This window comes from Rhizobium sp. 11_C7_N12_5 (assembly GCF_051811145.1).
Taxonomy (GTDB): domain Bacteria; phylum Pseudomonadota; class Alphaproteobacteria; order Rhizobiales; family Rhizobiaceae; genus Rhizobium; species Rhizobium lusitanum.
The window spans coordinates 976,009-1,206,694 of the sequence record NZ_JBPWPY010000003.1; the positions used below are offsets into that span (position 1 = coordinate 976,009).

Genomic DNA, 230,686 nt, shown 5'->3' on the forward strand with positions numbered 1-230,686 from the left:
CGCCCTTTGCGTGTCCGCGCAGGATGATCGTGTCGTGGTCGTGGAGGAAGCTGCGCGTCTCGCCGCCGTTCAGCACCAAGGGTTCCTTGCCGCCCCAACTGAGTTCGAGAAGCGAACCGCGGCTTTCCTTACTCGGGCCGGAAATCGTCCCTGAGCCGAGGAGATCGCCGCTTCGCATGGCGCAGCCCGATGTCGTGTGGTGTGCGAGCTGCTGGGCAGCCGAATAGTACATCTCGCGGTAATTGGTGCGAGAAATCACGGTTTCGCCGGCAGACTGAGGCGTCAGCGCGACCTCCAAGTCAATGTCGTAAAGCAACGGTTCTGCTTCCACGAGATATGGAAGCAACGGCACTTCGCGTGTAGGGGTCGAAACCCGGAAGGGCTCCAATGCCGCCTTCATGACGATGAAGGGCGATATTGTGGTTGCTGTTGCCTTGGACTGGAACGGGCCGAGCGGCTGATACTCCCATGCCTGGATATCGCGGGCAGACCAGTCGTTCAGCAGCACGTAGCCAAAAATCATTGCATCAGCTTCGGCCACCGTCAGCGGTTGTCCATTTTCTGAAGGAGTGCCTATTATGGCTCCCATCTCCAACTCGATGTCGAATCTCTGCGAAGGCGCAAAGCGCGGTGCCTCGTCGTTTGGCCCTTTTATCTGCCCCCAAGGTCGACGGACATCCGAGCCAGAAACAACCACGGATGAGGCGCGGCCATTATATCCGATAGGGATGTGTAGCCAGTTGGGCGGTAGTGCGTTCTCGGGTCCCCGAAACATGGTCCCGACATTGAAGGCATGATGCCTTCCGGCGTAGAAGTCTGTGTATTCAGAAACTTCAAGTGGCATGACGAGCTTGGTACCGGCAAGCGGAACTAAATGCGGTTCGATAAGAATGCGTTCAGGCGCGCCGGTGGCGAGCAGCCTTTGTACCTGCGCGCGCAACGCCGCCCACACAGCTGGACCCGCTGCCATGAACCGGTTCCAGTTCGGCCCATTCAACAGTGGGCCACCGTCGAGTACAATGTGTCCCGCGCTTTCAAGACTTGCGAGATTGAGGAGGTGATCCCCAATCGGCATTGCGCAGTGCCGCGTGTCGTCGCCTGTCGCAAAGACGCAGCAAGGCAGGTTATTAAGGGGGAAAGGGCAGTCGGAAAAATTGGCACTGTCCACCCAGCTCAGCAGTAATGGCATGTAAAAATCCGTTGGTTGCAGCCGTGACAATCAGTTTTTGATGCCGGGCGTGCCGTCGAACTTCTTTTCGAGGCTGTCCCAGCAATCAATGTAATCGTCTTGGAGAGGGGCACTGTGCGCAGCCCATTCGGTCAAGTGCTGGGGAAAGCGCGTCTCGAACATGAAGCTCATTGTTTCGGCCTGAAATTGCGGCACCATCGGCTCGTTAGAGCCGTGTTCGAAAGCGTTCCGGTCCGGCCCATGTGGCAGCATGCAATTGTGCAGGCTCATCCCGCCGGGTGCGAAACCTTGCGGCTTGGCATCGTAAACTCCGTAGATATTCCCCATCAGCTCCGACATGATGTTCTTGTGGTACCAAGGCGGGCGGAACGAATGCTCGGCCACCATCCAGCGCTCTCGGAAAAGCACAAAATCAATATTTGCTGTGCCTTCCTGCCCGGATGGCGCCGTCAGAACCGTGAAGATAGACGGATCGGGGTGATCGAAGAGGATGGCGCCTACCGGTGAGTAGGTCCTGAGATCATATTTATACGGGCAATAGTTTCCATGCCACGCTACGACATCGAGCGGAGAATGGTCGATCCGGGTCTCATGGAACTGGCCGCACCACTTCAAAATAACACGGGAAGGCGCTTCCCGGTCCTCAAAGGCGGCGACGGGGCATTTAAAATCCCGTGGGTTGGCGAGGCAATTCGCGCCGATCGGGCCACGGTTAGGAAGATCGAACTTCTGGCCGTAATTCTCGCAAACGAAACCACGGCACGGCCCTTCAAGCACCTCAACGCGATAGACAAGGCCGCGCGGGAGAATCGCGATTTCCTTCGGCTCGAGATCGATGATGCCAAGCTCGGTGGAAAATCGTAGACGTCCTTCCTGCGGCACCACCAGCAGTTCACCGTCGGCGGAGTAAAAATATTCATCCGTCATCGATTCTGTCACGAGATAGACGTGGTTCGCCATCCCGGTCTGAGTATTGACATCACCGGCCGTGGTGACCGTGCGCATTCCTGTCACCCATGTAAGCTTTTCCGTCGTATGAGGGATAGGATCCCAGCGGTACTGGCCAAGCGAAATGACGTCAGGCAGGATATGCGGCGCAGATTTCCAATGCGGCACATCGATCTTTGCGAACCGTCCGGCGTGTTTTACAGAGGGGCGGATGCGATAGCACCACGTCCGCTCGTTTTGACCGCGCGGCGCTGTAAAGGCGGTACCCGATAGCTGCTCGGCATAGAGGCCATACGCACACTTCTGGGGCGAATTCTGCCCCTGTGGCAAGGCGCCGGGTAAGGCCTCAGTTTCGAAATCATTACCGAAGCCGGGCATGTAACCTTCATGCGGGCGAGCATTTTTCAAGTCATGGGTGACAAGCTGTGAGGTGGCATGCTGGTTCATCGTCAGCTCCGCATTGGCGTCCATCTTGGTCTGGCAAATTAGTTGCATTTGTAACTTTGTCAAGTTAGAGTTTGACCGACGACAAAGGGATTTTGCGATGCCGACGGAAACGATTTTGAATGATTACTGGCGTTCTTCCTCCGCCTATCGGGTGCGCATCGCGCTGAACCTGATCGGTGAAACCTACCGTGCCGATCCGATCGACTTGTTAAACGCCGAGCATCGCGAACCGGCTTATCTGATACGTAATCCGCAGGGGTTAGTCCCCACCCTGGAGATCGATGGGGTTGTTCTGACGCAGTCTCTGGCAATCCTTGAATATCTCGACGAAACCCGTCGCACGGGCTGGCTTCCAGAGAAGCCAATCGAAAAGGCACGCGTGCGTGCGCTTTCCTATGCGATTGCCATGGAAATCCATCCCGTCTGCAATCTGCGTGTCGCGCGCTATGCGACCTCGCTCAGCGGGACGAGCATGGAAGACTGGATGCAGCATTTCATATTGGGCGGGCTCAAGGATTTCGAGGCTATGCTCGAACTTGGCCCGAGTGGTCTTTATTGCCACGGAGACATGATCAGCCTCGCCGACATTTGTCTCGTGCCACAGATCTATAATGCACGGCGCTGGGGCGTGGATCTTCATACCTTCCCCAAAACGATGGGAATCTCCGCCCGGTTAGAGGCGCTTGATGCCTTCGCCGCTGCCCATCCCGATCGGGTGCGTCCGGCGGGGTGACATCTGACGTCGCCTGTGGCAAAGGTTCCCTCCTATCATAAGGGACCAAAGCATGGCGGAACAGGACGCGGCAGAACATAGCTCGGAACCCGAATTCGACCTCGAGCAGTTTCTACCCTATCTCCTTAACCAGGCAGCTGAAGCAACCTCGCGCGATTTCGAGAGCGTCTACCGCGAAGTCTATGGCATGACGCGGGCGCAATGGCGGGTTATGGCAAATCTCGGCAAATTCGGCTCGATGACAGCACGCGACATTTGTGCGATCTCCCATATTGACAAGACTAAGGTAAGCCGCGCGGTTACAGCGCTGGAAGCCACGCAAATGCTCGTCCGCAGTCCCAGCGAAGACGACCGCCGGGCTGAGTTTCTTTCGTTGACTGAGGGAGGGATGAATGCTTTCCGCGACCTCGGTCGGCAAGCGCGCAAATACGATGCCAAACTCAGGTCAGATCTTGGTGAGCGGGTCTCGGCTGATTTGAAACGCGTGCTGACCATATTAATGCGCCGGTAGTTATGCTCCTCCGCGTGGTCAATATATTCGAAAGCTCCAGCACGAAGTGCACAAAAAAAGGCCCTGCGTTGCCGCGGGCCTAGGACTTGACGTGAGCGATTTGGGGTGGAGGTGAGAAGTGTCACCTCCACTGGGATAGGTCAGACGGGGTCTGTCGAAAGGGCTACGACCAGTCCCGGCCGCGTCTTTGCCCGAATGGCACCTATTACGGCAGCGACGAGGATGAGCGAGGGGAGCGCGATGGCGAGCGGTCCAGAGGCTCCTGTCAGAATGTCGAACCCGCTGACACCGAAATAACCGACCAGCGCAAAACCGATTGCCGCGAGAGCTGGCATCAACTTGGTCTTAATCGGTTGGCCGGGTTCCAACTCTGGATTTTGCACGAAGAATACGATGACTGCGATGCAGACTAGTAGCATCAGCGTGATCACGCAGATAACCGCGATATTGGCAATCCAGGCGAACAATGTAAGGAGAGGGTCCATACCGAACGCCGCAAATGTCCCAATGACAGCCATCGCAATGACGGTCTGTAAGATGGTGCCCCGATAAGGGCTCTGATAGCTCGGATGCGTCTTGCCAAGCCAATGAGGCATCATACCTTCCTTGCCGAGGAAGTAAAAATAGCGGGCAACGTGATTGTGGAACGCCAGCAGGCAGGCAAAGACACTTGTCACGAAGAGAACGCGCATCATGTCGGAGAGAATGCGACCGCCGAACTGGTCAGAAATGTTAAAGACGAATTGAACCGGGTCCTGAAGTTGCTTGAGCTGGTCGACAATCGTGGCGGTACCCGCTGCCTCGACAATCCAAATTGCCGACAGTGAATAGAAACCGCCGATCAAAAGGACCGATGCATACGTGGCACGCGGGATAGTGACCCGCGGATTGTGCGCCTCGGCGCTGTAGATGGTCGTGGCTTCGATGCCAATGTAGCATCCAAACGCGAACACAAAGGTGACCCCGAGCGCCGCGCCGCTTGGCATGCCAGACAGCGAAAGCGGTGCCAGCGAAAACCCGCCAGGTACGCCCTGGTGCACGATCAGGATATCAAGAACGAAGACAACCGCGAATTCCGCTAGCACGAGAAGCGCCAGAACTTTTGCCGAAAAGTCGACCCGGCGATAGGCGAGAAAGCCGATGATCAAGGACGCCCCAAGGCTGTAAACCCACCAGGGTAGGTCTATGCCGACGGAGGTCTTTATGAGATCGGCGGTGACCGGACCGAACATCCCGGACATCCCGATCTGCATGCAGTTATACCCAAGAAGGGCGACCAATGCCGCTGCGCCTCCCAGTGTGGGACCTAGGCCGCGTGTGATCATGGTATAAAAAGCGCCGGAATTTGGCACGTAGCGCGACATGGTTACGTATCCGACGGAAAACACGAGAACCAGTAGCATCATGAGTATGAAAGCCGGAACGATGGCTGTACCGTTGCCGAAGAGAATGGCAACCGGCAAGATCCCGGCCATATTGGTCAAAGGCGCGACGGCCGATATGACCATCAGTGTGATGGCTGCGGCGCCGAGCGTCCCGGTGCGTAGTCCGTTGTCTGTTACTTTCTGTGAATCTGACATGTAGCTCCCCTACAGGTTGGTCGAGCGGCTTCATTGGTTCATTATTATCACCGTCGGTTATTTTATTCTGACGTAGGTTTGAAACTTGTCAATAGGAAGTTGGTGAGCCGTAACTCAGCGAATGTGGATCGTTTTCCGAGTATGCTCGTGACTTGAACGATGGCTGCGGATCGCTATTATCAACAACGCATCGGTATGGATCCTCCTACGACCGGTTTGCGAAATTCGCCTGCACGCAGAATGGACCTGATTTTGGACGCGCCGAAAAAGACGACGAACACGATGAAGACCGTAGATAAGGCCTTCAATCTACTAAACTATTTTACCATTTCGGAATCTGAATTCGGCCTTAGCGAACTGGCACGTAAGGCAGAGCTCGACAAGGCGACGACGCTGCGCATCTTAACGTCTTTAATGAAGCACGGCTTCATAGAGCAGGTCGATTTCAGCAAGAAATACCGGCTAGGGGCAAGCGTACTGAGGTTCGCGAAAATTCGTGAAGCAACTTTTCCCATCGCTTCGACGGTGCAGCCGTGGGTGGACTGGTTGGCCGAGCAAACATCAGAGACCGCCCACGCCAGCCTTGCATCAGAAGACGCGCTAACCACAATCGCCATAGCGGAGCCTGCCCGCTCGACGCGGGTGTTTGTCGATCTGTCCCAACCGCTCCCGTTTCACGCGACGGCATCCGGCCTTGCCTACCTTGCCTTCGCGCATCCCGATGTCGCTGAAGCAGCGCTGGCTGCCGACGCGTTTCCCCCGCACACCGATCGCACACCGCGCACAGCCGATGAGATGCGGGAAATGATCGCAAAGGTCCGACAGCGCGGCTATGCCGTTGGTCGTCGCAGCTTCGAGACCGAAGTGACGGGTATAGCTGCGCCGATCTTCAACGCCGCCGGCCATGCTTTTGGTGCAATCGCAGTCGCGTCGATAGCCTCGCGAACCTCTGAGGAAGTCGAAGTGTCGATCGCGCGCCACGTTGTGCGCGCCGCAATAGAGGTCAGCCGCGCCCTCGGCGCCGATTCCCACCCATCTTTGCTGGCGGCTGACAAGGCGCTCTAATGTCCGATTTCGCCCAATATTTTAGCTGAACCAATTTACTTCGGTGACTGCTGGATTGCTTTCTCAAGGATAAAATAACAGCGAAGGAAAGACGTCACCTGCAAGGTGATTCGATTCATGCCACTTGATGATTGGGTCTCGAATACATCGTTCTCAAAAAGGTAGTGAACGGCGTTGCCCCGAAGGGATTATACATTGATATAAAGTCCGTATCGGGCAGATAATACTAGACAGAGCGCCAGCTCCGCCTAAGGGAATCAGCTTTGCTATATTTTCATCTAAATGTTTGAGATAAAATTCAAGTGTTACTACCGGCATTGATCTGATGGTTGGGACTGCTGTCGCCACTCGCCTGGCGGACCAAGCTTTTGGACAATCGGCATTGTTGACCCTCTATTAGTATTTAGGAACTATAGATTAGTTACAAACGCAACTATAGAGCCTTCGCCGGCCCTGAGTGCTGACTCAGAAAATGCGACTGGCCGTTTCTTCGGGGAGTGCAATGTTCCGATCTGCGACACTCAGAAACACCTTCTCCATTGTCGGACTAGGATTGGCATCAACTCTTGCTGTGGCGGGCGCGCTGTTCCTGACCTCATACGAGCGCGCCTACAACCAAAGCATCGAGAAGGTTTCAACTGAGGCGAATGCAGTCGCCTTCCAGGTCGAATCTGAACTTCGTGACGCCTATAAAACGGTGTTCGACCTCAAGACCGCCCTCTTGCAACTGCAGAAGCACGCAAACGGAGGCAGCCGCGCGGTGGTGGACGACATTTTGTCGGAAACCGTTGTAAACAACCGTCTTGCTTTCGCGGCTTTCACCGTCTGGAACGCAAATGCTTTCGATGGACGCGACGCGGAGTTTATCGGCAAGCCGCTTCACGACCAAACCGGCCGTCTGGTACCTTATTTCTTCCGAGAAGGTACGGGGGTCGGAAGCATGGTCACTCCAGGCTACGATGACCCCCAACTAGCCGGCGTTGTGGGAGCGCTGCCAGCAGGCAAGGCGATACTTTTTGACCCTTATTTGTATCCGATCGGGGACAAGAAGTTGCTGATGACGACCGTTGCCATGCCCCTGCACATCAACGGCAAAAGCGCAGGATCACTTGGTATGGATTTCGATCTCGAGACCATTGCCACTCGCCTCGCCTCTGCGAAACCGATGGGCGTCGGCCACGTGATGCTGGTTTCTAGCGGCAAGACATTTGTTGTCAACTCGGATCCGTCGCTGCTGACAAAACCCCTTTCCGACGATCACAGAAACGGTCAGTCATTAAATTATTTGATATCTACGGAGACCGGCTACGCCGAAACGATAGGACAGAACGGGGCTCCTGACATTTCCGTTTCCAAACGGATCAGTCCGTTCGACGACGCCACAATGTACGTCATTGTCTCCGTTCCAAAATCGGTTGTATTAGCTGATTTGTACCGCATGATCATCACGTCCACCGCGACGATTGTAGCATGTGCAATTGTCATGTGTCTTGCTGGCTGGCTCGTGGCTAGACGCTTCAGCAAGCGCATTGCTGGCGCCATCAAGGAGACCACGGAACTGGCGCAGGGCAACTTTGATGTGGTTCTGTCTGACATTAATACGAACGATGAAATCGGTGATCTGGCACGCGCGCTGGAGATCCTTCGCAAGGCCGGCAGACGAAAGATCGAATTGGAACGTGAATCCGAACTATCGCGTGAGCAACAAGAGATCGAACGGCTTGAACGCGAGCGTATTTCTCAAGCACAGGAAGCTGATGTTGAGTTTGCGGTTCAGGAACTCGCGACTGGGCTTAAGAAACTGTCCGGTGGCGATATGACCGTTCGGTTGGGTCGGCCATTTACTGCATCCCTTGATCCGATCCGTCTCAATTTCAATCGTTCTGTTGAAACCCTCGAAGATGCAATGCTTGCGTTTTCTGAGAACGCGGCCACGATCCATGGGGGTTCAGAGGAGATCCGGAAGGCTGCGGACCATCTGGCCGGTCGAACCGAGCAGCAGGCAGCGTCCGTCGAAGAAACTGCGGCTGCGCTTGCCGAAATTACTAACTCGGTCAGAGACTCTACGTCACGTGCTGAAACGGCTGGCAAGCGCGTGGCGCAGACGCGGGAACGGGCGGAGCAATCCGGTGTTGTTGTCCGTCGCGCGGTCGACGCCATGGGTGCCATCGAACGATCTGCAGGCTCGATCTCGAACATCATTGGAGTGATCGACGAAATTGCATTCCAGACGAACCTGCTCGCGCTGAACGCCGGTGTAGAAGCAGCTAGGGCTGGCGAAGCTGGCAAGGGGTTTGCGGTAGTTGCGCAAGAAGTGCGCGAACTGGCGCAGCGTTCCGCGCAGGCGGCCAAAGAGATCAAGGCTCTAATTAACACCTCGAGTAGTCAAGTCGTGGAAGGTGTCTCACTGGTCGGGCAGACCGGCGAGGAGTTGGAGACGATCGTACAAGAAGTTCAGGAGATCAATCGCCATGTGGAGGCGATAGTGCTTGCCGCGCGTGAACAGGCCGGCAGCCTCCAAGAGATCAACACTGCCGTTGGCCAGATGGATCGAATGACCCAGCAGAACGCAGCCATGGTTGAAGAATCCAATGCGGCGACCCACACGCTTGCTAGCGAGGTGAGAGCCCTGACGGATCGTATCAATCAGTTTAGACTTAGCAGCAACGATGCAATTCGCACGGCCGCGTAGAAGCTGGTAGCGTGCCAAAGGAGTCTTCAGAGTCATTCCTGATCGGCCACGCCGACAGCATCTCCAGTAACGTGAAATCACCTTAGGTTTGCTCACGCAGCGCCGGCGTGGAATCGGCGGAAAAGATAGTGCAGCTGGCGAAACGCGAGGCGGTGTTCGAGGTAGTCTGCGGCTTCTAGTTTCGGAGGCCGCAGCCCCGAGTGCAGCCGTCGTGGCCATCACCGCATATTGGGAGAGGTACAGACATAACGCTGCTTTCCATCAACCGCACTCCGCGTGGCTCTGAAGCCGATTGGCCAAGCTTCCTTTGGATCATCGACAATCGCACGCGGCTTCGTCCAGATACTACGGTATTCACCGATATTGGGGAGCATGAGGATTTGTGGGGTGGTCATGCGGCGCGAGCGGTTTCTCTGTACTCGTGATTGTCGTTCGACATGCCGGGATACCACTTACGAAAGGTCGAACGAAGGGAGCCGTCAAGCGTCTGCGTGCGGGTTTGCAGCAGAAGATGAGCGCCGACTTTGCTCCATTGCATTTGCTGCTTCTTGGCGAAACGCTTGGAAATGACGGCATTGACGGTTGCCTCGACGAAAGCAGAAGAGATGCGTTCACCGGACCGGTAACGCTCGCCGTAGTTGATCAGGCTTGCATTGTTGGAGGCGATGTAAGACCTGAACTCGCTGATGGTGGTCAAGAACTTGCGCATGTTGGGATAGCCCGTTTCAAGAGCTTCCGCATCAAATTGCAGTTCTGCGATTTCCTCGCGCGCACGATAGCCGTTGCCATGCCAGAGATGCCATTTGATTTTGCGTAGGCCCTCAAGCAGATCCTGCCCAGCCTGCTCGTCGTAGTTTTCGAGCCCCTGCGCGAACTGGCGAAGGACCGTGATGCGCATGGTGACGTGGAACCAGTCCAGGACATGCTCGCTCGCCGGTGCGATCATTTCGGCAAGCGATCGAACCTCTTCACCGCCATCGGTGATGAAGGTGATATCCTGATTGGCCTGAACACCTTGCTTTTTGAGATGGTCGAGTATGCGGCGTTGCGGCTTGCGATCATGACCTTGGACGAAGCCGATATAGCGTGGATCACCGTCGTCGGGTAGCGAACGACCGACGATCAGTTCGAAATTCTTTTTGCGGTTATCGCGGTCTCGGATGTAGCCGCCATCCAGACCGATAACGATGCGGCCATCCGGAATAGGCAGGTTCATCCAGTCATGCGGGCAGGCATCCTGCATAAAGGACACCCGTTCTTCGGTCAGCTCCCGCTCGATACGACGTGCCGCGCGCAACGCATGCTGGCGAACTGTCGTGGCATTGGCACCGCAATCGATCGACAGCACGTCGGCCAGCAGCTCCGCGGCGGCGGCATAGGGCACAAGGGAGGCCCACCGGGTCTCCAGATAAAGGCGTTCGGGTGCGATGTGGTCGGGGATCAGTTCCCGCAGCGGTGAGATCGTCGCAGGACCGTTCGCGCCTTCAGCCCTTGGCAGATAATAGCGCGGGCTCTTCAGGCGTACGTCACCAAACAGGGTATGGAAGGTGACGGGGTAGCTGCCTTTGCTTCGCAGACGGCGGCCATCCCTGTCGCGATTTTCACTGAGCCACGATTCTACCTGCGTCTCCACCATGACTTGCTGCAGTTTTGCAAGGAGGGTCTTTGCCTCCGACAACGACAGGCCAAGATCTTCGGGCCTTTTCGTCACCTTCACCAGATCGGCGACTGTGTCGGTCGCGACAATCTCGCTGTCGTCGTTCAGCATTTGCAATATCAGTCGTGCACGCATGTCGTCTTCCCGCATCAAATCTTCCACAACAGCCGTCATGGGAACCTGATGTTCGCAAAACTCCGTCTCCGCACTTCGGTCGTGCCGGAAACAGCGATAGAGATCATCGGTTAGCAATCCGCAAATTCTTCAGTGAACTGGCAAGACTTCGACGGGGTCACGGCCCCGGCCGCCCGCGCAGAATGAAACATCACATCTGTTGATGCATAAGGCTGAGATGTTCACCGCGTTGCAGGCGTTCATTGGTTTTCCGGCGTTCGAAGTTTTCTCCCAGGCAGCTTGCGCGCTGCTTCAGTCTCTCCAGGGCGGCGCGCAGTTCATCCCCGCGATCCGGGTCGTCCAGCATCGCAAGGGATTTTGTTTCGGTGACTTCTTGCAGAAACGCGGTCGTGATCACCAGATCGTTCATCGTCTCGTAGCCGAAGGCGTTGTCCTGTCGCCACATCAATGCTTCCGGCCCACCGCACTCCTCCGTCGGGCAGTCGCCGTCTCCTCCCGCGCATGCCGGATAGTGAGCGCCCGGTTTGACTGACTGGCGCTCCTCCAGCCGGATTTCATGCTCCCAGGGAATGTTGAGGTCGTATTCATACAGGAATCGGATGCCCTTGCGCAGCTTCAATTCGCCAAGCGACATGGCCGAGGATCGGGCTCCAGTTTCCCACGAGCCATACCGTGCAGTGTGAATGATGAATTGGTAAAGGTGGATGCCTTCCCATCCCATCACGACCTGAAGGACGCCATGAAACTCGCGCAACGTCATTGTCGAGGCAACCTGAACCCTGCGCCATACCATCGGGCTCACGCCCTTTAGCCAGATGCGGAATTGCAGGACGAAATCCTCATCCTCCGAAATTGCCGTCTGTTCAGCAGTTTTCCCTGCCGCTCGTTTTGCCCTCTGCACATCCGCCGGTCCCATCGAAATTCAATGACGGCGACATACTTCGTTCTATCCCGCCCCACAAATGCTTATGCTCCCCGAAGGGGCTGGAAATGGCACTGGCGATCGGCACGCGACAACGTGAAACCGGCCTGATCCGGTCGCGGGAGGTGGCCGGCTGGTTGCGCCGAGCTTGCTCCACCGCGAGGATTTCGAGAATCCGGACGCCAGAGATAATGGTGGCGATCGTTACAAGGAAACATCGCGCCATTTGCGAGGAAAAATAGTAGAAAGGCGATTTATTCTCGCTTTTATATTCACCATGACGATTTTCGGACGTAAAAATCCCTGTTTGTCGATTTCTTATCGTTTGAAAGGAGGGGAAGAAGCAAGTATTTCTAGGGGACCCAACAAAAGAGGATTTGACGATGCATACCAAACGCCCTCGCGGACGGCCTGCCGGTTCCGGCATCGATGACAGTCGGTTTCTCAATGAAGTCGCCGATCTCCTGCTTGCCAACACCCGGCTGAAGCCTACGACGGCGATGCGTCGGGTCATCACAACGCGTAAAGGTGCCTGGATAGCCCATTCGGAAGAGGCCATGCTTCGCCGCCTGCAGGATAAGTGGAAGGCCCATAAAGCCGTGTTCACAGCGGAAGCTCAGCGTCGTCAGCAGCCTAGCGTGACGATTTCGGACGTGATCGAGGCGGGGATCGCTCTACACGCCGCTTACCGGCGCATTATGACGCCAGAGAACATCGAGAAAGCAATCCGCACGATTAACGCGGTCAACGAGCGGATCAGGGAGTTCGCCGAACCTTTGACCCGCCTTCAGCAGCATCCCATGTTTCGACCCGAAAACCTGCAGAAATTTGCTTACGCGGCAGAGCGGATAAGAGATATGGATCGTGTCTCACTTCAAATATCTCAGGCCAGGCTTCGGTAAAACACCAGCTGCCTCGCCCCTCACGCGCGTCAAGGCACGCTCCGCTCTTCGGCCTAGACCCGCGCTCGCGGCTGCGTCGGGGGCTTGGGAACAGCGAGCCTACTTGTGGGCTCGCTGCCCCGCGATTTACGGGGTGTCGCTTTCAGTTACCGATTACAAATGTCAAAACGCCCTGCACTGGTTGGGGCTAGCGGCCACCATCGGCCCCGATTTCAGCTAAGAATTTCAATTTCGGCTTTGAACTACTAGAGCGGTAAAGAGCCTTGGATAATCGCGAATCTCTGAGGGACGATGGTTGCTTGCGCGACGCCTCGAATGCAAAGCTCCGGAGCGTTTTCGTAGGCCGACTGATAGACTGAAGCTCCCGCTCCCCGCGATTTTTGGCGCACGTCGGTGCGTCCGATTTTCAGCAAAGCGCTGCAATTGCAATCGGTAACTGAAATCGACACCGAATGTGCCCCATGGACGCAAATTCGTACGTGGGGCAAAATCGGTGGCAGGGTTTCAGCGTCCCCGCCTAGAAAGTGTGCATAACCGGGCGCGTTGAATCCTGTTCGTCGGCGCAGGGATTCCTAAGACGGGGCAAATCATGATTCGGTCCAGGGATGGCAAAGAGACGGCTCCCCTCCCCCGAGCATGCCGACACGCTTTCACTGAATGCGTTGCGCAGTCTGGTGACGGGCTTGTTGGAGCGGTCGCAACAGGCGGAAGTGCGGCTGGAGAGGCTCGAGGCCGAGACTATTCAGCTTCGCGAAGAAAACGCAGCCCTTCGGCTGGAAAACACCCGGCTGAAAGTCGAGAACCAGTTGCTGCGTGACGAGATTGCGCGATTGAAAAACTTATCCCCGCGACCGCCGTTTCGCTCCTCTGGGATGGAGAAGGCGACGGATGCCACACCCGGCGACAAATCGGTATCGAAGAAGAAACCGCGCGGTCCGAAGCTGGATGTCAAGCGGGTGAGCCGGCAGGAGATCCTGCGCGTCGATGCTCCTGATGGATCGCGCTTCAAGGGATACAGAAGCTTCTACGTTCGCGACCTGGTGCTCAAGGCGGAGCTCGTGCATTACCGTCGTGAATGCTGGGTGACCCCGAATGGAAAGACGGTACTGGCAGCCTTGCCCGCAGGGATTATGGGTGGCTATGGCGCCAACCTCAGACGGCTTTGCCTGATGCTCCACGCACATGGACAAGTGACGACCGCCCGGCTGACGACATTGATGAACGATATCGGTCTCGATATCTCCAAGCGGCAGATGGTGCGGCTTTTGACAAAAGAGCTCGATGGGTTTGTTGCCGAGGACGCGGCGGTGCTGCATGCCGGTCTTGTATCCTCGCCTTATGTGACGGTCGACGACACTGGCGCGCGGCATTCCCATAATATGTATTACCTCACAGGTTTTTGTCGCATGACCTCACCTTGAAGTCAGGTTTTCTGGCAACTGGTCGAGTAGTCAATGATTTCTGCGGAGGCCTGATAATGGCAGATGAGATCGATATAGAGTTGTTTCGGCAACTTGAGCAGGAGTTACACAGGCCAGATATTCGGTCGTCCCGGGAAGCTGTCTCCGCGCGGCTTGCGGACGACTTTCTGGAGTTTGGCAGTTCTGGAAGGGTCTATGACAAGCATCTCACTACCAATTCCCTAGCTCAGGAAGGGCCTTCAGATCGTGTCACGTTGCCGGAGGTTCGCGATTTTACCGCCCGGATAATCGCCGAAGATGCGGTATTGGTCCTGTATCGCAGCGTGTGGCAGGCGGATGGTGGCCTTCCCGAGAGAACAACCCTCCGAAGCTCCGTATGGAAGCTGATCGATGGCCGATGGAGAATGGCCTTCCATCAGGGAACAATCGTGCCAACAGCTGTGCTTCGCTCAGCTCCTGCTATTCCGGGACACAACGTTCTCCTTCGAACCGCCACCTCTAATGACATCGAGGCCCGCCTTGCCCTCGGGAACGACCCTGAGATTATTCAGATGTTCGGGATGAGCAAGACGGCTGTGAAACCCATGAGCCGGGATAAGGCAACAGGGTGGGTTCAAGGCATCATCAGCAACCCGTATGCTTGGGTAATCGAGGTGAATGGCAAGTTTGCTGGCGAAATCAGGCTGGACAGGGTGGATCGAACCGACAGACGAGCGTCCATGGCAATCGGGATGTATGATGCAAACATCCTCGGTAAGGGATATGGGAGCGAAGCTATCCGACTCCTTTTGCAATACGCTTTCGGTGAACTGCACCTGCATCGCATCAGCGTTCGCGTGCTCGCATATAACGATCGGGCTATACGCGCTTACAAGAAATGCGGTTTCATTATCGAGGGGCGGGAGCGGGAAGCAGCTTTTGTCGATGGATCATGGCACGACGACTTAATAATGGGAATTGTTGATCGCGAGTTTCTGAAGCAGCCATCCTCAACTCCTCGCTGATTCAAATTCAAACAGCCGGTTGGAAGAAGGGACATGCTTTGATCGAGAAAGCCCTGATCTATGCTACCTCTTCCCGAGGGCTTCTGGTGTTTGACGAACCCGATTTTCCTGAAGTTCCCCTACAAGTACCGGGAGGCACAGTCGAAGTAGGGGAACAGGTAATTGACGCCGCCCGCCGCGAATTCGGCGAAGAAACTGGATTGGTTGATCGAACGGGGTTTCGGCTGTTGGGAGACAGCCATCGCCCCTTCGAGCGAGACGGGCAGCTTCACAACCTTCATCGCACATACTTTCATTTGCCGCTTGAAGAAAATCTTCCTGAGATCTGGACCCATTTCGAGACCACGCCGTCCGGCGGCTGGGCACCTATTTTGTTCCGGTTTTTCTGGATCGACATCGCTCTAGCGCGGGCGCGCCTTGACCTTGGCTCGGGAGAGATGCTCGATCGACTGCCGTCGATAGGTCGCTACGACCTCTCTCTTGCCGAAAGCGCCGACGATCAGTCAGCGTATCATTGGCTGCGGCGGACGGTGCTCTTTGAAGCCAGAGGGCGGTTCGATTATATCCCAGATGAGCCGGAGGAGATCAAAGAGAGAAATCTTTCCCTGCTTTTCAAGCTTGATGGCCAGGCAATCGGGACCGTTCGTCTGGATCAAAAGCCAGATGGAAGGGCGATCGTGCGTCTGGTCGCGATAGCACCTGATGTACAAAGGCGGGGTCATGGAACAGCCCTTTTGGAGCGGCTTGAACGTCTGGCGCTTTCACGCGGCATCAGGGAACTTCTCGTGCATTCAGCTCCTGATGCGGTCGGATTCTATCGGAAACTCGGCTTTTCACCATTTGAATTCGAAGCTGGCAATTTCGAAAGTGTGCAACTGCATAAAGTCATTCAATGATGGGCTCTGCCGCGAAATCCGAAATCCTGCGATAGGGCGCGAGCATCGAAAGATCAGCCGCTTTCTATGACGCTGCATTTGAGCCCCTCGGCTATGTCCGGGTCTGCGAAGACCTTATTCCCGGCGATCCGGACCAAGCAGTTGGTTATGGTTGGCCCGGCAGTGGCGACAAATTTACGATCAAACTTCGAGGCAAAGACGCTCATTGCCCTGGGCCAGGTTTCCACGTTGCGTTTGACGCCCCAAGTCGAAGCGCGGTGATCTTGTTCTACGAAGCTGCGCTAGCTCGGGACGGCCAGGACAATGGAGCACCAGGTCTACGGCTCCATTACGGGCCAAACTATTTCGCCGCCTTCGTTATCGATCCCGATGGGCACAGATTGGAGGCTGTGTGCAAGGAACCGGGATAGTCGTGCAGAGGCGTTCCGGCTTATTGACAACCAGAATACGGCATATACTAATTGGCAAAGGCATTGTGTTGCCTGCCGCTCACGCCAAATCTGGTATGGTGAAAACACCTATATAATACCCCGTTCGACTTCCAGCCCTTCGGCAGTCGGTCAGCAATGTGAGCTCTGACGTAATGATTGCCCTAGAGGACCTGGAATGCTTAGAACTGCTGGTATCAAAGGCATGGCGAAAGCCTTGCGACAGGCGCTCAACGATCGCAAGATTGACATATCTCACAGCGATTGCCTGGAATTGATTGCAAAACAATTTGGCGTGAAAGATTGGAATGCCCTTTCCGCGGCGGTCGGGCAAGATGCCGCCGACAAGCCGCTTCTTTTCTCGGTCGTGGGCGATGAGATAACTCTCCATCGAACAACGCAAAAGCTCGACGTCAACGACACCGACTTGTCGGGATCACGCTTCAACGACGCCAATCTTTCAGGAACATGGTTCAATCAGATCAATTTTTCCGGTGCTAAATTCAACGACAGCAATATGACCGGATGGCACGTCAATGACGTGAATCTGTCTGGCTCACAGTTCCAGAACATCAACCTGTCAGGCGTCACCTTTTCCAACTGCCGCATACTCGGCGTCACGATTGATGGAATCCCACTCGAAGACATCATCGCAGCCCACAAAAAGTCCCAGGTAGACTGATCCCGTTATGCGCCATTCGAAAAGCGGGTTTCCTTTGCTTCTCACCGAGAGGCTCCAACTGCGAGAGCCACTATTGAGTGACTGCGGCGATTTCCACGAAATGCTCCAGTTTCCAGAGGTTACCCGCTTTTCGGACTGGCCGGACGCTCCAACAATTGCGCAGACGGAGCGATCGTTGAAATGGATGTGCACCGCGTTCGCCAAAGGAAAGGGCTGTGCTTGGGTCATAGAAGACCGCATCTCGGGGCGGCTCCTCGGGACCATTCGATTCAACCGTATCGATAACCATTCGAGATGGGCGGAGGTCGGCTATGAAACGCATCCCTCCGTATGGGGAAGAGGCTTCATGACCGAAGCGGTGAAGGCCGCCATCAGATGCGGGTTTGACGGCTTTTCCCTGAATCGCATCGAGGCGTGGACGCTGCCGGGGAACGTGGCATCGGACCGTGTTCTGGAAAAGGCCGGGTTTCGCTATGAAGGTACGCTTTATCAGAAGGCTTGGTTTAAAAACGCCTTCCATGATTTCAGAATGTTCGGTTGCTTAGCCAGTGAAGCGCCTATCTCGACGCAAAACCCCTACAGACCGTCTAAAAACTAAGACGGTTTAGTTACGGCCATTGAAGGCCGCGATGCCATGCGTGCCCACCATTCCTGCAGGTTTCCGTGTTGGCGGATGAGTTCCGCCCCCTCGAATGTCATAAGGAAATAGTCAAACATGGGCGCGGCGTACAAGTCGGCTAGCGTTAGTTGCTCGCCAATGAACCATGGACCATCTCTCATCAACTGAGACATCGCCGCCAAGCAGTTTCGTGCTTTCGGGAGAGCCGCAACGAGCTTGTCCTCGTCAGTAGAAACGCCTCTGCCAGGCTTCGATATCCGCTCCACGTAAACTCCCCACACCAGGTGAGGATACGCATAGTTGTCAGCAATGCTGATTAACTGATTGCATCTTGCACGGTGCACCGGGTCTAAGGGTTGAAGTTGCGGCCCCTCGAAAGCTTCATCGATATATCGAGTGATTGCACTGGTCTCATAGAGACTAAATTCTTGATGCTCGAATGCAGGAATGCGTCCAAAAGGGTGCTTCGCTAAGTAGTCGGTTGGAGGACCACCATCTGCAAAGATATCGAGCGGAACAAGTTGATATTCTATGCCCTTCTCAATCAGGCATAGTCGAGCAATTCGTACGTAAACGCTGTAATCTGCTCCGAAGAGGCGCGGTTGTCCTGTCATCTGCTCACCTTCGTGCAATTGCGAATGCCTTGGGATTCAAAGCAAGCCGCGTCCATGGTAGTCTATGCCATTGCACATCTTTCAGAAACAGATCGCCATCAGGAATCGCCTTCAGTGTATGAGGGCGATCTCTGAGACTTTCGCGGCAAACCGGAGGTAATCCACATGGAGCATTTGCCAGAAATAGGATTGGCGTTCGGTGCCTTCGCGCTTGGGATGTTTAGCCCCGGTCCGAATATTCTTTCTGTTGTTGGCACGTCGATGGCCGTTAGCCGCAAAGCGGGCATCGCCCTGGCGTTGGGTATCTCTGCGGGTTCGTTTCTCTGGGCTTGCATGACCGCGGTCGGACTCACGGCATTGATTGCTGCCTATGCTTCAGTGCTGACGGCCATTAAGATCGTTGGCGGTGTTTATCTTCTCTGGTTAGCATTCAAAGCTTTCCGCTCAGTCGCTTCGACAAAACCGATCATGGACCCGGCCGCGTTGGAGGCTAGAAGCCTTCGAAGGTATTTCCTGCGCGGCCTGACAGTGCAGATGACCAACCCGAAGGCGGCATTGACGTGGATCGCAATAATGTCGCTCGGCCTTGCGCACTCTGCGCCATCGTCAACCGCGCTCGTTATTGTAGTCGGAACCACAATCCTCTCGGTTGTCGGTCACATCGCCTATGCCGTCGCCTTCTCGACCAAGCGCGTTGTCACGGCGTAGGACCGAGCTCGCAGATGGATTGACGCCGGACTAAGGGCGTTCTTCACCTTTGCCGGGATCAAGTTGCTTACAAGCCGGACCTGACCCCCGCAAAAATTCTACAGCCTGCCTGCCCCTCAGGAACGGCACTGAGGGTTTTGGGACGGTCTGTATATTTACGCGACAGCTTTGGGGCGGCCAGCGCTCATCAACTCGATGAGTCTTTCGAGACGGGCCACCACGTCACGGGTTTCCAAGAGTTGTTGCTTCTGTTCGAGACTGGTCGATAGCAAAGGAGCAACCGTGTCGGCCAACAGGCTTGGATCCCCGATCGAAGGTAGGCCGAAACGGGCTTTTGATCCCGGCGGAAGCGCGGAGAAATCGACCTCGGCGTAGTTCTGGTACGCATCGAGAACCGCACTCGAAAGAGCGGTTGCCTCCGTCGACTGGCCGCTATGCTCTTCAATCGGCGCAACCTCCGCCGCTAAGAACTCGCCATTGGTAAGGCGGACGATGCCTGTTCGCTGAAGCCCACAAACGGTGACCTTGAGAGCTCCGTCCACCTGTGTCTGGCGATCCACCACGTTTGCTACGACGCCCACCGGATGGAGGGCATCAAGAGTGCTCGGACGATCGTCGTCGCTACGCCTCTGGGCGACAACGACAACGCGCCGATCACCGAAAAGAGCGTGTTCCACGGCTTGCCGAGTTTTGTCGCGCGCCACGAAAATCCGCGAGATCATGTGCGGAAACAGGACCATGTCCCGCACAGGAACGACGGGAATATCCGCCCCGGCTGGAAAAGGCGTGTTAGCCTGCACCGAGGTCGAAGACAACTGGGTCGCTTGGATCCTTGCGGCCAATACGTTCCAGTCTCGATAGCCAAGAATTCGAGCAACGAGCTCCTGGCTCTCACTGTTGGTGAAGGCGACAGATTTGGCGTGGAGCGCTTCACGTAGGGTTTTCGCCATAGCTTTGGCATCGCGGAAATCGCGCATAAGATATCCTTTGCATAAACGAACAGAGAGCGTCAGGGGCTTGCGTTGCTGACCCGTTCGTTCGGGCAAAGGGAGCCATAAGTGGCTCGATACATTCACCGTACCCCGACGGGGCGCAAGCAGCAGGCTGTATCAACCGAGCACCAATTGTGCCCAGAAGCCTTTTACTTGTCAATCTTAGGCCGGGCGAGAGCCTGTTTTTGGTGGAAGCCGCCGTCCCCCCTGACGCAAAAGTCCCAAAACCTGCGACGCATTTTGCGACTAAGACCTTCGACGTAGCAAGCTTTAGGAACTGCGCGACAAACGGCACGGCCAGAATTGGCGTGGGCTCCTTTCTATTTCAGGTTCGACGGTCGTAAATGATTGCACGATCTGGCATTCTTCTGCTCACAATCATGATTGAATGGAGGATACGACAATGACCGAACCCCAAGAACGCAATCAATTTGATGGCCCTCAGATGCAGGGAACGCATTACAAGCGCGCCGACATGTCAGGCGCTAATTTCGATGGCGTAAACCTCGCAGACGCACAGTTTTACGCTGTTTTGACTAAGGCAAGGTTCACCGACACCAATTTAAGCGAAGCGGTTTTTGACGATATCACCCTGGCAGATGCTCGCTTTAATAACGTCAATCTGTCTGGAGCCGCAATCACGAATGCAAACCTATCGCGCTTAACCATAAGCGGCGTCACGTTGGCAGATTCGGACATAAAAGACGCCGATTTGACTGGGATGCGGATCAACGGCGTTCTCGTAACCGATCTATTCATTGCCTATGAACAGGCGAAAACCTGAAGGCCATTTACTCCTTTCGCGAAATTCCCAACTAGGAGAGCATGAGGAGATGTGTGGCAATCAGGCCGCGGAGGAATTGTTGCCGGGTTCGTGATTGTCGTTTGCCATGCCTGGATACCATTTGATCCTTTTGAGGGCGTCAAGCATATCCAGTCCGGCCTGTTCATTGTGGTTTTCGAGCCCTTGTGCGAACTGGCTGTGAACCGGCTTTGAACAATGCCACCATTGAGATCCCCTGCAACAATTTGAAATTGATAGGAAAATCGGAGCATCAACGGGGTCATGAGCGACGCCGGTATATTCGCCACTTTCTTCACAAAACGGAATATATTTCAATCACCTAAGCCTCATCTCAGCGGGGTCATTCTTGGATGTTTTTCCACACCTACGACCCTGAGCGGTCTGAGCGCTTCGCCTGCTTTTTCGCCGGATCGGACGATGGCTGCGTCCGGTCACCCGAAATCCAGATCACCACACCCCGCCACACACGCCACAAACCGAAGGGAATGAGGATCAGCGACAGGAGCCGGTGCGCCATTTCCGGAAAATGCAAACTTCCCCAGATCGCTAAGGCAACCATGGCGAAGCCGCCAACGACGTTCACGACGCTACCGATGGCGAACTCGAATATCATCGCGCGGACGGCCACATCGAGGACGCGATCGGCAAACGAAAGCCCCAGCGCATCCGCTGCCGCAAATACGAGAAACAGGAACAGCGGCAACATCACCGCTGCAATGAGGATAACCGCGATGATGGTCGGGAATGTTGTCACGGCCACATGCCCCTTGCTACAAGAAATATAGTCCGATCCATACACATATCGCTTACATCTGAGCTCGATCCAGACGAGCAATTACCCACACCGCACCACTGGCCTATTCAAAACCGCTGCGGCTCTAATCGCCGCTAGACGATAGTTCCGTGGCAGGTCATCTCGCCTAAAGTTTGTCTATGCAGACTGATTGGCAGAGCAGCGTTTCGCACTTGGTGGCCGGTATATCGTCGCTGATCTTCCAGGCCTCTCTCCTTGGGGAGCTGTAACTCGCGAATGTTCTACGCTGATTGAAAAATGCCAAGAGCGGCTGGGTGGCTCTACATGCTTCCATATTTCGCGTATATGAGCGCGTTACGCTCAGAAATTTCTTTTCGGTCATTGACATCGGTCATCTCCTGCGCGTAATTAGCGTACATAGAGAGTAGATCACACTTTTTTGCTCGATCTCGCGCTACTTTGGTATCCAGTTTCGCTTATACCCGATTAAAAGAAACGCCAAATGAGTGCTGCAACAGAGGAAGGCCGCGCGAGAGCTTGATCCCGCGGCCTCCGATCAAGTGCCTATTGCTGTCCAGTTTCACATAAAATTGGCGTCGAAGAACGTCCGAGCGGACAGCGCATATCTGTAAGCCGATGAAGTGGAGCAGATGAATGAATGACCCTCACCCGTTTGTGGACGCAGTGATCGTTGCGTATTTCCACGGCAACAAAAGGCTCCACCAAGCTTTGGTGACTGGCATCGAAGCAACCCATGCCGCAGCCAAATCTGGCATCCAACGGTTTATGGTTTAGCCCAAATTTCTTCCCCCAGTGAAATCAGGAGAGAATTATGCGTGAATTGACTATCTCTGAGATGAATCTCGTCTTCGGCGGTGAAGGCGGAGGCAGCACATCAAGCGGCGGCGGCTCAAGCTCGGGATCAGATCGGGGCGGCGGTAGCAACAGCGGCAGCACTGGAGCCAATGGAGGTGTTAGCGTATCGTTTATGGACATCGACCCCACTACTGGTTTTCCGATCGTAGCAGTCGCCAAGACTGGTCGGATCGGCGTCGAAACATGGGGCCAATTCTTCTCGTCTCTTACCCCAGATCAGATCAAAGCCACGATCAATCTGAACACGAAAAATCTCGGAGCGACCATTCAAATGGAATGGAACAACTCCGGCAACGTCTCCTCCAATTCAAGCGGAGGAAGGCCGATCGGCGGCGGCAGATAGAGGTTTTTGGTCATGTAAGGATATGTGTCGGATATTTGTAGATCCAGTATAGTGCATTGATTATACTCACAAATACGCACATCATAAGACGCAAGGTAATGCGCCGCGCCGACTATGAAACTGGCGCGGCGCATTGCAAAGGCTCTCCGCCTGGTGCCGCCTACGTCGATACCTTACCACTGTGGCTGAATGCAAAAACGAATTATCAAGCTTCCTATTGGGGGAAGGCTCGCTCCAAACATGCAAACACGTAGCTGGGAGTTCAGTGAGATTTCGCCGACGCTCTCTACCAGCCGTTTCCGCACTCTCATTAGATCATAGCAATGCAGAACAGAGAGCTGTCCCTATATCGAAAAGAAGCGGTAGATCATAGGCGTGACGCTTGGCTCGGTCGCCCCAGGCTCATTCAACCGATATCAGTTCGAATTGCCACCATACTCGCGGTGTCAGCAATAGTCATGATCATGCTATTTTTGGTCTTTGGCGAGTATACACGGCGAGTCAAAGTCTTCGGCACAGTTGTTCCTTCAAGCGGAGTCAGCCGAATTTTTACGCCTGTAACCGGACGTATCCTAGCCCAACACGTCACCGAGGGGCAGACAGTTACGCAGGGTTCCGTTCTGTATGTTATCGCTCTCGATAGCCAAACGGCCGCCGGTGAGACAGGTCTGCTCGTTAAAGAGCAACTTATTGCTCAAAAGAATGAGTTGGAAAAGACGATCACAGAGCGCCAATCGCTGAATGTCGTGGAAAAGGCCAATCTCATTAATCAGGCCACTTCGTCTCGCCAGGAATTGGCAAAGGTAGAAGAACAAATATCCGGCACTACCGAATATCTCTCTTCACTCCAAAAATCGATGGATACCTATCGCAAATTGGCCGACCAGCATCTAACCGTCTCAGCAGAATTTGAATACCGTGAACAGAACTTCATGGGTGCGCGGCAACAGCTACAAAGCCTTCAACGCGACAAAATACAGCTCAACGAAAGGCTAAAAGAAGCCGAATCCAAACTGTCAGGCTTCGACGACAATGCGGCTATCACTCTGGGTGACTATCGGCAGCGGATGGCGTCCCTCGACCAAGCCGTTATCGAAGATGACGCAAGACGTTCAATCGACATCGTAGCTCCCCGGTCCGGCACCGTTACCGGTATGATTGCAAAAGTTGGACAAATGATCCCAACGGGCGGCGCCATGGCCACTATCATCCCGAACGACGACACGATGGAGATACAGCTCCTTGCTGAAAGCAGTTCGATGGGGTTCGTACGTGAGGGGCAAAAGGTAATGCTCCGCTATACCGCCTACCCCTATCAAAAGTTCGGCCAATATCCCGGAACCATTTCAAGCATTTCGAGAGTATCTCTGGCACAGGAGGAGATTCCATTTGCCTCGGCCCGCCTTCCTACGGACACGGATCAGCAGAAATACCGAATAATAGTCGAACCGGATGCGAACTTCGTTCACGCCTATGGAGAACAGATTTCAATCAAGCCAGGCATGTCGGCGGAAGCCAATATCCAGCTCGATACTCGGCGCCTTTATCAATGGATTGTGGAACCACTATACAGCCTTAAAGGCAGCGTGCTTTGAAGGACCCGCGTAAAATCGGAGGAGCAAATATTCCCTCTCTCAATTTTGGATTCCAAAACCGTTTGCCCGTCATTCTGCAAACCGAAGTCGCGGAGTGCGGCCTAGCCTGCCTAGCGATGGTTGCAACCTATCATGGCCACCAGATTGACATCGCGGCGTTCCGACGGAGATTTGCCACATCGATGAAAGGCCTATCTCTTATAGAGTTGGCAAGGCTTGCAGGCCAGTTGTCCCTTGCCAGTCGCGCTGTGCGAGCAGATCTCGATGAACTCGCAAACCTCCGCACACCCTGCATCCTTCATTGGAAACTTCGTCATTATGTCGTCCTGAAAGAGGTAAAATATAACGGCGCTGTTATCCACGACCCGGCTCAGGGGCGACGTTTTGTCTCACTCAATGAGCTCTCGAGCAGTTTTTCAGGAGTAGTTCTTGAACTGTCGCCAACAAACGAGTTTGAGAAGAAAATAGAGGTCGAACGCATCAAGATAGCGGATCTTTTTCGGCACGTTACTGGTCTCAAGCGTGCATTGATCCAGCTTTTTGTTCTATCAATATGCCTTGAAGTTATCGCTCTGTTGTCACCCATCGGATCACAGGTGATATTTGATGAAGTCATTGTATCGACGGATACGGACCTACTCAGTTTGGTAGCACTATCGCTTGGCGTGATACTTTTGCTGCAAATTGTAATTGGGATCGCTCGCTCGTGGTGCTCAATAATTATGAGCACCACGCTTGGCGTTCAATGGACTACAGCGCTATTCGATCATCTCCTACGTTTGCCGTTGAGCTACTTTGAAAGACGGCACATGGGGGACATTGTTTCTCGCTTTGGGTCCTTGTCTGCGATTCAGTCCGCTCTCACCTCCGATCTGGTGGGCGGAATTCTGGATAGCATCATGGTGGTCGGGGCGCTGATCATGATGGTGCTATATGGGGGTTATCTTGCCCTAATCGCCTTTGTTTCAGTAGGCCTGAACGTGCTCTTGAGAATTGCCGCCTATGCTCCTTATCGTTCCGCGAACGAAGCATCTATCGTTCAAAATGCTAAGGAAAATTCGCATTTTATGGAGACGATTAGAGGCGTTGCGAGCATTAAGACTCTCGATATCCGAGAACGCCGTCGGGGAGCCTGGCTCAATTATTTGTTCGATGCTGTGAATGCCAATCTTAAGATCCAGAAGCTTGATTTCTTGTTTGGTACTGCCGCAACGACCTTCTCTGGGATCGACGGTATTATGACCCTCACCTTGGGAGCACGATCCGTTATGGCCGGCAGCATGACCATCGGCGTGCTGATCGCGTTCATATCCTACAAAGAGCAGTTTGTCGGGAGAGTGGGGAGCCTGGTTAGCCTTGTTATTCGGCTTAAGATGTTGAGCCTTCATACCGAGCGCATTGGCGACATTGCTCTCGCCGAACCGGAAGAGACGATAACCTCTGGGCCAACCAATGTTCCTTCCCCCAGAGAGCCGGCGTCCATCAAACTAGTAGATATCTCCTTTCGCTACGGCGACGGATTACCCGACGTACTGAACAGAGTATCCCTAACGGTAGGCCCCGGTGAATGTGTCGCTATTACAGGGCCCTCGGGCCGAGGCAAGACCACTCTTCTCAAGATTATTGGAGGTCTCGTTGCGCCGACGGGCGGCATAGTTATATGCGACGACAGGGATATTCGCCAGTTTGGCTTGCAGAACTATCGACGGATGACTGCAACCGTCCGGCAGGACGATGTCCTGTTTGCCGGAACCATCGGCGACAATATTGCTGCCTTCGACCCCGAAGCCGATCCCGGCTGGATTGAGGAATGCGCGAGGATTGCCGCTATTTTCGATGAGATTCGAGCCATGCCCATGGGGTTCGACTCCATGGTGGGTGATATGGGTAGCACGCTGTCGGGCGGTCAAAAGCAGCGCCTGTTTCTTGCCAGGGCTTTATACAGCCGACCGCGCATCTTGCTCCTGGATGAAGCCACAAGTGATCTGGACCAAGCAAACGAGGCAAAGATCAATGATGCCGTTGCGCAACTGAGAATAACCCGCGTCATAGTTGCTCATCGACCTTCTACAATCGCACTGGCCGAGCGAGAGATATCGCTTGACCCAGAGCGTCTGCTCTTAGCCTAGGAGGCAACAATGTATCACCTTCGCAACGTCATCGAACGGCATACCCTAACAGCTATTGTTCAGGCGCTAAGCGACGCGGACTGGCATGACGGGCGTCTCACGGCAGGCTGGCAAGCTCGGCAGGTTAAATATAACGAACAAATAGCGGAAGGAAGTGACGTACACCAACAACTTAGCGACCTTGTTGGGTCCGCATTGTCGAGTAGTTCGACGTTCTTGGCATTGGCAAGACCGAAATCCGTTCTCCCATTTCGTTTCAGCCGATACAGTCCAGGCATGGAATACGGCAACCATGCCGACGATCCCGTGATGTCAGGCATTCGAACCGATCTTTCCATCACCGTTTTCCTGTCGGAGCCGGAGAGCTATCAGGGTGGCGAGCTTTTAATCGAGCACGCTGCGGGGGTTGAAAAAGTAAAGTTGCCAGCTGGCGACGCGATTGTTTATCCCTCCTCAACTTTGCACCGTGTCGAGAAGGTCGAATCAGGTCAGCGTCTGGTTGCCGTTTCTTGGATTCGCAGCCTGATCAGGGATCACGCCGCGCGTGAGATATTGTTGGATCTGGATCTTGCCAGACAGGGTCTTTTCAAGCAGCACGGCCCAAGTCGGGATATCGACTTACTGTCCAAATCGCTGGCAAATCTAACCCGGATGTGGGTGGACGACTGACATTGTCTCGCCTGTGTTTGAGAACAGCTTTTCGCTCACATCATTTGGCAGCGATACATAGGAGATGAAATATGGCTCATTCTAACACCCCTGGCACAGTAGAACCGAATGGGGTCAATAGAAAAGTGCAAGCGCTAAGGTGGTTCCCCCTGCTCCTGGCGGAAATTTTGGTCTCCGGCTTTTATCAGCCAACATGGGCGGATACAGTTCCCTCCCAGGGCAGTAATGACTCCGTGGTTTCCGAGTGCACGAGGATTATTGACGATGGGCGCTTCGATAAAGCGCTGGAAGCAAAGGCCCTCAACTTCCGCGGCCTTGCCTGCAACAAGCAGGGTGACTTCGATCACGCGATTTCTGCTCTCGATAAGGCTATATCTCTCAATCCGGAATTTGCGGACGCCTACTACAATCGCGGAAATGCCTATTTTTTTAAGGGCGATTATGAACTGGCCATCGCCGACTATGGTAGGGCGATAGAGCTCGGATCGGATGACGCCTATACTTATAGTAGTCGAGGGTCGGCCTTCAGCAAAAGGGGCGACTACGACCAGGCTATCTCGGATTACGATAGAGCGATCGCGCTCAGACCCAATTATGCCGATGACTTTTACAATCGTGGTCTCGCTTACCGCAACAAAGGTGATTACAACAAAGCCATCTCCGACTACGACAGCGCCATAGCCCTCAGACCAAACTTTGCCCAGGCCCTAGACAATCGTGGCCTTGCCTACGACGGTAAAGGTGATTACGACAAAGCCATCGCCGACCATGATCAAGCCATCGCCCTCAATCCGGAGGATGCCGAGGCGCTAACCAATCGTGGCAACTCCTATTATCTCAGCGGGAATTATGACCGCGCCATTGTCGATTTCGATAAAGCCATCTCTATAAGACCTGACTTCGACAAGGCCTTCTACAATCGCGGCTCCGCGTTTGTTCGAAAGGGTGATTTTGACGATGCGATTGCTGACTACGACAAAGCCATCGCTCTTCGGCCGGATTACGACAAAGCTATCTATAATCGTGGCGCCTCCTATTTTAGCAAAGGCGATTACGACAAGGCCATTGCTGACTTTAACACGTTCCTCGCCCTCAAACCAAATGATGCCGGCGCTTTCAACAATCGCGGGTCAGCCTATGCGAAAAAGGGTGACTACGATCACGCCATCGCTGACTACGACAAAGCTATCGCTCTTAGACCGGGCTTTGTCGAAGCGTTCAACAATCGCGCCATAGCGGTAAAAGACAAGGGAAATCCGTAGGCCTCCACGGCCTTATAACGCGTTGTTTGCGCACTTGCGACGTCGGATTGCCGAACATGGCCTACAAGATCGAGACTTTTGACCATTACTCTCTGTATGAGTGGGAGGGTCGCGGTGGTACGCTCGTCGCCTTTGTGCTTTTCGACGGACGGCCTGTTCTTGTGGCCGACGGCCATCGGCCGGAGCGCATGGGAAGGCATGCCGCAGCCCATCTCTTTCTAGAGGACAACCTTCGTTTAAATTGCAATTCTGGTACGAATGGAAAAGTGGACCGAAGCTCAAGTTTACAGTATGACCCGATCACACATGTGTTAGTTCCGTATACGCGCATCTGGTACTTTGTTGATTTGGAATTTCAACCCTACGAGCAAAATGAGCGAAGATAGTCACAATGCGATCGAAAGTCGCTCGGATTACACGGATGAGGAAATCGGGCTTGCCGCCCAGTGCATTGCTGCACTCCTAACTCGACACGGAATTCCAAAATACCGCTTTGCCGTAACAGTTTCCGAAATCCTTGGACTTTCGTATTCCGCGGGAAACCGCAGGCTGACGACAAATGCGTCGTGGTCGCTTGAAGAACTGAAACACGTCGCCGAACATTTCAACGAGACCTTGGAAGAGCTTGTTGCGTTCGATAAGGCGGATGGGTTGCTCGATGCGTCCATTGTCATCAACAACCACGTCATCTCCTGCCGGATTCGGTTGGGAAATATCGTCGGGCAGGTGCCGCCGGGAACGCTCATTGCCGCTGAGATCGATGGCGCATGGCGAGCCATGCCGGCCGAAGCCAGATCGATCATACCAGCACACGCTGTCACCCGTTTGCTGATCGAACCGATAGCGTCTCGTCGCCGGGTTGCCATTCTCGACGATCACGCCGATACCGCGCAGACGATTGTAAAATATATGGAGACGGCGGGCTTGGACGCAGTCGCCTTTAGCGACCCTCAAACCCTGTTCAACCAGTCCGACTTCGATGCCTATGTTCTTGATTGGATCATCGAACGAGACGCCAGACGCCAGACCGCGCTGGAACTGGTCGAGAACATTCGTGCGCGCAACGGCCATTGTCCGATCATTATCCTAACGGGACAGATCGGGACGGGCAATGCCAACGAAGAGAACATTGCTGCGGCACTCGCGCAACACAATTTGAAATTCTTCACCAAACCGGCAAGCATGCCGATCCTCCTCGCCGCCTTGAATTCGAGCTTCAAAACTGCATGATCGTCAGCAATTGCTGCCGGCGTATCGGTTTGTTCAAGACCGCATCAAAGAGAGACAGATCTTGCCTGGCGCCATGATGTGCCGCTGACATTGCGATAAGCTTGGTCTTATGGCGCAAATCCGTCTTGCGGATCTGCGCCGCAAGCGCCGATCCGGTCATGATCGGCATGTCGAGATCGATGAAGATGACCGAATAGATGTTTGCGGCCAGAAAGTTCAGTGCCGTCATGCCGGAAGGAGCCATGTCGGCCACAAACCCGAGCTCTTCAAGCACGCTCGAAAAGCCTTTCAAAAGGTCAGGATGATCGTCAACGACGAGTACCCGCTTGTGAGCATCGGACGTCTCGTATGAACTTTCCGCCGCCGGGACCGCAGGTATTGCAAGCTCGAATATGCTACCGCCTTCTGACGGGCTGCTGATTGCCATGCGCGCACCAAGCTGCCGCAACAAAGTCTGGACAACCGACAAGCCAATGCCTCGCCCGCTGCCAAGGCTGGAGAGCCCCTTTCCGGCGCTGTTCTCGATGACCCGTGGCGGCAATCCAGGGCCGGTATCCATCACACGCAGCGCCAATTCGCCCGCCGTCTCATCAAATGCTGCGAGATCGACCTGAACATAGCCGCTCGGCGTATATTTGACCGCATTTGAAACGAGGTTATGCAACAACTGCGCAATGCGCTCGCTATCCGCAACCACGAAAACGGCCTCATCTGGGCCTGTTTGCCGCAGCTCCAGATGCTTGGCCTTTGCCGCAGCTTGATAATTTTCCACCACCTCCCGAACGAGCTCACCGGCCTCGAACACGCCCGGTTGCAGCTCGATATATCCGGTTTGAGCACGAGCCAGCGTCAGCATGTCGCGAAGCTGGACCGCCAGGCTGTTGGCCGCCCGGCGGATGCGCGCGGTCAACTCGTTCCGGGTTTTTACGTCTTGAGGTCGTTCCAGCACATCCAATGCCGAGACGATGACCTGAAGCGGGGTTCTGAGTTCGTGGCTGACCATTGCGAGGAAGCTGACCTTGTCTGCGACCGCCGCTTCCGCAGCCGCCAAGGCGCGCGTCTTCGCCATGATCGCCCACCAGTAAAATATCGAAATGATAACAAAGGACAGAATGGCGCAAACCAACAATCCCGCAATCACGAGAACGATTGCGTGTCCTGCCTGGATGGTCTCGAAGGACTTTTCCTTCAATTCAGTATCCTGATCCCAGGCCGCTTTGGATATCCTGCCTAAAGTAGAGGATATATCTTCCAATTTGCGCAACAACGCCTGAGCCTCTACCGGCGATAGATTGGGTTTAATCGCAGGCAGAACGTTTGTTGCGAATTCTGACAGGATTGGCACATCGCTCAAGAACCCTGGAAGCCGCCTAAAACGATCAGTCAGATCCGAGGGCCGCGTTATAATATTGATACCAGAAATAAGGACATCGATGTGGAATGAAAGTGCATCCGGTTCAACAGCAGATCCATCAGCAATCGTCCTCAAATCCAGCCTGACGGGTTCAAGCTCCCTTTGCGCCTGTGCGGTCGGCCAGTATAAATATGATGGGTTCTTGATATCGGCGGAACCCCAAGCAATATATCCCTCTCTTATTACACTCCAATTATATGTCGCCACACCTACACATGCGACCATAATTGCTGCGGGAATGCTAAACCACGTCAGATAGAATAATCTCATTCCACTTCGATCCCGCATAATTGCCAAACCATGTGGGAGGCACCAAACGGCGTGTCCAGTTCCTTCCCGAAGCTATCGCGCGGATACATAACGAAAATCGGTCCGAAATCTCTGACGGTTAAGCGAACCCCGTCTTTGCTGCTAGCTAATATAGTTCCATACTTGCCGAGAAAGTCACCATCCACCTCCACGCTAAAATCATCAAGCGCAACGAGACGCAGTTTACTTCCTTTCGCCGCTACTTCTTGAAGTATTTTAGTAAGCAAGGGCCCAACGAAGTCGCTTTTCGGAGTCCATGGTGTTGATGTCGTCACTGTCGATGTCGGCAGCGCAAGAAATTCGTGTTCGGACATCTCATAGCTACTGTCTGCGCTGTTCGTTATCCTATCAATTTTGCCAGTAATCGTCAGGAAGACATCCGGCTTGCATCCATTCGGTAGGCGAATAGCCGCATGCGTCACGTCCGCGATCAAACAAGCGTTGATCATCACCCATATGAAAAAAAGTATCGTCCTTTTCAGCATGCCTATAGATCCATTTATCGAAGCTGTACGGTTTAACTCAACTCCGAGTTTCTGCGAGCAGAATTTTCGTCCTCTGGACGATAGGTCGTCCGGGGCACACCGCATGGTACGCACTGACAAGGCCAGGATCCACATCTTTCAGACTGATATACCGGCTGCCCATGACTCCGGAAAATGCAATCCGTTTCGGAAATGTGCGCGATTTGCGTGAAGAGGCCATCCCATAATCAACAGCCTGAAAAAGCCACGGAATTTATCATTGTTTCGTCTGTCTGATGCCACGCCTATTCCGCCTTGTGCAAAAGAATATCACCTGCCCCAAAATCGCGCCTATCGCATCCGGCACAACCGAAATCGGCTTACATTTATCCCCGCAGCGTATATTAAGCTTCTCATGGAAGCTAAGTTTGGTCATTTTTTCAAAGGATAGGCCATGTCTGCTGATAACCAATTGCGGCCGCCGGCGTCACCCCCTACAGGCAACCCCTTCACTTCTGGAGCAAAGGAAGTTCAGATCCAGCAGAAGACGGTGAAGACCCGTACTACCCCGCGCGAGCTGATGGACAGTAATGCTGGTGAAGTGGGGGCGGGCGTAATTCATGTCATTGAAGGCGTCGACGAAGAACACTTTGTGGAAGCGCTAACGGACGGCGTTCGTGCTGCGTTCGATCTTGGCGACACTGGATATGAAGTGTTTAAAGTCGCACTGGTCGAATACCAACAAGCCAAAATATCCGATGGCAATTGCGATAGTCTCACGCTCTTCTACTCTGACGATAAATTGAACGGCAAAAAAACCGAGATGAACGAAACGCAATTTCAGTTTGGTCTCAAGGAATTGCTGTCAAAGGGGGTGCTATCGCAGAAGGCGCCTGATCAATATTGGCTGAATCAGGCTCTCTTCTTCAACGGTAGTGGCGTGATCTTGATCAAAGAGTATCGGCTGCTCCCGGCGAACCTACGGAACGTTTAGAAAATCCCTCTCAACGTTGATCGAGACATTTGTCAACGGCGGAGCAAAATCAAGCCAGGCAGCGGCGTAAAAGTCGACCACTTGTGGCGCGCGCATGGCGATTTTTGAGAGATCTCAGCCAGCCGCGCTCATTCTGGCGTATTGTAGGGCATGACAAGGTTGGTTCCGCCAGTATTGCGAAGGCCCCAGTAAGACCCGTTCACATGTCGCAAACGATCCGGCTTGAAGGGAATTGGATTGCCGTTTGGCCAGGTACGCTCCAGCGTCGATCGGAACATATCGGCCCAGAAATCGACGCTGAGAAACGCGTGATAGACCCCAGTATAAACCAAAGACTCGTTATCCGTCTGAAAGGCGCCTGCAACGTGCGGAAGGTAGCGGAATCGTTCCGGGATGAAGCGGGTTACAGGCAGTCCAAAGAACGCCGCTTCATCAAGGGTTCCGGAACTCAGCCCGACAACGCGCTGCAGGGACTCGTCGCATAAAAGCTCATACATATCGATATCGCTGTCGACATGAGGGATGCCGTGATGCTTGAGGAACGCGGCCAGCGACGGACTTGGATGAGGCGAGAAGGGGTGAGGACGAAAGGCGGTGGAACCGATCTTGACGAGTTCCGCTATTCTGTCTTCATGATCAAGCAGGGTGGCGATCCGTCCGTCATGGATCAATGACGCGTCGAATGGGGTCTGACCGACAATCAGCGTCTCAAGGGATGGCCCCTTTTTGTTGAAAGCGCTACGCCGGATCGCAGCTGCCTTGTGGAGTCCGACATGGAAATCGACCTCTTGGTCGGATAGGGCATATGATGCGATTGCGGCCAATATTTCGCTGCGGTTCGATGAAAATCCAAAGAATATATCGTCGAGAAACCGCAATGGATGCCATCGTACATCGACAAAGGGTATGTTCAGGCGGGTGAGAATTTTCTGCAGCAACGGGGATATCTCGAAACCTACCACCAATGAATTTTCGACGTGGGGCAGGAACAAGGCACAAATCGCGTCGGTCGCATCGGCTGCGAAGATTTTTGCCCAATTCGCAGCGTTCGCGCCCAGACCGAAGGCATCATAGACGGCGTTGCCGTCGAATGGTGATGTGTCGTCCCATTCCAATATGGTAACCGGCAAGCGGGTTGCCGCCGATATCTGTGGCGTCAGCATCGCAGCGAAGAAATGTGTGTTCGTCGCGAACCCCGTCCGTGATGTTTTTTCACCTGTGACGCGTAGCAGGTCCGAAGTTATGACAATGCGTTCGGGGTGCATACGGCTATAGTCCCTCATTGAAATACTAGATTCCCTTCTCGCTCTCGCGATCGGATCTCTTAGATATCCGCTGGCCGAGTTAATATGCCCTACTCGTTCCCGCCGGCGAAATAAACGTTTTCAGGTCCGATAAAACCGGCCGGTGTCGATTATCGCACGAACTTGACCCACTTTTTCGTTTCAGACGGATCCGCCCACACTGCGAGAAAATGTTTTCGATCAACACCATAAATGCAACTAGGTGGTACAACGCGAAATGAAAAAGTGGCGCAACTCTAGCTGAAACTCAACATACCCGTCGAAAGAAGCCGCTCGTCGGGAATTTCAGGTCCTTCGCGTGCATGCCGGTAACCCGTTGTGGTGAACGCTATTCCAATCAGGCCCCTAAATGTGAAGCTTTCTCTTTTTCGATAACTTAATTCACTCGCGTTATGTTTGCGTAAAATAGGAGAGCGCCCCCATGCCGCGCAGACAGTTTGCCACGTACATTAGCGTACTCACGGTGGCGATGATCGCATTTATTCTTGGCTTCCCATTTCTGCTGTTTGCTCTCGCACACGCGATCCACTGCGCTCCGGATACCTGTGGAGCAGTTGGGCTCGTCTTCGGATTGTATGGTCGGATGCTCGGTGTTCTAATATTCGGCACCGCAATGCTCGTGGCCATATTTGCTCGCTGCAGACGCGCCGGATTGAGTTCTTGGTGGGTTGTTGCGTCGCTTTTCTGGCTGCTTGCCGCCCGCGACGCTCTGATGGCAGGCTTGAATTTTTGGGGCGTGGGCTTTTCCCTCGGAATCCTATCCTTCCGATGGCCGATAACGCTAATTTTGTTCTTCGTCTTTGTAACGTTCCTCTCGCTGTGGAAAGGCTCTGACGAGAACGGAAGTGAACCACCGCCAAGGAGCTGGAAGATAGCTCAGGCGAGTGCGGCGTTGTCTGGGATCATCAGTGCCGTCATGTCCATCCCGCTATTCGTGACACTTGGATGGATTGGTGGATTGAGGTTGATCAGTCCGCAGAGCGCAATCATGACCATCCAATACTCTCTCTACCTCCGCATCGGGACACAATTCGTCACCCTCACGACGGTGCTTTGGTTGCTCCTGTTTATGTTCACGGGCGCGTTGATTCACATCCTGGTTTCGCAAGGCCGCGCGAACCTCCAAGTGCCTCCCACGCGATTTTCTCGCATGGATTCCTAGCAAAGCGTGGAAGCTTGCGTGAGCCACGCCCCACGGACGGCCTTGCTACCGACGGCACGACACATTGCATCTTTAACGGAGAGAATAATGCAGCACCTCAAAAGACTAAGCATCGTGTTCATGGCGATCACGCTTCTTTCTACTCCAGGCCAGTTCCTTGGCGGCCGAAGCGCAAACGCCGCCAGCGACACGGCGCGATATGGGTTGATATTCAACCTGGCCTTCCATACCGCAGAAATCGACGACAAGTGTCACGTGCTTTCCGTCAAGGAGCGTAAGAAAGTCGATGAGACGCTCGACGACCTCGTTTCCTCCAATAAACTTGGCGTTCTCAAGCAGCCGCTGCTTAGTGGGCGTAGTCTGTACAAGCCAAGCTGCGGTGACACGGATTGGGTTCGTGGTTGGCGGAATTACGCCAAAACGGGCTATCTGCGCGAGAAATAGGCGAACCGGCGAGCGCGGGACCGGCTTGTGCATCGCAACCGTCATCTTCTGGCTCAAATCAATGAACCCTCAGCCTAAACTGCCCAGATGCTTCGGCCAGAATTCCTGGTGAACTTTTGCGGCTTCGTCTTCGAGGTTCGTCGGGCCAGTGAAGGCACGCGCGCCGGTCTGCGCGACACCGCCCGACTAGGCACGTTCAACCCGATCCCAGCAATCTCGCCATGCCGCGTTTCGGAGCACGCAAACATCATACGGCCGATAACGTATCAGGTCATGATTGCGTCCGGGGCCTATCTGATCAACGGAGAGCGCCAAGGACCGCGACGTCCTAGCAGTTCGGCGCTACCCTTGAATCTGCCCCTGTCAAATTTCGAAGTCGATGTCGGCGACAAGCCCGTAACTGCTCGTTGCTAAACCGTTGCCTGAGATGAAGCAATGCAGGCGCCCCAGCTTGATGTTGAGCCAAACTCACTGTCTCCAGAGCGAAATGCCGCTTTCAGTATTGCGCGTTACAGTTGACACGATAACGTGCATCTTGCTGTTTGTGGGGTTAGTACCGATGTTCCTGCGTCAATCCGTTCTGGCCATTTTTGCATCCGCAACGTTGTTCGGCGCGGCGCGTGCAGATATGACGATACAGCGCATACCGATCGAGAACGCCACGCCGGTCCTTCTGCTAAAAGGTGAATTCAGCCAGTCTGACGATCCTCAACAGCTCTCGCGTGAAGTCGCGGCAAGCGGCGCCAAGGCAGTCACCTTTGACAGCAACGGAGGCAACATCCTTGCGGCCATGGCCTACGGGAGGATGATCCGGTCGCTCGGGCTAGCGACCTTTCAGCTACGTGCCAGCCAATGCGCGTCCGCCTGCACGCTGGCGTTCGTCGGCGGGGTGATCCGCCAAGCGGAGCCGGGCGCTATCGGTGTCCATCAGTCTTCATTTGCGCCGGGGACCGGGCTCGATGGTCCGACCGCCGTGGCTGCGGTACAGACGATGACCGCACAGATCATGTCATATTTTACGGAGATGGGCGTCGACCCCAAGCTACTTCAGCTCAGCCTCTCCGTACCCAGCGACGATATGCGGTATCTCACAGCCAGCGAGATGCAGAGCTTTGGGGTAACGTTCGGCAACCTCAACGATATGGCTGGCCGGCTTGCCGCAGCAGGAGCGGCTGTGCCAGCGGTTCCCTCTTCCGCAATGCAGGAACCTGCAGCACAGACAAACGAGCAGAAGGCTAGGGCATTTATATCTGCCTACTATGACGCCTGGTCTCAAGGAAACGCCGGAGCGGTCTCGTTCATGGAAAAAGCGTATGGCGATACCGTGGACTTCTACGGGAAAGCGACACCCAAAGCTGAGGTAGTCACTGCAAAGCGCGACTTTGCGACACGATGGCCCATCCGGGCCTACAGCGAAAGACCGCAATCCCTGCGGGTCGACTGTTCGATTACGTGTAGGATCGAAGGAAGTGTCGATTGGTACGCAAAGCGTACTGGCGATCGCATATCATCGGGGACTGCGGAGTTCTCATTTGGCTGGGACCAGAAGACCGGTACGATCGTATCGGAGAGCGGGAAGGTCAGCGAGACGGACAAGGGAGCCTCCGCGCCGGTCCGCCTGATATCGCAGTGGCAGGAGCAAAACGGCGCATGCCGCGGCGGTAGCGGAGATTCGCCGGACGCTCTGGCAACCTGCGACAGGCGCGAGCGCATTGCGGCGAAGCTTCAGAGCGTCGGCTGGTGCTTCGGTCGCGCGGGCGAGTACGGCTATCAAATGGATTGGCATGCGTGTGACGTCTCATCAAGTCAGCAAGCGGCTGCGGGCGCCAATCCATCGGCCGTATCGAGTGTGGTGCGGAAAAACCCGGCTGACTTTCCGATCTCAAGTCGATTTGCCGGAAAGACGATGCTGCCGGACTTCAAGGGTCGAGACCGGCAGTTCAACTCCTTCAGGACTCGCATCCGCGATGGCATGCACCAGGGCCCCAATTTTGCTGGGCACTACACCCTCATTCAGATCGGCTGCGGAACGGGATGTTCCTTCGCGATCGTCGCCGACAACAAGACCGGCCGGCCAGCGGGTTTCCCACGCGGCGGCGAGGCCAACATGTATCTCGCGCTGGATTATAGTCTCGAAAGCCGCCTGCTTGCAGCTCAATGGTTCAGCTACGACGCCGGTCGCTGCTTCCTTGAGTATTTCGATTTTGATCGAGATGAATGGAAGCCGCTCACGAAGGCCGATATCGGAAATAACGATACCTGCTACAAGACGATTGAAGAAAATCTTCGCTGATCCCTTGGGGTGTCGGGAGGTGAAAACCGTATCCGAGACCTTATAACCGCCTCGAGCTTGATCTAGGACGGTTGCCCCTAGAAGGATTGATCTAATCCGGAGCTCCGCGCAGCGGCATTGGACCGTCTGTCGAAAAGGGATCTGCAGGACGGGCACTCTCTACATAGAGACCATAGCGAGTGCCGTAGCCTGCAACGGACAATCGCATGCCAGGTGCAAGGCTCTGTCTAAAGCTATCCGGGAAGCCACACAATTCTCTGAACATCAAGGGCAATCCCTCAAGCTTGATCGGTCGGCGGCAACCTTTGCTCTCAAACCCGTCGATTTGAACCACTGCATAAGGCAGCTCGACGTGCGCGCCGGTGAACAGCGGAAAGATCATTGGAGCGATAAGAATGGCGATATTCCTTCCGGCGGCAAAGGCAAGCAATGCCGCGCCGCCAATGATAATGGTGTAGTCATCGCGCAGCTCCCGGTAGGTGCGCAGGACCAAAACATAGACTGCGGCCGACACCAGGCCGATCGCAACGCTCGGTATGCTCATCAGCGTCGCCCACTCCGTCGACGGCAGAAATAATGGAATGAACAAACCCACGACCATTGGCACCACGACACCGACCAATAGCCAAAGCCAAAGCAATTTGCGCGCAAGCCAAGGAAGCTTTTGCCGTGCTTGACGATGATCGCCACGTGTTCTCGCCGGCCTATTCGCCGCGATAATACGCCTGGCCTCCGCCGCGGTCATGGCATGCGGGTAACGCGGTGGCTCTTCGATCTTGCCAGACGCGATCCAGCGCTTTATTTGCTTGATCTGGTTATCCGAAGCAGGATCGTGGATCTTGACCCAGGCCGACAACTCTTTGTCGTCGCCCAACGCACTTTCCGGAACAGACTGATTTATGCGCGATGCAATCCATTTGGCGCGTTCGATTTTTATGGAAGAGGGGCGACGTACCGTCATGCTTTTGAACCGCCCTCCTCGCGCTTCTCAATATCGAACTGATCCATCAGCGGTCTTCATCCCCGTGTTAAGCCCGTCCAAATCATTGTGATCATTTATCGTAGGAGAGCACCAGCAGTGTCGCTTTCAGTTACCAATTTCAAACGTCAAAATATCATGCGCCGCTTAGTTTTAGCGGATATTTTTGGCGCCAGTTTCAGGTAAGGATTTCACACTGGCAGCTTAAAACTGCAAAAGCGATTGCAGGCCTTGAACGATCGCTGAGGAGAAGTGGCTGATTGTGCGGTGTATAGCGAAAGCAAGCTGGCTGGATAGGCTCTCCCAAGGGATCAGGGTCGGTCTGCACCGCGGTGGATCGGGTCGCCGCTGAATCACGTCTCACAGCGCTTTTGCGACAAATCAGGTAGCAACCTAATCATATAACTGCGACCCGCTATGCCTTACCCACCGCCGCTCTGGTAATGACCGACGCAATATCGCCAGTGCAGCATCGCCACGCCCGCAGACAATGGTCCAGCAATCAGCGTCAACGCCGGTCCCCATTCTCCGAGTATCGGAATATCCTTCCCCAAAATCGAAGCAACCGGCACGTAACTTATGAATGCCAGGGGCATCACTGTCAGCATTATGACCTGGATGGCGCCCGAAAAGATATTGAGCGGGTAGCGTGCCAACTGCCAGAAACCGAAGAAGATCGAATAAAGGTAATTTGACCGCCCCCAGATCAGCGCCGTGGCGCCGATCATCGTCATGACCGAGCAAACGAGCATCGCCGCGCCTATCAATGCCGCAAGCGCAAATGGGATAGTCCAGGCCGTCCATGCCGGATGCACCTGCGTCAAAGCCCAAACGCTCATGCCCAAACCGAGAAGAATATGGCCGCCATAGCCGATGTTAAGGCCGGAGAACACCAGATAGGCCCATGGGCTAATCGGCTTGACGAGCAAAGCGTCGAACTCGCCGCGCTGCACCAGACCCTCCATGTCACGCATCTGAACAAAGCTCAGCGAAGCGCCTAGGGAATAGGAAAGAATATGGAAGCCGAGCAGCAGCGCCATTTCTGGCCAGCGCCATCCACCCAAGACTTCAAACCGAGCAAGGATCAGCCAGATCGCCGCATAGGCGCTGGCGTAGCCGAATGCCTGGGAGATCCATCCAAGGAGCAGCGAAGCGCGATACTCCAGGCGCGTTCGGATGTGCAGCCCGGCAATGAACCATAGAGTAGACAGCGAATGGCCCATGCTCACCCCCCTTGCACGACAATGCGATGCCGAGCTCGCGACCACAACAAGCCCACGGCACCAGCCAGCACCAGAGCCCACCCCATGCCGACCACCAGCATCAGTCCCGCATCAAAAAGATCGAGTTTTCCGAGATAGACGGCCGCCGGGTAATAGGAAATCCAGGCAAAGGGAAGAAACCGCGCAATGGACGCCAGTGCCGATGGAAAGAACCAGAGTGGCACGATGCTGCCTGACAGGAAAGACATGATGCCCTGTAGAAACCACTCGAGCGAGCTCGCATCCATGATCCAGAACGACAACAGGCCGATGGTCGTCGCCAGCAGAAAGAAAACGGAGAACGACAAAAGCCAGAATGCTAAAAACAACATGGCATGAGCAACACTCGCTGGCGGCTGGATGCCGTAAATCATGCCAATGACCGCGATGACTGGCAAAACCAACGCAATCAGCGAAAAGCCGAGATTGCCGAGCTGAACGGCAAAGAGATAAAGCGGATAGTGAAAGGGTTTCAGCAGGTGAATGGCAACATCGCCGGTCTTGACCGCCTTGCCGACCTCGTTGATCAGATAGCCTGGCTCCCACGCGCCGAGCACCGTGCCAGCGATCAGCGAGTAGGTGATCATGTCGGAAAGACTGATACCATCAACGCTCGGCTTGCCCGCGAATACCGCCGTCCAGATTGCAATCCTTGCCAGCACTTCGACAAGTCTGCCGAATAGGCTTGCCCAGACTTCTCCGCGATAAGCCAAGCGTGTCTGAAACGCGGTTGCGGTGAAAGCGAGATACAGTCTGCTCACGCTGCCTCCACCGCCAGACGATTTTGGTAATAGGTACGGATCACCTCTTCGATATCGGGCGCGTCGAGAGAAACATCGTGCAGGTCGTAGCCGTTGCCCAATTCCGTGAGCACTTCGACCAGCGATGTCTTGTCATCGTCGAGCAGGAAGTGCCGCGTCATGCCCTCGCCGCCGACCGGCGTTGCACAACTCAACACAACATCGCCCGGGTCAGATTTGAATTCCAACGTCAATCGCCGTCGCGCGCCGAAGGCCGTGCGCAATTTGGTCAGCTCGCCGTCAAACAGAAGCTTGCCGTCGTCCACCATAATCAGCCGTGGGCAGATCTGCTCGATGTCCTGCAGGTCGTGGGTGGTGAGGATGATGGTGACGCCGCGTTCCTTGTTGATCTGCGATAGGAACTTGCGCACCACATCCTTGGCCATGACATCCAGGCCGATGGTGGGCTCGTCGAGAAACAGGATCTTCGGATCGTGCAATAGCGCCATCGCTATTTCGGCGCGCATCCTTTGGCCAAGGCTGAGCTGGCGGACCGGCCTCTCGAGAAACGGCGATATGCCCAGCATGTCGCAAAGCATGCCCAGGTTCTCGTCAAAACGGCTTTGCGCAATATCGTAGATATGGCGGCTGAGTTCGAAACTATCCCGCACCGGCAGATCCCACCAAAGCTGGCTGCGCTGACCGAACACAACGCCGATTTCCCGGGCGTTGGCCATCCGCTCCTTGTGAGGCACGCGTCCGAGGACAGAAACTCCGCCACTGGAGGGCACCAAAATACCGGTCATCATCTTGATCATCGTCGATTTCCCGGCGCCGTTCGGCCCGAGATAACCCACGGCCTCACCGGCTCCGATCGTAAACGAGATCTCATCGACAGCCTTGACCTCGGTATATTCGGGAGAGACCAATCCCTTGAACGAACCGATCAGGCCCGGATAACGGCGGCGCTGACGAAAGGTTTTCGATGTCCTGTCGGCGACAATGATACCCGTCATGATAAGGAAACCCTTTTAGAACTGCACTTTCTACCCGCCGGCATACTAGCATCGAGATCGTATTGAATGGTGTGGAAGATGTCTTCGGAAGCACTGAGATGTCGCCGGCTATCGAATCAAATTATCGACCAAGGATTGCCGATGCACCAGCCCCTGTCTGCCCTGGGCGTCTCCGGCGGCGATTTGGTATATCGATGTCGCTGGCCTTGCAGGCCAGCTTTTGTAGGCAGCAACCGATGTAATATTCAGCTAAGCGCTGCAATGAAATCTGGGGCTGAAATCGACCAAAACTGTCGGTTTCACTTCCGGATTGCAAACGTCAAAATGTCATGGGTCGGTTGGGTTTAGAGGTCGTCGTGGGTCCGGCTTTCAGCTAAGGATTTCAGGGGAAGCTTAGAAAGCAATGTGATCGATGATCTCCGAGGGTTGCCGATCTTCTTCCGTATTGAAGGCGCAGCGGACGAAATGGCAACTTGTGCGCCAATTCAGCCAGGTACGCTGTTAGTCTAGAACGAGGTCGCTACAACATGCATATTCGCAAGGCCGTCTCCGCCGACGCGGAGGAGCTTTCTGGTCTCCTGAACGAGATCATCCAAGCCGGCGGAACAACTGCAATCGAGACTCCACTGTCGGCCGCCGAATTCGCCGATTGGTTCATCGATGGTGAGTTTCCCATTGCTTGTTATGTTGCAGAGTACGATCGATCGCTTATCGGCTTTCAGTCCCTGAGTTTATACGGCAATCCACCGAAAGGGTTCGCCGACATCGCGACGTTTGCCCGTATGAATTCAAAGATACGTGGCGTCGGGAGTGCCCTCTTTCCTGTGACTCGAGTAGCTGCAGAAGAGCTTGGGCTCAAATTTATCAATGCGACCATTCGAGCTGATAATGTCAGCGGACTTGCCTATTACGCGAAGATGGGTTTTGAGACCTACGACAGGCTGGTCCAGATTCCACTTTTGGATGGAACACCCGTCGACAGGATAAAGAAACGTTTTAGGATCGCCTCCGAACACCAAGCGGCGCACTACGCCTGAATTTGTCGGCGGCATCGCGGCCAACTTTGGCACGCCGCGACGTATCCGATTTTCAGCTAAGTGCTACAATTGCAGTCGGTAACTGAAATCGACACCGAATGTGCCCCACGTAGCCTGAACGTTGTAAGTGGGGCAGATTGGGTGGCAAACGACCGCAGATCAAACTGATATCCGCAATCAGCCTCTATTTTGTTGGAGACGAAGTACAATACGCTGCACGTGATGACCTGGACATGGGAAATGCAAAATGATCATAGACAAAGCCCACGCGAAGCGAATTATAGACCTCGTGGTTTCACTGGATCCCATCCTCAATAAGCTCGCTGAAGAAGTCACATCGATTGAGAACATCGAGCTTTCGAGGGAGCTAAGGGGGGCTCTCGCTGAAATCATGGGGCAGGCCATGATGGGTATCATTGTCCCGCTTGAGAAACTTTTTCCCGAGCTGAATCCTGATAAAGCATGACGATAATTGTTGTTGTGGAAAACGCTTGTCGTGCGACCTACGCCGCTGCGTACCGTTGGCCCTGTTGGCCCCATTCCCAATCAACTGCAGAGCGCCACTCATTCTGCTCCACTTACCCCGTTCACTCGCCAGCATTTCGTTTTTTCAATTTGTTAACCATATGAATTAATGATGTTCTTGGGCCAAGATGAATTGATTCCGTCTCTAGCTTCCGTTGTCGGTACAGCATTTGGCCGCACCTCTAACCATCGATAAGTACAGGGTATCGATGGTGATATGGTTAGTCCTTGACCAACTTACGGAAACGGCCATACGATCGGGCAGAATGTTGAGAGTGGTGCAAATCACCGCCTGCTCGACGAGAAACACAAACTTTGGGGCATTCATCATGACCGTTACCGTCAAGGTCGCCGAAGCCAAAACCCATCTGTCGGAGCTGCTGGCGAAAGTCGAAGCCGGCGAAGAGGTGATCATCTCGCGCGGGAACACGCCTGTCGCCAGGCTTTCGCGTATCCGTCGCGACAACGACGTCGACGCGCTGATCGCCGAGATCAAGGCCCAGCGCGCTGGCCGGCAAGTCACCACACAGGACGAAATCCGCGAATGGCGTGATGAAGGAAGGCGCTACTGATGGCCTTCGTTCTCGATGCCTCCATCGCCGCCGCCTGGTTTCTTCCCGATGAGCAACACGACGCCGCCGATCGACTGATATCGGAGATGCGTTCGACAGTGGGTCTCGTGCCTGCATTGTTCTGGTTCGAGACACGCAACCTGTTTCTGGTGGCCGAGCGACGTGGTCGGCTCAAGCAGGGCGAACCGCTGCTGCTGATGACACAGCTGCGAGGGCTGCCGCTGGACGATGCGGGATCGGGAGGGGACGGCCTCGTCCTGGAACTGGCGACCCGTTACTCGCTGACCGCATACGATGCGAGTTATGTCGCGCTAGCCAGAACGCAAGGTTTACCTTTGGCGACCGGCGACCGGAAAATGGCGACCGCCGCCCGCGGTGAAGGGATCACCATCGTTGGGCCGCTCGAGCATGAGCACTGACCTGTCGCCCTCTGGAAACACCGTTTCAAAGCGTGCCGAAGAACTCGATGCGCTCGACGCCATTCTGCCTGCATGATCGATTGGGGCGTTCGGACCAATCATTACACAACGTGGAACGAGCTGCGCGGCGTCCAACCGAGTTGGGCTGGCATACTGGCGGGTTACGAGAGACAAAGAACTGGGCCGATGTTCAGGGAGTAGCGGTAGTCCATGTCGAAGGAGACCACTTTATCCTCTACGATGCCGATAACGGAATTTTCTATGATCCTGGTTAATCAGATGGTCCCGATCTGCACACTCGCCTCGTTCCTATGGGCTACCTTCCAGTGCAATCGCCAGATAATGGCGGATAAATCAGGCAGACGGTTCGTACTGGTGTCCTGCGCCCCCATCTGGAGCGGCGACCACAGCATCACGAGGGCCGCGACCTTGCCACCGCGAGGGGTCACCGTAGATAGTGGATATGCGGCCGAGAGTGATGCTGTGAAATTTCGATCCGGGCCTCCACCGAGAAGATGTTCTTCAAGAGGCTTTCCGTCAGAACTTCTTCCGGTATGCCAGAGGCCACGATCCTGCCTTGCTGCATGACGATCAGCGTGTCACAGAACATGGCGGCATGGTTGAGATCGTGCAGGGCGACGATGCTGGTGATTGGCAGGCCGGAGACGAGTCGCATCAGGCCGATCTGGTGCTGGATGTCGAGATGGTTCGTCGGCTCGTCGAGGATCAGTTCCTGCGGCGACTGAGCGAGCGCCCTTGCGATATGGGTGCGCTGTTTCTCGCCGCCCGATAGATTCTGCCAGCGCTCGTCGCGTTTCTCCGCCATGCCGGCACGCGCGAGCGCACTTTCGACCGCTTCTTCATCAGCCCTTGTCCAGCCCGAGAACATCGACCGGTGCGGAAACCTTCCGAGCTTGACGACATCGACGACCTTCAGATTGGCATTCGTCGTGGCATGCTGCTCGACGAAGGCAATGCGCCGGGCGATCGAGCGGCGGCTGATCGTGCCGATATCGCTGCGGTCGAGCGTGACGCGGCCGGCATGCGGCCGCTTCAGGCCGGCGAGAAGCCGCAGCAGCGAGGTCTTGCCCGAGCCGTTCGGTCCGAGCAGGCCGAGCATCCGGCCGGGCTGCGCCTCGAACGAAACGCCGTCCAAAATGGTCTTCCTGCCAATTTTCCAGGTGAGGTTGTCGGCCTTGATGCTCATGACGTGCGCTGGAACCGGTAGAGGATGATGGAGAAGAAGGGAACGCCGACCAGCGCAGTGACGACGCCGATCGGCAGGATCTGGTTCGGAATGAGGGCGCGCGCAGCGATGTCGGCGAGCACCATGAAGATCGCGCCCCCGACGGCGCAGGCAGGCAGCAGACGGATATGGAGCGGCCCGACGGCAAAGCGGGCGACATGCGGCACGACGAGGCCGACGAAGCCGATCGACCCCACCATGCTGACTATCGTCGCCGTCATCATGGCGGTCAGAGCGAAGAGCACCAGGCGGGCGCGGCCGACATCGACGCCGAGCGAGGAGGCGGCCTCGTCGCCGAACGCGAAGGCGTCCAGCACGCGGGCATAGAACAGACAGGCGGCGAGGCCGAACCCGACGACGATCGAGACCAGTGCGAATTCCGGCCAGCGTACGCCGCCGAAACTGCCGAGCAGCCAGAACATGACGTCGCGGGCCTGCTGTGCATTGGCCGATGTCGTGACGATATAGGAGGTCGAGGCATTGAAGAGCTGCGATGCGGCCACACCGGCAAGGATGGTGCGGTCGGCGCCGCCGCGCGTGCCGTTCGACAGCAGCGCGACGAAGAAGAAGGCTGCGAAGGCGCCGGCGAAGGCCCCGGCCGATAGCGATACCGCGCCCGAGCCGACGCCTAAGATGACGATCGCGACGGCGCCGGTGGAGGCGCCGGCGGAGATGCCGAGCACATAGGGTTCGGCAAGCGGGTTGCGCAGCAGCGACTGCATGATCGCGCCCGACAGCGCAAGGCCCGCGCCGCAGAAGGCGGCGACGAGCGCGCGGCTCAATCGATAATCCCAGATAACAGTCTCGTGGATGCGGTTCAGCTCGACCGCGGTCCATCCGAGCCGGTTGGTGACGGCCGAAAATGTGGTCGCAAGCGGGATCGGCAGGTCACCGATCCCGACGCTGACGCCGACGGCGATCAGGCAGAGGGAGGCGAGCAGCAGTGCTATGACCGCTCCCAGTTGCCGGAAGACACTGCCCACTTTCGTCACTTCAGCAGACCGAGAGCCTTCAACTGCTCGGCCACCTGCTCGGCGCCGTAGATCGTGCGGACGGTCGGGTTCATCGCCTGGCCGTCCATGACGACGATCGCCTTGTTTTTGACGGCCGGGGTCTGGCTGACAGCCGGGTCGGTGTTCAGGAACTTGATCTTGGCCTCCGGCTTGTCGAGTTCCCAACGATTGCGGTCAAGACTGGCAACGACGATCACATCAGGATTGGCGGCGATGATGCCTTCCCAGCCGATCGTCGGCCATTCCGCTTCCGCTGTTATCGCATTATGCCCGCCGAGCAGGTCGGCAATGAAGCCGGAGGCGCTGTTCTTGCCGCCGACATAGGCATCGGCCGACGGGCTGGGACTGGAGAACCAGAAGACGTAGGACAGGTTCACGCCGTCCTTGGAAACGCTGGAGCGAAGCTTGGCCTCACGCGCCTTGAAGTCGGCGATCAACGCCTGACCGCGATCGGCGACATCGAAAATCTCGGAGAGTTCCGCGATCTCCTTGTAGAGAAGATCCATGTTCCACAGCTCGCCACGGCTGCCGTACTGGTCCTTGACGTCCTTGGTGCTGAGGCAGGTGCTGGGCGAGAGATAGGTGGCGACACCGACCTTGTCGAAATCCTCGCGCTTGGCGATCTTGCTGTTCGGTCCGACCAGGCTCGGCAAGGCCACCGCCACGAAGTCGGGATTTTCGGCGAGCATCGACTCAAAGGTCGGCATTTCCAAGGTCAGGAGCTTGATTTTGGCATTGGCCTCGGCGAGCTGCGGCAGGATCTTGCTCGGCCAGAAGGCGGTGCCGACCATTTTGTCCTGAAGGCCAAGCAGAAGAAGAATTTCGGCGCTGTTCTGGCCAAGCCCAATTGCCCGCTCAGGCGCTTTCTGGAAGGTGACCTTGGCACCGCAATTGTCGATGGTCAATGGATAGCTGGTCGAGGCTGCGGACACTTCTGTCGTGGCGATGCTCAGAGCGGCGCAGAGGCTTGAAATAGCGAAAAGTAATTTCAGTATTTTCACGGGAAATCCTGATCGAGTATAGGCGAGCGAGCCGCGGCGGAAAAATGTCGGCGCGATATAGCCCGTTTGTCAGGCTAAAAACAAGAGTATTATTATCATATTTTAGCTCGTAAATTCGATGGTTGACAGGCAAAAGGAGCAATATGACGCTCTCCTATGTCAGCCAGTTTTCCAGTCAAAGCAACGACTAAGACCGAATGGCCAAGGTTCTCCATCGGTTGCTGGAAGGGAATTTCGACGGGAAGCTTACATCGACCAGTGGGCAAAATTGACGAATGCATCCCAGGACACGGCTTCACGTGACATCGCAGACCTCTTGGCTAAGGGCATCCTGCGCAAAGGCGAGGCCGGCGGCCGCAGCACAGCCTACGAACTGGCTTTAGATCTCGATACGGACTGCCAATTCCGATCCGAGTAAGATCGGCGCGTATGCTTCATCATCCGGCTCGCTTCTTACATGACTACCAGCGTCTCGCGTATCGTCTGACCGCGCGACCGCATGGACAGGCATTTGTTCGCATTCCTCCGAGCCGCCCGGATGAGCGCTGGGGATCTCGTTAGCGAAGGTGCGCCCGAATTTCTCCGCCCACAGTCGGACCGTCCGATGTGAAACAATGATCCCCCGGGCCGCCGGCAGATCCTCGACCATCCGCAGGCTCAGCGGGAAGCGGAAGTAAAGCCACACCCCGTGGCGATGATTTCGGCTGGAAAGCGATGACGGCGGTAGACAGGCTCACGATCTGTCATGCCCCATCATCGCTCATCAAATTACAAACTCGCTTAAGTTTACGATGCCGCCGTCATACCGACCTAAACGACAAGTGACAGCAGCAAGATGAAGCCGAGGCCGACGACGGAGATGATCGTTTCCATAATACTCCAGGTCTTGAATGTCTCGGCAACCGTCATGTTAAAGTACTGCTTTACCAACCAGAAACCAGCATCGTTGACGTGGGAGAAGATCACCGATCCAGCGCCGGTTGCCAGTACAAGCAACTCGCGGTTGACGCCGGGGACGAGGGATATGACCGGCATGACAATCCCCGCGCCGGTGATTGTCGCAACCGTTGCCGAGCCCGTGGCGACGCGGATGACGGCCGCCACCAGCCAGGCGAGCAGGATCGGCGACACGGATGCCTGAACGGCCAAATGGCCAATGACGTCGCCGACGCCACTGGCAACGAGCATCTGCTTGAAGCCGCCGCCAGCACCGACGATGAGCACGATGGAAGCGACCGGTGCAAGGCTGTCGTTCAGCAATTTGATGATCTTGTCGCGCGAGAAGCCGCAATTGGAACCGAAGGTGTAAAAACTGACGAGGAGCGCCACAAGCAGGGCTGCAATCGGGTGGCCAATCAGGTCCATCCAGACGCGTACGGCGTTGTGCTCGGCAAGGGCGATGTCGGCGAGCGCCTTGAGAAGCATCAGGAACACCGGCATTAGGATCGTGATAAGCGTCACGGTGAAGCTTGGCATTCTGGCTGTGTCCACGTCATCGCGCACGAATTGCTCCATCAATTCCGGCGACGCTTCGCCTGGAATTCTCTTGGCGATGAATGAGCCGTAGATTGGCCCGGCGATCACAGCCGTCGGCAAGCCGACGATGAGGCCGTAGAAGATCGTCTTGCCGATATCCGCCCCGAAAACGCTAATGGCCAGCAGCGGGCCAGGGTGAGGCGGCACCAAACCATGGACGACCGAGAGACCGGCGAGAAGCGGAATTCCGACCTTGACGAGCGACACGCCCGACCGGCGCGCGACGATGTAGACCAGCGGCACGAGAAGTACGAAGCCGATTTCGAAGAAGAGCGGTAGCCCAACGAGGAAGGCTGCGAGCATCATAGCCCAATGCACCCGTTCCTTGCCGAAGGTGCGGATCAATGTCTGGGCGATCTGGTCCGCGCCGCCCGATTCCGCCATGAGTTTGCCGAGCATTGTGCCAAGGCCGAGCACGATGCCGACAAAGCCAAGGACCCCGCCGAAACCGTCCTGAAAGGACTTCATCACCAGGTCCGTCGCCATGCCGGAGGTGAGCCCCAAGAAACCCGCGGCGATGGTCAGCGCAATAAATGGGTGAATCTTGAAGCGCGTGATGAGAAGGATGAGGCCGATGATGGTCGCACCAGCATCAACCAGAAGATAGGTCTCTCGAGTCAGTCCGAGCATTGAAATTCCTCCGCGAAAAGTTCCGATTTGGACAGACGCCTGTCTGGTTTATGCTTTGAGCGCGCCGGATTGGGCCTTTGCCGGCTGCATCGGCCTGCCGCCGTCAGCACCTGGTGTCCGCTGCCACCACGCGACCGCGCCCCGCGCGATGTCCACGATGGGCAAGTTTGCGTCGACGGGATACACGTTCGCCTCGCCATGAGGTGGTTCGAGGGTCGCAAACTGGCTGTCGACGAGGCTGGCGGGCATGAAATGGCCCGGTCGGTGGCTAACGCGCTCGCCAGCCACCTGTCTCGTCATTTCCAGAAACACGAAGCCGAGGTCGGGCGTCTTGCCACGCAAAATGTCGCGGTAGCTTTTCTTCAGCGCCGAGCAGGCAAGCACGGGCCGCTCGCCGTTCCTGACGGCGTCCTGTAAGATTGTCGCAAGGCGCGCCAGCCAGCCAGCCCGATCCTCATCGGTGAGCGGATGGCCCGCGCTCATCTTTTTGATATTTTCTTCCGGATGAAAGGAGTCGCCTTCGATCATCGTGCCGTTAACGGCATCCGAAATCGCTTGGCCGACGCTGCTTTTGCCGCAGCCTGAAACGCCCATCACCACTAAGGCCGGCATCCTACCCATAATATCCTCCTCCGAGATAGCGCTATCTCATCCTTTTGAAGCAAATCGCCGGCAGAAGCCTGGCCGATTCAAAACGCGAGAATCGACGCTGTTTCCTCCCGCAAAGACGCCAAAACGACTTTGAGATAGCGCTACCTTATTAATCATTGTAAGATTTGGCAAGTCGGAGGAGATTCGTCATGAAAGACAGACCGTCGCGCGCCACCGGCCGGCCGACGCTTGCGCAGGTCGCAGCCCGCGCGGGCGTGTCGCAGATTACGGCCTCACGGGCACTACGCTCAATCGCAACGGTCGACCCGCAACTCGCAACCAGGGTCCATGACGCCGCCAAAGCACTGGCATATGTGCCCAACCCGGCGGCGCGGACGCTTGCTTCGGCGCGCAGTCATTCGATCCTTGTGCTTGTTCCCGCCTTGTCGAACCATCTGTTCATCGAGACCCTGGAGGCCATTCAAGATGTGCTGCGCCCGCGTGGGTTTGAGGTCTTGATCGGCAACTACCACTACCGCCAGGATGAGGAAGAAGAACTTATTCGCAACTATCTCTCGCACCAGCCATGCGGCATTCTGCTGACCGGCTTCAATCGGAGCGAGACCGCCGCACGGCTTCTGGCAAATGCCGGGGTGCCTTGCGTCTACATGATGGAACTGCGGCACGAGGAGGGCATCGTCTGTGTCGGCTTTTCACAAGAAGCGGCCGGCGCCAAGGTTGCCGAGCATCTTCTGTCGCGGGGACGGCGAAAACTGGCTTTTGTCGGAGCCCAGCTTGATGCCCGCGTTCTCCAGCGTCGCGATGGTTATCAGCAGGCAATCGCCCGGGCTGGTCTTCCCCCGGCGTTCGAAATCATGACGCCGGAACCGTCCTCGGTGGAACTTGGCGGCGATCTCTTCAATCGGCTCTTGACGGAGCATCCAAACACAGACGGGATCTTCTTTTGCAACGACGATCTTGCCTTCGGGGCATCCTTTGAAGCCCTACGCAAGGGAGTGGCAATCCCCGAGCAGATTTCGGTGGTCGGATTTAATGATCTGCCGGGAGCCGGACAGATGGTTCCGCGCTTAACCTCCGTTCGTACGCCCCGCGCTACCATCGGACAGCACGCCGCCTCAAGCCTTCTTAGCCTTCTCTGTGGGGAAACGCCGGAGGTCACGGCTTTAGATCTGGGTTTCAAGCTTATCGTAAGGGAAAGCAGTTGAACCGTGTAAACGTGAGATCGGCGAATTCCGTTTGCGACGAAACAAAACTGACCATGGCAGCTTGGGGACGTCATGTCTTCCCAAAATCCCTCACCGTCCTGACCGACGCCGATCTTGGCATGCGTCAGGAAGCTCCTAACCCGAGCGCATGAACGGTCGGCATGGCGAGCAGCCAGCGGAAAGTGATAGGGCCGACCATTTCGGCCACGGTCTTGACGTCGTCATTCTGAGGGACAGCCGCCAATCTGGCTACATTCTCCTAGGCGCCGCCCATTACGTGGAGTAATCGCGGCGATGCCGTTCGTGCGCTCGTCCACGGACATCGCGACCTGATAGAGCGGTGCTTCAAATCGAATGCAGCACTTCTGGCGCTTCGCAATACGCCATGACTGAAGAACCACTCGCTTCTCAAGCTTTGCCTTTCTCGCCGCGGAATGATCTGGAGACTGTGAATGTCGATTGGTCCCAACGCTTCACGCGGCCACGATGATCCGGACACCATGCTGGTTCAATGCGGCGGCGAGGTCGGCCGGGGGGGCTGCATCCGTGACAAGAACACTTACCTTCTCAAGCGGCACGATGCGCGACAAAGCCCGGCGCCCGAATTTCGATGAATCACAGAGAACAATGACGCTGCCGGCGCTGGCGATGAAGGCGCGCTTCACCTCGGTATCCTCGGGAGAATAATCGTAGAAGCCATTGGCATCCACGCCGGAAACACCGATGAACACTTTATCGAGAAAATGGCTCTTCAAACCCTCGACTGCCTGTGGTCCGATCACCGAATATTCCGGCACGCGAACCTGGCCCCCCAGAATGTAGACGGTGCTCTTTCCTTCCGCCATCAACATGCTGACGCGCAGATTGTTGGTGAACACGCGCAGATCCCGGCGCGGCGCCAGGGCGCTTGCAAGCGCCAGAATGGAGGTCCCGACATCAAGGCCAACGGATTCGCCCGACGCGACCAACTTTGCCGCCGCTGCCGCAATCGAGGACTTCTCCACCGCCTGCCGACGCATGCGCTGTTCGAACGGCGGCTCGTCTTCATCGAAGGTGGGCGCCGCCAGCGGACCCGCGGCGACCGCGCCGCCATGCGTGCGCTCGAGCAACCCCCGCTTTCCCAGGAGATCGAGATCGCGGCGCACGGTCATACCGGAAACGCCGAGCTCATCGGCTAGACTTGCGATCGACACGAAGTCGTTGTTTTCGAAAGAGGCGATGATGCGCGCGTGCCTTAGCGCCGCTGGAACCCTTTCCGTGCGGCCCTCGCCGTCACGCCCGGGGTTGGCCTCGAGGTCTGCGTCTGACTTGATGTCTGCGGGTCGGCCGTTTTCCATGTTTGCTTCCGTGAATACGCCGACAAAAGAGCGCGGGCGGTTCTCCCGCTGTACCTGGCCGTCTTTCCACCGCCGGAGGTTCAGCTGATGTTTGTGCCTAACACAAGCGCACGCGTGAATAAAGGTTGTTTTTTGTTATATAATGTTCAAAAGTGCAACAAATCGTCAAACGGCACATTTTCGGAATGTACTCAGTCATGGAGGCTTCATTGTCGGAATTCGCAGGAAAATCAGTCGTCGTCACCGGAGGTGCATCCGGTATCGGCGCGGCAATTACCAGAACGTTTCACGCAGAGGGCGCACGGGTTACGATCGTGGATCTCGATGCGGGCCGTGCTGCCGCTCTTGCCGGCGAACTGGGTGACAATGCCTTTTCCGGAGGCATTGACGTGCGCGATCGCGGCTCTGTGCAGGCGGCGATGGATGCCGTGATCTCCCAGCAGGGTGGCATCGATATCCTGTGTGCCAATGCCGGGGTATCGACGATGCAGGCTTCCGTCGATCTGACGGACGAGGACTGGGATTTCAACATGGACGTCAACGCCAAGGGTGTTTTTCTGTGCAACCAGATCGTTGTTCGCCATTTTCTGGCGACGGGCAACAAGGGTGTCATCGTCAATACCGCTTCGCTCGCCGGGAAAGTCGGCGCGCCGTTGCTGGCGCATTATTCGGCAAGCAAGTTCGCTGTTCTCGGCTGGACGCAGGCGCTTGCGCGCGAACTTGCGCCCACTGGCATCCGCGTCAATGCCGTATGCCCGGGCTTCGTGCGCACGGGCATGCAGGAGCGCGAGATCATTTGGGAAGGCAAGCTTCGCAACATGACACCGGACGAAGTGCGCCAGGAATATGTTACCCTAACGCCGATGGGTCGGATCGAGGAGCCGGAGGATGTGGCGGTGGTCGTCCGTTTTTTGGCCTCAGATGGTGCTCGCTTTATGACTGGGCAGGGTATCAACGTCACTGGCGGCGTTCGCATGGACTGATGTCGTTGCGTTGTTCGGACGATGAAATAGGGCGGGGAATAAAAGGACGAAGACAATGGGACCGAGCATTCAGATCGCCGCCAACACGCAGACGGGTGCATCGAGTGGCATCTGTCGTCACCCCAGGGCCAGTGCGCGGCTGCGGCCATTGATTGCGGAGGTTGGCCAGCGCAGCGGCGAATTTCCGGATTTTCTTGCCAATCACCTGCCTATGGTGCTGGAAGCCATGGGCAGGCTTGGTGCGACGCCGGAGCGACTGGAGGCCTACGCCCGTCACTATACGTTCGCCCATGCCGTGCCGTTTCCACCGCCGGCTATTGCATCGCTAACCGATCAGACATGGCGATCAGCACTTGGCCAGCGCGAGCGGGAAACTGATTTGCGCGACTATTTCGCCGACGTGGTTTCACGTATCGGCGGCAGCCAGGCCATCCGTGACCATCTACCCACACTCTTGCCCGGTGTCGCGGCGTCAGCCACCCACGGCCTGATGCGCCTCGCCTATGCCGTACTGCGCCGTGACGAGACGGAGATCGGCATCGCGCTGGGTTATTGGGCCGCGACTTATCTTGCCTTTCCGCCGACCGCCGACGCCCCGACAGTGACAGATCCGGTGGAGCAGATGCTCTCGATGCAAGCCGAGCCGAGCCTCAGGAACATTGCTGTTTCCTCGACGCTTCTGTGGAAATGGATCGAGGCCGCCGGCCGGATTCCGGCGTTTCAGCGGCACCTCGGGCAACTCGTGCCGGCCGACGATCTTCTCGTCCGGATACGACAAGCCTCCCTGGCACTTTATGCGGGCACGATGAGTTTCGAGGCACTTCACGCGCTGACCGGCAGCCATTGGGTGCGCCTCGTCAGCCCGCATCTCGATAGGCCACAAACCCTGGTAACGCATTTCTGGGAGGTGGTGCTGTCGCTATACACCAAGATCGGCATGCCAGATTTGCCCAGCGCGGAGATGCTGGATGCATGGCGTGCAGTACCCGTGCCACCCGACGAGGCCATAGCTTCCGCGGCTGTCGCGTCTGACGATGAACATGATCATTCCCTCGTCTTTTCCGCGCTCGAGGAATATCGCCACACCGGCGACCCGCTCTATCGCGTCGTCGCCGCACGCAGGGTCGGGCTCATCGACTGATACTGCCGGCGTCGGAGCTATGGCCCGGGGTCAAAGCCCGGCACCGTCTGCGGCTCGAAATGTACTTTGTCGTAAGCGTCCAGCGTTTGGTAAAACAGATCTGCGTCCTGCAGGAACAGTCCACGGCAGATACCGGCCACGAGCCTGGGTACGCCGGATTTAAGCCCGGTAATGCCGTTGCACACCGGCCCGAGGCTCGGGACGGCCGCGCTGTTGAAGATATGGATGTCCCGCAGCAACGGCGACTGACCGGGTTCCTTCTCCAGAAATTCGAAGGCGGGGCCGAGATAGGGGTAGGCGAGGAGACTGTCATCGGCTTCGCCGGCTGGCGGGGTGAAACGGTCGCCCCACGTGGCCACTGCGTCGATGATGCCACAAAGTTCCGGCCTGCGCCGGAGATCGACGGTATAGCCTGTCCCGAGCAAAAGGTGGTCGAAGACGAAATCGCCGGCGGCGGTTGACACGGCAATATCTCCATCCTGCATCCGCAACGTTTCGAGCCGAGCACCCATCACAAGCTCGCATTCAGGAAAGCGCATGGCTCGCTCGAACATTTCCGTAGTCGGCGGGGTCTTAAAGGCGAACATTCGGCGCGCGAACCGGTAGCGACTGATGTCGTCGAGGTCCGCGTAATGATTGAGGAAACCGGAAAAATTCGACCAGTCGAGAACTTCTGTGCGAGGCAGGCCCTGCGATCGCGCCAGAATGGTCACGGATTTGGCACCTGCCTCAAGCGCTGCGACCGCCCAGTCGAAACTGGATGCCGCCGCGCCGATCACGCCGACCGTCCTGCCCGACAGAAAGCCCATATCGATGGTCTCGCCGCTATGCGTCCAGCGGTCGCGCGGCAGAGCATCGGAGATCGCAGCCGGTACATGGTGCCCGCCTGCGCCTTCCATGCCGGTCGCTAACACGATCTTGCGGCAGGTCATCATGCGCTCGATGCCGTCCTTTTCCACTCGCGCGGCCAGATGACCATTGCAGATCTCGATGCCGAGAAGGTTTGTCTCGTTTTCAACATCCATGCCAACGGCACCGCGAAACCAGACGAGATAGGCCATCCAGTCGCCCCGTTCGATCTTGTCGAGTTTTTCCCAGCTTTGCGGGCCGTAGGCCGTTTCGTGCCATGCGCGATAGGTCAGCGAGGGGACGCCGAGGTCGGGGCCCGTCAGCGTCTTGGGGGACCGCAGCGTGCGCATGCGCGCCGTATTGAGCCATGGACCCTCTCGACCTGCAGGCGCGGTGTCGATAACCTTTACGCGCGTAAGACCTTGTCGCATCAGACCGAATGCCAGCGACAGTCCCGACAGGCCGGCGCCTACGATCACGACGTCATCCATCACCCGGCTGTTTTCGTCCCGACGCTCGGGAACCCATTCCCGCAAGGGCGCTTCGATGGCCGCCAGTTCCTGGTGGGCACGTTGTTCAAGCCGCAGGAGCGCATCGTCCCGTGCAGCTTGTGGCGTCACGCCGTCCGTCGCGCTCTGCACATTGGCCGGCGACGTCGCCGGAGTGCTCGTTGCCGTCCACATGTCCCTGATCTCCCTCGAGCCTGCGTCGAGAATAGATGGTGCAGGAAAGTTGTAAAGTGTGTGATTATGTTATTTTCTTTCTCCCTGCTCGTATTCTTGTCTTCAATTCACGCAGGAAACGATCTGCGCGCGCTCCATTGGGAGATCAATCTTCTCCGATCGATAAAGGAGATCAATTCTTAGGCATCGATTTTATCCCCTGGTTTTACGAAGGATTTTCATTCGTATTCAGAAAATGCCATAGGAGAAAGCAGAGAGTGATGATTTTTTCATCACTGCGCGGAACTAATAATCACCGATGTTCAATTTAGTTATATTTTCACATTTAATGTGAAATTTTGTTTGACAGCGGCTGAGGCTCAGATAGCGTCGCGGCAGATCTTCAATCTCCAAGGAAGGGCTGGACGCATATGACCATGATCTCCGTATTCCCGATGCCCAAGGCGACCCGCCTGTTGAGCATCGGATTGGTGACGCTGATGACATCGGCGGCTTTTGCATACGCCAAACCGCTGGATGGGGTCACCCTTACCCTTGCGTCCCAGAACGATCCGTTCGGTGCCGTGCTGACCAAGCTCGCCGCCGAATTCAAGCAAGACACCGGCGCCGACCTCAAGGTCGAAGTCATGGACTATGGGACTTTGCTCACCAAGACGACCGCCGATTTCGTCGGCAATACCAAGGGTTACGATCTTGTCACCATGGACATCGTATGGGCCGGCGCCTATCAGGAAAACGGCTATTCCGTCGATCTGACCGACTGGGTCAAGCGTGATGCCGCGGAATTGGACCTGGACGATATCTACCCGGTCATTCTTCAATCGCTGGGTCAGTACAAGGGCCACTATGTGGCCTTCCCCTTCGCGGCCTACGCCAATGTGCTTGCCTATCGCAAGGATCTGTTCCAGGCCGCCGGTCTCTCGGTGCCAACGACAGTCGACGAATTGGTGTCCGACGCCAAGAAGCTCACCGACCCTTCCAAGAAGCAATACGGCTTCGTGGCCAACGGCCAGAAAGGCCCGGCCGTCGCACAGGACTGGATGCAGTATAACAACCAGATGGGCGGTTCCATTCTCGACAAGGACGGCAAGCCGGCGCTCAACTCTCCCGAGAACGTCAAGAGTCTGACCGTCTACAAACAGCTGTTCGTCGAGACCGCACCCCCCGGCGCGATCGAATATGATTGGGGCGGTCGCGAGGAAAGCTTCCGTCAAGGCACCGCGGCCATGATGCAGACCTGGTCTGTCGGTGCGCCGGGCTATTCGGACCCTGCCTCGTCCAACGTCGTCGGCAAGGTCGGCATTACCATCGCACCGGTCGGCAAAGGCGTTTCGCCCCAATATGGCGTCGGCGGCTGGGGCATGGCGATCAATGCCGATATCGATCCAAAACAGAAGGAAGCCGCCTGGACCTTCATCAAATGGCTCGTCAGCAAGAAGATCCACAAGGAGTTCAACATGGACGGCGCCGGCTCCTTCATGCGCAAAAGCGAGATGACCGATCCGGACCTGACGGCCAAGTTCGACTTCCTGCCTGTCGTTGCCAAGACCTATGAAAACGGCAATGGCGACTACCGTCCGCGTATCCCTGAATACCCGGAAATCCAGGACATCCTCGGTGCCGCCGTGAACTCCGTTCTGGCGGGCGCTGCTGAACCGCAGGCAGCCCTCGATGAGGCCCAAGTGGAAGCCAAGAAACTGTTCTAGGTTTCACGTGCCCGTTCAGCGATATTAGGGCTCCCCGCCGCCGGCAGGCGGGGAGAGGGCATTCAAACGTGCATTGCGTTGAAAAAACTCAGGATTGAAACCGAAATGAACCAGCCATTCCTCGCCACCGGCGAAGATGCCAGCCGACCGCGGCAAGCCGGCATGGGTCTCTTCACGATCGGCCGCAGTTTTTCAGATCGTCGCCGTTTCTTCCTCTTCTTCATGGCGGCTCCGGCCGTGCTTTATGTCCTGGCCATTGGTGTCTGGCCTTTGGCGCAGGGCGTCTGGTACAGTTTCTTCAACTACAATCTGCTGCGTCCGGCCCGCACCAAATTCATCGGTCTTGGAAACTACATCGAAATATTCTCGGACCGTTCCGCGCTGCAGGCGATCGTCAATACGTTCGAGTTCACCATCGCCAGCGTGAGCCTCCAACTGATCTTGGGATTTGGCCTCGCACTGCTTTTATGGCGCGACAGCCGCTTCAACCGTGTGGCGCTGGCTTTCCTACTCGTTCCCGCCACCATCACGCCGCTGGTCGTCGGCCTCATTTTCAAGGCGCTTCTGGGGGCTGACTACGGCCTTGTCGGCTATTTTCTAGCGGAGGCCGGTATCGGCCCGCGAACCGGATTTCTCACCGATGCGGGAACTGCACTCTGGGTGCTGATCCTCATCGATTGCTGGGAATGGACACCGTTGATGGCGCTGATCCTGCTTGCAGGACTTAAATCCTTGCCCAACGATGTTATGGAGGCAGGCCGCACCGACGGCGCCACAGCCTTGCAGCGTTTCACCCTTCTCATCCTGCCGCTGATGCTTCCTTCCATCTTCCTCGCGCTCATGCTGCGGATGATGGACGCGTTCCGGGTATTCGATTCCGTGTTCGTTACGACTGGCGGCGGGCCGAATGACGCGACCAACACGCTGATGGTGCTGGCAGTCAAGGAGGGCCTGCAGTTCTTCAACGTCGGTTACGCCTCGGCGATCGGCAATATCACTCTGCTGTTCATCGCCATCATGGCCGCCGTGCTTCTGCTCATCGTGCGCCGTGCCGATGTCCGGATCAATGGGAAGTGACGCCGATGTCCAACGCTTCGACCCGACAGATCCTGTTCGAGCGGACTGCCGTTCTGATCATCACGATGCTGTTTCTATTGCCGGTGCTCTGGCTGATCACCACGGCCTACAAGCCGTCCAACCAGATTTTCTCGATTCCACCAAAGCTCGGTTTCCAACCGACGCTAGACCAGTTTAGAAAAGTATTGACCTATTTCGATGTCGTCTCGCTGCTGCGATCCTCCATCGTGATCAGCCTTGGCACCACCGTTCTTTCGCTTCTCCTTGGGGTGCCTGCTGGTTACGCGCTGGCACGGTCGCGTTCCCGTTACGCCAGTTTCTTTGCCTATTTCTTCCTCGCCATCCGCATGGTTCCAGCCATTGCAGCCCTCATCCCCTTCTATCTCATGATGCGCGACATAGGGCTGCTTGGAAGCTGGTGGGCGGTGATCATCATCAATACAATGCTCAACTGCGCCTTCGTCACCTGGATGATGTTTTCTTATTTCCGCGCCCTTCCGCGAGATATGGAAGAAGCTGCAATGACGGATGGCTGCACGCAGATCGGCGCATTTTTGAAGGTCGCGGTCCCCGCTGTTCGCTCCGGCATCATCGCCTGCATCCTCTTCTGCGTGATGTTTTCGTGGAACGACTTCCTCTACCCGATGTTTCTGACGACGCTCGATTCCAAGCCGATCTCGGTGGCCCTCCTGACCGCCTACGGCACCAAGGATGTGACCTGGGGGTCGCTTGGTGCGCTGGCGCATTTCTCCACCATTCCGATTGTCCTGATGGCGCTTTTCCTGAACCGCTATTTCGTTCAGGGCGCGACCAACGGCGTACAATAGGAGCCGATCGATGGCCCAGATTTCCTTCGAGAATGTCTCCAAGACTTATGAGGGCGGCCATTCCGCGCTGCATGGGCTGAATCTCGACATCATCGATGGTGAATTCATGGTTCTTGTGGGACCGTCCGGCTGCGGCAAGTCCACGGCGCTGCGAATGATCGCGGGTCTTGAAGACATTACCGGCGGAACCCTGAGGATCAATGGTCAGGTGGCAAACGATCTCGCGCCGCGCGACCGCGATATCGCCATGGTGTTCCAGTCTTATGCTCTCTATCCGCATCTGACAGTTGCCGACAACATCGCCTTCGGCCTCAAGGTCCGCAACGTCAGGCGCGAGATCATCGAGAAGAAGGTGCGCGAGACTGCGGCACTGCTTGAACTCACAGAGTATCTGGATCGCAAGCCTGCCCGACTGTCCGGTGGCCAAAGGCAGCGCGTCGCCATGGGTCGCGCGCTGGTGCGCTCCCCCCATGCCTTTCTCATGGATGAGCCACTCTCTAATCTGGACGCCCGCCTTCGCGGCCAGATGCGCGCGGAAATCGCCAAGTTGCAGCGTATGAGCGCGGTCACGACCGTCTATGTCACGCACGATCAGGTCGAGGCGATGACCATGGGGCATCGGGTCGCAGTGATGAACAAGGGCACCCTCCAGCAGCTCGACACCCCCCGTCGTCTCTATGACAAGCCCGTCAATCTGTTCGTTGCCAGCTTCATCGGCTCGCCGCCGATCAATTTCATGGAAGGCACCATCGCGGCGGAAGGCGGAAGGCCGGTGGTTCAAGCCGGAGCGTTCGCCCTGCCGCTCGGCGCAGCCGGCGAGCGTTGCGAGATCAGGTCAGGCCGCAAGGTGATCGTCGGCATCCGGCCCGAGGCCCTCAAGCTCACAAGCGATACCGGCGCGGCGGGCACGATTTCGGCGCGCGTCGCCTTTGTCGAGGATCTGGGGGCAACGCTTCTGGTTCATCTCGATGTTCAGGATGCCACCATGATCCCTTCCACCGTGATCGAAGAGGAAAAGGATCTCCTGTCGGTCCGTCCGCGTCTGAGATCGATGATCGACAGTGGCCGTTCGGTCACGGCGGGCGAGACGCTGACCTTCTCGGTCGATCCGTCGGCCATCCACATCTTCGACGCGGAAAAGGGCATGGCACTATGAACGAACGCCCCGTATCAAGCTTCTGGCCACTTGGCGGCACGTCAGTCAAAAGCGCGATGGCGATTATTCTCATCGACATGCAGATCGATTTCTGCGCGGCCGGCGGCTGGATCGATCAGCTCGGCGAAGACGTTTCCAACACTCGCGCCGTTATTCCGCCCATTAGCCAGGCACTTGCAGCCGCAAGGAGCGCCGGCATCGCCGTTATCCACACGCGCGAGGGGCATTTGCCTGATCTGTCCGATCTCCACGCCAACAAACAATGGCGCACCCGCGTTCATGGGCTGGGGATCGGCGATATGGGCGCCATTGGGCGGATTCTTGTCCGTGGCGAGCCTGGATGGCAGATCATCCCGGAACTCGCACCACAGGCCGACGAATTGGTGATCGACAAGTCCGGAAAGTCGGCGTTCCATCAGACCGATCTGGAGGTGGAACTGCACAAGCGTGGCGTCTCCCGTGTGGTGATCACCGGCGTCACTTCAGACTGCTGCGTGCAGTCGACCATGCGGGATGGTTTCGAGCGTGGCTTCGAATGCGTCTTGCTCGAGGATTGCACGGCGGCGGTCGAGACACCGAACCATCTGGCGACGCTTGAGATTCTCAAAGCTTACGGCGGTCGTTGGGGTGGGGTCTCTTCCCTTGCCGCCTTCCAAACCATGCTGGAGCGCGCCGATGTCTGATCTCGGAGTCAGACCCTTCGGCCAGATTGAAGCCGTGCCATATCACTGGCCTTTCGACGGATATTGGTCACCGGCCGATAGCGCCCTGTTGCTGCTCGGCTTTCAGCGAGGCACGATTTCGGCACTCTCCGCCGCGCCGGCTTTTACGGTGGCGCTGCGCCTGTTGGCGGCCGCCCGAGACCGCGGCCTGTTCGTTGCGGCATCGCGCCGTGTCGCCTTGCCCGATGGTGACATGGTCGCCCGCCGCCGTCATACCATGGGCGATGTCGTCCCGGCCGAAGGCTCCGACGACTGGGCTTTTCCGCCACAACTCGTTCTGCCGCACACCGCTTTGGTGATCGATCATCCCGGCGATAACGCCTTCTACAAGACAACCCTCGAAAAGCAGTTGAAGGCCCGTGGCGTTCGCAATCTTCTGATTGCCGGATTGCCGACGGAAGGTCTGGTGCACGCCACCCAGCGCACCGCCAACGATATGGGTTTCGAGTGCCTTGCCGTTTCAGATGCTTGCCAGGGCACGAGCGAGCCGCGCCACACCGCGCAATTGCGCATCACCACATTCGGCAATGGCCTCTTCGGCACCGTTGCCGCCGCCGCCGCTGTCCATGCGGCACTGACAAAAGCTTGAGGAGCGTTCCATGTCCAAGCCAGACTGGTCTGCCGCAACCGGCAGTCTCGATCTCGACACATTAACCGAGGCCTACGCTGCCGGCACACTGACGCCAACTATTGTCATCTCCGCCATCTATAACCGTATCGCCTCGCGTGGTGACGATCACGTCTGGATTCATCTGATATCGCGAGAAGACGCATTGAAGGCCGCGGCAGCTCTTGAAGCTGAGGGTTATGATGGGCGGCCCCTTTGGGGCATCCCGTTCTCGGTCAAGGATTGCAACGACGTTATCGGCTTGCCCACCACAAATGCGCTGAAAGAAAGCGCATACGTTGCCACGTCCAGTGGGCAAGCGATCACCCGGCTGTTCGATGCTGGCGCCATCCTGATCGGCAAGACCAACATGGACCAGTTCGGCATCGGTCTCGTCGGCATGCGCACACCCTATGGCGCCTGTTCATCGGTCTTCGACGAGCGCTACATTTCCGGCGGCTCGAGCTCTGGCTCTGCCGTCTCGGTCGCTGCCGGCCTTTCAAGCTTCTCGATCGCCAATGACGCCGCCGGGTCCGGCAGGGTGCCTGCCGGCTTCAATAATATCGTCGGCATCAAGCCGACGCCGGGTCTCGTCAGCAATGCCTGCGTCTCCGGCGGCGGCTGCGTCAAGACCATCGAGACGCTTGCGGTTTTCGCACTCACCGTCGACGACGGCATGAAGGTGACGGAGCTGATCGCCGGCTATGACCCTACCTATCCGTTTTCCAAGCCTGAAGCGGACGCGGTCAAACTGACGCCCGCTGCGCCGCCGCCACGATTCCGCTTCGGCATTCCGAACGGGGCTGCCCTTCGCTTCTTCGGCGACACCGAGGCCGAGCGCCTGTTTCGCGAAGCCGTTGCTCGGATGCAGGCCCTAGGCGGAGAGGTGGTAGAGGTCGATTTCACCCCCTTTGAGGAAACGCAACGCATTCTCTACGAAGGCCCCTGGATTTGCGAGCGCGCCCTCAGTCTCGATGCCGTGCTGGAAGAACACCGCGATGCCATTCACCCCGTGACACGGCAGATCCTTTCCAATTCAGGCAAGTTCACGGCCCTCGATACTTTTGCAGCCATCCACCGCATTGCCGAACTCAAGCGCGACACGCGGCCCATCTGGGAGGATATTGCCGTCCTGATGGTGCCGACGACACCAACCATCTACACGAAGGATGAGATCGCCGGCGACCCGATCGCGTTGAACGCCAGGCTCGGCATCTACACGAACTTCGTCAACCTGATGGGCCTCTGCGGCATTGCCGTCCCCAACGGTTTCCGCGACGACGGATTGCCGTTGGGCGTGACGTTTCTCGCGCCAGGGTTCGAGGAGGCCAAAGCGGCGGGGATCGCCGCTGCTTTCCACCGCGCCACGGGGCTTCCGCTCGCCATGTTCGACAATCCCTACCCCAACACTGCAGCCCGGCCGCTCGATGAAGATTATCGCGAGATTGCCGTAGTCGGTGCCCATCTTTCCGGCATGCCGCTCAATCACGAACTGACGACACGCGGCGGCGTCTTCCGGCGGACGGCCAAGACAAGCAATGCCTACAGGCTCTATGCCTTGAGTGGCACCGCACCACCCAAACCGGGTCTCATCCGCGCGAGGGAGGGCGGCGGTCCCATCACGGTCGAAATCTGGGCTTTGCCAGCTGCCGGCTTTGGCGATTTCATCGCCCGTATTCCGGCTCCCCTGGGCGTCGGAAAGCTCTCGCTTGAGGATGGCACGGAAGTCACCGGCTTTTTGTGCGAAAGCACGGCCATCGCCGGTCAGCCCGACATCACCGTTCATGGTGGCTGGCGTGCCTACCGCCAGAGCGTTGCGGCTTAGGAATGAGGGGCGAACTCCACAGACTACCCGATAAACTCGAACTCTGGAAACACGCATATGCCTGACCCCGGCTTATCTCAATCCGGATATCGGCATTCCTGCAAGGAAGGAAAAAACAATGGTCTTTGATTGCTTTGGCGACCGCAAGAAGGTCGTGATCTCCATGGCGCATATTGGTGCGCTTCCCGGCTCGCCGCTCTATAATGCGGACGGCGGCGTTCAGAAGCTGATCGACGACGTCATGACGGATGTCGAGAAACTGCAGGACGGCGGAGTCGATGCCATCATGTTCGGCAACGAAAACGATCGACCCTATGTTTTCAAGGCTTCCCCCGAAAGCATCGCCGCGATGACTGCCATCGTTCAGGCGATCAAACCCGCCATCAAGGTTCCCTTTGGCGTAAACTATCTTTGGGATCCGTCGGCAAGCGTCGCCATCGGTGCGGTGACCGGGGCGAGTTTCGTGCGGGAAATCTTCACCGGCCTGTTTGCCTCTGACATGGGGTTATGGCAGCCGGACTGCGCGAGCGCATCGCGACTTCGCAGTTCGCTTCGTCGCGACGACATGAAACTGCTTTTCAACATCAATGCCGAATTTGCCTATTCGCTCGATCAACGACCCATCGCACTGCGGGCCAGAAGCGCGGTATTCTCATCGCTCGCTGACGCGATCCTGGTGTCCGGTCCGATTACCGGTCAGCCCGCCGAACAGTCCGACTTGCGCTCGGTCTGCGAGGCCGTGACGGACGTGCCGGTCTTCGCAAACACCGGCGTCAATCTCGACAATGTCCGCGATGTCCTATCCATCGCGCAAGGCGTGGTGATCGGCACGCATTTCAAGATCGACGGCAATACGTGGAACGCCGTTGACGGCAGTCGCGTCAAGCGGTTCATGGATTTGGTCGAAACGCTGCGCTAGATTGGAGATTGGCGAATGACCATGGTTCTTGGCCTCGATATCGGAACGACCTCGACCATCGGCATTCTGCTGCGACTGCCCGACAAGATCCTTGCCACCGCGTCCCGTCCCGTTTCCCTGCGATCACCGCAGATCGGCTGGGCGGAGGAGGATCCCGCTGAGTGGTGGGAAAACGTTCGCTCGATCGTTCCGGAGCTTCTGGAAAAGAGCGGGGTGCAGGCAAGCGACATCATGGCAATCGGCACGACAGGCATGCTTCCGGCCGTGGTGCTGCTCGATTCTGCCGGGACGGTAATCCGGCCTAGCATCCAGCAGAGCGACGGACGTTGTGGTCTTGAGGTAGGCGAACTGAAGGTCGAATGCGATGAAGAGGCATTCCTGGCAAAAGCGGGAAACGGCATCAACCAGCAGCTCGTTACGGCTAAGTTGCGATGGATCGAACGCCATGAACCAGAGAATTTCAAGCGCATTTCGGCGGTTCTCGGCTCTTACGACTATATCAACTACCGGCTAACGGGCGCGCTTGCCGTGGAGCAGAACTGGGCACTCGAAGCGGGATTCGTCGATATTACGCGGCACGAGATCGACGACACCCTCGTCGCACTCGCGCATATACCGCGCTCGGCCATCCCGCCGAAGCGAGCGTCGCACGCGATCACGGGTCAAATCGATGAAAGAGGCGCGCGCGAGACCGGCCTTGCGATCGGAACTCCGGTCGTTGCCGGAGCGGCCGACATGATCGCTTCGGCGCTTGGCGCTGGCGTCGTCGACGCGGGCGATGTGCTTCTCAAATTCGGCGGCGCCGTCGATATTTTGACGGCGACAGATGTCGTGCGCCCAGACACCCGCCTTTTCCTCGACTACCACCTGGTGCCGGGACTTTTCATGCCAAATGGATGCATGTCGACCGGCGGCTCGGCGCTGAACTGGTTCATTGAAACCTTTGCTGGTGGGGAAAAAGAAGCCGCGAACGCCGCCGGGCTGACGATCCACCAGCACCTTGACAGGATGGCGGATAAAAAAAATGCCGGCGCCGATGGGCTGACGATCCTGCCTTATCTGCTCGGCGAGAAAACGCCCATCCACGATCCCGCCGCACGCGGCGTGGTCGAAGGTCTGACCTTGTCGCATGATCTCGGCCATATCTGGCGGGCCCTGCTCGAATCCTATGCCTATGCCATCCGGCACCATATCGAGGTCCTCATCGACATGGGCCATAACCCGGTCCGCTTTTTCGTCTCGGACGGCGGCGCGCAAAGCAAGATCTGGATGCAGATCGTTGCCGATGTCCTGGAAGTTCCTGTCCAACGCCTATCCGGCCATCCGGGCTCCTGTATCGGCGCGGCCTGGACGGCCGCCATCGGTGCAGGTCTGACGGACGACTGGAGCGGCATTACCGGTTTGGTCACCTTCGCCGAACAGTTGCGGCCGAATGCGGAAAATCGGCCCAATTACAGAAAGGCGTATCGTCGCTATCGCGACGTCTACGAGAAGCTTTGTCCTCTTTGGCGGTGACAAAGGCCGCCCTGATTACCCGAGCAAGGCTCGCCGCGATGAGCGGTGCAGCGCTGGCTTCTTCTGCAAGATTGGCCCGCAAATAGGTCGACGGATCGCCGCTGAGGCAACTTCGTTGCGGCGATTGTCTAAAGATAGTTAGTCGCGGCGGCATCGACTTCAAAAAAAGCGGCGCCTTCAAAAAGCGCCGCTTCGAGATATGGATCCGACAAAAAGGCGTCAGGCGCCAGCGGTCTGCGCATGGGTGGCAAGTTGCTCGTCGTGGTTATTGAACAGCACATGCACGGCGTCGTGCCCCGCTGGCGTGTAGTTCTGCAGCGTGGCCACCACATGGGTCTCCGAACCGGTGTTGACGCTGATCTTCGTCGAATTGGATGCTGTGTCGACCGCCGCCGTCATCGACGCGACTGCACTCGCCTCGGTCATGCCCGGATGATCGCCGACCAGCGCGTTCAAAAGGTTAGAGACATCCAACTTGTCGCCCTCTCCCTTCGGACTGAAGTCGGTAATGACATCGGCCATGTTCAGGTTGTGCAGGGCCTTGGCATCGAGCACGAAGGTATCCGCGCCAGCGCCGCCGGTCATCGTGTAGCCGCCGCCGCTCGTCAACGTGTCGTTGCCGTCGGTGCCGTAGAGTTGGCCGACACCTCTGAAATCGATCTCGGCATAGGCGCCGTCGTGGCTGAGTAAGAAGTCGTTGGCCGAGTAGTCGCCAGTTAGGCCGACGGTGGCAATATGGGCGCCGTCGGTGACGATCAGCACGCCGCCGGTTTTTGCCGCGTTCTCGGTATAGGAGAAGCTTGCCGTTGCAGCGGAGATGTCGCCGAACCGCAAGGCATCGTTGCCATCGAGACCTGCGATCGTGCCGGTAAAAGCAACAGCGTGATCGATGGTGATGGTGGCCTGGGCGTCCGTGCTGAGGCTGATCGCCTGGCTGAACGAGCCGCCGATTTCGAGGCTGGCGTGACCCGACAGCAACACCGTGCCGCGGCCGCTGACATTGCCTTCGAGATCAATGTTCCCGCCATTCGCCCACAGTACGCCCTCATTGATGACGCTGCTGTGTATGTCGAGGCCACCAGCCCCGGTCGCCTCAAGCATGCCGGTGTTGTTCACCGCGTTCACGCCAGTGTCGATAACAAGTGCGTGGCTGCCGTCAGCAATGATCGTGCCCTCGTTGACCAGGCTCAGGTGAGCATCGCCGAGCCGACCGGCACCCGAGATAATGTTGTCGACATTGGTGAGCGTGACACTGTCACCGCTGCCGAAGATGACGTTGTGCGCATCGTCAGACAAGATCACCGTGCCGCCGCCGGTCAGCGTGAGGCCGTGCTGGACAATTTCGAAGGCCGTCTCGCTTCCCATCGAGGCGAGATGGATGCTGCCGGTGTTATCGAGCGTGCCACTGAACGGCATCAGCGCTCCGTTGGCGACCACCATGTCCCCGGCATTGTGTGTTATGACCTCTTCGTTGAAGAGGAAGTCATCCGCCGTAAGAGCCGCGGCGCTGACACCTGCCAAGGTGATGGTCTCACCATTGCCTAGCGTGATGACGGCACTGCCGGATGCATCGCTCGACAGATGGGCCAGAACGTCCGCGAAGCTGTCGAAGCCCGCAAAGCCGATTAGGTCGATCTTGTCATGCGCCACATCGAAGTTGTGCACGACGTCCTCGCCGATAGTATTTGCAAAGACCAGCGTGTCGTTGCCGCTCGATGCGGTGAGCGTATCGTCGCCCGACCAGGCGAAGATCGGCGAACCCTTGGCATAGGCTTCGACATTGTCCGCCACTGTGGCCATACCGGTTGTGCCGTCCGCATTGATCCAGGTCTCTGTGATCTGGAGGACCACCGCGCCGGTTACACCATCGGGCGAGGTCACCGTCAGCGACGACGGATTATTCGTCACGACGGACCAGGTACCATCGGCATTGTGCGTGCCCTCGCTCAGCGTCCAGCCTGCCGGTACTCCGGCAATGCTCATCGTCACCGCACCGACGTGGTTAGACGGATCGCCAAGAGCGAGATTGATCGCCTGGCCGGACATACCGGCCGGCTTGAAATTCACCACATTGCTGTCTGTGCCGGCGTTGCCGGCAAGATCGGCATAGCTGTCTCCCGAAACTGAGGCAGACTTCCAGCCGTTGTTCCAGTTCCAAATACTCGCTGTATAGATGTCCTGACCGGAGGCATTCACGCCGACATGCTTGAAGTCGTATAGTGAGTAATTATTATTTTGAGTGACATCATTGATATTGAACCCAGACACCGCCTCACTGAAGGTGAAAGTCATCACGCCGCTATTCTGCGTGATGACAAGTGTTGGGTGAGTCGTGTCGATCTTGATATCATAGACGTCGCTCGGCGAGAGCGCGGTTGGTACGCCGGCATCCGTGATCGAGGCCCGGAAGTTGTAAGTCGATCCATTCTTCAGCGTCGGTGTGGCAATATCGACGTACCCATTGCTGATATTCGCCGATGTCAAGATGACTACCGGGCCAAGCACAGTCGTATTGTTATAGAGCTGCACCGTATCCCCAGCGACGGCACCGGTTCCGCTCAGGCTCACCCGGATACCAAGGGTGGTATCGTCGGTGATCGCACCATTTGCAAGGTTGCCTTGGATCGGGCCGTAGTTGTCGGTAACGCCGATGATGTTTGGCGCCGACACAGGTTGCTTTGCGCCGTGGACGGACACAACAATATCCTGTGAAGCCGTTCCGTCCACGGAGGCAACTGTCAATTTGTCCGTAACAGTTTGGCCTGCGTTCAATGCCTGCACATTTGCCGCGGAATTGTTGAGCGCGTAGCCCCAAACCCCGGTCGTGGCATTAAATGTGAACGTACCATAGGTCCCATTCAGCGACGATGGTGTTTGGAAATGGTTCTCACCATAGTCCACATCGGCAACGTTCAACACACCGGTGGCCGTCAACTGGCCATTTTCGGTGACCGAGCCGCTTGCCGTGCCGGAGATCGACGCTGCATCGTTCGTGCCATTGACCGTCACCACGACCGTCTGCGTCGTGATACCACCCTGACCATCGCTCAGTTGAACCGTGAAGTTCTCCTGCGGATGGCTCGAAGCCGTAAGCGGATCGGCCTTCGACTGATCCAGGTGATAGGTCCAGTTACCGTTCTGATCGACGCTCAGCGTGCCGTAAGCACCGGTCACGGAGCCGTCGATATTGCCGGTCTGGCCATTGCCGGCGACCAGCGACCACTTAATCGACGGGCCATCCACATCAGCGCCGGTCACATGGCCGGTCGCCGTATTGTGGGCTGTGTCGTTGGCAACATTGACGCCTGCCTCGGTCACACTGCCAATGGCGCTGTCGTTACCGATAAGCTTAATCGTCGGAGCATCGTTCGTACCATTGACCGTCACCACGACCGTCTGCGTCGTGATGCCACCCTGGCCATCGCTCAGCTGAACCGTAAAGCTTTCCTGCGGATGGCTCGAAGCCGTGAGCGGATTGGCCTTCGACTGATCCAAGTTATAGGTCCAGATACCGTTCGAGCTGATGCTCAACGTGCCGTAGGTACCGGTCACCGATCCGTCCAGGTTACCCGTCTGGCCGCTGCCCGCTGCCACCGACCACGTCAAGGACGGGCTATCAATATCAGCGCCGGTCACATGGCCGGTCGCCGTATTGTGAGCGGTGTCGTTGGCAACATTAACGCCTGCCTCGGTCACGCTGCCGGCGGCGCTGTCGTTACCGACAAGCGCAATGGTCGGAGCATCGTTCGTACCGTTGACCGTCACCACGACCGTCTGCGTCGTGATACCACCCTGACCATCGCTCAGCTGAACCGTGAAGCTCTCCTGCGGATGGCTCGAAGCCGTGAGCGGATCGGCCTTCGACTGATCCAGGTGATAGGTCCAATTGCCGTTCTGATCGACGCTCAGCGTGCCGTAAGCACCGGTCACGGAGCCGTCGACATTGCCGGTCTGGCCATTGCCGGCGACCAGCGACCACTTAATCGACGGGCTGTCGACATCAGCGCCGGTCACATGGCCAGTCGCCGTGTTGTGAGCGGTGTCGTCGGCCACACCAATACCAGCCTCGGTCACGCTGCCGGCGGCGCTGTCGTTACCGACAAGCGCAATGGTCGGAGCATCGTTCGTACCGTTGACCGTCACCACGACCGTCTGCGTCGTGATACCACCCTGATCATCGCTCAGCTGAACCGTAAAGCTTTCCTGTGGATGGCTCGAAGCCGTGAGCGGATCGGCCTTCGACTGATCCACGTGATAGGTCCAGTTACCGTTCTGATCGACGCTCAGCGTGCCGTAAGCACCGGTCACGGAGCCATCGACATTGCCGGTCTGGCCATTGCCGGCGACCAGCGACCACTTAATCGACGGGCTGTCGACATCAGCGCCGGTCACATGGCCGGTCGCCGTGTTGTGAGCGGTGTCGTCGGCCACACCAATACCAGCCTCGGTCACACTGCCAATGGCGCTGTCGTTACCGACAAGCTTAATCGTCGGTGCATCGTTCGTGCCGTTGATGGTGATGTCGATCTGCTGGGACGTGCCATCCGCCGTCGTCACCGTGACGATGTCGTGCAGCTTCGTGTTGCTGCCGGTGCTGTTCAGCGCCTGGACGGCACTGTTACTGTTATCCAGCAGGTAGCTCCAGTGACCGTCAGCGCCGATCGTGAAATGACCGTAGCTCGTCGCCACGTTATTTTGCGCCGTAAACGAAGGATTGCTATCGACGTCCGTCGCCGAAAGCACCCCGCTCGCCGCGGGCACCCCGACCGTCCCATTATCGACGCCACCGGCCTCCGTCACGCTGCCAGACACGTCACCCATGATCACCGCAGCATCGTTCGTGCCGTTGATCTTGATGCTGAACGTACCGCTGCTTTTGCTGCCGTCACCATCGGTCAAGGTATATCCGATCGACAGGATCGATGTGTGACCAACTGACAGGGCATCGAATGCAGTTCCGGGTGTGATAGTCACATGGCCTGCGTCGATCGAGATCATCGACGGGCTCAACGTCAAGCCGGCAAGATCACCCGTGGCCTTGACGCTATCGACATGGATCGCACCGCTCGCAGCCGCCCCATCGGCACCGAAAGCGATGGTGCCCGCAGCAAGAGTAAAGGTTGGGTTGTCGTTCTCAAGCATAGACCCAAGCGAAACGGTGCTTGCGATCGGTTTGTCGTCGCTGATGTTGAAGGTCAGTGTCGCGGTATGGCTTTCTCCGTCAATCGGCGCGTCGCTGATTTTAACCGCGAAGTCGTCATGATTGCTCGCGCCGTTCGTTGCCGCGGTCAGCGTATAGATGTAATTGATGGCCGTTGCGGTGACGCTGACGATATGTAGCGTTCCATAAGTGCCCTGAATGTTGGCATTGGCATCACCATGAGCGATGACTGCGCCAACATTGAATGTATGGCCGCCGATTGTCACCGTCGAAGGTGCATCGCCCGCGGTGATCGCAATACTACCCGAATGGACGTTGGCGACGCCGGCCGTCCCCGTTCCACCCTGTAAGCCGCTTTCGCTGACGCTTGACACCAGGCTCGCCGAAGAGATCGTCGGAAGGCTGTCCGTCGCCGACTGAACGACGATGGTTGCGGAACCGCTGCCTAAGGCGACGGAATCGCCGTCGAAATCCGTCGCCGTCAGATATTTCGAGAAGTCGAGCGGCAGCGTCTTGCCGCCGTCGATCGGATGGTACAGGTCGAACGTGGCATGACCACTGGTAGGATCGACAGTCAACGTGAAGACCGTGACGCCTCCGGCCGAGCCGGTGATCGTGTGCCCATCCGCGCTGGCAAGCGTGATGGCCGTGCCGTTGTAGGTCAACCCGGTTCCACCGGTCAGGTTGCCGGAAGAGGTTCCGGCGGTGATCGCGTTCACCGACCAGGCCATCGGGCCGTCGGCGCTGGCATGCACCAGTGAGGTCAGATCCAGAGTCGTCTCGGCGGGGGCATTGGTGGGTATCGTCGTCGTGTCGATGACATGAATGTTGTCGAGTGTGATCGCCCGGGCGGCGTCATGCGGAGAGACTGTAATCGACGTCAGCTGTACGTTGTAAAGAGGGGACCCCGCGGTAACCGAAAAAGTCGTATTGCCGTTAGTTGGTGTGAACGTCGTGGTATAAGTTTTGCCATCCGCCCCGATGCCGATGATAGTGACTGGCTGGGTTGGGGAATGACCCCGCGTGGACTCAGTTATGTCCATCTGGGTGACGACGAACGTCGTCCCCGCGTTGGATGCGAGCACGATATCGCCGTTGTTAGACGACTGACCAGCGTGGCCGTGACCAACGCTGCCTTCAGTAATCGTCAGGCCTGCAGCCGCTGGGGTGACCGTGCTGAAATCGATTATGTATGATCCCGTCGTCACTATCGGCGCATTGATCGCCGTTTCCGAAACACTTGCGGAAACGGAGGAATGATCAACCAGAGTAGGCACATCATCGATCACATCGACCGTAAATCTCTGTGTGCCGTTCGTCGTGTCGCCGTCGCCGTCATGGCCAGCAACCTGGAAGGTTAGCTTGATATCCGCGAGGTTGACCTGACCGTTGACGTCGTCGAGCCCCTTATAGAGCGTGAAGTTGTAGGCACCGCTGGCGTGACTACCGTCTTGAGACAGAGCAACCTTGAAGACCCAGCTCGACTGGTCGGCGGCATCGCTGCCGGTATAGGCGATCAGCGTCATGCCGTCACCGCTGAGCGAGTAGGACAGCGCGTGGCCGCCAGAGCTGAGCTTTGTCGCATCCAGCGTCTGATTGTTGCCGTAGCTCGCGGTGAAATAGCTGCCGTTCGATTGCGCTACGAAGGTAGCAGCATGGGCGGCCGGGCCGTCAGCACCGAAGGCGAGATTGAGCGCAACATCGCCGGTGCTGATGCCCGAAGGCGACAGCGAACCCGAATTGGTCAAAAGATCGTGCTCGACAAGCGTCTTTGCCGAAATGCCACCAGCGATCGAAGGGCCGGCATCGTCGAAATGAATGCTGCTGCCGATAGAAACAGACCTGGCGACGGTGTCGCCGTCGCTATCGGTTGCACTGAGAACCGCCGAGAGCTTATCGGTGAGATCAACCGTGTCGCCATCCGACTTCGACGTGTTCGGGTTAGCAAGCGCCATGTACTGGGCGATGCTGACCTTGCCGCTGTTGTCGATGCGGATCGCAAAGGCGATTTCGCCATCGGCGATCTTGCCGACAACCGTGCCATCGGCAAGCTGCGAAAGCGTGATCGCCTGACCTGCCGTCGTCGTCAAGCCGGAGTCGGCATTGTCGATATGAAGCCTCAGGCTGCTCGTCGCGCCCGACGCATCGTCGGCACCCATCGAAACCGACGGAGAGACGACGTTATGCTGTGCGTAGACTGTCGACATGTGTGGATCGCTGCCGCCGGTGATGCCGGCAAACAGGCTTTTAACTGCATAGGTGGCGCTTACGTCGTTGTCGCCGCTGCCGCTCTCGTCGATGGTGATCGAGCCAGTCAGGGCCAGATCGACCTTCGGCATGTCGTCGACGATCGTGACTTTCAAAGCGCCGGTCAGCGTCGCACTGTCACCGTCGCCGTCAGTTGCCTGGATGACGGAACCGAAGTCGATGGCCGAGATCGAGCTATTGCCGGAGCGCAGATCGTTGCCGGGACCCGCGACATTGTCGAGCTGATCGTATTGCTGGAAAGTGAAGCTACCATCGCCGGACAACGTCAATGACAGGACCGGGCGGTCGAGAAACGGATTGTAGCCGCTGTGGTGATCGTTATCGACATAGCCGATGATCACATTGTTGACGACGGCATAGGAGAGCGCGCCGCCACCCGAAGTCAGATGCAGGGCGGCAAGTGTCGATGCCGCATTGGCAGTGAAGCTGAAGCCGCCGCCGGGTGCTGCGCCATCGGCACCGAAGGAGACGGTGGACGCAACGGAGCCGGATACCGTGGCCGCAAAACCGAGACCGAACAGTGCCGGCTGCGAGGACGATCCGTCATGTGTGCCGTCGAGCGCGCTGTTGCCATGCGACAGGAGATTGTAAATGTCGCCTTCGTCGGCCCTGGCCGCGACGGTTGCGCCGGAGGCAACGGGAACGTCGTCGGTGATGGCGATCGCCAGCGAGCCCTTTGCCGTATCGCCATCGCCATCCGTAACCGTGAAGCCGAAATTCAGCGTCAGGCTATCTTCGGTCGTCGACGACGCCGAATGAACAAGCGGCGCATCAGCGGTGAAGCTATAGGAACCGTCCGAATTGATCGTCAGAACCGCAACGGTGGCATGGCTGGAGGCGCCGGTTGCCGTCCAGGTCGTCACACCGTTCGTCGCAGACGAGGTCCAGCTTACGTTTTCCTGATGGCCGATGCCATGGCTGTCGAGATAGATCGCCTTCAGCGTCGGCAGATTGTCCATCGATACGCTCATGACGCCATCGGCACCGGCAGAGAACAGAGCCCCGGCATTACCGTTGATCGTCTTCGCGTCGGCGGCGCCATCCAGGTTGCCATGCGCCTGCGCATCGTCGTTGAGCGGCGTTGATGTGGTATCGACCTTAAAGGCGATCGGCGCGTCGTCCTTGACGGTGACCGTCAGCGAACCGCTGGCTGTATCGCTGTCACCATCGGTGACCGTGAAGTTGAAGGACAGATCCTGTGTATTTTCCGCAGTCTGGCTTGCCTGATGAGCGACCGGCGCGCTGAGCGTGAAGCTGTAGGAACCATCCGTGCCGATCGTCAGCGTCGCGACCGTCTGGCCGCTGTCCTTGCCGGTCGCGATCCAGATCGTCTCACCGCCCGCCGCAGTCGTCGGGCTGCCCCAAACAACCGACTCGACATGCGCAAATCCGTCCTTGCCGGTATAGATGGCGCCGAAATCGGTCGTCGCTCCGAGCGTGACCTGATGAACGCCATCCGCGCCACCAGTAAAGAGCGTGCCGCTCGTGCCGCTGACCGTATCGGTGTCCGTTACGCCAACTGTGTCGGGATTTCCGCCCTTTAGGGCATCATCGTTCAGCGTCACCCCGGTCACAGTGACGGTGTGTGCCAGCGGCACGTCATCCGTGACATGCAAGGTCAGCGAGCCGGTGGATGTATCATTGTCGCCATCGGTCACCGTGAAGGTGAAGGTCAGCGGCAAGCCTTCTTCCGTCGTGCCGGAGGTTGGGTGGACGAGCGGCGCGCCTGTGCTGAATGTGTAGGAGCCGTCAGCATTGATGGTCAGCGTGGCGACCGTCTCGTGATTTGCGCTGGAAGCAATCCAGGTTGTCGCGCCGCCGGAAATCGTCGGCTTGCCCCAGGTAACGTCTTCCTGCTGTGCGAACCCGTTGGCGTCGACGTAGATCGCCTTCAAAGCCGGCAGGCTGGACTGATCAATCGAGACGCTTGTAAAACCGTCAGCACCAGCGCTGAACAGCGCACCGGCAGCGCCCGAGACGCTATGCACGTTGGCGTCGTTGGCGTCCAGATTTCCACCGATCTGGGCGTCGTCGTTGAGCGGCGAGGCAGTGCTGTCGACCGTATGGGCGATCGGCACATCGTCCTTGACACCAACCGTCAGCGAACCCGTAGCCTTGTCGCCATCACCATCGGTGACGGTGAAGTTGAATGTCAGGGACAGGGTCTCTTCGTCGACTTGCGCGGTCGGATGCGCGAGCGGCGCACCAGTCGAAAACGTGTAGGAGCCGTCGGCATTGATGGTCAGCGTGGCAACGGTCTCATGATGCGCGCTGCTGGCCACCCAGGTCGTGCTGCCGTCGGCAACCGGCGCTTTGCTCCAGATCACGGCTTCCTGATGCGCGACGCCATCCGCATCGGTATAGATCGTGGTCAGCTGCGGCAGATCCGAATGAGCAATCGTGACCCGCTTGAACCCATCTGCGCCCATGTTGAACAGGCTGCCCGATGCGCCGCTGACGCTGTTGTATTCGTCGGCCTGGTCGGAATTGCCCCCGGGGAGCATATCCTCGTTAACGAGGCGATCAGCCGTAGCATTATTGGCGACCGGGAGGCTGTCGGCGACGTTGAGCGTCAGCGAGCCCGTTGCCTTGTCGCCGTCACCATCGGTGACTTCAAAGCCGATCTTGAAATTCTCGTTGTCGGAGCCCTTGTCGTCAGCAAAGGCGCCGGACTGGACATAGGTGTAGCTGCCGTTGGGATGGACGGTTAGCGTGAAGATGACGTGGCCGGAATCCTTGCCGGTCGCCGTGTAGATCGTGTTGCCGGAATCGTCCCTCGAGGTGCTGTAATGCAGTCCTTCCGTGTGCGCGACGCCGTTTTCACCAATATTGATGGCCTTGAGCCCGGTCGGATTGCTGAAAGTCAGCCGCGCGAAGCCATCGGCCCCGGTCGTGAACAGGCTACCCGATGCGCCACTCACGCCGTCGGCATTGCTCTTGGCGCCATCCGTTGGCGTCGCGCCCTCGCTCGGCTGCTCGAGAAGCAACTGGACGGAAGGTGAATTCGTCCCCGAGGAGGTCGACGTGGTATCGTGGAGGACGCCCGAGTCTGCTGTCACATTATTGGCGACCGGAAGGCTGTCAGCGACGTTGAGCATCAGCGAGCCAATTGCCTTGTCACCATCACCATCGGTGACTTCGAAGGAGATCTTGAAATTCTCGTTGTCGGAGCCCTTGGCATCCGCAAAAGCGCCGGACTGGACATAGGTGTAGCTGCCATCAGCACCGACGGTCAGTGTGAATAGGACATGGCCCGATTCCTTGCCGGTTGCGGTGTAGATCGTGTTGCCCAGATTGTCCGTCGTGGTGTTATAGGACAGACCTTCTTTGTGAGCGACGCCATTGACATCGATGTAGATGCCCTTGAGGCCGGTCGGATCCGTGAAGGTAACCTGCTGGAAGCCGTCAGCGCCGGCGGTAAACAGGCTTCCCGATCCGCCACTGACGGTGTCGGTGGCGCCCTCCGACGGTGTCGGCCCTTCGCTGAGCTCGGCGATTGGGCGGAGCGGCATTTGCTCAGCCGCCGTGTCGTAAAGGCTGCCTGTGCCAACGGTGACATCGCTGGCGACAGGCTTGTCGTCGGCGACAGTGACGGTGAAGGTGTTCGTGGCGCTATCGCCGTCAGAATCGGTTGCTGTGTAACCGAAAGTCAGCTTGATGGCGTCCGAGCCCTTGGCGTCGTCGAGCGACTGCACGAGGGTGAAGTTGTAGTGGCCGTTGTCGGTGTCCGACACCGTCGCGTAGAAGACGATGTTCGAGCCGACCACACCCTTGGCATCTGCAACCGTCGTCGGAGCGGCCTCGCCGGTATAGCCAACCAGAGTGCCGTCGGCCAGCAGCACCGTATGGACGGCAAGACCGTGCGAGCTCAGCGCTTCACCATCCTGGCCCTGCGCCGCGACCGTTGCACTGGTGAAGGCAACCGAACGATCGCCGGCGCCCGACTGGTCGGTGTTGGCATTGTCTGCGCCCCAGGAGATGTTGAGCGAGCCGGTGGTGACGGCGTCGGTCCCGACATGCGGGTTCTCGTTGCCGCTTGCCAACGCGCCTTCCGTGACCGAGCCTGCATCGCCGGTTGCGGCGACAGGCTTGTCGTCGGCGACAGTGACGGTGAAGGTGTTCGCGGCGCTATCGCCGTCAGAATCGGTTGCTGTGTAACCGAAAGTCAGCTTGATGGCGTCCGAGCCCTTGGCGTCATCGAGCGACTGCACGAGGGTGAAGTTGTAATGGCCGTTGTCGGTGTCCGACACCGTCGCGTAGAAGACGACGTTGGATGCGGAGATCGCCGTCGGAGCGGCCTCACCGGTGTAACCAACCAGAGTGCCGTCGGCCAGCAGCACCGTATGGACGGCAAGACCATGCGAGCTCAGCGCTTCACCATCCTGGCCTTGTGCCGCGACCGTTGCACTGGTGAAGGCAACCGAACGATCGCCGGCGCCCGACTGGTCGGTGTTGGCATTGTCTGCGCCCCAGGAGATGTTGAGCGAGCCGGTGGTGACGGCGTCGGTCCCGACATGCGGGTTCTCGTTGCCGCTTGCCAACGCGCCTTCCGTGACCGAGCCTGCATCGCCGGTTGCGGCGACAGGCTTGTCGTCGGCGACAGTGACGGTGAAGGTGTTCGCGGCGCTATCGCCGTCAGAATCGGTTGCTGTGTAACCGAAAGTCAGCTTGATGGCGTCCGAGCCCTTGGCGTCGTCGAGCGACTGCACGAGGGTGAAGTTGTAGTGGCCGTTGTCGGTGTCCGACACCGTCGCGTAGAAGACGACGTTGGATGCGGAGATCGTCGTCGGAGCGGTCTCGCCGGTATAGCCAACCAGAGTGCCGTCGGCCAGCAGCGCCGTATGGACGGCAAGACCATGCGAGTTCAGCGCTTCACCGTCCTGGCCCTGTGCCGCGACCGCTGCACTGGTGAAGGCAACCGAGCGATCGCCGAGGCCTGACTGGTTGCTATTTGAGCTGTCTGCGCCCCAGGAAATGTTAAGCGAGCCGGTGGCCGCCGCTGCGCCTGTGTCATGGCTTAGGGCTGCGTTGCCAGAAGCCAGGGCCGCCTCGGTGACCGAACCCGCAGTCCCTGCGGCCGCAACCGGCACGCTGTCTGTAATGTCGACACTCGCGACTGACGCAACCGTATGGCCGCTCGTGTCGGAGACCGTATACCGGAATTGAAGCTGAAGCACATCGCTCGACGCATTGGCACCCCGAGGATGGTCCAGGGCAGCGAGCTGGGTAAAAGTATAGTCGCCGGTCGAAGCGTTGAATACCAGCGTGAAGACGGTGAGGCCATTGGCGACGCCGGTGACGGTCTGTCCGCTCTGGGTGACGACAACGGGAATGCCGCCGGAGGTTAGACCCGACAGCTGCTGCGTGCCGCTGCCGGTGATTTCTGCCTCTCCGACCAGCGTGACGGTCGTGATCGCGGCATTATTGCCGCCGAAGCCGAAGCGGCCGGTACTGCTGGTCGTAAGGAAGGCGCCAGTGCTGCTGCCGCTTTCGATCAGCGAAGCCGTTTCGGTCGCCTGCTGATCGATGAACGGAACACGAGTCTGGGTGCCGGACAGATTGGCGCCGTTACCGCCGCCGATTATGTCGCCGGGACCGAGAAGGCCAATCAGGTTAAGCGGCGTACGGGCATTCCCAGCCTGGCTGTCCGTGAACTGGTGGCCGGAATCCGTGCTATTGCCGGCGTGAACCGAACCGTCGGGACCTTCAGCAACGTTGATACCCTGCTGCTGCAGTGCGGCGACGACGGCCTGCTGCGGCAGTGTGACTTCACCGATCAGGAAGGTTGGAACGTGCAGCGCTCCATTGATAATGATAATGCGCGTACCGTCAGCCTGGACGAGAACAAGATTACGTCCCTCGACATGAATGTCGTCGATGGAGGTATTCGGCGGCAGATGGACCACATTGCCATTGTCGGGCACGATCTGGACCGGCTGACGAGCGACGGCGTTTTGTGGGTCGTTGGCGCTCAGGCGCCCCGTCTTGCCATTCGCCTGCTGCTCCTCGGTTTGTGCCACCTCGAACGCAGCGACATCAGCATTCTGCGACAACGGCAGCAAATGATCGGAGCTGATATCGGCTGCAACGCTCGCATCCCGGCCACCTGATGCGAAATCATGCGAAGCAGCTTCGTGGTCTACGGTCGAAATGCGCAAGTCGTCCATGGATCTGGTTCCCGGTGTTTCGTAATGTGCCGCAATCAATTACGGGAACCGGTTGATTGCAATACTTCGTTAACCTCGCTGATATAGCCGGTTATGCACCGTCGCAGAATTATTTTACCGATGGTTAACTCACCTAAAGAACACCTTGTTAAGTGTACTGCTTGACTTTACGTCAGCCGCGGTGTGCTAATGCGACGTTATAGGCTGTTGCAGTCTGACGTTGAGAATCGGGGGGAGTAGTTGTGCCGTTTGCGATCAGCCTTTCGTTAAGTTTTTTGTCCGAGTGGCTGCAGCGAAGACCGCATGGGCGACCAGCACACAGTGCAACCTTCATCCTCTGTGCCGGCCTCGCCGGCTGTCAGATGGACGGCGTCGGATTGGAGAACAACGGCAAGAAGGACGAGATAAAAATGCCGTCCACTGCCATTGAAGAGACCTATGGCGGCGACAGCGGCGCGGAAATCACGCTATTGCTGCGCAAGGGTGCCGCCGGTCTCTATGAAGGTCCGGCCCGCGATGTTCGCGACGGGGCAGTGCTTGGCGTCGGTGAACTCGGCAACAATCAAGTTCGGTTGCGCGTTAAGAATGTCGGCCCGGGACTTGCCGGCGTTGTCGCACAGGTCACGGCGGCCAAGGGTCGGAATGCAGCCCTGATCGTCAGTTATCTGCCGCCGGCCGAGACGGCTTCCATCGCTGCCATTCCACCCGCCCAGCGTCCCCCATTGCTTAACCTTGCGAGTGCAGCAACCGGCGGAGACGTCTTCAATTTGGCCTCGGATGAAATCGACAGCGCGACGGAGGGCGTGAAGGCGGCAGCACCTGCAGGCCACAAAAAGGTTTCGGCGCTGGTGCCTGCTGATTTTTCCCAATCCGACGCTACGAGATTGGGCAACGCCCTCTGGAACAGTGGCAACACCTTCATGGGCCTTGGCCGTTACGGCGCAAGTGATCAGTCCGCCGATATCTTCACCAAGAATCGACCGCTCATTCAGTCGGCCGAAATCGTGGTCATTCTCGGCAACACCCCGGAAATCGGCGCGGTGGCAAGCGCCGCGCGCAGCGCAGCCATTCCCGGCCAGGCGCTGGTCGGTACCAACAACTGGCCGCAATCGGTCTATGCGACGCCGGCTGTGACCGGCGCCTTTATCGCGACGGACGACACGCAAAGCAGCGGGCTCATCGCCGAGCGCTACCAGCGCCATTTCAATCGCCCGCTGACGACCTACGGCTCCTATGGTTACGACGCCATGGCGATCGCCTCGGGCCTCATCCGTTCCCAGGGGCCGCAAGCCATCACCGCAGGCAATTTGAGGAACAAGGTCGGCTTCCGTGGCACGACCGGGCTCTTCCGCTTCAATGCCACCGGTCAGGTGGAGCGCAGAATGGTGATCAATACGATCAACGATGGCAAGCTGAAGGTTTCCACACAACCCTCACAGTCGTTCTGAAGCAGACAGGCTTCATTGAGCATAATAGATACTGAGACCCGCTGTCACCATGACGGCAGAGCTGCGTTATCCACTCTTGCGTCAGGGTGGGTCACTTCGTTACCCCTGTCGAGATCATGCTTAATGATTTTCCATTGCATTCCGTACAATTTTATACTTATTTGATCCCTTAATTTATACTTAATTTATCCATGTATTCGAACGTCATATTCAGGAATATCGCGCAATATTCTCTCAATCAGGGAGAGTTGAGCGCTAATGGCACACAAGAACAGGAAAAATATACTTTCAGCACTTACCGCAGCTTCCTTTGCCTTCGGTCTTTCGTCACCGACCATTAGCATGGCAGCGACCGACGATACCGTCAGCCCCGTTGTCAAGCTTTTCCAGGACCCACTGGTCGATACTGCCATCGATCTCTTCGCGCCAACCTTCAGAAACGCGGCAAAGGCCATCAGCGGCATCGACGCCGCGGCATTGAACAAGAGCCTCGCGGTTGCGCCGGGCGGCCTTCCGCACAATGACCGGACTGCGTCTGAGCCGGTACCTCCCACAAAGCCGAGCAACGCTCCTTTGGGCAACTCAGTGTTCGGCACCGTCGCCATTCCGTTCAAACATCTTGCCGCGCTTGACAATTTCGCCGGCCCGCTCGCGGAAATCCGGTCCGGCAAATCACTCGATTGCGCTGCAGGTGGATGCAATGCAGCCGAAAGCGCCATCGCTGAGGCTGAAACAAGGATTGCCGGCGCGTCGATCCGCGACAAGATTAATACCGTCAATTACACGGTTAACCATGCCATCCGCTACGCCAGCGACATGGACACCTATCATGTGGCAGATTACTGGGCGAAACCAAGTGAAGCACTGTCGCATCAGCAGGGCGACTGCGAGGACTACGCTATCTTGAAGATGGCCGCACTCTATGAGGCTGGCGTCGATCTCGACCAAATGACACTGGTCGTCCTATTCGACCAGCAGCGGCATTTCTACCACGCCGTCCTGTCGGTCTCCGTCAGCGGTAATAATCTTATCCTCGACAACATGCGCGACGAGGTCTTGTCCGACAAACGGATTGCAGGATATCTGCCTCTCTATTCGATCGTTACCGGTCGCGGCTATCTGCACGGCTCGCGCGATCCTCGTGCACAAGGGGTTGTCGCCGCAGTGCCGCTCACGAAGGTGGTCCCCGGCGAAGGCGAGGTTCACTAGCCGAACACGCTTCCAGGCCTTCCGAAGCAAGCTTCGCGCATAACAAAGCGATGGCATTCTCAGTAGACGGAAAGATAACCGATCAGCATCAACGCCTCGTGCGTCGGCGCCAACGCCAGACTGATCTGGCCCTTCAGCGATTGCGAACCGAAGCCGATCTTGAAGCCGGTGTTCACCGTCTTGCCACGATTGACCGATAGGATGGAAAGGACCTCTTGGATCTGGGTGTCAATCGACAGGCGTAGCGTGCGCGCCGTCTGCTGAACATCATCGATCAGCGGCAGGCGATGACGCAGCATCTTCAAGAAGGCATCGTTGAAGAGCTTGATCCCTCGCTCTTGCGTCAGTACCACTGCGGGTGTCGGCGACGCCTGAAGGACGGCGTTGAGATTGGTTAGCGATGCGATATCTTCGACGGCATTGAGGCGACTTAACGCCCATTTAAAGCTCAGCACCCGCAGTAAGGACGTGAGATTGCCAGTCTCTGGCATTTCTGCCGCCGTGTTGGAAACCAGGTCACCGATGCTGATGCCGCCGGCCTCCGACATTCGTCCGAGGCCATCCCAATAGATTCCCTCCAGTCGAATGCCACGACGCTCGCCGCCACCGGTTATGGCGCGGAAGCGTGGCTCCAGTTCATCACCGTCGACCGATGGAAGGGCTTCCTCCCGGACTATCATAGCAGCGTCTTCCTTCCCGCCTCCTTTGCGCATGACTGTCCTCACCGTTCCGTCAGCGCTTCGGAGCGCGCCTTGTTAATCGGCTTCATCAGATAGGCCAGGATCGTTTTGCGGCCGGTCATGATCTCGGCCGAAGCCACCATGCCTGGGATAATCGGATAGTGCTTGCCGTCGCGTTCCAGCGCCGATTTGTCGGTCTTGATGCGCACGAGGTAATAGGTTTCGTTCTTGTCCTTTTCGACAAGGCTGTCGGCGGAGATGTTGACGACCTTACCGTCCAGAGCGCCGAAGATCGAGAAATCATAGGCCGAGATCTTGATGACCGCCGGCTGGCCGATGCGCACGAAAGCAACGTCGCGTGGCGAAATCTTCGCCTCGATCAACAGAATGTCCGCTGTCGGGACGACGCCGGCGATGACCTTGCCGGCGTCGACATATGCGCCGATCGTGTTGACCTCCAACGTATTGACGATGCCGTCGACCGGAGAACGGATATCCGTATGCTTGACCCGATCGGACGCCCCGCGGATTGTCTCGTCGACGACGGAAAGTTCCGACAGTGCTTGTCCCTTGTCGGTAAGGGCCTGCTGTCGCAGCTGCAACCCTAGATCGGCGACCTGTAATGTCGCCTCATTTATGGCCGCATGCAGACGATCGAGACTTTCGACATAGACTTTAAGCTGCCCTTGCAGGTCGACAAGGTCTCGCTGGACCTTGAGGACCTCCGTTTGAGCAACGAGCTTTTTCTCACCGAGCGGCCTCAGCAGATCATATTGCTTTTGGGCGCCGACAATATTCTGCGTCAAGCGGTCTATGTTGGCGCGGGCTTCGTCCAGCTCGTTCTGATGTTGCTTCAGACGCTGATGGAGAACATCAAGCTTGTTCTTGTAGGAAGCGCGATCTGCCTCGAAGAGCTTTTCTTCGTTATCGCAGACAGTTTTTGCGGTAGCAAGAATATCGGCGGGGCAGACGAACTGTGCGTCGAAGGCACCCGCCTCCTCCAGGGCCAGGCGCTCTACTTTGGCGCCAAGCGAGCGAGCCTTGGCAACCGATTCGCCGAGCGTCGATGCCGTCGTTGTATTGTCGAGCTGGACCAGCATATCGCCCTTGTGGACGACCTGTCCGAGATTGACATTGATCTGTTGGACGATACCGGGCTCAGAGGATTGTATAATTTGCGTCTTCGATACCGGTATCACCTTCCCCTCGCCGCGCGCGATCTCGTCGATGTCGGCAAAGGCCGCCCAGGCAACAAAAGCGACGATCATCAAGGCACAGAGGCCAAGGATCAGACGGGCAAAGAATGGGGGATTGTCATGGATATTGCGGTGAGAGGCACGCATCATTGCACTGCCTTGCGCTGCATCGCCTCGATGACTGCATTTTTGGGCCCATCGGCGATGATGCGGCCCTTGTCGATGACGATCAGCCTGTCGACCAGCTCCAACATGCTATGACGATGGGTCGCAACTAGCAGCGTCGTTTGCGGGCCGAACGCATTGCTCAGCTTGCTGATAAGGTGGCGTTCGCTCGCCAGGTCCATCGCGCCCGACGGCTCATCCAGGAAGACGATCCTCGGGCGGGTCAGGAGCAGGCGCGCGATAGTCAATGCCTGCTTCTGGCCGTTCGACAGGTTTGCACCGCGCTCGCCAACCGGCATATCGAAACCGCGGGGGTGTACGGAGACGAACTCCTCAACGCCGGTCATTCGTGATACCGCCAGAAGCTCGTCATCGGTGGCATCGGCCCGGCCGAGCAGCAGGTTCTCCTTTACGGTGCCGGAGAACAGGTCCGACGACTGGCCAGCGACAGCGACGGCGGCACGCACCTCCGCCACATGATATTGGCGTATATCGACCCCATCGATCAGCACGCGGCCGCTGACCGGCTGAAACAGACCGTCAAGGAGCCTGCCCAGGGTCGTCTTGCCCGAACCGATGCGGCCAATGATCCCGATCTTTTCGCCAGGTGCAACCGTGAAGGACAGCTGATTGAGGACCGCCTGGTCAGAGCCCGGATATTGGAAGGAAACATTCTGGAAGCTGAATCCGCCGCTACTGATCTGCCGGTTGACAAAGCCGGCGGTCGACGGGCGGTCATCAGGCTGCTCCATGATCTTGTCGAGAATGCGCAGCGACATGGTGGCCTGGCGGAAGCGCGCCAGCGTCATGGCGATCTGCCCGAAGGGCGCGCCGGCGCGACTCGCCAACATGACGGTTGCAACGATCGCGCCCATGGCGATTTTCCCGTCGGCAAATTCATACGTACCCGCAATGACGATGAACACGCTGACCATTTGTTGCAAAAACATCGTCATGTTCATGGCGTTCGACGAGATGTGCTTAATATCCTCGCTGGTCCGGCTCGAATATTTCGTCAGCTCCTGCCAGCGGCGCAGCATCGTCGCCTCGGCGCGGAGGCTCTTCAATGTCTCGATCGTCGAAATCGTCTCCACAAGCAGCGACTGGCGGCGTGAGGCTTCGTTCGTTGCCGTTGCCATGCGCTTGCCAATTTGGGCCTGTGCCACGAGGCCGATTGCCACCGAAAGGATGAAAGCAACGGCCGGAATGATCACGAGCCAGCCGGCGATCAAATAGATGACGACAAGGAAGATCACGACGAAGAGGCTATCGATCAACACCCCGATCGTGTTCGAGGTGAAGAACTCGCGCACGAATTCATATTGCGTTACGCGATTGGCATATTCTCCAGTCGACAGCGGGCGGGACGCCAGCGTCGAGTTGAGAATCTTGTCGAAGATCAACTGCGACAGCCGCAGATCCGCCTTGCGGCCTGCATAGTCGATCAGCGACGCTCGGGCTGTCTTCAGCAGAAAATCGAAAAGATAGGCCAATGAGATGCCGGCGGTCAGGACCCAGAGCGTTGGAAATGCCTTGTTCGGCAGGACCCTGTCATAGACATTCATGGTGAAAAGCGGCGATGCCAGTGCGATGACGTTGATGAACAGTGCCGCTAACATGACGCGGGCATAGGTGCGCCAATAGGGTACCAGCGCCGTTGCCAACCAGTGCCGTTTCTCGATCTCCATAGCGTGGCCGACGCGCGCATCGTCCGAAGAGTTCTGATAGTAGAGTGTGAAGGCGAATGCCGATCGCGGGTTGAGCGCCGTGAGTTCGTCCTGCGTCAGGCAGGTCACTGTCCCGGCGAGGGGCGTGAGTTCAGTAATGTAAGAACCACTTTCGGTCGTTTCGAGCAACGGCAGAACACCGCCATCAGCAAAGATGACGATGGCCGGACACTCGAAATTGCCCAGCCGACAATCTCGTTCCGTATGCTTCAGGACCTGCAGACCGACGCGCTCAGACAGCCGTTCGATATCGTCCAAATCCATGGCTTCCAGAATTTCATCCGGGACGCCCGAAAACAGCACAGTATCCGAGTTCGGACGACCGTAAAACGCAGCGACAGATTTAAATGCCGATTTGAATGTCAGCAGCGATACGCTCGCAGATACGCCAGGTGCTACGTTCAACATGACGTACTATCCAATGCGGATTGTAACAATTAACGAATCGGCTCGAGCAGATCCATCGGCAGGCCGGGCTTCTGGTGCGAGTCGTATTTGGGATATCCAGGATCGGCCGTATTCGACGAAACAGCGAACTGATCACGGGCATAAGGCGTCGCCTGATCGACCGGCTTCAGCTTCATCGTCGACAGCAGGCTGCCCGATGCGGCAAGGATCTTGTATTCTGCAAAGAGTGACGCCACTTCTGCCGTCTTGGCCAAAACCTCGGTGTTGAAGCGGGTGTTCTGGGCATCCAGTAGATCAAGCAGCGAGCGCTGACCGACCTTGAATTGCTCGCGATAGGACGTGACGAGCTGAGCGTTTGTCTTTTCCTGCCCATCCAGGATATGCGCCAGCTGACCTTGGTTGGTACGCTCGTTCCAAGCGGAGCGGACGGACTCGTCGACCTCGCGGTAGGTCTGGCTCAGCGCAAAACGCTGTTCGGAGGCGCGACGAACCAGCTCCTGTTGATGGGCCGTATCTATGCCACCATGATACAGGTTCCATTTGGCCACGACCCCCACCTGGACATCGCTTGTGTTACCCTTGTTGCCGTCGACATCGTCACCAATACGGGCGCTGCCGACAAGGTCCAGCCGCGGCAGGAATGCAGACTTGGAACCGCGCACGTCGGCGTCCGCAGCATTGACATCAGCTTTGGCCGATGAGATCTGTGGATTGTTCTTTTGAGCGATGAAGACCGCGTCATCCAACGTCTTGGGCAGGTATCGCGCGACGGAAGCCGGGCGATCCGCATTGCTGATCGACTCGCCGACAACCTGAAGAAAACGGATCTTCGTCGCGTCGAGCTCCTTCTTTGCTTCCTGAAGGCGAGCATCAGCGGCCTGCAGGCGTTCACGTCCCTGAAGACGATCGGCGTCGGTGAGGGCCCCGCCCTTGATGCTATCCTCGATATTGCCGACCATCTGCTTGTGGAAGGCGACGTTCTTTGCAGCAGCCGCGACGATCTCCGTCTGCAGCAGATATTCAAGATAATCCTGAGTTACTTCCAGCGCCAAAGCTTCCGACCGCTGTTGGACGCGGAAGGATGCACCGTCGACACGGGCCGCCTGCTTGTCCTTCTGCGCCTTGCGGTCGCCGCCGTCAAATAAAGTCTGCGTAATAGTCAAGCTTACGTCAGCAGGATTCAGGTACTCATTGGTGCGCGACAAAGCTCCTGATGTGACATCCGACAGTCTCCTCCGACCATAACCGGACTCGAGATCGACAGACGGCAAGTAAAGCCCCCTCGCCTGACGTAATTGAAACTCGGTTGCTTCCCGATTCTGCGCCGCTTGCATGATTTGCGGATTGGTTTTCATTGTCTTTTCAATTGCCTGCTGCAATGTCATAGCGCCAGCAGAACCACTTGATAAAGAAGTCACGGCCATCGAAATCCCGATTGCCGCCATCAATCGCATCTTATAAGCCAAAACCACGCCCTTCCCCAAATTATACTTCAAAGATACATTTTATAAATCTTATTCACCTACAAGCGTAGACGACATCACATCTACTTGTAAAATAGATTTCGATGCAATCTCCTGAAACAGTTAATGTCGGGGAGTGCAAGCCTTGATGGCATCAATCTATTGACTATTTTTGGTTATTAACACTGTTAACGCAATGTGTCGCATGATCGCAACAATACTAATATTCAGCCATACAGAGAATGTACATGGTTTTTAGCCAGCGATACGCGCGGAAAACCAATTTAAAACGATCTTAAGACTGGAAATATTAGAAACCGCTCATCGGCGCGCAAATGCTCCCAGGAGTTGGGATGTTCTGACGACTGTTACTTCGGGTCTCTCGCATCACTCGCTGCATCGCACGGTTCTGCAACCAGACCGCAACCGCAGACCGTCTACAGAGAGCCGAGGCGGGTCGATAAAGGGTAAATCGCAGCGCCGATAGATTCTTCTTGAGCTAATTTAGGCTTGAGCGAAGAATCACCATGGCTTTTCAAAGCTGCAAATTCATCGCCTGCGTACCGGCTCTGAACAATGCCCCTGTCAAGGTCCCCCGCAACAATTTGAAATTGTTAGGAAAATCGGAACATCCATGGCGCGATGGGCGACGCCGATATGACCGCTAAATTCCGAAAGAACAAAATATTTTTCAATGGCTTAAATCCGGTATCCACGGGGTCACCCTTGGATGCTTTTTCACAGCCGTGGCCATCGTCGTTGAAGATATGACCGAACTCGCCTTCAATATGCCGGAAGATTTTTAGCTGTGGTCTGGTCCTTGCTGACATGCCGCCCCAAATACGCGTCGTAAGTAGTCACGTAGCCACAGCAAACCGGCAAATAAATAGTTACGCCGAGATGGTTGGGCTTGCGCTTCGATAAACGAGCGACGTAATTTCCGACATGGGAGGAAATGATTTGAACGAAACACTACAACTGTGGGAGTGGCGCGAGAAGATCGCAAATCTCTATTACGAGGTCCGTTCCAACCCAAACGCGGCTGCTGCCTGGCGGCTTTGGTGTGACACCCGTTCGACCATGTTTCGCGACCATCCTCAGTCGCCAATTGAATCGGCGGACCGCAAGACGTTTGAGGGACCCACTACATTTCCTTTTGATCCCTCGTTGCGCCTGACGGTTCAGCTCGTTCCGGTAACGTCGGAACGGATAACCGTCGCAACAGGAGACGACGGTGACCTCTCGATGTATACGTTCGCCCGTACGAGCGGGCTGGGGGCCAGATTGGGCGGAGAATTGACGCTCTACTGGATTGAGGGGTACGGCGGTGGCGTATTCCTGCCGTTTGCCGACGCAACCTCCGGGACCGAGACCTATGGCGGTGGCCGATATCTCCTTGACACCATCAAGGGAGCGGATCTCGGAGTTGCCGGTCCAGACGGCACACTAGTGCTCGATTTCAACTTTTGCTATTTTCCTTCGTGTGCCTATTCGTCCCGCTATGTCTGCCCATTGGCGCCATCGGGCAATCGACTGAAAGGCGCAGTCAGAGCCGGGGAACGGCTTCCTATCTCGACATGATAGGTGTCAGGGCCAGGAGTCTGAATGTTCGCATTCGGCCATTCAGAGGTCGTGAAGGAAGCCAGTGATTTTGAAGGGACGAAATCCACCCCACCCGAACGGAGGCGATTGTTTTTCTCCTGGTGCTCGGCAAGCGCCAGGTCAGCGTTCTTCCAACATGCATGGAGGAAACAATCCGCGCATGTCCGGTTGCCTTGGTATTTAATGCTACCACCGCCATCGCGAACGGTCATGATAACCCGATACTCTTTGAGAGTCCTCATCGATTTCCAGGTCAATATTCGGAAAGATGTCGGTCGGAAACAGTTTCTCGTCGAACCAAAGCCCGTTGGGTTCAATGCCAGCTTTGTACCGGTCAAAGTTACCTAAATATCTGGCTGGCGATGGTTTGAGCGATGAGACAGAAGCTGCGGGTCTGATCATTCCATATTCGTAAACTTCCGAAGTCCGCATAACGGGCCACGACGGCGTGATCCAGCAGCATTTCTCCTTCTCCGCCCAACGAAGAGGAGATTTGAAGATTCGGACAGGAGATGCGCCAAAGATTCTCCAGGCCAGCAAGCTCGCGTCGCGCATCATCGATCAGGTTCCGAAGCAATAGCCGTTCCTGGTCGCCTGCGGCATTTGCCAGCAACCATCTTCGGCCCCACCCCTCTCACGCGGATAGCTACCTAGCGTGACTTGAAACGGCTCACGTGGCGACTTATGTGTAATCCAGGGCCGCGACGCCGCGCCACAGGCGGCGATATCATTGGCGAAAGCCGGCATCAGTCGCTGTCAATCATTCCCGATTTACGACCTTTAAGGAGCAAGCCTTATCGAGGCTTGAACTGTTACTTGAATTCACCACGCTATAATTCCCGCGGCCCAGGACATAAGCCGGCCCGCGCGCTTGCCGCTCCCGCAGCGCACACGATCTCCGGGGATCTCAAACGACGATATGAGCAATATATGCTCCTGGCGCGCGAAAGCGCCCAGGCCGGCGACCGGATCGAGGCCGAGAACCTCTATCAGCACGCCGAACATTACTACCGCATGGCTGCCGCGCAGAAGGCAGGTCGTGGATAATGAGCACACCGTTATTACCCCAGTCTGCCGACGGTTCGGACGAAAAAGCCTGGCTGAAAATCCTCGCGAAATACCGCACGCCGCATACAGGCCGCAGCACCTTCGAACTGCTGATAACTGCCGTTCCCTTCGTCGTCTTCTGGATGCTGGCCTGGTTGGCAGTGCATTATGGCTTCTGGTGGGGTCTGATCCTGATTGTTCCTGCCGCAGCATTCTTGCTGCGCCTGTTCATGATCCAGCACGATTGTGGCCACGGCTCCTTCTTCGCACGCCGTCGCTTCGACGATTGGACGGGGCGTGTTCTTGGCGTCCTCACTCTCACCCCTTACGATTACTGGCGCAAGGCACATGCAGCGCATCATGCCTCCGCCGGAAATCTCGACGAGCGCGGCGTCGGCGACATAACCACGCTCACCGTGGGCGAATACAACGCACGCTCCCGATGGGGGCGGATTCGATATCGTCTCTATCGACATCCCTTGGTGATGTTCGGCATTGGACCCGCCTGGCTCTTCCTGTTCCAACAACGCCTGCCAGTCGGTATGATGCGCGACGGTGTCCTCCCCTGGATGTCGACCATGGCCACCAACGTCGCGGTGGCGGCGATCGCAGCCCTGATGATCTGGGCAATCGGCCTCGGGTCTTTTCTCCTCATCCACCTGCCGATCGTTCTGTTGGCTGCGGCTGTCGGGGTCTGGCTCTTCTACGTGCAACATCAGTTCGAGGAGACGCACTGGTCGAAAGAACCGGAATGGCAGTTTCCGAAAGCTGCCTTGCATGGCGCCTCCCACTATGATCTCCCGCTCATCCTGCGGTGGTTAACCGGCAATATCGGCATTCACCATGTGCACCATCTCTCCAGCCGGATCCCCTATTATCGGCTGCCGGAAGTGTTGCGAAACCATCCGGAACTCGGCGACATCGGCAGGATCACGCTGTGGCAAAGCCTGCGCTGCGTGAAGCTGGTTCTATGGGACGACCGCAGTCGAAGGTTGGTTTCGTTTCGCGAGGCTGCCAGGATCACAGGCGCGGGTTAGCGACCTGCTTTCAAGATCAATGGACATTGGTGAACGACCTGGTTCGCTGAAAACGCGAAAAGGTTATGGAAATCAGCTTCACCAACGGATGGCGCACAGTGTTCCCTGATGGCGGTCGCAACCAGACGTCGGGCCTCATGCGGTGGGTCGATGAACGGTTATGCAGGTCACAGGGCATCGATGGGCGATCTTTGTCGACACGCTGCCAAGGATGAGTTGCGAAAGGCTGGAGAGACCTCTTGCGCCGCAAACGACCACGTCAGGGGTCTCATCCTCAACTTCCCGTTGGTCGGGAGCCTCGCTACCCTACCCTCGGCTTGATTCGAAAAATCCGCCTTCGCGCCAGACAACTGCTCAACAACAAAGCGGAGGTACAGAAGGCAGCTCATTCCTGACTGCTACTTGTTTTCAAGCGGTCCTCGTCGTAGCGAAAAGGTGCCATCCCAGCCCGGCTAACGCCAAGCCGACCACTCCACCCGGCACCCGTTAAATATAGTGCACTTGCACGCGGATTAGATTGATCTCCATCAATGCTGGTTTTCGGCAAATAAAAAATATCTCTTTCAGTTTGTGATTGTTTTGTTCGTAGCAAGACATCTTAACGCGGTCGCTGCGGGGATCGTCAAACGCCGGGATTAACGAGCTACGCTTCAGAGCAAAATATAGTCGAACACAGGCTCAACGCCCTATCCCATAGCCGGGGCCTCGAGAGGTGCTCAAGGCTTTCAGGCTGACTTCCAATCGATAGTCATGTTCTCATGCCCGCTTGGGATTTCGGGGATCCAGAAAACGAGACGCAGAATCGTGGGCGAAAAAGACACCCTTGGAGCTACGGAACCGCAAGTTGAACCAGATGTCACAGAGAGCAGCCTGGCGACTACCGGGTCCGGCAGGGAAGCCGCTCAGTATTCGGAGCCGACCACACTCGTGGCAAGAGCTATATTCGAGCACGCGCCGGCCGCGATGCTCATGGTCGATCAGGCCGGGAAGATACGCCACGTCAACAGCGCTGCTGAACAATTGTTCGGTTACACGAAAGAGACGTTGGTTGGCGAGCCGATCGAGATACTGGTGCCAAGGGATATTAGACAGCGCCACGAACGGCTCAGAATGGATTTCATGTCACACGCCAGGTCGCGCCCTATGGCAGAAGGGCGAAGGCTGACCGCGCGAAAGCGCGATGGCACCGACGTATTGGTCGACATCGCGCTAAGTCCGATTTCGCTGGAAACATCTGAAACCGCCGTCCTCGTTTCGATCTTAGAAAACCCCGCTCGTGAACGGGCGGAGGTTGCCGAGCTTTTCGTCAACGAACTGACGCATCGCGCCAGGAACATGTTCGCGATTATCGGGGCCATTTCTCGCCAGATTGCCAAAAACACCGCTTCTGTTGCCGATTTCCAGGCATCTTTGGAGCAACGTCTTCGTTGCCTGTCTATATCATATCAGCTTTTCGAGAAGGAGAAGTGGAAGGCGGCCCTGATAAACGAACTCGTTCGATCTCAAATTTCATTCGTGGTAAGACAGGATACGCCTCAAATAGAGAGAGCCGGCCCGGATGTCCGGTTGCAACCGGCGCCGGCTGAATATCTCGCATTGGCAATCCATGAACTTGCGACAAATGCGGTCAAACATGGAGCGCTTACTGTGCCGACCGGGAAGGTCTATATCCATTGGTCAGTGGACGAAGCGGCAAAGCTTTTTCAGTTCCATTGGGCCGAGCGCAACGGGCCGCCGGTCGCTCCGTCGGAGCGGCAGGGCTTCGGCTCCGTCATTCTCAAATCGATCGTTCCCGCAGCTTGCGGTGGGACTGCGGATCTCGCCTTCACTCCGATCGGCATGTCCTGGAACCTGAATGCCCCATCGTCTATTCTCTCTCACCCCGAATGAAGCACTTAAGTTGAGCTGGCCTCCGCATTCGGTTATTTATGCGATCAGGCATGGCGCTATTTCTTTCGATCGCGCAGCTCGGGCTCCGCTGGATAACATATGCAGCACCCGGAACGCCCACTCACTGAACGCGAAGTTGCGTTGCTGCACACTGCCGTCGAACGTCTTCGTTGATAGACGCTTTTAATGATTTGTTCCTGGGCTTTAGCCAATGGTCTGGACATGCGGTTCAGACGCTAACTTTGCCTCGTGTCGCATGAACCACAGGCCCGGCAGCATCGGGAGCCAGAGCGTGAAGCCGCGCAGGACCAGCGTGGCGGCGAGGCTAGCTTCGACCGTGCCGCCGAGAAAATGCAGCATTGCCGTGCAAGTCGCCTCAAAGGTTCCCAGCCCCATCGGCACAGGCGAGAGGGTTGATACGACCGAGCCCATTATGAAACTGATAAAGACTTTTGGCGGCTCGATGGAAAGACTGACCGCTTTCGCCGCACACCAGAGGGTGGCCGCATCGAGCAGGAATATCGCGGTCTGCAATGCGATGGTTTCGAAGATTAGGCGACCGTCGTAGAAAATGTCGGCGCGTATATTGGCGAACATTGCCACCATCCGCGCCACCGGCTTCCATCCCAGCGCAGCCTTAGGGATGAAGCGGCCGCGCGATCGCGTCAACGCGATCACCGCGCCAGCCAACAGGATGATGACGCCGAGGAATATGGCGGACATCGACATCAAGGCACGGCTTAGGTCGGCCATGTTCCACAGCAGCACAAAGGCGAGCAAACCGACGAGCAGATAGGCCGCGTAGTAGGAAAGCGCCGCAACCAGCAGGGCAGTAACGGCGACTGAGGATGCCACGCCACGATGGATCAGGCCACGAACGACGATAATGCTGCCGCTGAGGCCGCCTGTGGGTATCGCCTGATTGGCGAAAAGTTCGAGCAGCGCTAGTCTCAAGAGGCTTGGCATCCCGATAACCGATCCGGCGCGTTTGAGAACCCGCGCCCAAACGGCCGCGGCAGAGATGTAGGTCAGGACCTGACACAGGGCGGCGGCAACAAGCCAGATCGGGTCGGCGGCCATCAGCGTGGTTGTGAACGCCCTGAAGTCGCTGAAATGAAGAACAAAGAGGATGAGCCCGCCCAGCGCCAGAAAACCGAGCGCCCAGCCGGTGAGGACGCCGAATTTCATACTTGCTCCGGGCGGCGCAGCCTTCAAAAGCTCGGCGGGTAATGAATCTTCCTTGATCGTCGATAATGGCGCTTCCGCGCCTTTCGTGTCATCCATCCGATAAGCCACCCACAAAGACACAGGCTCCATCTCGTGGGAGGCTGCTGTCATCCTTAAATTCATGGACGTTTATAAGAGCCGTCCAAAGAACCCCGGATCGGATTTGCTCTGATAAACCGGCAAGCAGCGTCCGTAAGATCGAGAAACTCGCAGTCCGCTGCCACCTTCATCGGTTTCATCCTTTTGGGGTTGATGGTGCCCGGAATACGAATTTCCCGCGTAAACCGTCATGCGAATGGTGGAGATCCAGCATGCCGGCAGGCGCCTCGCGGAGCGACGGCGGTACGTTCGTGAGGCCTTTGGCCGGCGTCACGCCGCCGTCGGCCAACCACAGTGCACCGGTGACGTAGCTTGCCTCTTCGGATACCAGAAAGGCGAAGATGTTCGCCATTTCTTCCGGCGTACCGCGGCGGCCGAGCGGTATTCCCATGCCGATCCCCTCCTGCGCAGTCAGCGGGATCGGGCTGTCGGCACCGCGCGTCCAGGCAGTATCGATCGCGCCCGGGCAGACGCAATTGGCACGCACGCCGTAAGCCGCCTGTTCGAGCGCTACCCCCTTCGCAAAGGCATGCAGAAACCCCTTGCTGCCGCCATAGGGCGTGAAGTTCGGCGAACCGTTGAACCCCGCCTCGGAGCCGGTGAAGACGATGTTGCCGCGCGTCTTCTGCAGATGCGGCAGCGCGAACTTGGTCATCAGGAAGGCGGTACGGATGTTGTTTTTGTAGGTTCGGTCGAAATCCTCGATCCGATAGGCGTCGGTCTCGGCATTGGCAATGAAGACCCCGGCATTGTTGATGAGGATATCGAGCCGGCCATAGGTCTCAACGGCGAGAGCGACGCACGCCGCCGCCTCGTCGGTTTCGGAAAGGTCGCCGAGATAGCTGACGGCCGAGCCGCCGTGTCCGACGATCGCCGCGGCGACGTCTTCCACCGGATCGCCCGGCAGGCCGACGATGAAGAGTTTTGCGCCCTCGTGCGCGAACTTATGGCAAATGGCTTCGCCGATGCCCGTTCCGCCGCCGGTGACGATGGCAATCTTGTCCCTCAGGCGCATGGGCATGTCCTTTCCTGCTATTGCGACGAACGAACGCCCATCGTACCGATGGAGCGCAGATTTGGTATCAATCCAGCCAGCGCACGTGTGCGGGACTGCGTGGCACCGAAGGCACAGGCGCGGCCGGATGGCCGACGATGATCGGCGCAACCGGCACGAAACCCTCCGGCACCCCGATAGCCCTCTGGCCCTCCTCCGTCTCCAGCCAGCGCTGGGCAAAGCCGATCCAGCAGGAGCCGAGACCCTGGGCATAGGCCGCCAGCATCAGGTTTTCTGCCGCGAGTGCTGCATCTTCTACAGCCCAGTCGCGACTGCCGGCGGAAATGACGATCAGCGCCGGGGCCTGATAGAAGATATGAAACCCGGGATCTTCGAGGTGCTGGCGCAGATGAGACGGAACGGCGTCCCTTTTCTTCAGCGCATGAGCCTTGGCCGCGACCGAAATCCGATCGAGCAGCGGCTTGTTGCGGACGACTGTAAAATCCCACGGCTGCTCGTTGATGGCGCTTGGCGCCTGGATAGCAGCTTCAACTAGTCGTTCGAGCACCGGCCTGTCGACCGGTTCCGCCGTGAAGGCTCGTGTGGCGCGCCGGCCAAAGATCGCTTCCATCAGTTCCATCGGGGTCGCTCCTACTGTTTGCCCATGGATCGCAGAGCTTGATGAGGACAGCATTGATTTGAGTCATCTTGGAACGAGCGCCACAGACAACAGGCCGAGCCTTGTCGCGTGGATCCAGGCGGCCACCATGGGCGAACTTGTCGCCCCTAGCTTTCCATAGATTTACCGCTGAGGTGAAGGGATCTTGTCGATCGTGGAGTGACAGTGTTGGGCACAAACGGGTCCGGAAACGCTTCAGAGCTTTGCTTGGGATCTGCCGCGGCCTGCGACATTTCGCGCGAGTTCCCGAATTAGGCTTCATTTTCGAATGTATGGATGGTATGCGAAATGTATGGATACACAGCCATACAATATCGGTTAGGTTTATGTGGAAAGCGCGAATTGTCGGCGGTGGCCGAATGAAATATCTTGGCTTGGCGGATGCTCTGGAACAGGACATCCAGGCTGGTATCATTGCTGCGGGTGACCGGTTGCCACCGCAGCGATCCATTGCCGAAGCGCTTGGCGTCGACCTGACAACGGTGACCCGGGCCTTCAATGAAGCGCACCGCCGGGGGCTTATTGAAGCGCAAATCGGCAGGGGTACCTTCGTGAGGGACTATTCGAGCGAGCGTACCTCGAAGGCTCGCCCCGCGGCACTCGATCTCAGCATGAACATTCCATGCCAGCCGGAGGGCGTCGATTTTCGGCAGTTGATGCCCAAAGGGGTTGCTGCGGTGCTCGCGAACGGCAAGGGGCTGCTGAACTTGCACTATCAGGATAGCGCTGGTGCAGAGCCGGATAGGCAAGCGGCGACCCGATGGCTCAAGCAACGTATCGAGAACGCCGATTTCGATCGTATCGTTGTTGCGGCTGGCGCCCAGAGTGCACTTTTTTCCATTTGCGAGCTTTTGCTGTCTCGAGGTGACGTCATCGCCGCCGGCGAATTTACCTATCCCGGTTTGAAGGCTGTCGCAGCTCAAATGCGCTTGGTAATCGATCCGATCGCAATGGATGGCGAGGGACTGCTACCTGAGGATTTCGAGCGCAGTTGCCGGACCAGGCCGCCAAAGTTTCTGTATGTGATTCCCAATATCGACAACCCGACGGCCGCGACGATGCCCGAACCGCGACGTGCGGCTATTGTGGAAATTGCGCGCCGCTGCGGCGTGATGATCGTGGAGGATGATCCTTACGGTCCGCTGCTTGAGGGGCCGAGCCGCACCTTTGCGGATCTCATGCCGGAGGCGACCTGGCATATTTCGACACTTTCCAAGTGTGCGACACCGGCGTTGCGGGTTGCCTACGTCCTCGTGCCCAAGGCAGCACACGCCCTGCAACTCGCATCTGTTACCAGAGCCATGATATTGATGGCGCCTCCGCTCATGTCAGCACTCGCAAGCAGTTGGATAATAGATGGAACACTGGCGGAAGTGACCGCGGCCATCAGACGCGAAACGCTGACAAGGCAGATACTCGCATCGTCGCTGCTCAGCGCCTTCGATCGCTCCGCTAACATGTTTGGCCACCACCTCTGGCTTCGGTTGCCCAGCGGCCAGCGCGCTGACGACCTGGTTGAGGCTGCGGTACGCGCGGGCCTGCTCATCGTTCCAAGCTCTACCTTTGCGGTCGGGAAGTGTACGACGGAAGCGGTGCGAATTTCCCTCGGCGTCGCGTCCGACCGCAGTGAGCTCGAGGACGGATTGAACCAACTTGCCGGTCTTGTCACCCAGCCGGCACTGCTTGCTCGGGTGATCGTCTAAACAACCTATCCGGAAACATGGGGCAAGCTGACTTATGCCGCGTGATGGGAGGGTTATGATCGACGTTAGATTCAACGATGGTTTGAACAAAATAACAAAGCTGCTGAAGCAGCAGTTTTGCGGTCGTGCTCCTCACGATAGATAGTGTCAAATAATAGCCTGGAAATATTCAAAATGATGGATTGGTTCCCTATAGTCTTCATTGCGTTCAAGGTTCTCGTGTTAGGCACGGGCATGTTCTTCGCCATCAAGTGGCATCACGATCAAGGGACCTCGTCCAACCCGACTGACATTATCAAAGTCACGTTGGAGTGCGCTTGCTATATCCTGGTGGTGGTGATCGTGTTGGCGCTGATCTACGGCTTACTAGACTATCTCGATTTCCTTCCTGCCGGTTTAAACTTTAATTGAAACGGAAGCAGAAGCTCGGAACCAACGTCATCAATCTCGACCTTTGCCTCTTTCGCAGGGTGAGGTCGACGGCATCTATGACGCGGCAAACATGCCATTGAAGATGTCGCCCGGCTCTGCGTAGTAGCGATCGGCCGCCAGGTTTTAACCTACTCAAGTTCGCACCAAGCGGCTTGCATGTATGCAACGCCTTGATGGGATGCGAACCAACGACCCGGTATTGGTTTATCCTAAGATAGTGAACTCGCTCGGATTTTATCGACACAAGGTCTGGACAGCTGCGAGCCTCGGATTAAGAGCTGCCAATGCGATACGCCGGCCCTTCAACAACCTTTCAGGCGCACGTCGGCTCTTTCGTATTTAAATCACTGCAGTCGCTGACATACAGTCCGAAAGACAAGCTTTGAACGCCCGCGGCCCGAATTCGTTCTCCATCTCGCAGCGCTTCCTTCGCCGGCTAATTGCGGCACATGTGCTGTTCAACCTGCTCCTTCCGCACGGAATGAACGCCACGCCGAACGATAGCGCTTAGCTTCTGCTGAAAACGAACGCTCGATGACACCGTCTACGCGCTCAGCGCGTTGCTGAGATCTTTCAATCCAATCATCAGCATCATCGGGTCGGACAGAGATGGCAGAAATCCAACAGCCTCATAGAAGGCACGCGCGTCATCGGAAATCGCATGCACCAGCACGCCACGGATACCGAGTATTTCGGCGGCATTGAGCAGGCGCAGACCGGCATCACGCACCAACGCCCGACCGATACCGCGGCCCTGATAGGTCCGGTCGATAGCCAGTCGACCAGGTACAGCGACTGGGATCGGATCTGGCATGTTTCGCTTAAAGCGGCCTGGTGCTTCTAGTATCCTCACCGCGCCGAAGGCGAGAGCGTAATAGGCAACTACACGATTTCCCTCGCAGACCACGAAAGTACGAGACGCACCGCCCGCCTGATTGGCTCGCGCTCGTCGACGCAGCCAATCATCCAGTTCTGGAACGCCGGAATCAAACTCGACAAGCTCATGATGCTCGGCCAAAGGAGCAGGGGAAGTGAGGGTCACACCTCATCCCATGGAGCTTTGGTCGACATTGTGCGTTTCAGACGCTCATTCGACTGCGCGGGCGCATCGAGCCGGGCAAGGTATTCGGCATACACCTCGGGGCTTACCGTGATGACGGTACGGTCAAGCAGCACTTCCTCGGCGCGGCGTTCCGAGGCCTCCAGCATGAAATCTGTGCGTGTCTTGCCAAGCAGTTCAGTTGCACGGTCGATAAGATTGCGCGTCGCGGGTTTGATATGGATATTCAGTGGAACGCTTGCGTCCACTTTTTTGCTCGTATGTGACGTCGGCATGGGTAACTCAAATGCGATATTGCTATATAACGTAACGATGGTGTCGTTACGGAGCTGTATGCTGACACGTTACACTGGTAACTGCTCTCGAAAGGATGCGAACCGCTGGCCCCGTTATTACAAAATCCATCTCTTTCAAATTCTCCAGAAGCGGATACCGGCTCGGCCTTGGCGAAATGACCGATCTGGGGCCGGGAGCCGAGGATGAAAAAGGGGCCATAAAGCCTAGGGTAGCCTCAATGACTGCTTCCGACCCCATTGCAGGTGTTAAACGCAGACAGGCACGATCCTGAAAGCGGTCGTCACCTACTGCCCAGATCTAATCATCTCACGAATTTTAGTCGCCTTCTCGAAATGATCGAGAGCATGGGTTTTGATCCACCACTCGGCGGCTTCCATAAGGAGGTCGGGGTCGTCGTTCTTGTTTGCAAAGAATGCATAGAATGACAGGCCAACGCCTTCACCCTTTTTTGCGATTTTGTCGTCGCAGACTGAAATGGCTTTCGCCCTTAGGGTTAGTCTCATTGTGTGCCTCATACTTCGCAACTCACCTTCGAGCTACCATGCCTTTCTCGCTACGGAAATACTGAGACCCGTGGACAGATCGAATTGCGAGAGCAATGCCTGCTCTCGACCCCATTGCGGTCGTTCGTGGCATTTGCGACACCCCTTAAAATCAGTCACCTCGATACAATGGAAAGGTCTGTGGTCTGCGCGCTTTTCGCTAGATAGATCGCCTTCTTTCTGTGCACGCAAAGGGACACCTTAAATGCTGAAAAACTTGATCTACACGCTCGGGTGATCGGAAGAACGCCTGAACGCCTCCAGTAGCTCGTCAAGTCCGCTTTCAAAATCATCCAGCATTGCTCCCCTTGGGGGCCGCCCTATGCTTCCATCCTGGGTAGCCACAGCCAAGGCGGCACCATGAGTGTAGTCAACAAGGATATGCGTCCAACGCAACGAGCGCTGTGAGGAGTGATTGCCTTCGCTCAAGAAGATCATCAACTCACGGGTTATCCTCATGGCGTGATCGGGGAAAACGGCTGGCCGGGCAAAGATCGCCAAGGTCAGAGCGGGATAGAGCACCACCTTGGCGTAGTAGGCTGTGAGGAGACTGCGGGCGCGTGCGTGTGCATCGCCCGTTTCAGGTGCCGCGACGTCCGCATATACCCACTCCGCTAGCGACTTGATCAGCCCATCCCGATCCTTGAAGTGGTGATAGATCGTCATGGGATTGATGCCCACACGTGTTGCCAAAGCGCGCATGCTCAAGCCGTCGAGGCCGTCGGCATTGAGGATGCTCAAAGCCTCGGAAAGAATGCTCTCCGGCAAAACGGCCTTTCCGCCGGCTGGTGGCCGACCTCGCCCCCTCGCTGTCATAGCAAGACTTCATAATGAGATTGGACCAATCCGGAAGGGAAAGACCTTGTGCCCTTGTGCGCAAGCGCCACATCCCGCTGACCGCCGCCAAAAAGAGGGCGGCCAGCACCGAGCAAGATTGGCACCCTCGTGATCACCATGTCGCTGATCATGTCGAGCGCGAGGAAAGATTGAATGATGCGTCCCCCATCCACATAGGCATGTCGTGCTCCCTCGTATTGAAGCGTCGCCATCGCTTGTTCAGGTGACTCTGCCGAAAAGCGCACTTTTCCTTCGAGCTCGGAGGGCACTGCCTGTCGTGCAAGCTGCGCCGACAAAACCAGGACCGGACGGGTATAGAACCAGTCTCCCATGCCTCGGACCGCCTCATAAGTGCCTCGCCCCATTACGATAACGTCGATATCGCTTATGAAATCGTTATACCCATGATCCTCGCCAGTTTTGTCGTGCTTTAGCAACCAATCGATGTCGCCACTTTCGCGGGCGATAAATCCATCAAGGCTTGTTGCGATAAATACGTGTCCGGTGACCATCGTCGCCTCCATAATTATACATCGTATAAATAATGGACCTCTGACCAATGTCAACGCGCTCGACGGTCCACTCTTGCCCGTACCGCCCGGAAAGCTGACCGACGGCTAACCACCCCCGACAACGACATCGCTATGACCTAAATAGAATGGCTCTCCTGGGATAACTCGAAACGCGGGCTGGTCCAGATGAGGCGCTGGACCGATTGCTGCTGCCCTACAGTGAAGACCTACCGATCGACGCCCCGCCATCGACATGCAGCGTCTGCCCAGTGATGAACGCGGCGTCGTCCGACAGCAGAAATTCAATCGCCGCGGCGAGCTCGTCAGGTTGGCCGAACCGCCCCATGGGAACACCGGATAGGTATCGCGCCTCACCTTCGCTGCCGATCGGATTGTTCGCCCGAAACAGTTCCGTTTCGGTCGGCCCGGGCGAGACGGCGTTGACCGTGATGCCGGTCTGGGCGAGTTCAAGCGCCCAGCTTCGCGTAAAGCTGACGAGTGCGGCCTTGGCAGCGGCATAGCTTGTCCGCTGTACGCTGCCGAGAACGGTGAGACTGGAAATATTGACGATGCGGCCCCAGCCGCGTGTGCGCATGCCGGGCAATGCGGACTGTATGGACATAAGAGCAGGATGCAGATTGACGCGCATCACCTCTTCAAGGGTTTCAATGGCGATGTCGCCAAGCGGAGCGGCCCTGACCAGCCCGACATTGTTGACCACGCCATCGACGTTGCTTTCCTTGACGATCCTGGCCAGTTCGCCGTTGGCACTGCGCTCGGAAAGATCGAGAGTATGCAGCGGGCCAGGAAAGGCGTCTGTCGGGTTGCGGGCAATGCCGATGACGGTGTGGCCACGGGTGGCAAGACGATGGGCCAGGGCGAGACCGATGCCCTTGCTGGCGCCGGTGATCAGAAAGGTTCTCTTCATCGGGAAAATCCTCTGACCCTGCCTCAAGGAAGCAGGGTGTCATGGGTCGAATGGATCAGGCGGCGGCGCGGCTGGCTGCGAGGCGGAGCGCCGGCAGCATGTCTTCCGGTTCCGGACGGCGGGTGTAGTCCGGGTTCACCTCCGCGTAGAGGATGACGCCATCTTGGCCGACGACGTAGCGGGCCGGCATCGGCAAGGTCCAGCTCGGATCACCGTTGAAGGCCGGAAGGTCGTTTTTCAGCGACTTGTAGAGCTCGACCAGGTAATCCTGCATTTCGAAGCGCAGGCCGAAGGCGGCGGCCACGTCGTTGTGTGGGTCCGACAGAATCGGGAAGGTCAGGTTGTTCTGGCGCATCGACTTGCGGCTGTTGACATGGTTCTGCGGCGAGATGGCGACGAGTTTCGCGCCGAGCGCCTCGAACTGTGGCAGCGTTTCCTGGAGCGCCTGGAGCTCCATGTTGCAATAAGGACACCAGACGCCGCGGTAGAAAGTGACCACGAGCGGGCCGCGTGCCAGAAGATCGGTCGAGGAAACGGTGTTGCCCTCGGGATCGGCGAGGCTGAAGGCCGGCAGCGTGTCGCCCGCCTTAAGGGCCTGCTCGGCCGCGCCGGAGGCGATTAGTTCGGCGGTGGCGCGGTGCATCGTCTCGATCACCGAATAGGGAACGTTGTAAGGCGGCTTGCCGGCTTCGAAGTCAGCCTTGAAGGCATCAAGCTTGGACTGCAGCGTCATCGTCATTCTCCAATGAGTTCTGAACTTTGAGCGTGCCGAGCTTCAGGGGTCGCCCTGAAGCTCGGCGATGGATGAGGGAGTGATCAGCTATTGGCGGCCACGGAGCGGGCGACCTCGGCAGCACTGATGCCTTCAAGCGCCAGACCATAGCCCGCGCCTTCGTCGATGATCCGGCGCAGCTTCTGCGTCAGGGCGATGCGGGTGTAGCGGCTGGTCAGCGGCGGCAGGGCGGCAAGACCCTCGGCGATCTCATGGGCACGGGCCAGAAGGCGATCGGCAGGAACGATCTCGTTGACTGCACCCCAGTCCTTCGCAGTCTGTGCATCAAGCACCTGGCGGGTGAGGATGAAATGGCGGCCGCGGATACTGCCGATCACTTCCGGCCAGAGCAGGTTGACGCCGTCCCCCGGCACGATGCCGAAGTCGAAATGCGGCTTGTCCTGGAAGACCGTTTCCGGTGTGGCGAGGATGATGTCCGTGAGCAGCGCATATTCCGAATGCAGGAGGACGGGACCGTTCAGCGCGGTGATCATCGGCACCTCGATGTCAAGGATGTTCATGAGGACCTTTTTGCCTTCGCGCAGGATCTTGTCGTAGCCGCGCGGCGAGAAGAAATCGAAGCCATCGGGATTGATCGCATCCATGAAGGCATCGCCCGAGCCGGTCAGGATGACGACGCGGTTGTCGGCGTCGGAACCGACCTGGTGGAAGAGATCGACGAACTGCTCATGGGTGTGGCCGTTGAAGACGAGCTTGCCGCCGTCGGTATGGAAGGCGATTTCGAGGACGCCGCTTGGCGAACGGGTCAGGCGGGCATTCGGGAAGCTGTTCTTGTAGGTGTCGAAACGGGACATGGGGATACTCCTTTGTGTTGGGGTCTTGCGGTCGGGGTTGAAGAAGAAGCGGGACAGGGAGCGCATGGGTCAGGCCACAGAAGTCGGGGCTTCGGCCAGCGCCTCGACGCGGGCTATGGCGCGCTGGACGGCGGGGCGGGCGGCCACGGTCTCGTACCAACGGGAAAGGTTCGGGCGCTCGTCGAGCGTCAGGCCGGGGAATTGCCGGCGCCACAGCCAGCCGAAATGGGCAATGTCGGCGATGGTGAAGGCGTCATCGGCCATGAAAGATTGACCCGCCAGCTTGCGGTCGAGGATGCCGAGGATGCGTTCGGCTTCCTTTGCGAAACGCGCTTCGGCGATCGGCTGCGGTGCCGGCGATGAGCGCATGAAGAAACCGGCATTGCCGAAAGCGGGGCTCAGGGCCGAGGCGTGAAAGAAGAGCTGTTCGAAGACACGGGCGCGGGCCTCGCCGTCGCTTGGCAGCAATTTGCCGGTCTTTTCCGCAAGGTGAACAAGGATCGCGGCGCTCTCCGTCAGCACGAAGCCATCGTCCACCAGAACAGGCACCTTGCCGTTCGGATTGAGCGAGAGAAATGCGTCTTCCTTCTGCTCACCCTTGCGGACATTGACCGCCTTCAGCTCATAGGGAAGGCCGAGTTCCTCAAGCACGATCGGCACCTTGACGCTGTTGGGGGTGGCAAAGGCGTAGACTTCAATCACGTTCGTCTCCATCGGATTGTGTTCGCTGGAGAGAGTTATGACCATTCCTGGATACTTGCGGCAGACTTCTTGAGGCGATAATGCTTATTCCAATGGAGAATGAGTGATGGACAGATTGCAGGCGATGACCGCTTTCGTGCGTGTCGTGGAAACGGGATCGTTCTCACAGGCCGCCCGCCAGATCGGCGTCGGCCAGCCCGCCATCTCGAAGACGATTGCGCAATTGGAGGAGCGACTTCAGGTTCGCCTGCTCATCCGGTCGACGCACGGCCTCTCGCCAACCGACGCCGGAGTTCGCTTCTATGAACGAGCGAAGGCGGCGATCCATGCAGCGGACGAGGCGGAGCTGGAAGCCAAGGGGGCCGGTGCCGGGCTGTCGGGCCGACTTCGCATCTGCGCCGCCACCACGTTTGCGAGGCTCATGGTCATTCCGCGCCTGCCGGAGTTCTTGGCGATGCATCCCGATCTCGACGTGGATATCGTTCTCGACGATCGGGTGATCGATCTCGTGTCCGAAGGCATCGACATCGCGCTGCGCATGGGTGATCTCGCAGACTCGTCGGCCGTAGCCCGCCGTCTGGCGACTGGTCGGCGGTCGGTGGTGGCGACACCTGCCTATCTTGAAAGACATGGCGTACCCCTGGTGCCTGCCGATATCTCCGCGCATCAGGCGGTGGTCTATACTCAGCTCGGCCGTAGCTGGACCTTCCGCAGGGCTGGAACCGAAGCGTCCGTCGCGGTCTCCGGGCGGGTTCAAGTCACCGCAGCCGAAGGTATTCGCGCCGCGGTTAAGGCCGACATGGGGCTCGCCGTCACTTCGGACTGGATGTTCTGGCCCGAACTGCTAAGCGGCGAGGTCGCGCGCGTGCTTGAAGATTGGGAGCTTCCGAACATTCACCTCTGGGCGGTCTTCCCAACGGGACGCCTCGCCAGCGCCAAGGCGCGGGCGTTCGCTGACTTCGTGGAGCAGGTGGTCGGGTAAGTTGAATCCCCATCGGGGCGGATTTGCCGTGCGAACCTTCGCCAACGAGATCCTCCAGCCCTTATCTGGGCGGCTAGGCGACAAATCGCATCTCGACGAAGCCGTCGTTTCGATCCGTGGGAAGAGGCACTGGCCGTGGCACGCCGTTGATCAGGACGGTTTCGTTCTCGATGTTCTGGTGCAAAGCCGCCGCAACGCCAGGGCGGCCAAACGTCTGATGCGCAAGCTGTCGAAGGGGCAAGGCCGTTCGCCACGGGTGATGATCACCGACAAGCTTCGCTCTTATGACGCTGCAAAGACCGAGATCATGCCAGGTGTCGAACACCGATCTCACAAAGGCCTCGACAATCGGCAGAGAATTCTCACCAGCCGGTCCGGCGAGGAGAGCGGACCATGCCGCGCTTCAAGTCACGAGGCAACCTGCAACGCTTCGACTCTACCCACGATCCGATAGCCAACCTGTTCCATATCCCATGCCATGACATCACCTCCAGCCGTCATCGCGAGCTGCGCGCCGGCACAATGGACCTATGGGTTAAAATCACCCCGGCATGATGGACCACAGAAACCCGTCATCCGCTCTTGTCTTGTGACCCTTAAGTTTACGATACCGCTCAAGCGGCAGGGAAATATTAGCTATATGTCTCTGAGACTAAATGTAGTCGCGCTCAACTCGATAATTCTTCTCGATCATCTCAATTAAGAGCGGCGCACTTGGTAATGACGGCCCTCTTGGGTACTTCTTCTCTCCTTTGGTCAACGGGCGGTGCACCTTCCATTGCGTTCCGCCAGCCCAGAAAAACCACATCGTTTCATCACCCTTAAGATTGTTCGTCGACCGAAAGGTTGGAAACGCAGCTAGGTGCTCAGAAACGGCGACGTTCGCAACAAGCTGGAATAACCCTTGCCGAACTGCATCCTGTATCAGAAAGGTCGTAATGAACTGCGGCTCCTTGGCGACAATTTCTGTGAAATCCTTCGGAGGTTTAGGAAAGAATTCCCGAAAAATGGCTACGACGAATTTCCATTTTGGATGTGTGTGAGTCACTTGGCCGTAACAAATTCCTTCGGATGTCAAAATTTGAAATATATCGCCGATCTTTACAGTTTTCCGATTCAACATAGCTATTTCGCCCATTGGTAGTCGACACTATCGAGCAACTCTTTGCCACGAATAAGCGATTGTTCATAGGTTGTTGGGTTTTTCGTCGCGGATATCGAATTGATCTTATTCAGCAACGTTCCACCGTCTTTGCCTAGTCCGTAGTAATTGATCAGGGTTTGCTCAACGGCTCTCGCATCCGAACGCGACAGATTATCGAGGCCATCGATTTGCTCAATGCGGATTCCTTTCGTCCGTAGATGCTCGGCGCCTCTACGGGCTACATCATCGGTAATTCCAACGTACCGCGTGGTTCCGTCAACAACACAGCTATAAACGCAGGTTTTGCCGCCTATCGTTACTGTATTTATGGCATCAGTGCCGATAGACGCTCGCTGTGCGGCGGCAATATCGCGATAGATTTCACCATTTGGACCAACGATGACGACGTTGCCCGCATTGTCGATGACACGAACATATTTTTCAGGCAGGCCAGCGACGCTATCCGGCAAGATGCCCGCAATGTCTCCAATAATGGTCTTGGCATTGCCCCAGCCACCCCAGGCGATGGCGCCGAGCATGATCGGATCGCGAATGATGCTGGCTATTTGAGCTTTCGAACCTGTCAGCAGGGCTTTGGCTGCATCGCTCTTCAGCGTGGACTCTATATCACCGAAGTCCTGACCGTTTTGCGCATCATTGCTGTCTGCGTATTTCCAGGCGTCCAGGAACACCATATGTCGATCGAGAAGCGACATCTCATCGGGCTCGCCATTCCCTGCGAGGGCGGCGTCGAGATACTCGGCCGCAGCTATCCGCAGATCGGTGCGAGCCTTGACGCAGTCGGCCGAGGAATTTCCGACGCAATCGGACAGCTTCTTGTCACGATTAACCGATAGAGTTTGGAGCTCTTCTTTGTGCTTACAAGCTGGAGAGCCAGGATCACCGGACTCCTCACAAGCGGCCAGTGTGCGAGCGAACTCCTCACGCTCTTTATGCGTCAGATAATTGTACTGATACTGTGCAGCCCCATAGGAGGCACCTTCGCCGCCGCCGACAGCGCCTGCCGCCAGGGCAGACAGGCTCTCGCCGAGCAGGGCGGCAAGCGTCTGCTTGTCCTGAGCGGACAAGGTGCTGTCCTTCAGCATGCCCTTGACGAGATCGGCTATAGCCGGTGTCAGCAAGGCTGAGGTTGCAGCACCGGCAGCCCCCTTGAGCGCACCCTCCCAGCCATTGACGCCGCCGAGAATGCCGGCGCCGATCGTGTGCAGCAGCACGCGGCCGGCTCCACCCTCCTTCCAATAATCCATTCCAGCCTGGTCGCGGCCCTCCGCAGCCTGCCGGTAGAATTCACTGGCAATATCGCCCACCAGCCCTGCCATGGTGGCCTGCGCCGCCTGCAGATCGGCCTGGGTCTTGTACTGCTGGCGCAGGATATTCTGCAGATCCGGCAGGCCGGGCAGCGAGGTGTTGGTGTTCTCGGTATCGCGGCGGATCGTGCCGATGTCCTGCGTCTGATGCGCGGGATCGGTAATCGTGATGCCGATATTGCCGCCGATGGCCGAATAGGCCTTGCCGGTCTCCTTCTCGCCGGCCTTGACGGGTGGAGCGATGGTGAGCCCGCCGGTGCCGATTCCGCCGCCATAGGTTTCGGCCTTCCAGGTCGAATGCGTGTCGATATCCGCAACCGTCAGGGTGCCGGTGGAGAAGGAGTTCTTGTCCGCCGTCGCTTGGCTGGTAATCAGCCCGCCGACAAGCGAGGTCTGGCCGCCGACATCGATGTTGAGGCCGCCGGTGCCTGCATGAATGCCTGACTGTTCGGAGACGAGCACCGCGTCGCCCTTGGCCTTCTGCACGGTGCCGGAGGCGCCGGTATTGCCAAACCCGATCTGCCCGGAGACATTGAACTGATCGGCCTCGGCCTTCTGCGTATCCAGCTGGCTTTCGATCGTCAGGTTCTTGACGTCGATCGCAACCGAATTGCCGACAACCGTCGCCCCCTTCAGCGCGAGATCGTTGGTGACGATGGTGACATCGCCAGTGCCATTCACATGCGTGTTCGTATGGCTGGTGCCGGAGGTTTCCGAACCGCCCTTGCCATAGGAAGCGTTGACCCCGATGCCGGTCTCCGCGCAGCCATTTTTTGTAGTGCAGCCGAAGTTGACGCCGACGCCGGCGCTCCAAGATTTGTTCGAGCTGGTCGAATCCGACGTGCCCGTGGCGGCATTGAGGTTGATGTCGCCATTCGCTGCCGACAGGAAGATATCGCCGGTCAGCGGGTCGCCCGAGATCGTCGGGATGCCGTTCTTGTCGTAGCCGGCGAGGATCTGCGCGCCATCGCTGGTGATGGAGCCCTTCTCGGCCTCCATGGTAATGGAGCGACCCGCGCGAATATTCGTCACGACCGGGGTCGAGGACGACGAGGACCAGCTGTTTTCCTGATGGCTGACGCCGGCGTTGATGCCGATGCTGAAGGAAAGACCGGTTCCAACCTTCGGATCCGCGCTGGTAAGCCCCTCATATGCGCCCTTCAGCCCCTTGAAGCCCTCGTAGAAACCGAGGCCGGCAATGGCGGTATTTGTCACCGCATTGACTCCGCCGCTGTCCGAAAGGCGCTCGGCCGAGTTCATGATGCTCTCAGCCGCCTTGCCGATCTGGCTTGTCACCGAGATGGTCACACCGGCAAAGGTCTTCTCATGCACCTCCTCGTAATTGGTGACGTCGTTGGCCGAGAGCAGATTGATATCGTTCTTGGCAAAGAGATTGACGTCGCGCTCGCCAGAAGCGCTGGTCGCCTGCAGGTTAACATTGTTGCCTGCCGAGATGTTGAGATCGCGGCCCGCCACCAATGTCGATACCGCATTGGTATCGGACTGCTGCGCCTTGCTGTCCTTGGTCGACTGCGCGCCAATCCCGATCGAGAAGCCGCCATTGCCGGCGGAAAGTGCAAGACCGAAGCCGGACTTCTTCTGCTGTTCGGACTGTGACGAGCTTTCAGCGCCCGGGGTGACATTGACGTCTCGCGCCGCCGAGAGATTGATGTCGCGATCGGCATTGACCGACGATCCCATGATGTTGAGATCAGTTGCCCTCGCAGTCAGGTTAACGTCCTTCCCGGCCGTAAGCTGTGAGCCGACGTTATCCGTGGAAGATTGCTGGCCCTGCTTTTCGTTCTTGCCGTAGAGCGAGATAAAGCCGCCGCCCGAGCCAACGAAGAGGCCGGAATCCTTGCGCTTACTGTCGGACTGGTGGTTTTCCTGCGCGCCGATGATGCTGACGCTCTCGCCGGAGACATTCAGCGAGCCATCGGCATTGACCTTCGAGCCGACAATGGCTGCCGCCTTGCCGGCATCCAGATTGACATCGCCCGAGGCTGAAAGCTGCGACCCGATGGTCGTCTCGTTATAGCCGTCATAGCTCGAGCTGCCGCTGCGCAGGAAACCCTTGCGCTTGGCGCTATCATGCTCGGTCTCGGTGTCCTTACCAGCGGTGACGATCAGATTGCCGCCGGTCTGGACATTCAGGTCTGCGACATGCGTATCGTCACCCGCCGTCACCTTCGAGGCGGAGACCGTAGTGTCGCCGCCGGAAATGATCGTCACGCCGTCCTTGCCGGAGAGGGACGAGCCAGCCGCCGTCGTGGTTTCCAGATGGCCGGAGGCATTCTCCTTCGTCGAACCAAAGAACCCGCTCTTCTTGCTGGAGCTCTTGACGTCGAGGGTAGCGCTATCGGTCGCTTCAGCGATCGTGACGTTCTTACCGGCCTGCAAGCCAAGCTTTCCGTCGGCATCCATCGTCGAACCGATGACGTTGATATCGTTCTTGGATTTCGCGACGAGATCGCCACCGGCCGTAATGGTCGAGCCATTATGCGTCAGCTCGGATGAGGCGTTTTTACCGAAGCTCGACTTCGACTGGTCCTGCGATGTGGTGACGTTAATATCACCGTTCGAAGTGAGGCCGACATCACCCTTGGCTGTCAGATCCGAGCCTGAGATCAGAACACCGGTATTGGCATTGACCTGAAGGTTGCCGTCGGCCGAGAGCTGCGACGCCTGCTGATCGGTACCTGATGTCTTGGTGTAGCCGTCATCGGTGCGTCGGGCGACATCGATCGAGACGATGTTGACGGCACCATTCGAGGCCTTGACGTTGAGATCGCCGCCCGACTTTGCGGAGGAACCGATGATGTTGACGTCGTTGTTGGCGGCAATGGTAAGATTGCCGCTGGCGGTGACGCGCGTGCCAGTCGCATTCTGCTGGCTGCCATTGTCGACCTTGACAGCAGCAAGAGTGACATTGTTGCCGGAAAGCTGGGCTGAGCCGCCGGCGGCGATCTTGGCGCCCTGTGAACTCAACGTGCCGCCCGCGGCGATCTGCAGGTTGCCGCCAGCCGACACGCCGGCATTGGTGTTGACGACATTCTGACCACCGATGGTCATCGTCTGTGCGGCAAGTGTAATGCCATTGGTGGCATTGAGATTCATGTTGCCACCGGCCAGGAAGGTGCCGCCATTGGCTTTGATCTCGGTCGCATTGATGGTCATGCCATCCGCAGCGGCAATCGCACCGGAATTGTTGACGGAGCCGGCATCGATGCTGACGCTGTTGCCGGCGATGACGGCGCCGCCTGCGTTGACCTTCGCCTTATCGGCGGCCGAGAGATAGACGACCGGCACCAGTACCTGCGCGCCGTCGACGATCTGCGTCTGGTAAATCACCATCGACTGGGTCAGCGATGCGGCCTGCTCGGGCGTCAGTGCCTGCCCGAGAGCAAGACCATTGGCCTCGGCGTAGGCCACGCCATTGTCGAGCAGCGTCTTCATCTGGTCGGTGGCGTTGTTGCCGGGGATGAAGGAGCCCGCGCCCAGGCCGTCGCCGACCAATTGCCGCATCTGCTCGTCGACGAGCTGATTGTCGAAATAGGCGTCGCCGAGGAAGGGAACCTTGGTCTCCGGCGTATAGCCGACACGGTCGATGAAATAACTCGAGCCGTAGAACTTCGATACGTCGAGGAAAGCCGCCCGTGTCTCGAACAGGAAGACCTGGCCCGGCACCGTGCCGCCGACACCGCCCGATTGCGGCTTGGCAAGCGAGGCGAGCTCCGCGCCGTTGACCTGCAGCACCTGGGCAAGATTGCCGCTGTTGCCGAGAGCTGCGGTGAGCTTGCCCATCAAGCTGTTCGGATTGATCACGGCGCCGCCGGCGGTCAGGGTATTCGAGCTGATCGAAGGGCCGCTGGCGAGCGTCACGCCGTTGCCGCTCACCGAAGCGCCGACGGCTGCCGATAAATTATTGCCGCTGATCGACGTGCCGCCACTTGCCGTCAGGCCGTTGCCGTTGATCGTTGGTCCGTTGCCGATAGTTGTGGTGCCATCTGCGATCGCCAGGCCGTTTGCGACGCTGGCACCGCCATTGGCCGCGACCCCCGCCAGCGCGGCATTGACGTCGAACAGGGCGCCGCCCGCCGTCATGCCATTGAGTGCCGAAAGCGGATTCCCAGGATTGCTGAGGGCGGCAAAGCCCGCCCCTCCCGACACCGACCCCGATGCGGAGCTGTTGTTGATTGCACCGAACGCGAGACTGAGTGCACCGGCCGCCTTGATATTGCCCGACGCGCCGCCAATCACCTGCGAACTTGAGACGATCGAGGTGCCATTGGCAATATTGCGCGATGGATCGGCGGAGCCATTGGCATTGTAGGCGGTGCACGCGCTTTCGGCGCTGCAGGTCAGCGTGGTCGTGCGATAAAGCGCAACGCCCTCGTTGGTAAGCGTCGATCCCTTCAGTGTTGCATTACCGCCGGCCTCGATCGAGCTGTAGGAATTCGTGAGGTTCTTGGCATCGATTGTGAGATTGCCGCCGGCCCGGATCACGGCCTCCGCGCTCAGCGGTGCCGTGAACCGATCCTCATATACAGATTGGCTAATATTGGCGCCGCCGTCCCAGCTATAGGTAGTGCTGGCATCGGAGCCGCCGTTGATTACTTCGTCGACAATGAAATAGCGCGAGGGATTGTTGGGATCGAGAATAGGATTGCCGTTGGCATCCTTGGGTACGCGAGCCTTGATCCAGTCAAAGATCGGCCGCACCTCTGTCGGGCCATTGCCGCTGACCCAGGTCCAGGCGTGATAGGAGGTGCCGTCGGCAAGGGTTGCGACCGAATACAACAGCGGCTGGTAGTCGGAAAACTGCCCCGGATCGACGCCCGCATAGAGCTGGAACATATTCTGATCGGTCGATTCCAGATAGGCGAAGGGCTGGCCGGCGATCGCTGGATTCAGCACGAAGGTGCCGACAACCGCGCCGGAGGAAACCAACTGGCCTGTCACCCAGCTTGGCGTGGCCGACCGCCGGTTGGTGAGATTCGCGGTGAGGATCGACATGTCACCACCGGATTGAATGAGACCGGACACATTGGTGACCGCAGCATTGCGCTGACCGGCGGTGGCTCCCTGGATGGTCAACCCACCATTGGCGACAATAGCGCCCTGGTCGTTGGTGAGTATGCCGCCGACGAAGAGGTTGGCGTTGTTGCCGGCGAAGACGAGGCCGGAAGGGCTGTTGTAGAAATCGCCTGATACGTTGAAGGTAAGGCTGTTGCTGGCAGCGAGCTGACCGGTATTGGCAAGCGACGGCAGGCTGAGCGTCAGGTCATGCGCGGCAAGTAATGCGGTGTTGGCGTTTGTCGTCAATCCAGCGGCGGAGATAGCGATATCGCCGGAACCACCCGCATTGGTAACAGTGCTGACTTGCGCGTTGGAGAGATCGGCACTGCCGGAGAGGTTGAGCGCCAGGCCGCCGAAGACGAGATTGCTGCCCGACAGGTTGGCCGAGGACGCGTTGACGATCAGCGTGCCGCCGCCGGCGATGCGGCTGCCTCTGGTGCCCGACAGATCCAGCGCACCGGTGTTAAGCGTCAGATTACCGCCGACGCGGGTAGTGCTCGTGTAAGCAATGGCGCCAGGCGCCGTGAGCGTGGCGTTGCCAAGGCTCTGCAGGCTGGAATAGCCGATGTTCTGCGTTGCACTGGCGGCAAGATTGCCGCCTGACAGCAACGAGTTGGCGTTGATGCTGCCGTTGGAGGCGGCAAGCATCATCGTGCCCGAGCGCTGCAGCATCAGGCTTCCGCCAGCCGCGGCATTGGTGGCGGCAAAGTCGACGCCGGAAACCAACGTATCGATCGTCATCGACCGGGCGGACAGATTGGCATTGCGGTTGGCAAGCGACTGGCCGGTAAGCGTGATCGCATTGCCGGCGGCGATCGTCAGGTCGCCATGGGCGACCGCATTGGAGCTGACATTGTTGGCAGCGTTGGCCGTGATGCTGCCGGCCGCCATCAGGCTGTTGACGGCCACGTTGCCGGACGTGGCTATGAGACTGAGATCGCCTGACTGACCGAGGACGATATTACCGGTGGCGGACTGGCTGGTCGCGGCAAAATCGACGCCGGCGACGATGACGTTGCCGCTAATACCCGATCCGGTGATCGAGACATTGCTTGCGCCGAGAAGCTGGCCGTTGATCGCAACCGCGCCGGGATTTGCGGACGAGCCGACCGAAACGGCGCCGTGGCCTGTAATATTGCCTGCTGTGAACACACTTGCCACCACATCGAGATTGCCGGCGACGATCAGAGTGCCGGCAGTGGCACTTCCTGCATTGATGTCGAGATCGCCGCTTGCTCGAAGGGCGATGGCGCCGTTTGATGATTGCGCGGTGGCAGCAAAGTCGACACCGGTAATGGCTTGACCCACCTGGACGGTCTGGCCGGAGATCGAGACGTCGTTGGCGCCGAGGAGCTGGCCCGTGACGTTGACGCTGCTGCTGCCGGCTAGGGTGATATCGCCATGTGCTGTAACGGCGTTGGCTGCGATGGTCGCGGCTTGCGCATCGATGCTGCCGGCAGACAATAGGGTCTGCGTGGCAATTTCTGCAGTGGCGGCAAGGTTCATGCCGCCGGACGATCCGAGCACGATGCTGCCACCGGCGGCATTGGTCGCGGCAAAGTCGATGCCGGAGATCAGGACAGGCGCACTGATGCTGCCGCCGTTTATCGTGAGATTGCCTGCGGCAAGGATCTGATTGTTCACATCGACATTGCCGATAATGCCGACTTTGCCATGCCCAGTGAGGCTGTCAGCCTTCAGACTAGCCGCGCGGATCGCAACATCGCCGGCCGAAAGCATCGTCTGAGAGACGATATTGCCGGAGGCGGTCAGGTTGAGGGCGGCGGTCCGGCCGAGCACGATATTGCCGCCCGCGGCATTGGTGGCGGCAAAGTCGATGCCCGAGATCAGAACAGGTGCGCTGATGCTGGCGCCATTGAGAGTAAGGTCGCCTGCAGCCAGGATCTGGCTCGTCACATCGACGTCGCCGGTAATGCCGACGTTACCGTGACTGGTGATGCTATCGGCCGTGAGATTGGCCGCCTTCGCCGTGACATCGCCCGCCGACAGTATCGTGCCGGCAGTGGTGTTGCCGGAGATGGTGAGATACGTGTCGCCGGAGCTGGCAAGCTTGATATTGCCGCCATTCGCCTCGGTCGCCGCAAAATCAACGCCGGAAACGAGAAGGCCGGCATTGAGGCTGTTTGCGTTGATCGCGAGATCGCCGGCCGAAAGCACCTGGCCACTGATATCAACTCGACCGCTTGCGCCAGGGCCGCTGGCCTTGAGATCAGTTGCGCCATGGGCGGTCAAGCTGGCCGCCTTGAGATTGGCGCCCTCGGCGGTGAGACCACCGGCCGACAGCAGTGTGCCGACGGTGATATCGCCCGTGGAGATCAGCGAGACGTCACCGCTTACCGTCTGGACGATGTTGCCATTGGCAGCTGCTGTTCTGGCAAAGTCGACACCGGAGACGATGGTGCCGGCGGTGATGCTTTGGCCCGAAATGGCAATATCGTTACCGCCAAGAATCTGGCCGCTCACATCTACGCCGCCGGCATCCGTGCTGGAAAGCGTGATCTTCTTATGGCCGGTGACTGCATCTGCGGCGATCGATGTCCCGCTGGCATTGATTGCGCCAGCCGCCTGCAAGCTTGAAGCCGCCGCACCGCCACTGACTGATACCGTCAAATCGCCAGCCTGACCGAGAACAATATTGCCGCCAGACGAATTGGTGGCGTCGAAGTCGATGCCGGAGACGACGGTTTGCGCAGACAGGCTCTGACCGGTGATCAAGACATTGTCCGCACCGAGAATTTGACCACTCACGGTGGTTGCACCATCGAGCGTGACATCGCCGTGCGCCGTGACAGCGTCGGCGACCACGGTTGAGCCGGCAGCCTTGAGATCGCCAGCCGACAGCAGTGTAGCGGCATTGATATTGCCTGTTGAAGCAAGGTTCAGATCGCCGCTGCTGGCGAGTGCGATGTTGCCATTGGCGGCAGCCGTTGCAACGAAATCGACGCCGGAGACAATGGTGCCGGCCTTGATGCTGGAGCCGGAAACACTAACATCTCTTCCACCCAGGATCTGGCGATTAATGTCAACGCGACCGCTTGCGGTCGTCGTGCCAGTGGCACCGGAAAGGGTGATATCCTTATGGCCGGTGATCGCATCGGCGGTGATGGACGTGCCGCTGACATCGATGGCGCCGGCTGCCTGCAGGGTCGACGCCGCAACAGCGCCATTGACTGACACAGTCAAGTCGCCAGCCTGGCCGAGAACGATATTGCCACTGGCCGCGTTGGTGGCGTCGAAGTCGATGCCACCAACGACCGTCTGGGCGGACAGGCTCTGGCCCGTGATAAGAACATTCCGGGCCCCAAGGATTTGGCCGCTGACGTTGGTTGCACCATCAAGGCTGACGTCGCCATGGGCCGTGACGCCATCAGCGCTGATGGTCGAACCGGCGGCACTGAGATCGTCGGCCGACAAAAGCGTACCGACGGTAATATTACCCGAAGACGTCAACGAAACATCGCCGCTTGTCGTCTGGACGATGTTGCCGTTGGCGGCGGCCGTGCCGAGGAAATCGACGCCGGAGACGATGGTCCCAGCCTTGATGCTTGGTCCGGAGATGTTGACATCCCCTCCACCAAGGATCTGGCGATCAATTGTCGTGGCACCGGAAAGAGTGACATCCTTATGGCCGGTAATGGCATCGGCAGTGATGGTCGCGCCACTGATATCAATGGCGCCGGCCGCCTGTATGGTCGGCGCCGTAACCGCACCGTTCACTGATACAGTCAGAACCCCGGATTGGCCGAGAACAATATTGCCATTGGCCACATTGGTGGCATCGAAGTCGATGCCGGCGACGAGGGTCTGGGCCGATAGGCTCTGGCCGCTGATCAGCACATTGCCGGCGCCAAGAATTTGACCACTCACAGTGGTCGCACCGTCAACGCTGACATCGCCATGGGACCTGACAGTGTTGGCGCCCACGGTCGCACCGCTGGCAGAGAGATCGCCAGCCGACAGAAGCGTGCCGGCCGTCAGGCTGCCTGCCGAGATTAGCGAAAGATTGCCACTTGTCGTCAGGACAATGTTGCCGTTGGCTGCGGCTGTTCTTGCAAAATCGACGCCGGAGACGACGGCGCCGGCCTTGATGCTCGAGCCGGAGATGCTGACGTCATTTGCACCGAGAATTTGACCGTCAACTGCGGTGGTGCCGGAAAGTGCAATATTCTTGTGGCCGGAAATGGTGTTGGCAGAGATATTCCCGGCCTTTACATCGATGGTACCGGCTACCTGTATGGTCGGCACAGCAAGGGTGCCGTTGACCGCGATGGTCAGATCCCCGGCCTGACCGAGAACGATATTGCCCCCTGCCCCATTGGTGGCATCAAAGTCGATGCCGGAGACGACCGTCTGGGCCGACAGGCTCTGGCCGCTGATCAACACATTGCCGGCGCCAAGGATCTGGCCACTGACATCCACGCGACCGCTCGCGGTCGTCGTGCCGGAGGCGCCTTTAAGCGTCAGATCACCATGCGACGAGACATTGCCGGCGGTGATGGTCGCGCCGCTGGCATCTAGATTGCCTGCCGACAGCAGCGTGCCGGCGCTGAGCAAGCCAGAGGCTGCGAGCGTCAGATTGCCGGTTCCTGTTGCCGCCGGGCCAAGGGCAATGCGGCCGCCCGCCGCATCGGTGGCGGCGATGTCGACACCCGAGACGATGGCGTCGGCCGCGATAGTCGGGCCGGAGACGCTGACATTACCCTCACCGAGGATCTGGCCGGTAACGGCAGTGGCGCCGGAAAGCGCGATGTTCTGATGACCGGTTATGGTATCGGCGGCGATCGTCTGGCCAACGGCATTGATCGCGCCGGCTGCCAAGATGGTGCCTGCCTGGATGGCGCCGAGACTATCGTTGACGGTGAGATCACCGCTGCTGGCCGCCACGATGTTGCCACCAGCCGCCTTGGTCGCTGCAAAGTCAACGCCGGACGCAAGAAGACCGGCACTGACACCTTTGGCGTTGCCGTTGATGGTGACGTTGCCGGCACTGAGCAATTGGTTGGCGACACGGACGCCACCATCGATGCCGACATTGCCGTGACCTGTCAGAGTGTTTGCCTGTAGCAGTGCTGCCCGAACATTCAGATCACCGGCCGACAGCAAGCTGCCGACGACGATATTGCCGGTCGTGGCGGTCAAATCGAGCGTGCCGACCGGACCGACAGCGAGGGTACCGCCAGCCGCATTGGTGGCGGCGAAGTCAACGCCGGAGGCGATGGCGCTTGCCTGAATGGCAGCCCCAGAGATCAGGATATTGCCGGCGCCGAGGATCTGGCCGCTCGCGTTGGTCGATGCGTTGACAGTGATCGCCCCATGCGACGCGATGTTGCTTGATGTCAACGAGGCTGCGGTCGCCGTGAGGTCATTGGCCGACTGTATGCTCCCGGCTATCATATTGCCGGTCGCACTCGTGTTGAGGCTTCCAGCCGACAGCAGATTACCGGTAGTAATATTGCCGCCCGTCGCCGTCAGGCTGAGATTCCCGGCCGAGCCGAGCACGACATTGCCGCTCGGGTCGGCGCTGGTGGCAGCAATATTGATGCCTGAGACGATCATGCCGGTGGACACCGAGCGGCCGATGGCGCTGACGTTGCCTTGTGCCAGTACGTTACCGGCAACAGCAATGTCGAGGCCGGCGTTCAAGGCGATCGTCTGGTTGCTCAGCAGCGAAGCAGCCGAGATCGAACCGGCCGTGGCGGTCAGAGTGAGGTCGCCGGTGCTGTTGGCGGCACCCGCTATCGCGATATCACCGGCGGTGGCGACAAGCGCCGCTGCGCCGCTGCCCGCCGTCACGCTGCCAGCCGCAATGCCGCCGCCCGAACTCATCTGCACGGTGGTGCCGCTGTTGATGTCGCCCGACACGCTCAAAAGACCAGTGCCACTTGTCAGAACAATGTCACTGTCGGCAGCAACTGATTGCAGCGTTATGCCTTGATCGGCCTGGACCGCCGCCTTTTGCTTCGACGTGACCTTGGCAGCAGTAACCATGCGCTTCGAGGTGATGCTCACGCCATCGCGACCGGACGCATCGCCGATCGAGATCTTGCCATCCGCCGATAGCGTCAATTCCCCTGCATTGGCGGCCATGTCGCCGCTCATCTTGACGCCGGCACCCTTCTCGGTGACGACGACCTTGATACGATCTGCCTGCATAGCACCGAGGGCTGAGCCGTCGATCGCATATTCCGGCGTGCCGGACGTCGCCGTCAGTGCCATCGCCTCGCCAGTGGCATAGTTGTATTGGCTGGCGCCACCGGTCAGCCGCAGGGTCTTGCCGTAGATCGGTGCATTGACGTGGATGTTGCGGGCAACGACGTCGAACAGGTCGACAGCACCGGGAGCGACTGCGAAATTCCCCCCTGCCCCCTCGAACGTGACATCGCCGCCGTTGACGGTAAAGCCGGTCAGGCTGCCATCAGCGCCGATATTGGGAACGCCCGTCGTCAGCGTCGCATGCGGCGTATTGATGAAGCCGCAGCCATTGCAGGTGATTCCGTTGGGGTTCGCTATGATGACGTCCGCGCGGCCACCGAAGACTTCGGTGGGGCCATTCAATGCAGAGCGGTTACCGCTGGTGACCTCGTTGAGGATGACCGAAGCCGGGCCGGAGCCGTTGAGGTTCGGGTTGCCGGGCGTGGCCCCGCCGAGGTTCGACGTGCCAACTTCACCGTTGAAATTATTGAGGATTAGGCCCGGCGCACCGACATTAAAGTTGTCATACTTGTTGTGCGACAGGCCCGTCCCGTTTGGAGTGACGATATCGACCAACGGCACGCCATTCGGCGCCGCGCCGACGCTCGGCTGATTGGCTGATGGTGCCGATCCGGCCGCAGAAACGGATTGCGCATTCGCCAGTATCGGCTGGAAGACAAGCAACGCACTCAGCACCGTCGCAAGCGATTGCCGGGTGAGTCTACCCAGTTGATCAATCTTTTTCGACAATCCGTGTCTTCCGTTGCTCATCTTCTCGTCCACTTCCTGGCACTGTGGTCTTGCCCTTACCGGGTGTCCCTTGCGACGACAGAATTTCCTACTTCTGCATGAGCCACGTCTTTACGCTGCTGACGAACTTGTCGGAGAGCTCATGGGCGAGAGCATCCTTCTGCCGGGAAACCTGTGCCGCGTTAATTGCCATGGCGACGAAGACGCCGATGTTCCCTTCGCCACGCACGCCCTTCTCCGAAACATAGACAGTCGTTTCGGCTATGAGACGTCCAGTCTTTGCATCCTGAAGGCGGACTGACCCCGACATACTGCTGTGGTTGTCCAGGATGATACGGCCGGCATTGCTAGCGAGATCGACCATGCCCAATGTCACGATAAGCTTCCCGGGTGTTTTTCCACCGGGCAGACCTTTAAGTTCACGATTTAGCGAAGCCTCGAGGGTCTGCACCACTTTCGACAGCTGCGGATCGGGCTTCTTCTTGTCAAAGAATCCGCCCATGTTGACGTCTGGGGCAGTCTCGAGCTGAATCTGCGTGATGGACGAACTCCGCAATGCCGTCACCAGCCGAGGATCCGCGGTCTGGCAGGCGCTGACGATCGCCGCCAGCGCGAAAACCGCAAGCAGCTTCACGTTGTGCACAAACCGCTTTGGGGTATTTTTGAATACAATTATTGACACGTGACTCACCATCTCCTTCACCACCTCACTGACGTACTGACAAACAGAAGCCCGGAGTCGCGGCGGTTAACCGTGCCGCCAAAGACATCCGAATAACCCATATCGAAGTTGACATTGCCGCCGGCGAGCTTGGCGCCGACTGTCCAACCGAACATGTCGCCACCATCGATCTGGTAGCGGGCCTGCGAAGCGATCCGCCCATAATCGAGACCCAGATAGGGGCGGAATTCACCGAGCAATTTTGCAAGCTCCGCGTTGCCGGCGAAGGGCTGCGTCCGCCAGACGAGATCGTTGCGAACGAAGAAGCCGTTATTGCCGTAAAGCATGGTCTCGCGCGTGCCGCGCACAGAGGAATAGCCACCGACCGAGATCTGCTCGGCCCCGAACATATTGTCGGGCGAATATTGCCCGGTGACGATCGAGTTGATCTCGAAGCGCTGGCTGGCGAGCTCGAACGGCCGGGTCATGGTGATCGTGCCGGTGAGCTTGGAGAAACGAGGATCGGCATCCCCTGCCCCGACATCGCCGGGCGCGACCGCATCAAAGAGATCGAGCCCCTGGCTATAGGAGAGATCGAAGACCCAAAGCCCTCCCAGCATGCGGCGGGAATGGGATATGCCGAGGTCGCCGACCGTGTATTTGCGGCTGCCGACCTCTATTCTGTTGCCGAGCAGGAAATTGTTGGTTTCCTTGTAGGTCAAGCCTGTGTTCAGGGTGGTGATCGAATCCTTGTCACGGAAGATCACGCGGTCGGCGCCGATGCCGACCTGTTTGCTGGTACCAGACGTTTTCAGCGGCCCGAAATTGCCGGGGACCGAACTGTCATAGCCATACCAGGAACCATTCAGCGACAATGTCCAGTAGCCATAGGGCACGCTGACATTGCCGGAATAGCTGTTGCTCTTGCCCACGCCATCGTTCCGCCAGGGATAATCCGGGCCGCTATGCTCGTACGAAAAGTTCCATTGATCGTTGATGCCGAACAGATTGTCATAGCCAACCGTGGCCGAGGACTTGGAATACCCCGTCTGTTCCTGCCCGAGATTGCTGTTGCCGAAGGAGAGATGCCACTGGTGGTCCGGCTTGTTCTCGACATTGAGGATCGAGGTGCCGTCGGTCTTGCCCGGCAGCATCGCGGTCTTGGCGTTGTTGGACGAGAGGCGGTTGATCTGGTCGAGACCCTGTTCGATGTCGCGCAGATTGGTGATCGCACCTTTCATGCCGGGAAAGGCCGTTGCCAGCACGCCCGAGCCAGGGGCCGGTTTACCGTTGATGTAGATGTCGGACAGCGTGCCCTCGACGGCGACCAGGCGCAGCGTCTTGGTCTTGGCAATGTCCTGCGCCGGCACGTAGACACGCGAGCTCACGAATCCCTTGTCGAGGTAGAGATGCGTCAGGTCGCGCAGTAGCCCGTTGATCTCACTGAGCCCGACGCAACGGTTCGCATAACCTGCGGTCACCTTGTCGATGGTGGCGGCCGGAAACTGCTTCATCCCCTCGACCTCGACATCGGTGATCTCAAAGCATGGACCGGCCTTCTGGCCGCCTGATGTTGCCGGTTGTTGAGCTTCGGCCTGTGTGGGCCTCGGAGTCATTCGGCCCAAGGTCTCCAACCGCTGTTGTTCGGCTTCCTGCGCCTGACGGCGCGCGAAGTCGTCATTCGGCGATTGCTGCGCGACAGCCCGGGACGAAGCCAGGACCACCGACAGCAATGCGACGGCAAACGGCACAACGAAAGACGACTTCGAAAAGCCTTGGCCGCTCTGCAGAGGAGACGGCCTTAAAGCCAGTGTCATGAGCGATTCCCGCCGTCCGCTTACTTCGAGGCGGGCTTCTGCAATGCGTCCAACGCCGCAGACAATCCCTTCAACGAGAATTTGATGTTGACCTTCTGGCCATTCATCATCTGCACGTGACCGGTACCATCCGTAGCTTTGGCAAGTGCTGACACCATCTTGCCGTCCAGCTTCTGTTGCGCCCAACAGCCAGCCTGGTTGCAGTTGCGGTAAGCTAGTTGCACGACCAGTTTGTCACTTGCATCGATACCGATGCCGGCAGGCAGATACATGTTGAGCGGTACAAGCGTCGTCAGAACCAGCTCGTTTGGAGGCTGCTTCGCTGCCTTCTTGTCTGTTGCGGCAGGAGCCGGCGCCTTGGCGACCGCCAGCGTCAATATGTTAACGTCCTGATCGCCCTGCTTGACCGTCGCAATTTGCGCGACTTCGCAGCTCGTCGTTGCCGAGCCGTCCGCAGCTTTTCCATCGATGCAACGATAATACCAGTCGTCGAATTTCTGAACCCGGGCCTGAGGTGCCGGCTGTTGTTCGCTCGCCGCGGCAGCGGTCCCTTCAGCGGAACCAGTACTTGAAGGCGTATTGGCAGCAGCGGGTGTAGGCTGTTCTTGCGCGATTGCGGAAAATGCAAACAGCGGCGAGGAAAGGAACACAACAGATGTCAGGGTCTTGAAGGAGAGGGACTTATTCGCGCGGGACATACAAAACTACCCAAAGTCAAAGCCATTCGCTTGAGCAAGGCGCGCCCTGCTCAATCGGCATGTCGGTCAAAATTCATGAAGATGCACCTGAAAGCGGTGTAGCCGATCATGGGCCTAATCCGCTCAATAGCATATTCCTAAAAAAGTACAGCGAAAAGTAGCGTCCACATAGGCTCTTCACACGCTCGTTTTTCGATATGAGTGTAGAATCTGCAACACGAACGTTCAGTAATTGAATAAATTTGAGTGCGTAATGCGCGATGACGCGGCTTCCCCCACACCCGACGAAGGTACGCGACGTGCCACCTGCCCGATTGGTGCGAGCGCGGCGACGCAGCTAGTCATCCAGGTCAGGGACGTTGGAATTGAACTCTGCCAGCTCGTGATGACCGGCCAGTGGGATGGGTGCGTTGAGAGTCACGCCTCATCCCGCGGCGCTTTGGTCGACATGGTGCGTTTCAAGCGCTCATTGGGCTGCGTGGGCGCATCCAGTCGGGCAAGGTATTCGGTATAGATTTCGGCGCAGACCCTGAATATGGTAGGATTCAGTAGCACCTCCTCGGCGCGGCGCCCTAAAGCCTCTAGCATGAAGTCCGTTTATCGCATCGACATGCAGACTGGCGTCTGGTTTCTCCGCCGGAAGCTAAGCTCAACTGCGGGGTTGTAGCAGCGCCAGCGCCAGGGTCGATGCGCCAAGCGCAGCAGTTAGAGCCAAGGGTCCCGTAGCGCCATAAGTGTCTACGACATAACCGCCGACAACGGCGCCGATGGTGATAGCGACTTGGAAGGAAACGACCATCAGACTGCCCGCTGCTTCCAGCGCATCAGTCGCTGCGCGGGATAAGTTGGTTGGCAGCACCACAGGAGCCATGCCAAAGGCAAAACCCCAAAGCGTGGCGAAGCCGAACGCAACGCCGATGTGGGAACCCCAAAGTACCAATGCGAGCGCCGCAAATGCCATCAATGCGGACGTGACTGCGAGAGCCATGTGGATATTGGCGTCGGCCATGCGACCGCCTGCGATGTTACCGATGACCGCAGCGATGCCAAATCCGAGCAACGCCAGAGCAATTGGGCCAGTTGTGAGGAGGGTCACATGTTCGAGGAAGGGGCGGACATAAACCGAGCCGGCAAAATGCCCTGTCATCAGCATGAGAATAGCAAGCATACCGAGCTGAACCCCACGACGCCGAGTTAGCCTGAAGACATCGGCAAGACTGTTGCTTGTCGTTGCAGGCAAAGTCGGCAGGCTGAGTAGCTGCAGCAGCATGGCAATCGCGGCCAGTCCTGCAGTAATCGCCATTGCACTGCGCCAGCCCAACCAGTCACTGATCAACGCCCCCATCGACGGTGCAGCGATGGTAGCGAGTGAGACGCCGAGGGTGACGATAGCCATGCCCCGACCTGTTGCATTGGCGCCCACCAGTCTCGCGACGACTGCAACTGAAAGTGCCCAGAAAGAGCTGATAGCGATACCCAGCCCCGCTCTGGCCAATAATAGTATCCAGAAATCGGTCGCCACCGTCGCCAGGATATTGGAGCCGATTGCCAGGCCGCTGAGACCAACCAGCACTGTCTTGCGGTTCAATCTGCCGATAAGAACATTGCTCAACAAGGCCGTCACGGCGCCTACGGAGGCCGTCGCGGTGACGACCTGCCCGGCGGTTCCCTCGCTGATGCCGAGATCGCGCGCCATCGGTGTCAACAGGCCTGCCGGCAAAAATTCGGCTGACACCAGCGCAAAGCTGGTCGCTGCCAGCGAAAGAACCGCGAACCAGGTATTCGCGCTCCATGCGACCGGCGCGATAGCATCAACGTCTTCCGCTGCGCCATCAAGCTGTATTGTTGTATCCGTCATTGAAGATCTCCAAGGTTTGGATACCTTCATAGACCAATCCGTTCGGATGAAATGTATCTTAGAATCCGAAATTAATGTCTATTCGTCCGGAATTTGTGCGACGCACAACACCCGGCGAGACGTTCGTGATGCGCTTGAACGCGCGAGCGAAGGATGCTTCGGATTCATAACCCAAACGGGCTGCGACCTCGGCAACCGACATACCATTTTGGCCCAACAACTCACCGGCAAGCTGCATGCGAAGACGCGCGAGATAACGTGCCGGTCCTTCCCCCAATATAGCGCTGAAGCGCTCGGCGAAAATCGAGCGTGATTGACCTGCCAAGCCGGCGAGGCTTTCGAGGGTCCAGTTATGGCCAGGGTCTCGGTGCATGGCCGCGAGGACGCGGCCGATATGAGGGTCGCGGATGGCGGCAAGCCAGCCCGTGGTCGAGGCACCAGTGCAATGGACCCAACAGCGGATGAGCCGGGCGGTCAGCAGGTCGGCCATTCGTGACAAGATGGTGGCACTGCCCATTTGTGGCTGCGCCGCCTCCGCCGTCATAGCCGCTAGCAAGGGTCCCACAATTGGGTCATTGCCGGCCACGTCGCAGCCCTTGATGATCGCTGGCATCAGCGTGATCAGAGGGTTTAGCGCACAGGCTCCCAGGGCCATGGAGCCGCAGAAAAGAGTGCTTGCCGCGCCAGTTCCTTCTCTCACCACTTCGCACACGTTGCTCCCCAGATTGGTCACCTGGCAACCATCGAGCGAGTCCCCGACAACATCCGGCGCACTGGCAAGCCGATGAGCGGTGCCTTGCGGAAGCAGCACCAGATCGCCCTCGCGCAACTCTTGCCAACCCTCTGCTTCGGTATGGATCCAACATGGACCTTGGCTGACAAAGTGAAAGCGAAGAAACGCTTGTTGCGGAAAAGCGATGTTCCACGGATGTCGCAGCTCGCAGCGACCATAGCTGACTCCGCTTAGGCGAAAGTCTTGCAAAACTTCGCTCAGCGCATCCATCGGAATGTGTGAATGTGAAGATGCTTCGGATGAATTGGTAGGCATTTTACCAATATATACGCCGAACGTCCGACAGGCAAGAGAGACAATCACTTGGCACCACCGCCTTGCTGTTGAACTCCATATGAAACTCTTCCGATTCGTCGTTTATCTGGCGCCGAGATGAGAACCGCACCGCTCGATTGTTCTCAGGCGAGCGTACCGTTGCAGGCGCACGCACCGGTAGGGCCGGAAGCAATCCAAGCGGGAGAGAGACGCCTCCGGCAACGACAATTGGGATCCGGCCGAAGAAGACGGCCGGGTGCGTCCCGTACACATGTGCACTGCAACAACGATTGCCACTTGCAATGTTTATAAAAATGTCTATCACTAAACATATTGCTAAACATGAAGATTGGGGACCTCATGTAGGCATTCTCTGAAAGTGGTGAGCTTGCACGTCGGCAGGGAACCCGGCCGGCCTTTAGTTCTGGGAGGAACTTATGCAAAGGAAATCGAAAGCTCTTATCGGGTTGGCCTCGGCATTCATCATGTCGTCAGCGCTGCCCAATCTCGCAAAAGCCGACCAACTGACACTCTGCTGGGCTGCTTGGGACCCGGCGAACGCGCTTGTCGAACTCTCAAAAGATTTCACTGCCAAGACCGGCACCGAAATGAAATTCGAGTTCGTGCCCTGGACGAGTTACGCGGACCGCTTCCTCAACGAATTGAACTCCCACGGAAAACTCTGCGACCTGATCATCGGTGACAGCCAGTGGATCGGCGGATCGGCGGAAAACGGTCACTACGTCAAGCTCAACGACTTCTTCGACAAGGAAGGCATCAAGATGGATGACTTCGTGCCGGCGACGGTGGTGGGCTACTCAGAATGGCCGAAGAATACGCCGAACTACTGGGCGCTGCCTGCCATGGGCGACGTGGTCGGCTGGACCTACCGCAAGGACTGGTTCGAGCGGCCGGAACTGAAGAAGGAATTCAAGGAAAAGTATGGCTGGGATCTCTCGGCGCCGAAGACCTACGACGAGCTGAAGCAGATTGCCGAATTTTTCCAGAAGCGTCAAATCGACGGCAAAACCGTCTATGGGGCGTCGATCTACACCGAACGCGGCTCTGAGGGCATCACCATGGGCGTGACGAACGTGCTGTACGACTGGGGTTTCCAGTACGACAACCCGGACAAGCCCTATCAAATGCAAGGCTTCGTCAATTCGCCCGATGCGGTAAAAGGTCTGGAATTCTACAAGGCACTCTACGATTGCTGCACCCCGCCCGGTAGCTCCAACGTCTACATGGTCGAGTCCGCCGATGCCTTCAAATCCGGCCAAGTCGCGATGCAGATGAACTTCGCCTTTACCTGGCCAGGCCTCTACAAGGACGAGAAGGTCGGCGGCGACAAGATCGGCTTCTTCCCCAATCCTGCCGAAAAGAAGCATTTCGCTCAGCTTGGCGGACAGGGCATCTCCGTCGTCTCCTATTCCGACAAGAGGGACGCCGCTCTGCAGTACATCAAGTGGTTCGCCCAGCCTGAAGTCCAGGCTAAATGGTGGAAACTTGGCGGCTACTCCTGCCTGAAATCGGTCGTGAACGCGCCGGACTTTGCCTCCAGCCAGCCCTATGCCCAGGCGTTCCTGGACTCGATGGCGATCGTCAAGGATTTCTGGGCCGAGCCGAGCTATGCAACCCTCCTCCAGGATATGCAGAAGCGCGTGCACAACTATGTCGTGGCCGGCAACGGCACCGCTCAGGAAGCGCTCGATGGGCTGGTGAAGGACTGGTCGGAAGTCTTCAAGGACGACGGCAAGATCTAGTGTTCAAGTTGACGCGGAACATCCTTGCCAGAACGGCGGCCCGGATCGCCAAGACTGCCGGGCCGCCTGATGTCTCACATACGCAAACACCAGGTGACATCTTGAACATTTCCTCTTCATCCGTGGTCGAGAATGCAGCTGACGCGACCGCAAGGGCGACGCCGACTTCGGTCGCTCACCGCGTCCGTGGCCTGTCCGACCGAGCGATCGCCTGGGTGTTCATCGCCCCCACCATTATCCTTCTTCTCGCCATCAACATCTTCCCGCTCATCTGGGCCATCTATCTCTCGTTTACGAACTATCGCGCCAATCGTCCGAATGCGCCGGTCCTGAACGTCGGATTGAACAATTACGAGCGTGTCCTGACCGACCCCGACATCTGGCAGGCGATGCAGACGACAGCGCACTTCGTCTTCTGGACGATCCTGCTGCAGACGGTGATTGGCTTCACGCTCGCCTATCTCATCGACCGCAAGTTTCGCGGCCACGCGTTCTGGACAACGCTGATCCTGATCCCGATGATGCTGTCTCCGGCCGTCGTCGGCAACTTCTGGCGCTTCCTCTACGAGCCACAGATCGGCCTCTTCGCCTACGCCGTCTCTCTCCTCACCGGCATCCCGACAGCCAACATCCAGATGCTCGGCAGCGTCTCGCTGGCACCCTGGGCGATCATCATCGTCGATACCTGGATGTGGACCCCCTACGTGATGCTGATATGCCTTGCAGGTCTGCGCTCTATTCCGGACTACATTTATGAGGCTGCCGAGGTCGATCGCGCCTCCGCATGGCGTCAGTTCTGGTCGATCACCGTGCCAATGGCCCTCCCCTTCATCATGCTCGCCGTGCTTTTCCGCGGCATCGAAAACTTCAAGATGTTTGACATGGTCACGCTGTTGACCGGCGGTGGCCCGGGTTCAACCACCGAAGTCGCCTCCATCACGCTGAAGCGTGCTGCCTTCGAGAGCTGGGCAACAGGTCGGGCCTCTGCCTTCGCCATTGTCCTCTTCGTGGCCGTGTTCGGCCTCGCCAACATCTACGTCAAAGCACTCAACAGGGTGAAGCAACGATGAGCTCCGTTACCTCAGCCCATTCGGTCGTAGAACCGAGCCCAACCAGCAAACGCATCGCCGGCGTTATCGTGATCCTTTACGCCTTGATTACCCTGATCCCGCTCGTCTGGATTTTCCTGACCAGCATCAAGTCGCCGCCGGATTCCATCAGCTACCCTCCCAAGATCGTTTTTACACCGACGCTGGAAGGCTATTGCAACCTTCTGACGACCAGGACACGGCAGACGCCGGAATACATCGCCTCCCTACCCGTGCCGACCGGTACATGCGACGAGGTGACACGCAAGCGAAACATGGTGATCGCCGGCCCCTCGAACTTCCTGCCGCGTTTCGTCAACTCGCTGGTGATTGCCTTCGGCTCGACGTTCCTGGCGGTCTTTCTGGGAACGCTCGCCGCCTACGGCTTCTCCCGCTTTAGAGTGCCGCTTGCCGACGACTTGCTATTCTTCATCCTGTCGACGCGAATGATGCCGCCCATCGCCGTCGCCATCCCGATCTATCTCATGTACCGCGAGCTTGGCCTTTCAGATACGGCGCTGGGCATGATCCTGCTCTACACGGCTGTCAACGTCTCGCTTGCAGTCTGGCTGCTCAAGGGCTTCATCGACGAGATCCCGAGGGAATACGAGGAAGCCGCAATGATCGACGGCTATACCCGGCTGCAGGCCTTCTGGAAGGTTGTCCTGCCGCAGGCGACCACGGGCATCGCCGCCACCGCGATCTTCTGCCTGATTTTCGCCTGGAATGAGTATGCCTTCGCTGCCCTGCTGACATCGGGCGAAGCTCAGACGGCGCCACCCTTCATTCCGACCATCATCGGCGAGGGCGGTCAGGACTGGCCGGCAGTCGCGGCGGGAACGACGATCTTTCTCATTCCGATCCTCGTCTTCACTATTCTCCTGCGCAAGCAGCTCTTGCGTGGCATTACCTTCGGAGCGGTCCGCAAATGACGCATCTCATCGAAACACCGCGCCCTTCCCGCCCTAAGCGTCCCTTCTTCCTGCGCCGCGGTCCGATGGAAAACATCGCAACCACACTGATTGCGATCGGTTTTCTCATGCTCTTCCAACCGTTCCTGCTGGTTCTCTATACCTATTCACTGGTAACGCTGCTCGCAGGCACGGCCATGTTCATCATCGTCTCGAAGTTCCCGGAGTGAGCCATGGCGGACATCAAAATCGAAAACCTCCGCAAGCAATTCGGCAGCTTCGTCGCGGTGCAGGATTCGACCTTCCACGTTCAGGATGGCGAATTCCTGGCATTGCTCGGACCGTCTGGCTGCGGAAAGACGACGACACTTCGTATGATTGCCGGACTTGAACTTCCGACCAGCGGCAAGATCCATCTTGCCAACGAAGACGTCACCTTCAATCGCGCCAGTGCCCGGGACATAGCCTTCGTGTTCCAGCTTTTTGCGCTCTATCCGCATATGAACGTGCGCAAGAACATCGGCTTTCCCCTGCTCTCCCAAGGCATGCCGAAGCGGGAAATCCGCCAGCGCGTCGAGGAAACTGCGCGATTGCTGCAGATCGATCATATCCTCGACCGATCCGTTTCCGGACTTGCCGGCGGCGACCGCCAGCGCGTGGCTCTCGGCCGGGCGATCGTGCGCCGCCCGAAGTGCTTCCTGATGGACGAACCCCTCGGCACGCTCGACACTGAATTCCGCGAAGTCATGGTCCACGAACTGCGCGAACTGCACAACCGCATCCATGCGACGACGGTTTACGTGACACATGATCAACACGAAGCCATGGCGATGGCCGACAAGATCGCGGTCATGAACCATGGTGTCATCGAGCAATTCGGCACGCCGCAGGAAATCTACAGCAAGCCAGCCAGCATGTATGTCGCGGATTTCGTCGGCTCACCGCCGATGAATTTCATGCGCTTCACCTCAGGCCTTCGGACGGGGGCGCGGTCGATATCGCTTCAAGGCGTCGATGTCAGCGTTCCCGAGGTACACCAGGACTTGGCGGAAGCCGAACTGGCGCTTGGGATCAGGCCCGAACATATTCGCTTCAGCGATGCCTCACCTTTGCGTGGAGCGGTCTACGGCAGCGAATATCTCGGGACCAATCAGGTTGTAGCAATCGAGACGTCGAGCGGCGTCATCAAGGCTCGCGTCCCGGCAAATCGCAACTTTCGTATCGGCGAGACGGTTGGTCTTGAGTTCAACCCGGCCAAGCTCGCGCTGTTCGAGTGCAAGTCGGGTCGCGCCATTGCTTCGGCACTTTATTCGGAGGCATGACATGGCTGACGTCGTTCTTAAAGGCCTCAACAAGCGGTTTGGCGACACACAGGCTCTCGCTGATTTGGACCTCTCGATCCGTGACGGTGAGTTCGTCGTCCTGCTCGGGCCAACGGGTGCCGGGAAGACGACGACACTGCGCCTGATTGCCGGGTTGGAGCGCCCCGACAGCGGCCGCATCGAGATAGGCAGTCGCAACGTCACAAGCGAAGCTCCGGCCGACAGGGACGTCGCATTCGTCTTCCAGCAATATTCGCTCTATCCGCACATGACGGTCTACGACAACCTTGCCTTCCCGTTACGAGCGCCAGTGCGCAAGCTCAGCAGCGAAGAAATCGACCGACGCGTGCGGGAAATTGCGCGCATGGTCAGGATCGACCATAAGCTGGAGAACCGTTCGACACGACTGTCGGGTGGCGAAATGCAACGCGTTGCGATCGGGCGGGCGCTGGTGCGCCGTCCCGCCATCTATCTTATGGACGAGCCACTCTCGTCGCTCGATGCAAAGCTGCGTGCGGAACTTCGCCTGGAACTCAAGCGGATCCAGAAAGAGCTCGGCTCGACGTTGCTCTATGTAACCCACGACCAGGTCGAAGCCATGACGATGGCGGATCGGATCGGTATTGTTGCGGGAGGAAGGCTGTTGCAGGTCGGAACGCCCCGCGAAATCTACGGCAATCCTGCCAGTCTTCATGTCGCTGCTCGTCTTGGCCAGCCGCACATCAACCTATTGCCCGCCGATCTTTTGCCTGGCGCCAATCCGCCGCTCGGGACTAAGACGATCGGCGCAAGAACAGAGCATCTCGATATCATTGTCGACGCGAACGCCAATGCCAAAGTCGACTGGATCGAACACCTGGGAGACCAGAATCACCTGCACATCCAGGTGCATGACCATAAACTCGTCACGCTCGCCGATCCACATCTTACGATCCGGCCAGGTGATCGAATAAGCCTGACGCTGCGCGATCCGCTCTATTTCGACGCCAGCGGCCAACGCCTCGGATAAGCAACGGAACGAACGAAAGCACTGGCACGAAAAGACGGGTATCACTCCATGAAACATTTCTTCAATCGCCGCGAAACCATCGTTACCGAAGCTCTGGACGGCCTGCTCCTGACAAGCAGCGCCGGTCGACTTGCCCGCTTGGATACCTTCCCCGAGATCAAGGTGATCCTGCGCGCGGACTGGGATAAGTCAAAGGTCGCAATCATCTCCGGCGGCGGAGCCGGTCACGAGCCTTCGCACGCCGGTTTCGTCGGCAAGGGCATGCTCACTGCGGCTGTATCCGGCGAGATTTTTGCCTCGCCCAGCGTCGATGCGGTGCTGACAGCCATCCGCGCGGTCACCGGCCCCAAGGGCGCTCTCCTGATCGTCAAGAACTATACGGGTGATCGTCTGAACTTCGGCCTTGCCGCCGAAAAAGCGCGTGCCGAAGGGTTCGACGTCGAGATGGTGATTGTTGCCGATGACATCGCAATTCCTGGCATCAACCAGCCGCGTGGCGTTGCGGGTACGCTGTTCGTGCACAAGATCGCCGGCTATCACGCAGAAGCCGGCGCTGACCTAGAGACGGTTGCAGCCCAGGCGGCGGCCACAGCACGCGACATCGTTTCGCTCGGCATGTCGCTTTCGACCTGCAGCGTGCCCGGCCAGGCGCATGAAGATCGGCTTGGCGCCGAGGAAGGAGAGCTCGGCCTTGGCATCCACGGCGAGCCAGGGGTGGAACGCATTGTGCTACAGCCGGTTGCCGATCTGGTGACCACGATGACCAATCGGTTGGCGGCCAAGGTTGACGAGGCAGAAAATTATGCACTGCTGATCAACAACCTTGGCGCGGTGCCACCGCTTGAGATGGGCGTTATCGCCAATGCCGTGCTGTCCTCACCTCTTTCCGGCCGTGTTCGACTGATTGTCGGCCCGGGACCGATGATGACCGCGCTCAATATGAACGGCTTCTCACTTTCACTGATCCGGTTGGATGCTGCTCGCGAAGCCGCACTGAAGGCTGCGGTCGAGCCGCATGCATGGCTACCGGCCACCGAACGGCACGAGATCGCTATTGTTCCTGCACCGCGAGTATCCGCGCGGCATGCAGCGACGTCTCCCAGCGACGACGATCGGATACGTCGTCTATTGACGGCGCTGTGCAAGCATCTGATTTCCCTCGAGAGTGAGCTCAATCGCCTGGACAGCCGCGTCGGCGACGGCGATACGGGTTCCACCGTGGCGACGGGAGCGCGCAGCATTCTTTCCCGCATCGACACGCTGCAGCTGAAGGATCCTGCTGCCACCATGGCGTCGATCGGTGAGATCTTGAGTACGAGCATGGGCGGCTCGAGCGGCGTGCTGCTCTCGATCTTCTTTACGGCCGCGTCCAAGGCCATGGCGGACAAGGCTGATTTAGCTGTCGCTCTACTTGCCGGGCTCGATCGGATGACGTTTTATGGAGGCGCGGGCGTCGGCGACCGCACGATGGTCGATGCACTGGCGCCAGCGCTCTCTGCCTTGACGTCAGGTGACATCGCGGCCGCTGCAAGGGCTGCAGCGGATGGCGCCGAGTCGACGAAGGCAATGCGAAAGGCAAAGGCCGGCCGCGCCTCTTACGTTGGAGAGAAGGATCTGGAGGGAGTGCCGGATCCAGGCGCGGTGGCTGTGGCAAACGTATTTGAAGTTGCGGCATCGCTGACATAGCTGGCGCTGCTGCTGGGAGGACAACAGGTGCAGGCAGAACCGGTTCTTCTTGCGGGATTGATTGAAGTTTGCCGTGCGACGATTGCGGCAAATAGCGATCATCTCTGCGCGCTGGATCGCGCAATCGGTGACGGCGATCATGGAACCAATATGCGGCGCGGCTGTGAAGCGGTTAGCGCCGAAGAGGCAGCGGTTTCAAGCCTTCCGCTGCCTGACGCGCTGGAAAGGATAGGCCTGACACTGGTGATGAGCATAGGCGGTGCGGCCGGCCCGCTTTACGGAACGCTGCTAATGGAAATGGGGCGCGAGCTTCGCAAATCGGATGCAGGACAGGACTTTTCCTTGGCGTTAAAGCAGGCCATTGATGCCGTTGCCCGTCGCGGGCGTTCGCACCCTGGAGACAAGACCCTGCTCGACGTGCTGTACCCTGTGCAAGATGCGCTTGCGCACCATTCGCCATTGACCGATATCGTGCGTCGGGCGGAGCTTTCCGCAGGGTTTACCGCCGCCATGAAGGCCATGCGCGGCCGGGCAGCCTATCTTGGAGAGCGTTCGATCGGCCACGTTGATCCGGGCGCATCGAGCTGCGCTCTTCTGACAATTGCTATCTGCCGTTACCTTGAGGAGCATGGCCCGGCATGAGTGAGAAGACCCCAAACGTCGGGATTGTGATCGTCTCCCACTCGCCGCTGGTCGCGCGAGGCACGGCCGACATGGTGCGGCAGATGGTGGGCGACAGCGTGCCGCTCGCCTGGTCGGGCGGCAATAGTCACGGAGAGCTCGGCACGGATGCCGGCGGCATCCTGACGGCAATAGAAGAGGCCTGGTCAGAAGCAGGGGTCGCCGTGTTCGTTGACCTTGGCGGGGCCGAAACCAACAGCGAGATGGCCATCGAAATGCTCGGTTTGCCGCGCGCAAAACTCATCTCGATCTGCAATGCTCCGGTGGTGGAAGGCGCGGTCATCGCGGCTGCCGAGGCCTCCGGCGGGGCATCGCTGGCAAAGGTTGTGGCGACAGCAGAAGAACTGTCACCCTGATGAGCGGCGAATTGCGCATAAGAAACCGGGAGGCCGAATAAGTGCATGCCAGTTGCCAGACGGAGGTCGAAGTGAAGCACGGGGTAGGATTGCACGCCCGCCCCTCGGTAACGTTCACGCGGTTGGCAAAGTCGTTTCCCTGCTCGATCGAAGTCGCGGTCAATGGCAGCGACGTCTGGCTGAATGGCAAGAGCATCATCAAAATCATGGGCGCTAAGATCCGCAAGGGTTCCATGCTGAAAATCCGCGCCGACGGAATCCTGGCAGAAGAGGCAATCCGGGCACTGAAGGACCTCATCGAGCGCAACTTCGATGAAGAAAAGAAACATGGCCGTACCGCTTAGATTGAAAGCCACCAGAGCCTCACCGGGGGTAGCATCCGGGCCGGCCTATATCGCGGAACCGCCGGCCGCCGGTGCCCCGTCGCAATCGGCCGTTTCAGGGCACGCAGAGCTGGCAGCGGCCATCGAAACCGCTATCGACGAGCTTCAGAACCTTGCCGCGGGCACCGACGCAGAAGGCGGCGACATCATCGATTTTCAGCTCGAAGTGCTTCGTGATCCGACGATCGCCGAAGTGGCAGGCGCGCGTATCGATGCGGGCGAGAATGTCGTATTCGCGTGGGTTGGGACACTCGATGGGTACATCCATGAACTGGACAGTGCTGAAGAAGAACAGACGCAGGCACGCGCCGTCGATATTCTGGACGTCAAAAATCGCGTGCTGGCGGCGCTGACGGGGACGCCGGTAAAGGACTTTCCGGCCGGGTCTATCTATGTCGGCAAGGACATGGAGCCCAGCCGTTTCCTCGCACATGACTGGTCTGCGGGCGGCGGCATTGCGCTCTACGCCGGCAGTGCCGTGGGCCATGTCGCTCTTCTTGCCAGATCACGGTCGGTCCCAATGGTTATCAGCGCAGGACGTTTCGTCATCGCCGGAGGCCAACATATACGCGTTGACGGAGATGCAGGCGTGATCGTCCTTCAGATGGACAAGGAGGGCGCAGCGCCAATCCGACCCGAGCTTACAGCATCAAGCACAGTGCCGGCTGAAGACAACGGGATGCTGCAGACAGCGGATGGTGCGCAAATTCTGTTGTCTATCAACCTCAACGCCCCCGACGAAATCGACGGGATCGCGGCAGTGACGACAGCCGGCATCGGATTGATGCGCTCCGAATTCGCACTGCTCTCGCTCGCCGATGCCGCGAACGAGGAGAAGCAACTCGCCATCTACCGTCGCATCCTTGACTGGGCCGGCGGCAGAGGGGTGACGATCCGCATGCTGGATGTCGGCGGCGACAAGCCACTCTCAGGCCTCGCAACTTCGCCCGAATTGCGCGGTATCCGCCTTCTTCTTGCCCGACCTGAGATTGCGCGCGTTCAAGTACGTGCATTGTTGCGTGCAGCCATCTTCGGTAATCTGCGCGTCATGCTGCCGATGGTGACTTTTCCGTCGGAAGTCGATGATATGCGGCAGATCTTTCGAGAAGAGGCGGCCGAGCTTGCGCGCCGGGGCGTGCCGCACCGCCTGCCTTCGATTGGCATGATGGTAGAGGTGCCGGCCGCCGCGCTCATGCTCGAGCAGTTCGAAGGCGCGGACTTCTTTTCATTCGGCACCAACGACCTTGCGCAGTATCTTGCCGCCTCGACCCGCGAAGATGCCGATTTCGCCGCACATCGCGGGAAGGCCGCGCAGGCTGTACTGCGCCTGCTCTCTTATGCCGTGAAACTTGCCGGCAGCAAACCGCTCAGCATCTGCGGCGACATGGCCGGCGATCCGCGCCTGACGGCAGAACTGCTCGCCGTCGGCATCCGGCATTTTTCCATGGCGCCCGCTCAACTTCCCGCGATAAGATCGGCGATCGTCGGTTTGAACGCCGATGGGACAAAGGCAGCCGGAGAATAAGATGGCGCGCGAAGAAACCGAAGACGCCATTATCGCCTACAAATCAATTCTGGCGCAGATCATCGACAACCGACCTTCCGGAACCCGTCAGCGGCTGGCCACGGAACTAGGCAAGCATCGTAGCTTCGTCACGCAGATAACAAGCCCGACCTACGCGACGCCTCTACCCGCGCGGCATCTCGCGACGATCTTCCGGGTTTGTCATGTCAGCGCCGCCGAACAGGAGCGTTTTCTGGAGGCCTACCAAAATGCGCATCCCGGTAAACTGCCTGAGCTTGGCGCCTCGGAAAAACTGCGGCATCTTTCACTCATGGTCCCTGATTTCGGCGACGAGCGACGCAACCGGCTGCTGGAGGAAGCAATCGCCGATCTGGTGCAGAAGATAGCAGCAATTTCCGGACCGCCGGAGTGAACGGCGTTACGGTTGGGTGCGACAAGACTGAGACGATCATCGCCTTGGGAGGGGCTTGATGAAGAAGTTCATCAACACGGCAGAAACCATGGTCGCCGAGAGCGTCGAAGGCTTTGTGCGCGCCCATGAGGAGTTCGTTGTGTTCGGCGTCGACCGCAAATTTATCCGCCGTCGCCACATGGTTCCGGGCAAGGTGGCGATCATATCAGGCGGCGGCGCGGGTCATGAGCCAATGCACATAGGCTTCGTCGGCCGCGGCATGCTCGATGCGGCTTGCGTCGGACATATTTTCACGTCTCCCACGCCGAGTCAGATCACAAGCGCCATCGAAGAGGCGGACACAGGGGCCGGATGCCTGTTGGTGGTGAAAAACTACGACGGCGACGTCATGAATTTCGAAATGGCAGCAGAGATAGCATCTAGCCGCCACAAAATTGAAACGGTCATCGTCGGCGACGACATCGAGACGGCAGGGACAGGCGACAGGCGCGGGCGCCGAGGCGTCGCCGGTACTCTGATCGTGGAGAAGCTTCTTGGCGCCGCGGCCGAACGAGGCATGACGCTCGCCGAACTGAAAAACCTTGGCGATGGTCTTGCTCCCCGTATCCGATCGATGGGCGTTGCCCTTACTGGCGTGGCGGTCCCGCACACGCAGCGCACAACCTTCGCGCTCGGACCGAGCGAAATGGAAATGGGCGTCGGCATTCACGGGGAGCCGGGCCACTCGAGGGAGCCCTTCTCCGACGCCGACACGATCGTCAGGCATCTGAGCGAAACGGTCTTCAATGACATCGCCCGAACCGCCGGCAAGGCATTGCTTTTCGTCAACGGGCTTGGCGGCACGCCACCAGCCGAACTCTATCTCGCCTACAACACTGCCCACCGGTTCATGGTCAACTACGGCCTGCGGATCGAGCGCTCGCTTGTTGGCACTTATGCCACGTCGCTCGACATGCAGGGCCTTTCTGTCACGCTCGCTTTCCTCAGTGACGAGGAATTTTCCTTGTGGGATTCGCCTGTTGCAACCGGCGCGTTGCGTTGGGGATGCTAACCGCGCCCATTTTAATCGAGGTCGTGGTTGCAGCGAAGTCGACCTGCCTTAGAAGGTGGACTCGCTCCTACTCCAACACGCGTGTGGTCATTTTTGAACGCTCAGCCTAAGTTGCAAAGCCAGACTACGGCCAATCGTTAGTTGAAACATGAAAGCTCTTCCATTTCAGGGAGTTCGTCGATGTTCAATGGCCGTCATTTCGACCGATTAGTAATTCTGCTGTGTGTACGTTGGTATTTGGCTTACAATCTCAGCCTGCGTGATCTGGAAGAGATTATGGCCGAGCGCGGAATTCACGTCGATCACTCCACGCTTCATCGCCGGGTCGTTCATTTTGCGCCGCTGCTGCTCGAACGCTTCAACCGGAGGAAACGCCCGGTCACTGGCAAGTGGCCCGTTGATGAAACTCATGTCCGGGTGCGCAGTCGCTGGATGTATCTCTACCGCGCCGTCGAGAGCGTGGGACGCGGTTGAGTTCTTCTTCAGCGAGAAGCGTGACCTGCCGGCTGCCAAACGCTTTATTCGCAAAGCACGGAAACGTCACGACCGACCAGATAGTATCGTCATTGACAGTAGCCAGACGAACCGGGAAGCAATCATTGCCTGCGACGGCGAGTGCCGGCTTCGAGCCACGTCTTCCGCGTCGCAGCTTGGAGTTTGCGACAGAGCCGATTGGCCGACCTTTATCTCAGGCTCATAGCCGGAAGAAGCGGCGGCATATGGACAGTCGGACGGACACATATCTCGGCACATTTGCGGAGAAGCGTTTTGTGGCATTGCAATAGTTGGTAATGCGGCGCAATATAACTGTCACAATTCTATGCAGTTGGGTCCGCGCAATGAGAATTTGCATCTATAAATCGGACATAGCACCCGAGCTTACTCTCTTGCTGCGAGAAGGCTTGCCCGTACCCCTCGACACCAAGATAGACAAATGGACCAAGATTAAGGTCGTCACCGACGGGGAGATGAAAGCAGACCTTTTGATTCAAATTGGCGGTGCGGGGCATGCGTTAGTTCGACTCGACGCGATTAGACAACATTAGGCAGTGGCAGCGTCTTACTCCGTGTCATCACCACACCACAGTCGCATCGGCGGGCTTTGGCTGCTGGACGCACCCCTGGTGCTCGCGAGGCGACCGGCGGCCACATCGCCTGCCTCGGACCGAAAGTCGTTTGTTGAATTGGTAGGCCTTGAAGGGACAAGAACCAGCGACCCCGAGGGCGCTCGAGGGCTGGGGGCTAATAAAGAGGTACGACTATGCGACGATCCCGCCGAAGACGGAGTATAGCCTGACCCAACTCGGCCGGACGCTGCGGCCGCTGATGGAGGCTATGGCGGCTTGGGGAGACGAAACGCAGGAACTCATTACCGAAGCAAATGACACTGAAATAGAGTTCACTGAGCCTTCGCAGGTGCGATAAGCCATTGTTGGACCTTGATCGGACAATCACTTTCTACCATCCTCTGGCTATGGTTAGCGCGCAGGAGAGCGGAAAGCGGGGATTAATGTCTGAGCGAATGCTTCCCCTACGCGGCATTTCGGTCTTTGAAGCGGCGGCCCGCGCAGCAAGTTTCCAAGCCGCGGCCGACGAGTTGAATCTGACGCCATCTGCAGTCAGCCACCAGATTCGTTTACTCGAAGCAATTCTCGGGGTCCGACTTTTCGACCGCGTCGGACGTGGCGTGACGCTTACCCCGGAGGGCGCGGAATATGCCCGCTCTATTCGCCAGGGTATCCGCCGGCTGCGCGCCGCCACCAGCGACATCAAAGCGCGCGGGAAGAAAGGCGGTGCGCTGGATGTCGTCAGGATCGAAGCACCTCCATCTTTTGCACATTGCTGGCTGTTACCACGCCTGACCGACCTGATGGCGCATCTTCCTGGGGTCGACATCCGGGTGAATGCACAGGGCTCGCATTTGCAAGGTGACAGACTGCCTTGGGCTCCGCTGACGGACGCACCGGCCGACGTGCAAATTGTCTACGGCGACGACGATCTTTGGGCGGACAGGGCCTCACATATGTTCTCGGAGCATTTTCAGCCCCACTGTTCTCCCGATTTGCTCAACGGTCGCACGCTCGATTCTCCGCATGATTTACTTCGAGAGACTCTTGTCAGCACCTTTCAAAACTCGGTTTCCTGGGAAGAGTGGCTGGACCTACAAAGCATCGATTTCTATTCTAATCCTGTCGACACAGTCCAGTTGGATCCCTCCCATCTGGCGATCGAGGCTGCTGCCAATGGACTAGGCTTCATCCTGGAGAGCAGCATTTTGGTCCAACACGCGGTGTCTGCCGGCAAGCTCGTTTCTCCATTTCCAGCCCTCGGTCGCCCTGGACTGTCCTACTGGATATTGGCGCCCTCGGCGAAAAGAGCCCACTCGACCATTGATGCCGTCGTCACTTGGTTCAAGGAACAAGCTGCGTCCACCCACCCGGTCTAACGCCGCAACAACAGCCATTGCGCGACCCAGATTTGGTGCAGCATCGAAGAAATATTTTCATCAGTTTGAGAGAACTATTTGCGCTTCACGGAAGCAGACGGCGCGGGCTACTTTCAGGATAACGCGGAAGCTTAGAACGTTCTCCCGAGCATTGGAAAGATGATCCTGAATATGAATATCTCGTCGGGCAATTTTGATAGCTTAATCTGGGAAAAGGCGAACAAGAACCTGCTTCGCTACATGGGAGTTGGCGGCGATTTCACGTCATTCGTGCCCGAGCGTGCTGAAGGTTCGTGGCTATACGACGCATCTGGCCGGCGCGTCCTCGATTTTACGTCTGGACAGATGAGCTCTGTACTTGGGCATGCCCACCCGGAGCTTGTCGAGACAATGCGTGGTGCCGCTGCCAGCCTCGATCATCTGTTCAGTATGATGATTACCAAGCCTGTTGTCGATCTGGCCGAGAAATTGGCCGAGTTGGTTCCGGGTCTGCCGCGATCGATGTTCCTCTCGACGGGAGGGGAGTCGGTCGAAGCGGCCATTCGATTGGCCAAGGTCGTGACCGGCAAGTGGGAAATCGTTGGGTTTGCGCAATCGTATCACGGCTCGACCGGCGCCGCTGCCTCAGCCACCTATTCGCTTGGGCGTCGCGGTCACGGGCCGATGATGCCGGGAGCCTTCGCCATTCCCGCACCAAACGCATTCCGGCCCCGTTTTCCCGGTGTGACTTGGCAGCAGGAACTCGACGATAGTTTCGGACTGTTGGACCGCCAGTCGACCGGCAATCTCGCGGCATTCATAGCGGAACCGATTCTCAGTACTGGCGGGGTTCTTGACCTGCCGCTGGGCTATCTCGCGGCACTCAAAAGCCATTGCGAACGCCGGGGCATGCTTCTCATTGTCGACGAGGCACAGACAAGCCTCGGGCGCAGCGGCGAGATGTTTGCCTTCGAACGCGACGACATCGTGCCCGACATTCTTTTGCTTTCAAAGACACTCGGAGCCGGAATGGCAATGTCCTCCGTATCGACGTCCGACGCGATTGCAGAAGTTGCAGACGCGCGCGGATTTACCTTCGTGACGACGCATGTCAACGACCCACTCCCCGCCTCGGTCGCCCTGAAGGTACTGGAGATCGTCAAGCGGGATCAACTCGTTGAACGATCGAAGGCTCTGGGCACGCGCCTGAGAAAGGGGCTGCAGAACCTTCTCCAACACCATGAATGTGTCGGCGATGTACGCGGCCGCGGTATGCTACTGGGCATGGAATTCGTTCCGTACGCTGGGCACAGTGCAACGTCGATTTCTCAGAAGGTGACTGAACTGGCGCTGGAATTCGGAGTATCCGCCAATATTACCGGCGCATTCACGGCGGGCGTCATGCGATTTGCACCACCCCTCACCTCGAGTGACGAGGAGATCGACTTCGGTATCAGTGTGTTGGATCGCGCGATTACCCAAGCTATCGACTCTCTTGGCAAGTAATCCATCGCGGCCGTTAACGCGGCCTATGGATGGAGGAAACCCATGAGGTTCACACGCGGGTCTATGCACGAGACGAAGAATTGACGCCCGCGGGGGAGCGCGCGGCGGCAAGCAATGCCGGCGGGAGGGAGGACCTTGACCGGACCAACCAGAGGGAAAGAAAAATGAACGTTACCCGTCGTCGCATTCTAATCCTATCCGCCGCGGCCATCGTGGCAGCCACGCCTTTCGCTGCCTTTGCGGAGGGCACGCTCAATGTAGGCTCCTTCCCGAACAACCCGCCGTTCGAATTTAAAAACGCAAGCGGTGTCTTCGAAGGTTTTGAAGTGGACATCATCACCGAGGCGGCGAAACGCGCTGGCATGGATGTTGACATCGAAGGCTATGATTTCCAGCCACTGTTTGCTGCCACCAGCTCGCGCCGTATCGACGCGGCGATCTCGTCCATTACAATCACGAAGGAGCGGCTCGCCTCGCAGTCCTTCACACAGCCTTTTTACGATTCTGGCTTGGGCCTCGCCGCCAGGACCGATGGCGTCGTGAAGGGCCTCGCAGACCTCAAGGGCAAGGTCGTTGGCTCACATTCCGGCTCGACGAGCTACAAATGGCTAGTAGACAACCAGAAGAAATACGGCTTCAGCGAGGTCAAGGGTTACAATAACCCGTTGGATGCCCTGCTCGATCTCTCCTCCGGACGTCTGGACGGAGTGACAAGTGACGTGCCCAACCTAGAATATGCCTTCACCAAGATGCATGGTCTCAGCGTGGTCGAGCGCATCACGTCTGACGAGCAATACGGCGTGATGATGACCAAGGGCTCGCCTTATCTTACAAAGATCAATGATGCGCTGACCGCGATGAAGAAGGATGGCACGCTGCAGGCATTTCACAAGAAGTGGTTTGGCACGGATGCCCCGGCCGATTCCTCCACTGCCAAGGAAGAACCGCTGCCCAACGGCTGACGGCCGCATACCGAGCTGCCTGCGGATCGCGCCGTCCCGACATTCCGGGCCGGCGCCGTTCGGAACATCCGACAAATCGACCTCCCGGACGCTGATGACCCTTATCGACACGTTTTTCAATACGGCTGTGCTCAGCGCGGCGGTCCCGGCGCTGCTGCGCGGCCTCGTCAACACCATTATCCTGGGGTTGCTTGCGATCGGTCTGGGCGTCCCGCTTGGCATGCTGGTCAGCCTCGTCCGGCTCTATGCGCCATCGCCATTCCGCTGGCTCGCGATCGGCTTTATCGACATCTGCCGCGCCCTTCCGGTATTGGTGGTGCTGATCTTGATCTACTACGCCCTGCCATTTGTCGGCATCCGTTTTTCTGCGCTGGTATCGGCGACACTCGCGTTCACCATTGTTATGTCGGCCTATTCGGCGGAGGTATTCCGGACCGGTATCGAAAGCATTCCGAGGGGCCAGTTTGAGGCAGCGCAGGCGCTCGGCCTCCCTTTCGTCATCACCTTGCGCAAGGTGATCTTGCCGCAAGCAATGAAACTCGTAATCCCGCCGACGACCAGCAACTGCGTGTCGATGTTCAAGGATACGTCGCTCGCTTCGGTGGTCGCCCTGCCGGAACTTTTGAAGGACGCAAACGACGCGCAGGCACTTTATGCCAACCCTACCCCGCTGATTGGTGCGGCGCTGATCTATCTCGCTTTCCTTTGGCCGATGGTGCGGCTGGTCAGCTATATCGAGAGACGAAACAGGGCCGCAACAATCAGGTGATCAGCCGACTGATGAATAAGAACCCGCCACCACCGGGGTCGCCGTTCGCGCCGTTGCCTTTGTCATTTCGATAACCCTGAAAACTCATGGGACCCGCTGGCATTGACCGAGGTCAAAGGCAGCGCTGCAGCTTGCTGCTAGGTTGTCAGCGTGATTTTTCAAATGTCGAACCTCCTATTCTTTGGGCTGAGAGCCATGAAACGCCCAGGCAAGATTACTATTATCGGCGGTGGCATCGCTGGCCTTTGCACGGCGGTTTACGCCCGCCAAAGCGGCTATGAGGTCGACCTTCTCGAACAGCATCAGAGCGCTGGCGGTTTGGCCACGAGTTGGCGCCGGGGCGAATACACGTTCGAGACCTGCCTGCATTGGCTGGTGGGCTCCAATCCCGGCGGCACACTGCACGCCGAGTGGCGCGAGGTCTGCGACATCGACAGGCTCCGTTTCGTCGACCATGAAGAGTTCGTCCGCGTCGAGGACGAGCACGGCGCGAGCCTGCACATCTACGCGGATGTCGATTGCCTCGAGGCGGAGTTGGTGAAGGTCGCGCCGGAGGACGAAATCGAGATCCGTTACTTTACCAACGCAATTCGTCAGCTTGTAGATTTGCCGATGCCGCACCCGGACCAACCGTGGCTGGCGCGGATTGCGGGCATACTGAAGATGCTGCCCGATCTGCCCCTGATCTGGCGCCTGTCGCATATGAGCGTCGACGATTATGGAAAGCGCTTCACGCATCCCCTGCTGCGGGCGTTCTTCAGTGGAGGGGCGACGGGCCATCTGTCGGTTCTGGCGCTCATCCTTTCACTGGCCTGGATGAGCAGTCGAAACGCCGGGTACGCGATTGGCGGTTCCCAGGCCCTCGTCCGCATCATCGTCGAGAAGTTCTTTTCGCTCGGCGGGCATGTGCGTTACGGGGCGCGGGTCTGCAAGATCTTGGTTGAGGACGCCGCCGCCGTCGGCGTTCAATTGGAAAGTGGCGAGATCATTTCCGCCGACTGGGTCGTCTCGGCTGCCGACGGCCACGCCACCATTCATAACTTGCTCGGCAGCAGATACACCGACAAAGCTTTCGAGGAGGCGTTCGCCCGGTACGAGACGTTTCCGTCCTATCTACAGGTATCGCTGGGCGTGGCTCGCGACCTGGCGCAGGAGCCAGGCTACCTGACGCTCGTTCTCGACGACCAGTTCGAGGTCGATCCCGAGACTCGCCTTCCGGCGCTGGCGTTTCGCATTTTCCATTACGACCCGACCTTCGCGCCGCCGGGCAAGACCGCAGTGACTTGTTTTCTACCGACGCGCAATTTTGCATTCTGGGCGGACCTGCGCCGCGACGCCCCTGAACGCTACCAGTCGGAGAAGCATCGCATCGCGCAAGCCGTCATCGCGGTGCTCGAACGCCGGTTACACGGTCTCCGCGACGAGATCGAGGTCACCGACGTGTCGACGCCGGCGACGGTTCTTCGCTACACCAGCAACTGGAAGGGGAGCATGGAAGGCTGGCTGATGACCCCCGACACCGGCTTTAGCGCGTTGCCGCATACACTGGCGGGACTTCAGCACTTCGCTATGGTTGGACAGTGGGTTCAACCCGGCGGCGGCCTGCCGAGTGGCCTCTTGACGGCCCGCGCCGCCATCCAGGCGATCTGCCGTCAGGACCATGTATCGTTTCGGCCCGGCGCTGTGCCGTAGCGGCTGCCATCGGCAATGTATAGGCGGCAAGTGCTGGTTGGCGCAGGCGCAGTGGCTTGGTGCCGCCGGCGCGACCGGCTGCGAATCTGGCCCAGCGCTGATACGCCTCGGGCGAAGTGGGCGCGCGGCTTGTTGTCGAAGAAGTCCTTCAAGCTTGCTGCAGTCGCGCTCGCCAACAAGATTGCCCGCATTGCCTGGGCGATTATGGCGAGGAACGTGAACTTCCCGTCGGAGCGCGTTTCGAGATGCTCCGATCTGATTCCGGCTTAAGCGAAAGGGCCTTCACGGTCATTGTTCTATGGGGCAAAACAGTGGGCGGAGTGACGATGGTATGATGTGATAGCGAAAGCAGAATGGACCGCACGAACCGAAGAACCCACGGCGTTGTCTTGCGCAGCAAAAGCGCGTTAACGTGATAGGGATCGGTTCAAGCGGAAAATATCAGGGCCAGCGGTCATCACGCGCCGCATAAATAGGCCGGAGACATGACCTAGCAGAATTTGAGCAAGTTGAGTTCCGCCAGACTGGTGGCAGTGGCGATGATCGCCTCTTCAGGAGGGCGAGGGTTCCAACCAAGCAGGCGCTGTGCCTTAGCGGCGGTCGCATCTTTTCTTTTTCCTAGCTCGGGTAACAAGCTCCTCACTTCGGGATCGAAGAGGGCGGCCGCTCTCAACAGCCAATTGGGCAATTGGCGCGTCGATACGGCGCGGGCCGCATGGCCAAGGTGGTCCCTTAAGGTCTGTGCCATCTGGGCGACGCTCATGAAATGGCCTGCTGTCGCGAGGAATCTCTCTCCGGCGGCGCTAGGATTGGTCATCGCCCGAACGTGGAGATCGGCGGCATCGCGAACGTCCACGATACCGAACCATAGGTCGGGGCAACCGGGCGTACTGCCTTCCAACATGCGCTTTATTAAGTGGATCGACGTTGACAGGTCTGGTCCGAGCACCGGACCAAGAATCCCGGTGGGATCAATGACCGCAAGTTCGAGCGAGCCACCTTCATCCCTCATGAAGGCCCAAGCGGCGCGCTCGGCCAACGTTTTTGATTTCTGATAAGGCTGGATCGTGGGATCGTGGGGATCGGTCCAGTCAGTTTCGGTGAAGGTTCCCGCGCGCGCCTTCCCGTATCCGATCGCCGCGAATGACGAGGTGAGCACCACCCGCCTCACGTTGGCATCCCGCGCTGCGCGTAAGACCCGGAGCGCTCCGTCACGCGCAGGCCTAATCAGTTCGTTCTCATCCTTGGGAACCCTGCCTGGAAAAGGAGATGCAACATGGAGGACGTAATCGCAATCTGTGACGGCCTGCTTCCAACCCGCGTCTGCAGTGAGATCCGCGGCGAACAGTGCAACGTTATTGGCCCCGTTACCCGCTCCGCCCTGCCGTAGCATGGCTCTCAAAGCGTCCTCTCGCCGCAGATCGCGAACCGTGGCGCGCACCTCATGGCCTGCCGCGAGCAATTGGATGACGCAGTGTGCACCCAGAAACCCCGTGCCGCCCGTTACTAAAACCTTCGCCATGTTGTCTCCCTGCCAGAAAGAAGACACTCTCGTACACCTTCAACCTAGGTTTAAGGTCAAGGGCTTTTTTATGCGGATAGGCGATGTCGCGCAGCGATCAGGTCTCTCCACCTCGCGTATCCGCTTTTATGAGCGGCGCGGGCTGATACCCCTCGCGGTAAGAGGCGAAAATGGCTACCGGAACTATAGTTCAGACGTCCTGGAAACACTCAACTTCATCTACCAGGCACAGGATCTTGGCTTCACCCTCGACGAGATCGGAGCGGCCCTGAGTCAGAGGAGTGGGGGGACACCAAACGAGAAGGAAGTGCTCTCGGCACTCCGTGAGAAACTGGCGGCACTCGATCAGCACATCGACGAAGTGGTTCGCCGCAAGCAGCGCATCGTCGCACTTATCGAAAAGTACAAAACTCGTTCCTAGCGCTGCTTTGGCAGTTTAACCGACGATTTACGATGACGGGCCATCCTATGTACTTTCACAGAGGTGCGCGAGATGGCGGAGTTGGATGTTGCACTGGCGGATTGACTGAAGCCGTTCGTTGAGAAGCTTGGCCACAAGAAGCGGCGGCAGATGCACCCGGTGTATATTTCAGGCCGGCCTTGTCACGTTGTTTGAAACGTGGCCGCGTGAGGCTGTGACGGCGGTTTTCAGGCAGACTGAGCACTCACCGCTTTCCACGCGGCCATGGCCTTGCGTCGATGAGTTCGAATTTGTGCTGCGGAGCGGTTAGTCTGGGAAGGGACGAAGAGGTTTCGGACGGCAGAGAAGATCGACAGAAATGTTGCAATGAGCCGACCGACCGGAAACCCTGACAGCACGGGCTACGATTTCGATCGGATAGCGGTGGTTCCTGTAGGTCGGTGCACTCTCAGTCGTGGGCGCGCTGCTACCTCAGTTTCCTTACCGCTCAATCAATGTGACAGCATCGGTATATCTCGTGGCCGAGATTCGGCGAAACTCAAAGAATGGATCGATAATGCCATTCATTCTGACCTCGCCTTCTTAGCCGTTTTGCCCGCGTTCTTCGCCGCGATATCGCGTCCGTGCGTAACGCCATCGACCTGCGCTGGAGCAACGGTCAGGCGCAGGGGCAGATAAACCGCCTGAAGACGATTAAGCGCGCGATGTACGGCAGAGCGGGACCAGAGCTTCTCAGAGCCCGGATGATGCCAATCAAATCGGCCAATCTCCTCACAAAGTGAGGAAGACCCCTTTATTGAAACAACAGCGCTTTGATTTGAACGGTGCCAGATAGCTTCATCGACCGACTAGCTGCTGCACTTATCTTCTACAGCCATCTTGGTCGTTTGAAATACGGAAACGGCATTACTGGCGAAGCGATAGTCATCCGCAAGTGGGATACCGCCAAAAAAAGCGGATTGGAAAATTTGACCAGAGACGCTTGACCATCAAAAGACAAAGAAAGTGATGCAGCCAGCTTTGGGCGCTCAAGGGGCAAGCCAACCCCTTGAACGCAATGTTGGCAAAACCGCAATCATAAAGCTGATTGCGGCTCTGATGAGACTCGAAGGTCAAGCCTATTTGATTTCATATGCATTTCAGTTGTACTCATGGTTCTCCATGGAGAGGTCGCGTACGTTGTCTTTGAACGCCTAGCGACAAAGTCATATGCTCGCGATCAGCCCACCATCCACCCGTATGACGCTGCCAGTGATGTAGGAAGCGCGTTTGCTTGCGAGAAACGTAACGACGTCACCATATTCCTGCGGGTCTCCATATCGGCCCAGCGGAATGGACCCCGTACTTTGTGCCGATACCTCTTCGACCGTACGCCCCTCACGCTTGGCTTTTTGCTCGTCAAGAAAGGTGATGCGACCCGTGGCAATACGTCCGGGAAGAACGATATTCGAGGTGATGCCGGCGCGACCGACCTCCTGCGCGAGTGTCTTCGACCAGCCGAGAAGCGCGGTGCGCAGCGTATTCGACATGCCCAAATTGGCGATAGGGGCGATCACGCCTGACGATGTCGAGGTAATCACCCTGCCCCATCCTGACGCTTTCATACTGGGAAGAACTCGGTCGGTTATGGCGATGACCGGCAATACCATCGATTGGAAGAAGCGTTGCCAGGCGTCTGCGTCCTGGCCGCTCACCGGTGTCGGCGGCGGGCCTCCAGTGTTATTGATCAGCACATCGACGGTACCAAATGCCTCCTCGACAGCCTTGAGACGCGCATCGATCACTGAGAGATCGGCTATATCCCACTCCAGTGTCAACGCCTTGCCGTCGGCTGACGCGATCGCATCGGTGGTGGCCTGTGCGGCCTCCCGGTTGATATCCGCGACGGCAACCCGCGCACCCTCGCCGGCAAGCGTTCGGGCGATCGCACCGCCAAGGCCGCCCCCAGCCCCGAAGACCAGCGCCGTCTTCCCGTTCAAACCCATATCCATTGTCATGCTCCCTTCATTCTCCGGCAAACGGCCGGCTTTCGTTGTCTTTACCGATCAGCCGGCCATCCAGCCGCCGTCGACCATCAGGTTGACGCCGGTGATGTAGCTGGCCATGTCGCTCGCCAGGAAAAGTGCGGCCCCGGCGACGTCGCGCGGCACGCCGAGGCGCGGCCAAGGGGTCCGGCTCCTTGAATAATCAAGGGCGTCGGGATCGTTCGCCACGCCCGGTTTGCCGGTGATGATCTTGCCCGGCGCGATCGCATTGCAGACGACAAGATCATCGGCATGATCCACGGCAATCTGGCGGGTCATCTGCACGATCGCACCCTTGCCCACGCCATAGGGAAAATCCCCGGGGCAGGCGATCATGCCGTGTTGAGAAGAGATGTTGATGATGCGGCCGCGCGCATCGCTGACTGGTTCCTGTGTCAGGAACTGCTGCACCGCGCGCTTGCAGCAGTAGAAGTAGCCCGTGACATTCACGCCCATCACCTGCTGCCATTGCTGGGGTGTCGTTTCGAGAAGATTGGTCGATGTGTAGATCGCCGCATTGTTGACCATGACGTCCAGCCGGCCGAAATGCTCCACCGTCTCGCCAACCAGCATGTCGACCGCTTCCCAGCTCGATATGTCGGTCTGGGCGAAAAAGGCCCTGCCCCCGCCATCGCGGATGAGCGAGAGTGTCGTGTCACCCCCCTCGATTGGCGTTTCCCTCGTATCGGCGATCACGACCGCGGCCCCCTCGGCGGCAAAACGCAATGCTATTGCGCGACCAAGACCCGAACTTGCGCCGGTCACCACGGCGACCTTCCTGTCAAGCATGGACATGATGCCTCCCTATATTTCTCTCTGGATGACGCGGCCTGACGCAGCGGCCGTGATCGCTCCATTGCGAACGATCTCCCTGCCTCGCAAAAAGACGCGGGTCAGTGTTGCGGGCGCCTGCCATCCGTCGAACGGCGTGTAGGCGGCGCGCGAAGCCTGCTCCACATTGCTGATGACGCTCGGCCGCCGCTGATCGACCACCAGTATATCGGCATCGCGCCCTGGCGCGATCGCGCCCTTGGACCTGTCGAGCCCGAAGCGCCGCGCGGGATTGCGCGCGCACATGCGGACGAGATCAGGCAGGCCTATCACCTTTTCTTCGACCAGGATCAGCATTGTCTGAAGCAGGGTCTGCAAACCGGGCATGCCGCCGGGTATGTCGGCAAAGGCAGGATAGGTCATCGCCTTTTCAGCGGGGCTATGCGGCGCATGATCCGTGGCGACAATGTCGATCAGTCCGTCCGAAAGTGCAGCCCGCAGCGCCGCCACGTCGCGCGCCCCGCGAAGAGGTGGAGACCCTTTGAGCTTCGCGCCGGCAGTCCGATAATCCTCCGCATTGAAGAAGAGATTTTGCGGCGTGGTCTCGACGGTAGCATCGGCCAACTCACGCAATCGACGCCACGTGGAAATGCCGAGAACCGAATTGATCTGCCGGACATGAATACACGAACCGGTTTCCGCAGCGGCCAATATGGCACGGGCCACTCCGCCGGCTTCGGCAAGCGGTGGACGGCTGTCGAGGAATGCCGCGATATCGCCCGCGGGATGACTGATGGCGCTGCCCTCGAGGATTGACTGATCGCCGGGTGAAATGCCGATCACCGTGTCACATCCGGCCAGGCGCCGCATTGTGTTGGCGACATCGTCCATGGTCTGGAAGCGAAACGCCCCAGGAACATCGGCCGTGAAAAGCTCCAGCGAGACGGGTCGCAGCGACAGCAATTTTTCGGCAAGACCCAGGTCTCGGGCAAGGACAGCCTGGAAGCCGACATCCACATGGATGCGACCACGCGCCATTGCCATCTTGTCGGCAAGCTGGTCGGCGGTGGCGGTCCAAGGCTCATCGGTCGGCATATCCAGCACCGCGGTGACGCCGCCGAGCGCCGCCGCCCGGGTGCCACTTTCGAAATCCTCCTTGTGGGTCAGGCCAGGTTCGCGGAGATGGACATGCGCGTCGACCAGCCCGGGCAACAGATGGCAGCCGGCCACATCGATAACGACGCGCGCTTGAGGCGCGTCGCCGGGGCCAAGAAGCGCGGCAATATGTTCGCCGATTATGGCGACATCAACCCTCGCCTCGCCATCGGCATTGACGACGGTGCCGCCCGATATGATCATGTCGAACATGCCGTTCTCCATACACGCAATCAGGAGAGCCCCGGCAGGCGCGGCTCTTCATGCGTCACGACCTCGACCAGCGCAGCCTGCCCATGACCGACCTTTTCGATGGCGCGAAGCAGGGCTGGACGCAGCTTTGCCGGCGACGTGACGCATTCGCCATAACCGCCGAGCGCCTCCGCTATCGGCGCGTACCCGCCCGACATTCGGTTCGCGCCGTATTTCCCGGTTGCAATCGGCATGCTTGCGGCATAGCCGCCAAGGACATTGTTGCGCATCACGACGGTCAGGATCGGCAGACTGCAGCGGATCGCCGTCTCGAAGTCTATGCCGACCATGCCGAACGCCGCCTCGCCCATCAGATTGACGACCGTCGCTTCCGGGCGTGCCAACTTGGCACCCAGCGCGAAGCCGAGACCGCTGCCGAGCTGGGTTGTCTTGCCCCAACCGATATAACTGCCCGGCACTGACGCCTCATAGAAAGGACTGAGCTGGTCGCGCGGATTGCCCGCATCATGGGTCACGATCGTCTTTGCCGGATCGACCGCTCGCATGATCTCCCAGACCACGCGATAGGGCGAGATCGGCTCGCTGTCCGCCGTCAGGAATGGCACCCAGCGTTCCATGAAAGCCGTTCGGATCGAGCGTATCTCACCGGCGATATCGCCACAATCCGTGGCAGTCAGCCCCTCAGTTCTAACGTGGGCGATCATCTGCATAAGCGCGGCACGAACGTCGCTGACGACCCCCTGAGCAATGGGATAGTCCTTTCCGAGATCGCCCTCGTCGATGGTGACCTGCAGCACAACCTTGTCCCTGGCGATCGGCAGGATGTAGTGGGAACGCGTCAGGCTTGTCCCAAGCGCCAGCACGACATCCGCCTTGTCCATGAAGTGATCGATCGTAGCGGGCCGCGCCCGTCCGGCGGTTCCAAGTGCCAGCGGATGGTTCTCGGGGAAACCGCTCTTGCCGTTCGGCGTCGTCATGACAGGGATTCGCAGCAACTCGGCAAATTCAACGAGCTCTTGTGAGGCCGAACCGGCCAGCACGCCCTGACCGGCGAAGATCACGGGGCTCTTCGCCGCCAGCAATGTATTCACCAGCTCGGCAATTTCACCGGCATCCGCCTGCGGCACGCTGCGGCGTGGCCTCTGATAGAGATTAAGGGAAGGATCAAGCTTCTCGGCAAGAAGGTCGACCGGCAGTTCCAGAAGCACGGGAGCAGGACGACCATTACGGACACGGGTGATTGCGGAATGCATCAATTTTGGCAGATGCTCGACGCGGCTCGCCGCCTCGCACCATTTCGTAATGTGGCGGAAATTTCGGCTGGCCTCGAAATTTGGTGCCACCGCCTCAGAACCGCGGGGATAGCCGGTCGGCAGGAAAAGAATTGGCGCACGATCATTATAGGCCTGAGCGATGCCACCGAAGGCACTTTCGGCACCGGGGCCATATTGTACGGTGACGACTGCGAGTTCCCGACCTGCCGTGGTGCGCGCGTAACCTTCGGCAATATTCACTGCGACCCGCGGCGTTCTGGTGATAACAGGCGGAATGTCGAGATGGGCCGACGCATCGAAGAGTTCGCTGTTTGGAAAGCCGATGATCTGCTTCACGCCCTCCTGCTTGAGGATGGAAGCGACGACCTCCGCGCCGTTCATTTCCTTCATGACCTGTTTTTCCTCCCGTTTCCCCACCGGCACGACGTCCTTCCCATTCCCGTCACGCATCGCGATTGAAGGTCTCGTGGTTGTCGAGCCAGTGGCGGGCAATATCTTCCCGGCGCATGAATGCAGCACCCGGTGTCTTCTGGACATGTTCGATGACATCGCGCAGGCCGGAGGCACGGTTTGGCTGCCCCATCCAGCGAGCATGGACGCCGATCGTCAGCATGCGCCCGCCTGTCTCCTCCGCTTCTGAAATCATGTAATCGATTGCGGAGCGGCAATCCTCTGCGAAATCGCGTGGATTGCTGTAGCCCGGAGCAATCAGATATCGGCTGTCGTTCAGCGTCTTGGAATAGGGGACCACGAGAAGTCGTGTGCCATCATGATCGATGAAATAGGGAAGATCGTCGTTGCAGGGGTCGGAATAGTAGAGGAAGCCGCCCTCCTTCACGATCAGATCGCGGGTGTTGACGCTCGGGAAGGATCGACAATTCCAGCCCAGCGGCCGCCGGCCGGTCAACTTCCGATAGAGCGCAATCGCGTCGTGCAGTTGGCGTTCTTCATCCGCGCGCTCGACCGTCGAATATTCGCTCCAGCGCAGACCGTGGCCGAGCAAGTCGTGGCCGCGGGCATTCATCCACTCGACGACGGCAGGATTCTTCTCCAGCGCAACGGCACAGGCGGACACGGTGATCGGAATGCCAGTACGATCAAAGAGGCGCGCCAAGCGCCAGACGCCGGCGCGGCTGCCATATTCGAAATGAGTCTCGGTGCCCAGATCGCGGACCGGCGGGCTGTTTGGAATATTGTATTCGCCCCAATTGTCGTTGCGGCCGTCCTCCAGCCAGGAATATTCCGCGCCTTCCTCGTAGTTCAGCACCAGGTTGATCGCGAGCTTGACGCCATCGGGCCAACTCATGAAGGGTGGCCTCGGGCCATAGCCGACGAAATCGCGTTCCTGGCGTTCCGTGTTTTCCAGTTTGGCTAGTGCGGACATCACTTCTTCTCCTCGGACACGCCTTCGTTGGCGATGATCCAGTCCATGTAATCGTGGAAGGCTTCCTTGCCGGCGCGCGGGCGCCAATCGGTGTCGCGCTCGATGCGGGCAAGGTCATATTCTCCCCACATCCCGTCCTTCAGCGTCGCATCCTGGATGACATTGGCGGTCTCGTGTGGGCTGACCTCGACCTGCAGAGTTGGCACGCGCTCTCTCGCCCATTCAACGATGTCGCCTGTCGTCGAGATGCGTCCGCTGCCGATATTATAATGGCGATAACGAAGGCGCGGCGCCTTCAGCAATGCGATGACGGCATTGGCGACGTCGACGGAGTGGATATAGTCGCCGACCGATTCCAGGCTGTTTGGCCGGACCACCTCGCCTGCCAGCGCCATATGTGCCACCTTGTTCGGGACATGGCGGAAATTGCGGCTCTCGGTCGCGCGGTCCATGGTGCCATAAACCGAGGCCAGGCGAACACTGAGCGACGACATGCCGAAGAGATCTGCATAGCGATTGACCACCATCTCCGAGGCGAATTTGGAGATGCCGTAAAGTGTCAGCGGTGCGACATAGCCGTCCTCCGGTAATGGCTCGCCGGCCCAATCCGGCCCGTGATGACGATAGACCGAACCGGAGCTGACATAGATGAAGCGCTTGACCGAGGGGCGGCTGCGCGCCCAATCCAGCATGTGGACCGTGCCCATCAGATTGACGTCGACGATCTTCGCCGGCTCCTCGGCTTCCGGCTGACGCTTGGCTTCGGCAGCGCTGCCGCGGGAGATCGGCGTGATCGTCGCGCCATGCACAATGACACTAATGTCGTGCGCATCGAGCGCAGCCGACCATTGCGAGGGGTCGCAGATGTCAGCTATGATGACCGATAGCCGATCGCGCACAGGCGCGAAATAGCGCTCTGCCATGGCATCGAGACCGGAGCGATCGAGGATGACGGCGCGGGCGGCGGGATCACGATCCAGCCAGGTCCGTGCCACGACACTCATGACGAAGCCTGTGCCGCCGGTAACGAGAAGGGTCATTTCAAAATCCTATCCAGATCGTTGCAATCAATGGTTCAACGCACCGCATAGCCGCCGTCGACGAGCAGGTCGGTACCGGTCACGAAGGAGGCGTCGGCAGAAAGAAGAAAGGCCGTCGCCGCCGCGATCTCGTCCGGCTTGGCGATCCGGCCAAGCAGATGCGCTGGGCCGAGCTGCCGGTTGGCTGCCTCGAGATCCGGCCAGCGCTGGAGCAACCGGGATGTTGCCACCGCGCCCGGCGAAAGACTGTTCACACGGATGCCATCATCCGCGTGATCGATCGCCATGGCCTTGGCGAGATGGACAAGACCGGCCTTGGCTGCGCAATAGGCCACCGCCTTGCCCGTCGCCACATGCGCGAACTGCGAAGCGACAAGCACCACCGAGCCACCGCCGGCCTCAACCATCAGCGGCAAAGCGAACTTGGCGGTCAAGAAAGCCCCCGTAAGGCTGACATCGAGTTCGCGGCGCCATTGCTCCTCGCTGAGATCGACCACCGTACCATCCAGCGACGGTGCCGCGGCATTGTGGACCAGGCCATCAAGCCGCCCGAACCGATCCCGCACCCTGCCGAGCGCATGCTCCATCGAGCGACCGTCGGTCACATCGCAACCGACGGCGATGGCGCTTGATCCGAGTTCTGCGGCCAGCAGGTTAATGAGGCCTTCCGTATGATCGGCACAGACCACGCTGGCGCCTTCGGCGACACAGCGCCGTGCAATCGCTACTCCGATGCCGCTTGCCGCACCCGTGATCATGACGATCCGGCCGGCCAACCTCGACAGCGATGGATCGGACGCGGTCGTCATGATGCCAGCACCGAGGAAAGGCCTTGTTTCGGCGGGAAGGGTCGCAGGCGCGGAATGAACTGGCCGCGACCGGGCCGAGACAGAACCTCTCCGTCATTCCAGACAAGCTCGCCGCGCGAGATCGTCATGACCGGCCAGCCACGCACCGTCTGCCCCGCGTAGGGCGTGTGGTCGGTGGCGTGATGCAGCATGTCGTTGTGGATGGTGACGGTGCGGTCCGGATCCCAGATAGCGATGTCGGCATCCGATCCGACCGCGATCAGGCCCTTGCGCGGATATAGGCCGAAGAGCCTTGCCGGAGCTGCGGAGGTCAGCTCGACGAACTTCTGCAGCGACATGCGCCCGCCATTTACGCCGGCCGAAAAGAGGAGCGCCAACCGCGTCTCGATGCCGGGAATGCCGTTCGGAATACGGTTGAACGGCGTGCCCGGCCCACCGGCGATCTTGTCCGCATAGTTCCACGGCGAATGATCGGACGAAAAGACCTCGAGCGTGCCGTCGAGAATGCCGCGCCAGATATCCGGCTGGTTCGACTTGTCGCGCGGCGGCGGCGTGCATACGCATTTCGAGCCCGAGAGATCATGCGTGTCGATGTCTTCGGCCGAAAGGAAGAGATATTGCGGGCAGGTCTCGGCGTAGATCGGCAGTCCCCGCGCCTTGGCGCGGCGGATCTCCTCGACCGCGCCGCCGGCCGCCACGTGGCTGACGAGGATCGGCGTTTCAATCAGCTCCGACAGGCTGATGGCGCGATAGGTGGCCTCGCGATCGCCAATCGCGGAATGGGCCTTCTCGTGGTAACGCAGCTGCGTCTTTCGGGCGGCGATGAATTTTTCCGTCAGCCAGCGGATGCAGGCGTCGTTTTCCGCATGCACCATCACCATGGCGCCGTGCGATCGGGCGACATCAAGGACGTTCAGCACCTCGTAGTCGTCGAGCTTCAGCCCGTCATAGGTGAGGTAGATCTTCATCGAGGTGCAGCCCTCGGCGATCAGAGACGGGATTTCGTCGCGCAGAACCTCCGGAGAGGGATCGCCGACGATCAGATGGATGCCGTAGTCGATATGCGCTTTCGGCCGCGCGCGCTCGTGATAGTCCGCCACGATGTCCCGAAGGGACTGGCCGCGCATCTGCATGGCGAAGGGAACGACGGTGGTCGTACCGCCGCATAGGGCGGATAGCGTTCCGGTATTGAAGTCGTCTGCCGTCGCCTTGCCTTCCCAGGGCTGCTGGTCCATGTGGCAGTGGCTATCGACCCCGCCAGGCAGCACGAGCCGCCCTTCGGCCGAAATCTCCTGCCGGCCTTCCGCCAGGCCTATGCCGATGGCGGCAAATTTCCCGTCGCGGATTCCGATGTCGGTCTGAATGGTCTCGGTCGGGAGAACCACCTGTCCACCGCGAATGACGAGATCGAAGGAAGTGACTTTGGTCATTGTTTCACTCCGGAAGCCAGGCAATCGGGTGCCGCATCCGCCATTTGCGGTTCGCTCTTGCGCCGCAGGTTGAAACATGCGCCTACCGACACCAGCGCGGCGCCGCTGCCGAGCATGATGAAGAGCGCATAGGGCGCCACGTAATCCATGAGGCCGGCGGCGACGCCCGGCGTCATGACATTGCCGATCGAATACAGCAGCAGGAGGCCGCCCGACGCCGACACCATATGCCGGCTATCGATCTGCGAATTGGCGAAGGCGATGCCGACGGGATAAATGGTCAAGGCGGTCGCGCCGTAGAGGAAGAAGAGCACGAAGAGCACCGGCACATGGGTGTCGGCGAGCATGATGATGCCGCCGCAGAGCGCTGCGGCAAGCACGCCCTGGACGAGAAGCATCCAGCGGCGATCGAGCCGGTCGGACAACCAGCCCACCGGCGTCTGGGCAAGCATGCCGCCCATACTGAAGGCCGTCACCAGGCCGACCGTGGTGGCAGCGGGAAGCGCGATCTTGGCGCCGTATAGCGGCGTCAGCGCGAAGACGTTCATATTCGTCATGCCGGCCTGAAAGACGGCGATGATGGTGACGGGTGCCAGAATGACGAGCTTCCATAGGCCATACCGCTGATCTGCGGCCGACACATCGACCTGCAGTGGCTGGACAGTGCGAACCGGGAGTGCCGGCCACGGGCGCCCCGCGAACCGGCAGTAAAGGGTGCCGGCCGTGATCGTCAGAGCCCCCATTAGGAAGAGATATGGCGAATGCGGACCTGCCGCCTCGACCATCAGCTGGCCGAAGAGCACGGCGAGCGAGGTCATCATCATGTAGAGCGAGAAATAGGCGCCGCGATTGCTCTGGTCTGCGTAGAGGTTGATCCAGCTCTCCGAGACGACGAACAGCACGGCCATGGCAAAGCCGTTGAGAAGACGCAGCACAAGCCAGACGGGGGTGGCCATCGTTGCCATGTAGCCGAAGCCGGTGAAAGCGGCAAGGAAACTGACAAACAGAAAGGTACCGCGGTGCCCGGCGCGGGCGACCAGAAAACGCGCCGCCAGGCAGCCGGCAAGAAAACCGACGGGAAACCCGGTCAGGAGAAGCTGCACGACGCCGGGATCAATACCCGGCAGGCTGAGACTGAGCGAAACCGAAGTCGTCAGCAGGCTATTTCCCGTGCCGATGACGCAGATCGCCACCATGACAGGCACGAGCGCACGGAAGCGCGCCGCCTTCTTCCAGAAGCTCGCCGCGATGGAGGTCTCGGGACTCATTCGTTCCCCCCTGTCGCCAAGACGTAAATCGGCAGCTCGGCGCGCAGCCGTTCTTCCTCGATATGGCAGGCGATCTGATGCGTCTCCGACATCTGCCGGATCGGCGGCGCGACGGTGTCGCAGATGGCGCCGACCTTTCGGTGACAGCGGGTTGCGAAACGACAGCCGGCCGGCACGTTGACCGGGCTCGGCGTTTCGCCGGTCAGTCGGATTCGTTCGCGCGGCGCTTCGTCGAGATTGGGGCTGCGGATCGCCGAAATCAGCGCTTCGGTATAGGGATGCGTGCCGCGACCGAACACCTCCTCGACCGTACCCTGCTCCATGACCTTGCCGAGGTACATCACGACGACCTTGTCGGCGACATGCCTGACCAGTGCCAGGTCGTGGCTGATGAAGAGCATGGTGGTGTGCTTCTCCTTCTGGATATCGAGAAGGAGCGTCACGACCGCCGCCTGCACGGAGACATCGAGTGCGGATACCGGTTCGTCGGCGACGATGAGCGACGGATTGGCAGCAAAGGCGCGGGCGATCGCGATGCGCTGCTTCTGGCCGCCCGAGAGCTGGTTCGGCTTCCTATCGGCAACCGTCGGCGAGAGCCGCACCATCTCCAGGAGTTCGCGGACCCGCTCCTCGATAGCGGCCTTGCCCTTGCGGATGCCGAACTTCTTGATCGAACGGCGGATGGAAAAGGCTGCCGAGTGCGACGGGTTGAGCGTGCTGTCGGGATTCTGGAAGATCATCTGGATCGATTGCAGCATGTTGCGCGGCCGCTGCCGCGCCTGCAGCTCGGCGATATTTTCGCCTGCCATGCGGATCGATCCCGACGTGGCGCTGTCGAGCCCTGTGACGATGCGGGCCAGGGTCGACTTCCCGCAGCCGGATTCGCCGACCAGGGCGACGATCTCGGCCTTGCGCGCGCCGAAGGAGACGGCCTCGTTGGCCTTGACGGTCTTGTCGGCGCCAATCCTGTAGAGCTTCGTGACATCGGAGAGCGCGATTGCCTCTTCCTTCGGCACGACCTGGGCGCGTTCAACGGGGAGGCTTCGGATCGACCGTTCCATTTCCGGCCAACGGGCGCAGCGCACCAGATGGTCGGCACCTGCCTCGGTCAGCGCAAGGCCGGGGTTGTCGCAAAGGCCGGCGGTAAATCCGGCACAGCGCGGCGCGAAGAAACAGCCTACCGGCCGCTCCTGCGGCAGAGGGATATGGCCGGGGATCGCGGCCAGCGCGCGGCTGTGCTTGCCGCTGCCGATATCGGGAATGCAGTCGATCAACCCCTGCGTATAGGGGTGGCGCGGCCGGCGGAAGAGATCGCCGGTCGTGCCCTCCTCCACCATCTCGCCGGAATACATAATGCCGACACGGTCGCAGGTTTCGGCGATCAGGCCGAGATTGTGCGAGATGAAGAGCAGGCTGGTGGAGTAACGGCGGCGGAGCTCGCCGATCAGGTCGATGACCGCAGCTTCGACCGTAACGTCGAGACCCGTCGTCGGCTCGTCGAGCAGCAGCAGCGAGGGCCGCGCCAAAAGTGCCATGGCAATGACGACGCGCTGCTGCTGGCCGCCCGACAGCTGATGCGGATACCGCTTCAGCATGTCGCCGGCATCGGGCAGGCGAACGTCGTCGAGCATGGCCGCAGCCATTTCCATCGCTTCGGCCTTCGTCGATCCGAGATGCAGCAGCGGTACTTCGGCCAGTTGCGACCCGATCGTCTTGACCGGGTTGAGCGCGCTCATCGGATCCTGATATACCATGGCGATGCGCCGGCCGCGGATCGCGCGCAGCTCCCTTTCCCTGGCGCCGACGAGTTCCTTGCCATCGAAGCGGATGCTGCCACCCGCGATCACGCCGGTATTGCCGAGATAGCCCATGATCGCCATGGCCGTTGTGCTCTTGCCGCAGCCGGATTCCCCGACGAGGCCGTAGCTCTCACCCGAGCGAACGCTGATGGATAGCTTCGGCACCGCAACGACTGTCTCGCTCTTGCCGCGAAACTCGATCCTGAGATCCCTGATATCGAGCAACGGTTCTAGCTCGGAGTTTGGAGCATCGGACATTGCGGCCCCTTGCAGGTTGGAGACAGAGAGGTTCATGGCTTCCATGCCTCGCGCATGCCATCGGCCAGCAGATTGAAACCGAGAACGAGGCTGACAAGGGCGGCGGACGGAATGAGCGACATCAGCGGCCAGACATTGAGGACGGTGACGCTTTCCTTGACCATGCCGCCCCAATCCGGGTTCGGTGGCGGGAGGCCAAGGCCGAGGAAGCCGAGAATGCCGATGGTGATGATCGTATAGCCGATGCGTAGGCAGGCATCGACGATCAGCAGGCTGCGGCAATTTGGCAGCAGTTCGACAAGCATGATGTAGAGCGTGCTCTCCGCCCTGAGCTTGGCGGCGGCGATATATTCCTGCTCCTTGAGCCCGAGCACGAGGCCGCGGGTGATGCGGCCGATGCCAGGCGACGATGCGATCGTCGTCGCGATGACGATATTGAGCACCGAAGGCCCGATATTGGCAATCAGGATCACGTAGATGACGAGGACGGGGAAAGCGAGCACGATGTCGGAGAAGCGGCTGATCAGCGTGTCGATCCAGCCGCCGTAGTAGCCGGCGACCATGCCCATGGCGATGCCGACGATCATGGCGACGGCAACCGACAGCGGCGCGACGAAGAGCACGGTGCGCGCACCGAAGATCAGGCGAGCGAGCACGTCGCGGCCCAGAATATCAGTGCCGAGCCAATGGGTGGCCGATGGAAAAGGATTGCCCATCGCCATCACATCCGAATCCGTCGGCGACGGCAGCGGCAGGACGGGCGCGAGCACCGCGGCTGCGACCCAGAAGACGACGAGGAAGAGACCGACGATCGCAGTCTTCGAATGAAAGATTCGCATCCAGTTCGGCCGCGCGGCGCGCTTGGCGGCTGCGACCTTGATCCCGTCGATATTGTCTTGAACTGCCATGGCCTATTTCACCCGGATACGTGGATCGAGCAGCATGTAGCCGAGATCGCCAAGCAGCTGCGTGACGACGGCGACGGCGACGGTGATCAGCGTTGCAGCTTCCAGCGTGGCGATATCGCCGAAGAGGCTGGCGTCGAGGATCAGCCGGCCGAAGCCGGGGTATGCAAAGACAAGCTCGGTGACGACAACACCGCTGATCAGAAAGTTGATCTGTAGAAGCAGCACTGTGAAAGGCGCGATCATGGCGTTGCGAAGTGCATGGCCGAGCACCATGCGGCGGGTGCTCATACCCTTCAACACGGCGGTGCGGATATAGGGCCGTTCCATGACGCCGATCATGGAGACGCGGATCATGCGGGCGACGTAGCCGAAATCGTAGATCACGAGAACCGCGACCGGCAGTACGAATTGATAGGGCACCGCCCATCCGCCGTCATTGTTGAGCGGGCTCGTTCCAGGCAGGACCGGCCAGAGAATGACGAAGAGGGTGACCAGGAAGACACCGGATGCAAACTCGGGAATCGACGTGAAGGTGATGCAGATGACCGACAGCGTCCGATCAAGCACGCCGCCCTCCTTCAGACCCGAGAGGATGCCGAAGATGATCGACAGCGGCACAATCAGAAGGAAGGCCAAGCCGGCGAGGATCGCCGTATTGCCGAGCCTGCTCCAGATCACGTCGTTGACCGGCAGCTTGTTCAGCGTCGAATAACCGAAGTTGCCGAAATACTGCGCCCCGCGCGGATCCTTGAAATTGAGCCCGGTGCTTGGGTCCTGCAACGGATCGGGGATTGCGCCGACGAGGACGCCAAGCCAACGGCCGTAGCGGACGATCAGCGGATCGTTTGCCTTCAGCTTCTCGCTCAGGATATCGACCTGCTGCTGCGTGGCAAATGGACCCAGAGATTTGCGAGCCACGCTGCCGGGCGTGAATTCGCAGACGGCAAAGACCAGGAATGACGCACACAGCATGGTGAGCAGCATCATGATTAGCCGTTTCAGAAGGAATTTCGACATTGCACCATCAGTCCGATTTTCTCACATGGGCCGGCAGACGGTCGCCCTGATATTGCGGGCGACCGTCCAGAGGCTTGATCAGGCGGAGATCGCGTATTGATGCGCGAAGATGTACTGCGAGGGATGGAGCTCGAAGCCCTCCACCTTCTTGTCCATCACGGTCGAGAAGACGCGCCAGAAGGGCTGAACGATCGGCCCGTCATCCTGCATGATAAGCTCGATCTTCTCGATCACCTTGCTGCGTTCCTTCGGATCGAGGATGCCCTCGGCCTGGGTCAGCAGCTTGTCGAATTCCGGATTGGCATAGTGGGATTCGTTCCAGGCAGCGTTGGAGCGGTAGGCGAGCGACAGCGTCATGATGGCAAGCGGACGATGGCCCCAGGCCGTCAGGCTGAAAGGCGCTGAAGTCCAGACTTCCCAATACTGCGCGCTCGGCAGCGACTTGATGTTGATCTTGACGCCGATATCCGCGAACTGCTGGGCAAGCACCTGGGCGGTGTTGAGCTCCCAGATCGGATCGGGACGCGTTACCATGTCGAATTCGAAGCCGTTGGGATAGCCGGCGTCGGCGAGCAGCTTCTTTGCCTTCTCGATGTTGCGCGGATATTTCGGCAGCGGCGCATATTCGGGATGCGACGGCGCGACATGATGGTCTTCGGCCGGCGTGCCCGCGCCCAACAGCGATGTCTGGATGACCTTCTCGCGGTCGATGGCGAAGCGCATGGCCTGGCGGACGCGCTTGTCCTTGAACTGCTCGACTTCGGGATGCATGCGAGCGACGACTGTCTGCGTCGTCTCAACCTTGTAGACCGCCACATGCGGGAAGTTCTTCATCGAGCTGATCTGGACTGCGTCGGCTTCCGACAGGCCATCGACCTGCTTGGAGGCCATGGCGGCAATGCCTGCGCCCGGATTGTCGCCGAGATCAACGAATTCGAAGGTCGAGAGATAGGGACCGGTGCCCCAATAGTCGGTGCGCGCCTTATACTTCGCACCCTTCCCAACAGTGTATTCCGTCATTTCGAACGGGCCCGTGCCGTTGGCGTCGGCGCCGAAGGAGCCGTTGTCGGCCGGATCCAGAATGAACATCGGATAATGATAGAGATGTTCCGGAACAGCGATCTGCGGTGCGTAGCAGTTCAGGCGGACCGTGTAGTCATCGACCTTCTCGATGGCATTGTCCGACCAGAGCTTGCTGGACTTCTTCGGGTTGCCCTTGTCGTCCTTTTCGCCGCCGTCATACTCCTGCACCAGGTAGCCGGTGAAGAGACCGAGAACCGACGAGCCGACCTTCGGGTCGCTGACGCGCTTCAGGTTCCATACGACGTCATCCGCATTGAGTTCGCGGCCGCCCTTGCGCCACTTGACGCCCTTGCGGACATGCAGCGTCCAGGTCTTAAGGTCGTCGCTCACATCCCATTTTTCGAGAAGGTAGGGATGGGTGATATTGTTGCGGTCGGTGAAGGTCAAATATTCGCATACCTGGCGAATGACGTTCGATTTTTCAGCGAAGTCCGCCAGATGTGGATCCTTGATTTCCATGCAGCGCATGCCGATGCGCAAGTTGCCGCCCTTAGGCATGTCACCCGCCTTGGCGGCGCTAGAAGACTGCGGAAGACCTGCCAGCGAATAGGCGGCCGCCGCGGAGAGGCCGAGGAGCGTCGATTTGCGCAGGAAATCCCTGCGATTGATGCTTCCTTCTGAAAGTTCGTTGATAAGCGTCGGAATATAGGAGTGCTGATTCTTGTCCAAGACTGTAATCTCCGAGTTCGTGCAAACTGTTCCCATGATCGTTCTGAACGCGAAGCGGCGCAGTGACCTGCGGCTTCGACCTGCGCGGATCTGATGTCCGTTTTCGCCGTCGACCCAAACTTAGTGGCAATAGCCGCAAGACAGAATGCACTGAGACGACGCGAAATATGCGTGATCCGACATATTGTTGCGCCGCACCGACGTGGATTAGTCTTCGGAAAGCCCGGCGCGCGGCCAAGGCGGGGCGGCATCAACGCCGGCGGCAAGCCGCCGGCGTCTCGCCGAAATGCTGGCGGTAAAACCGACTGAAATGGGAGGGCGTGTCATAGCCGCAGACGCTTGCTATATCCGCAACGCTCAGGCCGGTATGAACCAGCAGCTCCTTGGCCCTTGCCATGCGTAGATCGATGTAGAATTGCGACGGACTTTTATGCAGATGGGTCCGGAACAGCCGCTCCAGTTGTCTTGGCGAGATGCTGACGCTATCGGCAAGTTCGGAAATCTCGATCGGATCGGAAAGGCTGCTTTCCATGCGGCGAACGACGAAACCCAGCTTGGCGTTTCTGATCCCGAAACGATCCTCGGGCACCATGCGCTGCGCGTCATCCTGCCGCCGCATGCGGGGGTGATTGAACTGATCGGAAATCTGCTCCGCAAGATCCCGCCCCTCGATGGCAGCGATGAGATAAAGCATCATGTCCAGCGTGACCGTGCCGCCCGACGATGTTATCAGCCGCCCATCGACGGCGAAGATATCGTCGGTTGCAAGGCAGTTCGGGAATTCGCCGCGGAAAGCATGCAGCGATTCCCAATGGATCGCACATCGGCGGCCCTCTAGCAATCCCGCCCGCGCCAGGTAAAACACCGCCGTGCTGACGCCGCCCAGCACGCAGCCTTCGGAATAGATGCGGCGCAGCCAAGAAAACAGGGCAGCATCGTAGCCATCCGAGTAATTGACGCCCGCGAAGACAAGCAGGATATCGCATTTCGGGGCCTGCGCCATGGAGTAATCGGCGGGAAAGGCAAGTCCGCTGCTGGACTTGGCATCGGCTCCGTCGGTCGAAATCAGCACCCATTCAAAGGCCTTGCGCTTGACCAGCCGGTTCCCCTGACGCAGGGAATCAAGTGCGGCGGAAAACGTCATCAATGGATAATCGGTCGCAAGAAAGAAGCCGATCCGGACTGGCCGTTCCGTGTGCTTCAACTGGCTGAAAGAGAAGAGCTGTCGGGTCATGCGACCAGATATACCGCATCACTTTACGATGGGAAATCCGACGTGATGCAAACCCGTCCCGGGTGGGTACTTATGGGTAATTGCAAGCTCCGCCGGACGGATACGAAGCTGGCGCTGGCTCCGCTATTGAAGGATTCGAGCCGTCCGAAATCAACATCGCGATCGATAACGATAACGTTGTTGTCATGAAGCGCAGGCGCAATAGTAGAGCCATTCGCCTTCGGCCGGCGATGACACGCTCGGCCGAACAAATAGTCTCTTACTTTGAGTGGTGAAGCATCGGTTCGAGCTCAGAGTCAAAAAGGCATCCCGGTGAACTCGACGAATTACAGCACTCGCACGCGCGCTTCATCACTCATTTGTCCGGCGGTCAGGGTTGAGTCGACCTGCTCTCCACAGTCGATGAGGCGAATTTTCTTCGTAGCCGAGCTTATCGAAACTTGCGACTTCGAGTATTAGTCCCCACGGCGCCCGAAGGTAGATCCAGTTGAAGCCCGCCAAAGGCCCTGTTTCCACCAGGTTGGGGCCGTCAAGCATTTCGATGCCCTGCGCACGCAGGCGCTCCTCCGAAGCATGCACATCTTCGACTTCAAAGCACAGGTGCATGCCGCCGACCTCCGACGGCCGCTTGGGTCGTGAGGCTTCTTCCCCGTCATATTCGAACAGCTCGACGCTCGTTCCCTCGCCACAGCGCAGAAAAACCAGGTCGCGAATGGTTGATTGCGCAGATGCGCCGAGCTTATTCTCCATGAAATCCTGATTGACATCGAACGGCCCGGTGCGGAAGACCTCGATGGCACCGAAGACAGCTTGGAAGAACGCGATGCCTTCGTCGATATCTGGTACCGTGATGCCAATATGGTGCATGCCATAGATTTTGTCCGTCATGTTATCGTCCTCATCGCAATGCGGGCAAATGACTGAAACTTTGATGTTTTGCGGCTCGCACGCCTGATCTATCGGGAGACCTCTCGTCTGCGCACCGTCGAATAGATGAGCGCGGCGACGACAATCAGGACGCCCTGGAAAAGATACTGATAAGTCTGTGTAAGTCCCAAGAACGTCACCGCGTTGAGGACTTCGGTGAGCAGGACGGCGCCAAGTATCGTTCCGATGAACGTCCCGCGCCCGCCCGTTAGGCTAGTTCCGCCAAGAACCACAGCCGTGATGCTGGAAAGCGTGTAGTTGATGCCCTGACGAGGGTCGCCGACGCCAATCTGAGTCATCAGCATTACCGCGCCAAGGCTAGTCAGCAATGAGCAGGCAATATACCCCATAATAAACGTTAGATCGACCCGAATGCCGGTCCTGCGGGAGGAGTGCTCGTCCGAGCCGATTGCCCTCAAGCGCCAGCCTGCCTTCGTTCGGCGCAGTATATATTCCCCAACCCCGGCGACAGCCACCAGCGTGAGGAAAGCAACAGGGAACGGACCCCATTGCCAGTTGACCCAATCCGTGACGACGGAGCTTATGTAGCCATCCGGGTTGTCGCGCAGAAGGAAGCTCAAGCCTTGTATAGCGATATACATGGCGAGCGTCGCTGCGATGGGCGTAAAGTTCGCGAAACGTATCAGGACCCCGTTAATTGTCCCGGTAATGAATGCGCCCGCGAACATCAGCAGGAATCCTGCCAACATCATGACCGCAGACTTGTCCTCATTGATGAAGAAGGACGCGACGACGACGAGGAAGCCGGCAAGCGGGCCGACAGAGAGATCGATGCCGCCCATTAGCAATGCTACCGTCTGCCCCATTGCGATGAAGCCAAGTGCCGTTGCGAGGAGGAAAATGTTGTAGATATTGTAGAACGAAAGGAAGTTGTCGTTCTGCCCGTACACAAAGAGTCCGAGAAGGACTGTGACGAGAGCCAAGGGGACGGCCGGTGCATTATCGGACTGCAGGAAATGCGCGATCCCACTTGTTTTCGATGCCTTGACCCTCGAAGCGCTTCCGCCGCCGTGCGTTTCTGCCTTGACGGCCGCCGCTACTATGCGCTCTTCCGTGACTTCGTTACCGACTAAAGTCTCGACGAGATGTCCTCTCGACATCACGACCACCTTGTCGCAGAGCCCCTCAAGTTCGACCGCGTCGGATGAATTCACTATAACGGGTGTCCCCGAAGCCGACACTTCCCGGAGAATGCGGTAAATTTCAAACCGCGCCCCAACATCTACGCCCTGCGTCGGTTCATCGGCAATGATGAGGCCCGGCTCCGACAAAAGCGCTCGAGACATTACCACTTTCTGTTGGTTTCCGCCGGATAGCGACAGAATTGGCGCTTCCATGCTGGGAGTTTTTACCGCCAATTCACCGAAGATAGACTCGACCTGAGCGAGTTCCTTTTTTCGGCTAATGATTCCGCCGACCGCAAACTTCTCAAGCGCCGAAAACGTCGCGTTTTCGCGAACAGTCAAGCCGCTTGCGACACCTTCAATGTGCCGGTCCGAAGGCATGAAGGCGGCTTCGCGCAGCAATTCGTGCTGATTGAGCACGCGACCGCGCAGAGTAATCGTACCCTCCGTCGGCTGTAACCCGGCGAGCACGCGCATAAGCTCCGGCTGCCCGTTACCCGCCACGCCGGCAACGCCGACGATCTGGCCGCGGGGCACATCAAAGCTCACATCCGTTAGATCCTTCGAGTTCGCCCCGGCGATGGAAAAGCTTATCTCTTCGGAAGCCCGTTGAGACTTCGGCGGAAATGCTGCCTTGAGCGTGCGCCCCACGATGAGGCTCACGAGATCGGCATCGCTGATGTTCCGCACCAGTTCTGCACCGCGGACGCGTCCATCGCGCAACACAGTGACCCGGTGGGCGATCTGTCTAAGCTCAGCAAGACGATGTGTAATGTAGATGACGGAGGTCCCGGCCCCGACAATCTCACGGATTCGATCAAACAACATGTCTGTCGATTCCTGATCGAGAGAGGCTGTTGGCTCGTCAAGAATGAGAACCTTCGGCTTGAGTGCGAGCGCTTTTGCAATTTCGAACAAATGCTTCTGCGCCACCGTCAGGCTATCGGCGCGCATGCGTAGCGGCACCCGCAGCCCAACCGTATCCAAGACCTGCTGCACGACCTCTTGTGGTGGCCGGCCCGAGAAAACGGATGCGGGCAACGCCACCCGTAGATTTTCCAGGATAGAGAGGTCTTCGAGAATGGCGGGATGCTGAAAGCAGATGCCGATGCCGTGAGACTTCGCCACCTCAGGAGTCATTTGATGGATGGGCTGCCCTTCGAAACTGATCTCTCCTTCCGTCGGCTGAAGTGTTCCCGAGATAATATTCATTAGCGTCGACTTGCCGGCACCATTCTCGCCGAGAATCGCATGCACCTCGCCTGGGTAGAACTCGACGCTCACATCGCTGAGTGCCGGAACGACCGAGAAATACTTGTAGATGCCAGCTAGTCGGATGACCACGTTTCCCGTGCCCGCCTCGATCTCTTTAACCCCTAGTTCCGCCATATCCTGTTATCCGTCTTGGGAAGCCTACCCGGAGGGTTTTCCCTCCGGGGAATTTCATGCATGTATTTCGATCACCGACCGACGACCTTGGCTTGATCTTCGGCCGGGAGCTCAGAGGACATGTAAATCGCGCCTGGCAAATCCTTGCGGCACAGAACCGTATTCGGCTTGCCCGATACAGAGTCCTCGAAAGCCGGCGCCTTGAAGATCGCGTCCTTCGGCTTCTCGCCGCCCGTTGCAAGTGCGACGGCCCATTGTACAGCGAGCCTCACATTGTCATTGCCAGTCGCGACCGTGAACAGCTTGAAATCCGGATTACTTGCTTGGTTGTCATGCCAGAAGCAGCCTAGCGAATTGCCGTCGGAGGTCGCGAGCGCGGGGATCGACTTGCCCTGCTTGGTGAATGTGGGCAACGCGCCAACCAACGACGGGCCGAAGTCGGAGACGATGACGTCGATCTTGGCATTCTTGGCAATTTCCGCCGTCAGGACCTTCTGGGTCAGCGCCGGATCCCAGTTGGTGACATCGAAAGGCTGCGCATTGACGAAAACATATTCCGGACCCAAAACGCTCTTCAGACCCTTGAGTTCGTCCAATCCCTGACTGTTACCTGCCGGTCCGCTCAGGAACAGCACGTTTCCACCCTTCGGAAGGACGCTCTTGATCCATTTGCCCCAGGTCGCCCCGTCGTTTTCGAAGGACGAGCCAATGAACTTGGAATAGTTCACACCCTCCTTGCCGCCGACTGCCACGCGATAGGGCACGATGATCTTGCCCGACTTAAAGACACTGGTTATCGCCGGAAGCACAGCGGGGCCGGCGTCACCGAATACCACGAGCGCATCAACGCCCTTCGCTGCCATGCTCTTGATGTCCGAGATGGACTTCTGTGTGTCGCCCTGACCGTCCGCATATTCGTACCTCGTGATGCTGGGGCAAAGCTCCACCGTCTGCTTACCAGAGGCCGTCGTCACCTGCCGCCAACTGTTGCCGCCGTAACCGTCGAGCAGCGCTAGCGTTGCCTTCTTTGGTCCGCACCAGGAAGGCGCCTCAGCTTTGGCCAGGTTGGCGCTGCCGAGTGCCATAACCGCCGCCCCAACGGAGACGGCTAAGCCCTTCGCAAAATTAGAATATTTCATTTCTTCTCCTCCACATTTTTTGTTCCAGCCGCTTGTCTTACGTTTACGCTCCAGCGGAGTGAGTAAACACCGATGCCAAAACCGAGAGCCAAGGCCTGAATGATGGTTTGAGCCGAAAACGGAACCCCGACTGAGAGTGCGAATTGGCTCAATTGGTTAAGGAAGAACGCCGCGATTACCGTCGAGATCGGATATCCTCGCCCGCCGAGGAGCGAGGTCCCGCCAAGAACCACGACCGCAACGGATGGCAGCAGCAGGCTGTCACCCTGAAAGGCAGTCGGCTCGCGAGTGATGCCAGCGATCAGAATGCCGGCCAGGCAGTAAAGAAGCTGCGCGTAGACATAAGCCATCATCCGGTGGAGACGCACACGAAGCCCGGCGGCTCGCCCCGCCAATGGATTGGCGCCAATCGCCTCAAATCTCCGCCCGACCACTGTCTTCTTGAGCAAGAACGAGACGATGGCGGTGGCACCAAGCGCGAAGTAGACCGAGTTCGGAAGCCCCAATGTCTCGCCGCCTGCAATCTCGGCGAGAAGGTTCGTGGTGATCGAGGGAACACCACCGGATGTCGCGAACACTGCTCCATAAAGCAGGGCGTTGGTACCGATCGTTGCAATGATAGCGTTCAGCCGAAAGAAGCTCGCGAGGATGCCGTTCAGGAAGCCTGCGACGAGGGCGAACGCGATCGCGAGCAACACGGCTTGATAGAGCAGCCCATCATCCTGATGCGGATGATGCGTTGAAACGACCACAGCAAGCGAAACAGCTCCGGGGAGCGAGAGATCGAAACCACCCTGTTGCACAACCAGTAACTGCCCCAAGCCAACGATGGCAATGGTCGCCGCAAAAGGCAGACTTCCCGATAGCGCCCCCCAGGAAACGCTCGAAGGCGCGAAGAGCAGGCACACGACGAGAAGAACGAGTGTCGAGAAAACGACTGTCACGAAGCTTCGAGCCAACGGCGTTGACAATATTGTCTCCCTGGGAAATGCATTTGAAGCAATGGGGGTAGCGTTCGTCATCCAAGTCCGCCTTTCACACTGATGTTCGCGGCAACACCCTCGCGCCCCCGACGCAAAGGCCGCGCAGCGCGTTCGGTAGACGCCAAAAGAGATGTCAGACCGGTGTCAGAGTTCGCGGTTGCTATCCGGCCAATCTGCAGCCGATCCGGCACTTTCTGACCGGTCACACCGTCGACGAGGCAACAGCTTTACGCGAGCCTTTGGCGCTTCCGCGTGGTCAAAATAGTATCCGCTACAGGCGCTTCCTGCTTCTGCGAGCCAATTGCGAATACTGTCCCAGTTGAGTGTGCCTACCGCTTTCATGTTCCCTCCTCCTCCTCAGAATCAGCTGCTGCAGAGATGCAGACCGTCCGATTGCAGTTGCCCTATCCGCGAGCGCCGATCGTTGGTCGCCATTCGTAGATGCTGATGCTCGAATAGACTTCGTGGAGGACAAAAGGATCCTCCGCACTGAACCGACGCATCTCTTCGAGCGAGACGACATCCGCTACGACAACTCCCCCGCTGCCTTTGCCGGCTTCGTCGAGGATCGGTCCGGATTGGACGATGCAGAGTCGGCCCGATCGCAGATGGCGCTTGTGATCCTCCAGATAGGCCGCGCGTGCCGCCGCCTTTTCGGGATTGGAAATAGCGACGCGAACCGCAAGCATGACTTCTAGCTCCTCACCAGCCAAATCGTCCTTCCGTCTCCCCCGACATGCGGACATTCCAAATATCCCAGAAGTAATGGTAGACGGAGTAAAGCCAAAGAAAACAACGGAATTATCCATTTTGGACTTCTGGATAACTGCACGGTTTCCCACCGAAATTCGTCGAGGCGCCGCCGGTCGACAGTGCCCCGCCATAACTCATGCGGCCCTCGGCGCGTCTCCACGGAAAACGCGTTCGAGCAAGTCGGTCAATGCGCGCTTTTCCAATGTGCGGGGGTTCCAATAGGCGTTCGACATCGCGTGATCGACGGCGGCCTCGACACTGTCATCGGGCATTCCAAGGTTCTTCAACGACATCGTTGCGCCGAGCCCACTGGCAAGGTCGAAAAGTCCTGCAGCCGGATCGGCAATGCCGAGAGCCTTGCCCAGCCGAGCCATCGCCGCCGGCGTCGCGTCGGCGTTGTAGGCCACCGCATGCGGCAGGACTGCCGTGTGCATCTGCGCATGCGGCAGATTGAACATGCCCCCCAGCGTATGACAGAGCTTGTGGTGCAATGCCATGCCGACGGAGCCAAGGCAAACGCCGCAAAGCCAGGCGCCGTAAAGCGCATCCGCGCGGGCGTCCTCATCTCTCGGGTTCGAATGGATGCGCGGCAAGGCGCGGGCGATCGCCCCGATCCCCTCTTCCGCCATGAGCGAGATGATCGGATTGGCCTCCCTCGCGTAAAGCGCCTCGACGGCGTGGGCGATCGCATTGATGCCGCTGGTCACGGAAAGGGAAACGGGCAACGTCAGCGTCAGATCGACGTCGTAGACGATGACTTCCGGAAGAATGCGCGGATCCGACTTCGTGACCTTGCGGCCGCTCTCGGTCTCGCCGAGGATCGGGGTTGCTTCCGAGCCCGCATAGGTGGTCGGCACGACGATCTGCGGCAAATCGGTGCGAAAGGCGATGGCCTTGCCGAGGCCGGTCGTCGACCCACCTCCAATGGATAGCAGCGCATCGACGGCATGTTGTTCCACAAATCGCATGGCATCGGTCGTCACCTCGACGGGGGTATGCATCTGCGCCTTGGAATAGGTCGCGACGACGTTGGATCCCATATGCCGCGCGATATCAGCCGCCTGCTCGGCTTGCTCAGGCGTGGAGAGCACAAGGATGCGTCGCGCCTTCAGCCGTTCGGCCTCTTCGGGAAGGCGCACGACCGTGCCGCGCCCGAAGATGACCCGGCCGGGGTTTCCATTGTAGACGAAGTTTTGCAATTCCTCGCTCCTATCGTGTCTGACGAGGCCGTGCGAGCACGAAGTCATAGTCCGAGCGCCAGAGCGTGTTTCCGCTCTCGACACGCGTGAACGGCGCGACAAGCGTCTTCTTGACCCCGAACACTGTATCGGAATTCAGATAGGGATCGCCGCCGACGAAGGTGTGCGTCACCAGCTTCTGGAACCCTTCCGCGCGAACCATGTAGTGCATATGCGCCGGCCGATACGGGTGGCGGCCGAGGCTGTTCAGCATCTTGCCGACCGGCCCGTCATCGGGAATCGGATAGGAGACGGGCTTGATGCCGACGAAGCTGTAGCGTCCATCCGCGCCTGTCACGAAGACGCCCCTGTTGTTCCACTTCGGTTGGATATCGGGCTGCTGGACGTCGTAATAGCCTTCCGCGTTGTCGGACCAAACGTCGATCTTGGCTCCTGCGACCGGATTGCCATCGAGATCGAGCACGCGTCCGATGAAGAGACAGCTTTCGCCCTTGCCGTCCAGGCAGATCTGATCGCCCATCTGGCGAACGGGGCAGCCCTCGACATGGAAGGGGCCGAAGACCGTGTTCTCGGTGGCGCCGGACGGACGCCGGTTATTGATCGCATCGACCAGCATCGACAGGCCGAGCGTATCGGACAGAAGGATGAACTCCTGCCGCTCCTGCGTGCAGATCTGCCCGGTCCGCGTCAGAAAATCGATGCCAAAGTCCCATTCATCCTGGGTCAAGTTGATCTCGCGTGCGAAGTTGTGGAGATGCTTGACGAGGCAAGCCATCACCTCTGCGAGGCGCGGATCGACATCCCTGCCCATTCGGGCGTTGACGGTCGCGACCGAGTTCTCCTCGGTGAAAAAGCCGGACGGCGACGTGCTCGCGCTCGCTTGCTCGGACATATGCTGCACTCCTGACATCCTAAGGTATGATCCGATCCGCTCGCAGCCGATCGAACGCATCTGTGAACGAGCTTGTCGTATCCTGATAGTCGAGAAAGCCGAGCTTGCGGCTGCGGCCCATGTCATTGAACGTCTCGATCTGGCGACCGAGATCCGCATCCGAATGCCAGAAAGAGGCCACGCGCGAGAGCGCGTTCGGCTGGAGATCGAACTTCTTGACCATCTCGTCCCAGATCGGCCCCGCTCCGGCCATCTGTTCTTCCAGCGGCGTGGGTACTCCCGAGTAAGGCGCAGCTTCGAGACCGAAGTAATTCGCGAGGCGCGGCCAAAGCCATTTCCAACGAAACACTTCGCCGTTGACGACATTGAACGCGAGGTTGGCGGCTGACTTCGTCGTCGCTGCCCATTTGAGATGTTTCGCTAGCAGCCTGGCATCGGTAACGTCCGTTGCCGCCTGCCACTGCTCGGGCGAACCGGGGAAGACGAAAGGCCGGCCGGTTTCCCGGCAGATGGAGGCGTAGACCGCAAGTGTGGCAGCCATGTTCATCGCGTTTCCGACCGCATAACCGATCAGCGTATGCGGGCGATGAATGGACCAAGTAAAGCCGTCCCTCGCGGCGGCCGCAAAGATTTCGTCTTCCTGCACATAGTAGAAGTTTTCTCCCGGCAGGCGTTCCTGCTCCTCGCGGAACGGCGTCTCCGGCTGCGTCTTGGCGTAGGATTCGAAGGGGCCAAGGTAATGTTTCGTGCCCGTCGTCAGGGCAACATGCTCCACCCCTCGCCCCTGCAAGGCATCGAGCACATTGCGAACGATCGCACCATTGACCTCGCAATTCTTTGTCTCGGTCTCCTGACGCGACCACGCGGTGATGAAGACATGGCTCGGTCTCGCTTCCGTCAACGCCGTACGAACGGAATTGGCATCGACGAGATCGCAGATCAATGTCTTCACGCCTGCGATCGGGCTTCGCGACCGAGACAGGCCCGATACCGTCCAACCGTCTTCAGCCGGAAGATTTTCGGCGAGATTGCTTCCGGTGATCCCGGTAACGCCGACTATAAGTGCGTGTTTGTTCATGGCTCAACCATTCAGCAGCGTGATTTTGATGCTCTTCGTCGGATCCTGGCCAAACGAGAAGGCGTTGACAGCATCGGTCAGCGCGAAATCGTGCGTCTGGATCGGCGACAGATCGATGCCCGTCCGCTCAAGGAAGCGAATGGCGGCCGGCCAGACGCCGGGAGATCCGATGCAGCCACGCACGGTCAGGTTCTTCATCTGTATCTGGCCAATGACGGCAGGCACTTTGCGTCCGATGTTGATCCCTACCATCGACATCCGGCCCTCTTCGCGGGCATAGTCGAACGCCGCCGCCAAGGATGCGTCATGGCCGGATGCCTCGATCACCAGATCGGCACCATGCCCTCCGGTCAGTTCACGAATTTTCTCGGCGGCATCTCCATCCGAGGGGTCAATGGCCCTATCCGCTCCGAGGCGCTTTGCCACTTCGCGCCGCGATGCAAGCGGATCGACGACGATGACGCGAGCGCCCATGCCGATCGCTGCTGCGGCCGATACCAGCCCGATCGTACCGCCGCCGGAAACGACGACGGTTTCGCTGGCATTCGTGCCCCCCGAGCGCAACACGGCGTAGAAGCCGCAGGTAAAGGGCTCGATCAGCGCGGCCTTCTTGTCATCGACGGCATCGGGCAGCTTGTGAAGCCATTCCGGATTCACGGCGAAGAATTCGCGATCCGCGCCGCTCATGGAGAAACCGAAATGGTGCAGCCGCTCCGGGGTGCGCACAACACACTCCCCAACAACGCGGTCGCCCTTCTTGAAGCCGGTCACATTGCGGCCAACCTCGACGATTTCACCACTCCATTCGTGGCCGGGCGTGACCGGATAGGAGATCGGGATGATGTAGCGTCCGGCCAGCAACTCGTAATCGGAGTGGCAGATGCCGACTGCCTTCGTGTGAACCAGGACCTCGTTGGGCGACAGGTCAGGCATGCCGATGTCGACGATTACGGGCTTTTCCGGGGCCTCGAAAACCAGAGCTTTCACGTCTTCCTCCTCAGACCTGTACCAGGGCGCCGCTCTGCGCAGACCGCACGATGGCTTCCAGCAGCGCAATATTGTTGATCATATCCTCGCCAGTGATCGGATAGTCGGCCTCGCCGCGAATAGCGCGGGCAAAGGCTCTAAGGTTGTCCCGAACCGGTTCGGCGGGCGACACCTCGCGGACAGTGATCGGCTGGTTCTTCCAGCCTTCGGTCACGACCCAGCCGTCGGGCGCTTCAACATGTGCCTTGTCGCGCACTTCGATCCATCCATCCGTACCGAAGACGGCGAAACGGGAGACGAAGGGCGTTGCGAGGGTTGCCGAGACGTAGGCCGTGCCTCCGCCGGCAAAGCGGATGTGCGCGCTCATCGTGTCGCCCTGCGGAATGCTCGAAGCAAGGTTCTCGCAAACAACGCGGACATCGGTAGCGCGGCCCATCAGCTTCACGGCAAGGTCCGTCAGATGAATCCCGGTCGCCGTCATGCCGCCGGCCGGGGCCTGTTCGGCCTTCAGCCGCCAGTTCGACGGGTCGAGGCCGAGAAACTTGTCGTGGCTGAAATTCGCTTCGATCTGTAGCAGCCGACCCAGTTTTCCGAGCTTGGCCGCCGCCAGGATTTCGGCGATCGGAGGTTCGAAACGACGCTCGTGGCCCATGCCAAGCACAAGACCAGCCTTTCGGCACAAAGCGACGGACGCTTCCGCTCCGGCTCTGCTGAGGTCGAGCGGCTTCTCGCAGAAAACGTGTTTCCCCGCCGCGACAACGCGCGCGATCTGCTCCCGGTGTAGCGAATGCGGCGTGGCAAGCACGACCGCCTCGATCGTCGGATCATTCAACGCTTCAGCCATATCCGGCGAATATTGCAGACCCATCTGGCCGGCGAATGCAGCCGCATCAGGGTTCGGATCGACACCGCGTACGAAATGCATCCGCGCGCCGCCGGCATTGACGAGGCTCGCCATCTTTCGGCCCCACCAGCCGAGACCGACCAGGGCGGCGGTGACCGGGTTTTCCTCGATCATGGTCATCGATTGTCCACCCGCTTGTTGAATGGATGGATGTTGACGGCCTTCCACACACCCGCTTTGGTGAAAGGATCAGCCTTGTTGAATGCGACGATCTCTTCCTTGGTGTCGGCCTCGAAAACGAAGAGAGAGCCGATCATGGTTTCGTTGTCGTCCGCCAGAAGTGGACCGGAGATCACCGTCTTGGTCTTGCCGGTGGAAAGATAGGCCTTGTGGGCATCGTAGTTGGCGAGCCGCTTCTCGACGGCGCCCTCATGGTCGAGGCAATGAACAGCGTAATACATGTAAAATTCCTTTCGAATTTAAGCGATGGAATAGCCACCGTCGACCATCAGCAATTGGCCGGTGATGCCGCTCGCCGCATCGGAGAGCAGGAAGGCGACGGTGGAAGCAATTTCCTCGGGTTTGATCAGGCGATTGATTGGCGTGTCGTCCAACCATTTCTGCATGACGGCAGGTTGGGCGCGGCCGACTTCCGCCAGCATGACGGTATCCGTGTAACCGGGGCCGACGGCATTGACGCGCACACCCGACCTTGCCCATTCGGCCGCCAGAACACGGCACATATGGGCGACGCCGGCCTTCGAGACGTCGTAGCCGACATGGAGCTCCGGCCGAACAGCTTTGACGCCGGCGATCGACGCCGTCATCACGATGGCCCCTCGCCCCGCCTCGATCATGGATCTTCCGAACGCCTGCACGGTCCAGAAGACTCCGTCGAGATTGACGGACATGACGGTGCGCCAGTCGGCCTCGCTGTGGTCTAGCGCCGTGCGCTCATAGGACATGCCGGCATTGGCGAAGAGGCCGTCGAGGGGACCGAAGCGCTCGGCAACCTTTGCTGCCGCGGCCTCGACCGATGCCTTATCGGTAACGTTGAAGATGACGGCTTCCGCCGTTCCCCCCGCCGCACGAATGTCATCACGGGTCTTCTCCACCGAAGTATCGCGATCGGCAGCAACGATCGTTGCGCCGAGTGAGGCTAGGTACCGGCAGGTTGCGCTGCCGATGCCGCCGCCCGCGCCTGAGACCAGAAAGCTTCGTCCGCCGAGATCCATCGGATTCGTCATGATCAGGCCTTCATATCGACGAGAATCTTCATGTGGGTGGCCTTGGGATCGAGCAGCGCTTCGAAGCCTTTTTCGACCACGTCTTCCGGCGCGATTTGCGCAGTGACCACTTTTTCAACCGGGAAGATGCCGGCGCCGATCATCGAGGCAATGCGGGGCCAGATCTGAACGGGGTAGCACCACGTTGCCTCGACGGTGATATCCTTCAGTGCCCAGAGCATCGCATCGACCGAGGCCGGCCGCACATGCAGGCCGACCTGCACGACGGTGCCACGGCGGCGCACGGCCTTGGCGCAAAGATTGAGCGATGCCTCGGCGCCGACGCATTCCAGCGCGACGTCGACCCCCACACCCTCCTCCGTCTGATCGCGGAACAACTGGTCCGTATTCGTTTCGCGCGGGTCGAAGACGATCGCTTCCGGAACGAGCTGTTGCGCCAGAGCGCGACGGTTCGGGTTGAGCTCCGAGACAAAGATCTTCGTCGCGCCGGCCGCCTTGGCGGCCAACAGGACAAGCGCGCCGATCGGGCCGACGCCGGAGACCAGGACGCTGCTGCCGCTCGTCACCCCGCCCCGATCGACGCCGTATAGCGCGACGGCGGCCGGCTCGATCATGGCTGCCTGGACGTCCGAGACCGAGTCCGGCACGGGAATGGCGTTGTAGCCATTGATGACGGCGCGTTCCCCCATGCCGCCCCAATCCCAGGACAAACCGACGACCGCCATGTTTTCGCTGAGATGGAAGAGGCCGCGGCGGCCGTAGTAATCGTCGCGCGGCGAGATGAGCGGCTGGATGGAAACGCGCGAGCCCGGGGAGACGTGCGTGACTTTCTTGCCCACTTCCAAGACCCTGGCGGAAAATTCATGGCCGAGGATCTGCGGCAAAGTCGCGCCGGAATAGCGGTTGGGGGTGGCGGGCGTCACGATCGGTCCCGCGATGTATTCGTGCAAGTCAGTTCCGCAAATGCCGCAGACCAATGGCTCGATCAGCACCATGTCGTCGCCCAGCGGACCGCTTGGCGCGGGTACCTCTTCGACACGGATGTCTTTCTTGGAATAATATCGTACAGCTTTCATTGTCATGCCTTTCATGATTACTGTGCTGTGTAGCCACCGCCGCAGACCATGCTGTTGCGCGTCCCTAAACAGGTCTCGCCGGAAGCACGGATAAGGACGAAATAATGATCCTGGCCCATATACGGAGCGGCATCTTCCTCGCCGAAGCCGGTGATGATTGGGACCCTGTTGCTCAGCGGCCTCATGACGTCCTCCTCAGATCAGCACCATGCCGCCATCGACCATAACGGTCTGGCCGGTGACATAGTCCGACGCATCGGATGCCAGGAACGTGGTGACGCCCGCAATGTCCTTCGGTAACGAGACACGGCCGAGCAGGATTGATTGCGAGAACTCGTTGATCGCCTGTTCCGGCTTTTCTGTCAGCCCTCGCTCCAGGAATTCCCGGTCAAGTTGCTCCCAAAGCTCCGTCTTCACGACGCCTGGCCCGAAGCAGTTGACGGTGATCTTGTGCTCGGCGAGTGCGCGGGCGGCTGCCTGGGTGATCGCAACGACAGCGAACTTGGAGGCGCAATAATGCGCAAACAATGGATAACCCTGTTTGCCTGCCACCGAGGCGGTATTGATGATCTTGCCGCCGTGGCCCTGCGCGATCATTTGCTTTGCAGCCTCCTGGGTTCCGATCAGAACGCCAAGGCCGTTGACCTTCATAATCCGGTCGAAATCCTCTTCCGTAACCTTGAGAAATGGGCAGGTCTGGCTGATGCCGGCATTGTTGAACATGACGTCCAGCCGGCCGAAGCGAGATACTGTCTGGTCGATCAGGGCTTTGACGCTCGCACGGCTGGAAACGTCTACGGCAACGGCGATCGCGTTGTTACCGCCGGAGGAAATTTTCGAAGCCGTCTGCCGCGCGGCTTCGGCATTCAGGTCGGCGATGACGACGTGTGCGCCTTTTTCGGCAAGGTCCGCGGCAATGCCAGCACCGATGCCGCGTGCTGCTCCGGTAACAATGACAACCTTGTTGTTGACCAACCCACTCATGGCATTTTCTCTTATTGACCGAGCGTTACGCGGGCATGCGGCCCCGCGGCCACGCCCGGTGACGCAGGAAGATTGATCCCAGCGACGCGGCACGAGCGGCGCAATTCATTCGGTAGATGACGAGGAGTTGCGGGTGTCAGCGGCGCTGCGGACGCAACAGTCAAATGCTCTCCGAGCGACAACTGCGCCAAAGGGTTGATGCCGCTGATCGCCTTACATCTCATCTCAATTCCTCCTCCAATGAAATGATTAAACCGCTGGCAACAAAGTATCGCTTGCGGAGACACTTCGCAGCCGCAGCATTTATATTTTGTTGACGGCTTTTATTCCTCCCACAGGAACCGCCGTGCGATCCGAAAACAAAGCTAGAGGATGAACATGTGCTTCGACAAACCTTTAATTATCCGAAATGGATATTTTCGGTGAAGCAATCGATCTGATTCAGACGCTAAGATTTCTGCCGGGAGGAAGCGGCACTTGCGCTGAACGTGGAAATTATTTCAGTTCATGCGCTCCTCCATGAAAAAGCGGCATTGAATATTTCTGGCCAGCGATCGCCGCCAGGGAAGGAAGGTTGTGCATGACTGAGACGTTGAGAGTAGGCTGGGCGGGGATCGGAAAGATGGGCGCCCCGATGAGCAGGCGCGTCCTTGAAAACGGATATCCTCTGTACGTCTACGAGCCTCTTCCCGAAAACCGTGCTTCCGTCGTCGCCCAGGGCGCGAATGTGGCGCATTCGCTTGAAGATCTCGTCGAGGCGTCGGACGTGATGATGCTCACCATCCCGAACGATGCCGTTCTTCGCCAACTGACATTGGCGCCATCCGCCCTCGTCGATCTGCTGAAGCCGGGCCAAATTCTGGTCGAGATGAGCACCGTTTCCCCGGAAATCTCGGCCGAAATCGCCGAGGCTCTCGGGCGCAAAGGCGTGGCCTATTTGCGCGCGCCCGTCTCGGGAAGCACGATCACCGCATCATCCGGCATGCTTTCCGTCATGGTCTCCGGGCCGGAGGAGGCCTATCGCAAGATCGAGCCCATCCTTGCGAGTTTCTCGTCCAAGCGATTCTATCTCGGCGATGGCGAGGAAGCGCGCTATCTCAAGCTGGTGCTGAATGCGCTGGTGGGGGCGACGGCTGCCCTGCTCGGAGAAGCGCTGACACTCGGATTGAAGGGAAACCTCTCGGTCGAGACCATGCTCAACGTCATCTGCGAAAGCGCGGTGGCCTCGCCGCTGATTGCCTACAAGCGCGATCTCCTGGTCAGCCGCAATTTCGATCCGGCATTCTCCGTCTCGCAGATGATGAAGGATTTCGATCTTATTCTTGGCGCGGCGAAATCCGATCACGTGCCGATGTATCTCGCTTCCATGATCCGGCAGCAATACGAGGCAGCGTTCGCCGACGGGCTTGCCGAGAAAGACTTCTTCGTTCTTTTCGAACAGTACGAACGGCTGGCGGGGATGACCCGGGACAAGACCGCCACATCAGAGACGCTAAAAGCCATTTGAGCGGGCTGGCGAAAGGAAAATTTGCCAGCTAGTCTGATCGTCTTTAGCGCGACGGTTGGGAGGCCGACGTGAACGAATATGAAATGCTGCGCGTCATCGATTTCATCGAGAAAACGCGCCGCCCATTCAGGGAGGTGGTCGCAGCCGCCGATGACGATGCAATTTGGCTGATCGTCACCTTCCTGATCAAGTCCCATATACTTAGCCAGACTGTCTCGATCTCGACTCTCGGACAGGAATCCGGTCTCCCTTATGCGACCTCGATGAGACTGATCAACCGTCTCATCGATAGCGGCTACATCCTCAAAGTCGCCAAAGGTTCGACTGGCAAGAGCTTCGCGCTGCAGCCGAGCGAGCAGTTGCTTCGTTCGTTCGAAACCTATGCCCGCAAGACGAAATCGCTCCTCGCGCAGACCTTGGGGCTGCGCGCCGGCGAGGAGGAAGACGAATATTATTTCGGCGGTACGCCTCTCGGTTCGCAGATCATTCCACCGATGAGGCTTGTCCAGAAGCGTGCCGAATCGCAGATCGAGCTTCGCTTTCTCTTGAACGACGATAACTACTTCTCCGCAATGCGGAACATGTGGGCCGACTTCCGCAACAATCTCGCTTCACGCAAAAATTTTGACCTTTTGCCGCTTCCCGACCTCTATCGGCGCGCGCGTGAAAACGGCGCAAAACCATTGTCCGACTATGACGTCATCGCGATCAACATGCCATGGCTCGGGGAATTCGCGGAGAGCGGCGTGATCCGGCCGATCGATCAGTATATTCAGAAGACCGGCATCAATCCGCTCGATTTCCACCCATCCATCTGGTCATCGGCAACCTGGGAAGGTAAGGACTACGGCGTTCCGGGCTACTGTACCGTCGAACTACTGGCGGCCAGGAGGGATCTTTTTTCCGACGCGGGCCTCTCCTTTCCCAAGACTTTCGATGATGTCATCAGCGCCGGTCGCAAGTTTCATGCTCCGGACGAAGGCATGTTCGGAGCCGTCTGGGATGGCGCGCGGGGCATGCCGATCGCGTCGAGCTTTCTATTCTTCATGGGTGCCTGCGGGCAGCCGGCGATCTCCCTGCGCAAGACGCGCTCGGGCTTCACGCTCGAAGGCGCAAACCTGGAAGAATTGAGCTGCACCATCTTGTCCGATGCCGGTTTCGGCGCCCTCGAATACATGCGCAGGCTGATCGAAATTTCGCCGCCAAAGATTCTGGAGATGGCCTGGGATCAAACCCTGGAAGTCTTCCTGAAGGGAAAAGCGAGCTTGGGTTATTTCTGGACGATGCGCGCGGCCCGCTTCGAATATGACGTCCAGTCGGTCGTGAAGCGGCGAGTCGAATATCTGCCGCAGCCATACGGTCCCGGCGGCACGCGCGCCTCTCCGATCGGCGGCTTTCTTTTCTGTATTCCGACCAATCTGCCGGAGGAAAGAGTGGAGCTGGCGGCGGACGCGATCGCATGGATGGCCTCCAGGGAAGCTATGAAGGCGCATGTGAAGAACGGTTTTCCGGTCGCTCCGCGCTTTTCGGTCAGCGCCGATCCGGAAGCTGCCGCAAGCTCTCCGATCGTCCGCTTCGTCGACCAGCTGGCGAAGAAGAACCTGCTGCATACCTGGCAACGCCCCAAGATCCCGCAATATACGACGATCGAGAAGGTTCTTGGCGAGGAGATCCATGACGCGCTGCTTGGCAATAAATCACCGAGGCTAGCTCTTGAGCGCGCAGCCGCACAGATCGAGGCCAGCCTGAAATCCGCTCATAAGACGTGGGCGAGGCAGAGCGTGGTTTAGCGGAGATAGATAGAGCGCTTCCGGACGCAAAACCGAGTTACACTTTTGCTGGAATTACGCCGAAGCGGTAGTTCAATCGAACCACCGCTCTCTCGCATTCGGTCCCGGCCACGCCGATCGGTCGGCATAACCGGGAGAACTCACTTGATGATACCGAGCTTGCTTCGGTCCGTGGTCAGCGCGACTGCCACCAATGCCGTCAAGCCGAATACGATATTCTGGGCCGTCGGCTGGACGCCGATGATAACGGTCACAATGCGCAGCCACGACGTAATCAGGCCGCCCACAACCGCGGGAAGCAGTCCGCCGACACCGCCTGAAATCGCCGTGCCGCCTAAGACCACGCCCACGATAGAGAGCAGCAGCAGATTGCCGGCAAGCGTCGGCGAGCTGAACGCCGTTATAGAGATCAGGAAGAGGCCTGCGATTGCGGCACAGCCGGCCGAAATCGCAAAGATGATCGTCCGCACTGCGACGACGTTCACGGCAGACATGATCGCGGCCCGCTCGCCGGTGCCCAGCGCATAGATATCTCGCCCGAGACGAAGATAGCGAAGCATCAGTCCCAGCACCGCGATGATGATGATAAGGGCTATGACGGTATTTGGGATATCGGCGGTGCTGTCGGAGAGATAGGTCACGAAGAGATCATTGTCCGGAATGGGTTCCGCCGTCGCGTTCGACAGCAACAGCGCCAGACCAGAAAGCATGCTCAGCGTGCCGAGCGTGACGATGAAGGATGGCAGTTGCAGCCACGAATGCAGCAGACCCTGTGTCGCGCCGAACGCCATCGCGATGAGGATGACGACGACGGACGTCCACGGGCCGAAAATCGGATTGAGGACGACGACCAGCACCCCGGTCAGCGACGCCACACCGGCGACCGACAGATCGATGCTGCCCGCCAGAATGGGGAGCGTGCCGCCGATGACCAGCGCGATGATCGGCGCCGCATCAGACAAGAAGCTGACGAGGGAGTCCACCTCCACTACCCCGGGTGCGATGGCGGCACTGATCGCCACGAGCGCGATCAGAACCGCCAAGGGGCCAAGCCCTCGCAACAAGGTCGATCGGCGTCCCCGAAGAGCGGCGATCAATGTGCTGTCCAGTGCATTACCCATGGTCGTTCTTCCCTTATTCCAAATTCAGCTTCGAAGCGAAACCTGGCCAAGCCACATCAGACCATGGCCGCGACGACTTCCTCTTCCTTCGGCATGGCTCCATCCGTCAGGTCGAAACGTGCGGTAATCTCGCCATCCCGCATCACGACGATCCGGTCGGAAAGCTCCAACAACTCGGAGATCGTGTCGCCGACGAAGACGATCGACAGGCCTTTGTCGGCCTGCTCCCGGATGACGGCAAAGAGATCGTCCCGCGCGCCGGGATCCAGCCCGCGGCTCGGATGGTCGAGCAGGAGAACCTTGAGTTTCCTGGCCATCAGCCATTTTGCAAGCACAGTCTTCTGCTGGTTGCCGCCGCTGAGGCTGGAGATGGGCGCATAGGGCGTGTGCATCTTCACCTTTAGACGCTTCATCCATTCGAGCGCGACCGGCCGCTCCCTGCCGCGCCGCAAAACGAGGGAGCGCCAGCCGTAGTCCAGCCCGAATGTGAGAACGGCATTCTCGAACAGCGATCGGCTCGGAAGCATCCCTTCGGCGCGGCGGTCTGCCGGAAGATATCCGATACCCTGCCGAACCGCGGTTCGCGGGCTGGTCGGATTTGCCGCCCTGCCCTCGATCGCGATCCCTCCCGCATCGACGCGTTCGGCGCCAAAGACTGCCCGGCAAACTTCCTCGGCCCCGGAGCCGAGCACGCCGGCAATGCCGAGGATTTCGCCGCGCCGAAGTTCGAAGTTGATGTTGCGAAAATGCTGACCACTGCTCAGCCGCTCGATCTTGAGCACCGGCGTCGAGGCCTGCGCTGCGGGCTTCCGATCTGATCTGGCATCGGTAACCCGCTGCCGACCGACCATCAGTTCATAGAGTTCATTGCGGTCAACCGAACCGCTGTCTCTCTCGGCCACCTTGCGGCCGTCGGTCATGACGACGATGCGGTCGCTGATTTCCAACACCTCTTCCAGGCGGTGCGACACGAAGACGATCGTCGCGTTGCCGCGCAATCTATTGATCTGCTTGAAGAGAAGCTTGATCTCATCCGGCGTCAAAACCGAGGTTGGCTCGTCGAACAGGATAATCGGCGGTCTGTCGACGAGTTCCTCGATCGCCAGAACCTTGGCGAGTTCGACCTGCTGGCGCTCGGCAAACCGCAAATCCTCTACGAGCGCGCGGGTCGGCAGCTCGACCGAGATCTTATGCAGCTGCGCCTGTGCGGCCTTGTTCAGAGCGCCCCATCGGTAGAGGCCGTTTCTCGTGGCAGGGTGCGGCTTGTCGAGGAAGATGTTTTCCGCGACGGTCAGGTTGGGGATCAGGGACTGCTCTTGATGCACCATGCCGATGCCGTAGCGACTAGCTGTCGCGGCGGAATCCAGGACGATCGGATGCCCGTCGAGAATGATCTCACCTTGGTCCGGCGCCGCAAGCCCCGCCAATATCTTCAGCAGTGTGGACTTGCCTGAGCCGTTTTGGCCGATCAACCCGAGCACCTGCCCCGCGCGAATTTCCAAATCGATGCCTTCGAGCGCGACGACACTGCCGTAGGTCTTGCGGACACCTTTGAGAACGAGCGAGCCTGTCATTTTACGACCCTCAGTTTGCGGCGGCGATGCCAGCCGCCTGCGGCGACGGCGATCACGATGACCGAGCCGCTGATGATGTGGCGGGTGTAGGGACCGGCGCCGATCTGGATGAGGCCATTGTTCAGCACCTCGAGAATCAAGGCACCGAGCGCGGATTGAACCGCGCCGCCGCGTCCGCCCGTCAGCACGGTGCCGCCAAGAACGGCGGCACTGATGGCCGGAAACAGAAGTCCGCTGCCGATATTCGCATTTCCGGTGCTGAGCTGTGCGGACAGCAGCACGCCGCACATGCCGGCCAGCAGACCGCAAATCGAGAAGGCGGCGATCTTGACCCATCGAATGCGCAGGCCGGAAGCCACGAGCAGGCCTTCGTCGCCGCCGATCGCGTAGATCATGCGCCCGAGCCTCGTGAAGTTCAGGACCAACTGGCTGACGACGATGACGGCGAGCGCGATGTAGACGACCAAGCTCAAATCGAAGAGCCGGAGGCGGGCGAGGTTGAGAATGAGCGGATCGTTGATTTGCGGGACACGGGCAGGAAACAGGACTGCCGCGATGCCCAGCCCGACGAACCAGGTTCCGAGCGTTACGATCAGGGACGGCATCTGCAGCACCGCGTTGAGGACGGCGTTGAAAAGGCCGAAGGCGAGGCCAACGGCCAGCGCCGCCAGCAATCCGACCATGCCGTAATCGTTGCCGTTGACCCCGTTTGCGACGAGAAGGGCAACGATCATGCTCGTCGTCGCCATGGTGCCTTCCAGCGAGAGATCGATGGATCCCATGATGACGACAAAGCTGATGGCAGCGGCGAGAATTGCGGGAACCGCCGCTGCCTCCACCACGGATTTGAGGTTGTCGATCGTAAAGAAGCTACCGCTGACCAGCTGGAAGCCCACAGACAGCACGATGAGCGCCACAACAGGGCCTGCAAACTGGTTCCATGACGATTTGCTTCTGATCTCGCCAAAAAGCGTCAGCGAGCGAGCGACCGTTTTGGAGTTCATACTGGTAGCGGCCTCCATCGAGCCCTCCTTCCGATTACTTGTTCTCGTTTGCGCCTTCCGGAATCTGACCTGCCGAGTCCTTCCAGAAGTCCTTCTTGATTTCGTCGTAGGTGTATTTCGGCGCGTTCTTCTTCAGGTCGAGATACTTATCGACATTGTCCTTGGTCACGACATCCTGCTTGAGGTAGAAGTCGCGCTGCGCATGGCTCAGCTTCTCGGCATCGATGTCGCCGACAGCGGCCGCATAGGCGAGCGACATGGAAACCGCGCCCTGCAAGACCGGATCGTTCCAGACGGTCGCCAGCATGTCGCCGTTCTTGACCATTTCCAGCCCGATATTCGAACCGTCAGAACCGGTGACCAGAACCTTGCCGTTCAGTCCCTTTTCCTTCAGCGCGGCGACCGCGCCGCGGCCCATGGCATCGTTGGACGCGAAGACGCCCTGTAGCTGATCCCCATAGCGGGCAAGCCAGGTACGGGTGATATTTTGAGCCTTGGTTTCTTGCCAGTCGCCCACCTGCGTGTCGACAAGCTCCAGGCCAGGGCATTCCTTCAGACCCTTTTTCAGGCCGGCGATGCGCTGATAGGCCGGCGGGGTTGACGGCACGCCTTCGATCGCGGCGATCTTGCCCTTGCCGTTCAGCGCCTTGCAAAGCGCCATGACCTGGTAGTAGCCGGACATCACACCGTCGAAGGAGGTATGGGCGACCCAATATTTGGAATCCGTATCCCAGGGATGGATGTCCTCGGGCCGATTCCAGATCGTGACGACATGGACCTTCGACTTGGCCGACCGGTTGACAACAGCCTTGACGAAGGCATTCGACGACGGATCGGTGGCAAGAGCGCACTGATTGCAGCCAGCGGAATAGGTGGCCCCGAGCTGCGCGAGCAGCTGATCGCCCTGATAGTTGCTGGTGAGTACGGTCGGATCCTTGCCGAGCGACTCGCCAATGTCCTTCACACCCTGCAGATATTCCGACCAATATTCGGAAGCCGTCTCGTCGATACCGACGATTAGCTTGCCGCCCTTCGCCTCACCGGCGTTCGTATGCGCGGCTGGGATTGCGACGCTCGCGCAGACCGCCGCGGACGTTAGAAGCCATCGCGCGATGGCGCCGCATTTCAGATGCGATTTCATGCCATTTTCCTCCTCAGGTTAAAAATTGATGCTTTGCCTGCCGCGTGACCGCCGGGACTTATCGACGCTCGGCCACGACCCGATATGTTTCGATCAATAGGGCTGCATTCTCTGGTCGCGCTTCGATCCGGCCGGCCTCGATATCGTAGGCGACCTCCATAACGCGCTGATTCACCGGCGCTTTCTGGCCATGGGCACGAAGGATATCGACGACCCATCCGTTAACCTCCTGCACCTCGGCGCGGCGCCCCTTGCGCCAGTCCTGCAGTGATGTCGTCAGCGTGTCAGCCTGCGAGAAGGTCTTCAGTACCTCTTCGAAAATCTGATCGACATAACGCTCCGGATGGTTCGTCGTGACCGGCGGCATGCCGATGATCGGGACGATCTTGGCGCCGTCCGCTAATGCTGCCTGCATTGCCTCGTATCCCGCCGCCCGCATGACCTCGAGCATGCCGGGTGCGCGCGCAGCATCCGCCAGCGGCAGGTTGATGATCGCCGATGGAATAAGCTCGGCGGCATTGACAACGAGCTTCATCCACTTTGCGGAACGAATGTCTTCCATCACCTCGACCGTGCCAGAATTCCGCAGCAAATCGGCGACGTCTTCCACCCGCTCCTGCGTCTTGGGGTCGAGCGCGCCGAGTGCGAACCACGAGGTGTCATGATCGTTCTGCCGGTTCGTGACGCCGGGAACGAACATGTTGGAAGCGATCTCGATCACAGCACCGATCGTCCGCTCGCGACCAACCACGGCCGCGATGTCTTCATGCGTCATGCCATTCTGAAGCCCGACGATCACTCCGTCCGGAGCAAGGCAGGGCTCGATAAGCTGGCATGCCCACTTGGTGTCGTAGGCCTTGACCACGAGAAAAACGACGTCGAAAGGCTCCTTGATTTCCGCCACCTGGCAGAGATGCAGAGCCGGGACCTTCGCATTGATGGTGCGGCTCGGCAGGTTCACGGTGATCCCGTGCTCGCGGATGGCCATGACATGGTCAGGCCACTGCTCGATGAAGGTGACGTCGAGCCCGGCCAATACGAAGTCGGCCCCGATGGACGCGCCTTGTGCCCCCGTTCCCAGAAATGCGATCCGCGGGCCGCGCGCCTTATCCCAACCCATATGACTCTCCTTCTCCGATGGCGTGCGGCTCGTGCACGCAATGTTTCAGTCAATCCTGTCCGGTCTGGCGGACCCTTGAACCTCAGTTCGCAAGCGCCTTGTCACGTCGCAAAGAGGGAACTGTTCGTCACCTGCGCCGTCAGACTTCCTTGCTCGATCGAGCGGGCGATCTCGACGATCCGGCGGTTGACCGGAGCGCCCCGCCCTGCTCTTTCCAGCGTCTCCACGACATGTCCGTTGATATCCAGGACCTCTCCGCGCCGACCCTTGTGCCAGTCCTGGAGGACTGTCGTCAGCGTATCCGGCATCATGAAGGTCTTAAGCACTTCGTCGAAGATCTCGTCGACATAGCGGTCGGGATCATTGGTTGTCGTCGGAGGCATGCCAAGGATCGGAACAATGCTTGCGCCGTCAGCCTGCGCCGCGCGCATCGCCTCGTAACCGGCTGCTCGCATCACCTTTGCCATCCCTGGCACCCTGACCGCCTCCGCAAACGGCAAATTGAGGATCGCGGACGGAACCAGTTGCGCGGCATTAACGATCAGCTTCATCCACTTGGCAGAGCCGATATCGTCCGTAACCTCGACGCGGCCGCTCAGCCGCAGCAATTCGGCAACTCTTTCCACACGCTCGCGATTTGCCGGATCGAGCGCGCCGAGCGCAAACCAGGACGTATCACGATCGTTCTGCCGGTTTGTCACGCCGGGAGTGAACATGTTGGAGGCCATGTCGAATACGGCTCCAACCGTTCGCTCAGCGCCGACGACGGACGCGATCGCACGCTGCGTCATTCCGTTCTGGACACCGACGACGAGGCCGTCGGACGCAAGAACCGGCTCGACAAGCTGACATGTCCAGCGGGTGTCATAAGCCTTGACCACGAGGAATATGACGTCGAAGCGCTCCCGCAATTCAGCCACCTGGCAGAGATGTTTTGCGCGAACGTTTGCATTGATGGATCGCATAGGCATGTTGACGCTGATACCGTGTTCGTTCATTGCGTCGACATGCTCCGGCCATTGTTCGATGAACGTCACGTCGAGGCCCGCAAGCGCAAAGTCGGCGCCAATCGAAGCGCCCTGCGCGCCGGTGCCAACGAATGCGATCTTCAAATTGCGCTCAGATTCCCAAGACATTGTGCGTCTCTCCATGTCCGGCACCGCACTGTGCCGTTCCATCCGAAGGCATGGTTAGAGAGCACAGCCGATTGAGTCAAGTGCAAACGTTTGCTCAAATAGTTTACAAATACACGTGCAAAAAATATGCCTTTTGTCGATTTTTATAAAATATCCAATTGCTTATGAAAATTTTCGATTAGAGCAATCGTTTGTTTAAAACTAAAAAGTTTTTTCAACGGTCCCACGATTTGGAAAAAGTGGGCCGGCAAAAAGACGCGCTCAGAGCCTGCCGACTGCACCCGTCGCTTACCAAAAGAGGAAAATTAAGAACAGGATCCAAAATCAACGATTGCATAGACAGAAATAGCTCATTCGCCAGGGGTGGTCGCAAATCGGCCGGCGGCACTCTATGAGCCACCTTGTGTGCAAAGGTTTGATCGCATATTTTTCCAGTTAATCGAATCCGAATGTTGAAGTAGTCGGCACCGAATGAGCGATACCCCGCAAGGTCACCAGAGCAAACGCCCGCGCGTCACCATCGTCGACGTCGCCAACGGCGCCGGCGTGCACGTCTCGACGGCGTCGCGTGCGCTGAATCCCGGGACGAGCCATCGGATATCGAGCAAGGTCGTCCGGAAGATCGAAAAGGTTGCCGAGCAACTCGGCTACAAGCGCAACAGTCTCGCCTCCAGCCTTCGGACACAGAAGACGGGAACGATCGGCCTCATCGTCCCCAATCTCAGCGACCCCCTGTTTTCTCCCATCATCGCTTCCGTAGAAGAACGCGTCGCGGAAGATGGCTATGTCACTTTCGTCGCGAACTCGGACTACAGTCCCGTCAAACTCAGATCGATCGTCGAACGCATGAGCAGCCAGTTCGTCGCCGGGCTGGTCGTCGCAAGCTTCGAGTTGAATGACCCCTCGGTCGAGCTTTGCCTGGAACTGGGCATACCGACCGTCGCCGTTCTTCGGGATCCTCGGCACTCCCGGATGTCTTCGGTCGCGATGGACGATGCGGCAGGCGTTCAGGCGATGGTCGAGCACGTTCTTGACCTGGGTCATAAGGACATCACCTATGTAACACCGCCGCTCGCGGCCTCCACCGCTCAAAACAGGCTGGCGGGGTTCAATGCAGCGACCCGCCTTGCGAAGGCGGCCGGTTGCCGTTTCGATGTCATTGAAGCGCGAGCCTATGATGTAGCGGAAGGTGAGCGGATCATGGGACATATGCTTGCATCCGGACTGACCAGTACCGCGGTCCTCGCCTTCAACGACCTGCTCGCCGTCGGTTGCCTCGTCGCCCTGAAGTCGGCTGGCGTCGCTTGTCCCGAACAGATTTCTCTTGCCGGCGTCAACGATCTACCGTTCATGAATCTGTTGTCGCCGCCATTGACCACTTTGCACACCGCCGGCCGCGATCTCGGATTCGAGAGCGCTGACCTGCTGATGAGCCTGATCAAAAATCACTCGCAACCGGTTAAGCGCATCCTCCTCACCCCTCATCTGGTGCTAAGAGGCAGTACCGGACCGGCACGCAAGCCTGGATCGAGTTCCGATCCTTCGGCGATTGTTACCCGATCGGATCCCATAAGTGTTTGAACCTGACGGATGTCATCGCGGCGAAATCATCGTCAATAGGCGGATGTCCGGGTCTACTTTGAAAAACTCGTTCTTTCGTACAATCAATTCCTTGAGATACGGCGTTTCCATATGCTCATCCAACGCTGCACGATCGATCCAATTTTCATAGAAGGCAAAGTTCGCAGGGTCTTCCTGGCTCTGGTGCAAATGATAATCGACGCAGCCCGCCTCCGCGCGCGTGCGCTCGATCAGCGACATCAGAAATTCCTTGGTGTCCTGGATCTTATCCGGGCGCGCCACCAGATGCGCGATGACCGTTAGCTGGTCCGACATTCGTTCTTCTCCCCTGAACTTCCAATTCGCGTCTCAATTACCGCGTGGTTAGGTGAATCGGCAGCCGCCGTTGACGTCCAGCGTCGCGCCTACGAAATAGTTGGCGTCGTCGGTAGACAGAAAATGAATTGCAGACGCTATCTCCGCCGTTTCCGCGGGACGACCCATCGGGATCTTGCCCCATTCGATCTCACGCATCTCATCGGCTGAAATCCCGCGCTTTTCGGCCTCAACCGCAAGCGCGTTGAAATGCATCGGCGTGTTGATATTGCCTGGAGCAACGCAGTTTACCCGGATATCCGGCGCAAGTTCCGCGGCGACACTCTGCGTCAGCGAAATCAATGCGGCTTTCGATGTACAATAGGGGCTGAAGTAGGCATGTCCTTCACGGCCCCAGAAACTGGCAACATTCACGATGGAAGCCCTGCCCGCCTTCCGCAGCAACGGCACACACGCGCTGATGAACTTGACGTTCGCGCGCAGATTTACGTTGTGCACCCGGTCCCAGAGGGCCATGTCCAAGTTCTCGATGCTGACGGCCGGATGGTTGATCGCGGCCACGAGCCCTAGAAAGCGCAACGGAATGCCGGTCTCAAGGGCCGTCTTCGCAATCTGGTCGACCTCTTGATCATTCGCGAGATCCATCTGAATACCGAGGCAGGCATGGCCGAACTCAGCTGAAAGGTCTTTCGCCAGACCGGCAATCTCAGCGGTCCGGTCGCAAAGAATCATCGACCAACCGCTCTCAGCGAAGCGTTTCGCTGTCGCCCGGCCAACTTCCCCCGCGGCACCTGTCAAAATGCAAAGTTTCATATCCGTCATATTGCGCCGCTCCTCCCAAGCCTTCGGGAGATGCTACAAACAATTTCGTGGTTGAGAACCGTGTAATTATCCATTTTGGACTTGGCTGTCCCTGAAGGGCTCTGTCTCTACCTGGCAGGGCCAACGCCAGGCGGAAGGACGGGTCAACAGGGCGGAATCCAACAGGAGGGCACCCAGCCAGGTTGCCCTCCTCAATTTCCCGGAGAGTGAACTCAGGCGGGACGCTCTTCGCCGGCGTTCGGACGCCAGGTGATGAGCTTCCTTTCGATGACATCGAGGATCAGGTCGATGATCAGAACGAAGACGGCGAGGATGATGATGCCTGCAAAAACACCGACGGCATCGAAGTTGCCTTCCGAGCGGGCGATGAGGTAGCCGAGACCCGCCGATGCGCCGAGATATTCGCCGATGATCGCGCCGACAACGGCAAAGCCGACGGAGGTACGCAGCGACGACAGGATCCAGGTTGCCGCGGCCGGGAAATAGACGTGGCGAAGCAGCTCGGAACGCTTGGCGCCGAGGATGCGGGTATTGGATAGGATGACCGGGTTGACCTCGCGGACGCCCTGCATCGCGTTGAAGAAGGTGACGAAGAAGACCAGCGTGACCGCCAGTGCGACCTTCGACCAGAGGCCGAGTCCCAGCCAGAGCACGAAGATGGGAGCGAGCACGACGCGCGGGATTGCGTTCACGGCCTTGATGAAAGGATCAAGAACTCTGGCGACGAACGGGCTGAGGCCAAGCCAGACCCCCGCCGCCACGCCGAGACCAGTCCCGATCAGGTAGCCAAGAACGGTCTCGCCGAGTGTGATGCCGACATGTTTGTAGAAACCGTGATCACTGATCCAGGTCGTCACTTGTTTGACGATATCCAATGGCGCCGGAAAGAAGAAGCGGTCGATCACCCCGGACGAAACCCCGAATTGCCAGCCGCCGAGGATGATCGCCAGAAGCGCCACCTGGATGAGACGAACGTTAATGGCCTGCATAGCTTTTCTCCACTTCGCCGCGCAGCGACGCCCAGATGTCGCGATAAAGGGTCATGAATTTCGGGTCGAGCTTGATTTCGGCGACATCGCGCGGCCGTTCGAGATCGACGCCGAAGGTTTCGATTACCCGGCTTCTGGGGCCGGCGGCCAGAACGACGACACGATCGCCGAGTGCAATCGCCTCCTCGAGATCATGCGTGATCATGACCACGGCGCGGCGGTCTTCCTGCCACAGCTTGAGAAGCTCGTTCTGCATGAGATGGCGGGTATGGATGTCCAGCGCCGAAAACGGCTCGTCCATGAGGATGACCTTGGGCTCGGTGATCAAGGCCTGCGCCATCTGCACGCGTTTGCGCTGCCCGCCGGAAAGTTGATGGGGAAACCGGGTTTCAAAGCCCTTGAGACCGACCTTTTCAAGCCATCCCATGACTTTTTCGCGCCGTTCGCCGGCGGACACGCCACGAAACCGCAGCCCAAGCTCGACGTTCTCATAAGCCGTCTTCCAGGGAAGGAGCGCGTCCTGTTGAAAGAGATAGCCGATATTGTTCTGCACGCCCTTCACTGCAGCGCCGTCGATCGAGACCCCGCCTACCGAAGGCTTCAAAAGGCCGGCGATGGCGTTGAGGATGGTGGACTTGCCACAGCCCGTCGGTCCGACGATGGAGAGAAATTCTCCGTCGCCGACGGTCAGGTTGACGTTTTCGACGGCCACGAACGATCCGAACGCCATGGTGACGCCGCTGATGGAAACCATGGGTATCGGGTTTGATTGGGCCACGGCCTGAATTTTCCTTGCTGTCACTGACATTGGAGGCCTCTTAGTTGGCGGCGCGCAGGGCTGCGGCCTCTACGAACCTGTTCGTGTAGGTGGCATTGAGATCGATTGTTGCCTTGTGAACGCTCTCGTTGAAGCTCTTGAGAACGGCGAGCGGCGTCTCGGTATCTTGCGCGACGAACAGGCCGTCCTTCGAGAAGATCGCCTTGGCGTTCTCGACTGCCTTGATGTAGGTCGCCTTGTCGCCGGAGACGAAATCGTCAGGTAGCTGCTCGACGATTTCGGCTGCTGTGTGATTTTTCATCCAATGCAGCGCCTTCACCGTGGCGTTGGCGACCTTCTGGATCACCTCCGGATGGGCCTCGATATAGGCCTGGTTGGCATAGAGAACCGAGGTCGGATAGATACCGCCATAGACGGCCTTGGCGCCCTCATCGCTGCGAGCGTCGATCAGGATCTTGCCAATGCCGCGCTCGACGACGATCGTTGCAGCCGGATCGTAGTTGACAAGAAGGTCGACTTTGCCCTGCTGCAAGGCCGCCACTGCAGCCGCGCCGGAGCCGACGCCGATGATCGAGATATCGTTTTCGGTCAGGCCATGCTGCTGAAGATAATAGCGAATGAAGAAATCGGACGACGAACCCGGCGCCGTGATGCCGATGCTCTTTCCCTTGATCGTTGCCGGCTTGGCCGGATCGAAATCGGTGTCGTTCTTTCCAACGAGGACCAGCCCCGAATTGCGGGCGAGCTGTACGAAGCCGACGACATGCTTGCCCTGCGACTGCATCTGGATCGTGTGATCATAAAAGCCAACGGCAACGTCGGTCGAGCCCGCGACAAGAGCCTGCAGGACCTTGGAGCCTCCTTGAGCAAAATTCTCCGTAGTCACCTCCAGCCCCTCTTCCTTGTAGAAGCCAAGGCTTTCGGCAACGGGGAACGGCAGGTTATTGAGATTATAAGAGCCGACGCTCATCCGAACCGGCTCGGCATGAGCGACGCCGGCAAGCACCATGATGGCGGTTGCCGCGAGCAGACAATTGCGCATGAAATTTCCTCCCTGACTATATCCGGTCCTCACCGGATCGATTGGTAATGATCTAGGCCGCGTGTTCGACAAACCCGGCGGGCTTGGCAAACGCATAGCCTTCGAAAAGACGACGCGCGGTTCGCACGAGACCGGCCACGGTCACGCCGCCGCGCGTCTCCAGCTCGACGTCGAGACGGCCGCCCGGATGTTCAATCCGCACAGTCGCCGGAAGAGATGAGCCGCCTACAAGATCGGCGGCAATCGTCCCCGGCGTGACAACCGCAGTTGCTATGCCGACCGCCCCCGTCGTCGCAAGGGCCGGATGGCAATCGTTCGGCATGAAATAACGAACCGCAAGTGTACCGCCCTTCTGCGGCGGCGCAATCAGGACCGGCTTCGGAATGACCTTGTCCGACACATCGCCCATGCCCATGATCTTGCCGGCCCGGATGCGGATCGCCGACATGCGTGCGATCAGCTCGCTATTCCTGGACAGCGTCGCGGCGTCTTCATATCCAGTGACTCCGAGATCGGCAGCGCGCATGAGCACCATGGGTATGGCGCAATCGATGATCGTCACCCTCATACCGTCAATGACATCCGATGCATTGCCGCTTGGAAGCAGTTTGCCGGTCTTGGCTCCCGCGGCATCGAGAAAGGTGAGCGCGATCGGTGCGGCAAGTCCCGGCACGCCGTCGATCGAGGCATCACCGAGATAGGTCACCTCCCCGTTGCGGGTCGGCACTTTCGCCTCGATCACCTTGCCGGTGTTGACATTGTGGATGCGTACGAGCGTTTCGGCTGCCCCGGCCTTCACCAGGCCGGCTTCGATGGAGAAAGGCCCGACGGCCGCCAGCATATTTCCGCAGTTCGGCGAGTAGTCGACGATCTGCCGGTCGGTCCGGACCTGAGCGAACAGATAGTCGACATCGGCGCCGGCAACGCTCGGCGGACCGATGATCGCCACCTTCGAGGTGACGGGATTTCCGCCCCCTATGCCATCGATTTGCAGCGGATGACCCGAACCCATGATCGACAGCAAGGCCGCATCGCGGCTGGCGGCGTCCGACGGCAGGTCCGCGCTCAAAAAGAACGGCCCCCGAGAGGTTCCGCCGCGCATCAAGACGCAAGGAATCCGCACCAAATCGTTCATAACAAACCTTCTAAGTTTCATAAAGTGGATCAATCCACCGGCTTGTTGCAATATGTGCAAGAAGCGGTTATTTGTGAAATGCAATTTTCGGAGGGATTATTTCATTATGAGCATCAATTGCGAGATTTTGGACCTTCGTGCATTCCAAGCCGTGGTCGAACTCGAGAGCTTTCATCGCGCGGCGGAGGCCTTGCACATCTCGCAGCCGGCTTTGACGCGCCGCATCCAGAAACTGGAACAATCGATCGGCGCGCCATTGCTCGACAGAACCACCCGCCATGTGGCGCCGACGGCCACCGGTCAAGAGATGATCCCTCTCGTTCGGCGCATGCTGGAGGAGTTCGACGGCTCGCTCTTTGCCATCAAGGACAGTGGATCACAGCGTCGCGGACTGATAACCATGGCCTGCGTACCGACCGCCGCCTTCTACTTCCTCCCGACCGTTATTCGCACCTTTGGCCGCGACTATCCTCACATACGGTTGAGGATCCGGGATCTGACCGCCAATGAGGGGCTACAAGCGGTGGCTCGAGGAGAAGTCGAGTTCGGTATCAACTTGATGGGCAATTCCGATCCGGATCTATCGTTCGAGCCGTTGATCGACGATCCATTTGTGTTGGCCATGCGCAAAGACCATCCGCTTGCCGCCTTTGACGAAATCCACTGGAACCAGCTCGAGGGCCACCCACTTGTTGTGGTCGATCGCTCCAGTGGCAACCGCACGCTTCTTGACGCGGCGCTCGCCCGGGCGAACCTCAGGCTCAACTGGTTCTACGAGGTCACCCATTTGAATACCTCGCTGGGACTGGTCGAGGCGGGGTTGGGAATTTCCGTGCTTCCAAGGCTGGCAACGCCGCAGGAGGAGCATCCGTTTCTCGTCACCCGCCCGATCGTCAATCCTGTCGTTACTCGGACGATCGGCATCGTCAGACGCAGGAGTGCCACCCTATCCCCCGCAGCCGACCGTTTCATCGATATGCTTTTGACGACCTGGAAACGGCCGGAACGAACAATTGCTGCGAACTAATCGCGTCGGGTGCCGTCAGGCGTACGAAAGCCTCTCATGCAGGAACCCGCGGTCGGCAGTCTCTGAGCTATGGGGTTTTGTGTATCGGATCTTCCGGCGGGGCGCCGATCGCAGCGACGTTTGTCAGTCCCAGCAGGCCGAGAGTGGTGTTTCCAGGTGTGATTGCCGAGATTTTTGTCGTGACTGGGAGCACGTTTGCCAGGCTGAAAGCCGTCGCGATAGTGACTGGCGCAGGGCCTCCCGTTGGCCGGCTGTGTGTTGAGTGGTCCATATGAATGGATCTGCCATGCCGGGTCATGACGCACTCTCCCGGTTCGTCGTCCGCCTCGTCAGGGAACGACGGGACAGCGTTGAGGAGTTCGCGGGCACAGAAGTCCCATTCTGCCTGACCGACGACATATCGTACCCGGCTGAACCCCGGACGATCGCCTTCCATGAGCCCGTTGATGTGATCGGCATGCAGATGAGAAATCGCCACGATTGTCACACCGGACGGTGCATAGCCCGATGACGCGATGCGGTTCGCCAGTTGCCCGGTTCCAAACTCCCTACCCTCCGGCCCATTGCCGGTGTCGAAGAGGATGAGGTCCGTCCCTGTGTTCACAAGCACCGGGTTGAATTGCCCGATCATTCGATCCGACGGCAGAAAGTTGGCTTTCATGAGAGACACGACTTCGTCGGCGTCCCGATCGGCGCCGAAGGTCGGATGTGGGCCATCGAATATCCGGCTGCCATCGAGAATGACAGTGATCTCGAACTCGCCCAGCATGAAGCGGTAAAAGCCGGTGTTGGCGATGTCCGATTTCGGTGGAGCGGCCGCGAAGGCAGCGCGTGTCATGATCTGAGGCGTTGAAAGCGCCAGCGCGGTTACGGCTCCTGCCGTGAACATGGAGCGGCGATTGAAAAGCATGGCTCTTTCCTCCGGATAGCTCAACTTCGTTTTTGGCATGCTCGAAGGGCGGACGCTCGCAAGGTCGAGACCTTGTGCAGAGGACCGCCCTCCGGTGCCTCATTTGACGCGCTGCCATTCGATCCTGATTTCAGTGCCTTCCGGCCTACGGAATTGTTCAGTCATACGGTCGCCGTCAACGACCAGCCTCAGATCATCACGGGTTCGCACGCTGCCAACCCAGTTCGGGAATGTGGCCCCTTCGACACGGTTTCCGCTGAATTCTCCCTTCTCATCGACGGTGTAGGTTCCGAAAAACCCGATACTGCGTGACATGGCCATACGATTTTCATCATCGGTTCCCTCACCGCGAGCGTTAGAAGCAAACCGCGGGATGTCGGCGTCGGTAAGAACTTCCACGAAGTGCATGTCGGGAGTGAAGACGAGAAGACCGTTGGGTTTCTCTCCGTAGGCGGAGATATTTTTTCCACCGGGATCGATCGTTGCCGACATCATCCGCCAAGTGCCTACGACCTGATTTTCTGCGGCAGTCTGCGCAAAAGCGGAAGACGAAATGCTTAGGGCAAGGGCCAATATAACCGGTCGAATGGACATGTTTTTTCCTTGCTGTTCATGAGGTCTGTTCTTCCGCCACTGCTGCGGTTCACAGATCCTGCCGATCGGCGGAATTCGCCACTTCCCGCTGCGCCTCAAGAGCGGACAGGCGTGCGGAAAGCGCCTGCGAGATAGATGAATAGGCAGTGCTGCCCAGCGCCAACCGCAATGGCGGCGTCTCGCTCTCGGCGGCGGATATGATTGCGGCTACGGTGCGCGCGGCATCTCCCTTGATCTCGAAGCTTCCGTCGCTGATCGCCTGACGAACGGCCCCGGCAGGGGTTTCATCGTAGGCATCCATCGGTGTCGCACGGACGAGATTGGCTCCGAAATTCGTGCCGGTCGGTCCCGGCTCGGCGATAATGAAGTCGATACCGAAAGGCGCCACTTCCTGTGCGACGGATTCGACGAAGCCTTCGATGCCCCACTTGGTTGCGTGATAGAGGCTGAAGCCCGGATAGACGATCTGCCCTCCTTCGGACGAGACCTGGACGATCCGCCCGCCGCCTTGCCTTCGAAGAAGGGGAAGTGCTGCACGGATCAGATGGATGGATCCGGCAAGATTGGTGGCGATCTGCCGGCCGATCTCTTCGTTCGTGAGCTCTTCCGCAGCACCGAACAGACCGTAGCCGGCATTGCTGACGATCACGTCGATCCGGTCGTGCCGTTGGAACGCGCCGTTAACGGTCGAGGCAATGCTCTCCGGTTCGGCCAGATCGAGCTGAACGATATCGAGACGATCGCCGTATTCCTGCGCAAGTTTCGCCAGCGCCCCGGCCCTTCGAATCGTAGCGACCACCTCGTGTCCCTGGCTGAGCAGCTGTTGCGTCATCTCGAGGCCGAGCCCCGAGGAGGCGCCGGTGATGAACCAAATCTTTGGCATGTGAACTCCTGTTTTGTTCATGCGAATGTAAAACAACAGCATTGGTGATATAAGGTCTTCAATTTGAGATAACATGGTGAGGATATTTCACGAATGGTACGCCCTAGTTTGAACGATCTCGCGGCCTTTGCGGCGGTGGCCAGTCACCAGAGCTTTCGCAGAGCGGCCGAGATCATGGGCGTATCGCGCTCGGCTCTCAGCCACGCAATCATCGGACTGGAGGCAAAACTGGACGTGCGGCTCTTCAACCGGACGACACGCAGCGTGTCGCTGACCCAGGCCGGCGCGCGCCTGCTCGCGCGCCTCGATCCGGTCCTTCAGGAACTCGATCAGGCGCTCGATACCTTGTCGGAGGAGCGCGGCACGCCGAGCGGCACACTGCGGATTAATGCAAACAAGAGCGGCGCGCGCATTCTCCTCGCAGAGGTCGTGCCGCGCTTTCTCGATCTCTATCCCGACGTCGAGCTTGATCTTGTTTCGGAAGGTCGGCTCGTCGATATCGTGGAACAGGGTTTCGATGCCGGAATACGCCTGCTGGAAGCTGTTCCGAAAGACATGGTCGCGGTGAAGTTCGGCGGCGACGTGCGTTTCATCGCCGTGGCGGCGCCTTCCTATCTGGACGGGAAAGCAAGACCGCATACGCCCGACGATCTTTATGTGCACTGCTGCGTCCGCCAGCGTTTGCCGAGCGGAAAGCGCTATCGCTGGGAGTTCTCAAAACGCGGCGCGGAAGTGGCGATCGACGTCCCGGGCAACCTCACCCTCGATGACAATGATCTTCTCGTGCAGGCGGCGGTGGACGGACGCGGCATCGCCTATGTGCCCGACTATTTCGCACGGCGATTCCTGGCATCCGGCCAGTTGGTAGTAGTACTTGACGAATGGTGTCCGCCGACACCAGGCTTGGCGCTCTATTACCCGCGCAGTCGGCACGTGCCCTCGCCGTTACGGGCCTTCATCGACCTCCTGCGAGAAGTGGACAGGACACGATGACGGGCCGGCGGCAAATTGCGTCCGTGCCTGTCAAATGGATTCAGGAAGACCTGCGGCACCCCATCGCTCTGAACCGTTTCCGCATCGCGGAGGCCCGCCGGTATGTCAAGGCGACGCTGGCTTGCGACGCAAGATCATGCCGCCATGGTGCAGTGTATTGGCATCGACGAAATCGCCGTCGGCAGTGAAGCCCGTGTCGTCCCAATACTCGATATGCGTCCCGTCGACTTCGTAGCGCCCTTCATAGGCTCGCTCGCGCTGGCCGCGGGCCTCGACATAGCGTCCGTTCGGTAGAAGTTCATGGCGAACGCGGTTGTCGTCGGTGACCCACATGCCAGCATATGGATGGTTCGGCTGCAAATTGGTCTCCTGTGCTTCTGCGGGCTGAAACGTAAGGCTGGCGGTGATGAGTGCTTCAAGTAACTGTCGCATGGTCTTGCTCCATTCAGCGTTACTGTTTTCGGTTTGGAGGCGATAGCGCATGGGTGCGCGGTGTCGGTTCGGCAGACAGTCAAGTTCTGCCGAAGCCGCGGGCGTCGGTCATTGAGGACGCGGAGCGTTGTTGTCGACGACCTGCTGATAGGCAACGAGGTCCAGGAAGGCTTCCGCCTTGACGACGAGACCGTCCTTCATCTCGAATATCCAGACAAACTGATTGCGATAAGGTGCGCCCGACGTCGTGGTCGCTGTTCCGTCGAAGCGGATGATGATCGTGTCGCCGTCGGCAAAGATGTCGTGCACCTCAGGCACGACCGGCGTCGCAAGGCGGCTGGTCAGAGGACGCGATGCCTGTTCGATAAAATCCTTCTGGTTGCGATAGGTGCCCGCGACCGGCCCGGAGCCGTGGATCGTCCAGACGACGTCGGGAGCGAGAAGTTCCGCGAAGACGTAGGTGCCCCCACGCCATTTTTCGAAGGCGGCTTCGACGATAGCCTTGTTCTGCCGTTCGATCGCGGCACTGTCCGGAGCCTGCACCTGTGTTGCCGCGGTGTTGGCAATGGCTCGGCCCGGCAAGGCGAGCGACAGCAATGCCAATGTGATCAGAGCTGTTCGGCTCGCGCCGGCGACTCGGTGGCGTGTCGGAAGAATGGTCATGGTATCGGTCCTTTCCTGTTGCTGAGACCCATCGACCGGCAATGAAGCTGCATGCACGGTCGACAGGCGTCACGTCGTTTGAACGGTCAGTCGCGGCGTTCGACCACGGCACCGCCGAAGATCAGTTGCTGGACGAGGGGACGTTGCGTGAAGCGAGCGGGAAAGACGGGGCTAGGTACGCTGACCCGGTTTAGACGATCCAGTTGCTCCGGCGTTAGCAGCAGATCTAGAGCTCCGAGATTGTCCTCGGCCTGGGCGAGCGGGCGGGCGCCGATGATGGGGGAGACGACAGTCGGATTGGACAATGTCCACGCAAGCGCTACCCGCGATGGCGTGGAGTTGGCCTCTTCGGCGACGGCTCGAACCTCGTCCGCAATTTCGATCGCACGTTGATTCAGATGTCCGGACGACGCTATGACACCCTTCCGGCTGGCAGACACGGTCGCCTCTCGCGAATCCTCGATGTCGGCCAGGGAATACTTGCCCGTGAGCACGCCACCGCCGAGTGGCGACCATGGAAGCACCCCAAGGCCCAAATCCGCGGCCGCCGGCAGAAGCTCGTGCTCGACGGTCCGCTCCACGAGGCTGTATTCGATCTGCATCGCCACGAAAGGAGACCAGCCGCGGATGTAGGCGAGCGTCTGCATCTGCGCGACGCGCCATGCAGGCGTGTTGCAGATGCCGAGATAGAGCACCTTCCCGGACCGAACGAGGTCGTCGAGCGCTCGCATGACCTCGTCCGGCCGGGTCGTCATATCCCATGCATGGAGATAAAGGAGGTCGATGCGATCAGTGCCGAGCTGCGTCAGGCTCTGCTCGACGGAGCGCACCACGTTCAGGCGGTGGTTGCCGCCGGAGTTCGGGTTGCCCGGGTCGCGCGCCATGGTAAATTTCGTCGCAAGAACGATCCGCTCGCGCTTGTCGCCGATGAAGGTGCCGAGCAGGCTCTCGGCACGGCCGTTGGTGTAGTTTACCGACGTGTCGACGAAGTTGCCGCCCCGGTCGACATAGAGATCGAAGATGCGGCGGGCCTCCTCGCCGTCCGCCCCCCAACCCCAGTCGGAACCAAAGGTCATCGTTCCGAGGCTCAACGGCGAAACGCGCAAGCCCGACCGTCCCAGAAGTTTGTATTGATCAAGCGTCATATTGGCTCTCTCTTGGTTGCGAGATCCAAAGTAGATGCGCCGAGGAGAGCGAACAACTTGCTCAATGATGACCACTTTGATAACTAAATCTAACCAATGGCAATCGACCTGAGCGGCATCTCTGTTTTCCTGGCCGTCGCCGAAGCGCGGAGCTTTCGTGTGGCCGCGGAGAATTTGGGCGTCACTCGGCCAGCGATCAGCCAGGCCATCCGGCGTCTCGAAGATCGGCTGGGTGTCGCGCTCGTGCAGCGAACGACGCGCAGTGTCAGTCTCACAGAGGCTGGCGAACGACTGTATCAGCGGGTGGCCCCGGCTATTTCCGAAGTCGGACTGGCGCTCGACGCGACGGCGGACCGCGACAGCGCACCAAGCGGACTGTTGAGGCTCGCGGTGTCATCCATCGCCGAGCAGTTCATCTCCGGGCCGCTGCTGGCGCGTTTCGCGGACACCTTTCCCGCCATCCAGATTGACGTGACCGTCACGGACGAAGAATTCGACATTGTCGCGGAAGGCTACGACGCGGGGGTACGTCTGGGCGAAGTGATCGATCAGGATATGATTGCCGTTCCGGTGTCGGGTGAGCAGCGTCAGGGCGCCTTCGCCGCGCCGTCCTACATCGAACGTTTCGGCAGACCCGAGCACCCTTCGGAGCTCTCGGCGCATCGTTGTATTGGTTGGCGACCAGCTCCCCACAGCGCGCCCTATCGTTGGGAATTCGGCCAGGGTGGACGCGAGTTCGACGTGGCTGTCGACCCCCAGATCACCACCAACGACATGTGGCTTATGATCCGCACAGCCTGTGCCGGCGGCGGCATCACCTTCGGGATGGAGGACACCTTCAAACCCTATGTCGAATCCGGTCAGCTCGTCGCTCTGCTTCAGGAGTATTGTCCTCCCTTTGCCGGGTTTTTTCTGTATTATCCTAGCCGACACAACCTCCCTCCGAAGCTTCGGGCACTCGTCGACCACGTGAAGCGGTGGCGATAGCGTCAGCCCATCAGGAGGGTCTTTCGTAGGAGGATCGCAGAACTTGGCGGCCGGGTTTGGCATTTCGGCCCGCAAGCGTCTGGCTTGACCGTCATGGTTAGCTCATGGGCACGCGCCAGCGACGTCAGTCGAGATTGAATAGCCCGTAGCACATCATCAACATTTCCAGGCGCGCTTGCACTTATCGATACGATCGCACTCGCCAACGCGAACAAATTCTTCACGCGATGGCGCATTTCCCCCAAAATGTTGAAATTTGGTCCGTGCAGCAATGCTATTGGAGGGTGTTCGAATGTCTGACAACTGGCTTTGGACGCTCTTGACTGCAATGATCATGCATAACGGCATGACCATCGACCTCTCCGGTTGGCATGAAATATGCCTCTTCTCAAGCTTGCTGCACCGTTCGACAAGGGGAAGGCTGATCATGATGCGACAGGCGAATGGGATGATGGATGTGCGTCTGATGCGCACGCTCCTGACCTTGCTGACGGAATGCAGCGTTTCGAAAACCGCTGACATTCTGGGGCAGGCCCAGCCGACCGTCAGCCTGACACTGAAACGGCTGCGGGAAATGCTGGACGATCCGCTTCTGGTTAGGTCCGGAGGGGCGCTGGTACCAACGGAGCGGGGTCTCGCCCTGAAGGAGACGTTGCGCGACATTCTCGGCCAGATCGACGCGCACCTGTCGCCTCACGCCACCTTCGACCCGAACAATGCGACGCGAAACTTCCGCATCATCGCAGACAACTGCCTCGGAGCCGTGTTTCTGCCTCAGCTGGTCGGAAAGATTGCACAAAAGGCGCCCAATGTCGGCGTCGATGCGTCCCACATGCCGAGCTATGATGATCTTATCAGCCAGCTTGCGGACGGATCCATCGATGCGGTCATCGGCAATTGGCCGCATCCGCCGGAGTATCTGCGGATGTCTCCCCTGTTAACCACCGACATCGTGTGCATCGTCCGCCCAAGCCATAGACTGGCAAGTCAACGTGGACCGATCTCGATGGGCGAGTTCCTGAAGGAAAAACATCTTTCTCCGACCTCCGACAAGAGAGCCCAACTGAGTCCGATCGACGGGCGGCTGATCGAACTCGGGCTCAAGCGCAACATCGCTGTATCCGTGCCAGAATATGCGATCACGCCCTACGTGCTGACACAATCGGACCTCGTCTTCACCACCGGTCGAATTTTTGCCGAGCAGATCGCTCAATCCTTTCCGCTCGTCGTTCTTGAGGCACCGCGCGAACTCGGACAGATGCAGTTCTACATGCTCTGGCATGAGTGCAAGCACCAATCTCCCGATCACGTCTGGCTCCGGCAGATGATCAAGTCGGTTGCGGCCGGAGTCCGCGTCTGTGATCCGACGGGGTCGGTACCAATCACATTCCTGCGGTCCGGAGCACCGGTCTTCGTTTAAACCAATCTTGCAAAAGGCGGGCGGCAAAGAGGGCGCTCGCCTTTTGCGCAGTGCAATATAGTCTATTTGGGTTCCGTTATAGGCTTTCCTGTCCAAACAAACGACATTGGTCGCAGTTCACTCGCAACCAGATGAGGGCATGATGGCAGGTTCAGGAATTAGCCGACGTGAGGTGCTTGCAGGGATTGCAGCCGGTACGGCAGCAGGGATGTTCGGTTCGTTGAGCAGCGCCAGGGCGGCCGTTTCCGAAATGGTCTGGGCGACCTGGGATTCCAACGGCCATCCTGAATACCTTGCGGCCTTCGAAGCGCAGACCGGCGTCAAGATCAAGCTGTCTTATCTTTCTAGCGAGGACGCACAATTCGCGGCGCTGAAAACCGGCACCGCCTCCGACTGGGACATGATCAACCCGTCGCTGAATGGAAGCTGGCGCTACATCAAGGGGGGGCTGCTCAAAGAAATCGACATGGGCAAGATCCCCAACGCCGCCAAAATGTACGACGTTTTCAAGACCACGCCCAAGGTTCTCGACGCCTCGGGCAAGCAGTTCGCCGTTCCCTATCTCTGGGGCCTCAACCCGATCGTCTACCGCAAGGACAAGTTCGAGAGCGAGCCCGACTACACGACGTTGTTCAACGAGAAATACAAGGGCCAGCTTGCCATGCGCGACTATGCGCTGGAGTCCATCGGCATCGCCGGTCTGGTCGCCGGCGTACCGCGCGACAAGGTCTTCCTTATGGAAACCAAGGAACTGGCAGAAGCCAAAAAACTGTTGATCGCGCAAAAGCCGCTGCTGCGCACCTATTGGCAGACGATCGGCGATCTCACCAACCTGTTTGCCACGGGCGAGGTTTCCTGCGCGTTTTCATGGCGGGTTCCCTATGACGCACTGAAAGACAAGCTGGCGATGGGGATGGCCAAGCCGAAAGCCGGTATCATGGGATGGTGCGATTGCTTCGCCATGCCGGCAACACTATCTCCGGAAAAGACCGAAATCGGTTATAAGTTTGTCGATTATCTGCTTGGCGCAGACTTTGCGACTCAGATTGCCAAGATCGGCAACTACGCAACCACCTCGTCCATTATTCGCGACAAGCTGTCGAAGGAGGAGCAGGAAACGATCTTCGTCGACGACATGGATGTGATGAAATCTTTCATGTGGCCCGTCGCCCCGGAGAATTACTCGGAGTGGCTAAAGGTCTGGAATGAAGTCAAGGCAAGCTAATGAAGGTGAGTACGCCTGACATGATGTCCGATCCGACCAGATCGGGGCTTTTGCTGTCGGCCCGCGGCCTGACCAAGAATTATGGCAAGGAACGCGCGGTCGACAGTGTCGATCTCGATGTTCCGGAAAGGGCTTTCACGACGTTTCTCGGCCCTTCCGGTTGCGGCAAGACCACGATACTGCGCATGATTGCCGGCTTCGAGACACCGGACGCGGGATCGATCGTGCTTGACGGACGTTCGCTCTCCGGCGTTCCGCCGGAGCGCCGTCCGGTCAACACCGTGTTCCAGAGCTACGCGTTGTTCCCGCATCTGACCGTGTTCGGAAACGTCGCGTTCTCGCTGACACTGCGGCGCCACAGTAATGTCGATGTGGCGGCGCGCGTCAAAAGGGCGCTGGATGCCGTGCATATGGCGGAGTTCGGTGATCGTTATCCGCATCAGCTCTCGGGTGGCCAGCAACAGCGGGTCGCCGTAGCACGTGCGATCATAGCGGAGCCGCATCTGCTTCTGCTCGACGAACCACTGTCCGCATTGGACAAAAAAATGCGCGGGCATTTACAGATCGAACTGAAGGATTTGCAGCGGCGTCTCGGTATCGCCTTCGTCTACGTCACCCACGATCAGGACGAGGCATTTGCGTTGTCGGACATCGTCGTGATCATGAACAAGGGGCGCATCATTCAAAAGGCCGCCCCGCTGACGATCTATGCCCGTCCTGCCAACGCCTTTGTCGCTGACTTCATCGGCGCAGCGACACTCATTCCAGGTGAAATCGCAAACAATGGCGGGGTGTCCGGATCGGCTGCGATCGATACAGCCATCGGCATCGTGCAATGCCCGGCGGTTGAGGGATTGGTGAAAGGGGATAAGGCAGTGCTCGCCATTCGGCCGGAACATGTCCGTATTGGCGCGGATGGCCTGAACACGACGATCCGGCATGTCGTTTTCAAAGGAGATCGCTACCTTGTCGAGGCCGAGGTTAAGGGCGTCATCTTGCGGTTCATGGCGGATAGCCCGCCTGCGCCTGGAGCGGATGTTGGGCTTGTCGTCGATCGAGACCGTGCCTTCATCACGAGGATCGACTGATGGCCCTGGCGTTTCACCGGGCGCAGCTTGCTATGCCCGTCGCTTGTATACTGGTGCTGGGATGCATTCTCCCGCTTGCCCTGCTCGCGGTTTTCAGCGTCTTCGAGGTGGATCTCGATGCGTTCACGCTCGTTCCGGCCTTTTCGTCACATAGCTGGGCGCAGATGTTCACTAATCCGGTCTTCGCCTTTCTGGTCGGCAAGGCTGTTATCTCAGGTGCTGGAACGGCGGTACTGGCGGCTTTGATCGGATACCCGATCGCCGTTTCGATGACGCGCCTTCCCCTTCTATGGAAGGGGGTCGGCAGCATCGTCCTTTTGACACCGCTCTATACCGGCGAGATTGTCCGGATTTATGCCTGGCGGGTCGTTCTCGGCTCTGAAGGACTGGTCAACGCCGTTCTAAAATGGTTTGGCGTGATAGATGAGCCGTTGAAATTCCTGCTGTTTTCGCCGTTCACCACGCATCTTGTGCTTCTCTACAACAATTTGCCCTTCATGGTGCTGGCAATCTGGATCTCGGCGGAATTGATCGACGAACGTTTGATCGAAGCCGCACGGGATCTAGGGGCTCGCCCCATAGATGCGTTCTTCAAGGTCACTTTGCCTTTGACGACGCCTGGACTGGCTGTCGGCGTGTTTACGGTCTTTGCGCTCGCCGCCGGCGACATGATGACGCCGAGCCTTTTGGGCGGGACGTCGGGCGCGACTCCGATGGCCATGATTGACAACCTGTTCGGGACCGCCTTCGATTGGCCGCTGGCCTCCGCGCTATCCCTCAGCCTTCTTATCGTCCTGTTCGTCTTTGCCAGCGGATTTGTGATCTTCCTTCTTCGGTTCGATGGTGCGCGGGCGGTCTTTCGGCGGGGGGCACGATGAGCCGCTTGATGATCTTAACGCTCGGCCTTGCCGTGTGCTTCTTCTATCTGCCGATCGTGGTTCTCGGAATTTTTTCCTTCAACGCCGCAAGCACGATGGCCTTCCCCTTGAGCGGTTTCACCCTCTCCTGGTATGCCGATCTTTTCGGGAACGAAGCGTTTCTTGGCGGCTTCGTCACCAGTTTTCTGATCGCGCAGCCCGTCGGTCTGCTCGGCGCGCTGATCGGACTGATAGCGGCATTGGCCGTGACGTCGCCGCGCATGAAGTTCCGGGCCGCATTCGGCATCCTGGTCCTCGTGCCCTTTCTAGTGCCGAAGACGGTGCTGTCCATTGCGCAAGCCATGCTCATGAGCTGGGTGGGATTGGGACGTGGGGCAACGGCGCTCATACTGGCGCAGACTTTGGTCGTCATTCCTTTCACCACAACAATCCTTGCCGCCGTGATGATCCGGCTCGATCCGCGGCTTGAGGAAGCGGCACGGGATCTCGGCGCTACCCCGTGGCAAAGCTTCCGGCGCGTTCTGCTGCCACAGTTGAGTGTCGCGCTGAGTGCCGCCTATTCCATCGGGGTCATCCTGTCGCTGGCCGATCTGACCATCTCCATGTTCCTCGCCGGCCGCACGCAGCCGCTGTCGCTGATTGTCGCATCAGAATTCCGGCGCGAGCTCAAGCCCGACCTCAATGCAATGCAGGTTGCCGTCCTCGTGTTGACGGCCCTGATCGTCGCGCTGACCGAAATCAATCGCCGACGCCGCCTGCGCGGACGTATGGCTCGTGTACGAGATGACCCATGATGATTGCTCCAATCGACGCGCCGCGCATCACACTTGACGACCTGAAGCAGGAGGCGCTTGCCGATCTTACTGCGCTCGGCTACCCGAGCGCAGCATGGCTCAGCGACCTGCCGAGACCCGACGCGGCTGAAATCGCTGATGCGATCATTGTCGGCGGCGGCCAGTCCGGCGTCACGATCGCCGCAGCCTTGAAATGGGATGGGCTCCGGCATATCCGCGTCCTGGACAGCGGCGCACCAGGCGCCGAGGGACCATGGCTGACCTTTGCGCGCATGGAGGAGTTGCGCACCCCGAAGACACAGGTCGGCAACGAGTTCAATGTTATCAACCTGTCTGTCCGCCGCTGGTTCGAAACCCGCTACGGGCAACAAGCGTGGGCGGACCTGTCCCGCATTCCGCGAACGGACTGGAAGGCCTATCTCGACTGGTATGCCGACGTTTTCGAGATCGCCATCACCAATCATTGCGAGGTCCTAGATGTCGCCCCGGAGGGCGATCTGATCGCCGTCACGACCCGTCTCGGAGGCAGGATTGAAAAATCCCTGGCGCGAACCGTCGTGCTGGCTACCGGCTATGATGGCGCCGGCGCATGGCGGGTGCCGGCACTTGTATCCGAAGCCCTTGCACCCGAAAAGTTCGATCACACGAACGGGCCGGTCGATTTCGACGCGTTGAAGGGACTGCGCGTCGGCGTGCTCGGCCATGGTGCCTCTGCGTTCGACAATGCGATCAAGGCGCTGGAAGCCGGTGCTGCCTCCGTCGATCTCTGCTTCCGACGCGCGCGACTGCCGCGCACCAATCCCCACCGCGCGGTCGAAACACCCGGCATGATGACGCATTACCCTGACCTTTCCGAGACCACACGCTGGGATATTGCCCGGTTCTTTCGCAGTGCTGATCAGCCGCCACCGGTGCGCAGTTTCGAGACCGCGATGCGCCTTGAAAATTTCAAGCTTCGTCCCGCAACCCCTTGGCTGGAGGTCTCCCAGCAGGCCGATGCGATCCGTGTCACCACGCCTGAAGGTATTCTGGAGTTCGATCATCTGCTTCTTGCGACAGGCATGGATGTCGATCTCGCCGTCAGGCCTGAACTCAAGACCATTCATGACAAGGTCGCGCTTTGGGGCGAACGCTACACGCCGAAAGACGGCAGCGCGGATGCCCGGCTGGCAAGGTTTCCCTATCTCGATGGGTTCTATGGATTCATCCCGAAGGATCCGGATGAGACATGGGTCAGCCGGGTGTTTGCCTTCAACAGCAGCAGTTTCGTCAGTCACGGTCCGCACTCGACGTCGATCAGTGGGCACAAGTATGCCGTTCCACGGCTCGTGCGCGGAGTCCTGCGCCGTCTGCTGCTCGATCGGGAAGCGGTCATCCTGCCGGAACTCGAGGCCTATGTCTCTCCGGATCTGCCGATCCCGGACGATTTCGAAACGGTCGTGGCCGAGGCCAACCGGCAATCGGCAAGATCGCCCGAGACCAACAAGCCAACTATGCGGAGTGGCGCATGACGCATTCCTTTTACTGGGCCGATCACTCGACCGCCGATTTTGCGTCCCGCGATCTGAGTGAGACGGTCGTCATACTGCCGATTGCGGCTGTCGAGCAGCATGGACCCCATCTTCCCGTGCAGGTGGACGCCGCGATCAATGCCGCCATCCTCGATCGGATGGTACCGTTGCTCGACGCAAACGCGGACGTCCTCATCCTGCCGGCAATCAGTATCGGCAAATCGGATGAGCACCTCGCCTATCCAGGGACGTTGACCATATCGGCGCAAACCCTGCGGCTCGTCTGGCTCGATATCGCCAAAAGCGTGGAGCGAGCCGGCGTCCGAAAGATGATCCTGTTCAATTCGCATGGCGGACAGATCTCGCTGATGGAGATGACCTGCCGCGATATCCGTGTCGAACTCGACATGCTGGCGGTCGCCTGTTCCTGGTTCAGGATCACGCCGGTCGACGATCTGTTTTCGTCGGCGGAAATCGTTCACGGCATTCACGGCGGCGATATCGAAACCAGCATGATGCTGGCCATCGCGCCGGACTTGGTCGCCATGGACAAGGCCGAAGATTTCGTGCCGCTGACCGTCGACATCGAGAAGTGCGGCAGCCCGTTGACGGCTGAGGGCGCGGTCGGTTTCGGCTGGCAAGCGCAGGACCTCCATCCCGCGGGCGTCAGCGGAGATGCCGCCAATGCCGACGCCGTCAAAGGCGCGCAGCTGCTTGACCGGGCAGCAACCGGTTTGGTGCGCCTCATCGAGGCGACGCGCAATTTCGACATGAAGAGGCTCACCTCTGAAACACGCTTTTCGGCCATGAGATAACCATGCAGGCACTCCGCCCCGTCGAAACTCTTCGGATGCGCATGGCCGACGGCGTCCATCTGGCAGCTGACGTCTATCGTCCCGTCGGCCCGGAGCGCTATCCCGTCCTGGTGATGCGTCTGCCCTACGGGCGAAAGGTCGCCTCGACGGTCGTTCTGGCCCACCCCGCATGGTATGCGGCGCAGGGTTATGTCGTGCTGGTGCAGGATGTTCGTGGCCGTGGAGATTCTGAAGGGGTCTTCAGGATTCTCGAGGACGATGTCGCCGATGGCGCGCAGACATTGTCGCTGGCGGCCGATCTTGCCGGCGGCAACGGCATGGTGGCCAGCTATGGCTTCAGCTATCACGGCATGAACCAGTTCCTGGCCCTTGCCGGCGCTCGAAAATCCGGCGGAAAATTGCCCGACGCGATGGCGATCGCCATGGCGGCCTTCGATGTGCGCAACCACTGGGCCTTCGAGGGCGACGGATTCCGTCTGCAGTCCAACCAGATGTGGGCGTGCCAGATGGCCGTCGAAAATGCTCGGCTGGCCGGCGACCTCGATGCCGCCCATATGTTGCATGCTGCTTTGCCTTCTCTGCATTCCGGCGCGGTTTCGGCACGGTCGGACGTCTTGGAGCAGGCAGCGCGATACACGCATTATCATGACTGGCTCACTGATGATCCGTCCTATTGGCGGGCAAGGTCGCCGCAATCGCTGCTTGAGGGCGTGACGCTGGACGTTCCGGTCCTGCATGTCGGCGGATGGAACGACATTATGCTTGAGGGCACGTTCGCCGCCTTCGAGGCATTTTCCGCGGGGGGCAGTCTCCAGCGGCTTTCTATCGGACCATGGTCGCATATCCCTTGGGGACGACAGGTCGGGCCAGTGGATGCTGGAGCCGGTGCGGCAGACGGTATCGACCGCGAGATCGTCGCATTTTTCGACGAAGCTCTCAAAGGCCGCGACAATCCTTACCCGAAGGTCCGGCTTTACGATGTTGTTAAAAAGACATGGACCGGTTTCGAAAGCCTGCCGACGGCCGAGACTCTGGTGCTTCATCTCGCATCGGGCGGCCGGGCGGCGGCGACGAGCATCGATGGAACGCTTACGGAGAAGCCGGCACTTGCGAGCGCCGATTATCTCGTCCACGATCCATGGCGGCCGGCCCCGAGCGTCGGGCTGCATCTCGGCACGCCTCCGGATTTTGCCGACCGGGCAGCCATCGACGACAGGGCTGACGTGCTCGTCTATACCTCCGATCCGCTCGACCGGCCGCTCCTGCTGACCGGAGCCGCAAAAGTGAACCTCTTCGTCACCGCCGACAGGCCGAGTTTCGACGTGGATTGCACCTTGAGCGCGCTTGCCCCTGACGGGCCCGCCATCAGCGTAACGTCGGGGCATAAGACCGTAAAGATGCACGGCGACGGATCGGCGGTTCTCGTCACGCTGCGGCCCATGCATGTTACGGTGCCGGCAGGGTATTGCCTGCGTCTGTCCATACAGGCGGCATCGTTCCCTGCCTTCCCCGTCAATCCGGGCACCGGAGCGCGTCCCCAGGACTCAGCCGTAACGGATCGGCTGGTCACGACCCTCGTACTCCGCTCAGGCGATGGCTACCACTCCACCCTGCGATTGCCCGTGATGCGGCAGGCCGATGCGAAAGACAGGCAATCCCATACCGTAGAGGAGAACCGACATGAGCATTGATCACGAAAGCCTTCTTAGATTGACCTTCGAGATTGCACACCGGGCGAAAGCGCATGGCAATATGCCTTTCGGCGCGCTTCTAGCCGGTCCCGGTGGTGAAATTCTTCTTGAGGAAGAGAACGGATATTTCCCCGACCTCGATGGAACAGCCCATGCAGAGCGTCTGTTGGCGACGCGTGCATCGAAGCTCTATCGCGAGCCGTTTCTGGCGGAGTGTACCATGTACAGCTCGGCGGAACCCTGCGCCATGTGCGCCGGCGCTATTTACTGGGTCGGTATCGGCCGGGTCGTCTACGGCCTTTCCGAACATCGGCTGAAGGCCATGACAGGAGATCACCCGGACAACCCGACAATGGATCTACCATGCCGCGATGTCTTTGCAGCCGGCCAGAAAAGCATCGAGGTCATCGGGCCCTTGATCGAGACGGAAGCGGAAGCCGTTCACCGGGACGCCTGGCAATCAACGGTGTGAATACAAGCGGGCACTCCGCTTTCAACAAGGTCAGGCATGAGACGCCGGTTTCAAGGAGGAGTTTATATCCATGGTCCCCAAAGAAAGCACTTCGGACGAACTGGAGACGTTGCTGGCCGGCATGCCGGCATGGGGTTCTGAATTTTCGCGTACATTCGCCAATCATGCGCCGATGGTCCTCGTCGCTTTGGACCGGATCGGCGGCGGGCCGGCTCAGCTGCGGCGGTTCTTCCATCACTACAGAGACGCAAAGCAGCTTCTGCCCTTCGCCCAGCCGTTGAAGCGCCTGGATGGCAAAAGCTGGAAAGCCGCCATCGGAATGCGCGAGCGCGAACCCGATCTGCGCGTCTTTTTTGCCGACGAGGTGACCCGGCTCGGAATACACGGGGCTTTGGAGCTTTATCTTCCCGATCTTGCCGACGGCGTCGCCGCCAGCGCCTTTCACGCGCTGATGCGATCAGCCTATGGCGTGCTTCGCGCCGACGAGACCGATGTCGCCATTGCGCTCGCCTACTGGGCCGCCACCTATCTGCCGCTTCCGGAAGCGCAGGGAACGTCCCCGATCACGCGCGACCCAGCGGAAGTCCTGGCCCTGACAGCTGCGATCAAGCCATTGCATGGCATGGAACTTCACGACCTTCTCTGGCAAAACATTCGCGACGCCGGAAGCGTGCCCGAATTCGCGCCCGTCGTCGATTGGCTCGACATCGGGCCGGATACGATGGAAAAAATGGCGGCGACGGCGCTCGCCATATTTGCCGCAACCCAGCATTTCGCGGCCTTGCACATCATCACCGGGCTGCACTGGATCCGTCTCCTTGAGCCGCACTGCGATGAGGCGACCCTCCGTCGGATGATGCGGGTGTTCTGGCAGGGGATCGCTGCGCTGATGGGCGAGCTCGGGTTTCCCGAGATGCCGGACAGAGCGATCGTCGATCGCTGGCGTCATATCCATGTGCCGGACTGGCCCGAAATGCATGCGATCGCCGCGCAAAGCTACGACGAGCATGATATCAGTCTCGCCTTTTCCGCCAGCGAGGAAATGAAAGTCTATGGCGACCCGCTCTACCGTGTCGTAGTCGCCCGCCGCCTCGGACTAATCGGAGACTACACGAAATGAGCCCGGAAGAGCCGATGTCCGGCGACTGCATCATTGAAGCCGGAACCGTGCTGTGCGGCGTTTTGCCTGACGGCACCATGTCCATGCGCCATGATGTGGGCATCCGTGTCGCTGGCGGCATGATCGCGCAGATCGGGCCTCTTGCCGCCGTTGCCTACGGCAACGACCATCTCGCCCGCTTCGGATCTCCGGACATGATCGCCATGCCGGGACTGGTCAACAGCCACCACCATTTCGGGATCACGCCACTGATGCAGGGCGTACCCTTTGCCCCGTTGGAATTGTGGCTGCCGCAATTCCGGGCGATGCGCCAGATCGATGTCCGGCTGGATACGCTCTATTCCGCGATCGAGATGCTGGAAAGCGGAACGACGACGGTGCAGCATATAAACAGCGGACTTGCAGGCGCACCAGAGAACTGGACGGCCACGGCAAATGCTACGTTGGAGGCCTATAGCGAGATAGGCATGCGGGCCGGCTTTACATTCATGATCCGCGACCGCAACATTCTGACCTATGACGACGACGCCAAGGTGCTGGCCACCCTTCCGGATGCCGTCCGCAGCTGGATCGCGCCCAAACTCGACGCGTCGAACATTCCCATCGCAGAGCTGATGACATTTTACCGCGCGCTCAAAGAAAGCTGGTTCGACGCCCGGCCGGATCATGTCCGCATCAATCTCGCCCCTGCCAATCTGCACTGGTGTACGGACGAATGCCTGCGGACGATTTTCGAGACGGCCCGCGAAACCGATGCGCAGGTCCATATGCACCTTCTGGAAACCGAACGGCAATCACGCTTCGCCCACGATAATTTCGGCCACAGTGCCGTTCAGCATTTGAAGGCGCTCGAATGCCTCGGGCCAAACGTCACGCTCGGGCACGGCAACTGGATGAGCCGCGAGGATCTCGACATCATAGCCGATTGCGGCTGCAGCATGTGCCACAATGCCTCATCCGGCCTGCGGCTCGGCAGCGGCATCGCCCCTGTCAACGAAATGCGCCACCGCGGCATTCCGGTCGCGCTCGGGATAGACCAGTCGAACATAGCCGACGACCGCGACATGACGCTTGAAATGAAGCTGGTCTGGGCACTACACCGCGAGACAGGCCTATGGAACGACCGTCCTGGTGCTGGTGCCGTGCTGCAGATGGCGACCGAGCATGGCGCCAGAACCGTCGGCTTTGGCGGCTTTACGGGCCGGCTCGAACCAGGTCTTCAGGCCGATATCGTGCTCATGGATCGCCGCAAGATCGGAAGACCGCATGTAAACGCCCGCACGCCGGTGGTGGAGAGCGTCCTGCATCGCGGCGGACGGCATGCCGTCACCCAGGTGTTCGTTGGCGGTCGCCTGGTCGTCAATGACGGCAAAGTCATCACGATCGATCGTGAGGCAGTGCTGGCAGAAATCGCCGGACGGCTGGAACGACCAGAAACGCAAGGCGAGCGGCAAGCCTGGGATGCGATCGATGCCCTGCTTCCCCATATCGAGGCATACCACCGCAATTTCACGCCGGCGGCCGGTTATCTCCCCTATCGATATAACGCTATGGCGGAAGAGGAACAAGCTGGCTCCGGAACATCCAACTCCCGAGTGGCGTTAAGACAGCAAACGTTGGTTGGAGGATAGACATGTCTGAGCAAAAGTTGCGGCCGGGGCGATGTCACGTTGTCGTGTGTTTAATGGTTGCAAAATAAGTGGTTGGCATGACCACGCGTACTGTCAGCTATAAGAGACATCGTTTTCCACCGTCGATATCACCCATGCTGTTTGGCTCTATTTCATGTTTCCACTGAGCCGTAGCCGCGAGGTCGTTCGCTGCATTCCTCGCTCTGGCTGCCGTTCGCGTTTGGCTGCCATCATTCACCGGGGGGCCCAAAGCCATGACGCAACCGGAACCTCCCCAGCACGGACATCTTTGTAAGTCGAGCTAATCTTGCTCAGCACCATCTCGTCGTCCGTATCGACCTCGTAGAACGTGCTATCGACCGCTCGGATTATCACCCACGTTTTGTCTGATTGTGTGTGCGGCAAGCCGACGAACTCGCCCCAAATAACCTGTCGCGTATTCTCGGCCAACGCAGCTAAATCAGAGCCCGAAAGCTGGGCATTGTTTTGCGCCAATCCTTCAAGCCGTTCCCCGCCTTCACCTGTAGCCTCAAACCATTCGTGCCCAGGTGTAGACGACTTGACCGTCGAAACGATCCAGTTTGCTTCCAGAGACTTTGGAGCCAAAAGCCGCAGCAAGTCTCTGAGATCAAGAGCAAGGACCTCTTGCTTGAGATCGTAGATCCTAAGAGTTGTCATGACGTCCCCAAATCAAAGCTCGCATCGGCAGCAACACTTTGTCACCTAAGTAACCGCCCGTGTCGGCCTTCTGCTCTGAGTTTCCCAACGCCCGAACGTGACGCCTGAGGGCGGGATGTCCGTCTTAGCATTGGAGAGCTCAGAGACGCTTTTGGCTATCCTGCAAGGATTCCGGCCATCGCGATGAAGTGTGTGTCACTTTCCAAGGGTTCGGCCCAGACCTTGGCGTGCAATTGCCGTGGACTGTGTAGGTATTGATGCTTGCCTCCGTCATTCATCGGCTTTCGGGAGGTCTCAAGTGTCAGTCGAACGGCCGGAATAGGGCGCATAGCCGTCATCGAAAACATTCATCGCAAATCTCCGCATTGAAGGTCTTGAAAGGATGTGTACCGTTGGCCCAGCTAATTTCAGAAACAGAACCTCTGTTCTGATGCATGAATGACGAAGGGTTAGCCGCCTGGCAACGTGAACAACTGACCAAGACCGGGCATTGGCTGACTGTAACCGGCCAGCCGGAGCATGTGCCAGGCGAGCGCATGATTGCTGGATGTTACCGGCTTGCCAAGCTTCGCCTCCACCTGCTCAACGATACGTGCAACCCGCATGCTGGTGCAGGAAACGAAAACAGCATCGCATTCATCCGAGCTTCCCAGCTCGAGAATAGCGCGCTCGATCGAAACCGGCGTGATTCGGGCCACACGATTGTCATCCGGCTCATGGAAGGAGCCCATGACCGGGATATCCATGCCCCTCGCCATCAGCGAGGCGCGCAGGGAGTGGTTAATCTCCGGCATGTAGGGTGTAAGCAGCGCCATGCGCCGGGCGCCGAGCGCCTCCATCGCGGCGCGGACGGCGGTGACCGGATTGGTCACCTTCACGCTTGGCAGAACCTCGTGGACACGCTCGGCGATGCGATCCTCGCCGATGACGAGGGAGCCGGACGTGCAGGCAAATCCGATAACGTCGAATGCCACATCCGGAAGCAAGCCGACCGTGCCGGGGATCTCGTCCGACATTTTCATCAGGTTTGCCGGCGTGATCTCGACATCGCTGTAGAGCCGCGCCTCGTAGAGCGCCACGTCCGACGACGGCAGCGCGAAGCGGAACTCGTCCTCGATCGTCTGGTCCGTTCGAAGCACCAGCAGGCCGAGATTGGCAAGCGTGCCGATGCCGTTATCGATGTCGAAGGATAGACCTTCCCTGTTGACGAGAAGCGGGGTCGTGTCATGCAGTGAATGGATCGTCATGGTCATGTCTCCGGTATGCGTGAGAAGAGAATTAGTGGCTGTCGCCGCCGAGATAGAGCGAGCGCATTGCCGGATCGGCGAGAAGATCGCTGGCTGCACCTTCCATCGCCACGCTGCCGAGCGACAGGACATAGGCGGTGTCGGACACATGCAGCGCCTCGAAAGCGTTTTGCTCGACCATCAGGATCGAAGGACCGTCCCGACGACGGACGTCCGAGATCGCCTCGAAGACATCGTGCATCATCCGCGGAGAAAGGCCGGCCGAAGGTTCGTCGAGAAGAAGGATTGACGGTTCCGAAATCAGCGCCCGCGCCAGCGAGAGAAGCTGTCTTTCACCGCCCGACAGAGCGGATGCACGTCTGTTCTTCTTCGAGGCTAGGCTAGGATATTGGTCAAGAAGCGCATCGAACCGGCGCTCGCGGTCTCGTCGCTCCATCAGCCGGCCGCCGAGCAGGATGTTTTCCGCCACCGTCATGGTGGCGAAGACATTGTCCGTCTGTGGCACGAAACCGACCCGGTGGTGGCGCACCTTGCTGTAGGTCGGCACGTCGGTGACGGCCTCGCCGGACATGCGGATATTGCCTGCCCGCGGCCGGACGAAACCTGCGATGCACTTCAGAAGCGTCGATTTTCCGCAGCCGTTAGGCCCCAGAATGGTGACGATCCTGCCAGGCTCCGCCTTCAATGAAATGCCGTTGAGAATATCCGGCCCATCGCCGTAACCGGCCCTCACATTGGTGACTTCGATCATGCCATCGCCCTCTTCTGTCTGGCATTGCCGAGATAGGCTTCGACGACCTGTTCGTTGGATGTGAGTTCCGACGGCCTGCAATCGGCAATCACCGCACCGCGATCCATCACCACGCAGCGGCTGCAGAGTTCGCGGATGAAATGCATGTCGTGTTCGACGATCAGCAGCGTGATGCGGGCGGCATTGATGCGCCTCAGAAGCCCGATCATGTGCTGGCGCAGATTGGGATGGACGCCGGCGGTCGGCTCGTCGAGGCAGATCATCTCGGGAGACGCCCGCAAGGCCAGCGCGATCGACAGAAGCTTCTTCTGCCCGCCGGACAACGAGGCCGCCGGGAGATGGCGAACATGCGACAGCGCCAGGTCGTCCAGCAGTGCGTCAACCTCCGCCCTGTCGTCTACCTCCCGCCGGAACAAGCTCCGGAACCCGGCCCGCCGTGCCGCTGCCCCATAGAGCAGTTCGGCAACCGTCATCCTGCGTGGCATGGAAGGCAGCTGGAAGGTGCGCACCAGCCCCTTCCGCGCGATCCGGTCCATGCTGCGGCCGGTAATATCTTCGCCGTTGAAGACCACAGTTCCGGCATCGGGAGCAAATATCCCGGATACGAGATTGAGCAGGGTCGACTTGCCGCAGCCGTTCGGCCCGAGCAGCCCGACGACCTCTCCCTGCCCGATTCGGAAACCGACATTTGCCAGGACCTGATTGGCACCGAAGGATTTGGCCACACCTTCGAGCGTGAGTACCGGATCAGACATAGCGGCGCCCTCCCACACGTTCCGGCACGATGCCTGACTGCCGAAACAGAATGAAGGCGATCAACCCGCCGCCGGTCAGAAACAGCCGGCCGGCCGCGACATATTCGGTCGGCAGGCCGATCCAGTCCTTGACAAAAGGGATGAAGGCGAAGGCGAACTGCAGCAGAAAGGCACCGACGATGGCACCGGCATTGTTGCCGAGACCGCCGACCACGATCATCGCCCAGATCAGAAAGGTTTCCGAACTATCGATCTGCTCCGGCCCGACGAAACTGACGTAATGGGCAAACAGAAAACCAGATACCGCCGCCAGCACGCTGGATGCGGCCATCAACTGGCGCTTGAGGGCGATCGTATCGTAACCGAGCGAGGCGGCGAGCTGCGGTTCCTCTCGCATCATCCGGATCGACAGGCCATAACGGCCGCCGATCAGATGGCGGCATAACAACCCGGCGGCAACCACAAGCGCCAGAACAGTGACGAGGATGGCGATCTGCCGCGCCTGGCTGTCCAGACCTGGATAAAGCGGCGGGATGCCGCCGATACCCTGCGCACCACCGGTCAGCCAGTCCTCGTTGGTTGTGACGATGCGGATGACCTCTGCCAGCGCCAGTGTGACGATGCCCCAATAGTCCGCCTGGAGGTTGCGGCCGAAGCTTGCAAAAGCCCAGCCCAGCAGAGCGGCCGCGAACATCGCGAGAACGAAGCCGGAAATCGCACCAAAGTCAAAATGGAAGGCGATCGCCGCACCATAGGTGCCGCAGGCAAACAACGCGATCTGGCCGAAATTCATCAGGCCGCCGAAACCGGCCTGAAGGTTGAGGCTCAATGCGAGCAGTGCGTAAAAGCCGGACATGATAGTGACGTGGACTATGAAATCAGACACGCTTGACCTCGCTGACGAACAGACCGCGCGGGCGCCACAGAAGCGCTGCGACCAGAAGAAGGAAGGAGATCGCGCTGGCATAGGCGACCGGCAGGAAGGCGGCGACCTCTCCCATCAGCGGACCGAGATTGACGGCCGTCACGACCGTTTCCGCAGCTGAGATCAGCAGCGCGCCGGCAATGGCGCCGAACGGATTGCCGAGCCCGCCGAGAATGGCGGAGGCAAAGACCGGCAGCAGCAGGTCCATGCCGACCTGGATGTCGACTTCGCCCTTCAGCGCGATCGCAACGCCGCCGAGCGCCGCCATCACCCCGCTGATCAGAACGATGATGGTCTTCATCCGGCCGGTATCGATACCGGTGGCGTCGGCAAGCACTTCATTTGTCGATGTCGCGCGGATGCAGCGCCCAAGATCGGTGCGGAAATAGAGAAACGCGAAGACCCCAATCGCGGCCGCAACGATGGCGAAGCCGAGAAGCTGCGGTTCGGTGATGCGGGCATCGAGGATGCGGATGGGACGCGAGACCGGCAGCGCAAATCGGCTGGGGTTGGGGCCGACGGTGACGAGGAAGGCGGCGGAGAAGACCATGCTGACCGCCAGCGATCCGATCATCGCCGTCGACGAACCGATCTTCAGCATCCGGTTGAACAGGAATTCGTTGAGAATGACCGCAAGCAAGCCTGTCAGGACGACGGCAAAGATGATCGCGACGCCGACCGGCACGCCTGCCTTCTGCAGCGCGATCGCCAGGACACCGCCGGTCGCGGCATACTGGACGAGCGCGATATTGGGAAACTTCATAAGCGAGTAGACGGCACTCATGCCGATCGCCACGAGCATGAGGTCGCAGGCGCGCATCAGCACGTCGACAAGAAATTGAAACATGATTTTCGTCCGGTTCAATCGGCAAAGATCGGAAGCGCCGGCATCCTATGGGTCTTCCCTCAGGACGCCGGCGCTGACGGTGCTTACTGGGTGGCGATGGCCTTGCCGCTTTCGATCTTCAGGCGAAGATAGGGCTGGGCGCTGCGCTGCCCGTCGGCATCCAATACGATCGGGCCGGTGGCGCCCTCGTAGCTCTTGCCGATTTCGGCAATCGCCGTTTCGATCTTCTGCGGATCGAGCGAGTTCGCCTTGTTGATGGCAGCGGCTACCAGCATGACGCCGTCATAGGCGAAGCCGTTGAAGGTCGAGGTGAAGCCGCCCTTGTATTTGGCCTCATAAGCCTTCTGGTAGTCGGCACCGTTGCCGCCGATATAGTTGAGATCCATGCCGATCTGGCCCTCGACATATTGCGGGTCGCTGTCGGCGGTGCACATGGTCAGATAGAGCCCGTACCATTTCTTGTCGTTGAGGCCGAGTTCGAAGCTTTCGCGATTGATGGTCGCCGATTCCTTGCCATAGGCGGTGTAGACATAGAGATCCGGCGCGCCGGCTCCGAGCTGCTGCAACTCCCGGCGATAGGTCGTCTGCCCTTCCGTATAAAGAACCGTCGAGGTGATGGCGCCGCCGAGCGCCTTGAACTTGGCGGCGAAGGCGTTGGCGATGCCCTGACCATAGGCATTGTTTGGGGCGATGACCGCAACCTTCCTGGCGCCGTCAGCAAAGACGTCCTGGGCGGCAAAAGTCCCGGAGACGTCATCGAGGCCGATGACACTGAAGGTGCCTTTGCCCAGCGTGCGGATCTGGGTGCTGGAACTGCCGATATTGATGTGCGCCCGGCCCTGCTGCAGCAGATATTGCGCAATCGGGATGGTGATGCCGGACGAGAACTCCCCGAGGATGGCGGGCACCTTGTCAACGGTGACGAGCTTCTTGGCCGCATCCAGCGCGGTTGCCGTGCGTCCGCCGGAATCCTCGGTGACGATTTTGAGCGGGTGACCGAGAACACCGCCGCCGGCATTGATCTTCTCCAGCGCAAGTTCCATGCCTCGCCGCTGGTCTTCTCCCTGCGTCGCACTGGAGCCGGAAAGCGGAAGGATTGCGCCGATAACCGCTTCCTGCGCATAGGCTGCCATGGACAGGCCCAGAACGAACACGCCACTCAACAAAATGCTCTTCATGTCACACCCCTCTTGTTTGAGATTTATTGTCGACAATAGAAACGACAATAAATTTTCCCGTCAAGATGCACCGCAACATTTTTTTGCCATGCATCAATAGACAATCCAGTTATTCCCCGGATTCATCCACTTCCGGGAGACGAAAAATCAATATTGACAGCGCGCACTCGGCATATTTATTGTCGACAATAATTTCGACAGAGAGGAAATGATCATGCATGCCTTGATCCTTGGCGGTGGCGTCGTCGGCATCACCACCGCCTATCAGCTGCTTCAGGACGGCCATGATGTGACGGTGCTGGAGCAGGAAAACCAGGTGGCGGAAAGCACCAGCTGGGGGAATGCCGGCATGATCGCACCCGGTCATTCTTTCGTCTGGTCGTCACCCGCCGCACCGAAGATCCTGTTGAAATCGCTTGTGCTGAAGAACCAGGCGCTGCGGTTCCGCCTCTCGGCCGATCCTCATCTCTACGGCTGGTCGTGGCGCTTCCTGATGCAATGCACGGCGCAAAAGGCGAGGTTGAACACGCTGCGCAAGCATCGCCTGGCAACCCATTCGCAGGCCGTCCTGCAGGATGTGGTGGCCCGCGAGGGGATCGCCTATGACCGCACCACGTCCGGCATCATTTATTTCCACCGCAACAAGGCGGCGCTCGACAACGGCGTGCGCAACATGCGGCTTCTGGAAGGTGACGGCCAGCAGATAAGCATCATCGATGCCAACGAAATCGTGCGTCGCGAGCCTGCATTGCTCGGCTCGCGCAACCTCATCGCCGGCGGCATTCTCTGCCCCACCGACGAGACCGGTAGTTCGTCCAAATTCACCAAGGCGCTGGCCGATATCGTCCGCAGCCGCGGCGGCCGCATCCTGACCGGCACCCGCATTCTCAAGCTGGAGCGCCGCGGCAACAGCGTTACCCGTGTCATGACCAACAAGGGCGAGTTCACCGCGGATAATTATGTGCTGAGCCTTGGCAGCGAAAGCCCATTGCTTGCCCGCACGATCGGGCTTTCGCTGCCCATCTACCCGATCAAGGGCTATTCCCTGACGATCCCGATCGCCGATCCCGACCTGGCGCCCAAAGTGCCGGTCCTCGACGAGCACAATCTAGTCGCGATCACCCCGATGGGCGATGCGATCCGCGTCACAGCAACGGCGGAGTTTGCCGGTTACGACCGGTCTCACAAGCCGTCCGATTTCGCCTTCATGATGGAGGTGACGCGATCGCTGTTCCCCAAGGGCATCGCCTATGATCGCGCCCATATGTGGGCGGGACTACGCCCCATGACGCCGGACAACCTTCCGGTGCTCGGCCGCCGGAACATCGACAACCTGTGGCTCAATACCGGGCATGGTCATATCGGCTGGACGATGTCGCACGGATCGGCGCGCATTATCGCCGACCTGATCGCGGGACGAAGCTCTCCTGTCGATCTGGACAGCATCTCTCGCGCCGCCTGACAGCAGCATCCCCATCAACCTACCGAAAAGGAAAAAACATGAACCAGATCACCCGATTTGGCGCAGGCCCCCGCATGTCGCAGGCCGTTGCTTACGGAAACCTCGTCTTTCTTGCAGGCCAGGTCGCCCTGCGTGCGCCCGGCGCCTCTATTGCCGAGCAGACGGCCGATATCCTCGCAAAAACCGACGAACTTCTGGCCGAAGCAGGCTCGGACAAGAGCAAGCTCATTTCCGCATCGATCTGGCTGACGGACATCGCGACATTCAACGAGATGAATGCGGTCTGGGACGCATGGGTGGCGCCCGGTAACGCCCCTGCACGCGCCTGCGTCGAATCTAAGCTTGCAGCCCCGCAATTTACCGTCGAGATTGCCGTTATCGCGGGCATATGAAGCGTTCCCGGTGCGGTCATCCTGGCATGGCCGCACCGGTTTCAATTGACAGGCTGCATGGCATCAGCGCAATTGTCCGACCGTCCTGTCGCCACAACCTCGAGGATCAAGACGTGTTGGCATCGAAACCTGCGAAGACCGGACCTCGTGTCTATGAGGAAATTCGCCGTATGGCGATGGAATACCGGTTCAAGCCGAACGAACGGATCAACGAACTGGAACTTGCGGCAAAGATGCAGGTCAGCCGCAGCCCGATCCGCGAAGCGCTGCAACGGCTCGTGACCGAAGGCTTGATCACGTTTCAGGTCAATCGTGGTTTCTTCTGCCGCGGCTTCGATGTCGAGGAAATCCTCAACCTGACCGATGTCCGCATTCTGCTGGAAGAGCGGGCGGTGCGATTGGCGTCGGAACATGCCTCGGATCTCGAATTGCGGGCGCTGTTCGACTGGTGGCAGAAGACCTCGGCCATGGCGGATGCCCTCTCCAGCGCGGACCTGACGGCCAAGGACGAGGAATTCCACATGCGTATCGCAAAGCTTTCAGGCAATCCCGAGCTTGCCAAGATGATCGAGGGCATCAACACCCGCATCCATTTCGTCCGGCAGATCGAAGTGGAAAAACATCGGCGTCTTTCAACCACCTATACCGAGCACAACAGGATTGCCGAAGCGATGCTGAAACGGGACGGGCAGACGGCGTCGCAGATCATGGGCGACCATATCCGGATCAGCGCCGCCGACGCCACGGAAACGATGAAGGAAGGTCTTGCCCGTATCTTCATGCGGGAAGCCTGAACCATGTCCCTTATCGATGGCACGACCTCGCGCAGCACCTCCTGGACCAATCTCGGCAATCTGCTGGTCGTCTATCTCGTTTGGGGAAGCACGTATTTCGCGGTCAAGATTGCCGTCACTGGACCACCCTCCATCGCGCCGTTGCAATTGCAGACATGGCGGATGTGGTCGGCATCTGCCCTGTTGATTGCGATCGGCCTCTCTCGCACTCGACGCTTTCCCGTTCTTTCGGCAAAACAGATCGTCATCTGTGCGGCCTCCGGCATTCTGATGTGGGTGACGGGCAACGGACTTGCGACGCTGGCATCCCGGCATGCAGCCTCGGGTTTCATCGTCATGGCCATGGGCATGATCCCGATCTGGACAACGCTGATCTCCAGCGTCATCGACCGCACGCCTCCATCGCGCAATGTGGTTGTGGGGCTGGGCATCGGCCTTTCCGGCCTGTTTCTTATCGTCGGGCCGCCGGTCTTCCTGGCCGGTTCAGCATCGGTCGAGACCGGATACGCGGTCTGGCTGGCATTCATTCTCTGCGCCGCAGGCCTGACATGGTCGATCGGCAGCCTGATCCAGAAGCCTTTATTTGCAGCCACTTCGCCGGTCTGGTCTGCCGGACTGCAGACGCTGTCGGCGGCAATCGTTCTGACCGTCATCTGCTGGACGAGCCAGACATCTCTTTTGCCACCGGTTGATATCGCTCCGGTCCAGCTGACGGCATTTTTATATCTGGCGATCTTCGGCTCCGTGGCCAGCCTTCTGGCCTATATTACGGTCATGAAGATCTATCCGCCAACGGTCGTATCCACCTTCGCCTACGTCAATCCGCTGGTCGGCGTCGTGCTTGGATGGGTAGCGCTCGATGAGAAACCGGCGCTTCTCTCAATGATTGGGATTGCACTGATCTTGGCAGGTGTATCGGCGATCATAGTTACGTCCCGACGCAGCTGAAATGTTTACGCTCTGTTTGCTCTTGAAAGCGATACGATGCGACGACCCTGTTATTGCAAATCCTTTCTGCCAATAAATTCGTAAGGCAAACCAAAAACTTGCCTAAAGCGATGATGCTTTTCCGACGGGATCCTGGTCGTAACTGGTCTTGTTAATTCGTATTGTTCTTTAGCGCCGGATTGACTCCAGATGTGTCATGCCAAATCCTTCTGCATATTTGAGCCCGTAGCCGAGCGCTCTGTCTAGGCCGATATGGGCAGCCCATACCAATCCGACGGCCAACGCCACAGGCGCCTGACCAGCCATACCCCAAGCGATCAAAGCGAGCGGTGGGATGTACCAGTGGGCCGCGTTGTAAAGCGCGGCCCCCACCTTTTTCCCGGCTAGGTAGCCGACCATTGACAGGTCGGGGGCCAAGATCAGGACGGCAAACAACCACCAACTGGCATCCAGTTTGGCGTACCAAGCGGTGGCGACAACGAGTACCCCAAGCCCCTCAAGGCGAAGAAGCACCTTTGGTATTCCAGTGACGAAACCAGTCATAACCCTATCTCCAACTGTTATGTCGGAGTGATAACATCGACGATGGGCATACAAAATTGACTAAATTCTACTATCGGCTATTCAAAAATGAATATCTCGGTCTTTGAGACGCTTTGATGATGCCTCTGACTGACCTTTTGATCCGCCGCAAGAAAAAAAGCCGCCGCAATGCCAAGGCAGCCAAACGCCTGGTGCGCAAGCTGCTGAAGGGCTAAAGCCGTGCGCCACGCGTGATGGGTACCGACAAGCTTAACATGATCAGTCTCGATAGTCCGGCGCCTCCCGGTCAAGCACGCGTCGAATACTTGCCAGATGCATGCGCGCACTTTCCGGATCCCCTTCGCGCATCTGCCGCGCCGCTTCGGCAGCAACATGGGGCAAAACCGGCAGCA

General features: G+C 58.6%; 194 protein-coding genes and 11 pseudogenes (2 of these 205 running past the window's edge). 95 read left to right on the forward strand and 110 right to left on the reverse strand.

The window, feature by feature from the left end; genetic code table 11:
• Positions 1-1,189: the 5' portion of a fumarylacetoacetase gene (gene fahA, locus AB8B29_RS33980; RefSeq protein ID WP_125850846.1), read on the reverse strand. Its footprint begins 74 nt before the window's first position; the window shows 1,189 of its 1,263 coding nt (coding positions 1-1,189); its start codon is at positions 1,187-1,189; its stop codon lies beyond the left edge, outside the window.
• 30 nt (positions 1,190-1,219) lie between these two features.
• Complete coding sequence (hmgA, locus tag AB8B29_RS33985) at positions 1,220-2,584, reverse strand: homogentisate 1,2-dioxygenase (protein ID WP_125850848.1); 1,365 nt, start codon at positions 2,582-2,584, stop codon at positions 1,220-1,222.
• Between the two features lie 97 nt (positions 2,585-2,681).
• On the opposite strand from hmgA, the gene maiA reads away from it, so the two are divergent.
• A complete protein-coding gene (maiA, locus tag AB8B29_RS33990) occupies positions 2,682-3,317 on the forward strand; it encodes a maleylacetoacetate isomerase (RefSeq protein WP_125850850.1) in 636 nt (211 codons plus the stop codon).
• Positions 3,318-3,369: 52 nt separating this feature from the next.
• Positions 3,370-3,828 (forward strand): MarR family winged helix-turn-helix transcriptional regulator, encoded by a 459-nt coding sequence (locus tag AB8B29_RS33995; RefSeq protein WP_125850852.1) that lies wholly within the window; start codon positions 3,370-3,372, stop codon positions 3,826-3,828.
• A gap of 140 nt (positions 3,829-3,968) precedes the next feature.
• Here AB8B29_RS33995 and AB8B29_RS34000 read toward each other — a convergent pair whose 3' ends face one another.
• Positions 3,969-5,408, reverse strand: coding sequence for an APC family permease (locus AB8B29_RS34000; RefSeq protein WP_125850854.1), 1,440 nt, complete (start codon positions 5,406-5,408; stop codon positions 3,969-3,971).
• Positions 5,409-5,567: 159 nt separating this feature from the next.
• Here AB8B29_RS34000 and AB8B29_RS34005 point away from each other — a divergent pair, with 159 nt between their 5' ends.
• Together AB8B29_RS34005 and AB8B29_RS34010 are read left to right on the forward strand one after the other, a co-directional pair.
• Positions 5,568-6,473, forward strand: coding sequence for an IclR family transcriptional regulator (locus AB8B29_RS34005; RefSeq protein ID WP_245438673.1), 906 nt, complete (start codon positions 5,568-5,570; stop codon positions 6,471-6,473).
• 502 nt (positions 6,474-6,975) lie between these two features.
• Positions 6,976-9,165 carry a methyl-accepting chemotaxis protein gene (locus AB8B29_RS34010; RefSeq protein WP_125850856.1) on the forward strand — a complete coding sequence of 730 codons (2,190 nt, stop codon included), beginning with the start codon at positions 6,976-6,978 and terminating at the stop codon, positions 9,163-9,165.
• A gap of 391 nt (positions 9,166-9,556) precedes the next feature.
• Here AB8B29_RS34010 and AB8B29_RS34015 read toward each other — a convergent pair whose 3' ends face one another.
• Positions 9,557-10,957: an ISKra4 family transposase gene (locus AB8B29_RS34015; RefSeq protein ID WP_439007094.1), complete on the reverse strand. Its 1,401-nt coding sequence runs from the start codon at positions 10,955-10,957 to the stop codon at positions 9,557-9,559.
• A 190-nt stretch (positions 10,958-11,147) separates the two neighbouring features.
• Positions 11,148-11,873, reverse strand: coding sequence for a plasmid pRiA4b ORF-3 family protein (locus tag AB8B29_RS34020; protein WP_131588596.1), 726 nt, complete (start codon positions 11,871-11,873; stop codon positions 11,148-11,150).
• Positions 11,874-12,262: 389 nt separating this feature from the next.
• On the opposite strand from AB8B29_RS34020, the gene AB8B29_RS34025 reads away from it, so the two are divergent.
• The 8 genes and pseudogenes from AB8B29_RS34025 (at position 12,263) to AB8B29_RS34060 (ending at position 17,810) form a co-directional block, all read left to right on the forward strand.
• Positions 12,263-12,781 (forward strand): hypothetical protein, encoded by a 519-nt coding sequence (locus tag AB8B29_RS34025; RefSeq protein WP_092577462.1) that lies wholly within the window; start codon positions 12,263-12,265, stop codon positions 12,779-12,781.
• 605 nt (positions 12,782-13,386) lie between these two features.
• Positions 13,387-14,175: pseudogene (locus AB8B29_RS34030) on the forward strand (IS66 family transposase); the annotation flags it as partial.
• Positions 14,176-14,258: 83 nt separating this feature from the next.
• Positions 14,259-15,206: a GNAT family N-acetyltransferase gene (locus AB8B29_RS34035; RefSeq protein WP_125850859.1), complete on the forward strand. Its 948-nt coding sequence runs from the start codon at positions 14,259-14,261 to the stop codon at positions 15,204-15,206.
• Positions 15,207-15,244: 38 nt separating this feature from the next.
• Positions 15,245-15,658, forward strand: a pseudogene (locus tag AB8B29_RS34040) (NUDIX hydrolase); the annotation flags it as partial.
• Positions 15,659-15,757: 99 nt separating this feature from the next.
• Positions 15,758-16,102, forward strand: a pseudogene (locus tag AB8B29_RS34045) (GNAT family N-acetyltransferase); the annotation flags it as partial.
• 44 nt (positions 16,103-16,146) lie between these two features.
• The gene (locus tag AB8B29_RS34050; protein ID WP_439007145.1) at positions 16,147-16,512 is read left to right on the forward strand and encodes a VOC family protein; all 366 of its coding nucleotides are present in this window, start codon (positions 16,147-16,149) and stop codon (positions 16,510-16,512) included.
• 196 nt (positions 16,513-16,708) lie between these two features.
• Positions 16,709-17,212, forward strand: a complete 504-nt coding sequence (locus tag AB8B29_RS34055) for a glyoxalase superfamily protein (RefSeq protein ID WP_246965048.1) — start codon at positions 16,709-16,711, stop codon at positions 17,210-17,212.
• 7 nt (positions 17,213-17,219) lie between these two features.
• Entirely contained in the window at positions 17,220-17,810 is a 591-nt protein-coding gene (locus tag AB8B29_RS34060) for a GNAT family N-acetyltransferase (protein WP_439007095.1), read from the forward strand.
• On the opposite strand, the gene AB8B29_RS34065 is transcribed toward AB8B29_RS34060, so the two are convergent.
• Entirely contained in the window at positions 17,807-18,445 is a 639-nt protein-coding gene (locus tag AB8B29_RS34065; RefSeq protein ID WP_439007096.1) for a glutathione S-transferase family protein, read from the reverse strand. The two genes, AB8B29_RS34060 and AB8B29_RS34065, sit on opposite strands and share 4 nt — an antisense overlap.
• Before the next feature lie 165 nt (positions 18,446-18,610).
• Here AB8B29_RS34065 and AB8B29_RS34070 point away from each other — a divergent pair, with 165 nt between their 5' ends.
• Entirely contained in the window at positions 18,611-19,153 is a 543-nt protein-coding gene (locus AB8B29_RS34070) for a LysE family translocator (RefSeq protein ID WP_439007097.1), read from the forward strand.
• Between the two features lie 155 nt (positions 19,154-19,308).
• Here the strand turns inward: AB8B29_RS34070 and AB8B29_RS34075 are convergent, their stop codons facing one another.
• Positions 19,309-20,130 carry an LON peptidase substrate-binding domain-containing protein gene (locus AB8B29_RS34075; RefSeq protein ID WP_439007098.1) on the reverse strand — a complete coding sequence of 274 codons (822 nt, stop codon included), beginning with the start codon at positions 20,128-20,130 and terminating at the stop codon, positions 19,309-19,311.
• Positions 20,131-20,548: 418 nt separating this feature from the next.
• On the opposite strand from AB8B29_RS34075, the gene AB8B29_RS34080 reads away from it, so the two are divergent.
• Positions 20,549-20,929, forward strand: a complete 381-nt coding sequence (locus AB8B29_RS34080) for a pentapeptide repeat-containing protein (RefSeq protein WP_439007099.1) — start codon at positions 20,549-20,551, stop codon at positions 20,927-20,929.
• Positions 20,930-20,989: 60 nt separating this feature from the next.
• Here the strand turns inward: AB8B29_RS34080 and AB8B29_RS34085 are convergent, their stop codons facing one another.
• Both AB8B29_RS34085 and AB8B29_RS34090 read right to left on the reverse strand, forming a co-directional pair.
• Entirely contained in the window at positions 20,990-21,265 is a 276-nt protein-coding gene (locus AB8B29_RS34085) for a hypothetical protein (protein ID WP_141694174.1), read from the reverse strand.
• 49 nt (positions 21,266-21,314) lie between these two features.
• Complete coding sequence (locus tag AB8B29_RS34090; RefSeq protein WP_439007100.1) at positions 21,315-21,785, reverse strand: hypothetical protein; 471 nt, start codon at positions 21,783-21,785, stop codon at positions 21,315-21,317.
• Between the two features lie 751 nt (positions 21,786-22,536).
• On the opposite strand from AB8B29_RS34090, the gene AB8B29_RS34095 reads away from it, so the two are divergent.
• The 7 genes from AB8B29_RS34095 to AB8B29_RS34125 all read left to right on the forward strand — a co-directional run bounded on the left by AB8B29_RS34095 (position 22,537) and on the right by AB8B29_RS34125 (position 29,808).
• Positions 22,537-22,923 carry a hypothetical protein gene (locus AB8B29_RS34095; protein WP_092577488.1) on the forward strand — a complete coding sequence of 129 codons (387 nt, stop codon included), beginning with the start codon at positions 22,537-22,539 and terminating at the stop codon, positions 22,921-22,923.
• 458 nt (positions 22,924-23,381) lie between these two features.
• Complete coding sequence (locus AB8B29_RS34100; protein WP_439007101.1) at positions 23,382-24,518, forward strand: HlyD family secretion protein; 1,137 nt, start codon at positions 23,382-23,384, stop codon at positions 24,516-24,518.
• Entirely contained in the window at positions 24,515-26,647 is a 2,133-nt protein-coding gene (locus tag AB8B29_RS34105; RefSeq protein WP_439007102.1) for a peptidase domain-containing ABC transporter, read from the forward strand. The genes AB8B29_RS34100 and AB8B29_RS34105 overlap by 4 nt, the downstream gene beginning before the upstream one ends.
• A gap of 9 nt (positions 26,648-26,656) precedes the next feature.
• A complete protein-coding gene (locus AB8B29_RS34110; protein WP_092577404.1) occupies positions 26,657-27,316 on the forward strand; it encodes a Fe2+-dependent dioxygenase in 660 nt (219 codons plus the stop codon).
• 71 nt (positions 27,317-27,387) lie between these two features.
• A complete protein-coding gene (locus tag AB8B29_RS34115) occupies positions 27,388-28,578 on the forward strand; it encodes a tetratricopeptide repeat protein (RefSeq protein WP_092577406.1) in 1,191 nt (396 codons plus the stop codon).
• Between the two features lie 56 nt (positions 28,579-28,634).
• Positions 28,635-28,964, forward strand: coding sequence for a hypothetical protein (locus tag AB8B29_RS34120; RefSeq protein WP_439007103.1), 330 nt, complete (start codon positions 28,635-28,637; stop codon positions 28,962-28,964).
• The gene (locus tag AB8B29_RS34125; RefSeq protein WP_092577411.1) at positions 28,951-29,808 is read left to right on the forward strand and encodes a helix-turn-helix domain-containing protein; all 858 of its coding nucleotides are present in this window, start codon (positions 28,951-28,953) and stop codon (positions 29,806-29,808) included. Before AB8B29_RS34120 ends, AB8B29_RS34125 begins: the two co-directional genes overlap by 14 nt.
• Here the strand turns inward: AB8B29_RS34125 and AB8B29_RS34130 are convergent.
• Together AB8B29_RS34130 and AB8B29_RS34135 are read right to left on the reverse strand one after the other, a co-directional pair.
• Complete coding sequence (locus AB8B29_RS34130) at positions 29,795-31,492, reverse strand: ATP-binding response regulator (RefSeq protein ID WP_167669634.1); 1,698 nt, start codon at positions 31,490-31,492, stop codon at positions 29,795-29,797. The genes AB8B29_RS34125 and AB8B29_RS34130 overlap by 14 nt on opposite strands.
• Positions 31,489-32,016, reverse strand: a complete 528-nt coding sequence (locus tag AB8B29_RS34135; protein WP_092577414.1) for a hypothetical protein — start codon at positions 32,014-32,016, stop codon at positions 31,489-31,491. Before AB8B29_RS34135 ends, AB8B29_RS34130 begins: the two co-directional genes overlap by 4 nt.
• 433 nt (positions 32,017-32,449) lie before the next feature.
• On the opposite strand from AB8B29_RS34135, the gene AB8B29_RS34140 reads away from it, so the two are divergent.
• Positions 32,450-32,989 carry a hypothetical protein gene (locus AB8B29_RS34140; protein ID WP_439007104.1) on the forward strand — a complete coding sequence of 180 codons (540 nt, stop codon included), beginning with the start codon at positions 32,450-32,452 and terminating at the stop codon, positions 32,987-32,989.
• 128 nt (positions 32,990-33,117) lie between these two features.
• Here the strand turns inward: AB8B29_RS34140 and AB8B29_RS34145 are convergent, their stop codons facing one another.
• On the reverse strand, positions 33,118-34,254 hold the full coding sequence (locus tag AB8B29_RS34145) for a hypothetical protein (RefSeq protein ID WP_439007105.1): 1,137 nt from the start codon (positions 34,252-34,254) through the stop codon (positions 33,118-33,120).
• Between the two features lie 460 nt (positions 34,255-34,714).
• Here AB8B29_RS34145 and AB8B29_RS34150 point away from each other — a divergent pair, with 460 nt between their 5' ends.
• Positions 34,715-35,455, forward strand: a complete 741-nt coding sequence (locus AB8B29_RS34150) for a hypothetical protein (protein WP_439007106.1) — start codon at positions 34,715-34,717, stop codon at positions 35,453-35,455.
• Between the two features lie 87 nt (positions 35,456-35,542).
• Entirely contained in the window at positions 35,543-35,899 is a 357-nt protein-coding gene (locus AB8B29_RS34155; protein WP_439007107.1) for a hypothetical protein, read from the forward strand.
• Between the two features lie 69 nt (positions 35,900-35,968).
• Here AB8B29_RS34155 and AB8B29_RS34160 read toward each other — a convergent pair.
• Positions 35,969-36,159, reverse strand: a pseudogene (locus AB8B29_RS34160) (nucleoside deaminase); the annotation flags it as partial.
• Between the two features lie 194 nt (positions 36,160-36,353).
• Here AB8B29_RS34160 and AB8B29_RS34165 point away from each other — a divergent pair.
• Positions 36,354-38,192 carry a hypothetical protein gene (locus AB8B29_RS34165; RefSeq protein ID WP_439007146.1) on the forward strand — a complete coding sequence of 613 codons (1,839 nt, stop codon included), beginning with the start codon at positions 36,354-36,356 and terminating at the stop codon, positions 38,190-38,192.
• 91 nt (positions 38,193-38,283) lie between these two features.
• Here AB8B29_RS34165 and AB8B29_RS34170 read toward each other — a convergent pair whose 3' ends face one another.
• The 4 genes from AB8B29_RS34170 to AB8B29_RS34185 form a co-directional block, all read right to left on the reverse strand.
• Positions 38,284-39,153, reverse strand: a complete 870-nt coding sequence (locus AB8B29_RS34170; protein WP_439007108.1) for a hypothetical protein — start codon at positions 39,151-39,153, stop codon at positions 38,284-38,286.
• Positions 39,154-39,593: 440 nt separating this feature from the next.
• Positions 39,594-40,394 carry an ABC transporter permease gene (locus AB8B29_RS34175; protein ID WP_125851218.1) on the reverse strand — a complete coding sequence of 267 codons (801 nt, stop codon included), beginning with the start codon at positions 40,392-40,394 and terminating at the stop codon, positions 39,594-39,596.
• Between the two features lie 2 nt (positions 40,395-40,396).
• Positions 40,397-41,194, reverse strand: a complete 798-nt coding sequence (locus AB8B29_RS34180; protein WP_439007109.1) for an ABC transporter permease — start codon at positions 41,192-41,194, stop codon at positions 40,397-40,399.
• Positions 41,191-42,189 (reverse strand): ABC transporter ATP-binding protein, encoded by a 999-nt coding sequence (locus tag AB8B29_RS34185; protein WP_439007110.1) that lies wholly within the window; start codon positions 42,187-42,189, stop codon positions 41,191-41,193. Before AB8B29_RS34185 ends, AB8B29_RS34180 begins: the two co-directional genes overlap by 4 nt.
• Positions 42,190-42,716: 527 nt before the next feature.
• Here AB8B29_RS34185 and AB8B29_RS34190 point away from each other — a divergent pair.
• The 4 genes from AB8B29_RS34190 (at position 42,717) to AB8B29_RS34205 (ending at position 44,742) form a co-directional block, all read left to right on the forward strand.
• On the forward strand, positions 42,717-43,226 hold the full coding sequence (locus AB8B29_RS34190; RefSeq protein WP_439007111.1) for a GNAT family N-acetyltransferase: 510 nt from the start codon (positions 42,717-42,719) through the stop codon (positions 43,224-43,226).
• A gap of 247 nt (positions 43,227-43,473) precedes the next feature.
• Positions 43,474-43,692, forward strand: a complete 219-nt coding sequence (locus tag AB8B29_RS34195; RefSeq protein ID WP_065664181.1) for a hypothetical protein — start codon at positions 43,474-43,476, stop codon at positions 43,690-43,692.
• Positions 43,693-44,080: 388 nt separating this feature from the next.
• Positions 44,081-44,323 carry a type II toxin-antitoxin system Phd/YefM family antitoxin gene (locus AB8B29_RS34200; protein WP_037200943.1) on the forward strand — a complete coding sequence of 81 codons (243 nt, stop codon included), beginning with the start codon at positions 44,081-44,083 and terminating at the stop codon, positions 44,321-44,323.
• Positions 44,323-44,742: a type II toxin-antitoxin system VapC family toxin gene (locus AB8B29_RS34205; protein ID WP_037200942.1), complete on the forward strand. Its 420-nt coding sequence runs from the start codon at positions 44,323-44,325 to the stop codon at positions 44,740-44,742. The genes AB8B29_RS34200 and AB8B29_RS34205 overlap by 1 nt, the downstream gene beginning before the upstream one ends.
• A 445-nt stretch (positions 44,743-45,187) precedes the next feature.
• On the opposite strand, the gene AB8B29_RS34210 is transcribed toward AB8B29_RS34205, so the two are convergent.
• From AB8B29_RS34210 to AB8B29_RS34235, 6 genes and pseudogenes are all read right to left on the reverse strand, one after another.
• Positions 45,188-45,949, reverse strand: coding sequence for an ABC transporter ATP-binding protein (locus tag AB8B29_RS34210; RefSeq protein ID WP_037200940.1), 762 nt, complete (start codon positions 45,947-45,949; stop codon positions 45,188-45,190).
• A complete protein-coding gene (locus tag AB8B29_RS34215) occupies positions 45,946-46,971 on the reverse strand; it encodes a FecCD family ABC transporter permease (RefSeq protein WP_439007112.1) in 1,026 nt (341 codons plus the stop codon). The genes AB8B29_RS34210 and AB8B29_RS34215 overlap by 4 nt, the downstream gene beginning before the upstream one ends.
• Positions 46,972-46,976: 5 nt before the next feature.
• Entirely contained in the window at positions 46,977-48,002 is a 1,026-nt protein-coding gene (locus tag AB8B29_RS34220) for an ABC transporter substrate-binding protein (protein ID WP_037200935.1), read from the reverse strand.
• A 550-nt stretch (positions 48,003-48,552) separates the two neighbouring features.
• Positions 48,553-48,749 (reverse strand): annotated as a pseudogene (locus AB8B29_RS34225) (IS6 family transposase); the annotation flags it as partial.
• 63 nt (positions 48,750-48,812) lie between these two features.
• Positions 48,813-50,168: a GntP family permease gene (locus AB8B29_RS34230; RefSeq protein WP_037200933.1), complete on the reverse strand. Its 1,356-nt coding sequence runs from the start codon at positions 50,166-50,168 to the stop codon at positions 48,813-48,815.
• A 48-nt stretch (positions 50,169-50,216) separates the two neighbouring features.
• Complete coding sequence (locus tag AB8B29_RS34235; RefSeq protein ID WP_037200931.1) at positions 50,217-50,789, reverse strand: gluconokinase; 573 nt, start codon at positions 50,787-50,789, stop codon at positions 50,217-50,219.
• A gap of 179 nt (positions 50,790-50,968) precedes the next feature.
• Between AB8B29_RS34235 and AB8B29_RS34240 the strand changes: the two genes are divergently transcribed.
• Positions 50,969-51,985, forward strand: a complete 1,017-nt coding sequence (locus AB8B29_RS34240; RefSeq protein ID WP_037200929.1) for a LacI family DNA-binding transcriptional regulator — start codon at positions 50,969-50,971, stop codon at positions 51,983-51,985.
• A 473-nt stretch (positions 51,986-52,458) separates the two neighbouring features.
• On the opposite strand, the gene AB8B29_RS34245 is transcribed toward AB8B29_RS34240, so the two are convergent.
• Complete coding sequence (locus AB8B29_RS34245) at positions 52,459-53,322, reverse strand: DeoR/GlpR family DNA-binding transcription regulator (protein WP_051964286.1); 864 nt, start codon at positions 53,320-53,322, stop codon at positions 52,459-52,461.
• A gap of 197 nt (positions 53,323-53,519) precedes the next feature.
• Here AB8B29_RS34245 and AB8B29_RS34250 point away from each other — a divergent pair, with 197 nt between their 5' ends.
• Together AB8B29_RS34250 and AB8B29_RS34255 are read left to right on the forward strand one after the other, a co-directional pair.
• Positions 53,520-54,305 (forward strand): SDR family NAD(P)-dependent oxidoreductase, encoded by a 786-nt coding sequence (locus tag AB8B29_RS34250; RefSeq protein ID WP_051964283.1) that lies wholly within the window; start codon positions 53,520-53,522, stop codon positions 54,303-54,305.
• A 55-nt stretch (positions 54,306-54,360) separates the two neighbouring features.
• Positions 54,361-55,446 carry a questin oxidase family protein gene (locus tag AB8B29_RS34255; RefSeq protein WP_051964276.1) on the forward strand — a complete coding sequence of 362 codons (1,086 nt, stop codon included), beginning with the start codon at positions 54,361-54,363 and terminating at the stop codon, positions 55,444-55,446.
• A 17-nt stretch (positions 55,447-55,463) separates the two neighbouring features.
• Here AB8B29_RS34255 and AB8B29_RS34260 read toward each other — a convergent pair whose 3' ends face one another.
• Positions 55,464-56,978 carry an FAD/NAD(P)-binding protein gene (locus tag AB8B29_RS34260; protein ID WP_037200927.1) on the reverse strand — a complete coding sequence of 505 codons (1,515 nt, stop codon included), beginning with the start codon at positions 56,976-56,978 and terminating at the stop codon, positions 55,464-55,466.
• A gap of 416 nt (positions 56,979-57,394) precedes the next feature.
• On the opposite strand from AB8B29_RS34260, the gene AB8B29_RS34265 reads away from it, so the two are divergent.
• From AB8B29_RS34265 to AB8B29_RS34305, 9 genes are all read left to right on the forward strand, one after another.
• Positions 57,395-58,684, forward strand: a complete 1,290-nt coding sequence (locus tag AB8B29_RS34265) for an extracellular solute-binding protein (RefSeq protein ID WP_037200953.1) — start codon at positions 57,395-57,397, stop codon at positions 58,682-58,684.
• Between the two features lie 162 nt (positions 58,685-58,846).
• Positions 58,847-59,761, forward strand: a complete 915-nt coding sequence (locus AB8B29_RS34270) for a carbohydrate ABC transporter permease (RefSeq protein ID WP_037200952.1) — start codon at positions 58,847-58,849, stop codon at positions 59,759-59,761.
• A gap of 65 nt (positions 59,762-59,826) precedes the next feature.
• The gene (locus AB8B29_RS34275) at positions 59,827-60,588 is read left to right on the forward strand and encodes a carbohydrate ABC transporter permease (protein ID WP_439007147.1); all 762 of its coding nucleotides are present in this window, start codon (positions 59,827-59,829) and stop codon (positions 60,586-60,588) included.
• Positions 60,589-60,598: 10 nt separating this feature from the next.
• The gene (locus AB8B29_RS34280) at positions 60,599-61,744 is read left to right on the forward strand and encodes a sn-glycerol-3-phosphate ABC transporter ATP-binding protein UgpC (protein ID WP_037200924.1); all 1,146 of its coding nucleotides are present in this window, start codon (positions 60,599-60,601) and stop codon (positions 61,742-61,744) included.
• Entirely contained in the window at positions 61,741-62,427 is a 687-nt protein-coding gene (locus AB8B29_RS34285) for a cysteine hydrolase family protein (protein ID WP_037200923.1), read from the forward strand. The genes AB8B29_RS34280 and AB8B29_RS34285 overlap by 4 nt, the downstream gene beginning before the upstream one ends.
• Complete coding sequence (locus AB8B29_RS34290) at positions 62,420-63,055, forward strand: cysteine hydrolase (RefSeq protein WP_037200921.1); 636 nt, start codon at positions 62,420-62,422, stop codon at positions 63,053-63,055. The genes AB8B29_RS34285 and AB8B29_RS34290 overlap by 8 nt, the downstream gene beginning before the upstream one ends.
• A 10-nt stretch (positions 63,056-63,065) precedes the next feature.
• A complete protein-coding gene (atzF, locus tag AB8B29_RS34295; RefSeq protein ID WP_112440840.1) occupies positions 63,066-64,898 on the forward strand; it encodes an allophanate hydrolase in 1,833 nt (610 codons plus the stop codon).
• Between the two features lie 118 nt (positions 64,899-65,016).
• Complete coding sequence (locus AB8B29_RS34300; protein WP_037200917.1) at positions 65,017-65,817, forward strand: BtpA/SgcQ family protein; 801 nt, start codon at positions 65,017-65,019, stop codon at positions 65,815-65,817.
• 15 nt (positions 65,818-65,832) lie between these two features.
• Positions 65,833-67,332, forward strand: coding sequence for an FGGY-family carbohydrate kinase (locus AB8B29_RS34305; protein ID WP_037200914.1), 1,500 nt, complete (start codon positions 65,833-65,835; stop codon positions 67,330-67,332).
• A gap of 219 nt (positions 67,333-67,551) precedes the next feature.
• Here the strand turns inward: AB8B29_RS34305 and AB8B29_RS34310 are convergent, their stop codons facing one another.
• Entirely contained in the window at positions 67,552-80,928 is a 13,377-nt protein-coding gene (locus AB8B29_RS34310) for a T1SS-143 repeat domain-containing protein (protein WP_439007113.1), read from the reverse strand.
• Between the two features lie 410 nt (positions 80,929-81,338).
• Here AB8B29_RS34310 and AB8B29_RS34315 point away from each other — a divergent pair, with 410 nt between their 5' ends.
• Together AB8B29_RS34315 and AB8B29_RS34320 are read left to right on the forward strand one after the other, a co-directional pair.
• Positions 81,339-82,376, forward strand: a complete 1,038-nt coding sequence (locus AB8B29_RS34315; protein WP_141694093.1) for a hypothetical protein — start codon at positions 81,339-81,341, stop codon at positions 82,374-82,376.
• 342 nt (positions 82,377-82,718) lie between these two features.
• On the forward strand, positions 82,719-83,585 hold the full coding sequence (locus AB8B29_RS34320; protein WP_245297504.1) for a transglutaminase-like cysteine peptidase: 867 nt from the start codon (positions 82,719-82,721) through the stop codon (positions 83,583-83,585).
• 59 nt (positions 83,586-83,644) lie between these two features.
• Here the strand turns inward: AB8B29_RS34320 and AB8B29_RS34325 are convergent, their stop codons facing one another.
• Genes AB8B29_RS34325 through AB8B29_RS34340 form a run of 4 tightly spaced genes read right to left on the reverse strand, consistent with a single transcriptional unit; the run spans position 83,645 to position 89,206 of the window.
• The gene (locus AB8B29_RS34325; protein ID WP_234903929.1) at positions 83,645-84,265 is read right to left on the reverse strand and encodes a ribbon-helix-helix domain-containing protein; all 621 of its coding nucleotides are present in this window, start codon (positions 84,263-84,265) and stop codon (positions 83,645-83,647) included.
• Positions 84,266-84,306: 41 nt separating this feature from the next.
• Positions 84,307-85,611 (reverse strand): HlyD family type I secretion periplasmic adaptor subunit, encoded by a 1,305-nt coding sequence (locus AB8B29_RS34330; protein WP_092574555.1) that lies wholly within the window; start codon positions 85,609-85,611, stop codon positions 84,307-84,309.
• Complete coding sequence (locus tag AB8B29_RS34335) at positions 85,608-87,761, reverse strand: type I secretion system permease/ATPase (protein ID WP_439007114.1); 2,154 nt, start codon at positions 87,759-87,761, stop codon at positions 85,608-85,610. The genes AB8B29_RS34330 and AB8B29_RS34335 overlap by 4 nt, the downstream gene beginning before the upstream one ends.
• 29 nt (positions 87,762-87,790) lie before the next feature.
• Positions 87,791-89,206, reverse strand: coding sequence for a TolC family outer membrane protein (locus tag AB8B29_RS34340; RefSeq protein WP_092574556.1), 1,416 nt, complete (start codon positions 89,204-89,206; stop codon positions 87,791-87,793).
• Between the two features lie 978 nt (positions 89,207-90,184).
• On the opposite strand from AB8B29_RS34340, the gene AB8B29_RS34345 reads away from it, so the two are divergent.
• A complete protein-coding gene (locus AB8B29_RS34345; RefSeq protein WP_439007115.1) occupies positions 90,185-90,805 on the forward strand; it encodes a DUF1684 domain-containing protein in 621 nt (206 codons plus the stop codon).
• A 361-nt stretch (positions 90,806-91,166) separates the two neighbouring features.
• On the opposite strand, the gene AB8B29_RS34350 is transcribed toward AB8B29_RS34345, so the two are convergent.
• Positions 91,167-91,439: a hypothetical protein gene (locus AB8B29_RS34350; RefSeq protein WP_439007116.1), complete on the reverse strand. Its 273-nt coding sequence runs from the start codon at positions 91,437-91,439 to the stop codon at positions 91,167-91,169.
• Between the two features lie 203 nt (positions 91,440-91,642).
• On the opposite strand from AB8B29_RS34350, the gene AB8B29_RS34355 reads away from it, so the two are divergent.
• Positions 91,643-91,873 carry a DUF4167 domain-containing protein gene (locus tag AB8B29_RS34355; RefSeq protein ID WP_234903931.1) on the forward strand — a complete coding sequence of 77 codons (231 nt, stop codon included), beginning with the start codon at positions 91,643-91,645 and terminating at the stop codon, positions 91,871-91,873.
• Positions 91,873-92,910, forward strand: a complete 1,038-nt coding sequence (locus tag AB8B29_RS34360) for a fatty acid desaturase (RefSeq protein ID WP_439007117.1) — start codon at positions 91,873-91,875, stop codon at positions 92,908-92,910. Before AB8B29_RS34355 ends, AB8B29_RS34360 begins: the two co-directional genes overlap by 1 nt.
• A gap of 135 nt (positions 92,911-93,045) precedes the next feature.
• Here AB8B29_RS34360 and AB8B29_RS34365 read toward each other — a convergent pair.
• A pseudogene (locus tag AB8B29_RS34365) lies at positions 93,046-93,183 on the reverse strand (universal stress protein); the annotation flags it as partial.
• A 531-nt stretch (positions 93,184-93,714) separates the two neighbouring features.
• Between AB8B29_RS34365 and AB8B29_RS34370 the strand changes: the two are divergent.
• A complete protein-coding gene (locus tag AB8B29_RS34370; protein WP_439007118.1) occupies positions 93,715-94,800 on the forward strand; it encodes a sensor histidine kinase in 1,086 nt (361 codons plus the stop codon).
• A 204-nt stretch (positions 94,801-95,004) separates the two neighbouring features.
• On the opposite strand, the gene AB8B29_RS34375 is transcribed toward AB8B29_RS34370, so the two are convergent.
• From AB8B29_RS34375 to AB8B29_RS34385, 3 genes are all read right to left on the reverse strand, one after another.
• Positions 95,005-96,084 (reverse strand): lysylphosphatidylglycerol synthase transmembrane domain-containing protein, encoded by a 1,080-nt coding sequence (locus AB8B29_RS34375; protein WP_052212774.1) that lies wholly within the window; start codon positions 96,082-96,084, stop codon positions 95,005-95,007.
• Between the two features lie 178 nt (positions 96,085-96,262).
• On the reverse strand, positions 96,263-97,147 hold the full coding sequence (locus tag AB8B29_RS34380; RefSeq protein ID WP_439007119.1) for an SDR family NAD(P)-dependent oxidoreductase: 885 nt from the start codon (positions 97,145-97,147) through the stop codon (positions 96,263-96,265).
• Between the two features lie 61 nt (positions 97,148-97,208).
• Complete coding sequence (locus AB8B29_RS34385; RefSeq protein ID WP_439007120.1) at positions 97,209-97,760, reverse strand: nitroreductase family protein; 552 nt, start codon at positions 97,758-97,760, stop codon at positions 97,209-97,211.
• Positions 97,761-98,158: 398 nt separating this feature from the next.
• Between AB8B29_RS34385 and AB8B29_RS34390 the strand changes: the two genes are divergently transcribed.
• On the forward strand, positions 98,159-99,502 hold the full coding sequence (locus tag AB8B29_RS34390) for a PLP-dependent aminotransferase family protein (RefSeq protein WP_197072783.1): 1,344 nt from the start codon (positions 98,159-98,161) through the stop codon (positions 99,500-99,502).
• 174 nt (positions 99,503-99,676) lie between these two features.
• Complete coding sequence (locus AB8B29_RS34395) at positions 99,677-99,913, forward strand: hypothetical protein (protein ID WP_037198109.1); 237 nt, start codon at positions 99,677-99,679, stop codon at positions 99,911-99,913.
• Between the two features lie 565 nt (positions 99,914-100,478).
• Here the strand turns inward: AB8B29_RS34395 and AB8B29_RS34400 are convergent.
• The 9 genes from AB8B29_RS34400 to AB8B29_RS34440 form a co-directional block, all read right to left on the reverse strand.
• Entirely contained in the window at positions 100,479-100,976 is a 498-nt protein-coding gene (locus tag AB8B29_RS34400; protein WP_037198106.1) for a GNAT family N-acetyltransferase, read from the reverse strand.
• Positions 100,973-101,269: a DUF1778 domain-containing protein gene (locus tag AB8B29_RS34405; RefSeq protein WP_037198104.1), complete on the reverse strand. Its 297-nt coding sequence runs from the start codon at positions 101,267-101,269 to the stop codon at positions 100,973-100,975. Before AB8B29_RS34405 ends, AB8B29_RS34400 begins: the two co-directional genes overlap by 4 nt.
• A 306-nt stretch (positions 101,270-101,575) precedes the next feature.
• Positions 101,576-101,794 carry a DUF6500 family protein gene (locus tag AB8B29_RS34410; RefSeq protein ID WP_037198180.1) on the reverse strand — a complete coding sequence of 73 codons (219 nt, stop codon included), beginning with the start codon at positions 101,792-101,794 and terminating at the stop codon, positions 101,576-101,578.
• A gap of 261 nt (positions 101,795-102,055) precedes the next feature.
• Positions 102,056-102,601 carry a TetR/AcrR family transcriptional regulator gene (locus AB8B29_RS34415; protein WP_245297505.1) on the reverse strand — a complete coding sequence of 182 codons (546 nt, stop codon included), beginning with the start codon at positions 102,599-102,601 and terminating at the stop codon, positions 102,056-102,058.
• A gap of 44 nt (positions 102,602-102,645) precedes the next feature.
• Positions 102,646-103,182, reverse strand: a complete 537-nt coding sequence (locus AB8B29_RS34420; protein WP_439007121.1) for a dihydrofolate reductase family protein — start codon at positions 103,180-103,182, stop codon at positions 102,646-102,648.
• Positions 103,183-103,396: 214 nt separating this feature from the next.
• The gene (locus AB8B29_RS34425) at positions 103,397-104,110 is read right to left on the reverse strand and encodes an SDR family oxidoreductase (protein WP_037198098.1); all 714 of its coding nucleotides are present in this window, start codon (positions 104,108-104,110) and stop codon (positions 103,397-103,399) included.
• 55 nt (positions 104,111-104,165) lie between these two features.
• Complete coding sequence (locus AB8B29_RS34430; protein WP_092574559.1) at positions 104,166-104,843, reverse strand: peroxiredoxin-like family protein; 678 nt, start codon at positions 104,841-104,843, stop codon at positions 104,166-104,168.
• Positions 104,844-104,926: 83 nt separating this feature from the next.
• Complete coding sequence (locus AB8B29_RS34435) at positions 104,927-105,697, reverse strand: enoyl-CoA hydratase/isomerase family protein (protein WP_037198092.1); 771 nt, start codon at positions 105,695-105,697, stop codon at positions 104,927-104,929.
• A gap of 69 nt (positions 105,698-105,766) precedes the next feature.
• Complete coding sequence (locus tag AB8B29_RS34440; RefSeq protein ID WP_037198179.1) at positions 105,767-106,399, reverse strand: glutathione S-transferase family protein; 633 nt, start codon at positions 106,397-106,399, stop codon at positions 105,767-105,769.
• 106 nt (positions 106,400-106,505) lie between these two features.
• Between AB8B29_RS34440 and AB8B29_RS34445 the strand changes: the two genes are divergently transcribed.
• Entirely contained in the window at positions 106,506-107,381 is an 876-nt protein-coding gene (locus tag AB8B29_RS34445; RefSeq protein ID WP_037198089.1) for a LysR family transcriptional regulator, read from the forward strand.
• A 31-nt stretch (positions 107,382-107,412) separates the two neighbouring features.
• Positions 107,413-107,936: pseudogene (locus AB8B29_RS34450) on the forward strand (IS6 family transposase); the annotation flags it as partial.
• 97 nt (positions 107,937-108,033) lie between these two features.
• On the opposite strand, the gene AB8B29_RS34455 reads toward AB8B29_RS34450, so the two are convergent.
• The 8 genes and pseudogenes from AB8B29_RS34455 to AB8B29_RS34490 all read right to left on the reverse strand — a co-directional run bounded on the left by AB8B29_RS34455 (position 108,034) and on the right by AB8B29_RS34490 (position 127,977).
• Complete coding sequence (locus AB8B29_RS34455; protein ID WP_052212772.1) at positions 108,034-108,519, reverse strand: Imm26 family immunity protein; 486 nt, start codon at positions 108,517-108,519, stop codon at positions 108,034-108,036.
• On the reverse strand, positions 108,507-121,895 hold the full coding sequence (locus AB8B29_RS34460) for a hemagglutinin repeat-containing protein (RefSeq protein WP_439007122.1): 13,389 nt from the start codon (positions 121,893-121,895) through the stop codon (positions 108,507-108,509). The genes AB8B29_RS34455 and AB8B29_RS34460 overlap by 13 nt, the downstream gene beginning before the upstream one ends.
• Positions 121,896-121,983: 88 nt before the next feature.
• Positions 121,984-122,601, reverse strand: coding sequence for a hypothetical protein (locus AB8B29_RS34465; protein ID WP_439007123.1), 618 nt, complete (start codon positions 122,599-122,601; stop codon positions 121,984-121,986).
• Positions 122,595-124,373, reverse strand: a complete 1,779-nt coding sequence (locus AB8B29_RS34470) for a ShlB/FhaC/HecB family hemolysin secretion/activation protein (protein ID WP_439007124.1) — start codon at positions 124,371-124,373, stop codon at positions 122,595-122,597. The genes AB8B29_RS34465 and AB8B29_RS34470 overlap by 7 nt, the downstream gene beginning before the upstream one ends.
• 20 nt (positions 124,374-124,393) lie before the next feature.
• Positions 124,394-125,071 carry an invasion associated locus B family protein gene (locus AB8B29_RS34475; protein ID WP_439007125.1) on the reverse strand — a complete coding sequence of 226 codons (678 nt, stop codon included), beginning with the start codon at positions 125,069-125,071 and terminating at the stop codon, positions 124,394-124,396.
• Positions 125,072-125,488: 417 nt separating this feature from the next.
• Positions 125,489-125,668: pseudogene (locus AB8B29_RS34480) on the reverse strand (DUF1778 domain-containing protein); the annotation flags it as partial.
• A gap of 52 nt (positions 125,669-125,720) precedes the next feature.
• A complete protein-coding gene (locus AB8B29_RS34485; RefSeq protein ID WP_037198077.1) occupies positions 125,721-126,929 on the reverse strand; it encodes an MFS transporter in 1,209 nt (402 codons plus the stop codon).
• A gap of 58 nt (positions 126,930-126,987) precedes the next feature.
• Positions 126,988-127,977 (reverse strand): AraC family transcriptional regulator, encoded by a 990-nt coding sequence (locus tag AB8B29_RS34490; RefSeq protein WP_037198076.1) that lies wholly within the window; start codon positions 127,975-127,977, stop codon positions 126,988-126,990.
• Between the two features lie 437 nt (positions 127,978-128,414).
• Here AB8B29_RS34490 and AB8B29_RS34495 point away from each other — a divergent pair, with 437 nt between their 5' ends.
• The 21 genes and pseudogenes from AB8B29_RS34495 to AB8B29_RS34595 form a co-directional block, all read left to right on the forward strand.
• Complete coding sequence (locus AB8B29_RS34495) at positions 128,415-129,740, forward strand: ABC transporter substrate-binding protein (protein WP_037198074.1); 1,326 nt, start codon at positions 128,415-128,417, stop codon at positions 129,738-129,740.
• A gap of 101 nt (positions 129,741-129,841) precedes the next feature.
• Positions 129,842-130,810 (forward strand): carbohydrate ABC transporter permease, encoded by a 969-nt coding sequence (locus AB8B29_RS34500; protein WP_037198175.1) that lies wholly within the window; start codon positions 129,842-129,844, stop codon positions 130,808-130,810.
• Entirely contained in the window at positions 130,807-131,760 is a 954-nt protein-coding gene (locus AB8B29_RS34505; protein ID WP_037198072.1) for a carbohydrate ABC transporter permease, read from the forward strand. The genes AB8B29_RS34500 and AB8B29_RS34505 overlap by 4 nt, the downstream gene beginning before the upstream one ends.
• Complete coding sequence (locus tag AB8B29_RS34510; protein WP_016555186.1) at positions 131,757-131,969, forward strand: hypothetical protein; 213 nt, start codon at positions 131,757-131,759, stop codon at positions 131,967-131,969. Before AB8B29_RS34505 ends, AB8B29_RS34510 begins: the two co-directional genes overlap by 4 nt.
• A 3-nt stretch (positions 131,970-131,972) precedes the next feature.
• Positions 131,973-133,061, forward strand: a complete 1,089-nt coding sequence (locus tag AB8B29_RS34515) for an ABC transporter ATP-binding protein (RefSeq protein WP_439007126.1) — start codon at positions 131,973-131,975, stop codon at positions 133,059-133,061.
• A gap of 1 nt (position 133,062) precedes the next feature.
• Positions 133,063-134,070: an ABC transporter ATP-binding protein gene (locus AB8B29_RS34520; protein WP_047563191.1), complete on the forward strand. Its 1,008-nt coding sequence runs from the start codon at positions 133,063-133,065 to the stop codon at positions 134,068-134,070.
• Positions 134,071-134,118: 48 nt separating this feature from the next.
• Entirely contained in the window at positions 134,119-135,756 is a 1,638-nt protein-coding gene (locus tag AB8B29_RS34525) for a dihydroxyacetone kinase subunit DhaK (RefSeq protein ID WP_439007127.1), read from the forward strand.
• Positions 135,757-135,783: 27 nt separating this feature from the next.
• Entirely contained in the window at positions 135,784-136,398 is a 615-nt protein-coding gene (gene dhaL, locus AB8B29_RS34530; protein WP_439007128.1) for a dihydroxyacetone kinase subunit DhaL, read from the forward strand.
• Entirely contained in the window at positions 136,395-136,793 is a 399-nt protein-coding gene (gene dhaM / locus AB8B29_RS34535) for a dihydroxyacetone kinase phosphoryl donor subunit DhaM (protein ID WP_037198058.1), read from the forward strand. Before dhaL ends, dhaM begins: the two co-directional genes overlap by 4 nt.
• 41 nt (positions 136,794-136,834) lie before the next feature.
• Complete coding sequence (locus AB8B29_RS34540) at positions 136,835-137,137, forward strand: HPr family phosphocarrier protein (protein ID WP_037198056.1); 303 nt, start codon at positions 136,835-136,837, stop codon at positions 137,135-137,137.
• Positions 137,121-138,701, forward strand: coding sequence for a putative PEP-binding protein (locus AB8B29_RS34545; protein WP_439007129.1), 1,581 nt, complete (start codon positions 137,121-137,123; stop codon positions 138,699-138,701). The genes AB8B29_RS34540 and AB8B29_RS34545 overlap by 17 nt, the downstream gene beginning before the upstream one ends.
• A gap of 1 nt (position 138,702) precedes the next feature.
• Complete coding sequence (locus AB8B29_RS34550) at positions 138,703-139,113, forward strand: hypothetical protein (protein ID WP_037198054.1); 411 nt, start codon at positions 138,703-138,705, stop codon at positions 139,111-139,113.
• 58 nt (positions 139,114-139,171) lie between these two features.
• The gene (locus tag AB8B29_RS34555) at positions 139,172-140,164 is read left to right on the forward strand and encodes a dihydroxyacetone kinase subunit DhaK (protein WP_037198052.1); all 993 of its coding nucleotides are present in this window, start codon (positions 139,172-139,174) and stop codon (positions 140,162-140,164) included.
• 180 nt (positions 140,165-140,344) lie between these two features.
• Positions 140,345-140,792, forward strand: a pseudogene (locus tag AB8B29_RS34560) (IS6 family transposase); the annotation flags it as partial.
• A gap of 566 nt (positions 140,793-141,358) precedes the next feature.
• Positions 141,359-141,589 (forward strand): winged helix-turn-helix transcriptional regulator, encoded by a 231-nt coding sequence (locus AB8B29_RS34565; protein ID WP_037198049.1) that lies wholly within the window; start codon positions 141,359-141,361, stop codon positions 141,587-141,589.
• Between the two features lie 85 nt (positions 141,590-141,674).
• On the forward strand, positions 141,675-142,610 hold the full coding sequence (locus AB8B29_RS34570) for a LysR family transcriptional regulator (protein ID WP_080760708.1): 936 nt from the start codon (positions 141,675-141,677) through the stop codon (positions 142,608-142,610).
• Positions 142,611-142,769: 159 nt separating this feature from the next.
• Complete coding sequence (locus AB8B29_RS34575; RefSeq protein ID WP_037198047.1) at positions 142,770-144,095, forward strand: aspartate aminotransferase family protein; 1,326 nt, start codon at positions 142,770-142,772, stop codon at positions 144,093-144,095.
• Between the two features lie 164 nt (positions 144,096-144,259).
• On the forward strand, positions 144,260-145,057 hold the full coding sequence (locus AB8B29_RS34580) for an ABC transporter substrate-binding protein (protein WP_439007130.1): 798 nt from the start codon (positions 144,260-144,262) through the stop codon (positions 145,055-145,057).
• 94 nt (positions 145,058-145,151) lie between these two features.
• Positions 145,152-145,826, forward strand: coding sequence for an amino acid ABC transporter permease (locus tag AB8B29_RS34585; protein WP_168597197.1), 675 nt, complete (start codon positions 145,152-145,154; stop codon positions 145,824-145,826).
• Positions 145,827-146,021: 195 nt separating this feature from the next.
• The gene (locus tag AB8B29_RS34590) at positions 146,022-147,518 is read left to right on the forward strand and encodes a phytoene desaturase family protein (RefSeq protein WP_439007131.1); all 1,497 of its coding nucleotides are present in this window, start codon (positions 146,022-146,024) and stop codon (positions 147,516-147,518) included.
• A gap of 21 nt (positions 147,519-147,539) precedes the next feature.
• Positions 147,540-147,788, forward strand: a pseudogene (locus tag AB8B29_RS34595) (IS110 family transposase); the annotation flags it as partial.
• Between the two features lie 220 nt (positions 147,789-148,008).
• Here the strand turns inward: AB8B29_RS34595 and AB8B29_RS34600 are convergent.
• Positions 148,009-149,040: an SDR family oxidoreductase gene (locus tag AB8B29_RS34600; protein ID WP_037198039.1), complete on the reverse strand. Its 1,032-nt coding sequence runs from the start codon at positions 149,038-149,040 to the stop codon at positions 148,009-148,011.
• A 70-nt stretch (positions 149,041-149,110) separates the two neighbouring features.
• On the opposite strand from AB8B29_RS34600, the gene AB8B29_RS34605 reads away from it, so the two are divergent.
• Together AB8B29_RS34605 and AB8B29_RS34610 are read left to right on the forward strand one after the other, a co-directional pair.
• Positions 149,111-149,461 carry a MerR family transcriptional regulator gene (locus AB8B29_RS34605; protein ID WP_037198173.1) on the forward strand — a complete coding sequence of 117 codons (351 nt, stop codon included), beginning with the start codon at positions 149,111-149,113 and terminating at the stop codon, positions 149,459-149,461.
• A 632-nt stretch (positions 149,462-150,093) separates the two neighbouring features.
• Positions 150,094-150,243: pseudogene (locus AB8B29_RS34610) on the forward strand (hypothetical protein); the annotation flags it as partial.
• Positions 150,244-150,666: 423 nt separating this feature from the next.
• Here the strand turns inward: AB8B29_RS34610 and AB8B29_RS34615 are convergent.
• The 29 genes from AB8B29_RS34615 to AB8B29_RS34755 all read right to left on the reverse strand — a co-directional run bounded on the left by AB8B29_RS34615 (position 150,667) and on the right by AB8B29_RS34755 (position 182,440).
• Positions 150,667-151,452: an SDR family oxidoreductase gene (locus tag AB8B29_RS34615; protein ID WP_037198037.1), complete on the reverse strand. Its 786-nt coding sequence runs from the start codon at positions 151,450-151,452 to the stop codon at positions 150,667-150,669.
• Positions 151,453-151,506: 54 nt separating this feature from the next.
• On the reverse strand, positions 151,507-152,280 hold the full coding sequence (locus AB8B29_RS34620) for an SDR family NAD(P)-dependent oxidoreductase (RefSeq protein WP_037198032.1): 774 nt from the start codon (positions 152,278-152,280) through the stop codon (positions 151,507-151,509).
• Positions 152,281-152,289: 9 nt separating this feature from the next.
• A complete protein-coding gene (locus AB8B29_RS34625; RefSeq protein ID WP_037198031.1) occupies positions 152,290-153,624 on the reverse strand; it encodes a dihydroorotase in 1,335 nt (444 codons plus the stop codon).
• Between the two features lie 20 nt (positions 153,625-153,644).
• Positions 153,645-155,447 carry a thiamine pyrophosphate-requiring protein gene (locus AB8B29_RS34630; protein WP_342587921.1) on the reverse strand — a complete coding sequence of 601 codons (1,803 nt, stop codon included), beginning with the start codon at positions 155,445-155,447 and terminating at the stop codon, positions 153,645-153,647.
• Positions 155,341-156,282, reverse strand: coding sequence for an allantoinase PuuE (locus AB8B29_RS34635; protein WP_037198030.1), 942 nt, complete (start codon positions 156,280-156,282; stop codon positions 155,341-155,343). Before AB8B29_RS34635 ends, AB8B29_RS34630 begins: the two co-directional genes overlap by 107 nt.
• Positions 156,282-157,322 carry an NAD-dependent epimerase/dehydratase family protein gene (locus AB8B29_RS34640; RefSeq protein WP_037198029.1) on the reverse strand — a complete coding sequence of 347 codons (1,041 nt, stop codon included), beginning with the start codon at positions 157,320-157,322 and terminating at the stop codon, positions 156,282-156,284. Before AB8B29_RS34640 ends, AB8B29_RS34635 begins: the two co-directional genes overlap by 1 nt.
• A gap of 35 nt (positions 157,323-157,357) precedes the next feature.
• Entirely contained in the window at positions 157,358-158,131 is a 774-nt protein-coding gene (locus tag AB8B29_RS34645; RefSeq protein ID WP_037198028.1) for an SDR family NAD(P)-dependent oxidoreductase, read from the reverse strand.
• Entirely contained in the window at positions 158,128-159,561 is a 1,434-nt protein-coding gene (gene hydA / locus AB8B29_RS34650) for a dihydropyrimidinase (RefSeq protein ID WP_439007132.1), read from the reverse strand. Before hydA ends, AB8B29_RS34645 begins: the two co-directional genes overlap by 4 nt.
• A complete protein-coding gene (locus AB8B29_RS34655) occupies positions 159,558-160,829 on the reverse strand; it encodes an MFS transporter (protein WP_439007133.1) in 1,272 nt (423 codons plus the stop codon). Before AB8B29_RS34655 ends, hydA begins: the two co-directional genes overlap by 4 nt.
• Positions 160,826-162,886 carry a dipeptide ABC transporter ATP-binding protein gene (locus tag AB8B29_RS34660; RefSeq protein WP_439007134.1) on the reverse strand — a complete coding sequence of 687 codons (2,061 nt, stop codon included), beginning with the start codon at positions 162,884-162,886 and terminating at the stop codon, positions 160,826-160,828. The genes AB8B29_RS34655 and AB8B29_RS34660 overlap by 4 nt, the downstream gene beginning before the upstream one ends.
• 32 nt (positions 162,887-162,918) lie before the next feature.
• Positions 162,919-163,794, reverse strand: coding sequence for an ABC transporter permease (locus tag AB8B29_RS34665; RefSeq protein WP_037198026.1), 876 nt, complete (start codon positions 163,792-163,794; stop codon positions 162,919-162,921).
• A 3-nt stretch (positions 163,795-163,797) separates the two neighbouring features.
• On the reverse strand, positions 163,798-164,811 hold the full coding sequence (locus tag AB8B29_RS34670; RefSeq protein WP_037198025.1) for an ABC transporter permease: 1,014 nt from the start codon (positions 164,809-164,811) through the stop codon (positions 163,798-163,800).
• Positions 164,812-164,889: 78 nt separating this feature from the next.
• Positions 164,890-166,563 (reverse strand): ABC transporter substrate-binding protein, encoded by a 1,674-nt coding sequence (locus tag AB8B29_RS34675; RefSeq protein WP_037198024.1) that lies wholly within the window; start codon positions 166,561-166,563, stop codon positions 164,890-164,892.
• A gap of 250 nt (positions 166,564-166,813) precedes the next feature.
• Positions 166,814-167,797, reverse strand: coding sequence for a GlxA family transcriptional regulator (locus tag AB8B29_RS34680; protein WP_047563122.1), 984 nt, complete (start codon positions 167,795-167,797; stop codon positions 166,814-166,816).
• A gap of 351 nt (positions 167,798-168,148) precedes the next feature.
• Complete coding sequence (locus tag AB8B29_RS34685) at positions 168,149-168,685, reverse strand: VOC family protein (protein ID WP_051963744.1); 537 nt, start codon at positions 168,683-168,685, stop codon at positions 168,149-168,151.
• A 68-nt stretch (positions 168,686-168,753) separates the two neighbouring features.
• Positions 168,754-171,258, reverse strand: coding sequence for an ATP-binding cassette domain-containing protein (locus AB8B29_RS34690; protein ID WP_439007135.1), 2,505 nt, complete (start codon positions 171,256-171,258; stop codon positions 168,754-168,756).
• A 71-nt stretch (positions 171,259-171,329) separates the two neighbouring features.
• Positions 171,330-172,397, reverse strand: a complete 1,068-nt coding sequence (locus AB8B29_RS34695; protein ID WP_037198022.1) for a substrate-binding domain-containing protein — start codon at positions 172,395-172,397, stop codon at positions 171,330-171,332.
• Positions 172,394-173,419, reverse strand: a complete 1,026-nt coding sequence (locus AB8B29_RS34700) for an ABC transporter permease (protein WP_092574571.1) — start codon at positions 173,417-173,419, stop codon at positions 172,394-172,396. Before AB8B29_RS34700 ends, AB8B29_RS34695 begins: the two co-directional genes overlap by 4 nt.
• Before the next feature lie 365 nt (positions 173,420-173,784).
• Positions 173,785-174,069 carry a YciI family protein gene (locus AB8B29_RS34705; protein WP_047563120.1) on the reverse strand — a complete coding sequence of 95 codons (285 nt, stop codon included), beginning with the start codon at positions 174,067-174,069 and terminating at the stop codon, positions 173,785-173,787.
• Between the two features lie 198 nt (positions 174,070-174,267).
• Positions 174,268-175,332 carry a maleylacetate reductase gene (locus AB8B29_RS34710; RefSeq protein WP_092574573.1) on the reverse strand — a complete coding sequence of 355 codons (1,065 nt, stop codon included), beginning with the start codon at positions 175,330-175,332 and terminating at the stop codon, positions 174,268-174,270.
• 10 nt (positions 175,333-175,342) lie between these two features.
• Positions 175,343-176,224: an intradiol ring-cleavage dioxygenase gene (locus AB8B29_RS34715; protein ID WP_051963733.1), complete on the reverse strand. Its 882-nt coding sequence runs from the start codon at positions 176,222-176,224 to the stop codon at positions 175,343-175,345.
• A gap of 19 nt (positions 176,225-176,243) precedes the next feature.
• Positions 176,244-177,302, reverse strand: a complete 1,059-nt coding sequence (locus tag AB8B29_RS34720) for an SDR family oxidoreductase (protein ID WP_439007136.1) — start codon at positions 177,300-177,302, stop codon at positions 176,244-176,246.
• A 3-nt stretch (positions 177,303-177,305) separates the two neighbouring features.
• A complete protein-coding gene (locus AB8B29_RS34725) occupies positions 177,306-178,289 on the reverse strand; it encodes a zinc-dependent alcohol dehydrogenase (protein WP_092574578.1) in 984 nt (327 codons plus the stop codon).
• Between the two features lie 10 nt (positions 178,290-178,299).
• Positions 178,300-179,313, reverse strand: coding sequence for a Gfo/Idh/MocA family protein (locus tag AB8B29_RS34730; RefSeq protein ID WP_168597218.1), 1,014 nt, complete (start codon positions 179,311-179,313; stop codon positions 178,300-178,302).
• On the reverse strand, positions 179,310-179,594 hold the full coding sequence (locus AB8B29_RS34735; protein ID WP_037198012.1) for a YciI family protein: 285 nt from the start codon (positions 179,592-179,594) through the stop codon (positions 179,310-179,312). The genes AB8B29_RS34730 and AB8B29_RS34735 overlap by 4 nt, the downstream gene beginning before the upstream one ends.
• Before the next feature lie 18 nt (positions 179,595-179,612).
• Positions 179,613-180,380: an SDR family NAD(P)-dependent oxidoreductase gene (locus AB8B29_RS34740; RefSeq protein WP_092574582.1), complete on the reverse strand. Its 768-nt coding sequence runs from the start codon at positions 180,378-180,380 to the stop codon at positions 179,613-179,615.
• 2 nt (positions 180,381-180,382) lie between these two features.
• Positions 180,383-181,456 carry a zinc-binding dehydrogenase gene (locus AB8B29_RS34745; RefSeq protein WP_092574584.1) on the reverse strand — a complete coding sequence of 358 codons (1,074 nt, stop codon included), beginning with the start codon at positions 181,454-181,456 and terminating at the stop codon, positions 180,383-180,385.
• Between the two features lie 17 nt (positions 181,457-181,473).
• Positions 181,474-181,641 (reverse strand): hypothetical protein, encoded by a 168-nt coding sequence (locus AB8B29_RS34750; protein ID WP_156143652.1) that lies wholly within the window; start codon positions 181,639-181,641, stop codon positions 181,474-181,476.
• A gap of 10 nt (positions 181,642-181,651) precedes the next feature.
• Positions 181,652-182,440 carry a glucose 1-dehydrogenase gene (locus AB8B29_RS34755; protein ID WP_047563110.1) on the reverse strand — a complete coding sequence of 263 codons (789 nt, stop codon included), beginning with the start codon at positions 182,438-182,440 and terminating at the stop codon, positions 181,652-181,654.
• Positions 182,441-183,020: 580 nt separating this feature from the next.
• Here AB8B29_RS34755 and AB8B29_RS34760 point away from each other — a divergent pair.
• Together AB8B29_RS34760 and AB8B29_RS34765 are read left to right on the forward strand one after the other, a co-directional pair.
• A complete protein-coding gene (locus AB8B29_RS34760; protein ID WP_168597219.1) occupies positions 183,021-183,947 on the forward strand; it encodes an NAD(P)-dependent oxidoreductase in 927 nt (308 codons plus the stop codon).
• Positions 183,948-184,015: 68 nt separating this feature from the next.
• Positions 184,016-185,737, forward strand: a complete 1,722-nt coding sequence (locus tag AB8B29_RS34765; protein WP_168597220.1) for an extracellular solute-binding protein — start codon at positions 184,016-184,018, stop codon at positions 185,735-185,737.
• Positions 185,738-185,877: 140 nt separating this feature from the next.
• Here the strand turns inward: AB8B29_RS34765 and AB8B29_RS34770 are convergent, their stop codons facing one another.
• The 6 genes from AB8B29_RS34770 to AB8B29_RS34795 all read right to left on the reverse strand — a co-directional run bounded on the left by AB8B29_RS34770 (position 185,878) and on the right by AB8B29_RS34795 (position 192,833).
• Positions 185,878-186,858: an ABC transporter permease gene (locus AB8B29_RS34770; protein WP_168597221.1), complete on the reverse strand. Its 981-nt coding sequence runs from the start codon at positions 186,856-186,858 to the stop codon at positions 185,878-185,880.
• 56 nt (positions 186,859-186,914) lie between these two features.
• Positions 186,915-188,432 carry a sugar ABC transporter ATP-binding protein gene (locus AB8B29_RS34775; RefSeq protein WP_168597222.1) on the reverse strand — a complete coding sequence of 506 codons (1,518 nt, stop codon included), beginning with the start codon at positions 188,430-188,432 and terminating at the stop codon, positions 186,915-186,917.
• Positions 188,429-189,436, reverse strand: a complete 1,008-nt coding sequence (locus AB8B29_RS34780; protein ID WP_052212744.1) for an ABC transporter permease — start codon at positions 189,434-189,436, stop codon at positions 188,429-188,431. The genes AB8B29_RS34775 and AB8B29_RS34780 overlap by 4 nt, the downstream gene beginning before the upstream one ends.
• 34 nt (positions 189,437-189,470) lie before the next feature.
• Positions 189,471-190,577: a sugar ABC transporter substrate-binding protein gene (locus AB8B29_RS34785; protein WP_051963715.1), complete on the reverse strand. Its 1,107-nt coding sequence runs from the start codon at positions 190,575-190,577 to the stop codon at positions 189,471-189,473.
• A gap of 58 nt (positions 190,578-190,635) precedes the next feature.
• Positions 190,636-191,697: a ketopantoate reductase family protein gene (locus tag AB8B29_RS34790; protein ID WP_037198004.1), complete on the reverse strand. Its 1,062-nt coding sequence runs from the start codon at positions 191,695-191,697 to the stop codon at positions 190,636-190,638.
• A gap of 101 nt (positions 191,698-191,798) precedes the next feature.
• Positions 191,799-192,833, reverse strand: a complete 1,035-nt coding sequence (locus AB8B29_RS34795) for a 2-dehydropantoate 2-reductase N-terminal domain-containing protein (protein ID WP_037198003.1) — start codon at positions 192,831-192,833, stop codon at positions 191,799-191,801.
• Positions 192,834-193,304: 471 nt separating this feature from the next.
• Here AB8B29_RS34795 and AB8B29_RS34800 point away from each other — a divergent pair, with 471 nt between their 5' ends.
• Positions 193,305-194,414 (forward strand): LacI family DNA-binding transcriptional regulator, encoded by a 1,110-nt coding sequence (locus AB8B29_RS34800; protein WP_047641373.1) that lies wholly within the window; start codon positions 193,305-193,307, stop codon positions 194,412-194,414.
• A gap of 12 nt (positions 194,415-194,426) precedes the next feature.
• Here AB8B29_RS34800 and AB8B29_RS34805 read toward each other — a convergent pair whose 3' ends face one another.
• From AB8B29_RS34805 to AB8B29_RS34830, 6 genes are all read right to left on the reverse strand, one after another.
• A complete protein-coding gene (locus tag AB8B29_RS34805; protein WP_037198001.1) occupies positions 194,427-194,729 on the reverse strand; it encodes a putative quinol monooxygenase in 303 nt (100 codons plus the stop codon).
• Between the two features lie 48 nt (positions 194,730-194,777).
• Positions 194,778-195,551, reverse strand: a complete 774-nt coding sequence (locus AB8B29_RS34810) for an SDR family NAD(P)-dependent oxidoreductase (RefSeq protein ID WP_037197998.1) — start codon at positions 195,549-195,551, stop codon at positions 194,778-194,780.
• A 212-nt stretch (positions 195,552-195,763) separates the two neighbouring features.
• A complete protein-coding gene (locus AB8B29_RS34815; RefSeq protein ID WP_092574591.1) occupies positions 195,764-196,540 on the reverse strand; it encodes an ABC transporter permease in 777 nt (258 codons plus the stop codon).
• Complete coding sequence (locus AB8B29_RS34820; RefSeq protein ID WP_037197994.1) at positions 196,527-197,294, reverse strand: ABC transporter ATP-binding protein; 768 nt, start codon at positions 197,292-197,294, stop codon at positions 196,527-196,529. The genes AB8B29_RS34815 and AB8B29_RS34820 overlap by 14 nt, the downstream gene beginning before the upstream one ends.
• Before the next feature lie 64 nt (positions 197,295-197,358).
• On the reverse strand, positions 197,359-198,360 hold the full coding sequence (locus tag AB8B29_RS34825) for an ABC transporter substrate-binding protein (RefSeq protein WP_037197992.1): 1,002 nt from the start codon (positions 198,358-198,360) through the stop codon (positions 197,359-197,361).
• Between the two features lie 52 nt (positions 198,361-198,412).
• Entirely contained in the window at positions 198,413-199,495 is a 1,083-nt protein-coding gene (locus tag AB8B29_RS34830; protein WP_037197990.1) for a 4-oxalomesaconate tautomerase, read from the reverse strand.
• Between the two features lie 106 nt (positions 199,496-199,601).
• On the opposite strand from AB8B29_RS34830, the gene AB8B29_RS34835 reads away from it, so the two are divergent.
• On the forward strand, positions 199,602-200,522 hold the full coding sequence (locus AB8B29_RS34835; RefSeq protein ID WP_037197987.1) for a LysR family transcriptional regulator: 921 nt from the start codon (positions 199,602-199,604) through the stop codon (positions 200,520-200,522).
• 67 nt (positions 200,523-200,589) lie between these two features.
• Here AB8B29_RS34835 and AB8B29_RS34840 read toward each other — a convergent pair whose 3' ends face one another.
• The 3 genes from AB8B29_RS34840 to AB8B29_RS34850 all read right to left on the reverse strand — a co-directional run bounded on the left by AB8B29_RS34840 (position 200,590) and on the right by AB8B29_RS34850 (position 202,909).
• A complete protein-coding gene (locus AB8B29_RS34840; protein ID WP_051963712.1) occupies positions 200,590-201,432 on the reverse strand; it encodes an MBL fold metallo-hydrolase in 843 nt (280 codons plus the stop codon).
• A gap of 99 nt (positions 201,433-201,531) precedes the next feature.
• Positions 201,532-202,026, reverse strand: coding sequence for a lipocalin-like domain-containing protein (locus AB8B29_RS34845; protein WP_037197985.1), 495 nt, complete (start codon positions 202,024-202,026; stop codon positions 201,532-201,534).
• Between the two features lie 49 nt (positions 202,027-202,075).
• The gene (locus tag AB8B29_RS34850) at positions 202,076-202,909 is read right to left on the reverse strand and encodes an SDR family oxidoreductase (RefSeq protein WP_037198141.1); all 834 of its coding nucleotides are present in this window, start codon (positions 202,907-202,909) and stop codon (positions 202,076-202,078) included.
• Positions 202,910-203,002: 93 nt separating this feature from the next.
• On the opposite strand from AB8B29_RS34850, the gene AB8B29_RS34855 reads away from it, so the two are divergent.
• Positions 203,003-203,902 carry a LysR family transcriptional regulator gene (locus AB8B29_RS34855; protein ID WP_037197982.1) on the forward strand — a complete coding sequence of 300 codons (900 nt, stop codon included), beginning with the start codon at positions 203,003-203,005 and terminating at the stop codon, positions 203,900-203,902.
• A gap of 105 nt (positions 203,903-204,007) precedes the next feature.
• Here AB8B29_RS34855 and AB8B29_RS34860 read toward each other — a convergent pair whose 3' ends face one another.
• From AB8B29_RS34860 to AB8B29_RS34870, 3 genes are all read right to left on the reverse strand, one after another.
• On the reverse strand, positions 204,008-204,334 hold the full coding sequence (locus AB8B29_RS34860; protein ID WP_037198140.1) for an Atu4866 domain-containing protein: 327 nt from the start codon (positions 204,332-204,334) through the stop codon (positions 204,008-204,010).
• A 108-nt stretch (positions 204,335-204,442) separates the two neighbouring features.
• On the reverse strand, positions 204,443-204,997 hold the full coding sequence (locus AB8B29_RS34865) for a nuclear transport factor 2 family protein (protein WP_037197981.1): 555 nt from the start codon (positions 204,995-204,997) through the stop codon (positions 204,443-204,445).
• Between the two features lie 86 nt (positions 204,998-205,083).
• On the reverse strand, positions 205,084-206,142 hold the full coding sequence (locus AB8B29_RS34870) for an aldo/keto reductase (protein WP_092574595.1): 1,059 nt from the start codon (positions 206,140-206,142) through the stop codon (positions 205,084-205,086).
• Between the two features lie 96 nt (positions 206,143-206,238).
• Here AB8B29_RS34870 and AB8B29_RS34875 point away from each other — a divergent pair, with 96 nt between their 5' ends.
• Positions 206,239-207,129 (forward strand): LysR family transcriptional regulator, encoded by an 891-nt coding sequence (locus AB8B29_RS34875; RefSeq protein ID WP_037200099.1) that lies wholly within the window; start codon positions 206,239-206,241, stop codon positions 207,127-207,129.
• Between the two features lie 2 nt (positions 207,130-207,131).
• Here the strand turns inward: AB8B29_RS34875 and AB8B29_RS34880 are convergent, their stop codons facing one another.
• Positions 207,132-207,365 (reverse strand): HWE histidine kinase domain-containing protein, encoded by a 234-nt coding sequence (locus AB8B29_RS34880; RefSeq protein ID WP_081938853.1) that lies wholly within the window; start codon positions 207,363-207,365, stop codon positions 207,132-207,134.
• A 56-nt stretch (positions 207,366-207,421) separates the two neighbouring features.
• Here AB8B29_RS34880 and AB8B29_RS34885 point away from each other — a divergent pair, with 56 nt between their 5' ends.
• The 11 genes from AB8B29_RS34885 to AB8B29_RS34935 all read left to right on the forward strand — a co-directional run bounded on the left by AB8B29_RS34885 (position 207,422) and on the right by AB8B29_RS34935 (position 219,774).
• On the forward strand, positions 207,422-208,549 hold the full coding sequence (locus AB8B29_RS34885) for a LysR family transcriptional regulator (RefSeq protein WP_439007137.1): 1,128 nt from the start codon (positions 207,422-207,424) through the stop codon (positions 208,547-208,549).
• Positions 208,550-208,688: 139 nt separating this feature from the next.
• Positions 208,689-209,774: an ABC transporter substrate-binding protein gene (locus AB8B29_RS34890; protein ID WP_439007138.1), complete on the forward strand. Its 1,086-nt coding sequence runs from the start codon at positions 208,689-208,691 to the stop codon at positions 209,772-209,774.
• Positions 209,774-210,862, forward strand: a complete 1,089-nt coding sequence (locus AB8B29_RS34895) for an ABC transporter ATP-binding protein (protein ID WP_051964140.1) — start codon at positions 209,774-209,776, stop codon at positions 210,860-210,862. Before AB8B29_RS34890 ends, AB8B29_RS34895 begins: the two co-directional genes overlap by 1 nt.
• A complete protein-coding gene (locus AB8B29_RS34900) occupies positions 210,862-211,740 on the forward strand; it encodes an ABC transporter permease (protein WP_037200102.1) in 879 nt (292 codons plus the stop codon). Before AB8B29_RS34895 ends, AB8B29_RS34900 begins: the two co-directional genes overlap by 1 nt.
• Positions 211,737-212,534 carry an ABC transporter permease gene (locus AB8B29_RS34905; RefSeq protein WP_037200103.1) on the forward strand — a complete coding sequence of 266 codons (798 nt, stop codon included), beginning with the start codon at positions 211,737-211,739 and terminating at the stop codon, positions 212,532-212,534. The genes AB8B29_RS34900 and AB8B29_RS34905 overlap by 4 nt, the downstream gene beginning before the upstream one ends.
• Positions 212,531-214,045, forward strand: a complete 1,515-nt coding sequence (locus tag AB8B29_RS34910; protein WP_037200105.1) for an NAD(P)-binding domain-containing protein — start codon at positions 212,531-212,533, stop codon at positions 214,043-214,045. The genes AB8B29_RS34905 and AB8B29_RS34910 overlap by 4 nt, the downstream gene beginning before the upstream one ends.
• Positions 214,042-214,860, forward strand: coding sequence for a creatininase family protein (locus AB8B29_RS34915; protein WP_037200106.1), 819 nt, complete (start codon positions 214,042-214,044; stop codon positions 214,858-214,860). The genes AB8B29_RS34910 and AB8B29_RS34915 overlap by 4 nt, the downstream gene beginning before the upstream one ends.
• Before the next feature lie 2 nt (positions 214,861-214,862).
• The gene (locus AB8B29_RS34920; RefSeq protein WP_037200107.1) at positions 214,863-216,551 is read left to right on the forward strand and encodes a CocE/NonD family hydrolase; all 1,689 of its coding nucleotides are present in this window, start codon (positions 214,863-214,865) and stop codon (positions 216,549-216,551) included.
• Positions 216,541-217,023 carry a nucleoside deaminase gene (locus AB8B29_RS34925; RefSeq protein ID WP_037200108.1) on the forward strand — a complete coding sequence of 161 codons (483 nt, stop codon included), beginning with the start codon at positions 216,541-216,543 and terminating at the stop codon, positions 217,021-217,023. The genes AB8B29_RS34920 and AB8B29_RS34925 overlap by 11 nt, the downstream gene beginning before the upstream one ends.
• 70 nt (positions 217,024-217,093) lie before the next feature.
• Complete coding sequence (locus AB8B29_RS34930; RefSeq protein ID WP_037200109.1) at positions 217,094-218,143, forward strand: questin oxidase family protein; 1,050 nt, start codon at positions 217,094-217,096, stop codon at positions 218,141-218,143.
• A complete protein-coding gene (locus AB8B29_RS34935; RefSeq protein WP_245297508.1) occupies positions 218,140-219,774 on the forward strand; it encodes an amidohydrolase family protein in 1,635 nt (544 codons plus the stop codon). The genes AB8B29_RS34930 and AB8B29_RS34935 overlap by 4 nt, the downstream gene beginning before the upstream one ends.
• Positions 219,775-220,008: 234 nt before the next feature.
• Here AB8B29_RS34935 and AB8B29_RS34940 read toward each other — a convergent pair whose 3' ends face one another.
• From AB8B29_RS34940 to AB8B29_RS34970, 7 genes are all read right to left on the reverse strand, one after another.
• Complete coding sequence (locus AB8B29_RS34940) at positions 220,009-220,452, reverse strand: hypothetical protein (RefSeq protein WP_037200110.1); 444 nt, start codon at positions 220,450-220,452, stop codon at positions 220,009-220,011.
• Between the two features lie 449 nt (positions 220,453-220,901).
• Positions 220,902-221,699 (reverse strand): maleate cis-trans isomerase family protein, encoded by a 798-nt coding sequence (locus tag AB8B29_RS34945; RefSeq protein ID WP_037200114.1) that lies wholly within the window; start codon positions 221,697-221,699, stop codon positions 220,902-220,904.
• A 31-nt stretch (positions 221,700-221,730) separates the two neighbouring features.
• Positions 221,731-222,450 (reverse strand): ABC transporter ATP-binding protein, encoded by a 720-nt coding sequence (locus tag AB8B29_RS34950; RefSeq protein ID WP_037200115.1) that lies wholly within the window; start codon positions 222,448-222,450, stop codon positions 221,731-221,733.
• Entirely contained in the window at positions 222,447-223,205 is a 759-nt protein-coding gene (locus AB8B29_RS34955; RefSeq protein ID WP_037200116.1) for an ABC transporter ATP-binding protein, read from the reverse strand. Before AB8B29_RS34955 ends, AB8B29_RS34950 begins: the two co-directional genes overlap by 4 nt.
• The gene (locus tag AB8B29_RS34960; RefSeq protein WP_037200117.1) at positions 223,198-224,091 is read right to left on the reverse strand and encodes a branched-chain amino acid ABC transporter permease; all 894 of its coding nucleotides are present in this window, start codon (positions 224,089-224,091) and stop codon (positions 223,198-223,200) included. The genes AB8B29_RS34955 and AB8B29_RS34960 overlap by 8 nt, the downstream gene beginning before the upstream one ends.
• A complete protein-coding gene (locus AB8B29_RS34965) occupies positions 224,084-224,977 on the reverse strand; it encodes a branched-chain amino acid ABC transporter permease (protein ID WP_037200119.1) in 894 nt (297 codons plus the stop codon). Before AB8B29_RS34965 ends, AB8B29_RS34960 begins: the two co-directional genes overlap by 8 nt.
• A gap of 83 nt (positions 224,978-225,060) precedes the next feature.
• Entirely contained in the window at positions 225,061-226,155 is a 1,095-nt protein-coding gene (locus tag AB8B29_RS34970; RefSeq protein ID WP_037200120.1) for an ABC transporter substrate-binding protein, read from the reverse strand.
• Positions 226,156-226,369: 214 nt separating this feature from the next.
• On the opposite strand from AB8B29_RS34970, the gene AB8B29_RS34975 reads away from it, so the two are divergent.
• The 4 genes from AB8B29_RS34975 to AB8B29_RS34990 all read left to right on the forward strand — a co-directional run bounded on the left by AB8B29_RS34975 (position 226,370) and on the right by AB8B29_RS34990 (position 229,751).
• Positions 226,370-227,617: a D-amino acid dehydrogenase gene (locus tag AB8B29_RS34975; protein WP_037200122.1), complete on the forward strand. Its 1,248-nt coding sequence runs from the start codon at positions 226,370-226,372 to the stop codon at positions 227,615-227,617.
• Between the two features lie 38 nt (positions 227,618-227,655).
• Positions 227,656-228,009: a RidA family protein gene (locus AB8B29_RS34980; RefSeq protein ID WP_037200124.1), complete on the forward strand. Its 354-nt coding sequence runs from the start codon at positions 227,656-227,658 to the stop codon at positions 228,007-228,009.
• A gap of 113 nt (positions 228,010-228,122) precedes the next feature.
• Positions 228,123-228,803: a GntR family transcriptional regulator gene (locus AB8B29_RS34985; protein ID WP_037200170.1), complete on the forward strand. Its 681-nt coding sequence runs from the start codon at positions 228,123-228,125 to the stop codon at positions 228,801-228,803.
• Positions 228,804-228,806: 3 nt separating this feature from the next.
• Positions 228,807-229,751: a DMT family transporter gene (locus AB8B29_RS34990; RefSeq protein WP_051964142.1), complete on the forward strand. Its 945-nt coding sequence runs from the start codon at positions 228,807-228,809 to the stop codon at positions 229,749-229,751.
• 168 nt (positions 229,752-229,919) lie between these two features.
• Here the strand turns inward: AB8B29_RS34990 and AB8B29_RS34995 are convergent, their stop codons facing one another.
• Together AB8B29_RS34995 and AB8B29_RS35000 are read right to left on the reverse strand one after the other, a co-directional pair.
• The gene (locus AB8B29_RS34995; protein ID WP_037200125.1) at positions 229,920-230,294 is read right to left on the reverse strand and encodes a DUF4260 domain-containing protein; all 375 of its coding nucleotides are present in this window, start codon (positions 230,292-230,294) and stop codon (positions 229,920-229,922) included.
• 258 nt (positions 230,295-230,552) lie between these two features.
• Positions 230,553-230,686, reverse strand: the 3' end of a protein-coding gene (locus tag AB8B29_RS35000; RefSeq protein ID WP_037200126.1) for an aldolase. The gene runs 658 nt beyond the window's last position; the window shows 134 of its 792 coding nt (coding positions 659-792); the start codon falls outside the window, past its right edge; the stop codon is at positions 230,553-230,555.

Coding starts and splice junctions, on each gene's coding strand:
- hmgA (WP_125850848.1), bottom strand. CDS start 2,584: ATGAACCAGCATGCCACCTCACAGCTTGTCACCCATGACTTGAAAAAT.
- maiA (WP_125850850.1), top strand. CDS start 2,682: ATGCCGACGGAAACGATTTTGAATGATTACTGGCGTTCTTCCTCCGCC.
- AB8B29_RS33995 (WP_125850852.1), top strand. CDS start 3,370: ATGGCGGAACAGGACGCGGCAGAACATAGCTCGGAACCCGAATTCGAC.
- AB8B29_RS34000 (WP_125850854.1), bottom strand. CDS start 5,408: ATGTCAGATTCACAGAAAGTAACAGACAACGGACTACGCACCGGGACG.
- AB8B29_RS34005 (WP_245438673.1), top strand. CDS start 5,568: ATGGCTGCGGATCGCTATTATCAACAACGCATCGGTATGGATCCTCCT.
- AB8B29_RS34010 (WP_125850856.1), top strand. CDS start 6,976: ATGTTCCGATCTGCGACACTCAGAAACACCTTCTCCATTGTCGGACTA.
- AB8B29_RS34015 (WP_439007094.1), bottom strand. CDS start 10,957: ATGCGTGCACGACTGATATTGCAAATGCTGAACGACGACAGCGAGATT.
- AB8B29_RS34020 (WP_131588596.1), bottom strand. CDS start 11,873: ATGGGACCGGCGGATGTGCAGAGGGCAAAACGAGCGGCAGGGAAAACT.
- AB8B29_RS34025 (WP_092577462.1), top strand. CDS start 12,263: ATGCATACCAAACGCCCTCGCGGACGGCCTGCCGGTTCCGGCATCGAT.
- AB8B29_RS34035 (WP_125850859.1), top strand. CDS start 14,259: ATGGCAGATGAGATCGATATAGAGTTGTTTCGGCAACTTGAGCAGGAG.
- AB8B29_RS34055 (WP_246965048.1), top strand. CDS start 16,709: ATGCTTAGAACTGCTGGTATCAAAGGCATGGCGAAAGCCTTGCGACAG.
- AB8B29_RS34060 (WP_439007095.1), top strand. CDS start 17,220: ATGCGCCATTCGAAAAGCGGGTTTCCTTTGCTTCTCACCGAGAGGCTC.
- AB8B29_RS34065 (WP_439007096.1), bottom strand. CDS start 18,445: ATGACAGGACAACCGCGCCTCTTCGGAGCAGATTACAGCGTTTACGTA.
- AB8B29_RS34070 (WP_439007097.1), top strand. CDS start 18,611: ATGGAGCATTTGCCAGAAATAGGATTGGCGTTCGGTGCCTTCGCGCTT.
- AB8B29_RS34075 (WP_439007098.1), bottom strand. CDS start 20,130: ATGCGCGATTTCCGCGATGCCAAAGCTATGGCGAAAACCCTACGTGAA.
- AB8B29_RS34080 (WP_439007099.1), top strand. CDS start 20,549: ATGACCGAACCCCAAGAACGCAATCAATTTGATGGCCCTCAGATGCAG.
- AB8B29_RS34095 (WP_092577488.1), top strand. CDS start 22,537: ATGCGTGAATTGACTATCTCTGAGATGAATCTCGTCTTCGGCGGTGAA.
- AB8B29_RS34100 (WP_439007101.1), top strand. CDS start 23,382: ATGATCATGCTATTTTTGGTCTTTGGCGAGTATACACGGCGAGTCAAA.
- AB8B29_RS34110 (WP_092577404.1), top strand. CDS start 26,657: ATGTATCACCTTCGCAACGTCATCGAACGGCATACCCTAACAGCTATT.
- AB8B29_RS34115 (WP_092577406.1), top strand. CDS start 27,388: ATGGCTCATTCTAACACCCCTGGCACAGTAGAACCGAATGGGGTCAAT.
- AB8B29_RS34120 (WP_439007103.1), top strand. CDS start 28,635: ATGGCCTACAAGATCGAGACTTTTGACCATTACTCTCTGTATGAGTGG.
- AB8B29_RS34125 (WP_092577411.1), top strand. CDS start 28,951: ATGAGCGAAGATAGTCACAATGCGATCGAAAGTCGCTCGGATTACACG.
- AB8B29_RS34130 (WP_167669634.1), bottom strand. CDS start 31,492: ATGAGATTATTCTATCTGACGTGGTTTAGCATTCCCGCAGCAATTATG.
- AB8B29_RS34135 (WP_092577414.1), bottom strand. CDS start 32,016: ATGCTGAAAAGGACGATACTTTTTTTCATATGGGTGATGATCAACGCT.
- AB8B29_RS34140 (WP_439007104.1), top strand. CDS start 32,450: ATGTCTGCTGATAACCAATTGCGGCCGCCGGCGTCACCCCCTACAGGC.
- AB8B29_RS34145 (WP_439007105.1), bottom strand. CDS start 34,254: ATGCACCCCGAACGCATTGTCATAACTTCGGACCTGCTACGCGTCACA.
- AB8B29_RS34150 (WP_439007106.1), top strand. CDS start 34,715: ATGCCGCGCAGACAGTTTGCCACGTACATTAGCGTACTCACGGTGGCG.
- AB8B29_RS34155 (WP_439007107.1), top strand. CDS start 35,543: ATGCAGCACCTCAAAAGACTAAGCATCGTGTTCATGGCGATCACGCTT.
- AB8B29_RS34165 (WP_439007146.1), top strand. CDS start 36,354: ATGTTGAGCCAAACTCACTGTCTCCAGAGCGAAATGCCGCTTTCAGTA.
- AB8B29_RS34170 (WP_439007108.1), bottom strand. CDS start 39,153: ATGACGGTACGTCGCCCCTCTTCCATAAAAATCGAACGCGCCAAATGG.
- AB8B29_RS34175 (WP_125851218.1), bottom strand. CDS start 40,394: ATGGGCCATTCGCTGTCTACTCTATGGTTCATTGCCGGGCTGCACATC.
- AB8B29_RS34185 (WP_439007110.1), bottom strand. CDS start 42,189: ATGACGGGTATCATTGTCGCCGACAGGACATCGAAAACCTTTCGTCAG.
- AB8B29_RS34190 (WP_439007111.1), top strand. CDS start 42,717: ATGCATATTCGCAAGGCCGTCTCCGCCGACGCGGAGGAGCTTTCTGGT.
- AB8B29_RS34195 (WP_065664181.1), top strand. CDS start 43,474: ATGATCATAGACAAAGCCCACGCGAAGCGAATTATAGACCTCGTGGTT.
- AB8B29_RS34200 (WP_037200943.1), top strand. CDS start 44,081: ATGACCGTTACCGTCAAGGTCGCCGAAGCCAAAACCCATCTGTCGGAG.
- AB8B29_RS34205 (WP_037200942.1), top strand. CDS start 44,323: ATGGCCTTCGTTCTCGATGCCTCCATCGCCGCCGCCTGGTTTCTTCCC.
- AB8B29_RS34210 (WP_037200940.1), bottom strand. CDS start 45,949: ATGAGCATCAAGGCCGACAACCTCACCTGGAAAATTGGCAGGAAGACC.
- AB8B29_RS34230 (WP_037200933.1), bottom strand. CDS start 50,168: ATGCTCGGACTGACTCGAGAGACCTATCTTCTGGTTGATGCTGGTGCG.
- AB8B29_RS34235 (WP_037200931.1), bottom strand. CDS start 50,789: ATGGGTAGGATGCCGGCCTTAGTGGTGATGGGCGTTTCAGGCTGCGGC.
- AB8B29_RS34240 (WP_037200929.1), top strand. CDS start 50,969: ATGAAAGACAGACCGTCGCGCGCCACCGGCCGGCCGACGCTTGCGCAG.
- AB8B29_RS34245 (WP_051964286.1), bottom strand. CDS start 53,322: ATGGAAAACGGCCGACCCGCAGACATCAAGTCAGACGCAGACCTCGAG.
- AB8B29_RS34250 (WP_051964283.1), top strand. CDS start 53,520: ATGGAGGCTTCATTGTCGGAATTCGCAGGAAAATCAGTCGTCGTCACC.
- AB8B29_RS34255 (WP_051964276.1), top strand. CDS start 54,361: ATGGGACCGAGCATTCAGATCGCCGCCAACACGCAGACGGGTGCATCG.
- AB8B29_RS34260 (WP_037200927.1), bottom strand. CDS start 56,978: ATGTGGACGGCAACGAGCACTCCGGCGACGTCGCCGGCCAATGTGCAG.
- AB8B29_RS34265 (WP_037200953.1), top strand. CDS start 57,395: ATGATCTCCGTATTCCCGATGCCCAAGGCGACCCGCCTGTTGAGCATC.
- AB8B29_RS34270 (WP_037200952.1), top strand. CDS start 58,847: ATGGGTCTCTTCACGATCGGCCGCAGTTTTTCAGATCGTCGCCGTTTC.
- AB8B29_RS34275 (WP_439007147.1), top strand. CDS start 59,827: ATGCTGTTTCTATTGCCGGTGCTCTGGCTGATCACCACGGCCTACAAG.
- AB8B29_RS34280 (WP_037200924.1), top strand. CDS start 60,599: ATGGCCCAGATTTCCTTCGAGAATGTCTCCAAGACTTATGAGGGCGGC.
- AB8B29_RS34285 (WP_037200923.1), top strand. CDS start 61,741: ATGAACGAACGCCCCGTATCAAGCTTCTGGCCACTTGGCGGCACGTCA.
- AB8B29_RS34290 (WP_037200921.1), top strand. CDS start 62,420: ATGTCTGATCTCGGAGTCAGACCCTTCGGCCAGATTGAAGCCGTGCCA.
- atzF (WP_112440840.1), top strand. CDS start 63,066: ATGTCCAAGCCAGACTGGTCTGCCGCAACCGGCAGTCTCGATCTCGAC.
- AB8B29_RS34300 (WP_037200917.1), top strand. CDS start 65,017: ATGGTCTTTGATTGCTTTGGCGACCGCAAGAAGGTCGTGATCTCCATG.
- AB8B29_RS34305 (WP_037200914.1), top strand. CDS start 65,833: ATGACCATGGTTCTTGGCCTCGATATCGGAACGACCTCGACCATCGGC.
- AB8B29_RS34310 (WP_439007113.1), bottom strand. CDS start 80,928: ATGGACGACTTGCGCATTTCGACCGTAGACCACGAAGCTGCTTCGCAT.
- AB8B29_RS34315 (WP_141694093.1), top strand. CDS start 81,339: ATGCCGTCCACTGCCATTGAAGAGACCTATGGCGGCGACAGCGGCGCG.
- AB8B29_RS34320 (WP_245297504.1), top strand. CDS start 82,719: ATGGCAGCGACCGACGATACCGTCAGCCCCGTTGTCAAGCTTTTCCAG.
- AB8B29_RS34325 (WP_234903929.1), bottom strand. CDS start 84,265: ATGATAGTCCGGGAGGAAGCCCTTCCATCGGTCGACGGTGATGAACTG.
- AB8B29_RS34330 (WP_092574555.1), bottom strand. CDS start 85,611: ATGATGCGTGCCTCTCACCGCAATATCCATGACAATCCCCCATTCTTT.
- AB8B29_RS34335 (WP_439007114.1), bottom strand. CDS start 87,761: ATGTTGAACGTAGCACCTGGCGTATCTGCGAGCGTATCGCTGCTGACA.
- AB8B29_RS34340 (WP_092574556.1), bottom strand. CDS start 89,206: ATGGCGGCAATCGGGATTTCGATGGCCGTGACTTCTTTATCAAGTGGT.
- AB8B29_RS34360 (WP_439007117.1), top strand. CDS start 91,873: ATGAGCACACCGTTATTACCCCAGTCTGCCGACGGTTCGGACGAAAAA.
- AB8B29_RS34375 (WP_052212774.1), bottom strand. CDS start 96,084: ATGGATGACACGAAAGGCGCGGAAGCGCCATTATCGACGATCAAGGAA.
- AB8B29_RS34380 (WP_439007119.1), bottom strand. CDS start 97,147: ATGCCCATGCGCCTGAGGGACAAGATTGCCATCGTCACCGGCGGCGGA.
- AB8B29_RS34385 (WP_439007120.1), bottom strand. CDS start 97,760: ATGGAACTGATGGAAGCGATCTTTGGCCGGCGCGCCACACGAGCCTTC.
- AB8B29_RS34390 (WP_197072783.1), top strand. CDS start 98,159: ATGAAATATCTTGGCTTGGCGGATGCTCTGGAACAGGACATCCAGGCT.
- AB8B29_RS34395 (WP_037198109.1), top strand. CDS start 99,677: ATGATGGATTGGTTCCCTATAGTCTTCATTGCGTTCAAGGTTCTCGTG.
- AB8B29_RS34405 (WP_037198104.1), bottom strand. CDS start 101,269: ATGCCGACGTCACATACGAGCAAAAAAGTGGACGCAAGCGTTCCACTG.
- AB8B29_RS34410 (WP_037198180.1), bottom strand. CDS start 101,794: ATGAGACTAACCCTAAGGGCGAAAGCCATTTCAGTCTGCGACGACAAA.
- AB8B29_RS34420 (WP_439007121.1), bottom strand. CDS start 103,182: ATGGTCACCGGACACGTATTTATCGCAACAAGCCTTGATGGATTTATC.
- AB8B29_RS34425 (WP_037198098.1), bottom strand. CDS start 104,110: ATGAAGAGAACCTTTCTGATCACCGGCGCCAGCAAGGGCATCGGTCTC.
- AB8B29_RS34430 (WP_092574559.1), bottom strand. CDS start 104,843: ATGACGCTGCAGTCCAAGCTTGATGCCTTCAAGGCTGACTTCGAAGCC.
- AB8B29_RS34435 (WP_037198092.1), bottom strand. CDS start 105,697: ATGTCCCGTTTCGACACCTACAAGAACAGCTTCCCGAATGCCCGCCTG.
- AB8B29_RS34445 (WP_037198089.1), top strand. CDS start 106,506: ATGGACAGATTGCAGGCGATGACCGCTTTCGTGCGTGTCGTGGAAACG.
- AB8B29_RS34455 (WP_052212772.1), bottom strand. CDS start 108,519: ATGGGCGAAATAGCTATGTTGAATCGGAAAACTGTAAAGATCGGCGAT.
- AB8B29_RS34470 (WP_439007124.1), bottom strand. CDS start 124,373: ATGACACTGGCTTTAAGGCCGTCTCCTCTGCAGAGCGGCCAAGGCTTT.
- AB8B29_RS34475 (WP_439007125.1), bottom strand. CDS start 125,071: ATGTCCCGCGCGAATAAGTCCCTCTCCTTCAAGACCCTGACATCTGTT.
- AB8B29_RS34485 (WP_037198077.1), bottom strand. CDS start 126,929: ATGACGGATACAACAATACAGCTTGATGGCGCAGCGGAAGACGTTGAT.
- AB8B29_RS34490 (WP_037198076.1), bottom strand. CDS start 127,977: ATGCCTACCAATTCATCCGAAGCATCTTCACATTCACACATTCCGATG.
- AB8B29_RS34495 (WP_037198074.1), top strand. CDS start 128,415: ATGCAAAGGAAATCGAAAGCTCTTATCGGGTTGGCCTCGGCATTCATC.
- AB8B29_RS34505 (WP_037198072.1), top strand. CDS start 130,807: ATGAGCTCCGTTACCTCAGCCCATTCGGTCGTAGAACCGAGCCCAACC.
- AB8B29_RS34510 (WP_016555186.1), top strand. CDS start 131,757: ATGACGCATCTCATCGAAACACCGCGCCCTTCCCGCCCTAAGCGTCCC.
- AB8B29_RS34515 (WP_439007126.1), top strand. CDS start 131,973: ATGGCGGACATCAAAATCGAAAACCTCCGCAAGCAATTCGGCAGCTTC.
- AB8B29_RS34520 (WP_047563191.1), top strand. CDS start 133,063: ATGGCTGACGTCGTTCTTAAAGGCCTCAACAAGCGGTTTGGCGACACA.
- AB8B29_RS34525 (WP_439007127.1), top strand. CDS start 134,119: ATGAAACATTTCTTCAATCGCCGCGAAACCATCGTTACCGAAGCTCTG.
- dhaM (WP_037198058.1), top strand. CDS start 136,395: ATGAGTGAGAAGACCCCAAACGTCGGGATTGTGATCGTCTCCCACTCG.
- AB8B29_RS34545 (WP_439007129.1), top strand. CDS start 137,121: ATGGCCGTACCGCTTAGATTGAAAGCCACCAGAGCCTCACCGGGGGTA.
- AB8B29_RS34550 (WP_037198054.1), top strand. CDS start 138,703: ATGGCGCGCGAAGAAACCGAAGACGCCATTATCGCCTACAAATCAATT.
- AB8B29_RS34555 (WP_037198052.1), top strand. CDS start 139,172: ATGAAGAAGTTCATCAACACGGCAGAAACCATGGTCGCCGAGAGCGTC.
- AB8B29_RS34570 (WP_080760708.1), top strand. CDS start 141,675: ATGTCTGAGCGAATGCTTCCCCTACGCGGCATTTCGGTCTTTGAAGCG.
- AB8B29_RS34575 (WP_037198047.1), top strand. CDS start 142,770: ATGATCCTGAATATGAATATCTCGTCGGGCAATTTTGATAGCTTAATC.
- AB8B29_RS34580 (WP_439007130.1), top strand. CDS start 144,260: ATGAACGTTACCCGTCGTCGCATTCTAATCCTATCCGCCGCGGCCATC.
- AB8B29_RS34585 (WP_168597197.1), top strand. CDS start 145,152: ATGACCCTTATCGACACGTTTTTCAATACGGCTGTGCTCAGCGCGGCG.
- AB8B29_RS34590 (WP_439007131.1), top strand. CDS start 146,022: ATGAAACGCCCAGGCAAGATTACTATTATCGGCGGTGGCATCGCTGGC.
- AB8B29_RS34600 (WP_037198039.1), bottom strand. CDS start 149,040: ATGGCGAAGGTTTTAGTAACGGGCGGCACGGGGTTTCTGGGTGCACAC.
- AB8B29_RS34605 (WP_037198173.1), top strand. CDS start 149,111: ATGCGGATAGGCGATGTCGCGCAGCGATCAGGTCTCTCCACCTCGCGT.
- AB8B29_RS34615 (WP_037198037.1), bottom strand. CDS start 151,452: ATGGATATGGGTTTGAACGGGAAGACGGCGCTGGTCTTCGGGGCTGGG.
- AB8B29_RS34620 (WP_037198032.1), bottom strand. CDS start 152,280: ATGTCCATGCTTGACAGGAAGGTCGCCGTGGTGACCGGCGCAAGTTCG.
- AB8B29_RS34625 (WP_037198031.1), bottom strand. CDS start 153,624: ATGTTCGACATGATCATATCGGGCGGCACCGTCGTCAATGCCGATGGC.
- AB8B29_RS34630 (WP_342587921.1), bottom strand. CDS start 155,447: ATGTCATCGAACATGTCCAGAAGACACCGGGTGCTGCATTCATGCGCC.
- AB8B29_RS34635 (WP_037198030.1), bottom strand. CDS start 156,282: ATGTCCGCACTAGCCAAACTGGAAAACACGGAACGCCAGGAACGCGAT.
- AB8B29_RS34640 (WP_037198029.1), bottom strand. CDS start 157,322: ATGACCCTTCTCGTTACCGGCGGCACAGGCTTCGTCATGAGTGTCGTG.
- AB8B29_RS34645 (WP_037198028.1), bottom strand. CDS start 158,131: ATGACGACCGCGTCCGATCCATCGCTGTCGAGGTTGGCCGGCCGGATC.
- hydA (WP_439007132.1), bottom strand. CDS start 159,561: ATGACCAAAGTCACTTCCTTCGATCTCGTCATTCGCGGTGGACAGGTG.
- AB8B29_RS34655 (WP_439007133.1), bottom strand. CDS start 160,829: ATGAGTCCCGAGACCTCCATCGCGGCGAGCTTCTGGAAGAAGGCGGCG.
- AB8B29_RS34660 (WP_439007134.1), bottom strand. CDS start 162,886: ATGTCCGATGCTCCAAACTCCGAGCTAGAACCGTTGCTCGATATCAGG.
- AB8B29_RS34665 (WP_037198026.1), bottom strand. CDS start 163,794: ATGGCAGTTCAAGACAATATCGACGGGATCAAGGTCGCAGCCGCCAAG.
- AB8B29_RS34670 (WP_037198025.1), bottom strand. CDS start 164,811: ATGTCGAAATTCCTTCTGAAACGGCTAATCATGATGCTGCTCACCATG.
- AB8B29_RS34680 (WP_047563122.1), bottom strand. CDS start 167,797: ATGACCCGACAGCTCTTCTCTTTCAGCCAGTTGAAGCACACGGAACGG.
- AB8B29_RS34685 (WP_051963744.1), bottom strand. CDS start 168,685: ATGACGGACAAAATCTATGGCATGCACCATATTGGCATCACGGTACCA.
- AB8B29_RS34690 (WP_439007135.1), bottom strand. CDS start 171,258: ATGGCGGAACTAGGGGTTAAAGAGATCGAGGCGGGCACGGGAAACGTG.
- AB8B29_RS34695 (WP_037198022.1), bottom strand. CDS start 172,397: ATGAAATATTCTAATTTTGCGAAGGGCTTAGCCGTCTCCGTTGGGGCG.
- AB8B29_RS34700 (WP_092574571.1), bottom strand. CDS start 173,419: ATGACGAACGCTACCCCCATTGCTTCAAATGCATTTCCCAGGGAGACA.
- AB8B29_RS34705 (WP_047563120.1), bottom strand. CDS start 174,069: ATGCTTGCGGTTCGCGTCGCTATTTCCAATCCCGAAAAGGCGGCGGCA.
- AB8B29_RS34715 (WP_051963733.1), bottom strand. CDS start 176,224: ATGTCCGAGCAAGCGAGCGCGAGCACGTCGCCGTCCGGCTTTTTCACC.
- AB8B29_RS34720 (WP_439007136.1), bottom strand. CDS start 177,302: ATGAACAAACACGCACTTATAGTCGGCGTTACCGGGATCACCGGAAGC.
- AB8B29_RS34730 (WP_168597218.1), bottom strand. CDS start 179,313: ATGACCATGATCGAGGAAAACCCGGTCACCGCCGCCCTGGTCGGTCTC.
- AB8B29_RS34735 (WP_037198012.1), bottom strand. CDS start 179,594: ATGTATTACGCTGTTCATTGCCTCGACCATGAGGGCGCCGTCGAGAAG.
- AB8B29_RS34740 (WP_092574582.1), bottom strand. CDS start 180,380: ATGACGAATCCGATGGATCTCGGCGGACGAAGCTTTCTGGTCTCAGGC.
- AB8B29_RS34745 (WP_092574584.1), bottom strand. CDS start 181,456: ATGAAAGCTGTACGATATTATTCCAAGAAAGACATCCGTGTCGAAGAG.
- AB8B29_RS34750 (WP_156143652.1), bottom strand. CDS start 181,641: ATGAGGCCGCTGAGCAACAGGGTCCCAATCATCACCGGCTTCGGCGAG.
- AB8B29_RS34755 (WP_047563110.1), bottom strand. CDS start 182,440: ATGAGTGGGTTGGTCAACAACAAGGTTGTCATTGTTACCGGAGCAGCA.
- AB8B29_RS34760 (WP_168597219.1), top strand. CDS start 183,021: ATGACTGAGACGTTGAGAGTAGGCTGGGCGGGGATCGGAAAGATGGGC.
- AB8B29_RS34770 (WP_168597221.1), bottom strand. CDS start 186,858: ATGGGTAATGCACTGGACAGCACATTGATCGCCGCTCTTCGGGGACGC.
- AB8B29_RS34775 (WP_168597222.1), bottom strand. CDS start 188,432: ATGACAGGCTCGCTCGTTCTCAAAGGTGTCCGCAAGACCTACGGCAGT.
- AB8B29_RS34780 (WP_052212744.1), bottom strand. CDS start 189,436: ATGAACTCCAAAACGGTCGCTCGCTCGCTGACGCTTTTTGGCGAGATC.
- AB8B29_RS34785 (WP_051963715.1), bottom strand. CDS start 190,577: ATGAAATCGCATCTGAAATGCGGCGCCATCGCGCGATGGCTTCTAACG.
- AB8B29_RS34790 (WP_037198004.1), bottom strand. CDS start 191,697: ATGGGTTGGGATAAGGCGCGCGGCCCGCGGATCGCATTTCTGGGAACG.
- AB8B29_RS34795 (WP_037198003.1), bottom strand. CDS start 192,833: ATGTCTTGGGAATCTGAGCGCAATTTGAAGATCGCATTCGTTGGCACC.
- AB8B29_RS34800 (WP_047641373.1), top strand. CDS start 193,305: ATGAGCGATACCCCGCAAGGTCACCAGAGCAAACGCCCGCGCGTCACC.
- AB8B29_RS34805 (WP_037198001.1), bottom strand. CDS start 194,729: ATGTCGGACCAGCTAACGGTCATCGCGCATCTGGTGGCGCGCCCGGAT.
- AB8B29_RS34810 (WP_037197998.1), bottom strand. CDS start 195,551: ATGACGGATATGAAACTTTGCATTTTGACAGGTGCCGCGGGGGAAGTT.
- AB8B29_RS34815 (WP_092574591.1), bottom strand. CDS start 196,540: ATGCAGGCCATTAACGTTCGTCTCATCCAGGTGGCGCTTCTGGCGATC.
- AB8B29_RS34820 (WP_037197994.1), bottom strand. CDS start 197,294: ATGGTTTCCATCAGCGGCGTCACCATGGCGTTCGGATCGTTCGTGGCC.
- AB8B29_RS34825 (WP_037197992.1), bottom strand. CDS start 198,360: ATGCGCAATTGTCTGCTCGCGGCAACCGCCATCATGGTGCTTGCCGGC.
- AB8B29_RS34830 (WP_037197990.1), bottom strand. CDS start 199,495: ATGAACGATTTGGTGCGGATTCCTTGCGTCTTGATGCGCGGCGGAACC.
- AB8B29_RS34835 (WP_037197987.1), top strand. CDS start 199,602: ATGAGCATCAATTGCGAGATTTTGGACCTTCGTGCATTCCAAGCCGTG.
- AB8B29_RS34840 (WP_051963712.1), bottom strand. CDS start 201,432: ATGCTTTTCAATCGCCGCTCCATGTTCACGGCAGGAGCCGTAACCGCG.
- AB8B29_RS34845 (WP_037197985.1), bottom strand. CDS start 202,026: ATGTCCATTCGACCGGTTATATTGGCCCTTGCCCTAAGCATTTCGTCT.
- AB8B29_RS34850 (WP_037198141.1), bottom strand. CDS start 202,909: ATGCCAAAGATTTGGTTCATCACCGGCGCCTCCTCGGGGCTCGGCCTC.
- AB8B29_RS34855 (WP_037197982.1), top strand. CDS start 203,003: ATGGTACGCCCTAGTTTGAACGATCTCGCGGCCTTTGCGGCGGTGGCC.
- AB8B29_RS34860 (WP_037198140.1), bottom strand. CDS start 204,334: ATGCGACAGTTACTTGAAGCACTCATCACCGCCAGCCTTACGTTTCAG.
- AB8B29_RS34865 (WP_037197981.1), bottom strand. CDS start 204,997: ATGACCATTCTTCCGACACGCCACCGAGTCGCCGGCGCGAGCCGAACA.
- AB8B29_RS34870 (WP_092574595.1), bottom strand. CDS start 206,142: ATGACGCTTGATCAATACAAACTTCTGGGACGGTCGGGCTTGCGCGTT.
- AB8B29_RS34875 (WP_037200099.1), top strand. CDS start 206,239: ATGGCAATCGACCTGAGCGGCATCTCTGTTTTCCTGGCCGTCGCCGAA.
- AB8B29_RS34880 (WP_081938853.1), bottom strand. CDS start 207,365: ATGCGCCATCGCGTGAAGAATTTGTTCGCGTTGGCGAGTGCGATCGTA.
- AB8B29_RS34885 (WP_439007137.1), top strand. CDS start 207,422: ATGTCTGACAACTGGCTTTGGACGCTCTTGACTGCAATGATCATGCAT.
- AB8B29_RS34890 (WP_439007138.1), top strand. CDS start 208,689: ATGATGGCAGGTTCAGGAATTAGCCGACGTGAGGTGCTTGCAGGGATT.
- AB8B29_RS34895 (WP_051964140.1), top strand. CDS start 209,774: ATGAAGGTGAGTACGCCTGACATGATGTCCGATCCGACCAGATCGGGG.
- AB8B29_RS34900 (WP_037200102.1), top strand. CDS start 210,862: ATGGCCCTGGCGTTTCACCGGGCGCAGCTTGCTATGCCCGTCGCTTGT.
- AB8B29_RS34905 (WP_037200103.1), top strand. CDS start 211,737: ATGAGCCGCTTGATGATCTTAACGCTCGGCCTTGCCGTGTGCTTCTTC.
- AB8B29_RS34910 (WP_037200105.1), top strand. CDS start 212,531: ATGATGATTGCTCCAATCGACGCGCCGCGCATCACACTTGACGACCTG.
- AB8B29_RS34915 (WP_037200106.1), top strand. CDS start 214,042: ATGACGCATTCCTTTTACTGGGCCGATCACTCGACCGCCGATTTTGCG.
- AB8B29_RS34920 (WP_037200107.1), top strand. CDS start 214,863: ATGCAGGCACTCCGCCCCGTCGAAACTCTTCGGATGCGCATGGCCGAC.
- AB8B29_RS34925 (WP_037200108.1), top strand. CDS start 216,541: ATGAGCATTGATCACGAAAGCCTTCTTAGATTGACCTTCGAGATTGCA.
- AB8B29_RS34930 (WP_037200109.1), top strand. CDS start 217,094: ATGGTCCCCAAAGAAAGCACTTCGGACGAACTGGAGACGTTGCTGGCC.
- AB8B29_RS34935 (WP_245297508.1), top strand. CDS start 218,140: ATGAGCCCGGAAGAGCCGATGTCCGGCGACTGCATCATTGAAGCCGGA.
- AB8B29_RS34940 (WP_037200110.1), bottom strand. CDS start 220,452: ATGACAACTCTTAGGATCTACGATCTCAAGCAAGAGGTCCTTGCTCTT.
- AB8B29_RS34945 (WP_037200114.1), bottom strand. CDS start 221,699: ATGACGATCCATTCACTGCATGACACGACCCCGCTTCTCGTCAACAGG.
- AB8B29_RS34950 (WP_037200115.1), bottom strand. CDS start 222,450: ATGATCGAAGTCACCAATGTGAGGGCCGGTTACGGCGATGGGCCGGAT.
- AB8B29_RS34955 (WP_037200116.1), bottom strand. CDS start 223,205: ATGTCTGATCCGGTACTCACGCTCGAAGGTGTGGCCAAATCCTTCGGT.
- AB8B29_RS34965 (WP_037200119.1), bottom strand. CDS start 224,977: ATGTTTCAATTTCTTGTCGACGTGCTGATGCGCGCCTGCGACCTCATG.
- AB8B29_RS34970 (WP_037200120.1), bottom strand. CDS start 226,155: ATGAAGAGCATTTTGTTGAGTGGCGTGTTCGTTCTGGGCCTGTCCATG.
- AB8B29_RS34975 (WP_037200122.1), top strand. CDS start 226,370: ATGCATGCCTTGATCCTTGGCGGTGGCGTCGTCGGCATCACCACCGCC.
- AB8B29_RS34980 (WP_037200124.1), top strand. CDS start 227,656: ATGAACCAGATCACCCGATTTGGCGCAGGCCCCCGCATGTCGCAGGCC.
- AB8B29_RS34990 (WP_051964142.1), top strand. CDS start 228,807: ATGTCCCTTATCGATGGCACGACCTCGCGCAGCACCTCCTGGACCAAT.
- AB8B29_RS34995 (WP_037200125.1), bottom strand. CDS start 230,294: ATGACTGGTTTCGTCACTGGAATACCAAAGGTGCTTCTTCGCCTTGAG.